The organism is Sphingobacterium pedocola (assembly GCF_015209965.1).
Lineage (GTDB): Bacteria > Bacteroidota > Bacteroidia > Sphingobacteriales > Sphingobacteriaceae > Sphingobacterium > Sphingobacterium pedocola.
Genome location: NZ_MU158690.1, coordinates 1,004,276 through 1,234,961, shown reverse-complemented (window position 1 = coordinate 1,234,961; position 230,686 = coordinate 1,004,276). Strand labels below are relative to the sequence as shown.

Sequence of the window (230,686 nt, the reverse complement as noted above, 5' to 3'; positions counted from 1 at the left end):
GATGGCACGCTGCCGAAGTAGGGGAGGGCAAATAGTGTCGCGAGATAATCGTTCAAAGACATCGCAATAGAATAAGAAAAAATCAGGAAGAAGTATAAGGCTAATATTGAGGATGAAATAGATAAGAGCTAGTGATATTTAGGTTTCATCTTGGTGTGCCTGATCCGTAAAACCCGCAAAACACCCTTTGCATACCGATATGAAACCCGATAATGATGCTTTTCAAATGCCCGGAATGTGCCATCGTTTTCAAGTTTTAATTTATCCGGGGCATAGGCATCTGGATATTCAGCAGCCTTTTCAACAGTATCGGTAATATCAGTTACGACTTTTAATGCGTTTTGAGGGGAATCCGCGCCGATGTGTTCAAACACCTGCTTTAAATGACTTTGCGCCATTTTCGTCCAGACAATGCGAGGAGTGCCTTTTACCACTCTTTAATGGCTGCTAGAAGCTGTTCATGCGTTATATATTCGCCTCGTTCAAATTCCGCCTCAGACTCCATTAACTCCGCGTTATACTGCTCAATATTTATAGATTGCTCTCCCTCTTTACGGCCTTTAATAAACGTTTTAAGCATCTGGACAACTGATTTCTTTTCAGCGTCGTTCAGCTGTGTAAAGTAATTGAGCATTTCACTTTCTATGATCCTCGCCATAACTTTTAATCTTAATATCAAATTTAAGAATTTCTGATGATAAATACAAAGATATAAGATCAAAGCAGCGATTCTTGTTGCTACTGTGGAATTCATCGAAGAAAATGGATTACCGGATTTCTTTCAAATCGTTAGCCTCTTTTTTTGACAAGAAACATCCCAAAACCCCGATCCACCTAGAGTTTGCTATTGAGGGAACTAAACCAACCGCCAGCTCTCCAGCAGACTGCGCTTGGGCCTCACTAAACAACACACATATGAAAAACAGGCAGCACTTCTTTAAAATGTCGTTTAAAAATTTGTTGTTTGCGGAGGATCTAAATAAACGGCTAAGTAAACACCTCGTATCCTCGGCATGACAAAGCTGGGTTTCCTTCTTTTTTGTCATCCCGACTTTGGAGGGATCTTTAAATTGATTGGGAGTTATGTTTGGCAACAGCGCATACCTCTCCCCTTTGCGTAATTTTCGCATTCTTTTAGTGGTTAGTGTAAAGGTTATAAAAGGCAGCTCGGCTCTGGCTCCTAACGCCTATCACCTAACTCCTAGAAGTTCCTCTACAGTTTAAAAAAATAGTTTGTAAAAAATCCGAATGCGGTTTTGGACGACATCATAAAAAGATCAATAGGGTTTATCTCTCGCATTACCGGATAGGCCAAATTGGCTTTTTCGCGCGCATTTTACTCCGGCGCGACAATGATGTTTTTGAATAATTGTTTTTTGTTGGTCATACGCTTCATTGTTTTTATATCAATAGAGCGAGAAGAGAAATTCATAAAACAGAAAAAAGTGTGGTTTATGAATACAATGATACCACTTAACCATTTTATAATGAATTGTTCACGATATGTAAAATACATATTTCATACACCCCAAAAAATTCGTTATATTTGTTTAAATCGAGAATGCACTTTATTATGGCACAGGAACAGAAAAAACATCTCGGACAAAATATACGCGACATGCGCATAATATATTTCAAGGAAGAGTTGATTAAAGAGCACGACGAGAAGCAAGAACTTAAGGATGAAATAGCAGCTTTAAAGACTGAGTTAGAAGCTTTAAAAGGTGGTTCTCCGCAAACGAAGGATAATATAAAAAACATCGGCAGAAAGGCCGAGTAAGGAAAGGAACTAATCATATGAAAACTGTAACATTAGATATTCTTAATGACGAGGCCATAAAGCTCTTAAAAAATCTGGAGGTATTGAAGCTTGTTCGTTTTCGCAAGGAAAGGGAAACTACAGATTCTTCCAAAGATCAGGTCTCATTATCGGATTTCTCTTTCTCCAAAAGTCGTAAGATATTAAAAGATTACAAAGGTTCTTTAAGTGATTCTACCGCTGATGATAGAAGAAGTGAAATATGAAAATTTTTCTGGACACCTGCGCGCTGTTTAAACTATATCATTACGAAGTCGATACCAATGAATTTGAGAAGATCTTCATAGAAAATACTATTTCGGGCGTCTTTCTTTCTGAATTAACGAAACTCGAATTCGCTTCTACGCTCTGGAGAAAAGTAAGGATGAAGGAAATTACCGAATTGCAAGCGGAACAAACCATATCTGTTTTAGATCGTGATTTAAAAAAATATAATATCGTACCTATCGACGCATCGATTATCGAAAATGCCGTCAAACTGGTCGCTCGATACGGTAAATCCGGCTTGCGTACTTTAGATAGCATACAGTTATCGACTGCCGTAAGCCTCAAAGATAAAGCAGGTCTTTTTGTTACCGCTGATAAGTTATTGCTATCTTTTTTCTCGAAAGAGAATTTGACAGTGACAATTTAAGGAACGTTAAAAAGGTAGAGGACGAAACAAAAAAGTAGACATGGAATCTAATGCAAGAAAATTGTACATTATTGAAGAAGTACTAAAGATAAATAGCGAATCGACATTGGCAGCGCTTGAGGACTTACTAAAAAAAGCCAGAGCTAAGGGCAACAAACAAGTGAAGACAAAATCAATCGCTCAGGAATTTTCTGGGATATGGAGTAAGGAAGAAGCCGACGAAATTGAAAGAGCCATAGAAGAAGCTTGTGAAACGATAAATCCCGATGACTGGAAATAACATCCTTTTGGACACGAATATAGTCATTGAACTATTTAAAGGGAATCCTACCATCATGACTAATCTGGGAAACAGACAGCAAGTCGACATTCCATACGTGGTGCTTGGAGAGCTATTGCTTGGTGCTTATCGCTCTTCGCATGTGGAGAAACATTTATCCCAAGTAAATGCTTTTTTGAAGAAATGCAATATTATAGGAGCCGATGCGGAAACAGCTAATGCATATGCAATTATCAAAACCGAACTACTCAAAAAGGGAAAACCCATTCCTGAAAATGACATTTGGATTGCTGCCATTGCAACGCAACACAGATTGACGTTAATAACTCGGGATGCTCATTTTAAAGAAGTAGTACCGCTTAGCACCGAAAAGTGGTAAGCAAAGCCAAAAAGCATTTATAGCGCCACACATCATAAAAAAGCGCAGCCTCATTTGTAGACAAAGTGCATCTGAAACTAAAAGAGTTTCTATCAGACAAGGAAAAAAAGCCACTGGCCACTGGTGAGCTTGTCATTGTCCGGAATTTAGAATCACAGTCCAATAAATTTAAAGGATTCGCAGACAATTGGCAAAATTATAATATTGCCGTTTTTTTGCCAAGTCCGCTTTAAACTATGACAAACTATTAAAACATAAAAGAGATATCCTTGCCATATAGATTCCCCGCTGATGCTCCTCATGCGGTTCTTGTACCGTACCCTATCTGCGTAGTATGCGTATTGTACGCTTGAAGTATTATTTTTATGTACTGGTGCTTTGACAATGTCAGCAATATTATACGATATTGACATAGTATAAGGTCATTTCACTCCCGAAATAAGGTTTTTTTGTACTATATTCATTTAATACTATATCAGTACTTAGCGTATACTTAGCACATACTTGGCGTATAGGGAGCACCTGCTCAGGACAAGAATGTACAACTTTGTTGCACGCTTCTGCGTTATGCCTTGCTTCTCCTTTAGTTCTGCATTTCCGGCTTCGCGCCCCGATCGTTCTCCGATCGTCATCGGAGAACGATGCCGGAATGAAACCGAAAGATCCAAGCATTTGGGAAAACAAAAAAAGGCCGACCTCCACAAAATCATCCATTGACATGGTCGGCGTGTAATATAGATCGGGTTTGGCCAACTCGGAGAAATCTGAGCGAACGGTCATCTGCAACGGTCGATCCAGTGTGCTAACTCGCAGAAGCTATGGGCTGTTTTGTGAATGGTAAAAAATAATTCGTAAATTTGTAGTATGACAACGTTAACGGTAAATATAGACAACGATAAAGATCTCCCTGTATTGAAGGAAATCCTGAACCGTTTTGGCTTGCGCTATAAGATAGACAAGCAGGCCGGATTGGACAAAGACGGTGAAAAGCTATATAAAAAACTGAAACAGTCCTTCGGCGAAATCAAGGAATGGGAAGCAGGAAACCTGAAATTGCAGAACGCCAAGGATGCTATTGCCGAAATTGAAGCGGAATTAGCCAATGACATTTGAGGTTGTTTTAACGTCGGGCTTCAAGAAAGACCTGAAACGGATTGCCAAAAAACACCGCCAAATCCTGAATGACATCAGGCAGCTAAGCGATGAATTGGCTGAAAAGCCAACGTTAGGAACTGATTTAGGCCAGAATGTTTACAAAATCCGGCTAGCTATTTCAGGTACCGCCAAAGGCAAATCAGGTGGTGCGCGTGTGATTACCTATATAAAAGTGGTCGGGCAAACAGTGATCTTATCCGAAATTTACTTAAAGAATGAATATGACACTGTCGATGTAGATGCCGTTATACAGCGGTTGATAGATGAAGGGGTTATTTAATGAAGTGGTGGATTTAGTCGCTCCTCCTTTGTCAATTTCGCGTAACGCGTCAACTGGAAAAACCGCTGGAATACATCCGAATTCAGTATCCGCGGCAGCGTCTTTAACCTAGACATATTCTTAAGCATAAAGAATACCTTGTCCAGATCGCTCTCCAGTTCGCCCTCGCCTTTTACAAAGTTAATCAGTTCCATGTAAATAAACCCCAATCCTTCGTAAAACTCTTGAGTTGAATTTGCATATTTGGCAATTTCAACGAAAGACTCTTGCTGGCCATATAAATCAAACGCATTCAGCAAAATATTTCCCCCGAGTCTCTATCGCACAGACAGATATCATGAAAATGGGCATTACTGCTGCTATCGGGCATATGGAATTAAGTAACAATAAATGAGGAAATAGAGACTGGTTAATTCCAGATTTCTACTTTCCGTCGCAGACTATAAAAACAGATCCTGGACAAGTTAAAGCATGAAATGCCAGAGGGTAAAATCCACCCTGTGGTTTGTGATGGATGAGAAGTTTTGTTATATGTTTTATATTTTTAGTATATTCGTGTAGTGATGTTGATTCATGGCTAGAGAACGAATTTCGATCAGATTAAACAAAAGCAAAGATTCGGGAATTGAAGCTTCGAGAAATGGTTCTTCTCAAACGAATGATAATGTAAAGAATATCGGCGGAAAGGCCGAATACGAAAATAAAGAAAGGAATTTGTTATGGAAGCGGTACTTCTTCACCCTAAAAATAAAGAACAATTGGCAGCCATTAAAGCTATAGCTAAAGCTTTGAAGATAGACTTTGAGACGAAATCAGATGACAGCCCTTATTCCCCAGACTTTGTAAAAAAAATACAACAAGGGGATGAGGATTTGAAACAAGGCAAAGGAATAACTGTTACTCTTGAAGAGCTGGATGGTTTATGGAAATAGTTTACTTACCACAAGCTGAAAACGACCTCACTCCCTTATTCTGTAAGCATTTTGGCGTACCTTTCAAGACCCATCCGCATTCTCTCATAAAACACTTTATCAGCTGTGATTAAAACCATAGGTTTCATTACATTCATCCAAAGAACACTATTGAGGTTATTTGCTGTAAAGTGAATTTGCTGGCTACTAATTCCGAACTCCCAAATATATAGGCTCAACTTACCTCCATACTCCTTAGTTCCTTTCTTGGCAGCTGTCTGGATGTCTTCGCTTAAGGCAGCAATTTGCTTGTTGAGAAGCTCAAACGTATTATTATCTTCAAACCTATTTTCCTTCTTCGTAGTAAATAACATTTCTATGAAATTATTTATTGCATCGCCAGCCCAGTATTCTACAGAATCAGACTGCAGGTATAATTGACCGATGGCTTGGATATCCTCCATTACATCTACCGTTTTGGCGTTTCGAACATAGGCTTCAAAAGTCTGTTCTTCGGCAGCACCGTACTTTTCCATATCATAAAAATACAGCCAGATCAAATCTTCATAATCCATCAGTATGGGCAAAGGGATATCGATATTGCTAAAAAGCATTACGGCGCCAGCCTGGTTGGAAAATCGCTCGAAAAGAACGCGTAACTTCTTACACATTTCACCGATATTACTAACGGATACTGCATTTACTTTATCGGACTCTGATGCCGTTACGTCAACAACATTCGTTGCGAAAATGTCATTTTCAGTTAAATTAAAGTGGTCTGCCAACCTTGGTAAATCGACGAAATGAAACTCTTCTTCACCCGCGATTATTTTGCTGGCCTGGTCTGATTTCCAACCGAAGATTAATTCCATCTCCTTCTTAACTTGTTCTTCGTTGCCGACTGTGGCAATAATATGTTCAAATAATTCTGCTTGTGATTTCATAATTTAAAGTCTTAAAAAATACAAATGGTTTTATTTTATGATATTGTTTATAAATGTAGAGCCAAATCTCGTTGATCTCCAAAGCATAGATGTTTACAGATACTAAAATAAGGATAAATATCGTAAATATGAAGCTTTATAGCAGCGTTGATCTAAAACCGCATTCTTGAAGGTTAACATGCATTGCATGTTTTCCGCTCTGACGAGCATTTATTCATAGGAGCTCAGTATATCGCAGTTGCTGCAAAACGTCGTCCATTTACAGCTTATACTTTGCGCCAAACAGGAGTAAAAAGTCGGCAATGTACATTGTGCCTTGAGCCAATGACATTTGAGGTTGTTTTAACGTCGGGCTTCAAGAAAGACCTGAAACGGATTGCCAAAAAACACCGCCAAATCCTAAATGACATCAGGCAGCTAAGCGATGAATTGGCTACCTTCCTTACAATCTATTCGCCATTCGCGTCTAAAATACGTCAAGCATTGAACATCCAACGCTATATAACAACTTTGATTCCTAAGGAAATATTCCGACCAGGAAGCGGCGCCAGATACTTTAAGAACGAATTCTGCGGACGGGCTTCCACATCAAGTAAGTTGTTTCCACGTGCATAACATTCGATGGTATATCCAACTATCTGCAACGGGTAGCTTATACAAGCAGCAAGTAAAGAGTAGGCCGGCATAGGTGGTTCGGGGTTGATGTTCTTTCCGAGAAAACGTTGTTCGAGATAACGATCAAATGAACAAAAAATCATAAAGCGATTTAGCAAAGCACCCGCCGAAAGACCATATCGACTGGTAGGCAAATTAGGCATATAGTCGCCTTCCGCCCACTGTCGCATACTATCGTCGGCCGTATTCCTGTTCTTAACCAAATCACAATAGGTAGATACTTCCCAGCTCCGGCCTTTCTTCCAGCTATGTTTGTATCCAAGCTGTGCTTCAATGCCGTTAATTTCGGTATCCGATGCTCTCCATTCTTTAACTAGAAAGCCCCCAGAGCGCGAGATACCTGTATGCGCTAGATACAAGTAATTCTCAAAAGTCGTCTGGTAATACGTCGCGTTAAAATGCAGTCCTTTATATTGCAAGCCACCGCCCAGTTCATATGAGCGTGCAATTTCTTTGGGTAACCGATCATCGCCATTTTCTTCAACTAAGATCGCAAAATGATTATTTCCGGCATACAGCTCGTTGACATCTGGCGCACGTTCTGCATGACTAACCGCCCCCTCCAGATACGCTATCTTCAATATGCTCCATCTCAGGTCGCCCGTAAAGTGATTTAAATGAAAATCTCTAGCAGAGAGTTTTCCGCCCGCCATTCCACGACTGGTTTTATACGTACCATCGCGCGTCGCCCGCCGTGCCACCCAGTCATGCCGATAGCCGAGATTGACCACGACAGGATTGAAGTCCAGTTTTTGCAGCGTGAAAGCGCCCACCTCATGGCTTTGGTTATTGGGAATATACCGTTGTACACCACCGCCATCTATTTTCAAGTGGGAAAAATCAAGACCGCTCATACCCTTCCAAAACTTCAAGACCTGCTGTTCCACTTCGGTACGGAACGTATGCCTGTTGGTATTGAATTTATTGACCCGATAGATGCCAACCAGCTCACGGTCATCGGCATACTGGAACATATAGTTTAACTTCACATTCGTGATCATCGACGACGTTGGTCGATAAGCCGATTCGAAAAGCAAACTATGTGACAGGGCTCTCGTATTAATCGGGGCATATTCAGGTGCCTGCGCTACGGGTTCATGTGTATGCTTTGGTATCGTCGCTAGGGCAAATCCGGGAATTCCATAATAACCTTCTGACGCCCGATAACCTAACCCGATCCGATAATTACGGCGAATATAGCTGCTTCCCACATTCACAGCCCGGCTTTCCGAATGGCTGTTGGGCATGATGCCTTTTTTTACCGGCGCATAATCGGAAATACCTTTTACAATGGTCGTCGAGAGCGGGGTGCTGGGATCTTGTCCAGCTACATACTGATCATTTACTGGGTTAGGTATCCGTACACCACCGATCACGGAGTGATCCTGAAAGGTGTAAAGATCTGCCTCCGAAAGATCCCAGCGGGGATCACTCATATAATCCAAAACGAACTGACTCAAATAGGGATATAAGCTTAGGTTACGTATTGTTTCTGAATCTACATGAACCTGGGCCATTGCCTGGGTAAGATGATCAATGGCTGGGTCGTAAGCAATCGGTGCTTTGGTATTGCCCGGTATACGCAGATCGTTGTTCTGCTGGTTCATTCCGCCGATATGCCACGCCCATCGCTCGCCCAAATTACCGTTCACATCTACCGCTTGTCTATTACCACTGTTTGTTCCGGCTTCTACGGTAGCCCTCCCATACCATGTATTTGGAAACATAAATTCCGGAATGGTATTATCGCGCATATTTACTGCTCCTCCAATAGCCTTACCCCCATATAATACACTAGCCCCTCCTTTATAGACATCTATGCCTAACAGGTTATCCATATCAACATTAATATTTACATTGGGTGTTATACCCGATAAATCATGAAAGGATAAGCTATTAGTTAAGACTTTGACACGGTTGCCACTTAGGCTTCGGATCATCGGCGTACCGGAGTTGGGACCGAAATAGGCGTTCTGTACTCCAGGAGTATAGCTAAGTGTTTCGCCCAATGTACGCGACTGCACCCGGTCTAAAGTTGCGCGGTCGATAGCGGTAACATTTCCCTTAGATGGTTTGTATCCGACAACAACCGCAGTGGGCAGTTTGATGCTATCCGTGACGGTCTTCTCCTGGGCTTCAGTCATATTGGAAATAGAGAAGAATGCCCCCAAGAGAAGCACGTTAAGTAAAAAGTCTTGTTGCATCGTGTTATTGACTTAAAATATATATCTGCTGTTAATTGCTGCAAAAATATAAAAACAAAACAATAATGCAACTATGTTGCTTTATTTAAAACATCTCATTACCTTCGCAAAAAAAACAACATATATGAAACTCAAACACTACAACAGAAAGATGTTTTTTATCGGCATCTCGACATTACTACTCATTACATCGTCGTGCAGCAAGGATGAACAAGCGCCTCCTGTGGAAAAGGCCCTGGAATTACCGACAGAAATTAGCCTTAGCTATGGCGAAGAGGAGACGCTTACCTTACCTTCTACCTTTACCGAGCAGGAAAATCTTTCCCTAAAGGTCGAATTTAGTAAAACGGAAAATATACAGATCAACGGGTCGAGTAGACTACATGATAAGTTGAACGGTGCCATCCGTATCGACAATCAAGAAGGGAAAGTATATATCAACAGCGCGCTTTTATACCCCAATGGATCCACATCTTCGACCAGTGGCGTTCGCATACCGGAAAACTATCAACTTACGGTTATCGCATCTGCTTCAAACGGTTCTACTGTAGGTGAGCAAACCGTATCGCTCAAAGTGAGCCCAGGTAAGGTGGGGATAAAAGGACTTGAACATACGGGAGAACTTCCCTATGCTTATGTACTGTATAGCGATAAAGGGGCAGACTTTGAATTGGAGGCTCCAGCGATAGCTACTGAAGGAACCACCTGGCATCTACCAAAGCAAGCCAGCGAAGAAGGAATAGTTCAACTGGAAGGCAACGAAATCCTATTCGCTAACACAGCCGGCGATCCCGCCCAAAAAGCTGAAATGGAGTATAATCTTTCACCTGCGCTACAGAAAGATGGTTTTACGGTTGCTTCTACCACATTTAGGGTCATATTTATTCCCCAGATCATTTTTTTTTACGGCATTTATTACCCCGAATATAACTTGACCATTCGCCATGATTTTCTTCATATTGGGCTGTCTAATGGTTATTTGTCTGCCGCACCAACTTTATATCCGGAGAAATATAAATCTACCTTTGCTATCATTTCGATTGAAAAAGACGGACAAACATTTGAAAATAAGGATGGTATCTTCGAAATAAATGTTAAAACTGGTAGCGTGAAAGTAAAAAAAGACGATTCGCTTCAAGCAGGCAGTTACAAAATAATGGTAAAAGCCATCACCACGACCGGCCTTACCTTTACAACCAACCTCACATTATCTATGTCAGCGGGTTAAGTTGAACAGGAAGCATGCTGTCGCGTACTTTTTTCTTTGCGAGGTTTTTTTGCTTTTATATTGGCTTATAAGGGTAGTGATCCAGTACAATTAATGGCTCCGCATTGGCATTGATGGTGCTGGGTCCGGAACCTACCCTAATATAATAACCCAAGTTTCAGGTTAATTTAAGATAAAAATAAGCATCAAAATCAAGAGCTTTGGTTTACCACAACTAAATGTACTGGCATAATGACACTTGATGCATCAAAATTGGCTAAATTATTAACACAAGCACCATTACACCTATTCTCACCGTTACCTTTCGTTTTATTTTCACTTTCATAAAAAAATATACCCACAAAGAACAAACAGCGCATAATTACACCGTAATTACTGACGGACAGATTACTCTAACTAAATAAACACACAAAAAAACAATAAAAAATATCAAATTCTTAAAAATAACTTACTAAAAAACACATAAACGAATAAAAAAAGCAAATACATAAAACAAAAACAGGATAAAGAACAAAAAATTTAAAAATAAAACCATTTAATCAATAAAAAACTCATAAAACACCAAAAATTAAGGGTAAAAAAAATAAATTTAACGAAAAACCACACGCAAGTAACAAAAAAGATGCAAATTCAATTCGGTAAAGTGTACAAAACACACTATCTTTGGTCAGGTTTATAATTGGTTAGTAAAGGTCTTCAGTCTCCCCGGCTGAAGGCCTTTCATTTTTCATCTAATAGAGCTTGTTTTAAAACATTATGATTTAGATTCCCCCTCGTTCGGAAGGATGAAAGGGCTCAGGCAGCGTAAGTGAAATCCACCGAAGTTATTGACCGTTCCGAACACCGTAAGCTGACTCGGCTTGTGAATGTAAAGCATTTTTACTAAGTTTAATGATGGAAACAAAATCACTCTATATTGCACGCCATGCAAAGGCGGAAGAGCATTCCTTGTCGAAAAGAGATTTTAACCGCGATCTAATCGGGAAAGGAAAAGAACGTGCCCGTAGCATCGCAACAGAATTAGCAGACTTTGTTACCCTCAACGAAAAAACATTAGTGATCTCATCTCCGGCGAACCGCGCCATCCAGACTGCTGAAATATTCAGCAATGTTTTAGGATATCCTGCGGAAAAAATTCAAAAAGAAATAAATATCTACGAAGCATATCACCTGGATATCCTTCAGGTGATTAATAAAATAACGGATTACTATAACTCCGTATTAATTTTTGGGCATAACCCCGGTCTGTCGGATCTTACAAACTATTTGTGCAATAGCGATATCGACCTCTTGACTGCCAATGTAGCTATTATAGAACTTGACAAGGATATTGATTTTGCATCTGCATCCGGAGGTACCGGTAACTTGAAAAATGTTTTAACTGGTAAATAGCAGCATCTTAGGGTAAACTATATCAACCAAACAGCGTTAATTATTTAGTAGTCCGTCGAATAATGTCCGAACGGACGAAGGAAAATTATACTTTTATGGCAAACAAACTACAGAACGAAACCTCTCCCTATCTTAAGCAACACGCGCACAATCCTGTAAATTGGATGCCATGGGGAGCGGAAGCATTGGCAAAGGCAAAAGAAGAAAACAAACTGATACTGGTAAGTATAGGCTACTCAGCTTGTCATTGGTGCCATGTGATGGAAAGAGAAAGCTTCGAGAATGAGGCGATCGCGGAAACGATGAATAAGTTTTTTGTGCCAATTAAAATTGATCGGGAGGAACGCCCGGATATCGACCAAATTTATATGATAGCCGTCCAATTAATGACGAATGCAGGAGGATGGCCCCTAAATTGTATTTGTCTTCCCGATGGTAGACCAATATATGGTGGCACCTATTTCAGACCGCAAGACTGGCAAAATGTACTGTTACAGATTGCACAAATGTGGGAAGAAACACCCGAAGTTGCGATCGACTATGCACAACGATTGACCGCTGGGATACATAAAGCCGAGCAGCTCCCCATTCTTCCTATTCCGGAACAATATTCCCTATTAGATATCAAATCCGTCGTGCTGCCCTGGAAGGAGCAGTTTGATTTCAAAGATGGTGGCTATCAACGGGCACCAAAATTCCCATTACCCAACAATTGGCTATTTCTCCTTCGTTACGCGGTACTCGCTGAAGATGAAGTCGTGCTGGAGCATGTTCATTTTACGTTGGAAAAAATCGCTAATGGCGGAATTTACGATCAAATCGGGGGCGGATTTGCGCGTTATTCTGTAGATGGACAATGGCATGTGCCTCATTTTGAAAAAATGCTATATGATAACGGACAGCTAATCAGCCTCTATAGCGAAGCGTATCAGCAAAAGCCAAACACCTTATATAAGCGCGTTGTAGAAGAAACGATTACCTGGGCCGAACGGGAAATGCTTGCAGCAAATGGCGGATTCTATAGTGCGCTGGACGCGGACAGCGAAGGCGTGGAAGGAAAATTCTACACCTTTGATTATTCTGAATTTGATATTCTAGGAGAGGATGCAGATCTTTTCCGCTCGTATTTTAATATCGTTAAAGACGGCAACTGGGTTGAAGAAAACACAAACATCCCCCTAGTAAATAGTACAGATCAAATTTTTATTACCGAAGCGGGATTTACGGCGGAAGAATGGAATAGCTATTTAAAAGAAATCAAAAATAAACTCCTATCCTACCGTGCAAAGCGTGTAAGACCGGGATTGGACGACAAACAGCTCACGACATGGAATGCGCTATTGCTAAAGGGTCTAGTCGATGCGTACCGTGTCTTTGATGAAGATCGGTACCTTAACCTTGCTTTAGGTATAGGTCACTTTATCGGCAACAATTGTATGGAGAACGATGCACTGCTTCATCAACCGGCTGATCACAATCGTAAAATAAACGGTTTTCTTGATGACTATGCTTTTACGATTGAAGGGTATATTTCACTGTACGAAGCCACATTTGATGAGTATTGGCTGCTTGAAGGTAAAGCACTCGCCGATCTCGCTATTTCCTTCTTTTACGAGAGGCAAGATAAGACATTCTACTATACGGGAGCAGATGCCGAACAACTTATCGCCCGCAAAAGCGAAATTATGGATAATGTAATTCCGGCCTCCACCTCTACTCTGGTACGCCAACTGTATAAATTGGGCCTGTTATTTGACGATGAAAATTACACCGCTATTGCGGATCAGGTATTTGCAAACGTCTTTCCACACATCAAAAGCTACGGATCGGCCTACTCCAATTGGGCAATCCAATTGTTGGAACATCATTTCGGAACCAATGAAATTGCACTGACCGGAGAGCCTGCACTGGCTTGGCGAAAAGAGATGGATAGCTACTACATTCCAAATAAAATAACATTAGGAGGAACAAAAAGCACACTTCCATTGTTAAAAAATAGACAAGGTGTGGAACCAAAAGCCTACCTTTGCCGGAATAAAACATGTAGTCTTCCTCAGTCGTCGATTACTCAGATTCTAGAATTAATAAATAATAACAGGGATAATAATCCCATAAATTAAGTCCAATGGCAGTAGAAAACAACAACGTAGTAACGTTGAATTACATTCTCCACACCGTAGAGGGAGGAGAAAAAACTTTTGTAGAGCAGACAACCACTGAAAACCCGTTAACATTTTTATATGGTGTAGGTATGATGTTACCTAAATTTGAAGAGAAAATAGCCGGATTAAATGAAGGGGATAAATCTTCATTCGAACTAGATGCAGTTGATGCATATGGTGAAAGAGATGACAAGGCGATCGCACAATTGCCTGCTGATATGTTTAATGAGACAGGCCTTCCTCCAGTAGGAGAAGTATTACCACTTCAAGATAATCAAGGAAATCAATTTCGCGCGGTAGTGGTTGAAGTAACTCCTGAAGCAGTTGTAGCTGACTTAAACCACCCTATGGCTGGTAAAAACTTGAATTTCGATATTGAGATTTTAGCGGTTCGTCCAGCTACCGAAGAAGAACTATCCCACGGCCATGCACATGGTGCTGATGGTCATGCAGATCACGAATAATTAAAAACAATAAAATCCGCTGATTAGCGGATTTTATTGTTTTATAGCTCTCAACATCTCTCTTTTACCCGGAGCGCCAGGTACCTTTTCAATTGAAAAACCTAAGGCTTTCATGCTCCGCTTCAAGTTCCCCGTAATGGCGTATGTTACAAATACACCGCCGGGTTTCAAGAAGCTGCACACATGAGCTAACGTCTCATCCGACCACATTTCAGGTTGATGTATGGCCGCAAAAGCATCGAAGTACATGACGTCAAATGTGCTTTTGTCCTCAAAATCCAACACATCTGTATGTGCAATACCTAAATCGATCTCGTTAGCTAACTTTACTGACCCTTTCACTGCACTTTCATAAGTGGAAACAAAATCATTCCACAAAGCTGCAGAAATATATTGGTCGTAATCGGTTTGTGATATGATTTCCAATGGCAACGGAAATGCTTCTATACCTCGGTAATTTAATTTCACGGCATTTTTTGCGCAATAATCTGCTGTAAGCAGAAAATTGAGCCCCGTCCCAAATCCGACTTCTAAAATGGATGCTTCTTTTTTATGTTCCTTTTCTAAAAAAAACTGTAGCCCAGATTTTAAAAAAACATGTATACTTTCCTGGTATGCCCCGTGTTTCGAATGATAATGTTCACCTATTTCAGCATGATACAGCGTTTTTGAACCATCTCCGGTTGTTACAAAATCCATAAAACAAAAATTTATTCTTCAAATCTAATACAAAAAAGGCTATTTTAGCGCTAGACATAATTCTGATGCAGGAAATACTCAAAAACTACAGTAATATTATCCAACTATTGGTCGGAATAATAGTCGGTAGTATTATCGGCCTACTGTTACCCAGCGTTGTTCCATTTATTAAGCCGCTAGGGGACATATTTTTAAACCTGCTTTTTGTAGCTGTTATTCCATTGCTATTTTTTGCCATTTCTTCTTCCGTTGCCAATATAGAAAGCAACAACAAGTTGGGCAGGATTTTAGGAACGATGTCTGCTGTGTTTGTGGCGACAATCGTTATTGCCGCTATTGCTACGATAATAGGTCTTTGGATCTTCCCGGTTACGGCCGCTAAAGATACTTCTGCCGCGATTGAAAGTTTGGCAACCAACGCAGACGATACCTGGGGTGATAAAATAGTGCGCTTTTTAACTGTTGGAGAATTCGCCAATCTACTGTCGCGCCAAAATATACTGGCTTTCGTAATATTTTCTTTTTTAGTCGGCACAGCTGCTCGGAAGACAGGCGAAGACGCCGCGCTGTTTGTGAAATTTCTGAATGCCGGGAATGAGGTAATGAAATCGCTCTTGACACTAATCATGAAATTTGGCCCTATCGGTCTGGGGGCATATTTTGCATATCAAGTACACACATTAGGTCCCGAATTATTCGGCTTCTACGCAAAACCATTGGCATTCTATTATATTTTTGGAATTGTATTTTTCTTTACATTCTATTCCATATACGCTTTTGTAGCACAGCAAAAGAACGGTGTTACCGGGTACTGGAAATATAACATCACGCCGTCTTTGACCGCATTGAGTACATGCAGCAGTCTAGCTACTCTCCCAGCAAATCTAGATGCAGCGAAAAAATTAGGTATACCCGCAGGCGTAGCGAATGTTGTTATCCCGTTGGGCAACACCCTCTATAAAAATGGATCTTCCATTTCCTCCATACTAAAAATCTATGTTGCTTTTTCTATACTGGAATGGAACTTCTTCGAACCAACCACCCTCATTACCGCCGTCGGTATAACTATTCTCGTGAGTATGGTAGCAGGAGGGATTCCAAACGGTGGATTTATCGGTGAAATGTTAATGATCTCTGTGTATGGCATCCCAAATGAAGCCATACCAGCCATTATGATTATTGGCGCCCTCGTAGATCCGCTCGCTACGGTCCTTAATGCTACAGGAGACACCGTTGCCGCAATGCTGGTCACCCGATTTTCAGGTGAACGGTTTGAAGAGGTTAAAGAGGAGTGATGCTCGGTGCTGCACCGCCATTGGCCAGTCCAAATCCGCTAAGGCCGGAGTTTTTGAGTTTGCCGAACACTTAACTTTCGTAACGAATGCACTATCCTAACATGAACGATAAATGTCGCCTTGGTGGGTCGACAATAGCAGGAGGAGGCACTAGCCACTGTGGCAAATGGATACAGCGACGAGTTTTGCCTACTTTTGCGGTCAAAAGTAGGAAGCCCTGCCACGGCAAGTAGCGAAGAGGAGGTGAAAGGGGAAATTTCAAATTGTATAAAAAATAGGTTCTTTAAACTTATTCAAATAAATCCCCCCTCAATTCAGGGATTTCGCTTTTAAAAACACATTCGTCACTGCGAGGAGGTACGACGAAGCAGTCTAAGGCCAATAATGAGATTGCTTCGTCGTCGTACCTCCTTCTCGCAATGACGAGAAACGGACAAAGAAGTTAAAAGCGAAATCCCTGCCCCCACAATTTCTTACTTTAAATAAACAATAAAAAGATTAATTTTGCAGTTATGATGATCGAAGTAATGAAATCGAAAATTCATCGCGCTCGTGTAACACAAGCCGAATTGAATTATGTGGGAAGTATCACTATTGATGAAGATTTGATGGATGCGGCAGATATTATTGCCAATGAGAAGGTACAGATCGTAAATAACAACAACGGAGCTCGATTAGAAACATATGTAATACCGGGCGAACGGGGTACAGGCACGATCTGTCTGAACGGAGCAGCGGCTCGATTGGTGCAAGTAGGAGACATTGTAATTATTATCTCCTATGCCACGATGGATCGCGAAGAAGCACGGAAACACAAACCCTCACTTGTATTTCCAGATGACCACAACAGGTTATTGAAATAATGATTAACTTTACCATCGAATAATACGAATTCGATTGCATTATCCGAATATGCTGAGCATACTATCCACATACCGCAGATTATTTGCATCCCTCCTAGCCGGGTGGATGTGTGTAATTGTAATCAGTGGTGTTGTGTTCATGCACAAAGAGATCACTTCCAGTGGCGAAATCGTAACACATATTCACCCCTACGATTTCACCGATAAGTCGCACAAAAAGCACCACAAATCGGATGGTGAAATTCAATACCTAAACATTGTTTTTCAAGGAAGTTTCCTTTCTTCAGATTTCGTCGTCTTTGAGCTTCCTTTTTTTCAAGAATTTAATTTCGAGAATTATTCATACTATTCCTATCGGGAATACACACCTATTTTTAACTCTTATTACCTAAGAGGCCCTCCCCAATATCACGTCTAACAATTTACGGAACGGAAAAAAGACCATCTGCTGTCTACGATATTGTCGCCATTGCAAGAAAGTACAACATCACCGTCATTGCGAGGCAGTACGACGTGGCAATCTTCTAGCATAGCAATACGCTTTAGAAAAGACTATCTACTACGTAAACTGTCACCGTCATTGCGAGGCGGCACGATGTGGCAATCTTCTAGCATAGCAGCAATATACTTTAGAAAAGACTAGCTGCTACGTAACCTGTCACCGTCATTGCGAGGAGACACGACGTGGCAATCTTCTAGCATAGCAATACGCTTTAGAAAAGACTATCTACTACGTAAATCGTCACCGTCATTGCGAGGAGGCACGACGTGGCAATCTACCAGCAGCTTTTCCATTCGTCCGTTACCACCACTAAGTATTTATTTTTTAACGTATTTCATCAAGAACACATTATATATTATATGTCTACAAACTATTATGGTCATTTCATGACCGTACTTATGCTATTTGCTTTATCAACTAGCTTTGCCCAACAGAAAATCGAAGGGACTATCCAAGACCCAAAAGGCAACCCTATTGAGCATGCCACTATCCTCATAGAAGGTACGTCTATCGCCGCTTCTTCCGATGAGCAGGGTAAATTTTCCCTAACCTCTACGCAAAATCCGGTTACTATTCTAGTGCGCACAATCGGTTATCTGCCCTATAAACAAAACATCAACGATTCCCAAAAAAGTTCACAACTCCGTATTATATTACAAAAAGACAATCGCAATCTAGATGAAGTAGTGGTATCTGGCACGCTGCGCGCGGTCTCCAAGTTAGAAAGCCCAATTCCGGTAGAGGTCTATTCTGCCAAATTTTTCAGAGCGAACCCCGCCCCGACAATTTTCGAATCTCTCCAGAATATAAATGGTGTGCGCCCGCAGATCAACTGCAGCGTATGTAATACCGGTGACATCCATATCAATGGTCTGGAAGGGCCATACACCATGGTACTGATTGACGGTATGCCGATTGTCTCCGGCCTTTCAACAGTATATGGATTGAACGGGATTCCGCAAGCCTTAATTGAACGTGTAGAAATAGTAAAAGGCCCAGCCTCTACATTATACGGGAGTGAAGCCGTAGGTGGTCTCATCAACATCATCACGAAAACGCCTGAAAACGCACCATTATTTAGCTTGGAAACATTCGGAACAACCTGGCAGGAATACAACTTAGATCTCGGAGGTAAATTCAAAGTGGGTTCCGCTCAGTCGTTGCTAGGCGTGAATTACTTTAACTATTCGAATCCGTTAGATAAAAACGGAGATAACTTTACAGACGTTACCTTGCAGGATCGGATTTCCATTTTTAATAAATGGAATTTCGCGCGCAAAGACAATAAAACATTCTCCCTGGCCGGCCGGTATATATACGAAGATCGATGGGGCGGAGAAATGAACTGGAACAAGCAATATCGTGGAGGCGATGAGGTTTATGGCGAAAGCATTTATACCAAACGCTGGGAAGTGATGGGCGTCTACGACTTACCTGGTAGCGAAGATTTCTCGCTATCTCTCAGCGCAAATGGGCACGATCAAAATAGTGTCTATGGCGACGTCCAATATACGGCAGACCAGAAAATTGTATTTGGTCAGTTAACTTGGCATAAACAACTTAAAAACCATGATCTATTGACCGGACTGGCCTATCGTTACACCTATTACGACGATAATACTCCCGCAACAACCGAAGTATCGCACACACATTTGCCGGGGCTGTTTGTCCAAGATGAAATTACCCTACATCCGCAACACAAGTTATTGCTTGGAGCACGTTACGATTATAACTCTATCCACGGGAGTATCTTATCTCCGCGTGTAAATTATAAATGGAACTCCAAAGACAAAACCCAGGTCCTGAGGATCGGTGCCGGAAACGGTTATCGTGTAGCCAATGTCTTTACGGAAGACCATGCCGCACTAACCGGTGCCCGCGATGTGGTTTTCGAAGGTGATCTCAAGCCCGAAACTTCCTGGAATACAAACGTCAACTACGTGAAGAAGTTCTACTCGGACAATGGTTCTGTATTTGGTATCGATGCCAGCGCATTTTACACCTACTTTAGCAATAAGATTATCCCCGACTATGATACCGATATCAATAAGATCATCTATTCCAATTTAGATGGACATGCCGTTTCAAAAGGTATTTCTGTCAATCTGGACTGGGCGCATTCGAGTGGTTTGAAAGCGATGATCGGTGGTACCGTAATGGATGTTTATAGTGAAGAAGAAGGCGAGCGGGAATGGCAGATGCTCACCGAAAAATATATGGGTACCTGGACCATTGGATATAACTGGAACCGTCTCGGATTAAGTTTTGACTATACTGGTAATGTTATAGGTCCTATGCGCTTACCTATTCTAGGTGCAGACGATCCCAGACCCGACGAATCGAAGGCATGGAGCATCCAGAATATACAAGTCACGAAACACTTCCAGAACGGGCTTGAAATTTTTGCCGGTGTCAAGAATTTACTGAACTGGACACCCACCAAAGGGATTCCATTTATTATCTCCCGTGCCCATGACCCATTTGAAAAAATTGATGATCCGAGTCTTCTACCGTTTGACCCCAGTTACGTTTACGGACCAAACCAAGGGATTCGTGGATTCTTGGGCGTTCGCTATAATTTACTAAGATAATATAGGTATCATGATAGCAGGATTAGGTAAAAATTATGCGGTATTGCTAGCTTTAATTGGTTTGTTTAGTTCCTTTTGCAAGGCGCAGATAAATCCAGTGGACATCGCTGAGGTGGATAGCCTGATGGCGCAACAAGCGAAGCCGATATTAATCCTGCTATCTACCGATTGGTGTCAATATTGCCAGATGCAGAAGAACCAAATACGAAAGAACAAGGATTTCGCTATAAGCGCAAACTCATTCTACTATGTAGCATTTGATGCGGAAAGTAGAGATAACGTTTTATTTCAAGGCAAGGACTATACGTTCAAGCCTACGGGCAAAAACACCGGCACAAACGAACTTGCTCGGGCATTAAACGGCCCCGGTACGCTCGCTTTTCCGACTTGGGTATTACTCGACAAGAACTATCAAACACTATTTCGCCACGGTGGTGTATTGAACCCCACCCAGTTAAAGGAACTACTGAACGCAATCGACGACATAAGTGTAATTGATTTACAAACGCCTTAACAAAAGAGGGTGTATAAAAACATCTAGCAAACGTAAAAACGCGTCATTATGAGGAGCGCTAGCGACGTGATAATCTGCGTTTTTGATTGATTAGCACATGTATGTCCATAGATTTTGCTTCGCGGTCACCATCGTCCCTCCGGTTCGAAATGACGGCAAACGGTACTTTTTAGACACCTTTTTTTACTTTTTATTTAGCTCTACTTTTTCCTAACTGCTGATATAGCTTTGAAGTTGGTCAATGGTCTGCTTTTGATCATCGATGATATGTTTCACAAGATCCCCGATAGAAATTATGCCAATAACAGTATCATTTTCCACCACGGGCAAATGCCTAAAATGCTTGTTGGTCATTAATTCCATGCAGCTCTCAATTTGTACTTCCGTTGTGATGGTCTGTGGATCATGTGTCATGACCAAATGGATAGGCGTATCTTTGGATGACTTGCCCTGCAAGATAATTTTTCGGGCGTAGTCGCGCTCGGTGAAGATACCAACTAACGCGTCATTTTCAACAATCAACAATGCACTGATGTTTTTTTCCATCATCATTTGCAAAGCATCCAAAACCAATGTATTTTGGCTTACAGCGTGAATAACAGACGATTTACCCTGGAGAATGTGTTTTACGGTTTTCATCTCAATTAGTTTTTAAGTTGTTGATGAGTCGGCACCAACAAATTGGTCATTATATAAAATAGTTCATTAAAGATAACTTTTATTAGTGGAATAAAAAATAAAACCTTTTTTCTTACTTTTGCTGTAGCATTAAGGAATGAGCCTGCGTTCTATCCTGTAGAAAAGACATTAAAATTTATGAAAACTCTATTTAAACCACTATTAGTATTGGCATTTGCAGCGGTTGCATTTAGCTCTTGTATGAAAGACAATAGCGCTGAAAATGAAGCGAACCAACGTCGACAAGAAGAAGCAATTGCGGCTTCATTAGCTGAGGATAAAATTAAAATTGAAAAATATCTATTGGACAATCCTTCGGAAGCACCAGAAGGCTGGCAAGAAGATGAAACGGAATATCCTTTGACTCTTATAGAAAAAAAACCTAAGAGAGGATTTTGGTTTGAAGTTTTGGAAGTCCCTACCGAAGAGGACGATGAGGCATATACCCATGAACTTTCTAGCTCTGGCGGCTTGGTGGCTCCAAAAGTAAAAGTGACTTATACAGCATCATTGTTGGATGGCACCGAGGTACAAGGAGAAACCAACGGTAGTTTCGACTTTGCTACTTTCACTTCGAATAGCAGTGTTTACAATAGTGTTTGGTTCGTTTCTTTTTTTCCGAAATCAATCAGGAAAGACGGCAGCGACATAAACATCGGCGGTTTAACTGCGAAGGGTTTGAAAAAAGGAAGCAAAATTCGTGTAGTCTCCCCTTCTTATTGGGCCTTTGGAGCAAATAAAGTAGGTGATATCCCAGCTAACTCACCATTAGTATATGAATTTGAAGTATTAACAATCGAATAAAACGACTTAAAATATATCGAAAGCGTCGACAGTATTGTTGGCGCTTTTTTATTTAGCTGCTATATAGTTTTGCCTCTCAGTTTAGATTCCTCCACACCACCAATGACAGTTTAGTAAACTATGTCGTCAACCCGACTGAAAGAACATATCTTTAGACCCTATTGTTGCATTAGTCCCACACACCCGCACTATTCTACCTGATGCCTGCTCCGCAGTCGACTCCATTTTGCTCCGCTCAGAGTCAAGTTCCCCTTTTTTGTCATTATCCTTACAATGTGTTTTGTGAATCTGATGTCTCGGGATGAGAGAATGACGAAAGAAAACTTTTATACATCCAATATGTAGCAAAATGATGAAACGGACGTTATCACTATATTTAACAAAATTACATAAATGAAAAACCTATTTAAATTACTATTTGCAGTTACAATTACGGCTGCAACTTTCGCATCCTGTGTAGACGATAAGGATATTTTTGATCCTGAAGCTCAGCTAGCATTAGAAAAGCCGATGATCGAGAGCTATGTAAAACAACATTATCCTAATGCCCAACAATACGAAAACAGCGGCTTATGGTATGAAATTATTGAGCCGGGAGAACCTGATAGTTACGATTATGATATCAAAGACACGCTGAATCAAAAATGGATTTTCGCGGAGGGGATTATAAACTACAAAGGTAAGTTAGTCGCAGACGGAACAGTATTCGATGAGACAAAAGATATAACAAAAGGAGATACGCTTCCTATATATATGAGTCTCAATACAGGAAACGCATCCGTTATTACGGCATGGATTTATGCCTTTTCTCCAAAGGATTTAACCGTAGATGACAAAGATCTTGATCTAGGAATCATCTTCACAAACGGCGCACAAAACGGTGCAAGGTTTAGGATTATCACACCTTCACAATATGCTTATGGGCGGAGTGTTCAAGGCAAGATACCAGCTAATTCACCGCTCGACTTTGAAGTAGAAGTGCTAAAGATGCGGGATTTCGATCCAAAAAGAAATAATTAACACCAAAAAAAGGGCCTCATGTATTCCAAGAGGCCTTTTATATTTCTAACTTTTTCTTCCCCTACCTACGTAACATCAGCGCTAACCTAAACCGGTTTAACCTTCGTCGTATTACTTTACGCCAACAACCAATTATCACTTCGACAAAGCCATTAAAATACAGTCACTTACGAAACACACCATTCGATCTACCAAATGGGTTTACGCCCTCACCTGTTGCATTTCAGCTTAAGACCATTGTCTTTTCCGTCAAATTAAACAAGCGAGACCTCCCCTATTTTAACCTTGAGTTATTTTATATTCACTTTAGCTCCTTACTTATTCATGCAGCAGTAGAAAAGAGAGCGCATACAACCTACTAAACGACAAATATGTCATCTCGTACAAATTAGGGCGCCAAACCATTTGTCAACAGATCCGGTTATATTTCTTTTAACACAATAATAATATCGTTAATTGAAAAACAAACCGCTTTTTAAGCAAACTACTTCTGTCATAAAGTCCCCGTAACTGTGCTTTTACTACCATTTATAGGTATAAATAAGAACTAATTTTTCTTTCAAAGCATGTTACGTAATACTATTCTGGCATCAATTCGGCTTTGGGTAAAAGCTATTTCTCTGCATCCCCTTCCAAACTAAACGTAATAGCCCACGATTCAAAAAATCGTGGGCTACACATCAAATAACTTTACCTGTTTATTATTTTATCACCGTCACCTCAATATCGTCCAAGAATATACGATTTTTATTAATCGGTGCACCACTTGCCTCACGTAAGTCGAAGTCTCCCCCTAAAAACCTAATTTGGGTCTCGCTAGTAGCTCCTGTGATGATGAATGAACGTTCTGTTCCGTCGGCGGCCCAGATCAATGTGCAAGTAGGATCTTCGTAATAATTTGGCCAGTTGTCGACACTAAACTCATTTACACTAATTGTTCCCGGTCCGATAACATTCACCTTTAGAGCGGTACCATCTTTTGTACCGCCAGCTGTCTGATAAGGAACAGCTTTAAATTTAACCAACAGATTCTTTGTTCCTTGTACCGCTGTTAGCTTAGGAGAAATTAAATCAGCACCATAATTCGTTTTTCCCAATTTCACAAATCCCTGGCGGGCATACACAGGCTTACTGTTGTCTGCAGACGGTGAGCTTACCCAGCCTTTTGCTTGTTCGCCCGCAGTCCAGCTACTGATTATTTTTTCTTCAGTTGTTGTGTAGAAAACAGCACTTCCATATCCCAACCAATTAAAATCTTCCGCAAAAACGACTTCCTCACTTAGATCAATACCTTCTTGATGGATTGGCAACGAATTAGGTTGTTGCACCTCATCGAGGAAGAACAATAAATGAGCGGTTCTTTCGACCCCCGTATTCTTATTAACCGATATCGTTACAGGCCCATCACCTGTACCTTCCATCGGCTCTATATTCAACCAATCCGCCTCTTCCTCAACGTCCAATTTCCATTTACCTGTAGCACGCAAAATATACTTGCCGGTATGACCCGCTTCTAATACCTCCAACCTATCCGAAATATCATCTATTTTTAGATAACGGTCTTCTTCCTGTCCACTGCCGGTAGCCGCGGCCTGTTCCACTTTAAATACGGCGTTTTGCAAACTTCCATCGACTGTAAAAAACAGCGTCATTGCACGTGCTTCTTCAGACGTATTTCTGTTTACCTTGACGGTGAATGTACCGTCTCCTTCACCTTCCAGTGGTTCAATATTTATCCATTTTTCCTTACGCAAAGGTTCAATTTTCCATTTTCCATTGGACTTGAAGGAGTAAGTTTCGGAAGAAGCTTCGGCGGAAGCTTCCATCTTGGAGGGACTATCTTTCAGTTCAAAATAACCGCCATCATCTTGATCTTTTTCACAGGAAGAAAAGAGCACGGCAACTGCCAAACAAAAGGCATAGATTGTTCTTGTTAGCATCTCCGATTTTTTATAGTTCATCACTTTCATGGATTCCATATTTTTTATTTCACTTGCATCTCCACGCGTTCTTTCATGATATTTGTAACACCGCCGATCGTATACTCGTATGACAACAGGAATACGTTGGTTCTTATCCCAAAGGCCTCTTCAACCTTAAAGACATTTGGATACGCGGGATCATTATTCAATTGAACGATCTGTAGATCTTTGTACGGTTTGATGGTTATATTATTAAACTCATCCATTTCCAGGATGAGGGAAGTTTTTGCGAGATCCACTTCTTTCGACACGTAGGTTTCATTTCCTGCGATCATCCGTACACTATTGCTAGTCAATGGAAAGAGTTGTTTGTTGGCCGCAGTCGCCAAACCGTTTGCTAATCCCACCATGGAGTACATGCTATTAGTCGCTTGTGAGGCGTACTGGTTCTCGATAAGCACTTGGTACAGCATCGTACTTTTTTTTGATTTAATCTCAACCCCTGAGATACCGGTAGCTTTTAATCCGATAAAATAGGCGGAGTCCGGTGATAAACCATCCGGACGCAACTTAATCATAGTACGTCCTGTAAGTTCACCTGCTTTAATCACAATCTTATCATCAAGAATTTCATACTTGCTCTCAGGCAATAATTTGGCATACAAATCTTCTGCGGCATCGTAAAGCGACCAGTTGTATTCCGCCAGTGGAGTAGCATCTTCTTCCAGACCGATAACGAGATCCTTTTCCGGTGCATGCGTACCTCCTGCGGAAGCAGCAATATACCCGATGACTTCTTCACCCGTCAGTTGAACGACTTCCTGAAAAGTATTGTGATAGTCGCTACTGATCAGAGCGACCTCATTTTTGTACATTTCTTTTTCAAACACCTCGTTGTCTTTGCAGGAAGCAAAGGCAGTCGTAAGTGCAAGTATTGCTATATAATTTCGTTTCATTTTTTCGCTTTTTTTATGGTTTTCTCCTAATTATAGCCCGGATTCTGATCAACAGAAGGCAATCTTCTCATCTCTGCACGAGGTATGGGCACCCAAATAAGCTTCTTGTCTACCTGTCTGGTTAGAAACGATGAAGTACCCGGACTAACACGTCTGTAAAAAGATTCCCGATCCGCTCCATCTGGATTCATACCCCGTATAGGTTCACGTTCGCTTTCTTCATAGATCCCCCAACGGCGAACATCGTAGAAACGTCTGTTTTCCCATAAAAACTCCACCATACGTTCTCGTTCGATCTGTTTTTGAACTTCAGCCGTATTGGAGAGCTGACTCGAAGATAGACCAGGTAATCCTGCGCGATAACGAACGGCATTAAAAGAAGTTTTAATCTCATCAACATCACGACTCAAGGTGTATGTTTGTCCCCCTAGCTCCACGCTATGGCTACCGGTCAGATTATTAAGCGCTTCCGCATAAGACAGCAAGATCTCAGCATACCGGATAATAGGATATGCCTTGGGCATATAACGGGCACCTGTACCATTAATGGCATCATATGGATGGTTCCATTTCTTGATCACATATCCCGTAAGCGGATAATTGGGAGAAGTCGCAGATACACCTCCGCGGCCGTCGGCGTCCTGATAAAAGTACTTAGCGGTGTGTGTATTGTTTGTCGTACTGGACAATGCTTGCCACACGGCACCATTGAATCCGATAGATGCATAAAAACGCATCTCCCGGTTATCGTACATTTTAAATATTCCGGAATTAAGTGGGTAACCAGAGAAAGACTTCGGTTGTGCCGTGAAGAGGTCGTCAAAGGTCCCTCCGGTAGGAAGATCGGCAACAGTTTCAAAATAGGTATTGCCACGGGCCTCTTCTTTGGTTCGGCCGTCATTCATCAGGTAGGCATCGACCACTTTCTGTGTAACACTAAATCGTCCCCAACCTCCAAGCGAAGGTGGCATTGACCCTTGATTAATAGTTGTGTTCATATAAACCGTATTTACCCCCCAGATATATTCCGGATTAATGGCTCCCACTGATTCGCCGGTAAAGACATCTGAGTAAGACTTAAATGCGTCAATACCAGAAGCTCCATCGGGATACGCGTTATAGAAATTGGGGTCGGAAGTAACTCCTGTGGGCAAGACAGCCGTCCTCTCGTCTGACGGCACAGTATAGAGCTTGTATACCCCGAGATCCATCACGCGCTTAGCAGCCGCAGCGGCTAGCGCCCAACGACTTTCATCATATTGTTGCGACACATAGTGCACACCGTCTGTAGAGCGGGTCCAGTTGCCATAATAGGAATTAGCTGCCGCTCCTCCGTTAAACAAAGGACTCGCATGTATTAACCGCAGCCGGGCGATCAAAGCCAGCGCAGCCCCCTTTGTCGGCCTACCAAAATTCAGAAGACCAACTTCCTGTGGAAGCAATACCGCTGCTTTTTCAAACTCCTCGCAGACGTAGGTCATTGCCTCATCATAAGTCGCCCGCGGACGGTCATAGTATTCAATTGTTTCATTGGTATTAATGACTTCATCACCCAGCAATATCGGTGGGCCGTAATCGATCAGCAGGTTGTAATAGGCATAAGCACGTATAAAACGGGTATATCCCTCTATTCTGTTGCGGTCCGAATAGGTCATGTCTCTTGGCACATCGATATTCTTCAGTATGTTATTACATTTACGGATGATTTTATAGTTCCTCCCCCATTGATTGAGGTTACCAGCGGGACCACCACCAGATCCATAAAAGTCGGGGGTAATATTCCCGGTTACAAAATCCATTCCGTAGTACACGTTGGAAGATCCCGCACCCGTAAGACCATTGATCCCCTCGTCCGTAGCCATCGGCCCCGGTGTGTAACCCTGCCGAATGGTGTTGGATTCGTCCGGGAACATCGCCGCGGCACCCCACATATAAGCTTCAATATAGCGCGTATTGGCATATGCCGAATCGATATTAAACTCATCATCGAAGTAATTATCGATATTAAGATAGTCCTTACAGGATGTCACCATGAACAACAACTGTACGACTAAAGTTATTCTGGTTATTCTTTTTATAATTATTGACGTTCTCATCTCGTTGATTGATATCTGTAGTACTAAAAATTGATATAAGCCTGTAGCGAATATGTCGTAGGGATCGGGTACTTACGTCCACCCCAAGCAGCTTGTTCGGGGTCATAGATTTTCACATTGTCCCATATATAGAGATTATTTCCCACGAACTGAAGGTCCATCGATGTCACACCTAACCTTTTCAGAAAATTCGGATTCACGTGATAACTCAGCGTAACTTCCTGCAACCGCAGGTAGCGTGCATCGTCCTGCCAAAAAGATGATAATTGACTGTTGTTACTATTGTTGCCGTATTGCAAACGCGGGAAGCGCGCATTGGGATTTTCAGCCAAAGAAAGGTCTATACCATGCTCCAGGGCATAATCCCGCGGAATCCAACGGTTTGCAGGATCATTGGCCAAAGTAAGCACATTACCAGAGGTACCCTGAAAAAATGGCATATAGCCCATACCCGTATTTTCGGTTACGCCTTTATATTTCATAGGTTGCCCTACATAGAAAAAGGAAGTTTTTCCAGTCCCTTTAAACAGCACACCCAGCGATAGGTTTTTATAGCGAAACTCTCCACCGAAGCCGTACATGGTCAACGGGTAGTTACTATGGGTCAAAGGTACTTGGTCCAGTGTATTGATAACGCCATCGCCGTTCACGTCCTTGTATTTGATATCTCCGGGCATAACACTACCAAAAGATTGCGTGGGGCTATACTTAATGTCATCTTCATCCTTAAACAGTCCTAAGGCCTGATAACCGCGGATGGAATTGTATGGAAATCCGTTAAACTCCAAGTAAGAATACTCCATGTAAGCTTGTTCCCAATTCTGTACGACATTTTTAGAATAGGTAAAATTACCACGCAAGGTCAAACTCATGTCTTGAGAGATTTGGGTACTATAGCTTATACTACCATCGGCTCCAGAACTTTGCATCCGCCCCACATTAGCATAAGGGTTGCTGATCACACCCACGTAATCTGGCACCTGTACCCGCTGCTGAAATATACCGTTACGCTGATCCTTAAAAAAGTCAACGACAAAATCGATCTTATTGTTAAAGAGCTTACCTTCTATCCCTAAATTGGACTTAATGGCCCTTTCCCAAGCGAGGTTGTCTGCTCCGATACGGGTTTCGCCGATGGTTTCGATACCGCCGACTCCCCAAACACTCCCGGAGCCCAAATCTGCCTTAGTCAGGTAGGGGAATCTAATATCATTTGTAATGCGGTCATTACCTACGGTACCGTAAGATGCCCTGATCTTGAAATAATTAAGCCAAGGAGCCCTTTCCTGCATAAATTCATATCCCGTCGGCACCCAACCTACCGCAATGGAAGGGAAGAAACCATATTGGCGACCAGGCTGAAAGTTTTCCGATCCGGTATAACCAAAATTGGCATCAATAAGGTATGTATCGCGATAACCATAAGTGAACCTGCTGGATACCCCTTGATAACGTACGGGAATAGCTGTCAAATTATTTGTCGCATCATCGGTATCCTTGGCATCACTGAGGTAATAGTAGACCAATGCGGATGTACGGTGGTCTTCCCCAAATTTCTGATCGTAGTTGAGCGTTGACTCGAAGTGGTACTTTCGGTACTGCCGCATCCTTTTACTATAAGAAGCTGAGGTCTCTTGTACCCTTTGCGCTGTAATAAGCGAACCGTCGTAATCCCTACCTGTAGCTTCATAGAGCGCAGGCTGTAGCCATCTACGTTCGAAGAAATTACTATGAATATCGTAAGCGCCCTGCGCACGAAATTTGAGTCCTTCCAAGAGACTTGACAAATCTTGATCTATAGCGAGTGTTGTTTTTCCTTTGTACCACTCCTCACTGGCTTTTCCCGTACGGTTGATCATGACGTAAGGTGATGATCGTTCCCCGCCCCCCACACCGGGCAACATTCCATTTGAATATTGCAAGGGAATAGACACGGGCGTAAGTGTCGACTGCGTTTTCCATATATAATCTGTATCGGCCACACCAGGCTGACGTAACTGAGATAAGAATCCATCCGCTCCTAGAAATACTTTCGTGCTTTTGGTTAGGTTGATATCCAGATTGACCCGGTAATTGTACGTATTGTAACCTACGTTGGAGCTGTATATGCTGTTTTTATCCACCTTGTACGCGGCAGTCTCACTATTACCACCCAAGCTCACGAAATAGCGGGCAATTTCAGATCCTCCACGACCAGAGGCATAATAGCTTTGACGCCAAAAGTTTTTGTTGAGAATCTCATCCTGCCAACTTACATCCGGGTACATATCCGGATCTAGACCATACTGAATGATACCCAACTCGGTCTCATTGAACAATGGTTCAATGCCCCTGATGATACTCGCTTCGTTGGCCAGTTGGGCATAATCATGAGCACGTAGGTACTCTGGTAGACGATTGAGACTAGACAAAGTCGAATTGACACGACCGGTAATCTGGATCCGATCTACCTGACCGCGTTTGGTCGTAACCAATACCACACCATTGGCGCCTCGTACCCCGTATACAGCGGTGGCCGAGGCATCCTTTAAGATCGAGAAGCTCTCGACATCTGCGGGATCTATGGTATTTAAATCACCTTCCAGACCGTCAATAAGGACAAGGGCACTGGCGTTGGCACCAAATGTACCTATACCGCGCACCCAAAAATCAGCGATATTTGCTCCCGGCTCCCCTGAGCTTTGCATGGAAATAATGCCGGCGGCCCGCCCTCCAAGAAGGTTGGCCATAGAAGGAGCAGGACTTTGGAGTTGCTTGACATCGACTGTCGTGATGGCGCCGACAGAACTTATTTTCCGTTGTGAAGCCCCCAGTCCGACCACGACGACCTCGTCGAGTTCCGAACTCTTATCCAAAAGCTTTATGATTAAGTCGGCGGTCGATTCGACCGCAACATGCTCTACAGATTCGTACCCTACATAGGTAAATACAAGCCTATCGCCATAAATGCTTTTAATACTAAATTTCCCGTTCTCGTCCGTAGAAGCTCCCGCTGCAGGCCGGTCTTTGATATAAATAGAAACCTGAGGAACCGGCTCGCCATTTTCGTTGACGATGGTACCGGCAATTATTAATTCCTCCGTTTGTTGTGCAAACGTGGCCGTGAGCCATAAGCATAGCGGCAGTATACACAAAATATGAATGATCTTCATGATATAAATAAGTAGGTTAATTATTCAATAACTAATTTGCGAATTCGTGCATTACTCCAGTCTGCTATGTAGATATCACCTTGATCGTTGACGGCAACTCCCCATGGCTGATTAAATAGGGATTCTACTGGTCCACCATCTTTATACCCTGCTTTCGTAGGTTGCCCTGCAACCGTAGAGACTACACCATCGGCTGATAACATGCGAATACAGTGATTGCCGTAATCCGCAATGAACATATTTCCGGCATTATCAAACTTAATATCTTTCGGAAGGTTGAATATAGCGTCCGCCACCGGACCGTCGCGAAATCCAGAACCTCCGGGAGCATTGATCCGCTTGAATCCGCCTGTACCATTGGGATCGCGAAGATCAAGCACCATGATTCCCTGCCTAAATTCGGTCGGGGTAGCATTGGAATGGAGCGTTATATATAGCTCCCAGGGTTTTGCCGGATTAATCGCCTGGCCGTATTGTGAACCGTAAGGCCCCTGATGTACAATGGTCGCTTGGTATGTATCCGGATTAATTTTGGCAACCTTCCCGTCACGGAAACGGGTATAGAGATGATTATCGTAGGGAGAAAATGTTACAAAGTTGGCATACCGATCCGCCTGAACAATCGTACCGTAATCCGCCGCGGAGAATTGAGCGTTGCGTTGACGGGGAACCCAGGCTTCTCTGGGGTCAAAAGAGAAAAACACCTCAGCTACGGACTCATGCGAAACGGTCATAATACCGGTAACACGATCTACTGTCACCCCGTTGGCATATGGATTTGGGGAGGACGCGACTGTGTACAGTGGAGTTACTAAATTTTCCTTTTCATTGATACGGGCTACACCATACGAACCTCCGTCACGCCAAGTCATGAAAAGGTTGCCCTGTGCATCCATATCCAAGTACTTGCCGTACACATGTGCCTGATCGAGTGTGCCAGCTACGAAATTTTTGTCCCCGGTGCCGGTGACGGTACTAACCTGTGCCTGGATATGATATATAAATTTATGATCGTAGACTACGGAGTCCTCACCGATTACCACGGAAATCTTTGGTTCATCACCGGGCAATCGCGGAATAATCGCATAAATCCGCTCTCCACTGGATGATACAATCGCTGCCCGCGCATTATTAAAATACACCTTAATTTTGCTCGGATCTGTTCCAAAATTTTCTCCGTTCAATAAAATTTTGTCTTTTGCTCCACCTTCATTGGGATAAAAAGCTGTCAGCACGACGGGCTTTGTTGGATCATATTCCTTTTTCAAATCTGACGCTTCATTCTTACACGAAGAAATTAGTAAAAACAGGAACAACGATAGGTACGAAAAAATTTGTTCTTTAGGTCGCATTTTTTATTAATTTATTTCACAATTATGTTTAACATGACGTCTACTCTGTTTCTCAACTTTGCCTATATACAACAATTGAAGATTGTCGTTTTTCGAGATCCAAATGGCATCCAAATCCTTCATTTTTTATTAGTTTCATGGCTCTTTAATTTCATTTTTCAAAGGTCAAGCTTTAATGTTAGATTATTTTAAATGCGAATTTTTACAACATCAAAATCAAAATCACAAAAAACTTAAAGAACTGACAAACAATACCTTAAACCTATTAATAAATCTTATTTTCTAAACTTTTAAGATCTATTTACAGGCATTTCCATGTGGTGTTTTCGGGAATTTAACATTGAATTTACGACCCCTTAACAGACTTCCGATTTTCACCTGTTAAGGTTATTTTTTTTCATCTTAAATTCACTTTTGACGGCTCAGATATGATGAAGTTTACCTGTCTTTTTATAGTAGAGATAAGGTCTATCTTCAGTGATTCATTTACTTTTCGGAATCAATAAATTTTATTTAGGAATTTTAAAGGAGGTTTATTTTATTCCGTTTGTCGCTCGCCGCGACGTGGCTAAATTCTATTTTTTTTGCCCTCATCGGCGGGCGGCTCTCCTTCTTTTGCTTGGTCAAAAGAAGCAAAAACCAAGACTTGGCCAATGTTACGCTAAAAGCTTTTGGATTTACTAAACAGCTCCGAGCCGTTGCACTTCGGGGATCTGTTCTTAACGCAAATCCAAAAGCTTTCTTAACGCTACATCGACCTAGGTCGTCCTTTTAAATTCTGCTGAAGTGTAAACTAATATTTAAGAATAAAGCACTATCCTTTCATCTTCGACAAATGTCGCCTTAGCCATTTGCCAATTGCAGAGGGAGGCACTACCCATTCTGGCAAATGGTACAGCGACGATTTTTTCCTTCTTTTTATAAAAAAAGAAGTCGCCCTCGCGCCGGCGAAAGAGGCGCATAAAAATTTGATTAAGAAAAACCTTCCTTTTTCATTAAGCCCGGTACTTTAGGTTACGGGAAACATTTTTTGAAAGCTGGAAAAAAAGGATCGTATGGTTAAAGGGTTAACACGACAACAACAGGTCTTCGCGATCAAGTACCTGAATGCGTCCTTCAAACTGATCTGGACAAATCGACTTGTTTTTAGTCTTGCTTCGGTACGTGTAAATCGTATTTATTGAGCATCGTAGAAACCTTGAAATCTTAGCACTGTCGGTTATGCCTAATCTAATAAGTGCGAAAATCCGAAGTTCAGTCGTTAATAATGATCCCTTCACGGCTGTTCTTTCCGATAAGGGTAAGAGATTATTAAACTCCATCACGAAATTTGGATACAATTTCAAAAAAGTCTCATCAAAATTCATCAGAAATGCTTTGTATTCACTTTCAATATATGCGGTAGAGTCTAATTCCATTTGAATTTTTTCAATGGTCCCCCTCTTCAATAATCTTTTCAAATTAACACGATAATCATTCAATTTTTCGATATAATCCGAGCACAAATCGATGAACTTACTCAAGTAAGTTTCTTTTAGCAAACTCATAGATATCAGCTCGCTATTCGAAAATGCCATCTGACTATTGGCGATCTGGAGCTCTGCATTAGAAAGGTGTAATTGGTTACTCAATGAGTTAAGCTCTTGATTCATCCGGGTCAAATCGTCGTTCACGGCAGCTAACTGATCTTTTGTCTTCCGTAATTTTCTATATTGCTTTACGACGAACAGCGATAATAAAATTGTAAAAGCCAACAGAAAGGCAATAACCGCAAATCCAGATGAGATTGCATTCCGCTGTTGCACAATTTTCGTATTATAGGCTTCGTATATTTTGGGAAGAATCTTTACAATCTGTTGGAACCACCTGAACGCCCCACTGTAGGTTGCATCTTGTAAAGATAGTTCGACAAATTGATAAGCGGTTTCAACATCACCTTCATCATATAAAAGTGCCGCTAGTTTCCACAAGGACACATATGCTTTTACTGCATATTTCATATCAGTGATGGCCGAAATAGCGAGAAATCGCTTTTCTTGCTCAAAATCTTTCTTCAAGTGGAACAAAGTGGACAGGTAAAAGGCGACGTGGGCCATTTCCCGATCTTCTATAGTCAGTCGAGTATAAGCGCCAGACAACACCCTTATCGCGTTGTCGTATTCTTTCTCCGCTTTAAGTTTGTTTGCAAGATGTATAGTGTGCCAAACGGATTGTTCAGGTGTGTAGCGCAACAGTGAGTCCAAACAAGCGTTTATTTCCCTTTTGTAAATCTTCTTCTCAGGCGCAATGATCGTGTATTCCGCCAACCCTTTGTACAGCTCCATTCGTACAACGAAATAGAGAACATTTATTTCATCAGGAAACCCATCCCTAACAATATTATCTAATAATTCCCTGCATTCGCGATACATCCCCGTATATGCATAAACCCGAGCGATAAAAAGCAATGATTCGGTCTTGTAAATAGGCTCTTTTTTTAGCGAAGTCTCCGAGAGCGCAAGCATCTGCTCGGCATACTTCAAAGCGCTATCAATCTGTAAGTCATAGTACATCTGAAAAAGAGACCTGCAAGCATCAAATTGAGTCATCGGATCTGCAGAAGGATCCAGTTGTTTTCGCATCTGATCGACCTGCGTCAATTTCTTTTCCAGATAGTAGTCACTCTTAGCGATCTCATTTTTGAGCAATGTGAATGATTCGCTATACGACATATCTGTTTGCGCTCTACCTGATAGGAGGCTGCACAAAAAGGCCAATATTATTGTAGACAAAGCGGTTTTCATATTTCTTTTTACCAAAAAAGCACTGCTCGGTTACTTCCGTTCTACTATGCGATAGATAACATTTCATGAATCATGTTGTCTATACTTCATAATTAGAGCTTACCATTTAATTCTACAAAGGACGACAATACAAATCAGGAGAATATAAACTTAAGATTACGGTTATGTTAACAATTACATCAGGAAACTATCGAAATTTACTTCCCCCTAAACTTAGATCCTTCCAGGATATCCTGAGCGTCTTCCTTTGCAAGCAATTGCTTCAGATCCAGCTCCGGGTTTCTTTCCATAAATTTTCGCACGATCATCCAGCCGATATATGAGCCAAGCTTAGGAGCCGATTCATTGTTCCCGCCGAGTTCACGGGTGAAGGGCGCCTCACTAAAATATTTTTGTATTCCCATGTAGTCGGTGCTGTACAAAAGATTTTCTTGAATAAACCAGGCCCACACGTCTTCTTGATAGCGCTCAATCCATGCCATTTGCTGCGCAGTGTAACCGATCTTGAGACTATCCGCTACATCTTCCAGAATGACATCCATCGCATACAGTACCTTACCGTTGTATATCATGTGCTGCAGCATATTGACATCGCCATTATGCTGAGGAAATAGTTCTTGTCGCAGCACGGTTTCTACTACACGAGGGGCGATATTTTCCGGTGTGAATCGTCGCGAGATATAACGGGGTATAGATTGGACAAGAGCAGGATAAAATTCCGAATCGGCTCCCAAAAACATATCTAATCCGATTCCAAGATAGTCTTCACCGGAAATGGTCTGAAACGAAAACCCACCGACGAAAGAAATAAAACGAGGGAGCACATATTCCGGATAGTAATAGGTGATATACTTGAACGCCTGCGTCAATTCCTTCTCCTGTCTTTCGAGATTAGGGAATGTCGTAGCAACTGCTTGTGAAAGGTCTATAAAATCTTTTTTTACCAACACCTTCTTCAAAATGGATGCCAGTTGCAAACTATCCTTTGGGTGTCCAACTTCGAGCATCTCCGTCATAAAATCGGTATAAAATATACCATACTGTTGCTGCCAATAATTATTTTTTTTCAGAATAGCTGAAGTGTCTAAAGCTGAAAATTCCTGATCAAAACGCGCTACTTTAATCTGAATATCTATATCAGAAACATCGGGCCTAGTTATTGTAGCTGTTTGATGACACGAACTCATACCGAGTATGAAAAAAAAGAAATAAATTTGTGCTATATTGAATTTCATCTATATGTTTCCGTTGTGCAAACAAACTTAGGTAACTTGACCTGTTGTTACAAGTACTAGTTTTCATTTGCATAACGACCGCTATCAAAACAGTTAGATGAAGTAAGACTTAGTATGTATATAAATAAACAATAGAATGAGACAACCCGCTGTAATTTTAATTGCTTCTCTCGCTTTTCTGGCGACAACTTTTGCTACACCGTCTGCAAAAGGTCAAGATTATTACCGAAATCGCTCGTCTAACGGCGATAAAAACATCCGCTTAGCACTTACGTTTAATCCCAATATCGGTTGGCTAAAATATGACAACGACTTTAAAGCAAACGCAAAACCAGGGTATTCTTACGGTCTTGTTGCTGATTTCGGATTTACTCGAAACTATTACTTCTCTACAGGGCTGCTCATCAATGCGATTAATAGTGACGTGGACGCACACAATGCCGTAGATGCGGACGACCCGCTTTTATACTATAGTCGAAACATTCACTTGAAATACGCTGAAGTACCATTGACTATAAAACTCAAAAGCGAAGAAAACCATCTGGGGCGCTTCTACGGTCAATTCGGTTTTACTGCTGGGGTTAAAGTATCCGGAAGAGAACAGTTACATAATCAAACGACAAAAACATCCATCGACGGTGATGATATTTTCCGTTTGGGATTGCAGATCGGCGGCGGTGCCGAGTGGAGATTATCCAATAGCCTAGCACTGCTGACAGGTATCGCTTATAATAATGGTTTTACAAGAGCTATCAATGACATAGGTAAGCCTAAAACCTCGTATGTATCCCTGAATGTCGGCTTATTTTTTTAACTTATTACACACATCTTTATGAAAATCGCTCTAGCACAATTAAATTATCATATCGGGAATTTTGAAAAAAACAACGAAAAAATAATCGATGCCCTACAGCAAGCAAAATCTAAAGGTGCCGGTTTAATCGTCTTTGCCGAATTGGCCATCGGCGGATATCCTGCCAAAGACCTTTTACAAAATGCCGCTTTTGTGGAAGAATGCAACCGTAGTATAAACCTCATTGCGGCACATTGTGAGGATATTGACTGTATAATCGGTGCACCGTTGAAAAACACGACCGGAGAAGGGAAAAACTTATTCAATGCCGCGGTTTATATCAGCAAGGGACAGGTCGTAAATTTTCATAAAAAATCTCTTTTACCAAATTACGATGTATTTGATGAATATCGTTATTTTCAACCCAACGACAACCTACGTTGTATTCAAATGGGCGATTTAAAAGTCGCATTAACTGTTTGCGAAGATCTGTGGGACGATGATGGAGATAACTCTTATGTAGGTGATTTGATGAGTGAACTTGCACAGGAGACGCCTGATTTAATTATCAATATTGCGGCCTCTCCTTTCTCCTACACCCATTTCAAAAACAGGATAAATGTATTGCAGCGTAATGTACTCAAAGCACATGCGCCGCTCGTCTACGTCAACCAGATCGGTGCGCACGCCGATATCATTTTTGATGGGCGTTCGGTTGCGCTGGATCAATACGGAGAGATCGTAACGGAATTGAAGAAATTTGAAGAAGACATTCAATATGTCGTGTTTGACAAGGGCAACCTGCAAGCCGTGGAAAAACACGAAGAAAAACCGGAAGCTACTGAAATCGCCCTAATCCACGATGCGCTTATACTTGGTTTGAAAGATTTCTTCTCAAAATCCGGTTTCCGGAAAGCGGTATTGGGTTTATCAGGCGGGATAGATTCGGCCATAGTAGCGGCATTAGCCGTCGAAGCATTGGGAGCCAAGAATGTATTAGCCGTACTCATGCCTTCCATCTACTCTTCCGACCATTCACTGAAAGATGCGCTTGATCTGGTACATAATACCGGATGCGAACATCTTATCTTACCCATAAAAGACATTGCATCGGCATTTGAAAACACCTTAAGCGATGCTTTTACCGGCTTACAGCCCAATATCACGGAAGAAAATATACAGGCACGTACACGTGGAACGCTACTGATGGCACTATCCAACAAATTCGGGCACATTCTACTAAATACCTCCAACAAGAGCGAATCTGCTGTTGGCTACGGCACCTTATATGGCGATATGGCCGGATCATTAGCTGTAATCGGAGACGTATATAAAACACAGATTTATGAACTCGCGGAATATATAAATCGTAATGACGAAATCATCCCTGTGAATACGATCGTAAAACCGCCTTCAGCAGAACTACGACCAGGGCAAAAAGATTCCGATTCTCTGCCTCCATATGAGCTATTGGATGCTGTCTTGTATCAACTGGTTGAATTGGAAAAATCCGGGGGTGAGGTCATTAAATTAGGATTTGAGGAATCTTTGGTTAAACGCATTGTCAGCATGTTAGGCAACGCCGAATTTAAACGATTTCAGTCGCCGCCGATACTCCGGGTAAGTCCCAAGGCTTTTGGTGTCGGAAGGTCAATGCCATTAGTTGCAAAATATCCATTTTAGCGTTAAACCTTTACAAAAAACGGTTGTCTAATTAAAAAGAAAGTATAAAGCGTTGCTTTGTCATGCCGAGGATACGAGGCATCTATCGCGATGATAAAACAAAGTGCTTAGATCCCTCCTGTTGTCGGGATGACGGGGTAAAAGAAAGCGTTGCTAGTTATTATTTATATATATCATATGAAAAAGTTATTATTTTTTGTTTCGTGTCTGGCGCTGATCGTCGTGAGTTCATGTTCTTCCCAGAAGTACCACACCACCCGCGTGCAAAATCTAGATTTTAGCCAATATAGAACGTACGGCTGGTTGCCTCCAGTGGACTCACTATCCAAAGACTATTTTAATAACGATATTGCGAAAAGTAATATTCTGACGACGGCAAATAAAGAATTAGAAGCTCGAGGATTAACCTATTCCAAAGAAAATCCGGATATATTATTTCGATATATTACCATTGTGAACAATAAAAGCAGACTGGTTTACGGAAATGCTTGGGGCGGTGGAGCATGGGGATGGGGCGGCCCATGGGGCTGGTACAGACCCTGGGGTTTCTATGGAGGCTGGGGAATGGGAATGGGTTACTCCTATCCTGTTGCCAAAGAAAAAGTACGCTACGCACATATCATATTGGAAGCCGTAGACCGTAAAAGCAATGGCGTGATCTGGCAAGCACGAGGTACTGGAGAGGTAGAAATCCCTGAAAAGGCGATTAATGATTTACCTAAAATCATATCGGGTATTATGAAAGAATATCCGTTACAACCTTCTAAAAAGTAATAAAAAAAACTCCGAAAATAAATCCGGAGTTTTTTTTATTATTTCTTGGCTTCGAGGCATCCCATGATAAAAGGTCCCGTTGCTTTCGAGTCATTTTCACGAACCCGTTCGTTCACGTAGTATTCATAGCTCCCATCCCGATAAGGATGCCCTCCTAATCCCGCGACAGCATTGCACTGAATCAACGTAAGATTATTACCATCCTTCCGGATCAGTTTCGTATTTATCCCTTCGAAGACGTTATTTACAACGCTTTCGTATTCCTTACCGATATAACCTTTATTGATTGCCTTGCTGTAGCCGTAGAGAAACATGCTATTCACAGAGGCTTCCTGATAATTTTTGGGCGCCCCTGCCTTATCCAGCACCTGCCACCAAAGACCGTCCTTATCTTGATATTTCGTTAAGCTTTTCGCTAAGCCTTGGATAACCTGTACTACGCTATCTCTTCTCGGGTAATCTTCGGGAATGTAATCCAACACATCGACCAACGCCATATACCACCAGCCAATACTTCGTCCCCAGAAATTAGGCGACTGTCCGGTTTTGGGATTTGCCCATTGTTGCTTCTTGCTTTCATCCCAGGCATGATAATACAAACCCGTAGCGGGATCGAACGTATGTTTAGCGGTGATTAAGACGTGATTAATCGCATCCTCATAGTATGTAGAATCTTTCGTGAACTGACCATATTGCGCCACAAATGGTGCCGCCATATACACCCCATCCAACCACACTTGATGCGGATAAATCAACTTGTGCCAATAAGCTCCTTCCAATGTACGTGGATGCCGCTTTAGTTGATCCATTAGACGCTCAATAGCTAATTTATATTTTTCCTTTCCGGTTTCCTTATACAAGGAAAACAAAATTTTTCCCGGATTAATATAGTCCACGTTATAGGTTTCCACTTTGTACAGGTGAATCTCTCCCCGCTCGTTAATAATCGTATCGGCCCACTCTTCTACGTAATCAACGTACTTCTGCTCTCCCGTCTGTTCCCAAACTTTTAGCATCGCCAAACAACCTAACCCTTGTGCATATCCAAAATAGAGTCTTTTGCCATGATCCAGTTGCCAAGCTTCTGGAAACCGATTCATTTCTGAATCTGCGAACTGGATGCCTATCGATTGAGCGGAGATCGCCCCAGACAGGAATAAACACCATAGTAAAAGTGCAAACAATTTCATTTTCATACTAATCATTTTTAAAAGGTAAAGCAGGGATTCCCCCTACATTATATAAGGTAGCTTTATTGTAATTCTTCCAGCTATATCTAAAATATTGAGGGCGGTCTACCGATTCCGAAGAGAGCTGAACAATGTTCATCCCCGTTACCTTCACTGTTGCGGTATAAAATATCCTATCGGCGCCGGCTACTTCAAAGCCAGAAATCCCCTCAGCCTGTTGCAGGCCCTGCGGATCATGCGCCTCAAAAGTAACCTGTATCTGCTTAGGCAACACCTCGTGGGATAGATACGTTGGCCCCATCCATACCGTTGATTCCCCATACAGATTGCCCAGGGCAATTTTAGCTAATCGCTCAGCCGGTATCCGTTTATTCCGCGGATGTATATCCGTCGAATCGCCTACATCCGTCGTGCTGGCCATCAACACCTGATCCAGCTTTTCGGCAACAAGATATTGCGCTTCACGAATTTCAGGCGTAGTACCCTTATAGGGTGCCAGTTGCACGAAGTAGAACGGAAGCGCATTATTTCTTCGGTGATCCCGCCAATTCCGTATCATATTTGCAAACATCTCCGCGTAGGCGTCCTGACGTTTCACGTTAGATTCGCCCTGATACCAGATTACGCCTTTAATCGCATATTGATTCAAGGGATGGATCATCGCATTCCATAGAACCGCAGACGATTTATTGTCTGTAGACCGTCCTACTTCACTTTGCTGAAATCCAGCATACAGCGGATTGCCTTTCATAATTTCTCCGGCTGTCCAGGCCTCAACCGGTGTACCTCCCCATGTAGATTGGATCAGGCCAACGGGAACTTGGAGATGCTGATGCAACTCTCGGCTAAAATAAAATCCGATAGCAGATTTATCCTGGATACTGTTTGCATTGCAGATAACCCACTCGCCTTCGCAATCCATTCTTGCTGTGTCCGAAATGGATTGTTTCACCCGAAAAAAACGGATGGATGGATAGTGAGCATCCCGTAATGCTTCGGCTTCATGCAACTCACCACTCCGCCAAGTAGCACCTTTTGACATCGGAAAATCCATATTGGATTGTCCGGATGCGAGCCAGACTTCGCCCAATAAGATATTGGATATAGAAATTTCCTCCGATGCATTGGATAACCGAAGCGTATGAGCTTCTCCGTCAGACTTCTCGGTATTTATGTAGCATTGCCATTTCCCTTCGGCATCCGCTACCGCCATAGCGGTTTCCTGATCCCAAGAAACCGCTATACGAATAGTATCGCCTACCCCACTCCATCCCCAAATAAGAACAGAAGTATCCTGCTGGAGTACCATGTTATTAGAAATAACAGCAGGTAACTTAATGGTTTGTGCGGTCCCGAGCGAAGCCGAACAAACCATTAACAGAAATAAACTAATATAACCCTTCAATGTATCTATCACGNASANTNGTACAAAGGATGTTGCTGCCCCCTTAAACCGGGGTTAGCATCGATGGTCTGCGTATTCAGCGGAAACAGTTCCACCTTATTTTTTTCTAATCCACGATAAATATTAGTTACCCAAACCTCTGTAGGCGTAAATGAATTTGCAAAGAATGCAGCGTTCCGACCATACATGTCCAATATGGTATAACCATCTCCTTCTAATGTAGCGCGCTCTTGCGTAGTAGGCGCAGAAACAAAACCCTGAAAAGGTATAGCTACAGTCGGATCGGCCAGTTTCGCTACAGCGTCCATTTGATAGGCACGGAACCGCGGTACATTAGCATATTTTCCCTCTTGCCGCGCCAATGCCAGGATATCGTTCTTAGTAGCTGTCAATTTTTCGAATAATATGCCCCAGCGGATAAGGTCGGTTCGTCTCCAACCTTCAAAAGCCAGTTCTAGTTTGCGTTCCTGAATAATCGCGTTTCTAAAGCCTTCGTAGTCCGAAGGCGTCTCACCGATCAAATCCGGATTATTATTAAAAGCACGCAACCGGACTTCTTCGTACCGTTCTTTAGCCAGCGCGGTGGGTCCATTATTCAATTCGTTTGCCGCTTCGGCATACATCAATAGAATATCTGAGTAACGCAGGTCGATCCAGTTGAAATTACGTTGGTGTTCTCTCGGCCCTAATTCTGCGCCCCAGTTCGCCCGATACTTCCCAATGGTGTGGTTGGCATAGGTATTCATTTGATATCCGTTTTCAGCTGTAATGGAATAATTGCTAATCGTGACATCGCGTCTCGTATCGCCATTGTCAAACTCGAAATACAATGTCGGAATTACCGCCATGGCTGGTTGTGATTTTTTGACCACAGAAAGGGTGTGCACAAAAATACCGTTGGTATAGCCATTGCGCAACTCATTACGATCTGGGCCTTCCTGTCCATACTCTAAAATACTTTCGTTATTATACCGCTTATTCGTCACGTCACGGAATACCGATTCGAAGGTTGGCGATAAACTGTGTCCGCCCTGCGTAATAACTTGTTCACAAGCATCGGCGGCAATCTGGTACAGCTCCTGCACGCGTACAGGATCCGAACGTGTACCTAATTTGACCGTTCCTGGTAAATAAGAATCTAAATCCCATCGTAAGGAATATCCCGCTGCGTAAAGAGCGACCCTTGCGAGTAATCCATAGGCGGCATTTTTGGAAATACGCTCCGATGATAATCCCGAAGCACTTTTCCATGGCAACAACTCAATTGCCTGTTGCAGATCCGAAATACAGCCGTCCAAAATGATATCTCTATTTACACGGGATGACGAAAAGCCTTCCGCGTCCACTACAGGAACCAAGGGATAAGGCACGTCACCAAAAAATCGCACTACATTCAACATATTTTTCGCACGTATGGCATATGCTTCTCCCAATAGCATATTAAGCTGCGATCGCTCTACGTCCGTAGCATCCATGGCGGTGATTCCTTTAATGAGTACATTTACCTGCTCAACGCCCGAATACATAGTAGTATATGTCGACGTTGGTGTAGTAGATGGATTGTAAACATAATTAGAAACCATGTTCTTTGAATTTGTCTCGCCCTCGGTAGAAAAGGCTTCGTCGGTGCCCATTCCAAATTGGTAGTACAACTCCTGATTGGAAGTACTCGTGTAAGCGCCTAACAGCGCCATTTCAACGCGACTTGGATTTTCAAAGATAGTTGAACTATCGAAATCACTCTGTGAAGGTAAATCTAGCCATTTTTGACAGGACGAACTGAGCAGTGTTGCACCTATTGTTATGATATATATTACTAATTTCTTTCTCATGATTCAATATTTAAAATGTCAAGTTCAAACCGGCAACAAAACTTTTTGCCCGTGGATATGCCGAATTATCGACACCTCTAGTCAGTATCGAACCAGTCGCTGAAACTTCCGGATCATAACCACTGAATTTCGTGAATGTATGTATATTATTAAGGGTAACAAAAACTCTCAGCCTATTTATAAAGGCACGTTGGGAGACTTTACCGGGTAGGGTATATCCCAAGGTAATATTGTTTATTCTTAAGAACGATGCGTCTTCCAAATAGTAATCTAGTGCGTCTGAAACAGCAATACTATTAGTGGAGTTTAAGCTCCAAACCTGATCTTTATCGTGCTGATTCGGATTTAGCTCAGCCAGTCTAGCCAAATTCATCGTCTCCGCACCCGTGGCAGGATCGATTAGTGTGAAACGATCTGCCATACGTCCTAAGGAATTCTGATTTGGAAGATATGGTCCCATGAAGCGTTGCGTATTCATATTAAACGCTTGGTTGCCATAACTAAAGTTCAAAAACACGCTCAAATCGAAATTCCCATAGATAAATTCATTGTTAAATCCACCGAAAAACTTTGGTTCGGGGTTCCCTATAATCGTTCGGTCATTGGTCGACCAAACCGGGTTACCATCAGAATCCATTTCGTCAGCAGTAGGAACATACTTTACATCTCCCGGTTTTACCGTGGCACGGTTCTTCCCTTTCAAAGCAGCCACACCGTCTTTTAAGGTATAGGAGCCGTCACCATTTTGTATAAAATCATCTGTTGTATACACACCATCATATTTATACCCGAAGAATTTTCCAACAGATTGATCGACATACGTACGAAATATTGCTCGCGAATCGACATCTCTTTGTAAATAGTCACTACCCGCACTTCCAGTGAGTGACTGTGTTAGAGAACGGTTAAAGGTCATATTCAAATTGGATCTCCATTGAAAATGATCATTTCGGATATTGGTTGTTCCTAAGGTCAATTCAACTCCTCTATTTCTAAGCACCGCAACGTTTTGATATTGAAACCGATATCCGGTAGAGGTAGGGATTTCAGCCTCTAAAAGAAGATTCGATGACCTGTTATTATAAAAATCCGCAGTAACATTGACCCGGTTATTGAAAAAGGAGATATCAGCTGCCACATTTGTAGTTTGTGTTTTCTCCCACATCAATAGCGGATTTCCCACGATGTCACCTGGTCTAAGACCTGTAGCCATCTCATTATTTATCGCCACTATCGTCGGTCCGTAGAGCGTTGCATAACGTACATTTCCAATTTTGTCATTCCCGGTCGTACCATATCCTACCCGGACCTTTAGCTGATCAAAAAAATCAACATTTTCCATAAACTGCTCGTTATGAATATTCCATGCTGCGGAGGCTGACGGAAAATTCCCCCACTGCCTACCTGGCATGAAAGTCGATACACCATCCCGACGTAAAGTACCGGTAAACAAATATCGGTTATCATAATTATAGATTGCCCTTGCGAATACAGATACAATTCCATAACGTCCTTCTTCCGTTTCTGCACGCTCCGTACGTCCGGCTAGCGATACGTCGTTCAAACCAAAATTATTGGAAGGAAACAGAAAATATTTGTGCTTAAGGGACATATTTTGCCGGTACATCACTTCGTGTCCAGCCAACAGGTTAAGGTTGTGTTTACCGAAATCTTTCAGCCAAGACACTGTGTTTGTCACCTGCCACTGGTATTTCTCTCCATTTTTGATATCGCCAAAAGGACCTAAATTTGCTCGCGCATCGGCAGTACGTCCGTCATCCCAAAAGGTATTACGGTCTTGCCACCACTGATAGCTCCCTGTACCACGCCAAGTGAAATCCTTGAAGAGCTTCGCTGTAAACCCGGCGTTGATATTGGCTACACGTTCGTAAGCATTCAGACTACGCGCATCGTTGGTAATAATCGGATTAAAAATATCGTATTGTGAATTCAACTGCTGTAGCTCCTCGCCTAAATCCTCATTAAGCAGCTGCTCATCCGTGAAACGCGTACCTCCCGTCACAGGTTGTAGAATCGCCATCTTGAGCATCCCTCCGAGCGAGCGGCCACCTTCAACATGCTGGCTCTGGAACATAGAATTGAAGTCTACGTTAAGCCCTGGAATGATCTCGTGATCTATCCTCGCTCGAACAGAATTACGGCTCATTCCAGACTTCGCAACGACACCATTCTGATGCGTATTATTGTAGGATAACATAAACTTCGTCTTCTCGTTACCGCCATTAATATTCACATTATGGACGTTTAACAAGGCTTGACCTCCAAACACAGCATCCTGCCAATCAACACCTTTCCTATTAGCGTAATCGCGTTGGATACGAGCATAAGCACCACTAGCAAAATCCGGTGCATCGACATCACCTCCAAAACCAGTAGCGAAATCAGGCTGTCTACCACCTAAAGTCTGCAATTCATATTGGTATTTTACATATTCTTCTACATTAAGCAAGTCCAGCTTTTTACTCAAGCCCTCAAAGCTATAATATGTGTTGTAGTCTACATTCGTACGACCAGCCTTTCCTGATTTTGTTGTGATGAGTACAACGCCATTGGAACCTCGAGAACCATAGATCGCAGTAGCAGATGCGTCTTTTAGAATCTCCATGCTCTCGATATCATTTACATCGATACGCGTTAATCCATCGTCCATAACAAATCCATCGACCACGTAAAGAGGTGTAGTCTCGCTGGTTAAGGAAGTACCACCACGTATATTCAGATTGATATCAGCTCCCGGCGCCCCACTTTGCGTGACAACGCTTACTCCTGCTACCCGGCCGGTTAATGCTTGAGCTGCAGAGGTAACCGGTAGATTGCGTATATCATCACCTTTGACAGATCCTACCGCGCCCGTGAGATCGCGCTTGCGAACTGTACCATACCCGATGACGACTAACTCGTCCATTACATTGATGCTGCCCGTTAACTGGATGTTAATTTTAGCTTGATTATTGACTGGAACCTGTTGCGGTTCGAAACCGAGATAGTTAAACGTTAATGTTGCTGTTCTTGGAACAGAAATTTTATACATACCCGCTGCATCGGTCTGTGCAGACGTGGTACTGTTGGAGACGGTGATGGTTACGCCGCTTAAAGGCGTATTGTTCTGATCGGTAACAATTCCTGTTACGTCAATATTCCCTTGTGCATTAGTAGTTAGAAAACTGAAGAACAGCAGACTCACTAAGATAATTCGTTTTGTAATTAGCATCGGCTTCTATATTGATATAAATAAATAGGTTTACTATATCCCCCCATTTTTGGGTGGAGAACAAAAATAATCCTATTCTTAGCTAATATGCATCCTGTGCCATCCTGAAATAGACCGGCATAAAACCGCAGCACTTAGCGCCGATTAATCTTAATACAATAAATAAAACAAAGCTTACTACCTATAGATGTGACATTTAAAAATTAGGGGATAAAAATCTTAAAATAGATTAAAATTCACCATTGTAACAAGAATGTTTTGTTACAATGGTGAATGTTTTCTTTATGAAGCAACGGTTAGTTCAGCGATTAAGATAAGTAATGAGAGCTCCCTAATCGACTGCCCTAACCTTGGTAAGGGGTTTCTTAGTTTGGATAATAGATAGGAAAAAAACCAAAGTAGTGATCTATATTGGAAGCTGTAGTAACCCCAACACCAAGGTGAAAATATTCAGGGTCGCCTTGGTTGAGAATTACACTACCCGATAACGGTGCTCCATCGTAGTCATCCCAAAAAGGAGTATGTGGTTGTTCCTCATATATAGAACCCTCACTATACCCAAAATATTGAAGGTATGTTATGGGATCCCCAGGCAGAGGAGTGAGCTGTATGTCATAATACAAAATGTTGTCACCATTGATTTGTTTTAGTTCATACGTAACTTTTAGTAGACCGTCTGTACTTTCGTAGATTAATTTCGTATCATCAGCATAGCTGACTCCTGGATGCGAGGCAAAATATGCCCAATCCATACTTTGTCCAAATGCGGTGGTACTGATCCATAAAAATAGGATACTAAACATAATTTTTCTCATACTTTTTTGTTTTAAGGTTTTATAATAATGAATAAATAATCAAGGGTACCTTGGAAATCTTGTCATCGTTTTATTAAACAAAAAGCTAATCCAACGGATAATTAATAAACCAATTGCTTTCGGTCATCAGATAATTACGGATTTCTTCTTCCCTACCACTGTACTTTTTGGATACGATATCTGCTACAATGGAATTATCCTGCCATCTCTTAGCAATCCGTACCATAGCAAAGAAAGGTTTTGCTTCACCCGAACTTTCCAACAATGTTTCTTCGACAATAAGCTTATCCAATGCCTTTTTGTAAGCAGTGGTATCCGCTGCCGTGCTGCCTTGTCCTGGTTTAGCTATCCCAGCTGGGTAGACCGCAGACATATTGACACGACGGCGTATTCCCCAGTTTCTTCTAAGTGGAGCAGTCTGTAAGGGATCTGCAAAGGGATCTCTCAGATTACCAGCATTCAAATCCTGATATGTACTAATGCCACTATTTAAGAGAGCTTCAGCTTCTGCGAATAAGCTTAAATGATTAAGCGCCTCTATCACAAAGAAATGTACATCTGCATCTCTGTAAATCGTGACATGGACATTATTCTTATAAATCTCCGAAGGAGTCTCCCTGTCTCTGGAATATTTTCGAACCACCCAATCCCCATTCTGCAAAAAATAGGTGAAATTTTCTCCTCTATACTGATCCCCCAAATTAAGTCCATCCGCACGTAACTGTCGGGCATACCTATCCATGGAGACCTGAGACGGTCTTAAATAATAAACCGAAGGTGGGATGTTCGAGAAATATTTAATCAATCTATTCGTTTGATTACGTTCGTAATCATAAGGAACAATGTTGATCAAGACCCGCGTTCTTGTTATCGGATCACGCGTAAATACCTGAATCCATTCTGCATTATAGTCGTCACTGCTTATCTTGTAACGTCCGCTCCCGTTATCATAAATAAAGTTCATCCCGTTTGCCACCACTTTATCATATTGTCCAGCCCACAATTGTAATTCGATCAACAGCGGCATCGGTGAAGGACAGATCATATTCCACACTAAATCCTGTTGGTTGGTTGGTATCCCCGGAAACAGAATATTAGCCCAATTCGTTTCGTACAAGCCATTCACACCGTCAACTCCTGATTCCATTAAGGATAGTAACCGGGGTATCAACTCGTCTAACGTGATCATAGGAATAGCACCTATGTCCTCAAGCGTCAGATTAGGATTGTCAAAATAAGCTGCTTTTCCATACAGCTTTCCAATGGTCAGATAGGTCCAAACCTTAAAACGAATGGCTCCCGAAATCAATGCCCTGTAATCCGATTCTTCGATTACCTTAGGATTTTCCTTGCGGTATTGAACCACCTTGTCAATATAGTTGTTGGCATTGACAATCAAATCGTAGTAAGGACTGGGATTCGCAAATTCGTTGCCTCTGCTTTCTTTAAAATTGTAGATATCCCATAGATCCTGAGGTGCATTTTGGGTAGGTTCTAAAAAATCCGACCGCAGGTCGCTCAGGAAAATAGTCTGATCGGCAATAGCCTGCATTTTGGAAGCAACACCGATATAGCCAGAATACAACTCATTCGCTTCACCCACATAATTCTCCTCCAATAGGATATCGTTGGTATCCACTTCGAAGAATTTTTTACAACTGGACAAACTACATATTCCTATTAATAAACCGTATACTATATATTTCTTTCTCATAAAACTACGTCCTATAACTTAATGTTCACACCGATTCTAAATGTTCTTGGCAAAGCGATCTTACCATAATCCAAGCCTGTATAGGCTACCTGATTGGCATATTCGGTCACCGGATCCAGCCCCAGGTAATTGGTCCATGTAAATAAATTCTCACCCGCTATATACCATTCTGAATTACGCAATGCTTTGATCCTACTTTTGGAGACACTATAAGAGAATATCAAATTTTCCAATCTCAAATAGGATGCATCTTCTATCCAGCGATCTGAAAATCTTGCATTTTCCATCGGATCACCGTACTGTACTCTCGGGATATCGGTCACTTGTCCATCAGCTTGCCACCTCCGTAAGGTTGCTTCCGATTGGTTAGCCCAACCATCTTGCGATTCCAAACTCTTACGGAGTCCGTTATACATGCGATTGCCCTGGCTGTAGCTCATAAACCCCTGAAGATTGAATTGTTTGTATCGCAAATTGATCGATCCTCCGCCAAACAATTTTGGCAAGCTGCTACCCAACAATTGTTTATCCTGCTTATCGATAACACCATCCTGATTGACATCATTAAACAGCGCATCTCCCGCCTCAAAAGGTTGGTTTCTGAAATCCGTCAGGTTATGCGCTTGTGCTTCTGCCTCACTCGAAATAACGCCTTTAAATTCATATCCGTAGAAAGAAAACGGAGATTGTCCGACCATATTAATACGTTGCACATCATCGGGCTGATCGATAATGAGGGAACGGTTTCCGACAAGCTGCTTAACCGTACTGTTGAGCGTGGAAATATTTCCGCCAATGGCTAAAGACCAAGTCCGATTATCCAATACAGAAAGGTTCAAATCTACTTCCAATCCATTATTATCGATCTGCCCACCATTGATGTAGACTCGATCGATGCCAGCGACAGGTGAGACTGGAAACATATTCAGCAGGTTTGATGATTTTGAATAATAATAACCGACATTTAGGTTGAGCCTTCTGTCAAAACCCGAAAAGATAAGGTTTGCCTGCATGTTTTGGTTATCCTCCCATTGAATTCCGGTATTTGGGATATTACCCACGACAATACCTGCCAACTGCCGATACAATTGACTGGAATAATAAGATTTGGAGAGCTTCGAGGAAAACCTGCTATTTCCTGTTTTGGCGTAGCCCAATTTCAGAATCAGGCTATTGATACCTTCGGCATCTTTAATCCCTCCATAATTATTTATCAGGAAAGATACATCCGCCGCAGGAAATAGGCCGAAGCGATTGGCCGTATTGCCCGACACGGAAGAACCGTCCACATTCAGGGAAGCATCAACCTTTACAAGGTTTCTAAAGTTGTAACTGGAAAATCCATAGAAACTTAACCAGTTCCATTTTTCGCTGTACCCCCAAAACATCCTTCCCGCGGCGTTCGTATAGTTTAATGTTCTGTAAAAATCTGAACTGGTATTCCGCCCCGAACCCGCATCATACTCCTGTGCGTTCATGATCGACTGAATACCGCCACCGATCTGCCAGACATCGCGTTCATATGCTTTGTCATATATTGCATTCATCCCTAGGAAAAGATTGGAGGTCTGTCCCTCTCCTGCCCTAGACGTATTGAGGGCGATTCCTTCTTCCAGGGGAGCCACTGTTCCGCTCGATAATCCCGGCACGAAAAGAGCTTGTCTGGTATAGTTAGAAAACAACCCCACTGTACCGGTAAACCTCAAGTTCGCCGAGGCCTTATAGATCAGGTTTGCATTGACAAATATATCGTATATATCCGAGTTCACATTTCCGTCGTTTAACAGCGCCACAGGGTTGGTGACCCCAAAGTACCCTATGGCATCATAGTCCGGCAACAGGTTGTTATCCGGATCTTTCTTATACGGGCTCAACACCGGTGCCCTGTACATGGCCGCCAACATAGGGTTAGTTTCTTTTGATATACCCTGCTCTTGTAACTTCGCAGTTGCATAGGTCAAGCCCATTGCAGCATTCAGATCAAACTTAGATCCCAAAGCAACTGTCGCATTCATACGGGTACTGTATCTCGTATTTTTGGTCTGATCCAGTGCCCCGTTTTGGTTCAATACTCCGAGCGAAAGATCATATTTTGCAACTGCGTCTCCTCCTTTTACACGCAGGTGGTTGTCAGTGACGAAGGCATTTCTATAAATGAGGTCCTGCCAATCCGTTGTATTATTATAGAGGTAATTGTAATAATAGTTTGGATCATCACGAAGAAAAGGAAAATTATTCAGGAGTTGTCCCATATCATCGTACTCCGTCATCCCTACGTTGCCCAAATAACTTTTGTAATCACTCACTCCCAATACCGGAATAGTCCTAAAATTATGTGCGACGCCATAACTTCCTTTAAACTCGATCACGGTCTGCAGATCCAATGAAGAAGAGGTTTCCAAGGACAACACGCCGTTGGAACCTAACGAACCGTATCGCGCTGCATCCGCACCTTTGAGCAAACGCACACTTTTTATATCATTGACATTGATCGCGTTTAATATTCCACGTGAATACGCACCTATTATCGGCGAATTGGTCGCATCCGGTATAAAAGGTATCCCGTCAATCACGATCAGAGGTGAGTTGTCTGCTTCAAAGGAACGTACACCTCTAAAATTAAAGGTTGCTCCTTCGGAAACCATTCCACTTTTATTCGTGATACGAAGGCCGGCCATCTCGCCGAGCAACACATTTTCAAGACCTACAGCTCCCGGCCGGTAGTCTGTATTCTGCAGATAAGCGCTATTTTTCTCTGAAAAGGCTCCATCTATGACATTGTCGTACTTGATCCGGCCTTCAGAAATCAAGGTCACTTCAAATTCAGTACGCCCCAAAACCTCAACAATAGCCTCGTAATATCCTGGGCTCCAGACCCTGATCGTGGAGGGAGTAGTTTCCAGATCCTCAAACCGAAAAGTTCCGTTTGCCTTGGTCTGTGTGTTGTGCGATGTATTGACTATACTAACTACCGCATTAGGAATAGGTGCTTTGTCATATGAGCTCAAAACCTTACCTGAAATAATAGTCTGTGCAAATATGGGCAGCGAACCCAATACTATTGTTGAAGTTAACATTAATCTATATAAGCCTCTAGCTCTATTTCTCATAAACTTACTTAAAAAGTTGGTTAATAATTATTTGCTGTTGGTACTAAGGTCCAGTGATAAGGTCGCAGACGTATAGGTGTTCCTAACTCATACTCCATCTTTATACGGAAAGAAGCCATTCCATCTCCTTCAACGTTCACAGTTCCAACTAATCCTCCCCAACCATTATGGTTGGACACACCAGGTGTCGTATTGGTATTTCTATCAAAATTCCAAGGATTAGACTGGGAGACATTCAGTCCGGATCGCACCAGCACATCATTAAAGTATATATTCATATACGGATGCCCAGATGATTCAAAACCCATATACAGATTGTATTCTCCTGGAGGAACCTCAACGATCTTATACCCAACTTCGCCTGCCTCATTACGATCCAGCATAATTGCTGTAAAATCTAAAGCTGTGCGCGTATCTCCTGCCGTACCGGTAATTTCAAGCATTCTGTAGGTAAAACCGGTGATCCCAAGATTTGGAAAATTAACAGTAGGCCCATTCCTAAGCACTATATTCGTTATATTAGTAGACGTAAAGAGATTAGGCCTTTCTGCTTCGGGAACATACTCGTAGTAATGAAACAGCTGCTTAATCATGGAGATATGGACATTATTCGGAATTTTCAACTTTGTAATATTATAGATTCGGCCATTACTCATTCGCATATAATCCGGATCAGCTATTTGTATATCCGGTTTCCACAATCTTCCATAGGCCGAGGTTAGATCTTCGTTTCCGTAATTATCCACTAGCGTATTATAAAATACGGCTTCCTTAATCCAGGTGTAAGCAATCTGAGAGTCTGCCTTTAAAAACTGCTTTCCAAATTGGTCATATAGTACGCCTAAATTTTCAAAACAATCCTCAATAACATCATTACTAGGTAAGAACATCGTAACACGTGTAAATTCCGACATAATATTAGCCCGCTGAAAAATAGGGTTTGAAATAACATATACAGAGTCATACAAGGTATTTCCTTGTCGATCTACACCGACCGGAATACTATTGATAGGATCAAAGATCGTGTCATTCATTGCCAAAATCGTATCCCTTATAATAGAATGACTATCTCCAAGGTCTTCCAAATAATCATAGATGCTCACGTCTGGCTTAAGCAATTGGTCAATTTCATGTACAACACCATTTTGGCATAATTGGTTCCCCTTGACAATAGTACCATCGCTCACGTGCACGTCATCCCCATCAATCTCAATAGTCAAGTACTTACCATTTAACGTCATCAACCTTAACCCCGTCTTAAGCTTGGTTTTATCAAACACCAAGTTATTGATATGGTACTTCAGAATATAATCTTCATCATAGCCTAAATTGGATAACTCGACCATCTTATCATTGGGCACAGCCCACACTGTTAATGTTTGATCCCGCTCCAACTCTTTGTCTAGACCATGCTCTACCAACTTGCTCACGAAAGTCGAATACTCTGGTTTAGACTTCAAGTAATCTAACAAATTCAAGGGCGAAACGACTTCGTTTCCCTCAGTCACATCATAATGGTCTGCCCACTTTTTTTGACATGCTGTCATCACCATACTAAACACAGTGACAACGATCAAAATAATATTTTTCATAACATTCAATTTAAATCTCACTAATCAATCGGATCAAACTGCAAATAATCCATCGTAATTAATTTGCCATCTAATGATAATACCCTAAATGTATGCGATGTTGTCTCTGGGAAATCAACCGTACCCAACACCTGTGTCCTCCTAGCCTCAGACGAGGTGTTGGAGATCACTAATCTTGGGTAAATCTCCTGATTATCCATAATAAACGAAACAATCCCGGTATTGGTCGCATTTCGCGGGCTTGGCCATACATAGGTAACCCGATACTTGCCTCGTACTATAGCCGGAGATTTCATCTCGATCCAACCGGACTCTCCCAACGTAGCCAACAAATAATCGTTATTTAATGTGGCCGGATACAACGGATCTGCTGGTCGTAGATTTCTATAAATCAATGCATCGGGCCTAGTTTCTGGAATGGTAGACCACTTTATGCTTGTCAATTCGCTTGCTGCAAATGTTTTATTGTACTGAGATCCCAAAGTAGGATTTCTATATTGTGTTACATTTGCTGCAATATCCGGATAATCTGTAAACTCCCAAATAACCTGCACACGCTCCGGCAAAAACAGCGGCATCCAATTGTCTACCTCATGTACGACTCCGTTTTTGGCGACAATATTAAATTCGACAAATTGGATATAACTTTGCATATCTGCTGTGGCATTAATGACCAACTCGGACGGGCCTTCTGACACTTTTATCAACTCATTGGTTGCCATCGTTTCAAAATTCGTCGTATACACGCCGTCTGGATAGGCTCCCAAATCTGCATAAGAGCGCTGTTGTGCCAATATATGATAGGCTACATATTTGTTCAAGTCATTTTCTGTATCCTTATAATCTGAACCACTCGGTACTTCCAGTTTTTGAACCAAATCCTCCAAACTGTGTATACCTTCTTTTGCGAAAGTACTGTTGGAAACCGCAAATGTGGTATATCTAAACCGTTGCTGTATAGGCTCCCCATTTTGATCCACAGCCTCGGTATATACTCGCTTCAGTATTTCATCCAGACCTGTCGCAACCACCGCTTCCCGAAAAATACTAAATTTAGGATCTTCCAACCGGTTGTAAATAGTTGCTGTCAAGGGCACCAGCACATCGTCAAGACCGTGTATAATGCCATTCGTCGCTTTAATATCGAAAGCATTGATACGGGATTCGCTGTTGAGGTACACCGCTTCCAATCCGAGCGCTCTAAATTCAATATACAGGTTATCATCTGTCGCATTCAAATCGTTGATCGCTCCGCTCTGGAATTGGCCCAAATCAATTTGAGCACCAGGTATCAAGTGATACTTGATCAGATAATTGGCGTCCTCCTTGGTCATCTGCGATACAGACGAAAGACCAAGCTTTTGCAAATAGCTTTCTACACCGGCATTTGTCGGCGCAAAAAAAGTATATGTACGGTCTAGGTTCAACGTGTTGTACAAATCTGCTTTTTCCAATATTTCCACCCACAGCGCATACTTGCCATCGGGATCACTTTTGAGCAATAAAGCTATTGGCTTTTCCTCATACGCCATATAAGTATTGTCTTCATAGGCGTCCTTGCAGGCGCTTGCCAAAAGCAGAATACCAAAAAAAATCATATACAGTGGCGACTTCTTCATTATTGTTGATTTTTCCATCTTGTTCACTTAGTTTAGAGGTGCATAATAGGGGTTCTGCTCCAGCAATCTGTTGAAACGTATCTCATCCTGATGAATCGGCAGATAATGGGCATCTTCGTTCATTAATATGGAGCGTACCACTGGGGCAGATCCCCCCGTCATCCCTTCCATAACTTCATCGATAAGGTAATCCTTATATGCATAATTATTACGTTTTGCAACACGCAAAAGGTCGTACCAGCGCTTACCTTCTCCCACAAACTCGCGCGCACGTTCGTCCATCAATAACGCTAACATCTCCAGCTCCGTGGAACCTGGTGTGATCGGTCTAGAGATCTGTGCCCGGGAACGGACAGCTGTAATCAATTCCAATGCGGCAGGATAGGAACTCTCCCCTTTCATAAGCAGTGCCTCCGCTTTCATCAGATAAATATCGGCTACACGATACAGTATAAAATTTTGATCGCTTTGAGGCCTCGGGATCGTTGTATTTCCCTCCGCACCAATATATTTCCAAAGCTTGAGGTCGGCTGCGTAGGTTGCACGTAGGCCACGGATATCTTCCGGATTTTCCTGGAAAAGGGCCAAGCCATAAGGAGAGATAATCCAATTGTAAGATGCACCGAAAATAGTTGTAAAATTATTGGTCTGCTGTTTTGCAAAGTCAAATTGGATTTCAAAAATACCCTCATTCGAATTACCCGGATTGAAGATTGTAAACCAATTGTTACGTGCATTTACCACGCCTTCAATTAGCCCGACACGTCCGGATTCGAGTACCGCATTACAGGAAAAAATCGCTTTATCATACTCTTCGGTCCACAGATAGACATCGGCCAATGTCGCATGAATTGCATTGGAGGTAGAGCGACCTTTGGTTTCCCATACGGTCGGCCATATATCTTTGCTGTTCTCCAATGCGGTCGTCAGATCAAGGACGATTTGATTATAGATGTCCTGCTGTGAAGATTTCCTCACTTCGTACCGCTGACTATCGTTCATATACGGTTCTAGGATCAGGGGAACTTCCCCAAAATTACGAACCAGATAGAAATAACTCAATCCCCTCAAGAAATAGGCCTCAGACAAAAACGAGTTCATTACGGCTGGGTTAAACGAGGGATCCCGCTCCACTACATCCGGCGCATAGCGTATCACCATATTGGCATAATTGATAATCTGGTAAAAATCTCCCCATTTGACCATTTCATTGGAAGGAAGTAGCCTTAAATTTTTGAAATCGTTCAAACCTACGGGTATGAAGCCACCGGTGGAAAGCATATTCCCTCTGGCCTCGCCCCAGGTTATCATGGGGTTGACCGATTTTTGTAAGGTGACATAGGCCGATCCAAGTACAGCTTCCACCTCTTCTTTCGTGTTCCAATATTTATCCGTTACCTGTTCATTCTCTGGCAAGAGATCCAGCCACTTGCTACATGAGCTACTCAACACGGCCAATAGGACTACTGTATATTTAATTATCTTCATAGCTTACAAATTAAAAATTAGCTAAAATACCAAATGCAAATCGTCTCGGTCTGGGTGTACTCGCTTTATCTTCACTGAGCATGTATATATTAGACGACAGGGAAACTTCTGGATCCTGACCGGAATAATTGGTCCAGGTAAATAAATCCTGTAGGGTACAAAAAACGTCAAAACGTGTAATATTAAACCGGTTGATAAACGGCTTCGGAAAGGAGTAGCGTAAAGACACTTGTTTCAACCTTACAAATGATGCATCCTCTACAAAGCGATCTGATCCCAAGGTATTGTACCCTTGATCATAAAGTGCACGAGGAATATCCGTCTGATCGCCTTCATGACGCCAACGACTAAGAACTGCGGTACTCTGATTAGAGGCACCTCGCATATTTTCTGCACTTATCCGTGTACCGTTGACAACCTTGTTACCAAATCGGCCGTGCAAGAATGTCGTCAGTGAGAATGCCTTGTAACGTATGTCGATACCTCCTCCAGTAGTGAATAAAGGCATCGCGTTCCCCAGATAAACAATATCGTACTGATTGATCACGCCATTACCATCCATATCCTGGTATTTGGCATCTCCGGCATAGACTTTACGGTTACCATTCTGCATATAAACGGCCTCCCCCATCAAGTCGTAAATGACATTATTGTTTAGATCACGCGCGAAAGTCTCCGTTTCGTTTTGATATACACCCAAATACCTATACCCGTAAAATGAACCTAACGGATTGCCCTCTATAACCTTGTGGGCGTAATTACCATTTCCGAAATTATAATTTTCAAATTGCATGTTGTCCGGCAATTCCAATACTTCATTCTGGTTTCTCGAGAAATTCAAGTTCGCACTTAAGGTAAAGTCTTTAGCACGAAATATATCTCCTCTGAGTATGATTTCCCAACCCTTGTTGACCATTTCTCCGGAATTATAAAACTTCATTTCGGTAAAACCAGTCGATGAAGGAAGTTTAATATCCTTATTCAGAAGATCCGTTGTCAGTCGGTTGTAGATTTCTCCCGTGAAGTGCAGACGATCTTTAAAAAAAGATAATTCTATACCGATATCGGTTTGGGTAATGGTCTCCCATTTCAAATTATCCAATTGTATTCTTGTCGGGCGGATGGCTGTCATATCCATATAACCCGGTGTGATGGGTTGAAAAACACCCATATAGGTATAGGCACCCGTGGGACCGTTTCCACTTTGCCCCCAACTGAATCGTAATTTGGCCAAATCAAGAAAATCAAACTGTTTCATAAACTCTTCATCCCCAAGCTGCCAAGCGACCCCGAATGCCGGGAACCCCTTCCAGCGGTGCTGCGCAGATATGGCCGAATTCGCTTCCCAACGATAGATCCCGTTAATAATATACTTGTTTTTATAGGCATAGTACAGACTCGAAATAGCCCCCATACTTCTGGTCATGGAATTACCCGATCCCATACTAATGACCGCCCCGCCGGCAGTCGGGTCACTTAAAGATGCAGACGCATTACCGGATGTCTCCGAAGCGTAACTAAAGCTTCGAGATTCATTGGTCTGGAATAATTGTGTTCCGACAATATTATGGTCTTCACCAAAATTCTTATTGTAAATAAATTTATTTTCCGTGTTAAGGTGTAGGGCATCGGACATCAGGTCCGATCCTCTGTTAAAGAAAGGGTCTGTCCAAATAACTCCGGTGACCGATTGTGGGAGGAACTTTCTGTTTTTGTTTGACCGGATGTCAAAACCAACCGTACCGGTATAGCTTAAAAACGGCAAAATATTATACTGTGCTCTAAAGATCGCCCGGGCTTGCTCGCCTGTAGTCTGATTAATCGACTCATTGACCATCGCGACAGGATTGTAAATAGACGACTTACTTTCACCTAAGAAAGATCCCTGAAAATTAATCCGAGGTGTAAAATATTGATCCGAATAGAAGCCGTACTCATCGATGACATATGGGCTCATATTAGGCATGCGATTCATTGCTATTCCTCTGGGACTAGCAACATCTTTCCCCGTCCAATTGCTATTTTGTATACTCCGTGAGTAGGACAAGTCAGAACTGATATTGAACTTATTGGAAAATCTATAATTCACGCTGACCAGTGAATTGTATCGATTGAGCTTGGTACCGATAGTTGTACCGACATCGTTAAGGTAACCCAGGGATACCCGATAGGTAGCCTTATCGCCTCCACCACTAATAGACAACGAATTATCTTCAAAGTGACCAACCTGGGTCACTAGATCCGTCCAATCTGTATTCTGGTTATACTCGTTGAAATAGTTCCAGTTGGGATCGTATTTAATTTCATTGGTATTGTACAACATGTTTAAATAAGCAGTCGACGCCTGATAGCCTAGGTCGTTGACGGTATTCCAGATCGCATCCTGTATCATGGACACATACTGCCCCCCATCCAACATCGGGATGGTCGCTGCTTCGCGCTTTACGTCAATCTTGGAGGAGAATGCGAATTGGGTTTTCCCTTTACGGCCTTTCTTGGTTGTAAACAACAGGACACCATTCGCTCCGCGAGAACCCCATACCGCTGTTGCGGCCGCATCTTTCAATACTTCTATGGACTCGATATCATTAGGCGATATATTGATCAAGGCTCCAAAGTCTTCATCATTGGCCGTCGAAAAGTTAAAATCATCGTTGATCGACGTTGGATAAGGGATGCCATCCACAACGATCAGCGGTTCGGAGTTTCCGTTGAGTGAAGATGTACCACGAATCCGAATCGAACTTCTCGCTCCGGGATCTGCACTGGAGATGATATCCACATTGGCCAAACGGCCCTGTAGTCCTGCTTCGATGGAAGCAAAAGGCATAGCTTCTAGTTCTTTCATATCGAACCGCTCTGTAGCCGATACTTGGTTTCTAAAACTAATGCCCATATCATTCTTTGCCCCACCTTCCCGAACGATGGTTACCTCCTCGATAGACTGATCATCAACGATCAATGTGATATTAATGGATCCTTGCCCGCTATAGGGAATACGAGTAGATTTAAATCCAATACAAGCTATCACAATTGTGAGCCCATCTCCAGCAGGAACTTCTATTTGATACTGCCCCAACGCATCCGTTGATGCACCCTTCAAGTTTCTATTTTCTTTGTTCTCTACAAAAATCGAGGCTCCTTGTAGAGGTGCATTTTTTTCTCCTCTAATAGTACCAATCAATACTTTTGAGCTTTGAGCAAAAGCTGAAAAAATGAAAGAGGAAAGAGCAACTAAAATTAAAATCTGTAGCCTCATTTATCTTATTTTTAATAGGTTAAAATATTGTTGGTTATCTTTTAAGCAGTCCTGAAATTCGATACACAGCACCATCACTAAACAACTGTGGCAGATTATCGGATATCCTGATTAAATTGCCATCCGTATCTCTAAGTTCCATGTGCGTATTATGGTCTATAAGTTCAATTTTCCGGAATAAATTATAGCCTATCGATTTGGATGTATTCCATATACCTTGCACATCAAAACCCGGGAAAGGGTAATCTCCTAAAGAGTTGTCCGGTACAGAAACAAAATACGATTTTAAGTATTCCGCTAACTCTACATTGTCCGACGGAATAGTACCAGAAACAATACCATCCAATACCGTTTGATTGTCCGGAGCAAATAGTATAAAACGATTGCCAAACAAAAAAGATAATGCTCTACCCGCCTCTAAAAAACCTGCCTTTGCCAACAGCTTGGAAAACTCGGAGTACTGATGCAACGGATTAGCTGCCGTTTCTGCTCCAACAATAGTACTCTTAATCGTACGGGAATCCGATTGTAGATTTATGTTAGGTTCGTAGACTATTCCATTAAACCAGTTGCCGGATATATTTGTTGTCGCGATATCAATATCGGACGTATTGTAAGTAGCAGAGGAATAAACCCTTCCATTATCTGTATATACATACGTAAACGGATTTCGCGTACGATACACCTTTTTCTCTGCCATAGAGTTGATTCGTCCATAGACTATATGATCCGACAGAAAAACCTCCTGCTGTCGGATAGAAAGTGGCACGAGTACCCCGTCATCATTTTGCACCATGACGCTTTCATCGCCAAAGACCAAGGGATTACCTTCTGACCAGAATAAATAGCTACTGCCCACAATCGTTTCCTTAAGTGTTTCGTCAGATGGAATAAACAAGGTAAATTCTATGTTTCTACTCGACAATGTCTGGGTCAAACCAGTGTTTGCCAGCATGTACATAAACATCCTGTATTTCGGATTACGAAATGCTGGTCCAGTGACACTGCTAAACAAGTCGGGTACCAGCACCTTATTAAGTCCGTAATATACGCCATTGGAGGCGATAGCCTTGTCCTGTACATCCGCCTGCGGATCAAATTCTATAGCGGTACCGTAGGATGTTTTAATATCTGGATTTTTCCCGATTTCGGAAGGAAACACCACACTTCCTTGATACACATGATTGTACATCAACATGGCAATGGGCAACATATCAACATCAAACAACGTGTTATAATGAGCGGCAAAATACGCATCGAAAAAGGTTTGTAACGCCGCATTATTCGGGGCAAAAACATTATACGCACGATAACTAAGCTGTCCTAAATTTGCATAATCAGGCAGTCCAGATTCGCCATTGTGCGACCATTGCGATGCAATAGGTGGCAATACATTGTGACTTATAAGGAACAGTGAATCACCTGCTGCGGCATAATTTAATGAAGTTTGTTCGTCGTATGTATACGTGCGAAATTTATCATATAACGCGACAAAATCACGGTAGTTTCCTTTGTCGGCTAGCTCGTCATATACCGTATTCAAAGGTTCTAAAACTTCGTCGACTAAATAAATGTACCCGTTATCTGCAGGAATTGCATATTCACTTACACCTGCATTGCTTACATTAAAGCCTGTCGCCCCTTTCCACGATCCGGCACCGTAAAAATACTCGTAGTTGCTTGCGGCATCGATCTTTTTTGTATCAAAGTGCTTTTGTGAAAATACCGGTAGAAATCTATCCTTATGAAAAATGGTTTTCACTTTTCCATCTGTCTTATCCAGCTCGGACGTAGTGGGATTACTACTTCTCGAGCGATGCTTGTAATAAAGTCCTGCATTAATATTGTCATAACCTTCAGCCCCACCAGGTTGATAATCAAAAAGCATATCTTTTCCATACGCGTAATATACGAGGTGATATCCAATGAGCCTCTTCAGTTCGTCTTTTGGCACCTGACCGATGTTGGAGATATTCTTGGACGAAAAATAAGCTTGGAAAGCTTGGTCATCTGGCGCAAATATGGTCGCTATGGTCTTCCCCTCTAAGACTTCTCTGAAACCAGCGCGTTCAACTCCGTCCAGAAAATATGTAAATTCTCCGCGTTCTTCCAATATTTGCCACGCGTTTCCTCTCAACCAATCGGGGCGCTCATAGTGCGAAGTCAGCTCCTGTTTGGCGCATGAAGTAAAGAGAAGCAGCAACACACTGATACCTATCAACAGTCTTTTCATGTGTAAAAATTTATCTTTAAATGGTTATAGGAAACATTCGAATTTACCCGCTAACTCGAGTTAAATCTATCTGCTCCTTTGATTAGTTTCTAATTATATTCTATATAGTATGGCAATCTTATCATAACATCCGGTTCATTTTATAATGGTATACAATTTTACAAATTGCAACCGGTTTCACCATCCTGCGGTATCCTGAAATAATAACTACCAGGCATAACGCAGTCCGATATCCAGTCCCTGTCTCCCTATACCCTGCACCCCTGCTGTAGTGGTCGTATAGCCAACATTTAACTGCAAAACATTTACCTTTGCAGAAACCCCAGCACTGAAGTTTTTCGAAGTATGATACATCAGGTACGCATTAAATAGGTTATTAAAACCCACTGCAGTTCCGAAGTCGAGAATATTTTCTTCAGTTAATAGCCTTCGATAAGCCACAACCGGCGCAACGACCACATCGTCAAACAACAAGTTGTACCTTACGCTACTGTACATGAAGGGCTCGGGATTCAATAAAAATTCGTGCTTTTCTTTCAATAAATTATTTGCAGCAAGATTCACAACAACGTTGTCGGACGTGTACGCCAACCCCAGGTTAAAATCCATGCGATTGGGATCATTATTGTAATACGCAATCGCTGGATCGTTTACATCACCGACTATTTTATCCGTATTAATCTGCTCGCGTAAAAATTTGATGCCCGTACCCAGACTCAAGAATTTCGAATCGCCATCTAGAGGAATATGAAAAGCATAGGAAGCATTAAACTCCGTTAGGTTAAATGCGCCTATTTGGTTGGTTTTGAATCCAGCGCCTACTCCATTACGGCCAAAACCGTACATGACATGCAAATAATTTTCTTTCATGTCGTCTCTGAGCTGACCAACCGGCATCCGTATAGCGGCATCTATTGCCTTTGTTCCGTTTACACCAATGCGAGCCGAATTAAATAAATAGTCATTCTGAAAGTAGCTTGATATGATTGGAGATTGTTGGGCGAAACTCTCTCCGAGCATCGACCCAACAAATAATAACATTAAAAAGCTATAATTAACGATTTTCATAATTTTTCTTTCCGTTTATAGGTTAATTCACTACACTAATACTACCTGTAAATACTTCTCCGTCTACCACCACTTTGTAATAATATACACCTGTGGCCAACCTGCTGGCAACGGATGCTCCATTCCAGTCATTCGCGTAGTTTCGCTTCGTAAATATGATATTTCCATTGGAGTCGAATACGCTGACTTCATTCTGCGTATACAGATCCAAATTCTTGATAACCCAGAAATCATTAATCCCATCATTATTCGGCGAAAGGAAGTTGCTGATTTCCAATTTTAGGTCATTATTCTGGCTAATGACATCCAATTCATACGATGCATCTACTGTGCATCCAAGCGATGAGGTTGCTTCCACCTTGTATTGTGCGTCTTGTTCGGCCTGTACAACTACATACGGCTGTTCCCCTATTAATTCATTGTTCTTATACCAGCGGTAAGCATATCCATTCGGCAAGCCCGGTGTTACCGACAACGTGACTTCCTTATTTTCTAACACGCGCTCGGACGGATTAGCTACGATCTGTATTTCCGGAATAGAATTAATATTTAATAGAACGCGTTTTGTAGAAGTACTGATTCCACCATTCGCTGTCCCACCCATATCATCTATTGTAATATCCAAAGGCACTAAACCCTGTACATCATCCACAAGTTGAAAACGTAGTACCACGTCGTTATTTTCCAGTGTGTCTATCCGCGGATATTTACGTTCCTTCGGATCCGCAGGAACGCTAAACAAGAAGTTCTGAAGTGTACTTACCGTTAGTTTTAGATTTGACTCTTGGCTTGTTTCCTTACCTGCACTAATATTAGTTATCGGTATCTGTAGCGCCTCACCCACATTACATACGTCGATGTTTTCTTGAATCTCAAAAGAAGGTGCTTCATTGACAAATATAACCTTAAGCGTAATCGGTGTCGGATCGCTCACAAATTCGCCGTTATTGACTAACACATCGAATGTAAAAGATGAGGTTAGCTCTGTATTAAAATCATTTACATCTGCTACGTAGACTTTACCCGTAACTGCGTCGATACGAACTGGTGCAATACCATTACCATTGGGATCATCAAAAATGTCCAGTCTCCAATTTTCCAATGCTGCACCTGTAAACACCCATCCTTCCAATTGACCAATTTCGGTATCTATCAATGCATCTTCCCGTACCTCGAAAGTCGCGGCGGTAATAATTGGCTTATCGCGGTTGTCCGGCATAGTTTGAAAAGTCCAGACATCTCCCGTCACCAACTCAGCATCCCGAACAGCATCCACACGCCAGTAATACGCTTTGTTATCACCTTGAAGCTCGCCGACATTAAATGTCCGTGAGGCGCTGTTTTCAGCAACAAGCTGCAACGCATCGGCCGATTCGCCGACATAAACATTATACTTGTCTTCCTCTCCTGCCCATTCAAGTGTTACATCGGCAAAGTCAACGCCCACGCTTTCGTGAAGCGGGAATACGGCCTGTGCTTTTAAAGTTGGTACATTCTCGTTATACAATTGTGCGATCTCTTGAGCCGATAAGGCGTAGTTATACATTTTAAACTCATCCAGATAGTCTCTGAACGATTTATTCTCGGCAGAATTACCAATGTCCAACGGTCTATTTGGATCACCAATTGCCTCTGTTTTAACATTTGAGGTCATCTTGGCAAGCATACCATCCACGTAAATGGCGGTGGTTTTCCCTTCAAAATCCCGGACGGCAACCACATGTTTCCAGTCGCCGGTAAAAACAGGGTAAGTTGCCTGATCGGCTGGTGTCAATGCTACATCCGTTTTAGTCACATTATCATCTATACTGAACACAATGTTACCATTCTGATTCAATTGCATACCGTACCAGTAACCCGGTCCGCTAAATGTACCCTTATGGAATACATATGCATTATTCACCGCATTGGCCGGAGTCGCTGCATATGTATTCGCATCTGCCTTGATCCAAAAGGAAACGGAAAAGGATTCTTCCGATAATACATTATGGTCTTGTGATGGCGCTTGAAAACGTTTCGCTGCAATGCGTTCTTTTGTCGCAAAGTTTGCTGCTCCGTCCAGTTTACCTTCATCCAGATGTGGATTATGATCGACTGGAAAGTCCATTACCGCTGCATCATTTCCGTACTTACTGTAGTCCTTTCCGAGATTATTTTCATCATCAAAACTATAGTACGCAATCAATTCTTTGCCTGATAGTTTGACCATGGTTTCGAATTCCCACACATCACCCGTCGCTACCTCGGTATCCCGGATAGCATCCACCCGCCAAAAGTACTTCGTCAAGCCAGTCAGCGACGCAACCACATACTTCTTGTCTGTAATACCTTCGCCTACTAACTCAAGGGACTCTGCTGATTTACCAACGTACACGTTATAGGCGTCCTCTTTACCTTCCCAGGACAATTCCAAATCCGTATGGGTTACTTCCTGGCTCTGATGTGCAGGAAGACCATTGGTCGCTTTTACTACTGGAACCTGTTCTGCAAAGATCCGGCTGATATCCTGAGGAGATAAGGCGTAATTATACATCTTGAACTCATCTAAGTGATCTCTGAACGATCTGTTTTCGGAAGAATTACCAATTTCGAGCGGTCTATTCGGATCACCGATCGGTCCTGTCGCGACGTTCGATGTCATCTTCCCTAATACGCCGTCAACATAGATGGCTGTCGTTTTACCTTCAAAATCACGGACGGCAACGACGTGCTTCCATTCTCCTGTAAATACGGGATGGGTCGCTTGATCTGCAACGGTTAACGCTACATCCGTTTTAGTAACATTATCATCGATACTGAAGACAATGTTACCATTTTGGTGCAACTGCATACCATACCAGAAGCCTGGACCACTAAAGGTACCTTTATGAAATATGTAAGCATTATTAACATTATTTGCAGGCGTGACGGCATAGGTATTCACATCTGCTTTCATCCAAAACGATACGGAGAACGATTCCTCAGATAACACATTATGATCTTGTGACGGTGCTTGAAAACGTTTCGTTGCGATACGTTCTGTGGTCGCAAAATTAGCGGCTCCCGAATTTTTACCTTCTTCGAGATACAGATTATGATCAACAGGGAAATCGAGCACTTCGGCATGATTTGCATACCGACTATAATCCTTTCCAATATTATTCTCCTCGTCGAAGCTATAATGTGCGATAAGTTTACGGGCAAAAGGTTCGTAAGTGATCTTATTTTCCGTCGTAAATTGCCATACGTCACCCTGAATAGATTCTCCACCTCGTACTGCATCGACACGCCAGAAATAGGTCGTCAAGCCTTCCAATTCATTCGCTGCAAAGGATTTCTCCGTTAAGCCTTCGGCCAATAAAGACATTTCTTCAAGAGATGTTCCCAGATAAACGTTGTATTTCTCTTCGTCTCCTTCCCATGTCATCACCATATCCGTATGGGCTATCTCTTCACTCTCATGTGCAGGAAAACCATTGCTCGTTTTTGATACGGGTACCTGTGTCGCATAAATATTTTCGATCTCTTCTGCATTCAATACGTAATTATATATTTTCACTTCGTCTAACAAATCCCGGTAAGATCTATTTTCCAACGAATTTCCCAAATGCAACGGTTGGTTTGGATCTCCTATTGCCAACGTTTTCACACCAGTGGTTGTAGTTGCCAAAACACCATTTATATATAAAGCTGTTGTTTTATTTCCATAGTCGCGTATCGCAACGACATGGTTCCATTCATTATTGAACAGGTTATTGTTTGCGATATTAGCAGAAGCATCTGTTTTGTTTACATCGTCATCAATGCTGAAAACCATATTCCCATTATGATTGAGTTGTATTCCAAACCACTTGCCCAATCCGCCATCATTTTTATTAAACGCACCTTTATGTAATAAATACGCGTTGTTTGCTGCCGGATTATATGTATTTGCTGGCCCTTTCATCCAAAGGGAAATTGAAAAAGATTCCTCCGATAAAACGATGTGATCTTGAGAAGATGCCCTTAGACGGTTATCTGCTGCCACACCATCCACAGAAAAATTAGCAGCTCCTCCTACCTTACCTTCTGCCAGATAAGGTACAGCGGTAAAACCAACCGGCAGGGCATGATTTGCGTATGTACTCAAATCCTTACCAATATTAGACACGTCATCAAAGCTATAATGTGCGATAAGTTCTCTCCCCTTATTACTTGCTATGAAAGACCAAACAGTACTTGATTCTACTAGCGCTCCATTCACTGACTCAACTTTCCAAAAATAAGTTGTTCCACCAGTGAGACCTTCAAAATTGTACGTCTTCACGGTTCCATCTACTTCCTCCACGACCTCCAATGTCTCGGCACTTGCTCCGAAATAAACTTTGTATTTGGTTGCATTTACACCACCTTCCCAAGAAACCGTTGCACGATCCATTCTTTCCGTTGTGGTTCCTACAGCAGGGCTAGGCGTATGTGGAGCCGTCAAACCTAATAAATTTGTATATTCTGACTCTATTTGCTCCTCGGTCAAGGCATAGTTGAACAGTTTAACTTCATCCATCTGCCCTCCATATGGCGCGCTATTTACTGAATTTTGTTTAAGAAATTCCAGTTCTCCAATATTCCCAATAATCAGATCCGATTCTTCGCCAATTCCGTATAATGCTTTGGTGATGCTTCCCTGTTTAACTTCGGCTGCGTTTTTGTAAAATTTTAACAATTTGTTCTCTACATCTCGAACGACGGTAACATAAACCCATTCGCCCGTAAAGAAGTCGGCACTGTTGGCATAGATTTCATCTTTCCCAAGCGCATCGTTATCAATCGCAAAACGGAACTGTGCATCTTTAATTTCTAAATTAAATCGATTACCGGTAGCACCCGTTTCCGCATTTTTACTAATCGACCCTTTACAAAACAAGTATGCACTCGCGCCAGCTTCTGGTCTGTCTTCAGCACCGCCCTTCATCCAAAAGCCCAACGTAAAGGACGAATTGCTCAAAAACAAGTGATCGGCATGTGGAATATTTGCGGCATAGGTAGATCTATCGGCATCCTTTAGATGGATAGCTCTTCCTGAAATACCCCCGTCAATACGCAAATTAGGTCCCTCTTCTATGTTATGCGACAAGACACCGTGATTGGCAAAGGTCGAATGGTCAATCAATGCTGTCGCATTTTCTCCTTCTGTCTCATCAAACTTCCAATAACCGACCAATTGCGGTTCAAAGACCTTTTCAGTAGTAAATGTCCAGGTCTCTCCGGTGGTCTTACCTTTATCGTTGATCGCATCCACCCGCCAAAAATAGGTCTTATCGTTTGTCAGGGTCGATAGTGTAAAACTAGGCTGCGTAACCTGTTCTGTAGAAACCTTCACTAAATTATCTGCTGTCTCTCCTAAAAAGACCTCATAAGACGTCGTATTTTCACTTCCAATCCATTTCAGCTCAAGAGTTGCGTCAGTCAACATAACAAATGAAGCGGCATGGGTAGGCTGTGGATTTTTGACGGCTTCGGGAGCGGTCGGAATTGCCGGCGTCCGATAGCTAAACTGGGTGTAAACAGATTCCTCTTCGCCAACGATAGACTTAAACCGATAATAATAAAGTATGTTGGGTAATAGCTCTTTATCGTCTACATACGTCACAATATTCGCTTCTAACGTAGCAAGGGGCAACCAATTTTCTTGATCGATTGACCGCTCAATAATCACCTTACTTTCTTGGGCATTTTCCCAGGTCAATGTTACTTTGCTGTATGCTGGTTCCACCTCGAAAGATTCACCTGCCGCAGCGACCTGACGTACCGGGCGAACAAAATTTTCAGTTGGTGTCTCCCCGGCAAGAAGATTAATATAAACTTCGATATTTAAATACCCTGTATGGGCCGGATCCGACGAAGGTTTCAATGCATCGCTGGCATCGTCTTTATCCAAACCTAAACGAACTTCCCACTCATCTGGTATTCCGTCACCATCCGTATCCACCGGCAAAGGTGCGCCATCAAAGGTACCTACTCCCCCATTTGCAAGTGGCAGGTCAGACTCCCTATACGCATAAAATCCCTGCGTACCTTTACTTTCTAGTTCCGTAACCAAAAAGCCGTCGACCTGATCCCTTTTGGGCAAAGTCGCCCCTACATTATCAATAATATACTGATAAGCATCCTGTGCACTTAAGGAAGGGTTAATTGTTGGATAAGTTGAATAGTCTGCCGCTGTTTTAAAGTTAACAGCTTCGATACCCGGATACCAGGTTGAATTTTGTTCAATTAGTTCTCCGTCGAGGCTACCATTTTGGTTATTGTCGTAGTAGTTGCCGGCCTGATAGAGATTAAAGTTTCCGTTCCCCCTTGAAAACGGGGTTGCTTTAGTTTTTGGCGTAGAAGGCCCTCCTACAAAATAATTATTTAAAATAATTACGTTCGACTCTCCCGCAGATTCACCGCCTAAGATATAGGCGTCAGCCGAAATGCTATGATCAGAATAGGTCGTGTTTGCATTTCCAAAATTATAGACCACATTATTGACAAACTCGTTGACACCCTTCACTTTGGGATTCCGAGTCTTATTGCTGTGATACAAGGATTTGAGTATAGAAATCTTTCCCCCAGTTTGGATCAGACCTCCAGCAGAATGATTGTGCCGATGTAGCCCTTGTCCAATGACACTATTTTGGATCGTAATATTATCCGGCTCAAGACCTTTATTATCCCAATTAATTGAGAAAACTTCATCCAGACCCCAGGTAAATGACATATGATCAAGCATAATGTTACTCCCATTGGAAATTCCAGAAGCATCTTCATTTTTTCCCGCTCCTTTATTAACACCGGCGCGAATCCTCAGGAAACGTGATATGGTATGAGAAGAACCCGAGAATGAAACACCCCGGCCGTACAATACTACACCATCTCCTGGCGCCGTATGCCCCGCGATTGTCGTATTCGCCGCAATAGCGATCCGATCTTTCAATTCAATAATTCCACTGACTTTGAAGATAACAAATCTTCCGGGCTGGCTCACTGCGTCGCGAAACGAGCCGGGTCCGCTATCATTCAAATTGGTTACAAAATACACACTAGGTGAGGCATGTCCCCTCGCTCCATGAGCAAATCGGCCGTATCCTTCTGCACCGGGAAAGGAAAGTACCTCCTGTGCGTTCGAAGCATAACTGAAGACAAAAAATAACAGGATGATGATCCCCCTAATTAGGTTTACTCTTTTCATTGGTTACTGATTATATACTGGTTATTATAAAAAAAAACGAAAGTCGCCCCCCATCTCTCTTATTGTTTCAAATATATTGGATGCAACCGATTACATTGTCCTGTACTGTCCTGAACGAAATTAAAAATTTTAAGCAAATCTTTTTAATCAGCTATAAATCAACTACTTTAAAAGAAAAAATAAATGAATTAGATCGCGAAAAAAAATTACCCGACTCTATGCAAACCCAAAAACAAGAGCGGGTAGGAACAAGAAAAGCCATTTAATTTTCATTAAATGGCCTTTCTCAAACATTTGGGTGTTAAATTACTGTTCTTTATTTCGCTAGTTCGTAAACCTCCGTTCCCGCCAGAAGAAAGCATCCCAAACCATAGTCTTCAAAATCTGGCACCTTATCCACTGTGACCGGCTGGCCATCTTTAGGTTCTTTACCCGTAGATTGCAGATATCCCAGGAAGCCGTTCGGTTGAAGCGACTCTTTGGTCAGTGCATTCCATCCCTTTGTAATAACAGGCAAATACATTTCTTTATCCAGTATACTATGATTGATTCCCCACGCCATGCCGTACACAAACAATGCAGTACCGGAAGCTTCTTTACCCCCGTAATTATTCGGATCATGTAGGCTAACGTTCCAGAATCCGTCTGTGCGTTGCAACGGTACCAATGCCTTGGCTAAACTTTTGAAATCTGCTAGGTATTCTTGGTAATGTGAATCTGTATCCGGTAATTCCTCCAATACCAAGGCTAACGCAGCAAGCACCCAACCGTTTCCTCTAGACCAATAACAATCTTCGCCATTCGGTTCCTTATATGGAGGGATGAAATCTTTGTCCCTCCACCACAACTGGTCTTCCGGATTGTATAATCCATGACCACCTTCTTTGTACTTGATGTGGTGATACATCTTATACATGTAGTCAAAGTACTTGGTGTCCTTCAGTGTCACACCTAGTTTAGCATAGATAGGCATAGCCATCTGGATCGCGTCAATCCAGGTCCAGTCGTTGTACCGGCCGCTATTGATCACCGAATCAATATTTTTTTTGATCGCATCAATGCGTTCAGGCTGTGGATCAATGCGGTAAAGATCGATGTAAGTCATTCCACAGTTTTGATTGTCGGCATGTCGCGTATACACTTCGCCACGTACAGGTTTCCAATCGTGCTTCTCTCCCCACTCTACTGCATAATCATAGTAATCTTTCTGTTGATCCAGCTTATACAGAGCCATTAAGCCTTCGTAGTATACCCCTCTCGTCCAGATATTTGCACGGCGTTCCTTATTCGTAACAATGGTCTTTCCTGGATCCGGCCATTTATTCATAAAATAATTATTGGCCTGACGTAGTCTTTTGATTACCTCATTTTTACTTAGATCCGTTTGCGCTTGAAGTCCCAATACAAAAAAAGTGCTCGCTAATAATACTATAATATTCTTCATCTTCATCGATTAAGGCATTTTTTTAAATCCTTCTTTCTTAATTTTCCAGCTTCCGTCTTTCGGGAATCCTGGGAAGTCACCCTCGGAAGCATCCCAGCCCTCAAGCATCATCGCTACTGCCGTCAGCACACCGCCGTTACCCGGCAAATAGATGCGGAGTCTATTATCCTGAAAATTATGACCGTTTTTGAGGTAGGTATTCGTTTGGATATCCATAAACAAAGCGTCCAGTGCTTTATTGGGTAAATCTAAACGAGCCGCATTCATGGCCGTCATCGGAAAATCCCATCCCCAGGTATGTCCCCATGTCCATTTCGCCCATACGGTATCCAATGTGTTTTTCATGATCTCCTTATCCAATTTCGGTGATTCCGGCACCATTCCCAAAGCTCCTAAAACAGCCGGATGATCGGTCATCCACTTCGGAAAGGTATACGAGTCTGTAGCTGATTCTGTTGCCAGGTACACATTTCCCTGAACAGGTAAAGGAGCTAGTTTATTAATCACCTCGTCCCACTTTTTATCCCGTGGCTCACCAAGCCGTTCTTTCCATTCCTGCGCAATCCGCAGCGCCCAGTCCCAATAAGCCACTTCATAGGTAGGGTTAAATGTTTCTACAGCACGGAATACTTCTTGCGCTGGGATCACGCCTTTACCTAAATTATAGCGATCTTTTTCTTTATCATAGTATGCGTAATCTGCCATGAATTCGGCAGATGCAAATACCAGGTCTTTATATTTCTCCAACACTTTTGGGTCCTGCTTATCACGATAAGCGAGTTCTGTCATGTAAATAATATGCGGTTGTTGCCAAATTAAAAATGCAGCCACGGAAGATGGACTCTCGTTACCGTCGTTATCCGACATTTTAATCCACCGGACGCCTTTATAGCCCTGACGTTCGGCAAGTGCTTTGGCTTTTTCATAGGTTCTGAAATAATATGTTAGGGTCTCCTCCATAATCTCAGGACGTCCCCACAAAGCAAAGTGTACACCATGCCACCAATGCATCTCCGTATGTGGCTTACCATACCAACTATTAAATGTTAATCCAGTTTCCTGCGGCGGATTGCTTCCTCCACATTGTACCTTGGTGAGGTATTGCGAAAGCACAATCCTTCTTTCCAGTTCGTTTGCTCTCGGGTCGGTACTACCTTCGAAATCTACTGCAGCACCACTTTTCCAAAAGTCAGCCCAGCCTTCGGTACTACTTTCCGCAGTCGAAGTGTACAGCGCCGCTGTCGATTTGATGCTATCTGTTGCCGAAAATCTAGCCGCAAGTTCAAATTCTTTTAATTTTTTTGCAGGCTCATATACAAAATAATGCGTACTGCCCTCTTTTACATTCCCCTCCGAGTAGTCCAAAAAGGTATAGTAACTAGCGCCCTTTAACTTATGATTTAATATAGATGCATCTGCTGAACTGGAGATCAATTTACTCTGGTGTTCCTGAGCATTCGCATAATTCGTTCCTTCATCCAAAAATTTTCCACTCGGATATGGGTATTGCACAAAAACTTTAATTCTATTCTGCCCAATCAAGTCCGAGCTCACTTTCACGGCGACTTTATCTTCCGATTGGTGCGCTGCTGTTGAAACCTTAACGACATCACCATCTACGGAAAATTCGCTTGAAATAATACCTGTCCATACATCCAGTGTCTGTTTGACATCTGTAAGATCTTCAATTTTCGCTTTTTGTCCATTTTTCAAATACAATTCCAAACCGACATTACCCAGTTGAAGGCGGTGGGGATTCACCCGGTAATATTCCGTTGCGTCCTTATTCCGTCCCGGCTCCTTGTGCTGGATGCTATATTTTGCATCCCGTCCTTCATTATTAAAATCGTACGATTTTAGTGTTTCTTCAAATTTATAGTCGCCCTCGTTGGGAAATGAACTCCATCCCCATTCGGATTGCGTACCTAGCGATACCCCATTTTTATACACTTCTGGGAAAGACTGCATCCCAGTAATATCAACGGTATAGGCAAAAACACCATTCCCCACCGTCAATGACGACAGCGTATCCATCTTGTCATTTACCACATTATGACGTTGAACGACAGCTTTTCTGTCTATCTTCCCCCCCTGTTGTCCTTCACAGGAGAAAAACACCAGTGCGCATAATCCAATGCTTAAAAGTTTGCTTTTTATAATCATCTATTTTATCTTTTTAACGTAATAAAGTTAACCCCATAATACCGACCACAACATCATTGGCTTCTGCGATCAATACAGCCGATTGCAATAACTTACCCGGCTGTAACGGGAAATCCAATAGTGTTGCGGCTCCACCATCTACCGCCCGATTCGTGTAGCCCTTAATTTCGCTATATTTGCCCAGGGTTCCTCCCCTATAAACCTCTCCTGTTTTGAGTTTAATACGATAGGGTATTTGATCATCGGGTATTTCAAAAGCAAAATTATCATCTAAAAAATCTTGCTCAATTGGCCACCAATTGGTTGGATTTTTCAACACGAAGGTATCCGCTGTACCGTCGGTATAATTCACCTGAATCTTCGCATTTGCAATCTGCGATTGCATCGGATTTGTAGAGCCAGCCATCAACAAATACATCTTATGCGCCTGTCCATGTAAAGGAATCTCTGCTTCCGTCGGATAATTATCCCATTGGCTACTAAACAACACATTTTTCTCACCGGTGATATTGAACGGAACATCCAGGAACGTAACGGTATTATTTTTTCTGCTAGCCATCAATCCTGAATCATCAATCGACGCCGTAGTCAAGGGATAACACCAGTTACCAATACCCTGCCAAGGTAACTGTAAGGTCGGAACATCCGGTCGAGGAGAAAGATATTTTTGTTCAAAAATATTCGTCACCCGATCATTATAATAGCGGCTCAAATCCTGTGCTTGATAGGATGCCGTATTCGCTATATCCCAGTTAACATAATCCGAAACAAGTTCCTTCCCTTCTACATACAGGAAAACCCGATTGGTACCTTTTGACAGCAGATTGTTGGGCAATTCAATTTTCTCCAACTGCCCAGCTCTCAATTTTAGCTCTTTTTCAAAAGACGCTAACTTGACCTTAACCACACGTTCAATACGTGATTTATTTTCGATATTAAGAAAATGTTGATGACCTTCCTGCGAAAAAGTAGGTGTCACTGGATCTGTCAATTCTATATTAATGCCTTCCCACCAGGAAAGATCATCCCGTTTAATCTGAATAAAAAAAGTGCCTTTATGCTTCTTTTCTACCAACATGAATGTTGCTCCGGTCCTTTCTTTTACAAGTTCCTGCGGATCATATACGTCTGTAATTGCTATATCAGACGGGAGTTCGATCACAAATGAATCGGTATAAGGATGAGCGACAGCATACGAAATTGGTGTGATCTTTTGCCCCTCCTGTTCTACCGTTATGGCAAAAGAAGAACCGGCTTCGGTTTCAAATTGAATGTAAGGAAAATTGATCGAAGACGGTTTTAGATTCCACGTCACCTCTTTTCCATTTACCTTCACCGATTTGATTTTCGAATAATTTATCGGAATCTCCAAACTTAACGACACCGCATCAGCCACTTTTGTATGTATGGAATAATGAATTGTTTTAGCGTTTCGTTTATAGCTATAGGTTAATTCCGGTAATTCAATTTCTGCAAAATCCCACTCGTCCGGAAAGCCTGGTTTTATGAATACCTTCTTATCCAGCAAATTCGGATGAATACCAAAAAGTCCTTCGACTAATGTACGCGACGCAACACCGATTGGGTCTGCGAAGTCTCGGTACAACTCACCTCTAAAGGCATCGTAATGCGATAATTGCTGAAAATTACCCGGACTGATTCCATGGTACATACTTTCAATAATATTGCTTTTCCAAAGGTGAAAGGCTTCATTAAATCTCCCCGACTGCCAATAAGCGAGGGAGGCCTGTAAGTTTTCGGCCAAGGCTACGTTATTCACCGACCAGGTATAGGGCTGCCAGGTGGTCGTTGCCAAGGTATATAGACCTTGGTGTTCTCCATTTTTAACCTGTACGGGTATCTTGGGCAAGTGATTCTCGATATACTGCACATTTTGGTAGTTTTCAAAATCATCCAAAATATACGCATCAGCAATATGATATATGGTCCACAGCCCTGGTTTATCGTGCACTATCTTATTACCTAATAAATCCTGATACTCTGCAAAATGACCATTTCCTTTCAACCACAACCGGGAACGTAATGCTTCCGCTATTTGTGCGGCTTCAGTTTCATACAATGCTGGATCTTCGCCTATTAACTTCGCCAATTTAGCGGCAGCTTTATTGGCGCGGTAATTATAGGCCGTTGTGTGCGTCACACCTCCTCCGGAATATTGTAAACCGTCACTCGCCCAAATCGCACAGTAAGCATCGTATAAACCATCTCTATCCACGTCAAAATTACGGCGCTCCCAAGCCAAATGACGCACAATCGTAGGCCACATTTTTTTCAAATAGACAAGGTCTCCCGTATAATTAAAATGAGAAAACAGTTGGTCGAAAAAAACCAAATTCATATCATAATGATGGGGTCTGGAATTGTCGTTCGGATTCCGTGAGATATACCCGCTCGAAAAAACGGAGGTTCCCATCTCTTCAATGTGGCGTGCCAAATGCAAAGCCGTATCTGCCACGACCTTACCCACCTCGGGTTCAATTACCTGCGAATTGGCGTAGCTCGAAAAGTGTTCTTTTGCACGATCATGCCAACCGAGCACATCTGCGGAATACGCCCCACGCCAGGCATTTAAACGCATGCGCCATGCAACAGCGCCATGCAAGAAGGTTGGGCTTTCCCAGATTCCATCCGCCGCGACCGCTAAGGTAGCACCAAAATTATTGATGTAGCGATCCGGTGTGTTTACTTTAATACGGCCGGCCAGTTGTTGTCTATCCGATTCAGCCTTAGTATATATTGTTGATAAATCGGCATCAAGAAGCCTTTTTCCGGCAAATGTTCCTCCTGCCACCTGTATGAAAATAGGCCTTTCGTCCAATGCATAATGAGCGGTAACAATGGGAGATTTCCCCGCCTTTGAAGTGGGTAGCTGCGACAAGTTTTCCAGTACCGTTGCATCCACAAGCGATAGCTTCTTCGACTTACCAAATGTGCCATGTAACATATTCCGCTCATCCTTTCTACCCGGATAGCTCAGTTGAAAGCTATTGTTACTAATCTTGAATTCATTTCGTTCACAGTATTCGGGCAAAAGGTAGAATCCCGATTCGGGATCTGCGCCGATGTCGCCGTTACGGCTAAAGCGCTTGCCACTTGCTCCGCCATATATCGCAAACAATTCCGATCCTTTACGGATATTTTTAGCATGGACCTTTACGATCATGCCCTCTTCATCTGCTTGTGCCAGGACCGTAATTTCGAGCACCCCATTTCCAAAGAGCTTATCCCGAATAGCATAAACCATGGATCCGGGTCTATATCTCGTCTCAATTTTATCGGCATGAATAAGTTTTTTATATTCATTATTGCTCTTTATTACGAATTGAAGATTCCCAGCCATTCCCGGCATATAAAGTGCAAACTCTGGAAGATCTCCTGCCTCGACGCGCGACGCCTTATTATTGCCATACAAGGCGCGGTTGAATCGGTACTTCCCTTCAACCAATAAAAAATCTCCTTTATCCTCGGTGTAATGTAGTGTACGTTCATTTTTCTGCCAATGCTTGGATTGCGCTTGGATTGGACAGTAAATAGAAACGAAAAGTACAGTAATAGCGACTATTTTTCTAAACATCATTTAATCAAAAGAGGTGTATTCTTTCCCGTTAATAGTAACTTTTTTTAACGTTACGTTTTCTATATAATCTACTTTATAGGCTTCTTTAACTCCGTCAATTACACAGTTAATCATGGTTACATTTTTTACGGGAGATTCCTTGTAGGCAGCTGACAATACACCATATTTACCGCCTTCTTTCACCGTCATATTTTCTACCCATATATTTCGAATTGTAGGGATATGGTTTCCAGGTTTTTCATAAAACATGTTGAACCGAACTGCAGCATCCTTATATTTTCCCACTTTGGTATTATAAAAGAACACATTTTCAGTGGTACCACCTCTACTTGAGCTCGTTTTGATACGCAAGGCACGGTCCAGGTTAGGGCTATCCATCGTGTTATTCAACGCATAAATATTTTTAGCACCACCAGCTATTTCGCTTCCAATTACCACACCGCCATGTCCATCTTTCATGATACAGTTTTCAATGATATGGTTTTCAGCAGGTCTCCCGATATTACGTCCATCTTCATCACGACCTGATTTGATGGCGATACAATCATCACCAGTATCAAAATAACAGTCTTTAATCCATACATTTTTACATGCTTCTGGATCACAGCCGTCGTTATTCGGGCCGTGTGTAATTACCTTTACACGCTCAATCAATACATTTTCACACAAAACAGGATTTAAGTTCCACATCGGTGCATTGATCAATTTTACGTCAGCAATATAGATATTTGAACATTTGTAAGGTTGGACAAAAGCTGGTCGTAGATAATGCCCATCGCCAAAAACACGTGTCTTAGGATCTACCTCATCGGCCATCATTTCATGCAAAGCTACACGCGCAGGCGTTTGCTTACCCTTGCTTTCGTCCCAATTGAACTTTTTAGCGCCACACCACCACCACCAATAATCCATATTTGCATTCCCATCTAATGTACCGTTACCGGTAACGGCGATATTTTCTTGTTCATAAGCATAGATAAAAGGAGAATAATTAATACACTCCATACCTTCCCAGCGTGTAAATACCATCGGATAATCCGTAGAATCCCTACTAAATAGCACTACGGTGCTATCGGCTAGATGCAAATTGACATTGCTTTTTAAGTGAATAGCACCGGTCAAAAATACGCCTTTTGGTACGACAACGCGACCGCCTCCTTCTTCATGGCATTTTGCGATAGCATCCGCTATGGCTTTGGTGTTTTTAGTTGTCCCATCTCCCACCGCGCCGAAGTCCGTAATAGCATAGTCTTTATTTCGAAATTTCGGCTTGACGATCTGCTTTTTTAAAGCCTTTACTTCTTTTAAGGGTTGCTTTACGGAAGTCCACACCGTCTCCTGAGCCATTGCCTCGGAGCCTACTATTAATAAAATAAGGAAATACAACAATTTTGTCATCATGGTTTGCATTTGTTTATGGTTTATTCTTGTTATTTGTTGTGATCTGTCGGGCAGTAACGACACGGAACTATTAAGCCGAATCTATTATCTCAAATACAAAAGTAGTCGCGGTGTCATATGCTCCTCCTTGCGTTCCGCCAAATATATATTTTGGTTTTTTATTATCCTTGTCAAATAAAATCATCGGTCTTTCTAACCGCCCAAAACGTTTTAAATGTTTAGGTGGCTCACTTTCCGTTACATAAGACTTTAAATCTAGGTAGGCAATCTGTGGCTCCGACCAAACTATGCCGTCGTCGGATGTTAAAATCAAGCCATATTCATGGTTGTAAAAACCCATGTCGCGTGCGATCAATTTATATGTATTGTTCTCTCTCCACACAAATGCGTCTTCCAGCTGCGCATTGTTCGGACGATTGGAAAAATCAATAACGGGCTTATCTGAAACTTTATGATATGGCCCCAGTGGATGATCTGCTTTCGCCAATCCATATTTTCGATTTCCTCGCACAGCTCCCGCCATATTACTGTATTCTGCAGTATTCCAGGATTTATAATACAGCCAATATTTACCATCTTCTCCTTTTATAAATGCGGGATTCGTTGTACAGTGATCGTCCCATTCGCCATCTTTACCGGGTAAAAGGCAAGGTTGGTCGTATCGTTTCCAGGGGCCATCGAGACTATCTGATGTAGCTATACCGATACGTTTTGTATTTGTTTTTCCATTTGAATTACCCATATAAAAAAGATAATATACGCCGTCCACCTCTTTGATCAACGGATTATGGCAGGTCGTGCTATCCCAGTATTCAGCCCTGGGCGCCAAAGCAACATCTTTGTGTTGAAAAGGCCCTTCCGGTGAATCCGCCACGGCATGACCTATTTCAGAACCTCTGATCCAGCCGCTCATTCCCTTCGTTTTCAACCATCGCGAATAAAAGAGATGGACTTTTCCGTCGGTACCCCAAATGGGTGATGAGCACCAGATATAATAGTCTTCGAGCGAAAAACTCCTACCCAAGGGTTTGAGCTTAAAATATGGTCGTGCGTTGACCGAAGTATCTGCAAAAAGATAATCAGGAATCAACACACTCGAAGTCGCCAAAACTAAAGATTGTATAAATCTTTTTCTGGAAACGAATTCCGGATTTGTGCTACTTTCAATCATGGTAAGTCAACGATTTTAACAAGATAACTTATAGGTTTAAACCACCAAGATATCAAAACCACTATACGTGCGTATCCTGCACCGTCCTGTAAAAAAATATATTTGGATTAACAAAATGTTGCAAATCGTACTAAAGTGCTATCCCTAATAGTTTTAGGCACCTATTTGACTTACACACAATGGAAAGTATAACTATAATATTACAAAGTGACAACTGTGTTTTACATCGATTACTTTTTATAAAATACAAGGTGTTGATTTGGATTTGTGATTTTGAGATGTAAAAAAGGAAGGTTTTATTTAGTCAGATTGTCGCTCGCTAATTCCACATTGTATTAGCAACAATTAATATCCGTATTTATCTTTTTGCCCTCATCGGCGGGCAGCCTAGTCCTTTTCCCTTGATGGAAAATGGACCAAAAGATCAAGACTGGGTCAATGTTACGCTAAAAGCTTTTGGATTTACTAAACAGCTCTGAGCCGTTGCACTTCGTAGATCTGTTCTTAACGCAAATCCAAAAGCTTTCTTAACGCTACACCGACCTAGGTCGTCCTTTTTACTCAGCCGAAGTATAGTCGTATACAACAAAAGCAGTGTCCTTACAAATTCGGAAAATGTCGCCTTAGCCATTTGCCAATTGCAGAGGGAGGCACTAGCCATTCTGGCAAATGGGTACAGCGACGATTTTTGCTTCTTTTTAGGAAAAAGAAGTCGCCCCTGCGCCGGCGATAGAGGCGCATAGAAAATTGACTAAGAAAAACCTTCGTTTATTATTACAACAACAAAAGTTTAAAAGAATTATTTTAAATTGAAGGCCTCAAATTAACATAAAAGGGAACTTCAACATGATGATTGGAATTATCTTTAATAATCTGTGCCGCGTATATCCCCATTAATTCGAAATCGGTTGAAATCGTAGTAATACCGTTTAGAATAAATTTCTTGAGCGGCGTTTCATTATAGGATATAATACCGATATCTGTTCCGATTTCTAAGCCTTTTGATATGACTTTATCAACGAGAATCACTAAATCGTCTTCCGCAAGATTAATATAGCACTCTCCTTTTTTTATATTTTCTTTGGATAGATTGCCTACTAAACTGTGGTCAAAAGCATATTGCTGACAAAACTTATAAAAACCTTTAATAATTGATTTTGGATAATCGCTGTTGTCTGGAAATACCAATTTCAACATACGGTATTTTGACAGCGGATCCAATGCTTTTTCCAGTGCCTGATAGATATCTTTCTCGTAGTTTTCATACACTGCAGGAAAGTCACCTTCCATTCCTTCCACCATTCGTCCCAATAACATAAGCTTTTCTGCCGGTATTAGGGCAAGTACATCCGGAGCCTGATCTCTACCTTCTTTAAAATGTGGAAATACCACATATCGGTCGTATTGCTTCGTCAGATTTAACAATAAGCTTCGTAAGTAGGATATATCGCTGTTGTAAACAAACATATCCAAGGAGGCGTCATCGCCTAACTCCTTTGCAAAAGCATCATAAACTATTTTTTTATGGGCACTAAGTTTATTTAAAAATAAAGCTATTTTTTGACGGCTTCTAATGTCTGCCTTTGCAATAAAGTAACCTTTCCCGGGAGTTGAAGCAATAATATCTTGGTTTTTCAGCAACTTATATCCCTTTTCTACCGTGTCGCGAGAAATATCCAAATGCATACTCAGCTCGTTAATCGAAGGCAACATATCCCCTACGCCAATGAGTTTATTTTTGATTGCATCAATTACGGCATCCGCTAATTGCAAGTATTTAGGAGTAGATGAAAAATCACTAATTTGAATATATTTTATCAAATCAACCGCACTCATAACAATGAATCTTTGTGTAAAACAGGAATAGGGATAAAGAAAAGGATTTTTAATGGAAACACAAAGATTAAATAACAATATATTTTAAGAAATGCAGCAGTATAAAAAGTATACTATCTCGTCATTTCGACGAGGAACGAGGAGAAATCCACAAATATGAATAAACAAAAACAACTGACTATCAGCACCTTGAATACATATTCCTAGATTTCTCCCTTTGGTCGAAATGACGTTTACACGCTTTATAAGACCTTTTTAGATGTCCTCTTTTCGTTGATTAATGATCCTGTATATAATTTCTTTTGGTATAAAGTTTTAATAACCCGGATTCTGATAGGCTTTTCTAGCCGCTTCATCCAACGGATTTCCGGCTTCATCTGTCAGCTGAATTAAGAAAGCGTTAGGCCATGGACGGAAAGTATGATATTTAGCCAATTGACCTTTTCCATTGCCATCCTGCCCCGTCCCATTAGCCGTATTGCTTGCGACAGGCCATAATCCTGAGCGGTCTGAAGCCATTTGATTATAATGCGCCGTACGCTCGTATAATATCCCTGCGTTATGCAGGTCTTCCCAAGCCAAACCTTCCGACAAAAACTCCCTCGCCTTTTCATTATAGATAAAATGAATAAACGCCTCTTCCTTTGATGTTATGCTTGGCATATAACCTTGACGATTGGCTTCTGCTGTACCCGGCGTGAAGTGGCTTTCGGTCACGGCAATCTTGGAAAATGTATTAGAAGCTGCTGTATAAGGCGCCACAAGCTCTTCAGGAGCAAGCTCTGCTGCTTGCGGCTCCCACCGCACCAAGACCTCTGGGCGGGTATCGCCTGCTTTAAACGCTGCTCTCCTGCGGATCACGTTGATATCTTCCACCGCTAAACCATACTGCGCTTTTCGACCATAAGCTTCAGCACGGATCAAGAAAGTTTCCGCCAAACGCATCAGGATAGCATCCCGTGTACCCGATTCACTGTTAAAATTAGCTTCATCTGCACTCCCACCACGCATCGGATCTACATGTTTACGCGAAGCGAGGTATGGTGCGGGTTGTCCAGTTGCCAAGCCTAGATTGGAACCGTCTATAAAAAGTCGGTAATAGTATCGGTCACTTACAGCAGAACGTACCCAACGGGCCATAAACTGGTAAGGTTGACTATGTACCATAGCCGAGTCTAAGGCGGTTTCCCTAGTATTTTCAAGGTAGATGATTGCACGCTGATTTTGCTTTATACGTTTCTCGGTCGCCGTTACAGTCGGTGCATCTGCTGGCTTATTCGCATTCCACCAGCTGGCTGCTGCTGCACCCCAAGTGTAAGAAGTACTCGTATTTTCCGGCATATTGGCTATGTATTCATGTTGGAAGGTTTTTGCATAACGCGAATCGTACATCCTGTCTGTGAAATTATCATAACCCCAATCGGTCGGCTTGAAGGTGCCAAAAGGGCGCCCATACATCATCGATCGCGTTACACCAGATTGATTCGTATAATTACCAGTATGGTAATTGACTGACCTGTTGTCGAATCGAGCGTGCAAGGTAAGGTTGACATCAAACTGTGCCGCCCACAAAATCTCATTCTCTGGATTCGCTTCCGCTATCGCAGGATCAAATAAACGCCAATAATCAACCGCAAGGCCACCTTCGCCGCCAGCCAAATTTATCACTTCAGAAGCCAATACAATTGTCGAGTCCAGATCCGTCGTCACGTTTCCTTTGTAAAGCATACGAAGATGCTCTTCCGCACTGTTCTGAAAATTCGCCCCCTGTGCACGATTTAGATAAACTTTAGCCAAGAAATGGCCAGCTGCCAATTTAGTTACACGGCCTTGATCGTTCTGCAGCACAGGCAAATGTTCGTATGCAAAACGCAAATCGGCAATGATATGCTCGTACACTTCCTCAATACCCGACTTCGGATAATAAAATACCCCATCGGTCTCGTATCTCGCCTGGCGCAATATAGGCACATCGCCCAGTTGATTAGAAATCAAATAGTACGCCCATGCCCTTAAGAACCGTACCTCTGCGCGACGCGTGTTCAAAAATAATTCATCTGTACCAAATCGTCCGGGAGCAAGTTCATCCATCGTCTCTAAGGCGATATGACAGTTGTTGATATGCGGGTAAGCACCCATCGGTGCATAGGTGGAATTTACCGCCCCTAAAAAATTAGCCATATTCCCTGCGATACGACTCAGATCATTTCCATACTCTCCAACATTTAGCTGCGCAACAGGAGCCGAAGCGGTTTGATAGGTATCTGTCTCGGTCTCTATCAATCTCGCTCCACTCCCGTCCCACTCGTGCTTATTCCGTGCGTACACATACAATCCATTTATAAGCGATTCTAAACCAACTTCATTCGTATAGAAGTCTTGCGTTAGATTGGCGACCTGCTCTTCATCCAAAAAGCCTTTACAGGAAAACAAGCCGGTCACTGTAAATAATATTAAGATATATTTTTTCATCACATTTCTTATTTGTACTGCCATTTAAAAATTTGCCCTTATACTGAATACATACGACTGCGGTAAAATCGTATTATTATTGTTCCCACCTAGCGGATTTCCATCTCCAGAAGATCGCTCCCAGTTCGTATCGTCATCGGGGTTGTATCCCATTTTGACCGCATCCTTTCCAAAGAGGAAGGGATTCATCACTTGCGCATTTAGCTGTATCCCTTTTACAAACTGCTTTTCTAGCAAAAGCTTAGGTAAGTCGTAGGTCAAGGATATATTTCGAACCGATACAAATGATCCGTTATGGTATTGCATGGCCGGTGTAATATTGTCTCGATTACCGATCAAATTAGCCCTTGGCCAAGTTCCATTCGGATTCTCAAACGACCATATATCGTTTTCAACCCGACCGTTTGGCCATATACCACCATACGAATTTGGATACCCGCCATAGAAAGTCTGTCCAAAACGTGCATATATAAACGTGCTAAAGGTAAAGTCTTTGTAGCGTAGCGTATTCGTTATACCTCCGGTCCATTTCGGACGAGTCGTACCACGTATCACCATATCATCAGCCGTTATTCTATAGTCGCCATTCTGATCAATGACCCGTATATCCCCGGGAGCGAAACGATGCCCATTCGTATTAAATTGGTTTATTTCGGCGATGTCTTCGGGCGTATTCTGCCAAATACCGGCATTGTCATAGTTAAAAAAGACTTGTGTAGGATGACCAATAAACCTGCGGTCCGCTAACATATCCTGCTTCCCATTCTGCAATTCGACAATTTCCTCGTGATTGGTATTCCAGTTGAAGGAAGTAGACCAAGAAAAATGTTCCTTTTGAATATTAACTGTATTCAATGTGATTTCCAATCCACGGTTCAACGTTTTCCCGATATTTTCAAGTTTATTTACATATCCCGATACTGGTGGCAACGATCTTTCCAGAAGTAAAGAAGAAGTATTTCCTTGATACATCTCAATGCTACCACCAATACGACTGCTCCACAGGTTAAAATCTAAACCGATATTGTATTGGGCAGTATTCTCCCACTCTAGTAAAGGATTACGAACGAGTTGCGGCAAATAACCTACTGCGGCGCCATCTCCAAAAGCATAGGGATTACGACTTAACGGACCGCTGGAGGTATACGGATTAACGCCAGCATTACCCGTCACACCATATCCAGCACGTAACTTCAACTCGTTTACAAAGGTAAGTGAAGACATAAAGTCTTCATCCATTATATTCCACGCCAATGCCATAGAAGGATAAAAATGCCATTTATGCCCAGGCGCCAAAACTGAAGCGCCGTCGTAACGACCGGTTGCCGTTATTAAATACTTCCCTTTGTAAGCATAGTTCACCCGACCCATCCAAGACATCAGAGTATTCTCCGAAAATCCGGTTCCGTAACCGTTGGGACGACCGTTTGTATTGGAAGCGAGGTCATACCAATAACTGATGTCATACACCGTTCCAATTACGTTGGTATTGATACTTTCGAGGCGTTCGCGCTGTGCAGATTGCAGCAAGGTAACTCCTAGGTGATGGTCTTCGCCGAAATTCTTATCGGCGAAAAGTAAATTTTCAGCCACCCAACCCAACCGCTGTTCGTTGTTGTACCCTGCAGTATTCGGACGATTATTAAGATGTGACGTAGCATTAGGTCCCGTCCACGCCCCGGCACGATAGTTACGGAACTGCGCGCCAAAATTCAGGCGGTATTTTAACCAGGGTAGAATTTGTACCTCTGTAAATAAGGTTGGTGATACGGCATATGTACGGCGCTCGTTTTTCACTTGGTCGATATCCATTACGGGGTTGAAAATCTGAAGATTTCCTCCCGGGTTTACAATCCAGTTCCCATTATCGTTCATCGGAGCAGAAAAAGGAAACTGTCCTAGCGCTCTTGACAAAATGTCTTTTGCGCCTGTATTCGATGTATTCGGCGCTAATATTCCATAATTCTGTATCGATGTAGACGCGAATATACTTGCTCCGAATGTCAACCAGTCGGTAGCTTTTACATCCCCATTCAATGTTAAATTTAAGCGTTCATAATCCTGATCTTTTAATACCCCTTGCTGATCAAAATAGTCTAAGGAAGCATAAATTCTAGACTTCTCATTACCGCTCGACACCGATATCTGATGATTCTGCGTCACCCCTGGACGTGTTACATCTCCAACCCAATCGTGAGTTGGAATATTTGCGGAGTTGTAAATAGGCACTTCAGCGGGCCATCCCATAGCCTGTTCCGCGGCGGTCGTAGAGCGCATTTTTACGACCTGACCAAAATCTTCCCATTCGTAGCCTTGCCATACCCTGTTTCGTGTAAAAATATCCTGTCCCAGCCCCATCCGACGCTCATCTTCAAATGGATCAGCATAACCACCGCGCACAGGTGTAAAAGCATCTGTGTATTGCGCTGTACTATACAAGTTACCGTTCATTAAACTTTCCCGCCAACGGTCAATATACTGACCTCCGTCCATCCAATCGGTCAAGGACTTATAACGGTCTATGTTAGCACTACCACGGTACGAGGCTGAAGTAAGGCCAGACTTTCCTTTTTTTGTTGTAATAAGAATAACCCCATTCGCACCGCGTGATCCGTAAATAGCTGTGGCAGATGCATCTTTAAGAACGTCCATCGACTCGATGTCGTTGGGACTGATATCCCCCAGTGCTCCCCCTACCAATGGAATACCGTCGACAACAATTAGGGGGCTGTTATTAGCCGTCAACGATCTATTCCCTCGAATGCGGATAGCTGGCGTTTCGCCTGGACGAATGTTACTGGATACGTTTACGCCAGCAGCTTTACCTTGCAAGGCTTCAGCCACATTTTGCACGGGCCTCTCGCGGAGTTCTTCTCCCGAAACCCGTGATATAGCACCGGTTACATCGCGCTTGCGTTGCGTTCCATATCCAACCACCACCACTTCTTCCAACTCCTCCTGCTCACTTTGCAATCGGATTTCCGTAATGTTGCCAGAGAGTGGTATTCGTCGCGTGGTATAACCAACCACGCTCACTTCTAATGTTTCCGTGTTCTTTCCTGAAATTTGAAAAGATCCGTCTGAACCCGAGGAGGCAGAGAGACCCGTTTCAATTACCTTCAAGGTAGCCCCGCTAATAGGTTCTTTCGTTGTTGCATCAACAATCTTACCTATCCTAAGATCCGATTGGGCATAAAGGTTTGTGCAAACAAATATCGAGTATAGCACAAATAAAATGGGAATGACCTTAGTTTTTGAAAAAAAATATTTATCCATATCAAAATTGTTAGAGGTTTATTTCTATAATGGGTGCAATGCAATTTAAAAACAGTTTCCCTGCTAACCATCATGGACTTACAGGCGCTGTCCTGCCCGTATACGCCATAAACCTAAAAAAAACAGGGAGCAGGATATTGGCATCCTGCTCCCTGTTGAGAAACAATAAAAAGTAATATGCAAGCTTACTATCTCAAGTGCTAATTTTGTAACACTAATAACTCAAAATACGAACCGGTCCAAACAACCCGCTATCCATCAATTCCCAGCTACTCGCATCAAAATCCTTGTAATTGATATTTACGAAGTTGATCTCGTGATAATTCCGCCATTTTACGCCATTTACGTCTAAGTCCCGAACTCGATTTGCCATTAAGTTAGCCACTTCGATACGAATGCTATTTTCGCCATCAACCACAACATCTTCTATATTGATCTCAAATGGATGCGACCATACAACGCCGACCTCCTTGCCATTCACTACAACCTTTGCACTTTCGGCGACCTTCCCCAATTCCAATAAATAAGATTTACCTGTCTCTTTATTCAATCTGAACGTCGTTTCGTAGACCGCAGTCCCCGAAAACCGGTTCGCCGCTTTGTCGTTCCAAGTCGTCCAGGAAGAAAGTTCGCTCAATGTTCTTGCTTTCGGCAATTCAGGGCCGCCTGCTATAAATGCGATCTTCCAAGGGGTAGAAATATTGACAACTTCTTTTACGTCGTCCTGATACGGATAGACTTTCTCTCCCTGCTTCTTGTCTGTAACGAGAATCACCCATGCGTAACCTGATTTAAGCTGCACCCGTATCGATTTGTTACGAACTGGTAAAGCGTAGTGTGCCCCAGTTTGCGGATCCAAGAGTATGTAATTTTTTCCCTCGGCATTCAATCGAACCTCTTGGTCTACCGTAGATTTTCCGTGATTTACGATGTAATAATAAGTATCCTCACCTGCTGTACGTCTACTAAATTTAAGTCCTGAACGTATAATCCGCTCGCCAAAAAGCTGTTCGGTTTCCAGTGCAGACTGTACATCTTGTGTTAGGTAAATCTTCCCCCTACCATATGCAGTATATTGATTCTTATCCTCGGCATTAAACTTTAGCGTTGCAATAAGGCTTTGCAACTTCATTTTTCGCGCCTTTATATCGGCGAAGCCATTTACTTCCTTCGGTAGGTCTTCAAAAATGATCGTAGCTCCCTCTTCTGCCAAGGATAATAATTTCTCAAAAGTCTTTTCAGAAAAATAAGTACAGCTTGGAATGTATATAACTTTGTACGGATTTGCGTGTTGAGCCGTCGATATACCATGCTCTTTTATTACCGACCGACCGATAATATCATCCGTTACAAAATCAAAACTATAGCCCATTTTTTGCAGGCGTACACTCTGCTTATAAAATTCGGTCGGATGCAACCAACTGTCTACATGGTGTACGCTTAACGTTTTATCAATCCCTTTTGGACTGTTCCAAATATCATATATCGGCCAATATACCAATATTTCATTATCAGCTTTGCTTGTCTGAAGTATCGACTGCACCCGGGTGATGTACTGATTCAAACCGATTAAATGCGGCCAAAAGGAATTATTTGTCGTAAAATTAACCGAAGCATAGAACAACCAACCCGGGTAAGGAACATCTTGCGGTGAATAGGTCGTTCCATGATAAAACACATGATTGACACCAGCCAGAAACAACTGTTCTACTTCAGGTTTGGCCTGAGACAACGAGGTTTTGAAATGCTCGGTGAGCCACGTAAATGTTTCCGAGGAAGTATATTTTTTCCCGCTGGTATTGGTAGCAGAAGTGGCGAACTTAGCCATCATCGGATCCGGATCTACATTCCGTACGTCTGCACTGTCTCTTCTCAGATTCGGGATATCGAAACTGCTCGAACCAAACGTTTCACACTCCGCAATGTCCGTACTTGCATACAAATCGATTAAATTACCCGGGGAACCATGAGCCTGGTTTTTTGAAATCGCCCCGTGCTTATTGGCAAATTGCGTAAAGGGAATCAAAAAGTTATTCTTAAGAATGGCACTTACCACTTCGCGGTAGTCCGATTTAACCCTTGCCTGTTTATCCAGATCATCACTCTTTCCAGCAAAATGAATTAAATGATGTTGCAATTTGTATCCTTTTATGTGTTCAAATTCCTGTAGAAATTCATCCGTCCAGTTCGCTCCATATACCTCGTAACTGTCGTTGAAGAAGGATCGTACGTTTAACTTTTTGTTCGAAAACGCATTGTTAAACCGCTCAAAGTATGATTGTACGGAGGATTTTCCTAAGTGATCCAAGGTAAATCCCTCTCCTCCCGGAGCCGCTCTTTTTACTTTTTGGCGTGTTCTTCCCGAGAACAAAGCAATAATGTTTACATCCTCCGGTGCTGTCCAAGATTGATCTCCCGATCGGATATAGGCATCCAAATTTATTTCCTCTCCGGATTGCTTATACGCCCGTAAAGCCTGTAAACTTGCGTACGTTTGTTTGGCATCGCTCACTTTCAATGGAAGACTGAGCTTTTCTCCCTTCTTTACTTGGATTTCATCCAAGAACAACCGTGTAGCAGCATCTCTTTCCTGGATATGAGGACCACCGAACGGCCAGCCCGTACCCAGGTTGATATCTACACCCATGCCCAGTTTGTTGGACGTGTTTGTCGTAAAGTCGAGCATCTCCATCCAAGTTGGGGAAAGATACTGTACATATCTTTTTTCGTAATTTTTTGCCCCGTAGATTGGCGTAATTTCTACACCTCCAAATCCTGCTTTCTCAAAGAGGTTCAATTCCCGATCGATATTAGGTTTATCTACAGCGGAGCCCAGCCACCACCAACGGGTCCAAGGTTTCATTTCCTTCGTCACGGTTGGCCACAAATCTTGCGCTAATGAGATCGAAATGGAACTCGTCAAAGACAACATTACTGCTGCAATTATCTTCTTCATATACTACTTAATCTAAATGAAATACTTTTGTTAAAGGTGTAGAAACCGGAGAAAAATCTTCATGGGTGTCCATGATATCTGCCATGTACTTCCACCATTTCTGAACCACTTCCTCTTTGCCCAAATCCTGTGAGGAGGAACCAGATTGCTTTTGCACGGCAAATAAGGTATCTGTTTCTTCATCAAGGAAAATAGTATAGTCACGCACGCCTGTTTCCTTGAGCAGCACAACCAGTTCAGCCCATATTTCGTTATGTCGTTTTATGTATTCGGCCTTCTGTCCTTTTTTAAGTTTCATTTTAAATGCAACTTTTTCCATAGCTATTTTTTGTTATGTATATCAATTTCTATAATACTCAATGTGCCTTTGGCATTCGTATCATCGCGTTGTACCCCGTCGTCCAATTTCTTTCCCCCAATCTCCTCGTGTTTATTTTCACTGGCAACATAAGAAGATTTTGCCAATTGAATTTTCACCCGCTGGCCCTTAGTTCGAGGAAAAGAGAGTGTACAATAACCTAATGTGGTCGGTGTATTCCCTTCATAGACCAATTTATCATCTACAAAAATTTGAAGCGGATACGAACGTGATCTAAAATTATTCAACTTGAGATCAATCTCATTGATATCCGATTTTTTATCCAGTGTATATTCTATCCACGCAGTGCTTAATTTACCGTCATTTACCCAATCCGATAATTCATTGCTATCGTACGAGTTTATCCCAGTCTCGGTGTTGGCACCAGCAGTTGATCGCTTAATCCGCAACGTTTCACGGGTCTGCACAACTGTAGATCCGGTTGGACCGGCACCCCTGCTTAGGTTTAATGGTAAATTCATACTTGATTCCTTCACAAAGTAGTCGTCCGTTGCTTTTACCGGAGAGACCTCAAATTGAACGGAATCGGCCTGTAACCCGTTGGACATCGCTTTTATCTTTACAGTACCTGTCTTTCCGTAACGGGTACGCAGGAGCACACGATTTATACCAGCTTCTACAGGCAGGGATTCGGAAAGAATGTAGTTGTTTGGTCCCTGAGCAATCCCTCCTTTCCATTCCATAGGTCCTTCAATTTGGAAATCGATCATATTCAAAGCTGTGGGAGAGCGGTTACCTTTATGGTCCACCACCTCTACATCGACCATAACCATATCGTTACCATCTGCATAGAGACCATTCTCGCCGTGTACATACTTCAATTTTACGCGATACGGAACATCAGCAGTCTGAATTACTTTCTCCGCTAATAAGGTTCCATCTTCGGCATACGATTTGGCTGAAAGTTCGCCTGTTTGAAATGCAATATCGGAAAAAGTAAACAAAAAATTATACGATCGCTCCCCAAAACCTTGGGATACACCATTTATAAAAAGCTCTACCTTTTCACCAGCGGCAATTACGAAAATATCTTTCTTTACTTCTGGCATATAGTTCCAATGCCCAACAATATGCAAACCGGTCGGATCGGTTTCTACCCAACCATTCCACATTACTTGATGCGCATAGAAAGCATCTTTGGGGATACGCATCGCATCTACTTCACCGCTACGGCGGTAGTTCTCTTTTCCACGATAGTGTGTATTCGAATCCGAAAAAATGATATTAACACCCCCTGAGCTCACTCGTTTTCCTGTCCCCGGGCGAACGGTCCAATACTCCCACCACCTTTTCACCGCTTCGACGGCATGGGAATCTTGGTTGCGGTTATAGTCGCTGGCATCATTGCCTTTGTACAATGGCCCCTCCCCGTCTTTATGATACGGATAGGTATATTCATCCCAATATTTACGCAACCCTTCATCCCGCATGTATTCGGTTGCGATCATGGGATGCCGATTGCTTTTATTGGTATACAACATCTCTCCGCCATATTCGGCGATCTTACTATCCAACATTTCGCGCGAACCTATTGCCCGGCCTCCATGCGGATCATATTGATCGCGTATCGCAATCATCTCTGCCATATGTGCTTCAGAAATGGATTCATTTCCACATTCATAAAAAAGCACACTTGGGCTGTTTCTATAATAAATAATAGCATCCCGCATCAATTCTGTGCGCTGCTCCCATCGTCTTCCATCGACATCTCTTTCTGCATCGCCGGCAGGTAACATCTGCATCAAACCTACCCGGTCGCATGATTCTACATCTTGCTTCCACGGCGTGACATGCATCCACCTGACTAGATTGGCATTACTTTCTACCATCAGTCGATTGCTATAATCGCTCAGCCAAGGCGCAACAGACAATCCAAGTGCCGGCCATTCGTTACTTGTACGCTGCGCATATCCTTTCATCATTAACACCTTATCATTGAGATACACCATCCCTTCTCTAAAGGCTGTTTTACGAAAACCTGTCTTCGTATCTACAGCATCTACCACACGCTCATCAACGACCACCTTGGACGTCACCGTATATAAGTACCCATACCCCCAGCTCCAGAAATTAACGTCCTTTATGGGCGCATTGGCTTTCAAAATATTCGTGCTCCCCGGCTGCAAGGTGTAACCTTTTGAAAACGTCTTAACAAGTTGCTGGTCGATATCACGAACCTCCACAACAAAATTAACCTGTTTGCTACTCTTTGTTTCATTTTTCACTTCCGATTCCACGAATAGATCGATCGACTTGTTGTCGATTTGCATATTTTTCGCGTATACGTATACCCCGGTTGTTTTCAGATTAGAATACAGGGGCAGCGTTTGATAAATCGGTGCTGTAAAATGGATCCAAACATTCTTCGGGATGCCACCATAATTGGCGTTAAAATTTTTATCGTTCCATTGATAGGTGCTATTGGTTGCCTTTTCACGGTACGACCAGCTGTTGTCGATACGGACTGCCAAGACATTTTCCTGATCGGATAACAGGGCGTCAGATAAATCCAATCCAAATCCCATTACCCCATTTTCATGTCGGCCGATGAATTTGCCATTCAAATAAAATTCACCGCCGTGCCGAATACCCTCAAACTCGAGAAAAACTTTGTCCGACACCACACCTTTGGGTACAGCAAAAGATTTTCTATACCACACAATATCCGTACTATGCTCATGAATAGGTTTCGCAAAAGCCTCCTCCGCATTCCAAGCATACGGCAGCGTTACCTCTTTCCATTCTCTCGTGTCAAAAGTGGGATTTTCTGCACCTACTGCATCTCCAATATGAAGTTTCCATCCTGCATTAAAACTAAACTTCGTGCGGTCGTTGCCGAATACAACGAGGCTACAAGTAAGTAGAAATAAAATTAAAAAGTTACGCATATCAATAGTTTATATTTAGCTGAATATCGACCTTATTCGTATAGGCAGTTTGCACGATAAGCTGATAGTTGGTTGCATCATAATACCAGCTGCCATCGGAAAGTCCATCTGCTGTAGCTACTTTAGGCAACGGCTTGCCATTCTCTGAAATGGCCTGAGGTTCCGTCATAACGGATCGTATCTTCGCGGTATACGTGCGCGGATATACAGAAAAACCACCTTGGCTTCGATCAATCCTTAACACCGTATTATTCCATTTAATCGTAGCAGTTGCAAATTCTCCATTTTTATACGCTACAGTTTCTCCATCATCATCGTACAAGACAAAGCTCGATTCCTTGTCGTTTTCGATCGGGAATAAATCCAGGGATATGTTGTCAATCTTTTTTTCATCGCTATAAGCCATTTTGGGCTGCATGGGTATAATGCCACCTGCTTTTACAAATAGTGGTATAGTTTCTAATGGCGATACGACATGGATGTAGCGCTTACCTTCGTATTTCTTGCCGGTCCAATAGTCAAACCAGATGCCTTCCGGCAGGTAAATGCTTCGTGTAATGGCGCCTTTCGTCGTCACCGGACATACCATTAAATAGTCGCCCAATAGATACTGATCTGTAATGGTATAGGTATTCATATCATCCTGATAGTCCAAAAGCAGTGCGCGCATCAATGGAATACCTTCTAGGTGATTTTGGTAAAGTGTAGTATACAAGTAGGGCATCAATTGATAACGAAGCTCATCGTAGAATTTGAAATTCGCCAACGCTTCTTCTCCGTAATTCCAAGGCTCTTTATAACCGGGGTGATCCATCCCAAATAGCATGGCAATGGGCGAAAACATACCGAATTGAACCCAACGCATATACAGTTCCGGATCCGCATTATGCTCAAATCCCCCCATACAATGTGTCCAGTTTCCTACTCCGGATAAACCAATATTTAAACCTGCTTTAATGACAGGTTCAAAATATTGCCATTCACTTGGCCAGTCACCAGCAAAAATAAAAGGATACTTTTGAATACCTGCATAACCTTCACGCGTATGGTTAAGCCCTCGTACACCATTAAATTTTTGAAAAGATTCATAAGCCGCCTTCGCGTAGACCAAAGGAAAAATATTATGCAATCTTTCCGCTTCCTTTCCGGTAGGCCCTACTTTATCGCTTTCATTTGCTAATGCCCCAAATGCACTTCCTTCGTCCGTCTTTAAGAATTTAGCGCCCAGACTTGCTGCCTTTTTAACGCCGTTCTCAAACCACCAATCCACAGCTTTCGGGTCGAAAAAGTTTACAAACTCGCCCGGACTTTCACCTTCCGGATAGGTATATCCCAGCTCTCGAGCCTGGTCTAGAAGATTCAGGCTTTTGGCGTTATCAAATCGGGGACGTAAGTGTACCCCGACCATTTTGTAGTCCATATCATAGATTCGGTCAAACATACCTTTGGGATCTTTGAACGTTTCTCTCCATTCGAAAGAGGTAGCTCCCTTTCCACCATTTTTACCAAACAGCCTCCAGGTCGAATCCAACCATAATATATCGGTTGGAATACCTTCAGCACGCAGCCGTCTCGCGAGCTCCACCACATATTCGTCGCTCGTTAATTCCTCATGCCCCCAAGTGCCACCGCTATAGGTGCCTACGTGCAAACCCAGTGCATATTTGGGAAGCAAAGGCGCCTTGCCTGTAATGTCGGTATATTGATTCAATAACGATTTAAACTGTGGTCCATAGATAAAGAAATAATCGATTTCGCCATCTACCGCTGCAAAAGAGTATTGATCGGCAGCGGAGCTCCCCATATCCCAGTGTGTTCTATAGGCCGTGTGAAAAAATATACCGTACCCTTTCGTACTCATGAAAAAAGGCACGGGAGAATAATTAGCCTGTAGCACATCATAGGCTCCAACAGCATGTGGCTTTCCTTTCCCCCTGCCCACGTCTAAGGTCAACGTCTTGCCGCGGCGATCTAAGAAATCCATGCGTTCTCCAAATCCAAAGAAATGCTCGTCGGCAGTCATTTTTTTCACGACCTTGACGGCTTCGGTTGATTTACCTGGCGCTATTTCGTCTTGGTTGATGATCTCTCCCGCGTTGTTCTTAAATACAGTTTTGAAATCGCTTTTATCTACTTCGACTGTTAAAAATACAGTTTTTAACACGAAGAACTGCGCATTTTCCTCTACCGTGAAATCGGTCTTAGCCTGCGTCTTCGGCGCAAGCATATAGTTCTCCAAATTAGAAAATTCTGAGTTCCAGGTATGCCGTATCCGCACTGTTGTAGGCGAATACACTTCCAATTGTGTCAGCGCATGTTCATTTTTAAAGTGGATAACATTTCCATCCACCTTAAAACCTGCTGTATATCTTCCTACCGTTTGTGCTGTAGACGATCCTATCGAAACGAAAACTAAAAACAGGCAAAATACACTTACTATTTTGTTCATATTACGATCTTTTTAACAATCCGTTTAGCCTTTTAAAACAGACTAGGCAGGCGTATTATCTTCTTCTAAATATCATCTTAGCACCGAATGTTGCATCAGCCCCTCATTCCCTCACATCTTATTAGACCCGTTCAACTTCACTGCGTTTCGTTCAGGGTGACGTTATCGTTGTGCCGTCATTCCGACTTCGGAGGGATCTAAACAACATATCTTTAGACCCGTTCGACTTCACTGTGTCTCGCTCAGGGTGACGTTATCGTTATCTCGTCATTCCGATTGAAGCGGAGCGGAACAGAGGGATCTAAAAACATACTTCCATACTGAATCGGTATACCAAACAAGTTCTTATTTTAACTTATACACTTCAGCTCCTGCTAATAGGAAACATCCCAATCCATAATCTTCAAAATCCGGTACGCTTGAAAAACTAACCGGCTGACTATCTTTAGGTTCTTTCCCTGTACCTTGAAGATAACCTAAGAATCCGCTAGGGTGTACCGCTTCTTTCACCATGGCATCCCAAGCTTTGTCGATCATCGGCCTATATGTTGTGGCATCTAAAATACCGTTGTTAATACCCCAGGCCATACCGTATACAAACAGTGCCGTACCAGAGGTTTCACGACCTCCAAAATTTGTCGGATCATGTAAGCTTACATCCCAAAAACCATCTTCACGTTGTACTGCTGCTAGTCCTTCGATTAACTCGATGTAATCTTGCAGGTATTCTGCCCGGTGTTTCTCATTCTCAGGAATCAACTCCAAGACACGCACCAGCGCTGCTACTACCCAACCGTTTCCTCTCGACCAATAGCAATCCTCTCCGTTTGGTTCCCGATATGGTGGCACGAAGTCTTTATCTCTCCACCATAATTTATCTTCCTTGTTGTACAATCCTCCGCCTTCTACATATTTCGAATGGTGGTACATTTTATACATGAAATCAAAGTACTTCTCATCCTTGTACATGACACCTAGCTTAGCAAAAATCGGCATCGCCATTTGTATCGCGTCGATCCATGTCCAATCGTCGTATTTGTTTGAAGCGATAATTCCATCGATACTCGCTTTGATATCCTTAATACGTTCAGGCTGCGGATCAATTTCATATAGGTCCAGATAGGTTTGCCCACAGGCATGATCATCGGCATTGCGTGTCTCTATACCATTCCGTAAGCCCCATTTGTGCTTATTCCCCCAATCCACAGCATAGTCATAATAGGCTTTGTTGGGATCGATCTGATAAAGAGCCATTAAACCTTCATAATACACCGCTCGGGTCCAAATGTTACTAGGCCTCCAACGCGTCGTGTAAATAGGCTTACCGGTATCCGGCCATTTGTTCATAAAATATTGATTTGTCAAACGCATCACCTGTAGGACTTCTTCATTATTCTTTTCCTTCACCACTTTTTTGGCAGAGGAGCAGTTTGTCAATACCAGACCCATTGTTGCCAGTATTCCTAAAAAGACAAAAAATCTAAGTTTCATATTATTGTTGTAAAAATTCATTGATATTCGGTTTCAGTTCATCCGGAGATGATTTCGTATAGGTATCAAAAGTTAGCTTTGAAGGTTGTGTGACAAGATCCTCGATTAATTTAAAATCAATCTCTTCTTTTGGTTCAAAGGAAGACGACGACATATAGTTCATCAGGCTATGGTACAATTGCCTACTTACCATTTTTTCAGTGTTATCAAATAAATCCGCAGAGCTCACCATAATCTTTCCTTTTCCCACTTTAGCTTCGAAAATTTGCGCTAACCTCCTGTTCATAAACCAGGTGTCAATTGGTTGCATCAATGGACGAAAGCTAGGAGGAAAGTCCTCGAGATGCATGACCTGTGCTTTATGCACCACTTCCCACCACTGAAGCGTACTGTAATTTTGTGTAGGAAAAGATGAAAAAGCCAGATGTGATTTATCCAAAATAAAGCCAAGGGTGTGTGGCGGCCGCATTTTAAACCAAGATGTATTCCAGAAAACAGGAAGGTAATGCTGAACGATTTCCGCCCCTTTTTTTATTTTACCCGAAAGATTCAAAAAGACCTTACCGCCGTTTTCCAGTACCGCTTTTACAGAATCGTTTATTTCATTCGCATAATACACTTCCTCCGATAGTTTTGGAAGTGATTTTGGATAAACATACAAATCCCAGTCATTGGAAATGTTTGTTCCCTCTAGTAAGAACTCAAGCTTCATCTCCTGAGCGTCTTTTAATCCATCCAGTACGACTTCTATGGTTCCTATCTCATTGTTGCTTCCTATCTGTATATCTTCCGCTCTCAGTATTCCGTGAGCATAGGGTTGACGGTCCTTGTTTAGCAACCTCCATTTAACCGCTACCGAAGACATGACTTCCTTGCCGTAATGGGCCATTTCGACATCTGCCCGCAGTGTTTCATCATTGGTAAACGTAAACTTCGGTGCACGAATGAGCAAAACCGTCGTATCACAAAAACGCTTAAATTCGGAAGCAGTGATATAACCCTTCTCTTCCCAAAAAGCATCCAATAACCCGACTAACGCCGTTCCTTGTCCGGAGTAATCGTTCAACGAGAGCAGCTGAAACCCGGAATATCCAGGTGTTTTTAAGGCACGCTCGATTTCAGACTTATACGCTAAGGCCTGCAATTTTCCGGAAGCGTATAAAAACGCTTTCCCTTGATCACCCATGTGGTGATCGTGCAAGTCTTCTTCAAAAAGTTCCATATTTTTGGCGCGGTAAGCACCTGTATACTTTTTAATTTCATCAAAATTAGGAAAGACACAGTACTGTCCCATTTCATGGGCGACGAAAGGCACATTAAATTGTGTTATTTTATCGCTAAAATCGGAGATGCTTTCCGGTTGTCTATTCCAATCCAGCCCTCTAGCTCCTGCTCGCACCATAAATTCGTTGTTGGGAATCACAGGCCAGCTTCCACCTACCGACGCGCCGGTGTACAATCTTCTCGGATCTTTCGCCTTCCAATAATCAACAAAAGCGGTTAGATAAGGCACCTGATTTCCGCGCGGTTCATTACCGTATGCCATCATACAGAAGGAGGCGTAGTTACCAAAATACTTTGCCATTCTATTCGTCTCGGCATAGATGTATTGGTCTATGGGTTCACCGTTACCCAGTGAGGAGCCATGATTCGCCCAACTCGGCCCCTCAGGTTGTAAATAAATTCCAATTTTATCGGCGGCCTGAAAAGCCGCTTCCGGAGGACACCAAGAGTGATAGCGCACGTGATTAAGGCCGTATTCCTTAATCTTCGCAAAGATACGGAGCCAAGATTCTTCGTCTGTGGGGGGGTATCCCGTAAGCGGAAAAACAGCGTTGTCACAGGTTCCACGTAAAAATGTTTTCCTTCCGTTGATGTAAAAATCCCTTCCTACGGCTTTAAACTCGCGCATGCCAAAGGTCACGGCACGTTCGTCCAGTAATTTATCATCTTCATAGAGCCGCAAAGTAACTTTATACAGATTGGGATCGAATTCATCCCATAGTAGCATATCCTTGCCCATATCCATCCTAAATGCAACGGTATCTGAAGCAGATGCGAAAGCCAGGGATTTCGAAACCAGGGCGACCCGGTGCTGCTGTTTACTATTGAAACTCTCTGCAGAATAACGTACCTCCAGTTGCCGCGCTTCAGGCACAGTTGTGTTAAGCCGTATCGTAGCCTGCCGACCAGATATATCCGGATATATCTGGATATCGTCGAAATGAATAGGCTGTAATTTTCGTATCCCAATTTTGCCAATGATACCGTTCCAATTACCCTGCGTATGATCCGTGAGACTATGAGAATCGGGACCAACATTGATTTCTTTAACACGATTGTCTACCCGGATAGAAATCGTATTATCTCCGGCGCGCAGATAAGGTGTGATAGCAAAATTGTGCGCAACGACCATACTGTTTTGCGATCCAACTTCCTTTCCATTAACCCATACAGTCGTTTCGGTATGTGGTTGTTCCAAATGGAGTATAAACTCGGCCCCAAGCGCAGATTTCGCTAATTGAAAATCATGTTGATACCAAGCTGGCCCCACGTAATGCTTTAACGGTGTTAACCAAAAAGGTATTTTGAGGTTTCCGGGTTGTCTGTATTTCGCTAATCTGGGATGAAAATAATAGGAACTATCGTATATACTACCTGTCCATGGTGTAGTGAGCGATATTTCATTACCTATATTTTGTTCGGTTAACGACCCTGGAAGTTCGACTTCCTGCAGGAGATTTTTGGCAAACCATTTTTCTTGAATTCCACGATCGGTACTATCCAACGCAAAACGCCACGTACCTTTTAAATCTAAAAAGAGATCTTGTCCAACACTCTGTTGACATAGCAGAAAACATAAACTAATGCATATAAAATAGGCTCTCACTCAGGTTTATTTTTATGTGTTACAATGCGATAATAACACTAATTCCGATGTTGGGCAACCTGCTGTGTCCTGCGAACGATCTACAAAGACACTCCATTGCCTAGCAAGCAACATTTGGGGCACATATTTACTGTATAAAGTTATTGTTACAATATTGTGAATTCGCTCTTTCGCAGATTTACACATTTGCAGATTCGCGTATTCGTGTATTCGTGTATTCTTACTAACTTTGGGCTCCTTAAACAAATTAAATGAGTACGATCAATAGCATAAAAGATTTCTCTGTAGCCGAACGTTTTCTACGCTACGTTCAAATAGATACACAGTCTGATGCGAGTTCCCCAACATTCCCTTCCACGGAAAAGCAAAAGAATTTAAGCAAATTACTGGTCCGGGAACTATTGGAAATGGGCGTTAAAGACGCTCATTTGGATGAATATGGTTATGTGTATGCTACCATTCCTTCCAATACCTTGAAAAATGTGCCCGTTATCTGCTTCTGTTCGCATGTAGATACCTCTCCTGACTCTTCCGGCGAGCATGTAAAACCTGTTGTACACCACAATTATCAAGGTCAAGACCTTATGCTTCCCGACGATAAGAGCATTGTAATCCGCTACGACGAACACCGGGATCTTGCCAATCAGATTGGAAATGATATTATTACCGCGAGTGGCACCACCTTGTTGGGGGCGGATGATAAAGCTGGTGTCGCCGAGATCATGGATGCTGCACGCCTACTCCTAAATCATCCCGAAATCAAACACGGCGATATCAAAATTCTTTTTACACCGGATGAGGAAATTGGCAAAGGCGTAGATTTTGTGAACATTGAAAAGCTAGGTGCGCAATTTGGGTATACCCTGGATGGTGAAAAGGCCGGAACGATAGAAGATGAAACCTTTTCGGCCGATGGCGTTAAAATTACCATTCATGGCGTATCCGTACATCCCGGGTTTGCGAAAGAAAAAATGCAGAGTGCCATTAAAATCGCGTCTAAGATTGTAGGCACGCTGCCCGATGATCGCCTTTCACCCGAAAGCACGTCCGGAAAAGAGGGCTTTGTACATCCCACTAATTTCAGTGGAACTGTGGAAAAGGCGACTATAGAATTTATTATTCGGGATCATATTACTGCCAATCTGGGCCGGTATGAAACCGAATTGGAAAACCATGTTAAAAACATATTAAGTAAATACCCTAGCTCCACCTACACATTCGAGGTGCAGGAACAGTACCGTAATATGAAAGAAATCTTGGATCAATATCCACAGATCATGGAAATTGGACTGGAGGCTATCGGACGGGCCGGTATGCACCCAGAGCGTAGAAGTATACGAGGAGGCACGGACGGGTCTCGGCTATCTTTTATGGGGCTTCCTTGCCCTAATGTATTTGCGGGCGGCCATGCGTTTCACGGCAAGCAAGAATGGGTAAGCCGTCAGGATATGGAAAAAGCCGTATTAACCATATTACACATTGCTTCCTTATGGGAAGAAAAAACAAATTAATAACATAGTATTCAACGACAAAAGACATGAGTTATAAAAACGAAGTATTAAAAGCGATCCATCTAAGAAGGTCTGTATTCCAAGTGAATTTCACGGATCAGGAAGTAAGCAAAGAAGATCTGGAAACGGTATTAGAAGCGGCAAATTCAGCTCCAACACACAAGCGTACCCAACCATGGCGGTTTGTGGTGTTTCGCAAAGACGGATTAAACCGTTTAGGTGCCGAACTAGGCCGTGTGTATAAGCATATCACGCCTGCTGAAAAATACGCAGAAGCTACTGAGATCAATATGGCAAAAAAAGCAACGCTTTCTAATGCTGCTATCGCTATCATCGTAAACTATACGGGCGAACTACCGGAATGGGAAGAATTGGCAGCGACGGCCTGTGCGGTTGAAAATATGTGGCTCGCCGCCCATTCCATCGGATTGGGTGGATACTGGGCCTCACCGGGTCTCATCAATCACATGGGCGAATTCTTACAATTGGAGCCGAATCAAAAGTGCATCGGACTCTTTTACTTAGGTCATCACCAGAGTGAAGAGCGGGAAGCTGTACGGAATCCTATCGCCGAGAAAGTTCGCTGGGAAGAGTAATAAAGATACTTTCTTCGTCATTGCGAACCGAAGGCACGAAGGTGTGGCGATCTTACAGCGTATTAATGTAAAGACTGAACCTGATCGGTTTTGATAAGGGGGTGAAGGATAAGAGGAAATAGCAAAGTCGTTGGCCTTACGGCTAACGACACTATTCAAATTTACCCTTCAGCGAATGTTCCTCGAACGAGCTTCCTGCACTCGTCAAAAATCGTTAACACCGTACTTCCTACCGCTATGCTTCATCCTAATCAATATAAGATAGACCTTCTGAGGATGTGGTTTACAACAGACTTATCCTCCTTATTGGATATTAGGATTACCAACTCGTAAAATGGAACGTCAATCGCATAATAGGTGTTATAAATATTCGATCTATATTGTATTTGCTTGCCAGAATCGGAATGATGTTATTCAAATCAGTCTGGTCGTTTTTATCTGTAATTTCCATGATTTATAGATTTTCGGGTTCATTTTTGTTCTTTTGTCTCTTTCTCAACGTCTGATATTGGTGGATAGTCTATCCCCTCTAGTTTTGTTCGACGCTGTATAAGATCTAACGATACCAGAGTCAAAACATCTAATATTTTAAGTAGGCGGTCTCGTGATTTAAAATTTTCATTATTGCAGTCGACACCTTTTCCTTCCAAGTAACTAATAATGCAAGCGTCTAACATGTGAATTTCTTTAAGTACATTAAAATTATAATACAATTTTGACAATGTCTTTCTTAGGTTGATTCTTTCCTTATAGCTTAAGCTTTTAGGATGCCAACTATTCATTTCCTCTTCCGGTATTGGGCTTTGTAAAAAGCTGAAACTATTAGGCTTAACCCAATTTTCTGGAAAATAATCCGTTTGCAATAATAACCAGCCAATTTGAATAAGGTCACGCAGTACATGACGAACTTCGTTTGCATTCTTAATTATATCCTTTTGTTCAGTGTTGTTTTTTTGATAAATCTCTTTGATAATTTCACGTAATTTCCCGTGTTTTATTTCAAAAAAACACGAGTTTAACATCTCAAATGGATTCGTATATTGATAACGACCTTGTTCAATCTGTAGATAGTATTCAATTAGATGCCTATTCGGAGGAGGATACGTATTATTAGCCCAATGATAGCTCAATATGCAAGCCTCATACAATGACAATACCTTTTCATAAGTCGTTAAGGGGGCACAATCTGCTCCATATTCAGGTAGGCTATCACCTTGTCTCACACACGATTTCCAATCATCAAGAAGATTAAGCCAAGAAGATATATCCATTTCAGAAAAAAAATTTTCAAAAGCCAATGTAAAGTTCCGTGATTCTTTCCGAGTAAGTTGTGTAATCCGCTCTTCAAAATGTGCTAAGTGATGATTTAGTTTCGGGTCATCCTTAGGTCGATATTTTTTTAATGAGCGATAGGGATTTCGATACCATTTAATATCAATCCTATCATTTCCAAATATCAAACGCTTTTTATGATGTAAAAAGTAATGGCTTCCTTTAACCATTAGTATAACTTTGTCCAAAGTTTTAGTTAGTCGTTGCTCGTCTCTTTCCCTACCGTCTATAAAAACACGTGATGTTATTAATACAAGAAGGTGCCAGAGTTCTTTCCTAAATGATTCGAAATTATCATGGCAAATCGCATCAGAAATCCCTCCTTTAAGCAAAAACCATCGGGTGTCATATTCGTCTTTCGGATTATTTATGTAGATATTTTTCATAAATCAAGAAGTGAATTCACAGTTAGCATTTTTAAGAAACGTACTATTAGGCGGGGGTAAAACTGAAAACTATCTTTTAGGTAAATCCGAATCTGCAAGAATTCCATAATTAAGTAAATAATTAAGCTTAGATTCAAAACAAGACTTTACCACAGTGATAAACTCTTCAACGATATCAAGTGTGTGATCATAAGTTCCGCAAATAGAACCAAGTTTGAATTCATTTTCCACAAGTACTTCAGAGAGTTGTTCAACATCATAAAGATCATAATCAAAAGAAAACAATTGGGGGAGATATTTCGCAGCTTTCTTTTTTAAATCTTGTAATTTCAACCCCACATGGAATGTATTATCAAACGGATAAATAATTGCATTATAAATCTGTTCAACCACCCTTACTAATATCCAATAGGATTGAAAATGGGCTCCTTTTCCAAGAAGTGATTTACTAAAATTAAATGCATTTATTGCATCCTCGTAGTTTTTGTTAAATATCTTAAGAACATTATCATAAGAATATTTCACTTGATCATATGCATATTGTTTCAGTCTATATGGACTATTGGAGTACACAAGAAACTCTTCTCGAAGACATAAAACATCTTCATTAGTCCAGTCGTTTGAATCTTCTTCATAATCTCTATTCGATTGGACAGTGATCATCACGTTTGCATGCTTAAATGATGACACTGAAGTAAAACCTTCTAGTGAACTAACATTTTCAATTCTCTCTTCCCGAAATACCAATTTTATCTCATGGCAAGATTTTAGTTCGTGTGCATCAATAGAAGGTAACGTATGGAAAAATAACCTCTCTGGTTCTGTTACCGCTACTAACATTTCTAAAAGAGGTTTAAGCTGTGAGTATTCCCTATCAATCTGCAGCAATCCTCCAACCTTACGCATGCAGTTTTCAAATTCACCGGAATGGTGTCCTGGATGGAGATAGATGTGATTTGTGGTGTTTTGATTTTCATTGTGGTGATTTGCGACGTTATTCACCGGATTCTCATGATACGAACCATTTACGTTACTGATAGTATGTCCCATATGCTCTTAATTTTGGTTTACACAAATGAACAAAGCGCAGCCCACGTACCGAACCAAAACAGCTTGTATAACACCAGTAGCCTTTGTATTGTACAACGCTATCCTTGTTTTGTACCATCTCAAGATATTTCGTATCTTGAACGCTGAATATTTGTTAACTTTGGACTTATGAGTACGACTAACACGACAAACCATATAGGCAGAAAAATTAGCCGAATCCGCGAACTGCGGGGCATGAAACAGGAAGCGTTAGCTATTGAATTGGGAGTAAGTCAACAGACGGTATCGAATATCGAGAAAAGTGCTGCTATTGAAGCAGATTTATTGGCGCAGGTAGCGGAAATCTTGGGTGTTACTCCGGAAGCTATTGAGAATTTTGATGAAGATAAAGTGCTAAATATTATTAACAACACTTTCACAAGTCATGATACATCGACGCTTAATGCCATAAATATACATCCAACCTTTAATCCTCTTGACAAGCTTATCGAAGCTTACGAAGAAAATAAAAAGCTTTACGAACGCCTTTTAGAAGCCGAAAAATCTAAGGTAGAGTACTTGGAGAGGTTGTTGAAGGATAGGTAGCTATACATGTCTAACAAGTACCTTCATATCACCTTTGGTTTCGCTAGAAATGCGACACTTGTCCAAAGCCTAATAATTGATACAGAGAAAGATGAGATACTCAACTTCACCGACCCACTTTCTCAGGGACCACTCTGTGATCTCGACCATGTGGATGCAATAGAAAATCGAAAACGTTGGTTGCAAAAGGTGTTTGGTTCAATACAATCGGAAGGGGATTCTAATTTTATCGATGACGATCTTAATGGTTTAAGGGAACTTATTGACAGATCCAATACATATGAAAAGATATACTTATGGCTGGGTGATGAAGCCAATGAAAAGATTACTATAGCGCGACTACTTTTCCATTTGCATGAAGCCTCTATTCCTATCTATAAGCTTAATTTTGATAAGATGGAATTTCGGAATGAGAAGGGTGTAAAATTGGATCTCACCTCCCTACAAGTAATGCATAAAGAGCATATTTCAGAAGCCTCCCAACACTTTGAGGAATTATCTGCAGATGACAAACAATCATTTGCGTCGATCTGGGATCAGCTTCGTACAGATCAATCAATGGTACATCTTTTTGACAGATCGGGGAATTATGTATCCGGTGATGAGACATTTTTCGACCAATACCTGTTAAATCACTGCAATGATGAACCTAAGAGTTCACCTTTAGTCGTTGCTTATGCGCTTTTTGAAATATGGAAAAAGTTTGGAGGCGGATGCGTGGGTGATAGTTTTTTGTTTTATCGATTAAATGAATTGGCAAATAGGGGCAAGATTAAAACTTCAAATCCTCACGAAAATGCTGAAAGAGCGAGAGTGGTGTTTGATGTTAGAAAAATATGTTGAAGCATAAGTGATCATGTTCATTTTATCATTTATTAATTAAAAACTATGAATAAAGTTTCCATTCGTTTTTTTGATGACCGTGAGGTACGTGCTATTGGGGACGATGAGCAAAGCAAATAGCGGTTTTCAGTATTGGACATTGGGGCGGTACTGACCGGTCAAGATGTCTATATCAAAACCCGCAACTATTGGAAATACGCCTTATTCTTTTGAATCCATTTCAATACGGATTTCACCTCGTGTTCCGTTCCATTTGACTTTATCCCGTACAAATTCGATAAGCACAGGTCCAATAGTAGCGGTCGACGTACCGGTGACGGTGATCGCCGCGGCCAAACCCTTTTCCACGTTAAACCGTACAATAACATCTTCTGTCGATAAAATATCCCGGACTTCAGAATTCAATTCTTCATTAAATTGCGGCCAGCCCATTTCCGGAACAGCATCATTATTAGCCAATGGACGTGAATCTACACGTAGCTGATGCTCCATTAAAATCACTTCTGTCTTTTTTTCCTGTTTAGAGGTGATAAAGTTAAAGAATATCAACGAACAGGCTACGACCAAAAGTACAGCAGCAGCCAATCCCACGGTTAGACGCTGCCAACCAAAGAAACGTCTATTTCTATCCTTTGCCTGTGTTTCTATCCGCCGGGCGAGGCGTTGTTGCAGGATGCTGAGTTGCTTTGCATCAACCCCTTGCTGCATCTTATATCCATCAATGGCATCCTGCAAAAAGGGATCCTGCAACGCTTCCCGCTCAATAGCATACATTTCTTCCTTACTCATGAGCCCCATGACGTAATTATGAATTCTTGATAGCTGATAATTATTTTCCATTACTTCTTCTTCTCCATACAGATTTTAAGGTTACGCTTGCCGTTCTGAATAAAGCTTTTCACTTTATTCAGATCAAACCCTGTTATATCCGCAATATCTTTATAGCATTTCTGTTCCAAATAAAACAAACGCACACACCGCTCTTGCTCCGCGTTTAGCGTCTGTAGACAGGTCTCTAACTTTGCAAAATCGCCCTCCGTCCAATCCTTTTCATCCGATTGGCTAAGCTGTTGTTCGCTCTCATACAGGTTATCTTCAATATCAACATTTGTTACCCTCTTTTCCTTTCGTAACTGCATCAGGCAGTAGTTCCGCGCATAGACGTAAAGCCAGCTCTTGAAATTTTCGACTTCATGGCTACGAAGCTTAACGATCAGCTCTTCAAAGATCTGCATTACCGCGTCCTGGCTGCGCTCCTCGTCCTGCAGGTATTTGTAACACGCGCCGTATAACAAGGACATATATGGCGCATACAATTTACCTAGGGTATCCAAATCACCTGTCTGTTTGTAATATGTAAGCAGTCCCCTTTCGTCCATGAATATTAAACTTCAATTATATGATGCCTCAAGGTACGAAATTCCATAAGAAAACTATAAAGAAATAACGACTTTGCGTCCAGTGGGATATGCTAAGTTTATGTGTAACTATCCAATCTCCCAAATTTGCAATCTCTTTGTGATATACAGCGGTATGCTTCATCATAGCCAATATGTAAAACAACTTGCAATCGTGTCAAATAAATTTCGTAAATTTGGTATGGTAGAACTAAATTTAAGGCAGGAGATGGACGCTAAATTATTAGATAAAAAGATAGAACTTATCCAATGGCTTTCCACGTTGGAAGATAGCTTAATCATTGAAAAATTGGTAACTTTCAGAAAAGAGGAAACTAAAGATTGGTGGGATAATGTATCTGACGAGGAGAAGGTATCTATCGCGCAGGGAATCGCTGACGCTGACAACAAAAAAATGAAACCGCATTCGGAGGCTAAGAAGCTTTATGAAAAATGGTTATAAGATTTATTGGACGGAGCCCTAAGAAAAGGAAATTGTAGTGTAAAGGATCACAAACTATATAAAAGGCAAGATAGCCATCCAAAAAAGGCGGCTATCTTATTTTACTTTGTGCAAGTATTGACTTATTTTTTTGAATCTTCAAGGGATACTTTTCTAAACTCTTTCAATAGTTTTTCCAAGGACAATGTTCCTTTGCGGGCTCTTGTTCCAGCTGCTTTGTTTCCTTTTTCTGCCTGTACATCGGCGTCGCTTTTGAATGCCTCAAATTCGGCACTGATCTTTTCGATTAATTCTTTCATTCTAATAAATTTTGTCTAAGTGATAATGTTATTATCTCCGCTCTCATTTAACCAAAACCGTACCAAACCTCCTATTTTTTGCAAACACATTGGAAGCTTGATAAATAGGAAGGTGATTCATGGATTGAAACTATTTAGGTAATTCGCCAAATTAATGAGCATTTTATCTTATTCCTCCGTTAAGCTGATTAACAGTTTATCCTCATCATCTTTCATCGTGCTGATATAACGTATCTTCCAACCTTGATATGGGAAGGGATACAGTCTTTATCAAAGGGCTCTAATTTTATAATTTTAGTTTGCTGTCCCCAAGCTACTCCTACCCAACAAAATTAAGTGTAATAGTAATAATCTTGTTTTCATAATTTGTATATTCTAATCACTAATAATTTCAACTTAATACTCTGTCATACAAATAATTGACAGCTCTCATTCCCACAACAAATAACCACAAATATCCTTTCCGAAAAAATACCCCAAATGGGGTATTTTTTCGTTTAAAAAAATTGCAAAACATTGTTCCTGTTCGTATCTTTAGTCACCATATGTTAACTAATAAAAAGGATAGGCGTAAGCTTGCCGCACGGATTAAATCGATTCGAGCAGATAAGAAGCGACTATTTCATAGCCGATTATGAAGGAACGACAGCATCTACTTTCAGGACTTTGGGAAAGCTATCCCGCACGCTTGGCAGACGAGCTTACCGTCCTCAATGCACATTCGGTCGGTAAGCACCTCGCCGAAATACTGGCTCTGGGTCCATTCTACTATTACACCATTCATATTTCTGATTACAGCTTAAATCATCCCGTCGATACGATTTTATCCATTCACGGTATTAAAGAATATCCGGCGACATTACAGCAGATCGTTGACCTCATTCATCCTGACGATATCGATTTTGTGATTGCTGCTGAACAAGCCACACTGGAAAAAATAAAAGAAATTGGGATTCAGCACCAATTAACCCTCAAAAAAAGTTACTGCTGTCGTATGCGTGTGGCCGACGGCTCATACCACCTCTTTCACCATCAGGCCGTACTCCTGGCAAAGGATGATGAAGGACATCTAATCACCGCACTCCATATCCATACCGATATGCAACATATCATACCTCTAAACAATAAAATCATATTGATCAACGGCATCGGTGAGCGCAATTACTATTGTCAGATAGACTTGTCTGACCGGCAAACTGACATCCTGCCACCTCGGCTTTCTAAGCGCGAGATGGAAGTACTCACACTCTTGGCACAGGGCCTATCCAGCCAGCAAATAGCAGAACAATTATTTATCTCTGTCCAGACCGTCCGTGTACACCGGAAGAATATTCTTAAAAAAACGCAAACAACAAACAGTACCAGCATGATAAAAAAATGTATTGAATTAAATCTATTATAGAAACTTTGGCGTGCGCCTACTGTAAAATACCACAAATGAGGTATTTTTTAGCTTGACAATAATCAATAAACTTGCATTACTTGTGTATGAGATCGGCAGCATAGAAAAAACACTAAAATCAAATTGAAAAATAGGATGGAAAGCGATAATCATGTGTTAGCTCCTGTTTGGGAAAAATATCCGGAGATCTTCTCACCAGAAAAAGCGCTTGTTGATGCAGATGATATTCTGCAGCTCATATCAGAAATATTCGTCGTCGGTAATTATTATTACTACCTGATCGACATTATGACAAAAGAACTAAGCCATCATCTTCCCAATATCTGTGATATACACGGGTTCGACGCTATCCCTATCCACTTACAGCAAATCATCGATTTGATTCATCCTGAAGACATCCAGTTTGTATTACGCGCTGAAGAGCTCTGTTATGGAAAAATCGTTCAAATAGGCGCAAAACACGTTAAATCACTCAAATCGGGATACTGTTTTCGGATGAGAATGGCAGACGGTTCCTATCATCTTTTCCATCACCAGGCTGTTTCTCTCGTTGTCGATAAGCAGAACCGTATCGCAAAAAGCCTAAATATCCACACAGATATACAGCACCTAACACAGCAGAACAACTATATCGCCACAATAATAGGAATCAACGGCCGAACGGACTTCCATCAGATCGATCTTTCGACAAGGCCGGCAAAACACGGACAAAAATCACCTTTAACAAAGCGTGAACTCGAGATTCTTCCGCTGATAGCCAAGGGACTATCGAGTACAGCGATTGCGCAGCGACTCGGGATATCCGTACAGACGGTCCGGGTACATCGGAAGAATATCCTTAAAAAAACGGAAACAACAACTAGTGGCAGCATGATAAAAAAATGCATCGAAGAGGGGTTGCTTTAAGCAGGGCTATCGTAGCTTAACTCCAAAGAACTTCATCCAGCAAGTATTGTAGCCGCATTTAACATTGCATAACTGTACGGTGGCAGAAATCATCAATCTGCCACGCTACAGCTCCTTTACAAATGCCTGTATTGCTTCCATAGGATCATCTGTTTTCATAAAATTCTCGCCGATCAAAAAGGCTTGATAACCAACTTGTTTTAATTCGCGAATAGTGACTGGATCAGAGATACCACTTTCGGACACCTTAATAAAACGATCTGGAATCTTGTTTACCAGATCATAGGAATGATCTAGCGACACGGAAAAGTCCTTTAGATTTCTATTATTGACACCGATAGCATCTATCGTATCAAAAATACTGCGGTTCAATTCCTCCTCGTTATGCACTTCTAATAGCACATTCAAACCCAATGATTTAGCATAAGATGAAAAATCACGGATCTCCTCTGATGTAAGACAAGCGGCTATCAAAAGAATAATATCTGCACCATAGGCTTTCGCTTCCGCAATCTGATACGTATCGATCACAAATTCTTTTCGCAGCAGCGGAATAGTCAATACCTCACGGGCAGACGTCAGATCCGCCAAGCTGCCCTGAAAAAAATCGGGATCCGTTAATACCGAAACAGCAGACGCTCCCGCATCCTGATACCCCTTCACAACTTCCTGAACGGAGGACACGGCATTGATGACACCTTTGGAAGGAGAAGCACGCTTGTATTCTGCTATGATGCCGGTCCTATCCGCATGCAATACCGATTCATTAAGCGCGTAACAGGTTCTATCATACAGCGGATATTTTTCTAATTCCGCCAACGAAATTTCTGCCTTTGCCGCAGCGACTTCTATCTTTTTTTTAGCTACAATTTTATCTAAAATAGTCATTTCTTAATTGATTATCAGAAGGGAGCATTCGTAAGATTGCTTCGTCACTACGTTTCTCGCAATGACGCACGTCAAGAATACTTTTAAATGCCTCCTCCTAAAGTATAAATAAATTTAGAGCTTCCAAGAAGCTACTTCAACCAGTTTGCAATTAACAATTTACCGTTATCTGTCAGGATCGATTCGGGATGGAATTGCATCCCCTTGACATCGTACTCCGTGTGCGATAGTGCCATGATAATACCGTTGGAATCCAAAGCTGTAATTTTAAGTGAAGGAGGCAAACCCTCCTTTTCGACAGCCCAAGAGTGGTAACGGCCAATCTTTGAGTCCCGGGGAAAATCTTGAAATAATTTTTCGCTATCATCCGTTACAATAATATCAGTAGCTACTCCGTGCAACGGTTTTGGCATATTAAAAAGTGTACCTCCAAATACCTCGGCAATAGCTTGCTGACCGAGACAGATTCCTAGAATGCTTTTCGTAGACGAATACGTCCGGATAACATCTAACAGTAGCCCCGCTTCTTCCGGAAGTCCGGGTCCGGGCGATAGTAAAATCTTGTCGTACGCATCCACATCGTTCAACTCGAATTTGTCATTTCTCACAACGTCGTAGTCCTGGTCCAATTCCTGTAAGAGATGAACTAAATTATAGGTAAAGGAGTCATAGTTATCTATAACTAATATTTTATTGCTCATGTATTTTTATTTGTATAGTAATGAAACCTTTTACAACGTCTCAGCTATTTTTAACGCACTGCGCAAAGCGGCAATTTTATGATTTACTTCTTGCAATTCCTTTTCGGGATCCGAATCCAATACGATGCCTGCTCCAGCTTGATAGTGTAACACGTTATGCTTACTCAGAAAAGATCGGATCATAATCGCGTGATTGAAGTCTCCATTGAAGCCCATATAACCTAGCGCACCGGAATAAAAAGAACGTTGTTGGCCTTCGTATCGATCTATTAAGGTAAGGGCCATATGTTTAGGGGCTCCAGACAATGTACCGGCCGGATAGGTATCTCCTACCACATCAAAGGGATTAGCTGTTTCATGGAGTTTTCCCGAAACTTTGGAAACCAAATGGATAATATGCGAATAATATTGTGCTTCTTTATACGACTTGACCTGTACATTGGTACAATGGCGGCTTAGATCGTTACGTGCTAAATCTACCAACATCACGTGCTCAGCAGATTCTTTCGGATCATTTTTCAGTTCCTCGGCTATCTTTTCATCTTGCTCCATGTCACCGGTCCGCTTAAAAGTACCGGCAATAGGATAGATCGTCGCTTCTGACTTTTTGATGGTAAGCTGCGCTTCTGGAGATGAACCAAATAATTTGAAGTCACCATAATCAAAATAGAATAGATAAGGAGAAGGGTTTACCGATCGCAGGGCGCGGTATACATTAAATTCGTCTCCATGAAACGGCGTACTAAATCCTCTAGAAGGCACTATTTGAAACACATCCCCACGTTGGATATGTTCTTTCATCTTCAGCACCAGATTTTTGAAATCTCCGTCCGACATATTAGAAGATTCTTCGCCTTTTATTTTAAAAGAATATTCTGGAAAGTTTTTATTCTGTATCAGGTATTCCATGCGCTCAAGATCTGACGCTTCATTTTCCAATAGGTGTTCGAAGATATACAGCTGATTCCGAAAGTGATCGATGGCAATCACGTATTTGTATACGTGGTATTGAAGATACGGGATATCCCGTCTTTCATCCACGGGTGTTGTTAGTTTGATATCTTCAAAATGTTCTATAGCATCGAACGTAAAATAGCCAAACAAGCCATTCGATATCACGTTAACATCCGCTAAACGATTCGATTCAAAAGATTTTCTAAAGTCAGAAACCTCGTTGCGGAGTACAATTGTGGAAGCATCCTTTTTGATTTTCTCGCTATTTGGGTAAGTGATTTCTAACGTTTCCTTTTCGAGTTTAATACCCGCAATGGGTTGACAACAGATATAACTGATGTTATTATCTCTACTATGGTATTCCGAACTTTCCAACAAAAGACTATTTGGAAAAGAATCTCTCAAACGCAAATAAATGCTAACAGGTGTAGTGGTATCTGCTAGTATCTTTCTATAATTCGTTTTAAATATATAAGACATACTTCTAATAATTACTCAATAATACAAAACCTTTCAGAAAAAAAGCCCGACAAATTTTGTCGGGCTTAGTTTTCAAATGGTTTTGGTTGATTATGAAACTCTTTATCTATATACCAAAAGATTGCTCCCGACGCGATTTGCTTCAGGCCACCACCATAATTGATATGTATTTGTCATTGTCATTGCAGTGCAAATTTAAAATAATTTTTAAATAAACAAACAGAAATTATAAAATAATCAAAAAAGTCTCCAGTTCCTTAGTCATTTGATAAAAACAATCGCTTTAACACATTTCAGCCCATTACTTTCCGTAACATTCTTTGATATGTTCGATCTCTACATAGTAGCTTACTTTATCATATTCGAGACGAGTAACTTGCATATAAACGGTAAGTTATCTAAGTTTGCATTATGTCTATAAAAATTGGCGAAAATATTGATTTAGGTGAGTTTCCGCTCTTACTAGCTCCCATGGAGGACGTGAGTGATCCGCCATTTCGTTACGTATGCAAACAAAATGGCGTAGATATGATGTATACCGAGTTTATTTCTTCGGAGGGTTTAATTCGGGACGCTGCTAAATCACGTCAAAAGCTCGATATTTTTGAATACGAACGTCCTATTGGCATTCAGATTTTTGGATCAGACATTGAGCATATGCGTCAATCTGCCGAGATATGTTCGCAAGCGAATCCAGATTTAATCGATATCAATTATGGCTGCCCGGTAAAGAATGTAGCTTGCCGCGGAGCTGGAGCTAGTCTATTACAAGACATTGATAAGATGGTCGCCATGACGAAAGCTGTAGTGGAGGCAACTAATCTTCCCGTAACGGTGAAGACACGCCTCGGATGGGATGATAGCACCAAAAATGTGTATGAAGTAGCTGAACGCTTACAGGATATCGGTATTAAAGCGCTTTCGATTCACGGCCGTACACGTGCCCAAATGTACAAAGGACAAGCCGACTGGTCTATGATCCGAGACGTAAAACGTAATCCCCGTATTCATATTCCTATTTTTGGAAATGGCGATATCGATTCTGTGGAAAAAGCAGCAGTCTGGCGTCAGGAATACGAAGTGGACGGTATTATGATAGGCCGTGCTTCAATAGGATATCCCTGGATTTTTAGAGAGGTAAAGCACTTTTTTAATACAGGAGAAAGATTAGAAGGGCCTACAATTGCAGAGCGTGTGGAAGTATGCCGTACACATCTGACGAAATCTATCGAATGGAAAGGGGATAAGGTTGGAATTTTTGAAATGCGTAGACATTACGCCAATTATTTTAAGGGTATTCCGAATTTTAAAGAATATCGTATGCAGTTGGTTACACTGCAAACGCATGCCGAAATCCAAGAAGTATTATCGGAGATACAGGACAGTTTCGCAGAGGAATTTGTTTAAAACGAAATCGCCAAATTGCGTTTGCGGAATAAGCACCTTGATGTGTTTGTAAACTATTTCTCACAGTTTTCCTCCTTCACATAAGAAAGCAGTACGTTTTTCCCTATGACAAAAGAAGAAAACTGTTCGAAAGATCCTATTTTGTTGCTATTTATTCAATTGTAAATGCTACTTCAACAGGAGTTAACCAAGTAGAATTAAAACGCAAAGATACTTTTTCCCCGGTATTGCCGCGGACTTGTACGTAGTTGATGATCTTACCTTGAAAGACCCGTTGACGATTATCGGTATAATCGGTCATATCCGAATTATTACCGGCTTCCATACCCAATAAACGCGCGGCCCCAGAGATTTGGCAGACGACTTCATCATCCGACAACGAGACGGGTACGCCGGCCTCGTCCACCACCTGTAGCTCGATCTGTACGACATCACCAGTTTTTACTGCAGTTTTTATCGGATTGATTAATTGCAGCGCATGTGGCCGGTTGCTGGATTGGATGCTATAACGGAAAATCTCGTTGTTTTGGTCGTTCAATCCAATTACTTCCAACTTTCCAGCCTCATAAGGGATATCCCAATATATAATTCCTTCCTTTTCATTGTATGCTTTCACTTCTCCAACGATTTTTCCATTCAATTCCAATCGAGCGTGAGCCGCATTAGTATAACAAACCACCCGAATTTCCTGTCCAGCTTGATAGTTCCAAATTGGCCAGGCATCCATGGAGGGAGCTTGATCCTTTTTCTGTCCTTGATCGGCTTCCAATACCGACCAGACATCTGTAGCGGCACCGCCTCCCTGCAAAGGGTATGTCCCTAGATATGCCATGGGCTCCTCAGACCATAGTGCTTGACGAAAATATCCCCTCGGCTTAATGAAGCCTGCAAAATCCAAAAGTCCGGAGTAAAATCCTCTTGATGGCCATCTCCCAGACTCGCCCAGGTAATCTATTCCAGTCCACAAAAATTGTCCGAAGATATGCTCGTTGTCTTTTACAGCCTTCCATGCACCAAGATCATGTCTATTTTCACTGCCAAAAATAACACGTTCGGGATAGCGCTGATGGTCGCTCCCATAGCGGCTTTCCGTGTAGTTATAACCTGCAATATCCAAAGCCTCGGGATATGCCGTCTCATTTGACATAGCAACTCCAGCCAATCCGGCTGTCACCGGCCTACTCGTGTCATATTTTTTGACGACAGCGACAAGGCGCTTCGCGATATCCCCTAATCGCATGGCATCAGGGGCATCTTTTTTATATCCACCAAAAATAGGCTGCGTAAAGCCTCCTTCTTTACTACCCGCCAACACCGGATGCGAATACGGATCATTCGGATAATCGACCTCATTACCAATGCTCCATGCAAATATTGAAATATGGTTGCGGTCTCTTTTCACCATATCTGCCAGATCACGCTCTCCCCATTCTTCAAAAAAATCATATGTACCTTGGAACCCCGGGGTTCCTTGATTCCATCCCTGTAGCCATTTACGCTTCGGAAATTCCCATTCGTCAAAAGCTTCATTCATGACCAGCAGGCCTAACTCATCACACAATTCGTACAAACTGCTTGCTTGCGGATTATGACTTGTGCGAATGGCGTTCACACCCAATGATTTTAACGTCAATAAACGGCGTTTCCAAACCTCCGGATATACTTCCGCTCCTAGAACGCCAGCATCATGATGCAAACAGACACCCTTGACCTTCATCCACTCTCCATTCAACGCGAACCCCTTATTCGCATCAAAGGTATAGGTTCTAAAACCAGTTTTCACCACAGAGGCATCGATTCGTTTTCCGTCTTGTAGCACGGTCGTTTTTAGGGTATACAGTTGTGGATTTTCCAAACTCCATAGCTGCGGATTTTTAACATCAAAAGACAATTTCACCTCCTGCTTTTGTCCTGCAGGAATAATTGATTTCGTCGTCTTTTTAGCAACTATCTTTCCGTGAGGATCAATAAGTTCATGCGCTATCGACACATTGGCCGAAGCTACATTTTCATTGTTTAAATCAACCTGGATATTTAATTTTGATTTATTCCCATCAAGAGATGGGTAGACATAGACGCCCCACTGATCGATATGAACGGGATTGGCGGTTACCATCCAGACATCGCGGTATATACCTGACCCCGTATACCACCGAGAATCAGCATCTTGGCTGTGATCGACACGTACGGCGATCACATTCTCGCCACCGAATTTGATATAGGGGGTCGCATCGTACATGAAGGAGATGTATCCATTTGGACGCTTTCCTAAAGATTGTCCGTTAACAAATACCTCGCTCCTATTGTATACGCCTTCGAAGTATAAGTAAATTTTCTCTCCCCTTTTATCAGCGGATACGTTTAATTGCTTACGATACCAACCGATGCCTCCGGGCAGGTAGCCCGTCGCACTTGCCAACGAAGGGCTTAACGTCTGTTTTACCGTCCAGTCGTGTGGAAGGGTCACTTTTCTCCATCCACGTAAATCCAGATCAGTTTTTGCGCCATCTTGGATATCACCTAATCGGAAAACCCAATCACTGCTTATTTTTTCGGCATCTCCAAAACCAGGTTGCGCAATTACCGCCATAGGTATGGCGAGCATCACAAAAAGCACATAGCGTTTTATTAATTTCATTTTTTTGTTCATTATAGATTCTTATCTTCGGTTAGGCTTTATTCATAAACCCTAAAATTAAAACTTTCCCATCGAATTAGCATATACAAACCCGTCTATTATAGTCCACATACTCATCAATAAGCACAGAATTGATGCATACGACGGTTACATGGGCCTGATCACAAATGAGAATGAATAGTCTTGGTAAGGAAGCAGGTAATCTTTTAGTGGCCAAGCTCCCCAACTGTTCACCCCACCAACGCCCATCTGTTTGAGATCGATATTCAACTGCGTCTGCTCTCTCCGTACCAAGTCAGCGGCATGTCTTTGTGCACGTTTTGCACCATCGTCGAGATCGCTATCAAAATAATGCAGTGCGCTCATGCTCAGCAGCGTATCCGCTATAACCAGTAAACCTTTACCCTTTTTATTCATCAATTTCCACCAACGAACATCCGTCTTATTGCCCGTTTCGTTGGGCATGACATACGGAAAATATTGATCGTCTACAGTCTGCTGATAAAGACCAATGTGTGAACTGAAATTTCTATCGCTGTAGTTTTCATGGGGCCCTCTACCGTAATATTCCACCTGTTCGAAACCCGCAGGTAGAATCAACTGCATACCAAACCGGGGAAGAGCTTCGACTTTTTGTCCGGCATCGGCTTTCAATGTTTGCGTAGTGCTAATTTCACCCTGGCTATTGATGACATATTTCATCTCCAACTTTGCAAACACCTGTGGAAGTTCGTAAGATGCTGTAACATAAGCGAGGTTGTTTATCACTTCATACCGCATATCTTTTAATGTTGTTTGATTCGTCACTTCTTTCCATGCTTTTAATTTATCAGGTGTATTGGCCCCGAAATCATTGTCGTTAGGCGCTCGCCAAAAATTAGCTTTGAAGGCGTAATTTTCGTCGGCAAAAGCCGTCCCCTTGTAGATATACTTCGTTAACCAGCCCGTCTGTTTGTCAAACACCATTTCAAGGTCTTTACTTCGAACAACTATACCCACATCATCTTGAAAAGTTGATATTGCTACTTGCCGATCTAACCTCGTGGCTGGCTTATAGCTGCCTCCTAAGGATAATTGCTCCGTCGCCACAATGTGTCCGGCTGCAAGCAACGGCTCCGCATCTTTCAGCTTGTAGGTTAGGTTCAAAAACAGTTCGCCATCGTTGACAGCATTGTATTTCAACGGAATGTGTACTGTTTGCTGTGGAGAAACCGGAATATGATCCATAATACCATTTTGCACTTTCTTGCCGTTTGAAATAATCTCCCATTCCATTCTGACATTGGAGAGATCGGTAAAAAATTTTTCGTTGTATATGGCCAGCGTATCTTTTCCTATTAAAGTAGTATGCACATCTTGGTAGACTTTCTTCATCTCCCAGGCATGAGGGTAAGGTGTACGGTTGGCATAAAAAATTCCTTTCGAGGCATAGTTCCACCCCGTTATCGCTTCTTTTGGTTCATAGTCTCCACCGTAGGTATACACGGTATCACCCTTTTCATTTATTTTGATAAAGCATTGATCTACAAAATCCCAAATATAACCGCCTTGAAAAATACCTTTATTTTCACGGATGATATCCCAATAATCTTTGAAGCTCCCTAACGAATTGCCCATTGCATGTGCATATTCGCATTGTATAAATGGTTTCTCGGGCTTGGGGTTACGTTTTGCGTAATTTTTCATTGCGTCCGGACTAGCATACATCGGCACGTTCAAATCTGTATTCCAGTCAAAACGCAGTTCTCCGTAATTGTTAACGGCCCGCTCGTATTGCACAGGTCGTGTTGTATCTCGCTCCTTCATCTTCACATAGCTTCTATAGAAATTGTAACCATTACCCGCCTCATTACCCATACTCCAAATGACTACACTCGCATGATTTTTGTCGCGTTCAATCATACGCATCACGCGGGAAATGTGTGCCTCCTCCCATGTCGGACGATTGGCCATGGTATACGACAAATCGTAGCCCATACCGTGCGATTCGATATTTGCTTCGTCGATAACATAAAGACCATATTCATCACATAATTCCAACCAATACTCGGAATTAGGATAGTGACTGGTGCGAACCGAGTTGATGTTAAATTGTTTCATTAACTGCACATCCTTCAACATAGCTTCTTTAGAAATGACGTGCCCCGTCAACGGATCGGTCTCGTGTCTATTGACTCCTTTAATTAATATCGGTTGGCCATTGACCAAAAACTGTCCCGCTTTGATTTCAATTTTTCGAAACCCAATCCGTTGGGGTATAATCTCCAGGGTTTCACCTTTGGCATTCTTCAATGTGGTGATGACTTCATATAAATTCGGTGTCTCGGCCGACCATAGTGCTGGATTTTCAACTTGCATCACCGATTCCAATGTTTGAAGGCCTGCGAAGGCAATCATATCTCTCTGTATAGTGGTATTGCCGCACTTCAGCTCAATTTCGGCAGTTAGCTTTTCTATAGACGGTTTGTTCAAGCTCACCTTCGTACGTAATGATCCTTTCGAAAGTGTATTATCCAGTAGGGGTACAACATCTACATCATAGATATACGTTGGCTGTCGTGCGATCAGATAGCAATCCCGCGTGATTCCGCTAAGCCGCCACATATCCTGATCTTCTAAATAGTTAGCGACTCCCCAACGCATTATCTTTAGTACAATCAGGTTTTTTCCTTTGGTTAAATAAGATGTGATATCAAACTCCGAAGGTAATTTACTGTCTTCCCCATAGCCTACATATTTTCCATTGACCCACACAGAAAGATTTGATTTGGCTGCACCGATATGGAGCAAGATATTTTTCCCATCCCATTCATTCCCAATGTTCACCTCTCTTCTATAAACTGCGGTCGGATTAAAATCCATAGGGATGACTGGCGGAGTGGCACGACCACCTTCCAGCAGATACCTAAACTCAAAACCCGAAGTCGTGTACATCCGAAATCCATATCCATTCATTTCCCAATTTCCGGGAACCTGAAATGTAGGCCATTGACTATCATCATAATCGGTAGCTTCAAAATTGACAGGTAAATCTGCAGGAGCTTCTACCCATTTGAATTTCCATAATCCATTTAGACTTTGATAATTGGATGACTTGGTCCAATCGCCCTGTTCAGCTTCTTCTTCGTCGGCATAAACGATGTAGTCGCTCCGCATCGGAAGTCTATTCTGTTCAACAATGGTCTCGTCGAGCCAGGGAATTCCTTTACGGTCGTCGTCGGCTTTGACTATATTTTCTATACGCCCGTCATTGGACAATGTTATGCTGGACTGTGCAACCGCAGCTTGAATACCTAAGCCGAATAACAGTAAGGAAAAGGTACTTTTATGGAGAAACTTCATTATAATCTGATTTAATTGAACACACTCAAATCCCATTGTTCGTTCCAGTGAAGACTTAACCTAGCTCCATCGAAGGCAACCGGAAGCCACAGATATCGGCTATCAATTAAATTTCGTGGCTTCCACCGATCGGCCATAAAAATAAAAGCGTCTTTCTTACCTTGTACGGGGAATATATGGGTTCCCTGTCCGCGAAACGTTAGATGCGCATCCTGCCCCACGCAAGGGTTAGGTAAGACCGTCCAGCCTCCCAATATATGATCGGCAGTCAACAGACGCGCGGCATTGGGATCCCATCCTGTACAGCCAGAGGTAATCATATAATATTTACCATCCTTTTTTAAAAGCGCAGGAGCTTCATTATGACCGCCTGGCGCTATACGGATATATCTACCGGTATAACCTAAGTAATCAGCGGTTAATTCAGCGATATGTAGCGTGAGGTTTTCTTCTGAAGAATAGACATGGTAAGCCGTGTTGTCGTCATCGACAAATAGGGTCATATCGCGTGACATCTGACCATTCGCGAGATCCCTTCGCACGAATAGACCTTCTTCAACAGCGTTCCGCCATTTCGGAGTCCACCAGGTAGGGTGATCGCTTGGATTGACACTCGATTCTCGTTGTTCTTTGCTCATATTCATGGGCCATACGCCAGCATTGACTCGGGACGATTTTAAAAACTTAAAATCCCCGGTTGGTGAATCAGACACGGCAATACCAACTTGCGCAGCAGCATAACCTTGACCCTTCAGCTCTAAATGGAAAAACATAACAAATTTCTTGGTCTTTTCGTTGAAGATTACTTTAGGACGTTCGATTATACATCCCCACTGGATCGGGCTATCCAAGTCGGACGCCGGTGAGAGCGCTAACCCTTGGTGCTCCCAGTTGTAAAGGTCTTTGGATGCATACACGTTAACCCCTTGGGACTCGCGCCCGCCTCTCTTCTCGCCATACCAATAATAGATTCCGTCGTGATATAACACCCCACCACCGTGTGCATTGATATGCTCGCCATTCTGATCAAGCCAGCGATCACCCGGTGTAAACTGGGAAGCCTCCTCCTGTAAAGAAGAGTCTTTTTGGTATACACGTACATAATCGATTTCGTATTTTGCAGGCAGCAGGCTTTCGTCGATTTTACCGCCGTTGATGCCTCCCAGTGCAAAATTCAGCAATATATAATGCGGTTGCCGGAAAGGATTAAAGCCGCTTCCATCTTTGTTAACCAATCGTTCGACGGCTACGCGATTCAACAACAGGTCATCTACGTACAACGAAATTTCATTTTCATCCCAGTCCATCCGCCAAACGTGAAACTGTGCTGCCCAAGCTTTTCCGCCAAGCTCTTTGACAGACTTCGTTGTACTATGCCATTCGGCGTTCCATTGTTTGGCTGTACCTGTGGCGATATTTGCCAGTATGTTGCCCTTGTAATACTCCATGATATCTATTTCACCATTGGAAGGCCATTCTTTATCGACACCTAATGTCCAAAATGCCGGCCATAAACCAGAACCAATGGGAATGCGCGCCCGCATCTCAAAGCGGCCATATTTCCAGCTGTGCTTGCTTTGGGTATTTATCGATGAGGACGTATATTGGATACTTGGACGTGACGCTGCCCAATGAGTACTTTCTTTCTCAAAAGCAGGGTTGGGCTTTGCTTCTTTACGGGCTTCGATAACCAATAAACCATCCTTGCAATAGGCATTTTCCCGTTGATACCATTGGTCTTCATTGTTGCGTTTAAAACCCTCTTCAAAGGACCAGTTTCGGGGATCTACTTTTCCCTCGTTATTGAATTCGTCTGACCATACGAGTTTGTATGTTTCGATATCATGTTGTGCATTCGCGTGCTGAACGAGAAGTAAGAAGAAAAAAATCAAAAGTCGATTCATAAAAAATTTGTTCATGCGTTTATCAAAAAGGAACCACACCGGATCCGATCACAAAAATATTTGCACGACGGATTCAAAAAGAGGGGTAAATTCGTCTAAAAGGTCGGAGATATTGAGAATGAGCAGGAAGAACTGTCACTTGTTCATTACAATATAGCTTTCCTTTGTTTACTTATCGAACAAAAATCTTGACTCTTCGCCACTTCTCTTGGAATGGTACATTATTTACAGAACCATTTACTTTCATCACATCTTCATCGATAAACGTGTACGAAACTTTCGAGGATACTCCACGCAGATTTTGATTGGTCGAAAATTCAATATCCTCACTATAGATTATGTCAGAGAGTATTTTAAACGTACCTTCTTGCGTAAAGAATGTACCCGTTGCTCCACTCACGAGAAAGCGATAACTATTGTCAGGACCGAATAACTTCAGCTGTCCTGGCAGGGCAGGCACCTCCTTTCCATTATTCTCTATAGCAATAAGTTCCCATACACCAAAAAAGCGATTTTTGATCTTCTTTTTTGAAACATCAAGACCGGCTGCGATACATAATAGGGTAAAAACAAAAATCAACGGCACAAAAAAGATCTTAATTCTATTAGAAGCATTCATTTTTTTAAATTTTAGTAAACACAATAAGCCCCCCTATATCCGCACGAGAGCAGCATTAACGAGATTAAGGTAAATAAGGACCACTGTGCGAAGTCATCCCGTCCTTCCTCATGGCTTCAATAATCAAACAGTTATAAACATAATCCCAGCTTGAAGTAACCTCATTATTCTGATTCAGACCATACGGCCACCAGTGCTGACTATCACCACTTAAAGTTGCATTTTGATCTTTGGTAATCAGTTTTAATATAGCATTTGCATGTTGCAATTGATATTTGCCACCCACCATGGCAATACTTGTCCACCAGTTTGTAGTCCCTGTACCAAAAGTATGATTCATTTCGTGCAGCATCGTGCGTAGATTTTGATAACCCACACCGGTACCAAAGCGCATCCAGCCTTCATTATTGGCATCGGCAGTGGGAGTACCCGTTGCATAATTTACCCAGACATGCTTGGTTGCTGATGTATAATTATTAGCATACCACACAGCACTGTCAATCGCGATCTGTAAACGTGCATAAACAGCCAGTTCTTCAGGTGTAGGATTTGCTGATTTATTGAATGTATAGGTTACATTTCCTTTCCCTATTGTTCTAAAAGAAATATTCCTTCCATAGCTAACTCCCTTCTCATTAATAGCATAAGCTTTCAAGTTGTAACTCGTGCGCTGGGTGAGACCTGAAATATTACATCTAAATTTCCCTTCCCCTTTGGTACTATGCACAAGCTTATTATCTGCTATAGTCGGGTTCTCAGAAACAGACCAGCATAGTCCACGTTCACTAATCTGACCGCCACCATTATTTACAATCTCCGCATCATAAGATGCTAATGTCGAGCCAATGATAAATATAGGTTCATCTGCAAAAGTTACAGTTTGTATGGCTGCTGTCGTAAATATAATTTCCTCACTATAACCAATACCTCCTGAATTTTCAGCCCAAGCTCTAACGTAATATACAGTATTGTGCGTGAGTCCTGTTAATTGAACTGAAAATTCACCCGCACCATTGACTGCACCTGCTTCTAAACTATTTTGGTCGATCGTTGGGTTGGGTGAAATAGACCACACTACTCCCCTATTAGTCACCAAAGCTCCGCCTTTATTTGTTACTTGCGCTTTTACTTGTGCAGATATTGTTGTAATATTTTCCAAAGTGGGTTTGGATACCGAAGCTAAAGTCACAGCACCAGGTGGAAGAACTTCTTTTCTATCATCTATTTCAGCATCAGACTTCCCACAAGTAACATGCAGAGAGGATACTACTAATAATATATATATATACTTGCTTAAAACTTTCATTAAATATTTGCTTAATTCAATTGAATGACAAAGAATCTTACTCATGTAAGTTCATTATTAGGCGATAACAGCGGATTATTACAGGACAAACTGACAGTTAACTATACTGGAAGTATAAAACTGGAGACGTAACACCTAAATACAATAGATACTACATCCCTAGTTTTAAAACTTCACCAATATATCTAACTAAATCATCGCGCCAAAAACTTTAATTTTACGCTATTTGCTTTCCAAAACTGCCCCGTGCTAGATGACCCAATCAAAGTGCCCAGAAAACCAAAAGATAACCTAGTTTCCGAAGCGAGGGTAAAAGGAATTGTTAGTACTCCTTTTTTTCCACCAAAATTGACATACCCAATAGCATCTTGAGCCAGCTGCTCAATATTCGGCAGCTCTTCACCCCCAGCTACTACAATATAAAAGGAGCCGCCTCCAGCGTCCTGAATATCAACTTCGTACTCATAACTACCAGCCGGTAGAGTTGCAGACTGATAAATTTTTCCATTTGTAAATGAAGTAAGGTTACCTGTTGTCCATCCAGCCTCCATCGTCATCCTTCTATTCTGGTTTAAGTCGACCCCTCCATAGTATACACCATTACTTAAAAAGTTTTTTACTGCAGTATTTGTAATCCAATCAGCAGGAATACCCCATCTTCCACTAAAACTAGAGGTCGCAAAGGGTGCAGAAGTGTTCTTCAGGTATAAACTCGTAACATACCTTGTGAACTGCGTAGTTGCAAAATTGGTGTAAAACGTATCAATAGACAATGTATCTGGTAGAAACAATGTTCGATATCGCACAGCACTACCTATTTGATAATCCTCTGGCAACATACTTGAAGTGGTATCTATAGGAACAATAACCGCTTTTTCTTGACCACCGGTATTCTGATAGAACACCTGGGTAGCAAACACGCCACTCGTCAAATCCATACCTCCCCAATCTATCCAGCCTTCATCGGTCTCGGAAATGTACGAATTGGCGATAGGTCTATTAATTAATCCCGAGATATATCTACTTCCATACGAAGTTCCTGTTTTGAATACCGGTAAAGATGGATTACCAGCGGCATCAAATGTAATAAACTCAAAGTTGTGCACGCCCTCTTTAATAGGGATCGGCAACTTTAGGGTATCGATATTCGCAGTCCGAACTACTGGAATCTCAATAGAATCTCCTCTATTATCCCAATATACTTTTAATTTAACCACTTTTGGATCAGCCAAAAATAAACCACGAACATACACACGTTCCTTTCCCGAAAACACTACTACGGAATCTATTTTTCCTGTATAGGTAATTTCTCCTCCCTCTAAATACTTCAAAAAGTCATTACTTTTAGTACAAGAAGCTAGATATAAAGATATTACCACAAGCAAGTTAAGCCTTGATAATCTGTTGTTCAAAAATCTTTTCATTTTAAAATACTTTTTTTTAGTGAAACAAACTAACGTGGGTCACCATATACCTGTAACTCGGCTATCGACATAAATGTAGAGCCTTGCCAGTTTCTGTTCGATCGGATACGGATATAGCGCATTTTTGGTGCCGCCACATCCAAATCATAACTCAAACCACTGTATGCCATTTGATAATCTTCATCAGACTGTTGTCCCGTCGGCAGACCGGAAGGTTTAAGACTTTCGAATGTCCCCAGTTTTACCCAGTTATTCCAGCTGCCATCTGTTGGAGGACTTGTAGAGCCCCATATTTCAAAATTGCGAAGATTACCTCCAAAATAATACATACGACCGCTGTTTGTATATTCTGGATAATCCCAGATCACAATACGGCTCAACTTTGCCAATTGTCCGACATCAAATGTGACCCATTGGGGTGTCGTTGTACCTGGCTTGGTCAATGAAATATTCGGCCAGTTGAAATTATCGCCATCCCACATTTTGTTTAAACCCGTCGACGTATATTCCTGTAGCGCATCTCCAGGTAGAACCAAAGCGTTATAACGGGATTTTGGTAATGCGGTCTCATACAGAGGGGTCAACCGGGTGATCAAAGTGTCCGTAAAATTCATGTATTTATCTCTTACTGTAACAGCAAACGACTGAGGAACAGTATCCAACCCTCGGATAGTACGACTAAATTGTTTGGCAGAGGTATAGATGTTATCCACGGAAGGTACCCATTCACCCAGCGAGTCGGTCATTACCATAATAGTTACATTCTTTTGAAACTCATTCGCTCCCGATACACGAATACCACCGAATGCGGCAATAGTTTCCAAACTTCTATACACTTCCCATATAGGGTTTTCAAGCGGATTTACTGTAACTGCTGTCGGTTCAGAAGCCACTTCGCTACGATTCACAGCAAATAATTCAATCGAATAAGGGATTTCATCTGCAAAACCTTCAACCGTGAGTGAATTATTATAGTATGACGATTTTACCTCCATTTTACGTCCAGATGATAAGGTATAAACAGCCTTAATGTAAAGCAAGTCTTGATCGCTAGGCAATCGGTACTCAATCTTAGCAGCACCTGGCAAATTAGTAACCTTCACATCGGTAATAACACCCGGTGGCGTCATATTTCGCTCGTAAACTTGCTTTATTTCCGCTTCGCAACTACCTAAAACTAGAACAGAAATAAAGAGAAAAATATTATATACAGTTCTCATAGTATTCATTTTTTTATGATTTAAACAATTAGTTCTACCAACCCACATTTTGAACCAAATTTGGATTGACTAACAACGTACGCTCTGATAATGGCCAAAAGTAGTCCCTTGGAGCAATAAATGTCTGCGGGAAGAGCGTCCTTAAGCGATAATAGTCGCTAGTCCGTTCTTGACTCACACTCCATCCGGTAATATTTTGATTCAGGCTGTTAACTGCTGTCTTCCAACGCCGTAAATCCCAAAAACGCTTTCCTTCAAACGCTAACTCAATTGTACGCTCCTGACGGATAATATCCCGCAAACCTTCCTTAGTTGTTGGCTTCGCTGGATTGGAAGAATAATTAGCCCAAGATTCCACCACCCCACCAAGACCGGCTCTTTCACGAACTAAATCCAAATATTTATATACATTAGCAGAAGGTCCATTTGCTTCATTTTCCGCTTCCGCGTACGCCAGATACATATCACTCACCCGTATATCTGGCCAGGGATAACTTTGATAGCTGATTCCGCTGGTCGTAAACGACTGCTCCCAGTTTACTAATTTTCGTACAAAATAGCCGGTTTCGTTGATCCATCCGTGGTTGTTAGCTCCGGCTCGTTGATTGAGTTTTGCCTCTACTACATAAGTGTCTTCATCCGTAAAACTCTTCGTATCAAACTTAAACCATACGCTGCCATCGAAAGCCAAACTCGCATAAAACCTTGGTTCACGATCAAAATTCAACCGTGCTGTTTGATAACCTTCTTTGATGTAAAAACGTTCGTTATTTGTTGCGGTCCTTACTGTGTATCTGTTGGTAAAATCCAACGTCTTATCCTCACTGATAGGCACCCCATGACTTGAATAAAACATCTCCGCGATTTTAATAGGGACACTAAGGTGTTGACGGGCCGTACCGACAACTGCCTCGGGAGTTAACAAAGGCATGGCATCCCGTTGAATGTTCCAAGCCTGACTATTGGAGTTGGCCCAAATATGCTCATCTTGCCAACGTTTGTTAAAGCCATTACCGATACTCAATACCGTAACAGTAGAGTCAGAAAGCTTGAATTGTCCAAATTGTGCTTTGTTGAATTTCGTCAATATAAATCCAGCCGATTCTGCTGATTCTATCGCAGCAGCGGCCGCATCGGCGGCACGCTGCCACTTAGCTTGGTCTTCCGTAGGGCTAAATAACGACTCTCCCTTTACGTTCTTAAACGTTGAAAAATCCGAATTCCCGTTAAACAGTGGACTTGCGGCCGTCAGCAGTATATTAGCTTTAACTGCCAAGATAATAGGTTTAGTAATACGTCCTAATTGTAAAGCTCTATCTTGAATTACTAAAGGAACTGACGTAGCTACCGCTTCGTCCAACAACTGCACAAGATAGTCAACAACCTCATCTACTGGACGTTGCTCGACACGCACTTGTTCAGCTGTAGCATCTAATGGCAAATTATCCCTTATAATAGGTATAGGACCATACGCCCGCATTAATAAAAAATGGTAATACGCCTTCAGAAACTTAACCTCGCCGAGCCATCTCGATCGTTCATCCGCATTCAAATCTGGCACTTTACTTAGATCGGAAACATTTTCAATAAAAATATTGCAATCACGAATAGCCCTAAAATAACTTAATGGTTCGTCACTGATTTTGGTTCTATCATTTGCCCCATCCCAATTATTGACCAGCACATTGTTTATACTTTGAGCCCCCCTTGCAATGTGCCAATTGCTTCCCAATATTTCGCGTTGTGCCACAGGCAACCAGACCTCATCCCCAGCTAAAAAACCGGTATTCAGTAAAGGATTTGCATTCTTTGGCAGATATGAATAGCACGTAAAGAGGTACTTCTCAGCTTCATTACGTAAAGAAAACGCGTTCTCTATTGTCGCGACATTATCCGGCACCACATCAATAAACTTTTGACAACCACCCAACAGTACGACTATACTGATCATTGGAAGACAAGATTTTACTAACCCTTTTAAATATGTATTTGACTTATTTTTCATTTTTCAGAAGATTAGAATGTAAACTTAATACCCAAATTATAAACTGCTTGTACGGGATACCCGATTCCATTTCTTCCCATCTCGACATCCCACAATTTAAATTTACTGAAAGCGAATAGGTTCATCCCATTGACATACACCCGTAGATTTCTTGCACCTATTCTTTCCATTACATTTCTGCTGAATGTATACCCCAGTTCCACATTCTTCAGGCGCAAGAAAGTTCCATCACGCATCCACCAAGAAGAGACCTGATTATTGTTATTAACAACCCCTTCACTTAAACGAGCCAAAATGCATATAGATCCCGATTATCTTCGCTCCAATAACTATCCGCAATAGCCTGCAACAAGCCATTTTGATTCCCTCCATTTAGGTAAAATGGTGAAATATTCTCCGCGTTGATAAAGAATGAAGACCTTGCAGAGCCTTGAAAGAAAACAGAGAAATCAAACGATTTGTACCCTACGGATCCACCAAATCCATAAATAAGTTCTGGATTCTCTGGATAACCTAAGGCAACCTTATCCAAATCAGATATAATACCATCTCCGTTAAGGTCTCTATATTTGATATCTCCACCAAGATAATCAACACCAGGCGTTCCAAACTGGACTGGTGAATTCATAACTTCTTGATCATCTACAAACAATCGTTCGGCAATATATCCGAACCATTGTCCCGCAGGGTGACCAGCGGTGTAACGCGATGCCTCTTTATATGCTGGCTCGTCAGCAATCAAAATCTTGCTTTGTGCGAAAGTTAATGTGCTTCTCCAATTGACCCACCAGTCTGTGCTTAACGTTTTATTATAGTTCATCATTAGATCCAGACCACGACTCTCTAATTTATTGGTATTTGCCACAATGTCGGCCAGTAATCCCATCGTTGATGGGATGAAGGTACGCCCTGTCAAAATATTTGAACGTGTTTGCTTATAGACATCAACATTTACATCCAATCCATTGAGCAGACTCAGGTCTAAACCTAAATTCATTTGTTCCGAACGTTCCCAAGTAATCGCAGAATTGGCGTAACGGCCTATGGATATACCTGGTCTTGAATATGTCCCCAATTCACCGAATGAAGCTCCTCGGTCAATATTATTCATATTCACCTCAGACATGTAGTAAAAACGTTGATCCGCGCGGCCAATCTGATCATTTCCAGAGAAACCGTATGTGGCGCGAAGTTTTAAGTTCGTCACAGTAGAGCTCAAAGGTTCAAAATAATCCTCATTAGAAATATTGTAGGACAAGCCAAATGAAGGGAAGAAGCCCATCCGACTATCCTGAGCAAATCGCTCAGAACCGTTGTAACCAAAATTAAACTCCGCGATATAGCGATCATCAAAACCATAGGTCATACGACCTGACAAACCAATGTTGCGAGCGGGCAACGACATCTGTAAAGAGCCCGCATTACCATTTAATTGATTTTGGATCAGACCGATCAAGGTACCTCCTACTGCGTGTTTACCAAATCGTCGATTATAGTTTGCAATTGCATGGGCATAGAACATAGATGACACTCGTTTTTCAGATTCATTATAATCTAAATATTCGGTACCTACCTGACCTATTGATCCCAGACTACCATCATTAAGTACGCGGATATTAATTCCGCCCTCTGGATTAACGTTTGCCCCGTAGTAAAACGGATTGTATCGTCTGCTGATCTCAAAAAATGCATACCGCCTCACATAGGCCATACCTGTCAAATTCAATCCTGGCAATATTGCGCCTAGATCTTGTCTAATCTCAATCTGCGGCATCACAGTCGAAGTATTATACTCCTGATACCCCCTTACCATTTCGGCGTAAGGGTTTACAAATAATCCACCATTTCTATTCAAAGCATTACCAAAAAGTGGATGGTTCATATATGGCATATAAGATGACGGATATGCGGCAGGAAACATAACTGGGTTAGACCAAACGGCTCTATTGAAAGTCGCCTGTCCACCATTCACCCAATTTCCATTATTCTCGCGATAACCAATAGGCCCGGTATAATCATCAAATTGCGCATACACACGAATAATACCTACCGTAGATGGTGTGAAATTAATATCGACATTGGAGCGCACTGAATAATTTTTTAACTTGATATTATTGTTAAAGTTATTGATGCCATCCATTTTGATCAAACCATTATCGACATTGTATGTACCTGCCAAATAATACCTGGCTCTAGCACCGCCACCTGCAACACTTAGATTATAGCGCTGGTTCAACGTATAATCTTTAATTAATTGATCAATCCAATTATTGTTAGGATATAATAATGGATCTCTCCCTGCTTTGGTATTGTCAATTTTATTCTGCCAATAAGGAAGGCCCTGTCCGCTACTTGCATCGACAGGTCTTGTCAAGTAGGCTTCATTAGCCATTTCCATATAGGTAATATTATCAGTAAAAGCAAAATTCCTTGCATTGGTCGATAATGTATTTTCCACACGGAAATCAAAATTCGTTTTGCCTTCCTTACCTAATTTGGTCGTAATCAAAACGACACCATTTGCACCTCTGGCACCATACATAGCAGCTGCATTTGCATCACGAAGTACAGAAAACGAAGCTATATCATCTGGTTGTAAACGAGCCATATCCGTCGATGTAGATTCAACGTTATCAATCAAAATTAACGGATCTTGCTTTCCCGTACCGAAAGAGCCCAGGCCTCTAATAAAGAAATTAGCGTTATCTGCACCAGGTTCTCCGCTACGCTGAAAAGCAATCATACCTGCAACTCGACCCGCCATCATATTTGTTAAATTACCCGTTGGCCCCTTTAACTCTTTCGGATCAACAGTCGTAATTGATCCGACGACTGTCGATCTCTTTTCTCTCTGTCCAAAACCCGTTACTACAGTTTCTTCGATTTCGATTTCGCTATTCTGCTTGAGAGTGACAACGACTGAGTATATACCTGCTGAGTTCGGTTTATAATCAGCTACTCGCAATTCTGTTTCCTCATACTCCATGTGCCGAAGGACTAAAGTAGAAGTCGGATCCACTTCAAATGAGAAATCCCCATTCTCATTTGTAATACCTAGCACACGCCCCGTCTTAAGTGAAACGGTCACACCACTGACTGGCCCGTCTGTTCCATTTACCTTTCCTCCAAAGCGAACCAAGTCATTTTGAGCGAAAGCCTGTATAAACATGAGCATGACTAATGCCGATGTCAACAATACTTTAACTAAGCATGCTTTTCCTTGTTTTAATTTTTCTTTCATACTAGATTTAATAATTATTAGATACTCGTTTTTTCATAATTCTCTCAATTTCATTATTTTTTAAATTGATTTTGGTGATCTTTTGTTTAAATATATCATAGGCTATTTATTAGTTTGCTTTATTTATTCATCACCTCGATTCTCAATGAAGGCATTACATCATAGACTCCTAAAAAATGTTACCTGCTTGCATTTCAGCAAATTGAAGCGCATTTGCATACTCATTAGCGCCCCCTCCATCCGCATGTTGATATTCAAATTTCAACGAGGCATCAAAATAACCTACGCGCTCCAACGCTTCAAACTTGAAAATTCCCCCCTCTTCTTCGGCCTGTGGCACCTTTCCATCAGGGTATACTTCATCTGGGCTTTTACTTTTGCCACAGGCGTATATCAAAACACCTAGCATGAATATGATAAATTTGTTCATAAAATCCATTATTGGTTTAATATCAAAAAAGCACTTCCCTTGCGCGGAGTCAATGCCTTAATAAGGTTTATTTCTAAATTCCTGTTATTCCATAATCATAAGTCATCATTCCATATTTATCTTTTAAACAGCTCAACTTTTCTGTGGTTAGTATTTATTATTTCGAAGCTGTTTCGATTTATAAATTGTTTAACTGTCTAATCGACATTACAATTATAGCGACTTAAAGAAGTGAAATAGAGGGGGCAATTCATTAAAAATAGGGGTAAAATTCATCCAATTTCAGCTAAAAACCTGCTTAAACACGATTTAACCGAATATTGTAAAATTTAACTCAAATATCTCCGCGCGAAACATTAATTAAAAATGTCAACTCGACATTTGTATACTCGAAGCGAGAAACATATCTTTATGGTAAGATTCAATTACTAAAGCCGTCCTCAATTATGAAATGTATTAAACTGCTTTTTTTCGTCTATGGTGTACTCGTTTCCTCAACCTTGTTTTCACAGACAAATATAGGATACCTCGGCATAGAGCATGGCCTTTCCAATAATTACGTAACCAAAATTTATCAGGATAAATATGGCCTTATGTGGTTTGGAACCTATGGTGGTCTTAATAGATACGATGGCTATACCTTTAAAGTGTATAAAAACCAACCGCATAAACAAGAATCTTTACCCGACAACCGCATCACCGATATTATCGAAAATAAGGAAGGAACCATCTGGGTAGCAACGAAAGTGGGGGCAGCGCTTTTGGAAAAAGATGGCCTAAACTTCAAAAGACTCCAATTAAAAAAAGAAAACGGCAAGCTAACGCACATCGATTTTGCAATCAATCAATTTGCACGCTACAGCGACAAAATGCTCTTCGCAGCGAGTGAACGTGCGGGACTTCTTAAATTAAATGTGTCTAAAGAAAACGACAGTCCTCTATCTTATACCATACCGGCACTTATAGAAGGGAATAACTCATTTTCGTATAATGTGAGTGCGCTCGCAGTGCATAACGATACGCTGTGGTTAATCATTCAGCATGTCGGTATATGTTTTTATGACAACGCTAAAGGGGTTGTCCGTGTGAAAAAAGCAGGTAACATTACAGCGTCTTCCATGGCTGTTTCTGATGATGGTGATATCTGGTTTGCTAACAATCAAGGCGTAACTCGTTTTAACACGAGGACAAACAACTTTACGTATTACACGGAAAACAACGGATTGTCGAGTAATCGGGTAGTAAACCTCTATTTGGGTAAAGATCAGAAAATATGGGCTTGTACAGATGGTGCTGGTATTACGCGGATCGATCACCACACAGGCAAAATGGATTATATAGCTAGCCGAAAGGGCCAGGATATGCTAACGAGTGATGCCGTCTTCGCAGTTTACGAAGACCATCAATCGAGAAAATGGATCGGCACATTACGTGGAGGTATAAACATTCTTGATCCCAACAAAGGGAAGTTTCAACTTGTAAGAAGCGATATACAAACAAAAAAAATAAATCCCAATGATTTTATCCTGTCCTTTGCTGAAGGACGAGATCGAGATGTATGGATAGGAACGGATGGCGCCGGCTTAATGAAATGGGATAGACGCAAAAACAAGCTGGTATCGACGACGCTAAACGATGGATTCGTTACCGGAATTGTACTAGATAAGAATGACGACATTTGGTTAAGCACGTATGGCGACGGCATCATTAAATTGAACGAAAAGACCGGAAAAACCATTCGGTACAATTGTTTCTATCCCAATAGCACCCATCTTAACCACGCGGTATGGCGACTTTATAAGGATAGCCGCGACAGAATATGGGCCTCTACACTTAATGGAGGATCGGTTTTAACCTTAGATCGTAAAAAAGATCAGTTCGTTCCCTTAGACGTACCTATATACGATGCAATTAGCATCTACGAAGAAGACGAATATACATTTTGGTTTGGAAGTTGGGCAGACCTGACACGACTCGACCTATTAACGATGCGCACCAGCACGGTTTCGATTGGAAGTCCGATACGATTTATACACAAAGGGAAAGGTAATATCTTATGGATCGGAACGGAAGGGGGAGGTCTTTTGAAATTCGATAAAGCGTCAAAAAAATACACGCGGTTCACAGATTCCGATGGGTTGGCAAGCAATACCCTACTCAATCTATTGGAAGACGAACTGGGGAATTTTTGGATATCTACTTATAATGGCATATCTAAATTTGATCCACTTCAAGAAAGTTTCCAAAACTTTTATGAATCAGATGGATTGCAAAGCAATCAGTTTAGCTATAATGCAGCGCTTAAATTAAAAAACGGCGAGATGATATTTGGAGGCATCAGAGGATTTAATATTTTCCAACCTGCACAAATTAAGCTCAATATTCAACCGCCACGAATAGCTATTACTAACTTATTGATTAATAACAATTCATTCCACCTTTTTGATGAAGAAAAAAAGACCGATCTATCGGCTCTCCAACATTTAACCATCCCTTATAATGAGGCCGTTCTCTCTGTCGGTTTTGCGGCTTTAGAGTATTCCTTTCCCGACAAAATAAAGTATGCTTATTTTTTAGAAGGCTGGGACAAAGACTGGAGTTATGTGGATAAACAGCGCAATGCATACTACTCTCACCTCAAAGAAGGCAGGTATACACTTCGCATAAAATCAACAGACGCTAGTGGGATCTGGAACGACGAGGAGCGTACCATCAAAATTGAAGTGCTACCTCCGTGGTGGCGTAGCTGGTGGTCGTATACGTTATATGCCCTGTCGGCAATTTTCGCCCTATATATATACATAATCTACGTAAAGCGCCAAACGAAACTTAAATACAAAGTCAGGTTAGCCAATTTGGAAATGGAAAAAGAAAGAGAGCTTAATGAAAAAAAACTCTCCTTTTTTACGCACATCGCACATGAATTCCGAACACCACTTACGTTAATCGTAAATCCGATAAAAGAAATTCTATACAACGGAACAGATGCACATGCCGACACAAAGGAACTGACAAATATCTACAACAACTCCAGAAGACTACTCAGTCTAGTGGATAAGCTGCTGCTTTTTCGAAAGGCCGAAAGCGATTTTGACAGCTTACGACTGGTTAAAATAGATCTTGTTAGCCTATGCCATGAAGTGTTCCTATGTTTTAAACAGCACGCGGCTTCGAGACAAATAGACTATCAGTTTCTATGTGATTTTGAGCATGGTGAAATTTTGGGAGACAGGGATAAACTAGAAATCTGTCTATTCAACCTGATCAACAATGCCATTAAATTTACACCAAGTGGAGGGAAAGTCACGATGTCAATAAAACAAACTGACGACAAAATGACCATTCAAATCATCGATACGGGTTGTGGTATACCTAATACGGTGGGAGATAACATCTTCAAACTTTTTCATCGAGATTATGCGAGTAACAGCGTAGGTAAGGAAGGATTCGGTATCGGGCTGTTCTTAGTTAAAAAATTCGCCGAGACCCATAAAGGGTCGATCTCCTACAGCAGTGGAGAAGACACAGGAACCTGCTTCACACTTATGCTTTTAAAAGGTGAAGTACACTTTGCAGGTAACCTTATTTTTGAGGACGTTGCTGAACATTCCGTATTTCTAGACGAATTGATGAGCGAAGTGCAACAGGATCACCTAGACGAGAAACAGGCAAATATAGAACAGATAGCGGAAGCAAAAAAAGAACTCGATGACCTCGCTGAAATTGTTACTGATAAACCTATTATGCTCGTCGTAGACGACAATCACGACATACGGAAATATATAAAGAAGACATTCGAGAAAGAATTCGACATTCATGAAGCCGTCAGTGGAGAAACGGCATTGACCTGTTTAAGCAAAATCGAACCGCATATTATTATCAGTGATGTGGTCATGGGCGCACTATCCGGGGTCGATCTTTGCGCTACCATAAAAAACGATCCTTCACTGAGCCATATTCCCGTTATCTTACTTACGGCAAGCTCATCGCCTGAAATCAAACTCAAAGGGCTGGAAGGCGGTGCTGACGATTACATTACCAAACCTTTTGATAAAGATATATTGGTCGCTCGGGTAACAAACCTCATCAAAAGCCGAAACACATTACAAACCTATTTTTACAATGAGATAACGTTGCAGGGAAATACCCATAAAGTATCCGATGAATACAAGGAATTTCTTCAGCGTGCTATACTAATTGTAGAGAGCCATCTAGACAATCCGAATTTTACGGTTAAGATGTTGGCCGACCAAATCGGAATGAGCCACTCGAACTTGTATAAACGCATTAAATCTATTTCCGACAAATCTGCAAATGAGTTTATCCGATACATACGTCTGCGAAAAGTTGCGCAATTGCTCATAAATACGGACCACAACATCAATGAAGCTGCCTTTGCCGCCGGATTCAGCGATATCAAATACTTCCGCCAGCAATTTCAAAAACTTTTCGGTCTAAAACCGTCAGAATACAAACGTAAATATGGAACCTTACGAAACAAACACAAATTAAATATGAAATAAAACGGCACATAAAACAAGCATAATTCTCTCTAATTTCCGAGAGACTTTAACACACGCCGAATAAAAACTTTTTCTTGCCAAACGATAAATAATATATAACCCATCAACATAGCATTTCCACTCCAAAAGCTCCGCTCCAAAAACAGATAATTTACCGCGACCGCAGCGGTACCTATAAACATATACATGCCCATTTTCTTAAGATCGTAGGGTATGGCATAGTTTCTTTGCCCCCAAATATAAGATAAGCTTACCATTACCGAATACGCAATTGATGTGACCAATATAGCGCCTACATAACTAAAATGAGGAATAAGAATATAGCACAATACACTTGTAATGACAGCGCCTACCCCTGAAATATATAACCCATATCTGGTTTGATCGGACAGCTTATACCACACCGAGAGATTCATGTAAATGCCCAACAATACATAATTGAACAAAATCACCGGGATAAAGTTAAGTCCTGACCAATATTTGGCAGACTGTTCAGCATCCCCCCCCTCGATGAAATATTTTAGCCATTCGATATTCATCGAAAGACCTACCATGACCAACATCATGGCCACCACAAAATACTCCATAATCAGTGCATAGACCTTTTTAGCGTTTTCATTTTTTGCAAATGAAAAAAAGAAGGGTTCCGCTCCAAGACGAAAGGCCTGAACAAATATGCTAAGAAAGACGGCTATCTTTGCTATAGCTCCATAAATTCCCAAATCACTCTCTCCATGTTCTCCGGGTATTAAATGGGGGAGTAATATTTTATCAAGATTCTCATTTACAATATAAGACACATTGGCCACGAAGATCGGAAAGCTATAGGAGAGCATAGAGCGCAGTAATTGCCTTTCTAACACAAAAGAGAAGCCTTTGATTTGTGGTAACAATAGGATAAGTGTAATAACACTAGCCACTAGGTTGGACACAAAAACATAACCGACCCAGCCTTCCTTAAACCAAGAAAAATGATTTTGAAATTCGGGATATCGGGATAGTAGCCACGGGACACCGGCGAGAAAAAACACATTAAGCCCCATAAACACGAGTATGTTGATCAACTTGAGCAACCCATATCGTATAGGTCTGTTCTGCGCCCGCAATTTAGCAAAGGGCACTACTGCCAATGCGTCTGCTGCTAACGTAAATCCCATGCAATATATATAGCTTCTATAGTCCGATACCTGCTGTAACCCATTTTTAGCAAACCATATTGAAATTGGTTGCAAAAAAGTAAGCAGGGAAAACACGAAAACAATAGTGGTCAATATGGCAACAATAAAAGTGGTATTAAACACTTTAGGTCGTTCAGTCTCCTCAACCTTATTTAGGTACCTAAAATAGGTCGTCTCCATCCCAAAAGCTAAAAAAGTATTGATGAAAGCCGCCCACGCATACATATTTGTAAATATGCCATAGACAGCGGTATCAAATTTCTTAATAAATAAGGGGGTTTGGATAAAGTTCAGTAATCGCGCTACTATAGTCGACAGACCATAGATAAAGGTATCACTCAGAAAACGCTTTACTACTGACACAGAAAGATTATTTATTTTTTTTTCAGCACCTCAAAATTGGTAAAACCTTTGAGAGCAGACTCCTCGTAAACCACGTGTTCCACTTCTGCTCGATCCGGTCCTTCGTTGCAAAAATCGACCAAGGATTCCAGTCCGAAGTCATCACCCTCGGCTTCTATGTATAACTTCCCGTCGGGTTGATTTAAGACAAATCCTTTTACACCCAATTGGTCGGCAACCGCTTTTGTAGTAGCTCTAAAGTATACACCTTGTACCTTGCCCGTAACCATGATATTCCAATGCTTCATTGCAACAAAAGTACTCAAACTTATCGTTAGAAAAAAAACTCATATCTCAATAACCAATTTATTCGGATGAACGTTATGATTTACACAATACGCTCGACCTGTACATTTTTTGTAAGCCGAAGTTGCTGCATATTTTTTAATAAGACCAGCCCGGGTGCTTTTCCGACTTCTATGGATCCCAACTGAGCGTCTAAACCAAGTGCTTTGGCACCGTTAAGCGTCGCCCAACGTATACTTTTATTAAAATCAATATCTGGGTAATGCGTATGTATCGTTTTAAGTTCCTCCAGAATATCCAATGTGTCGTTCGATGCTAAGGAGTCCGTACCGATAGTTATATCACGGTTATCTTGCTCAAGAACCGGAAGTTTTGGCAGCGTATTCTCTATATATAAATTAGCTTTTGGACAAAGACACAATACCACTTTTTTATTCATCCGATTAATAAAATCAATGTCCTTTAAAGAAGTAAACGTATTGTGAACTAATATAATCCTGTTATTTACGGGTAGATACGGAAGATACGATTGAAGTGAATTCCTCGCCTGTGCCTTGAATCCCGACATGTCAATCCCTTGCTTAGCGTAAAACGTCAAGAAATCTCCTGTGTTATACCGAAACAATTTATTTTCTTCATCACTTTCCTGATTATGGATACTAATAATGTTACCTTCCGAAATGGCCTTCTTAAAAGCTTTAAACATCATCTTCGTACACGAATAAGGAGCATGAGGAGTTATAGATGAATGATCTGGATCAAAATGGAATTCGATATCCCGCGCATGATCTATTTTATCCTGTAATTCTGCATTATTCACACCGATAATTTCCACAAAAGTGTGATAAATAATCTTACTTTTTTCTTTTATAGGAGCAGAAATTGCGGAATTAACGTGATCCCCCACCGCCTGAATACCATTCTTGAACATCATTTCATCCGCTTTTTTCATGGCTGACAAAATGTCTTTTTCGGTATAATTCCGATTGCTCATCACGTCAGAGAGAAAAGTTGGGAGACCAGTATGCTGTGGAATCTTTCCAAGCAAATGCGACAATTCCACATGGCAATGTGTATTTACAAATCCCGGGATCAGAACACCAGCTAACCGCTTAACTGTAACTCCATCGGGAATAGAATGACTATCATACACTCCCTCAATAACGCCCTCTTCATTGACAGCGACCACACCTTGTTTTATAGGGGTAGAACTCACTGTCATTACAATATCAGCTGAATAATATTTAACCATTTATTTTACTTAATAGTCGTTGTGATGTATTTAATAAACTCTTTCTATACAATGGAATAAAAAGGGTAATTGAATTTTATAGTAAACTTACAAAAATGATTCCAAAATAAAATTAATAGATTAAATTTTATTTTAGGAATAAAAAGCAATACCTTTGCAGCATCGATTAGGGGTGCCTTGTTCAATGAACATGAAGTAAGGCTGAGATTATACCCGGTCTCCTTTAAATGAGACGTACCTGATCTGGATAATGCCAGCGTAGGGAAGGGCGGTTAAATGAAAGCTATTGTGACCCCTTGCAATAGTATGTTTAACTCAAAAATTTTAATTTTATTATGTTTAAGCAACTTATTGTCACTTTGACATTATGTCTTGTGGTATTGATAGGCTTTTCGCAAGACCGATTAGTTATCAAAGTCGTTGATGAAAATCAAAGGCCATTGCCTGGATCTACCGTATCGTTAGACCAAATTAACTCCGTCACAAATGAGACGGGAGTCGCCGAATTCCAGTCACCGGCACAAAAGAATTACACGTTAAAAGTAACCCATATCGGTTATACAACAGTGACACGGGTTATTCGTCCGGATACTGCTTTACAGATCACTATTCAGCTTAAAATAGCCAGCATTCAAACCGGAGAGATCTTTGTTTACGGCACGCGTGCCAAAGAGAATTCTGCGACAACTTACACAAATATCAGCAAAGAAGAGCTCCACAGAAAGAATCTCGGACAAGATATCCCCTATTTATTAGACCAGACTCCGGGTGTAGTCATCGGATCGGATGCAGGAGCGGGCATTGGCTATACAAAAATGACCGTACGCGGCTCCGATAACGAGCGGATTAACGTTACCTTAAATGGGATTCCACTAAATGATGCGGAAAGTATGGGGTCGTTTTTTGTCAATTTACCCGATTTTGCATCCAGCACACAAAGTATTCAAGTACAACGTGGCATTGGCACATCAACAAATGGTGCCGGTGCTTTTGGGGCTTCATTAAATATACAGACTGATATCTTGGAATCGGAACCCTATGCCGAACTCAACAATTCCTTTGGCTCGTATAATTCATGGAAAAACACATTAAAAGTAGGATCGGGATTATTAAACAACAAATATGCCTTTAATGCCAGACTGTCACGAATTGCATCTGATGGCTATATTGAACGGGCTTCCTCAGACCTAAAGTCCTTTTACGTAGACGGTGGGCTTTACACCGATAAACATATTTTAAAAGCAACTGTATTCTCTGGAAAAGAAAAGACCTACCAAGCGTGGTATGGTACTCCTGAACCGTTGATAAAAGGAGATAGAGCTTTATTAGGCGATTATGCTGGAGCGATGGAAATATACGGCGGGCCAGAGCTGGACCGCTTGCTAAACGCAGACAGAAAATATAACTATTACACGTACGATAACCAGACGGACAATTATACGCAAACACATGCGCATTTACATTATACCAATATCATAAATGATAAGTTAAGCTTGAATTCTGCCTTACACTATACGAGAGGTGCAGGGTATTACGAAGAATATAGGACGGAGGATGAACTCGCGCATTACAATATCGCTCCCGTCGCGATAGGGTCGGAAACTATCGAACAAAGCGATCTCATCCGTAGAAGATGGCTCGACAATCACTTTTATGGATTGACCTATGGACTGAATTACAACCCTTCTAACAACCTGAAATTTACAGTTGGAGGGGCTTACAACCAATATCGTGGGGATCATTATGGTGAAGTGATCTGGGCAAGGTACGCATCAAATAGCGAAATTAATGACAAATACTATTTTAATGATGCACAAAAAAATGATTTCAATATCTATGCAAAGACAGATTACAGCGTTGGGAACTGGCTTATAAACCTGGATATACAATACCGTAATCTCTACTATCGCATTGAAGGAGACGACGACAAGATTAAGGATCTGGATTTTGAAGATAAGTTGAACTTTGTTAACCCGAAAATTGGCTTCACCTATTTTGTGAATCCACAATCGAATTTTTATGCTTCTTATGCCTACGCCAGTAAGGAGCCGGTACGAAAAGATTATGTCGAAAATCCATTAAACGAGTTTCCAAAACCCGAAAAAATGCAAGATATAGAAGCAGGATACCGATTTAAAAATGAAAGCTTCAATATTGGTGCTAATGTCTATGGCATGTTTTATAAAGACCAGCTTATTAATACAGGAGCGCTGAACGATGTCGGCAGTACGATTAGGCAAAATGTAGACGACAGCTACCGCATTGGTATTGAATTTGACGGCGCTTGGACAATTAGTCCTCAGTTTGTATGGAAAGCAACGGCTGCCTTGAGTGATAATAAGATCAAAAACTTTGTGGAGTACAATTCGGTATATGATGATGATTGGAATTTGGTAGAGCTAAAACCGATCACCTACGACAAAACGAATATTAGTATGTCGCCTTCAACGGTATTAAGCAATGATTTGACGTACAGCCCCATTAAGCCGTTGTCCTTTAGTTTTATCAGTAAATACGTTTCCAGAATGTATCTTGACAACACTTCTGCAGAGGAGCGGAGCATTGACCCTTCTTTTGTAAACAACGTAAGAGCAGTGTACAGCTTTTCAACATGGGGAATAGAACGCATTGATTTAAATTTAAGTGTAAATAATATATTCAATAGCAGATATCAAACAAATGGATATACCTGGGGATCGATGGATACAGCAGGTAATCGATACCATTACAATTTCTACTATCCACAGGCAGAAACGAACTTTATGCTGGGATTAAATATCAGATTTTAGGAATTAGGTGTTAGATTTTTTTAGAAGCGAATCTGCAAATCTGCGGATTCGCTTTTTACTTTATCTGTGATTTACTTTCACAGTGCCGTCCCCTCGCGTTCTTAGATATCTCCTCGTTCCTCATCGATATGACGTCAAAAGACAGGATATCGCTGACTTAACGGCACTGGTCTTCCGAGAGGCAAACAAGCTGGATTTTTCACTTTTGATTTTTCCCTTTTTACTTGTTACTTTTACCCCATGCGTGCAGTTATTCAAAGAGTTACTAGGGCCTCTTGTACGGTTGATCAAACCGTTACGGGCAAGATTGAACAGGGACTATTGGTTCTATTGGGTATAGAAGAAGATGATACCGCTGAAGATATCAGGTGGTTAAGTCAGAAATTGGTTAATTTACGTATCTTCTCTGATGAGAATGGATTAATGAACAAATCCGTACAAGACGCGAAAGGCAACATCTTATTAATCTCACAATTCACATTGTTTGCACAAACAAAAAAAGGGAACAGACCATCATTTATCCGTGCAGCGAAGCCTGAAAACGCAAAACCACTATACACAGATATGGCACAATATTTAAGCACCTTATTAGGAAAAGAAGTACAACTCGGAATATTTGGTGGCGACATGAAGATCGACTTACTTAACGATGGCCCCGTTACGATCATCATGAACACAAAGGATAAAGAGAACCATTAAAACAAAGATGAAGGAACAAGGTTCTTTGTTCCCCAATCTAATCTCAATACTAGAAAAATGACAATAAAAGAAGCACAGGAAGTTATCGATAAATGGATTACCTCTACAGGCGTTCGCTACTTTAACGAGCTGACGAATACGGCGATGTTGATGGAAGAGGTAGGCGAAGTCGCACGCATTATGGCAAGACAATATGGCGAACAGTCCTTTAAAAAATCCGATAAAGAGGTTAATCTCGGGGATGAAATGGCAGACGTTTTGTTTGTGTTAATCTGTCTTGCAAATCAAACAGGAATAGACCTGACAGATGCTTTAGAAAAAAATCTGCAGAAAAAGTCTATTCGCGATGCAGACAGGCATAAAAACAATGAGAAACTAAAATAAATTACTCTATTTCAATCTCTGCAAACAAAGGAAGATGATCTGAAGCATGTTTTTCGCTTACCACCTCGTATTTAATCCATTTAAATTTGCTGTGTTTTCCGACCAATATGTAGTCGATTTCATTCTTCGGATTAACATTTGGCGAGGTAGGTTCATTTGTATTGGTGTTACGAACAAAGTGTGTTTGCAATAACTGCATAGGTGTTTGATCTGGTCTTGCATTCATATCCCCTACCAAAATAAGAGGCCTTGTATACCGAACCCCAAGTTCGTTGATGTATTTCACTTGCGCTATCCTATTTTCTTCTTTCAGGTCTAGATGTGTGTTGGCAAAAGAAACGACCTTTCCATCGGGAAGCTCAACATCGACAATGGCTAAGGAACGATTCTCGCTTTTTACCGGCATCGGTAAATCATATCTGCGTTGGCTAATGATACGGTGTTTTGTCAATATCAAGGTTCCATATTCACCATTTTCTAAATCTATCCCCTTGGAAAAGTAATAGTTAGATTTTGTCATCTCAGCCAATTTCCCAGCTTGATCGACCATTTCCGACCGCGACAGGTTAACATCTACTTCCTGAATTCCAACGAGATCAGCATCTGCATCGTTAATTACCTTAGCTATCGCGCTCAAATCTATCTTCCCGGGTTTACCTGGCGGATTTCCATGGTGTATATTATACGTAAGAACTTTTAATGACTGTGCAAATGATGAGAGACATAAACTTAGAAATACAATTAAAAATAGCAAACGCATAAAGTGAAAAAATTAGTTATTGATGAGCAACTTTTAAAGATAAATACAACTTTCTAATATTTCTACTATAAAATAAAACTAAATTTCTCTAAGTTTAAAACGTGGTTACCCGCACATGCTTATATGCACACAAATAGAACATTACAGTTATGAAAAATTTTTGGTATATCCTTTTTATTGCCTTTTTAAGTACCAGTTGTGTAACCCAACAAAGCAGCACGTCAGAAAGCGCTGAATATAAGAACGGTGCTGTCGTGACGGCACATCCCTTGGCATCGCAAGTCGGTGTTGATATCTTGAAAAAAGGGGGAAATGCGATTGATGCAGCGATTGCCGTAAAATTTGCTTTGGCAGTAGTGTATCCTAACGCAGGAAACCTTGGTGGTGGCGGATTTTTAGTATATCGCGACAAGGAAGGCGGATTAGCCTCTCTGGATTTCCGGGAAAAGGCTCCGGCGAAAGCTTCGCGTGATATGTACCTCGACGAGAACATGAATCCTATTACCTCTTTGAGCCTTGATGGCCACCTTGCAGCTGGAGTCCCCGGAGCCGTCGCCGGCATGGACGAAGCCCATAAAAAATATGGAACGCTCCCTTGGAAAGATCTTGTGCGCCCCGCTATCGACCTCGCCAAAGAAGGATTTCGTATCACAGCCAGACAAGCACACGAGTTCAATACCCATAAGAAAAGGTTTATGCAATTCAATCCAAATGGAGCTGCTATTGTTAAAGAAAGCAATTGGCAAGAACGAGATCTATTTGTGCAACTTGAACTTGCTAAAACACTTGAAAGAATTGCTGAACGAGGACGCGATGGATTTTATAAGGGTGAAACGGCAAACTTGATCGTTGCGGAGATGCAACGTGGAAACGGAATCATTTCACATCAGGATCTGGAGAATTACAAAGCCTTATGGCGCGAACCAATTGTAGGCTATTATAAAAACAATAAAATAATATCCATGCCTCCACCCTCCAGCGGCGGCATAGCTTTGATGGCCTTACTACAATCAGTTGAAAAATATCCTTTATCCAAATGGGGTTTTCAATCAGATAGCGCTGTACGTGTGCTAGTAGAAGCCGAAAGACGCATCTATGCTGACAGGGCAACCCACCTCGGCGACCCCGATTTCTATAATGTTCCAATTGAATATCTTATCGACAAGGACCGCAATCAAAAGCGGATGTCGGACGTCAACTTACACAAAGCGACTCCGAGCAACACCATAAAAGCTTCAAAATTCCCGGGCTATGAATCGGAAGAAACCACCCATTACAGCATAGTAGACAAAGAGGGTAATGCAGTTTCACTTACCACAACAATCAATGGTTCGTACGGTTCAGCTGTATTTGTAGATGGTGCTGGTTTTTTGCTTAACAATGAGATGGATGACTTTTCTGTTAAGCCCGGAGTGCCAAATATGTATGGCTTATTGGGCGGGAAAGCGAACTCCATAGAACCCGGAAAACGCATGTTGAGCGCAATGTCTCCCACCATCGTAGAACGTGATGGAGAATTGCTCATGGTTGTAGGAACACCGGGAGGATCAACGATTATCACATCCGTATTTCAGACTATTTTAAATGTCTTAGAATTCGGAATGACTGCCCAGGAGTCGGTAAGTGCCTCCCGATTTCACCATCAATGGATGCCGGATCATATTGACGTAGAAGAAAGTGCTATTTCGAGCGAAGTACGTAAAAGTCTGGAAAAAGACGGCTATAACATCAACAAGCGAGGCCCTATCGGACGAGTGGAAAATATTATAAAGCTGCCAAATGGCAAACTTCAAGTAGGCGCAGATCACCGAGGAGACGATACCGCGGTGGGCTATTGATTTTCCAATAGTACATAGAGACTGGAGTCTCTATGTACTATTCACCTAAAAAACTATCATCTATTTTTTTCGTTGTCTTAGCACCCAACGTTTTCAGGTTTTCTACCTTCCGGATTACGTTACCTGAACCCGAGGAGAGCTTCTTCATGGCATCAGCATGCTTTTCAGTGGCCTTGTGTAAATACGCTTCAAGCTGCTGCATATCGGTCAGGAAACCTACAAACTTGTCGTACAAGGCACCTGCTTCGCGCGCAATCTCCAGCACGTTCCGGGTCTGTCTTTCTTGCTTCCACATACTTGCAATTGTACGAAGGGTCGCCAATAAGGTAGAAGGACTAACAATTACCACCCTCCTATCCCAAGCGTCAGAAAATAATTCAGGCTTACTCGTTACCGCCGTACTCAGTGCCGATTCGATCGGCATAAAAAGCAACACAAAATCCGGCGAATGAATTCCGTAAATCTCCTGATAATTCTTTACAGAAAGATCCTTAACATGATTTTCAATCGAATAAATATGCTGTTTCAAATAATGCAACTTCTCCTCATCGGTTTCTGCATTTACCCATCGTTCGTAAGCAATTAAAGAAATTTTAGCATCCACTACCAAATGCTTGCTATCTGGTAGATCGATAATAGCGTCGGGTTGCAGCCTTCTCCCCTGTTCATCGGCAAAAGAAGCCTGCAATCTATATTCCTGATCTTTCGTTAATCCGGATCTTTCGAGTACACGTTCTAAAATAACCTCGCCCCAATTCCCTTGCTTTTTATTGTCACCACGTAAGGCTCTTGTTAAATTGTTAGCCTCATTTTTTATCTCATTGCTCTGTAGCATTAATTGTTCCACCACACCTTTCAAAACATTTCGTTCTGCAGCCTCGTGATTATATGTTTTCTCTACCCGCTCCTCAAAGCTTTTAATCTTTTCCTTTAATGGATCCAACAACAACGCTAAGTGACGCTGGTTGACTTCTGTAAACTTCAAGGTTTTTTCCTCTAAAATTTTATTGGCTAGGACTTGAAATTCCACATTAAATTGTTGTTTAATGGTCGTTATTTCTTCCTTTTGCTCCTGAAACTTCTCTTGTTGCGCTTGCAAGTAAGCGTTAGTACCTTCTAGTGTGCGCTCCAACGCCTGTCGTTCTTGCCGCTCTTTCTCCAATGCCTGTAGCCTCGCTACATTTTCTCGAGAAAGCAATTCTTCCCTTTCTTGTATTTTGGCCAATACAATTTCAACGGCCTGCTTCTCTTCAGTTAATGTTACGTATCTTTCCCGTGAAACATGCTTTCCGCTTCGCCAAAGTAGATAAGCGCAAATAGTTCCCAATGCGAGTATGATCGTAAAATATAAAATATCCATAGTTACGTCGAAGTTACTGTAACTTTTGGTGTGTTCTCCACCACAAATCAGGCATCTCCCCTGACACTGCAATCTGATAATCCTCATACCGGCACGGAACGAGGTAAAAACGTTCGTTCACCGATTTCGACCCAAAATAGGGTACCTGCATCCACCACCGATCCGACTTTTTGCTTTTTACAAAAACCAACTCATGCTCCTCGTTTTCCAATGTCGTACGGTAAATAATGTAGGCCGATTTTGGAATCAATGGTGCATCATTCTTTCTATTGTAATAACCGTCTATAAAGCACCAGATCATCTGAGACACCAACATAGCCGTTTGCTCCATTGGGTCAAAAGTTGGATTGAATTCATAGAAACCAACCGAACTGCATTTATCCGACATACCGGCATATCTGGCTAGCTGACATGCTTCATCACCAAATAATCCATTTGGCCCTGCATTTGCATTTCCAGGTGCTTCTGAAGCACGAATGGCACCAATATCAAAACTCACCAAATCGGCTGCGCGAATGATAGGCTCAGCTTGATCCAATTTACCGGAGATCATACCGACACGTTGCGCATTAAAATACAACTTATCATACATATTAATCGACTCCTTACTGACTAGATACGTTTGATAGGCTACATTGTTCAGATTGAATAAATAATCCGGTTGATGTAGAATAATATGGTTTAAATACGTCTGCGAATTTAATGGCGTCCGTTCTGCGTGCTCCTGATCCAAATCAAATTTAGCATCAACCACAGCAACCTCAACACGCTGTTCCAGCTCTTCGTACCCCCTGTATTGTGCATAAGTCAGATCCTGCCCTCCTCCAATAATTATTGGTAAAATATCCAATTTTATCAACTCTTCAACGACTACCTTTAAAGCAGCATACGTATCATTAATGGTCGATCCTGCTTTGATGTTCCCGAGATCAGCAATCTTCACGTCGTAATCACCTTGATACAGGCTATAAAGATGCTTGCGAACTGCATTTGGAGCTTTGGCTGTTCCTTTGTTACCAATAGCAGATCGATCTTCTTCTACCCCTAAAATAGCCAATTGCGGACGCTCCTCCCTGGATTCGAGATTAGGAAAAGAAGATTCATATTTCTGAATAGTGTTCCCAAATTGCGAGTTATAGTACTCCTTATCAGATAAAAAATCGGAAAGGGAAATAGGGGAAAAGAAATCTGCTAATGATATCATGTTAATACGATTTTGTTCAGCCCGACTGAACTTTTATAAGTAAGTATTTCGCAAATATGCATTTATTACCTTACTTTTGAAAAGAATAAGTTTTCAACATTAAGTTAGCAAGTGATATTAGTAACTGGGGGTACGGGTTTTTTAGGATCTACATTAATTAAGCAATTAATTAATGAGGGAAGAGCTATCATAGCAATAAAAAGAGCGAATTCAATCATTCCGGAAGATTTTCGAGCTTCTTCATTAATACAATGGATTGACGCAGATTTGACCGATTATTTTGCGTTAGAAGATATATTCACGGATATTAAACAGGTATATCATTGTGCCGCAAAGATTTCATATCAGAAAAACGACGCGGCAGAAATGCTCCATGCTAATATTGAAGGTACGCGCCACATCGTTAATCTATGTATAAAACATAATACTCGCCTCATCCATGTAAGTTCGATCGCAGCATTAGGAACTAATAAAACAGGTCTACCCGTAAATGAAACTGATAAGTGGGAAAGGGATCCGCATATTTCGAATTACGCCATCTCCAAATATGAGAGCGAATTGGAAGTATGGAGGGGCATTACCGAAGGGCTGGACGCCATAATCGTTAACCCATCTGTAATAATGGGAATAGGATCAGGAAAAGTTAGTTCCAATATCATCTTCAACTTAGTCAACAACGGGATCAAAATTTACCCCCCTGGTTCAGTAGGTATAGTAGATGTACAAGACGTGGCTAACATCATGATACAATTGATGAATACGCCCCAAATCACAGGTGAACGATTTATCTTAAATAGTGAGAATATTTCAAATCGCCATCTTTTACAACGTATAGCGAAGCTATTGGGAAAGAAAGAACCTTCAATTGAAGCTAAACCTTTCATGCTCGACATCGCATGGCGGGTCGCAAAATTAATCGCTATCGTAAAAAATACCAGGCCCGCATTGACACAGGAATCTACTCGCGCATCAGCGGCAAAACTGGCGTACTCAAATGAAAAAATAAGGAATTCTATTGGTTATACATTTAAACCGTTAGATCAAACTCTTCAGGAAATCACTGAAACATACTATAAAACAACCTAAGCAATCGTGAATCTTGCACAAGCTAGTGATCGAATCTTCGTGTCCTGCTTTACACGGTAAGATTAAAAATAATTATATTAATGAAAAACTACTACATTATAGATTTTGACAGTACTTTTACGCAGGTAGAAGCATTGGACGAATTAGCACGCATTTCCCTTGACGGTCATCCCGACCAAGAGAAAATATATAATGAGATTGAACGTTACACCAATTTGGCAATGGAAGGCAAGATTTCATTCCGTGAAAGTCTTGCAGGCCGTGTCTCGCTTTTGCAAGCAAATAGAACACATTTGAATAAACTCATTATTCACCTAAAGAAACGCGTTTCTAAATCATTTGATAGAAACCGTGAATTTTTCAAACAAAATGCGGATACGGCGTGGATTGTCTCAGGAGGATTTAAGGAGTTTATTACGCCTGTAGTTTCTCCATACGGTATAAAAAAAGAAAACATCTACGCCAATACATTCAAGTTTGACGAGGAGGGTAATATCATTGGTTATGATGAAACCAACCCTTTATCCGATGAAGGTGGAAAGGTTAAGCTACTGAAAGAATTAAAAATTGAAGGCACCATATATGGTATTGGAGATGGATACTCTGATTTTCAACTCAAAGAATCAGGTTTAATAGAGAAATTCTTCGCCTATACGGAAAACATCTCTCGTCAAAGTGTGACCGACAAAGCAGATCATGTCACACCAAGCTTCGATGAGTTCTTGTACGTTAATGATCTACCCAGGGCTATATCCTATCCCAAAAACAGGATTTTATGCCTTATCGTGGGTCAAGTTCCTGAAATATCTTCCCATATTCTAAAACGTGATGGCCTATCCATTCGCGTTAAGGATACGTTAGAAGAGAAATATGTTAAAGATGTCGGATTACTCCTATTAGGTCCCGACGTGGTGATCTCAGATGACCAACTATCTCGAGCGGATAAGCTGAAAACCATTGGTTTTTTAGGGGATATTAAAGGTCATGTCGACAAAAATATCTGTAATGAAAAAGGTATAGTAGTTTTTGACGATAAAAAGAATAAAATTCGAAATGCAGAATACATCCCTAGACGTATGGCAGAATTTATTAACAATGGCGATACAGATCAAAGCCGTAATTTCCCAAACCTAATCTTACCCAAGAAAATTAAAGGTCATCGGTTGTTACATATCCACAAAAACGTGCCCGGTATCATGGCTCAGCTAAACAACATATACGCAGAAAATAACATCAATATCATCTCACAATTTCTGATGACACGTGGTGATATTGGTTATGCTGTTACAGACATCGAAGCAGACTACGATAAAGGTTTATTGAAACAGCTAAAGCAAATTGATCAAACTATAAAATTCCGAATTTTATATAAATAAGGGTAGAAAACGAAGGTTTATTTTAAGCATCTTTCTTTTGTCGCTTGACAGTGGCAGATTTTTCATGTTTCTTTGTCCTCACCGCCGGACTGGCTCTTTCTTTTTTTAATAAAAGAAACAAAAAATCGTCGCTGTGACCATTCGCCACGATAGATAGTGCCTCCTCCTACAATTGGCAAATGGACAAGGCGACATTTGTCGCGATTGTACAGATAGTGCGTTATTATTAAATGTCTCTTATTACTTCAGCAGAATTAAAAAAGCGGCCTTAGCGCATTTGGACGAGTAGGCCGCGGATGATGTGTTGCAGAAAGGTTCATATTTGTGCTGTCCAAGCAGATCTCAGCCTTTGCCTGCGGGCAGAGCGCCGGAGGCCTAAGAGCTGTGCGCTGCATCATCGTGTCGCCGAAACGACAAATACGGTATCAGCCTTGATTTTTGTTAAACTTTTTACCAAGAAAAAGTTTAGGCCATGTCGCGGCCCAAGCGACGAATTGTCTAAAATAAACCTTCATTTAAAACCGACATTTGGCGGTTCTTAATTACAACGTGAACTTAGTGATAACAATGTCATCGTTAAAAACGATAGGTTTTATCCGGAGTTACACAGTATTTCAACGGAAAATCCCATTCTTCAGTATCTACAATTTGCTCCACCAAATCAAAATAACTTAATCCAATAGATCGGACATCATCTCTACAGTTCACTAAAAAACGATCATAAAATCCTTTTCCATACCCGATCCGGTTTCCCTTTTTATCCGCCAGCAATAAGGGAACCAACACACTATCTATCAATTTCTCACGAATAATCTCCCCTCCTACCGGTTCAAAAATACCCCATTGATTTTGCGCAATACAGGTATCTTGATCCCAAAGATAATTAATCATTGATCCATCTAATAGATCAGTTTTAGACAACACCAGTTTTATATCGGGATAATGATTCTGGATCCACTTAATAAACCGTGAAGTATCTGGCTCATTGTATTTAGGCAATGATATAAAGACATGTAAATAATTACATCCGCTCCAATCTAATCTGATAAGTTGATGGAAAAGTTTGCTATCTAGCTGTTCACGATGTCCTTCGTCTAATGAAAGTCGTTTTTCCCTATACACTTTACGAAGTTCTCTTTTTGTCATCATAACATCTCGGACTAAAAAACTTTCACAAAAAACGGCCTTGAAGCTGAGCGCTATCAAGACCGAATAATCAACCTAAACCTAAATTCTTATTATTTTACGCGTTCGATGTAATCACCGGTACGGGTATCTACCTTTACTTTATCTCCTTGATTAATGAAAAGAGGAACTTTAATCTCTACACCTGTTTCCACAGTGGCATTTTTTAATGCATTTGTAGACGTGTCTCCTTTCACGGCAGGCTCCGTATATGTAATTTCTAATTCAACATTTGAGGGAGCTTGCGCCATGATGGGCTCATCACTTTCAAAAGCCACGATCACATTCATACCTTCTTTCAAGAATCGTGCCGAATTTCCGAAGAGTGCTTTGGGCACATTAAATTGTTCATATGTAGCATTGTCCATGATAACAAAGAAATCAGCGTCATCATACAAATACTGATAGTCATTAGTCTCCACACGGGCAATTTCCACTTCCTCGTCTGTTCGGAAACGATATTCTACTAATTTCCCTGTTTTTATATTACGCATTCTCGCTTGATAAAAAGCACGTAAGTTGCCCGGAGTACGGTGTATAAACTCCTCAACAGATACTAATTCGCCATTAAAACGAAGAATATTTCCTGATTTAACGTCTGAAGCTTTTGCCATTTTAAATTTAGTTTTTCGTATTAATGGACAAACTTAGGCAAAATTGCTTTTTTTCACAAGTAATCGCGATCATTAATTACTTATAATCGACAACCGAAATAAAATCATCACAAAAATGATATTCTTTTGTTTGGTTGGATCCGACAATAAGTAATCGCTCAGAAGAAATCGTCTTTTCAAGAAGTTCGATACACCAGTTTTCACCCTGTACGTCCATATTGCTCATCGGCTCATCCAGCAATACGATATCAGAGTCTGAACAACAAGCTAATGCCAATTTGACGCGTTGTTTCATTCCCGAAGAAAAATGTTTGATTTCTTTATGAACAGCTTTTTCCATCATTAAAAGAGAAATGATAGACTCTTTATCAAAGTTCTTATAGTAAGATTTAAATTTAAAATGGAAATCAAGCAACTCATTTAGCGTAAACTCTTCTATTAATTCAACGTAAGGAGCGGCAATCGTAAGATGAGCATATATATTTTCCACATCAATTTCTTGTCCATCTTTCTCAAAAACAATTCTACCTCCACTAGGTGTAAGATTGCCCGAGAGGACTTTGATAAGGGTAGATTTTCCAGCACCATTAGGTCCTAGAATAGCGTATTTTTTTGAGGAAGAGAAGGTATAATCAATATGTCTAAAGATCCATTCTTGGTTATACCTTCTGCCAATATCAAGTAAAGTTATATTCAATAATCACTAAATTAAATTAAACACCTGTTTTACCTTGGTTGAACCCTTTTACCACTCCGCGGTTAGAGTTACGTACAAAGGTTAGAATTTCATCGCGTATTTCTGTAGCCTTAAATTCAGCCTCCACCAAATCTAGTGCTTTAGAAAGATTTCTATTCTGAACGAAGAGTACGCGATAAATATTTTGTATTTCGGTAATCTGCTCCGGGGTATAACCTCTTCGGCGCAATCCCACGGAATTGATTCCTGCATATGCAATAGGTTCCCGTGCTGCTTTAATATAGGGGGGCACATCTTTACGAACCAATGTACCACCGGTTACAAAGGCGTGAGAACCGATTTTACAAAATTGATGCACGGCAACCAATCCGGCCAAAACGACGTAATCGCCTACCGTGATATGCCCTGCTAGGGTACTCGAATTGGAGAAAATACAATTATCACCAATGATACAATCATGTGCAATATGGCTATATGCCTGAATCAAGCAATTTTTTCCGATAACTGTTTTGTAGCGATCCTTAGTACCCCTATTGATGGTAACACACTCACGAATAGTCGTATTATCGCCTATCTCAGCAGTCGTGACCTCTCCTTCAAACTTCAGATCCTGAGGTTCGCCAGAAATTACAGCACCGGGGAAAACTTTACAGTTTTTCCCTATTCGCGCTCCATCCATAATCGTCACGTTGGAACCTATCCAGGTTCCTTCGCCGATCACTACATCCTTATGAATCGTGCTGAACGGCTCAATGACTACGTTTGCAGCAATTTTAGCATCCGGATGTATATATGACAACGGTTGTATCATTATTTTAATTTATTTAACTTTAACTATTTGAGCCATCAATTCGGCCTCACTTACTATTTTATCTCCGACCATCCCTACACCTTTCATGCGCGCGATGCCCCTTCGAATAGGTTCTAGAAGCTCACAACTAAAAATAATGGTGTCCCCGGGGTGAACCTGATTCTTAAAACGTGCATTTTCAATTTTCAAGAATAAAGTCAACCAATTTTCTGGATCTGGAACGGTATTAAGCACCAATATCCCTCCGGTCTGCGCCATGGCCTCGATTTGAAGTACACCGGGAAAAACTGGAGCCCCAGGGAAATGTCCCATAAACAAATCTTCGTTCATCGTTACATTCTTTAAGCCCACCACATGTGTTTCAGATAATTCCAAAATTTTATCCACCATCAAAAAGGGTTGACGATGAGGCAAAATGTTCATGATCTGAACCGTGTCGTATACCGGCACAACATTGGGATCGTAAGCTTTTGCATTCTTACGGCCCTTATCCTTTTTTATTTGAGTTTTAATACGTTTTGCAAAAGCCACGTTAGCAGCATGTCCTGGTCTCGCCGCCATAATATGACCTTTCAAAGGACGTCCCACTAAAGCCAAATCGCCTATCATATCGAGTAGCTTATGTCTTGCAGGTTCGTTTTGATATCGCAATTGTATATTATCCAAGATACCCTCATCCGCTACAGTTACTTCTTTATTGAAAAGGGATTTCAGCTTTGATAATTCTTCATCACTTACCTCCTTGTCTACTATAACGATAGCATTAGACAAATCGCCACCTTTAATCAAATTTTTATTCACTAAGGCTTCCAATTCATGTAAGAAACAAAACGTACGAGAAGAAGAAATCTCTTTAGTAAACTCGTTAATCGTACTTACAGATGCATGTTGACTTCCCAATACAGATGAATTAAAGTCAATCATACAGGTAAGGCGATAACCATCCAAAGGCATCGCTACAATCTCCACTTTTCGATCCGGTTCACCATAGTGAATATTTTCTTTTATTTCGTAAAAATCACGGTCAGCATCTTGATCGACGAAACCTGTCTCGTTTATTCTTTGAACGAAAATTGCGGAACTTCCGTCTAATATGGGCACTTCGGGACCATCAATATCGATCAGAATATTGTCTAATTGAAGGCCGATCAATGCCGCCATTAGATGTTCAATAGTACTTACAGAAGCTCCATTCTGTGAAATAGTCGTTCCGCGAGAAGTATCTGAAACATTATCGGCATCGACAGTAACGACAGGTTGACCTTCTAAATCTATTCTTCTGAATTTAAACCAATGATTTTCAGAAGCAGGCATCAACGTCATCGTCACATATTTCCCCGTGTGTAGACCGACACCTGATATCGTAATATTAGATTTAATCGTTCGTTGCTTCACGTTCATATCCATCATTTTTATTGCAATATTTGGTTTTATTTATTTTTTAATTGTTTTTCAAGTTCTGCTATACGTTTTTCTAATTCAGGTAATTTTGAGTACAATACTTGCGAGCGCAACTGACTTGAATAAGGTGTGGAAGGTGATCCACCCCATTTTTTATTAGCATCTTTAATGCTTTTATTAATCCCTGACTGCGCTTGCACCTGAGAACCATTCGCAATCGTGATGTGTCCCACTACGCCCACTTGGCCTCCTAATACGACATACTCGCCCACCTTCGTACTTCCTGAAATGCCAGTTTGAGCAGCAACTACCGTATTTTTACCGATCTCCACATTGTGTGCAATTTGGATTAAATTATCCAATTTGGCACCTTCATGGATCACAGTCGATCCCAATGTAGCCCTGTCTATTACGGTATTTGCCCCTACTTCCACATTATCTTCGATTATTACATTTCCTATTTGGGGAATTTTATCATATGTTCCATCTTCTTTCGGTGCAAATCCAAAACCATCACTACCGATAACAGTTCCCGAATGGATTATCACATTTTTTCCAATGATACAATCATAATATACTGTTACGCCTGGAAATAATGTTGTATTATCGCCTATTGTCACATTTTCACCAATATAAACCCGCGGGTATATTTTGACATTTTTACCGATCTTAACTTGCTTATCGATGTAAGAAAATCCACCAATATATCCACCTTCACCGATAACGGCAGTATCATGCACAAAAATGCTTTCATCCCGTCCGCTACGTTCCAATCGCAAACTATTATAAAGCTTAAGCACCTCCGTAAAGGCAGTATAAGAATTCTTTACACGAATCAATGTCGTCTTGACAGGTTTGTAAAGCATCAAGCTATCATTCACAATTACAATGCTTGCGTCTGTATCGTAAATGTAGTGCTCGTACTTAGGATTCGACAGAAACGATAGACTACCGTGAGCCCCCTCTTCAATCTTCGATAATTGAGAGACAACTTCATCTGGATTTCCTTCTACCTTCCCTTCTAAAAATGTGGCAATCTGTTGTGCTGTAATTTGCATCTAATTACAAATGTATCTTTTTCTTAATTAACTTTAACTTTTTTATTTTCAATATCATACTGACCTGACAATGAAATTTCTTTCGGGTATGATATGGCATATTTTACGACCCGCTTCGAAAGTGCTTCCAAATTAGACAAGTCGGAGGCCTCCGCAATATCCTTAAGCTCCCCTTTATTATTTGCGATCTTAATGGGGCTGCTCCCCGCACTATAAGCGCTATTTTGAACGACTTGATGGTAAAAGAAATAATCAATTTCATTGTCCTTCAAGTCAAAATAGCTTTTCACCCGTTCCTTGATTTCATTCAATTCGATATCGGTGAAATCTGTATTACGCATTTCGGTACGGAAAAGATCACGTTTCATTAATTTGCTGCATAAGGTGCGAAGAATAAAATCATCGTGATCACACCAGGTTTTTAAAGCGGACATAATATCCGTATCATCCAGTTTTGTAAACCAAGCTAAATGGATGGGGTCTTCTTCAAAATTATCCGCTGTTATCTTATTTCCCAAAAAGTGGCTCAAAGCCGGTGTCGCAAAGAGCTCTTCTCCCGCATTGCTTAATTCTTTTGCCCGAGCTAGCGCTTTGATAAGCATCTGTTCAGCTGCAATCACAGTCTTGTGCAAATATACTTGCCAATACATCAATCTACGAGCGATAAGGAATTTTTCTACGGAATAAATCCCCTTTACCTCCACCACCAATTCGTCATCTTTTACAGTCAACATTTTTATAATACGATCAAAAGAAATTACGCCTTCAGACACGCCTGTAAAAAAACTATCTCTATTAAGATAATCCATCCGATCAATGTCTAGCTGACCAGATACCAATTGATGTAAAAACTTTCGGTGATACTGATTATTAAAAATCGTAATCGCTAGATCCAACCTGCCATCAAACTGTATGTTTAATTTATCCATCAATAAAGCAGAAATAACCTCATGCGAAACACCTTCAATAATAGTATGTTCTAGCGAATGTGAAAAAGGTCCGTGCCCAATATCATGCAACAGAATAGCAATTAAAACCGCATCTTCTTCTTGCTCCGTAATCCGTACCTCTTTACTTCTTAATGTATCTATAGCCAACTGCATTAGATGCATGGCACCGATAACATGTTGAAATCGCGTATGCAATGCGCCAGGGTATACCAAGTGCGTCATACTCACTTGTTTTATATACCTTAGACGCTGTAAAAAAGGATGTTGTATAAGATCAAAAATAAAACCGGACGGGATTGATACAAAGCCGTAAACAGGGTCATTAATTATTTTTTTCTTATTCAAAAAGTATAAATTTTAATAAATCTTATCTAGATTTAGACTTGCTTACTAAAACACAGTATACAAGTAATCTAAGGTAGGGCAAAGATACACAGAATGTAGTTAATTAATGTTAAAAATAACTCTTAAGGCACCTATTATGGGTATGTTAGCGTCACTACGAAGATTTTCAAGACTTTTCATTTTTTATTTTTACAAACTTCTTACTTTCTACACATACAATTAGAACGAAAAAGACTTCAATGATGGCAAAAACACATATACTTTGGGCGGATGACGAAATAGAGTTCTTAAGACCCCATATTCTTTTACTAGAAGAAAGGGGTTATAAAGTAAAAACCGTAAATAATGGCAATGATGCAGTTGAAAACTTCAAAAATGAACCCTTTGACCTTGTATTTCTAGACGAAAACATGCCCGGTCTTACCGGTCTAGAAACGTTAAGTATCTTAAAGAGTATCAATCCTTCTATTCCCACCGTTTTAGTGACCAAAAATGAGGAAGAGCACCTTATGGAGGATGCTATCGGCGCCAAGATAGACGATTACTTGATAAAGCCTGTCAACCCTAAACAGATATTATTGACCATTAAAAAATTCACTGAAAATAAAAGACTAGTCAGCGAAAAAACGTCTATGGCGTACCAACAAGAATTTCGCAATTTGGGCATGATCATGAACAATGATTTGAATTATACCGAATGGGTAGACGCATATAAGAAATTGATCTATTGGGAATTGTCTTTGGAGAAACTGGAGGACGAGAGTATGCATGAAATTCTCACCATGCAAAAATCGGATGCCAACACGCTCTTTTCTAAGTATATCGAGCGGAATTATACAGCCTGGCTTAGAAATCCAGATGACGCGCCGATCCTATCCCATCAGTTATTTAAAAAGAAGGTATTTCCTTCCCTTCAAGAAGATAAGCCTACTTTCTTTTTCCTGATAGACAATTTGCGCTACGATCAATGGAAAATAATCAATGATGTGATCACCGACTATTTTCGACTGGAGGAAGAAACCAGTTATTACAGCATCTTACCCACGGCAACACAGTATGCGCGAAATGCCATATTCAGCGGACTAACACCGCTGGAAATGGAAAAAAGGTTTCCAGACCTGTGGCAAAACGATGAAGATGAAGGTGGCAAAAACTTATATGAAGACAAATTTCTCGCAGACCAGATAAAGAGATTATACAGACGAGATATCAAACACAGTTACACGAAAGTGTTAACATTGGATCAGGGCAAAGATGTTTTTGATAACATCAACAACCTCATGCAAAATGACCTGAATGTACTGGTATATAACTTTGTCGATATGCTCTCGCATGCCCGCACGGATGTCGCGATGATTAGAGAATTGGCAAACGACGAAGCAGCATACCGATCCTTAACCCTTTCTTGGTTCGAACATGCGCCATTATTAGATGTATTGAAATGGCTTGCGCAACGTGAAGTTCGCGTCATCATAACGACCGATCACGGCACAATCCGGGTTAAAAAACCGAGCAAAATAATCGGCGATCGCAACACAAATACAAACTTGAGGTACAAACAAGGCAAAAACCTCAACTATGTGGGAAAAGATGTCTTTATGATCAAGAATCCGCATGAAGTGCAGCTCCCAAAGCTACACATGAGCTCCACCTTTGTCTTTGCAAAAGACGATTATTATTTTGTTTACCCCAATAACTACAATCAGTTCGTCAACTATTACAACGGAACATTTCAACATGGTGGGATATCTTTGGAAGAAATGATCATTCCATATGCTACATATACTACAAAATAGATAATTTTGTAGTATGATCGTACCTCTACATTCCATCTCCGAATTGAGCGTAGCAGCTCAACACGTCATTTCCACATTTGCAGATGAACGGATCTTTCTTTTTTATGGTCAGATGGGTGCCGGAAAAACAACTTTTATTAATGAGCTCTGTCTTGTTCTCGGCGTACACGACCACACTTCAAGCCCAACTTTTTCCATCGTCAATGAATACTATTCGGACAATGGCCCACTTTACCATTTTGATTTCTACCGGCTAAAAAATGAATCAGAGGCATTCGACCTAGGATATGAAGAGTATTTCTATTCTGGGAATTACTGTTTTGTAGAATGGTCTGAAAAAATCCCTAACTTATTGCCTGAATCATACGTGACAATAGAAATAAAAGTATCTGAAAACCAGAACCGTACATTATATATCGAAAAAAAATAATTTTTATTGCATCCCAATGCAACCTTTTTTCTTCCATTTGCGTCTTCCTCATAAATAACTTAAAAATTGGAAAATATTGATCTAAATAAAGTCTGGGAGGATTGTAAAGTGCAAAATCGAAGAGCACAATCTCAACTTTATCACTATTTTTCAAAAAAAATGCATCCGGTGTGCCTACGATACGCACATACGACGTTGGAAGCAGACGATATCATGCAAAATGGTTTTGTAAAGGTATTTACCAAGCATCATCTTTTTGAGGGAAATGGGTCTTTAGAAGGATGGATCAAAAGAATAATGATTAATACCGCCATTGAGACGCATCGCAAAAACAAATTAAACTACGCAGAGGCTTTGAATGAAGATCAACATATTAAACTAGTTAGTCAACTAGGGGCAGATCAAACCTCTTACAAAGACTTACTTGCTGTTATCCAGATGCTTCCCCTGGGGTATAAAACGATCTTCAGTCTGTACGCAATCGAAGGCTATACGCATAAAGAAATAGCTGACTTATTGGAAATCAGCGAGGGTAATTCAAAATCTCAACTCTCCAGAGCACGACAATGGCTGCAGCAAAAATTAGTGAAATTAGAACTGAGATAACATGGAAGAAAAAGATATAGACAAATTGTTTAGAGATGCTTTCGAACACGCAGAATCTCATCCGCCTTCCGACATGTGGAAAAGAATCGAAGCGGAATTGGATAAAAAAGATAATGTTGTTTTTTTATCAAAAAAGAACAGATTCCGCTTTTTAAAGTATACTGCAGCAGCTGTTTTTTTAATCGCTTTGGGTATTACAGGATATTTAAATCAAGAGAAGGAAAGCGTGAAGTTAACAGACAATTCCAGTCCAAAACGAATAGAAAAAACGAACAATGCTTCAAGACCTGAAACGATCGAAAACGAGGAGGAAACACAGATAACGCAGACAAATGTACTGGAAGAGCAAGATATAAAACCATTAAAAAAAGCATTTGCTCAGAAGATTCCAAAGAAAAAATCCGTGCCAGTTAGACAGCTCGACGTACAAAATGCAGGAGCAGCAGAGATCCATAAAGATTTATATACTCGTGAAGAGGCAGAAGAAAAATCTTTTCAAATCGCGACACACGAAGTCGAGATCCCGAACAAGGATATTTCCAGTCAAATACCCGTTCGACAAGTAACGGAAGTGGAGCAGCTAAAACCGTTGATCGAGCCAGAAGAAGAAGTGGAAAACATGTATGCCGCTCAACCTACCGAAGGCAATAATATGATAGTGATCAATATATTAAATACCATCTCCGAAAAGATAGAAATAAGTACAAAAAAAGACGTCAGATTCCGTTCCGACGATGAAGGTTCCATTCGGATAGATTTTATAAACTCATTAGTGAAAAACCGTATTAAAAAAAGAAAATAACATGATACAATCGATTATTAAATTTGGAATTCTTTCTGCGCTCTTGCTTTTACACATAACATTGCATGCGCAAGAAACAGATAGCATCTACCCGGTAGATACCACTGAACATAAAACAAAGTTAAACATCAATCTTGGAGTGGACGATAAGGACAAAAAAGAGGCTATAGAATATCCACGATTCTTTGGTGGGATAACATTTACGAGAATCGATTGGGGTTTTTCAAGAATAATGGATGATGGCAAGTTCACGCTCTCGCACGACAACCAGTTCTTAAGCTACAAAAAAGCTTCCAACTTCGGGTTTGATATATTACAGGTCGGATTGCGATTTAACGACAATTTCAAAACTTACCTTTCGGGTGGTTTTGAATGGAATTATTTCAGATTAGAGAAGAACATTCTATTAACAGAAAACAGTTCGAATTTATCTTACCAAGTGATAGATGAAAACGACGTTAAATACAAAAAAAATGTGCTGACCTCTACGTATCTACGCCTTCCGTTGGCTTTCGAATGGCGCAGTAATAAATTCCATAACGGTGAACGTGTAAAAGTAGCTTTTGGAGCAATGACTGGTATTTTACTGAAAGGTACCCAGCGATTAAAAAGCGACGCGAATGGGAAACAAAAATTCAAAGACAACTACAATTTAAGCAGTTTTCAATATGGCCCCTTTGTAAGGATTGGATACGACGATTTCGGCTTATTTGCTAAATATTATGTAAATGATTTATTTGAAAATAGCCCTGCACAAGAAGGTCTAAACAATTTTACATTCGGTTTTACCTTAGGATTTTAAAGAAATACCCGATTTCATCGATAAATAAATTCTAAAATTTATCTAACTTTTAACGTAATTTTATGCCGAACAAAAAGTTCGGCATTTTATTTTTATGAACAACAACTCCACTTCCTGCAAATACATCCCTACAGATATTCAAAAAGAAGGTTTATCCCTCATTCATGGAGAAAACATTTCTTGCATTTTTGAAGGTAAGGAGGAGGTGATCGCTGTAAACCATGTTGATTTTTCCATTGAAGAGAACAAAATTACAGCCATTATCGGGGAGTCTGGATCTGGTAAGAGCACCCTATTGAAATTGATCTACGGTCTTCTGGAACCTAACACCGGAGAGCTACGATACAGGGGTTGGCTTGTACCGACACGTAAAGACAAATTAATCCCGGGGCACGATGCCATGAAGTTGGTTTCACAGGGATTTGACGACCTTAATTTATACGCAAAAGTATGGGATAATATCGCCTCCCAGCTTTCCAATACGGATTTAGAAAATAAAAAAAATAAAACCCAAGCGATCCTAGAAAAACTTAAAATCGACCACTTGGCACAACACCGTGTTGCAGATCTAAGCGGTGGTGAAAAACAACGTGTCGCAATTTCCAGAGCACTTATTAATGAACCAGAAGTTCTCTTAATGGATGAGCCTTTTAACCAAGTAGACGCCGCTTTTCGTGATTCACTTCAGCAGGACATCCGCCACATTGTAGAAGAAACAGGGTTAACGGTAGTGTTAGTATCTCACGATCCTGCAGAGGTATTGGGAATGGCTGATGCACTAATCGTTATGCGTAACGGAAAAATAGTTGACCAAGGTGTTCCCAAAGATTTATATTATTCTCCTAATGATCCCTATACAGCCCTTTTATTAGCAAAAAGCAATATTTTAACACCATCCCAATCTCCTATATTTGGCCTGAATACTTCTACGAAAGTAGCTGTCCATCAGGAATGGATAGATGTTACAGCAGACCAATCCGGCGAATTCTGGATAAAAGAGATAAGATTCCGCGGATTTTATAGCGAATACCTCGTTGGAAATGATAGCTTATCAATCAGAGCCATAGTCAAACAATCCACTCCGCTAGCGAAAAATACCAAGGTAAATATGACTTTTAGTAACTACATTACTTTTTAAGCTCATCGTCAATTCGTCTTATTAGCTTGTCAAACTCCTTGGATTCGTAACCAATAGATTGATAAATTACTTCACCTTCCCTATTCAGCAACACATTCCTTGGAATGGTATTTTCGGCAAATAAACGAAAGATGGCCCTTTCCATATCCGGAAAAACAGGAAATGTATAATTGTTGGCAGCCATGAAGGGATCCAATTTATCCCAACCCTCTTCCCTCGCTAATACCAGGACATGAAAATCACCAGTTGATTTCCACCTCTCCCAAATTTCTGCTTGCAGGCGTGGCAACTCAGCACGGCAAGGAGGGCACCACGTGGCAAAGAAATTAATCAACACGACTTTCCCCTTCAACGCTTCAGCGTTTGTCTTAGTGCCATCCTTTTGCACCACTTCAAAAGGAGGAACCGTTTCATTAAGGCCAATTTTCCACTCCTGTGCATTCGAATCTACCGTCAAACACAAGCAAATAAACAGGTATACTACTAATTTTTTCATTTAGCCCGTTAAAATTTCAAATCGTTCAACCATACTATCATATCATCAAACCACGAACGCGCGTCCGTTTTATTTACCAGGCCAAAACCGTGCCCTCCGGTATCATATACAAACAGTTTACACGCTACGCCATTTTTTTGAAGCGAATTTCGATACCGCTCTGCATTTTCAATAGGCACAACCTTATCATCGACGGCATGCATTAAGTAAGCAGGTGGTGTATTCTTTGTTACATTAAGCTCGTTGGAAAAACGATCTACATCGGATTGCAAGAAATCAGGACCGATTAAATTTTTCTTTGAACCTTTATGTGTAATATCGTCGTTCATGGATATAACCGGGTACAATAACACCGAAAAATCGGGTCTTAAGGTAACCGAAGATCGTCCCTTATCCAAATAATCCGTATCAAAATGGGTTGATAATGTCGACGCAAGATGTCCGCCAGCCGAAAACCCTAAAACGCCCACTTTTCCTTGTTCGATACCAAGCGATATACTATAGCTACGAATATAAGAAAGTGCCTGTTGCGCATCTTGAATAGCTCCAGTTCGCTTATCCAACATCTGATCCGCCTTTGGTAATCTATAACGTAAAACAAAGGCAGGAAAACCTTGATCCGCAAGGGCTTTCGCAACATCATGCCCTTCATGTTTGATCGCGACGTGCGAATAACCACCACCGGGAATAATCAAAAAAGTAATCTTATGCTTGATTTCCGTTGGCTTATAAAAATACAATTCAGGTAGATTGTCACCCAAATCAACCTTTTCCTTAGCATTCGGAAGACCATCTGTATATAATTCGAGCTTTTCTTGCCCTACAGCATAAGCAGTAAATATCATCATTAAAGCTAAAAATAAAATAGTATTTTTCATCAGAATAGTATGTTTTTTAAGGTTATGGGCTTATATCTAAACACCAAGGTTATTGATTTGCAACGATCATTAAATCCAAATTTTTAAAGGGCAAATTAAATTTATCGGCCATATCCTTATTCGTTAAACTACCTTGATAAAGATATACCGCATTGCGCACGCCGTGATGCGACCAGATCAGATTGCTCACCCCTCCACATTCGGCGATTTGTAACAAGATCGGTGTAAAAATATTCGTTAACGCATAGGTAGCAGTACGTGCTACTCTCGATGCGATATTAGGGACGCAATAATGGATGACATCGTACTTTCTGAATATAGGATGATCGTGGGTGGTGATTTCCGAGGTTTCGAAACAGCCCCCTTGATCGATACTAACGTCAATCAACACTGAGTTTGGTTTCATCTTCGAAACCGTATCTTCGGAAATTATGCAAGGAGAGCGCCCATTTTTCGCGCGAAGTGCACCAATCACCACGTCGCTAGCAACGACGGCCTTGTTCAAAATGATAGGTTGCATCACGGATGTAAAAACCCGAGATCCCACATTATTTTGTAATCTCCTCAACCGATAAACGGAGCTATCAAAGACTTTTACCTGCGCTCCCAATGCAATCGCAGTGCGGGCTGCAAACTCTCCAACAGTCCCTGCGCCAATAATGACCATTTCCGTAGGAGGCACACCAGTCACTCCACCCAACATCAAACCTTTACCACCAAATACATTTGAAAGGTATTCGGCAGCGATTAAAGTTGACGTAGCACCGACAATTTCACTCATCGCCCGCACTACTGTAAGGTGTCCTCCTTCGTCCTGAAGATATTCGTACGACAAAGCTGTTACCTGCTTCTTCATCAAAGCATTTAGCACCTGCTGTTGTAACAAAGAAGGCTGTTGGCTAGAAAACAAGATTTGCTTATTTTTCATCATAGCCACCTCTTCTAACGTAGGGCTTGCTATCTTAATAATAATATCCGCTTTAAAGACAGACTCCCTATCGGATACAATTTGGGCACCTTGCTCACTATAGTGATGATCGAAGAAATTGGAAGCTTCTCCTGCTTTCGATTCTAAAATCACTTCATGCCCATTTTCTATTAAAAGGGCAACGGATAACGGCGTCAACGCAACTCGCTTCTCTTGGAAAACGATTTCCTTAGGGATACCAATTACTAAACTATTTTTTTTATTCCCAATAGGTGAAAATGCTTCTTGGGTTTGCGAAAAAGCTTGTTCGGCTATCTTTGATAGATTACTCATTACTTTACGTGATAATTATTAAACTTACATACTTTGCTCGACCTCTCTTTGCCATTGAAAAACTCCTTATAAAGGGGAAATATATAAAACAATTAGCATTAAAAAATGACTAATTTAATTTATCTTGCATATAAGTTAGAACAAACTGCATTTTGTCTTACTTTTGTAATTTATCTACTTAATCATAAAATGAGATTATTAAAGCTAATCAATCATATTAAAATTGTTCCAAGGTGGATTATATTTTTATTAGATTTAATGGTTGCAGCTATTGCATTTACAGTAGCGTACACCTTGTTTAATAATTTTAATTTTTCCAACCTATCTGCGAGCGTCTTTGCATCCCAGTTTTTATATGGCATGCTTATCACAGGAATTTCATTTTGGGTATTCCGATTACATGCAGGAATTATCAGGTATACGAGTGCCGTAGATTCAATCCGTATTCTGTCCACCATCCTCTTTACGGTTATTATTCTATTCACACTAAAGCTCATCGCCTTAGCTTTGCACCTGCCTAATATTCTAGATTCAAAATTAATAATTATTTATGCTTTATTTCTATTTGCTGCATTAATTACTTATAGGACCTCTATAAAAATTTTCTTTCAATACACAAAAACATCTAGAAGAGTAAAGAGAAATGTATTGGTTTTTGGTGCGGGCGATCTAGGAATAGCTGTTAAAAGAACCTTTGATCATGATCTTTCTACCAATAAAATAATTGTTGGGTACCTGGACGACAATACCTCAAAAATAGGCAAATCTATCGACGGTGTAAAAATTTATGGCACCAATGATCTCTCTAAACTACTCAAAAAACTGGCCGTCGACGAATTAATTTTTGCCACACACGCGGTTAGTCCGGAAAAAAAATCAGAGATCATAGATGTGTGTCTAGAAAATGATGTGCACGTATTAACCCTCCCCCCGATCAAGAATATCATGAACGGGGACTTAACACCCAACCAAATTAAGAAAGTAAAGATCGAAGATCTACTTGAGCGATCAACCATCAAAATAGACAATGACTCTATTCTGGAGAAGATCAAGGGGAAAAGGGTCTTAGTAACAGGCGCTGCAGGTTCGATTGGAAGTGAGATTGCAAAACAATTGGGTAAATACGAACCCCAATTAATTATATTATGTGATCAGGCCGAATCGCCGTTACATAATCTACAATTGGATTTGCAGGAAAACTTTAAGAATCAGGTCTATCATTCCTTCATCGCCGATGTAAAAAATCTAGATCGAATGCGTGTGCTTTTCGAAACGTTCAAGCCACAATATGTCTATCATGCCGCTGCTTATAAGCATGTTCCCATGATGGAAAACCATCCCATAGAAGGGGTACGAACGAATGTGATAGGCACTTACAACTTGGCAAATCTATCGGTTGAATTTGATGTCCAAAAATTTGTATTTGTTTCAACAGATAAGGCCGTTAACCCAACGAATATTATGGGAGCCACAAAAAGAATTGCCGAAATTTATGTGCAGTCCCTGAACAATACCTTATCGAAAAACGGAAAAGATAGCACGAAGTTTATTACGACGCGTTTTGGAAATGTATTAGGCTCAAACGGTTCGGTAATACCTCGTTTTAGGGAGCAAATTGAAAAGGGTGGTCCATTAACCGTTACACATCCCGAAATAACCCGCTATTTTATGACCATACCCGAAGCGTGTCAGTTGGTAATTGAGGCGGGTAGTATGGGAAACGGAGGAGAAATCTTTGTTTTTGATATGGGAAAATCTGTCAAGATCGTGGATCTAGCGGTAAAAATGATAAAACTGTCAGGCTATATTCCCTATCAGGATATCGACATAAAATTCACGGGACTACGTCCTGGCGAGAAATTATATGAAGAATTATTGAATGATCTTGAGAATACGCTCCCTACCCACCACCAAAAAATAATGATTGCCAAAGTCAGAGAAAACAACTTTGAAGCGATCAACCAACAGCTTTCTATTTTATTTGAGGTCATCAAAACGCAAAACAACCTGAATATTGTGCGCCAAATGAAAGCGATAGTCCCAGAATTTAAAAGCCAGAACTCAATTTACGAACAATTAGATCAAGAACAGGTCATCCAATAAGTAAAAATCATATTATTAGCAATTTATGCAAATTACCCTTGTAAGTATTTGAGAAAAGTGTAATTTTGCGTTCCGTATTTTATTTAAATAAAACTAATGTCAACGAACAACAATACAACAGAGAAAAACGGTTCATTTTTTCAGGATAACCAAAAAAGCATCGCCTTCATCATTGGAGGTATATTAGTACTTATATTATTATATATTGGTTACCAAAAATTGTATTTGGCTCCAAGAGCTGAAACTGCTGCAGACGCAATGTATAAAGCAGAAGAATATGCTTTAATCGATTCTTTACAGAAAAAAGCTATTGACGGCGACGGTTCGTTTTTGGGTTTCAAAGAAATTGCGGACGAATATTCAAACACAAAATCTGCAAACATCGCCAACGCATACCTAGGGGGATTATATTTACGTCAAGGAAACTTTCAAGAAGCCATCAAATATCTTCAAAAATATTCTGATACGGGAAGTGAGATCTTAGATCCATTAGTTACAGGTATGGTCGGTGATGCATATTCAGAAAGTCACGATTACAAGAAAGCGGCTGACCTGTACAAAAAAGCTGCTAGCAAGGCTTCTAATTCTTACACAACACCACTGTTTTTGAAAAAACTAGGGTTAGTGCAAGAGCAATTAAACGAATACAAAAGTGCCGAAGAATCGTATACACGTATTCGCAACGATTTTCCCGAAAGTCAGGAAGCGGCAACGATTGACGCTGTGATAGCTCGCGTTCAGGCCAAACAATAATTTAAGAAACGTATTACAAATCAAGGCTGCTTTACGATAGGCAGCCTTTTTAATTAGCATAAATATGGCAAGTGGATTAAAAAACTTATCTGATTTCTCGCATATTGAAGTAAAAAGTGCTACGGGATTGAACTTCGGAATCGTTGTTGCGCAGTGGAATGCAGCAATTACCGGCGCATTACTGAACGGCGCAATAGATGGCTTAGTCAAACATGGTGCTTCCGAAGATTACATTACAGTAGTGGAGGTTCCGGGCAGCTACGAGCTAATCACCGGAGCAGATATTATTTTACGTGACAATAAATTCGACGCTGTTATCTGCTTAGGTTGTGTTATCCAGGGCGAAACAAGGCATTTCGACTTTATTTGTGATGCTGTAGCGAATGGAATCAGTAATGTTAGCATTAAATACAATAAACCTGTTATATTTGGCGTATTAACTACAGATAGTCAACAGCAAGCTATTGATCGTGCAGGTGGTATACATGGTAATAAAGGTGAAGAAGCCGCTATTACCGCTATCCAGATGGCACATATTCATAAGGCTTTCTAATTGGTATCATTTTTGAACTTTTTTAGATATGAAGTACTTGTCACTCATTTTATTAGGATTACTTATCGTCGGCACAACGATATTATCTTCATGCGGCTCACACGCCACTTGTGCGGCGTATAATACGTATCCAAAAAAGAAATCAAGGACACGATAATAAAGTCACATCGTAGGTCACAAATCCTTGATGGAAAATATATTCCAGAATATGAATTACCTTAAAATCATGTCGGTATTGTTCGTCTTATTTACGGAACAAGCTACGCACTTAATCGCCCAAGAAAACATCGGTCTATCGTCGGTATGGGAAGGTATAGGAGGTAAATCAAAATGGGAATCCACAAGATTTATTCTTTTCACTTCTCAAGGCAATGAGATCACAAAGCACTTATCGGCAGAAAGAACATTTTTGATCGACAAATCTAACGGCCGCTGCAGATTTGAAGGTAAAACCATATCTAATTATAATATAGTTTTACTGTTCAATTATAAAAGCAAACAACTGGATAAGCTGTATCTAAATGGAGTAGAGACCAAAGATTCTAAAACGCTTACATCATCTCATTTACAGGAAATAATTGGGCAATTTTTCGAAGATGCGAAATTATTATTTTTACCGTCATCTTTTGATCAGGCTAGTACAACGGCCGGTGCTCCTGCCCAAAAGATAATAAATGCGGAGAAAATCACCATATTCCCAATTTCAAGTGCGCAGCTGTTTGACGGATCCACGTATAGCGGAAAAATAACATTAAATATCACCGGCCAGATCATTCAGTCGGAGACCAACCAAAACACGTATATCATTAGTGGATATAAGGATGTGGGCGGAGGACTAAATCTTCCCACCGTTTTTAAAAATGCCATTTCGCCTTCAAAAGATTGCACATTCAGTACAGTTGCTGCATTTACAGACATGGAAGAGGGCAAATTCACCACGTTATAATTACAACAACCATGAATTGGATTACACTTTCCACAGCAGATCAATTGGATGCAATCTATACCAGCAATGAAATTGTGGTATTATTTAAGCACAGTACCCGATGTCCGGTGAGTAGTATGGCAAAAAGAAGCTTAGAATTTGACAAGGAATTAATCCCAGAGGGAGCAAAATTTTATTATTTGGATTTGATTGCTAATCGTTCTCTATCCAATAAAATTGCAGAATTATGGGACGTACGGCACGAATCTCCTCAAATATTGATTGTAAAAGGCGAAATATGCCTGTACAACGCTTCTCATCAAGACATCGAAATGCGTGAATTGATTAATTTTTTATAAAAACTTAAATTAATTTTTGAATACTATTTTTTAAACTCTATATTTGCACACCGAAACAATAATGGCCCGTTCGTCTAGGGGTTAGGACGTTAGATTTTCATTCTAGAAACAGGGGTTCGATTCCCCTACGGGCTACAGAAAGGCTCTAAAGAGGCATATTCCAGATTCAATTCGGGTATGCCTTTTTCTTTTTTCCTATAACCTGCTTTAAATAAGCAATATAGGATAATATCAGATTTATCCTTGGGGCTCGACATTTATCCATTTTAGGTATACACTTTCCACATAAAGGTCATTATAAAATTTCATGCATATATGATCAGGTAACTATTTTCAAAAAAAACATTTTCTTAAACGTGTAAACCTTTCTGTGCCTTAAGCGTTCATTTCATGACTGTTACAATGTTGCGCAATTCATCCTGTTCGTTGCTGTTCGCTCTGCGCACCTCCGCCTTGATAATTACGATCATTCTTAGTGCCTTTGGTAAACCTGTAACGCAAGGACAAGTTGACGAATCTGGTATCACGCACGGTAGAAAACGTTGCATAAGCACCTCCTAGATAGCCAATATCCCCGGCATTTATATCACTGTGCAGGAGGTCAGTTATGGCCAAGTTGAAGGAGCAGATGCTGTTCATTTTAAAATTTATGGCAGTATTTGCTCTAATCCGCTCCTTCATGGTAAATTGAGCGAACTTCTGGCTCCCCTGATACTCTCCATCCACCTGAAAACTCCATCTTTCGGAAAGTTTATAAGTGATCGTTGGTCGGACAAGGCGATACGTTCCCCTTGTGTCCATATTCTGTCCAAAGATCTCACTTTTGGTATTTATTGAATGGATGGCAGCATGGCAATTCAGGGTCAGTCCCTTTAGCGGAACGTAGGAGAGGTTGAGCGTGGCGCTCATTGTCGTCGATAAGCCCAGATTGTCCTGCTGACTGTAATATACTCCGTCCTGGATCCTTATGGTCTCGCTCATCAGATCGCTTACCTTTCCATAGGCCAAAGTAAGATCCAGCAACGGCTGGAAATTGTATGCCAGCTCTGCCTGCTGTATGTATGAGGGCTTGAGATAAGGGGTTCCTATATAGTAAGTGTACTTGTCGAATGGTGTTACAAAAGGGTTCAGCCAGGCATAATGGGGCCGATCGACTCGTCTTCCGTAATTCATGCTTACAGCGTGTTTACTTTCACCGGATGGTCTGTACTGCAGATAAAGGGTCGGAAAAAAATCCATGTTCCGTCTGTTGAAAGAAGAATCGGGTTGAGATCCATTTCCCAATTGGTGTCCCCCGGAAATCGTTCCTTCAAAACGGAGCCCTGCCTGGTAGTTCCAGTTGCCATACTTTCCGTCCATGTTCACATAGGCTGCATGAATCGATTCCCGAAACCGGAAATGGTTCGTCTTTTCAAGGTCGACGATCAACTTTTCCTCAAGTATCCTATAGAAGTCCGCATCGTTATCGGTCATGGTCCTACTGCTCTTGAGACCCGTGGATACCCTCAGAGCGTTTCCAACGGGATGGATAAGATCAGCCTTCACGGAATAGATACGGATATCATTCGGTACCTTGCCGAATTGTGACTCTAGAGCTATGGGTTCGCCACTCGATAGATAGGTGGTATTATCGAAATACTGTTCATTGTTTCCGTTGTAGACAAGGTAATCGAGGTCTACGGTAAGCTTCTGCTCGGAACCAGGCTTTTTATAGCGGTAATTGAAGTTTGTACCCAAGTTCGAAAAAGTGCGATCTTCCCTATTGTTTGCCTGCAGGATAGAATCCAGGATTTCAGACGATGTCATAAACCAGCTCTCGACATAAGATTCAAGTACTATGGGGGATGATTGTAGGCTCAGGTTGATGCCAAAGGTGTTGCTTTCGTCCAAAAAATAGTCAGTCCCAAGCCTTCCTCCGATCGATATCCCTTTTCTCCTTATCCAGGTATTTTGGGAAAATATCGGTGACATTACTACCTGTCCATCACCGAATTCCCTGAGGATATCAAGATCTGTATAAGTATTTGTCGTTGAAAGAGAGGAGCTTGCTGCCATAGCCCATTTTTCTCTATTTATGGCTATATCGGCGCTGTTGATCGTCCGTCCATATCTGCCCTGCTGATAGGCTAGGCTCGCACCTCCGTGTACTCCCCTGGAACGATAACGTTTTGTATGGAGCACGATGATGCCTCCGTTTCCTGCAGCGTCATAATTTGATGGCGGGTTGGTCATCAGTTCGATCCGGTCAATTTGTGCTAGGGGGATGCTGCGGAGATATCCCTTTAGCTCCTCCCCTGTCAGGTAGGCTGGTCGATCGTCAACATATACCGATACCCCTGCCTTTCCCGAAAGACGGATGTTACCGCTCCGGTCGAGCTGTACTCCTGGAGACTTTTCGAGTGCTTCAAATGCGGTTCCACCGATACCAGTAAGCATAACATCTGGGGTGATTACTGTTCTGTCGGAACGTTTCTCGATATAGGGACGTTCTGCGGTCACGGAAACCTCCTCTAAATTGCTCGATTTCGGAACCATTAGTACATCCAGTTCGACAGTTGAGTTGGCTCCTATCCCAATTGAGTCTTTGGACCAGGTTTCAAAACCGATCAGGGACACCCGAACCCGATAGAACCGATCAATGGCCAGGTCCTTAAATATAAACAGTCCAGAAGAATCTGAACTGACCGATCCGACGTGGCTCTTATCATCCTGCCAGTGTATATTTATAGTAGCCGCTTGCAGTGGTTTGCCCTGAATATCAGTTACCCTACCACAGACCTGCTGTCCTAGACCCATTACGCACCGGAGGAACAGTAAAAAAAATAATGTATATGCTCTTTTCACGAAATATTGATTTGTTAACATCAATCCGAAAGGTACGAAGATTGTCAAGTTTGTTGACAGGGTGTCCGACGAACGTCAGTTATTACCGATAAATCCATCCTCGGAACAATGAATGATCCAATGGGTCGATCTCTTTTTCACCGATCAGCCTGGAGGGAAGTCCCATTGTGAGCGCTGGAGTTACGACAATGCTAATTTTTTTTTAGATCACCGATTAAATTCCAGCTTAAAACAATTATCACACTGCGCATCGATCTGTGGCTCAAAGTCTAAGATCAGTTCTTTAACAAACACATCCTCGCTGTTCCACCTCCTTAGTTTAAGGGACTCCTCGCCGTACCGTGCGCTCATTTTATAACGTCCGATCGGGACATCCAAAACCTGGATTCCGTCGTTAGCATATCGTATTAACGTCTGTCCCGGGGAACCATCGATGAGATTACCCTCAGGGATGAGCGTGAACTGTATATCTTCTGTGTCCAGATAGACTCCCGGAAAGTGATCGACCGTTATTGTCCCGCCATAATGCCCAGTTAAAGGCTGAGCCTTCTGCCCGGTAAGCTTCCATGTGAAATTACGGATAGCACCCTCTGAACCGAACCCTGTTGGATCATCCGGATGGAGGTAGCATTGATAGGTCTTTCCATTGAAAGGTATTCGATGGATTGCAAAAGCATACCAAGCCCCGGTTTTTGGCAGAGCCAAACTGTAGGTTCCGTTGGAACCGGTTTTAGTGGATATGTTGCTGTTAAAGAATATGCTGTTGTCCACGACTATCTGCACCTGTTGAATCGGTATTCCTGACTGATCCTTGACGGTTCCGCTTACTTTTCCGATGTCTTCTGGAGTTGTGTCCTTTTTGCTGCACCCCAGTGCCAAAGCCCAAAATAAAAGATAAAAAATTCTCATGGTAGCAAAAATAAGGTTACTGATAACTGCTTTTTAGGGTAGTATTTCCCAAAGACGCATCTCAGTACTATTACCTACCGGTCAGACAGCAGGAAAAGGATCGGCTTCAGGAGGTACGTAATTTGCAGGTTGGGTAGTAGTACGTATTTCAAGGACATCGAATCGGGATACCTTTGCCAAGCCCAATACGGTACTCTGTAAATGGCAACGGGAAATTGTAAATGATAAATAATTTTATATATGAATACTTTAAAAACAATAGGGGCGGTAGCCATCATACTGCTGATGGGCAGTAACGGTTCTTTTGCACAGTCTTTCAAGCACGGGGACAAATTTTTAAATGCCGGTATCGGGATTGGTGGCGGTCTGGGCATTCCTTTTGGGGTAAGTTATGAACAGGCTCTTTCTGACCGTATCAGCGTGGGCGGGTATCTTGCCTACTCCAGAAAAAAAGAACGTTGGAATGAATACGGTGAATGGAAATATAGCTATATCCTGGCAGCGGCAAGGGGATCCTACCACCTCAAGGTAAATTCAGATAGGTTAGATCCGTATGGAGGCGCCATGCTCGGTTATAACGTGGCGTCCGTTAAGTGGTCAGGGGAAGGATCTGAACCTGTTTCGGCATCAGCAGGGGGATTGATGTGGGGTTTACATATCGGAACCAGATACTGGGCTTCAGAAAAGGTGGGCGCATTTGCAGAGATCGGTTATGGCGCCACGGTATTGAATGTGGGCGTTGCCTTTAGGCTCTAAATATTCTGGTCGGGAACAAGACTTTTTAAAGGCGGTAGATCTGAACAAAATATTGAACTTATGAATTCAAAAACATTTGACACGGGACTAACACAACTGCACTACAAACGAAAGAGATAATTTGAAACGACAAAAGCCGAGAGAAAGCCCGAACCGCTAACAGCGTATATAACTTATGCCGGGGAAGTGATAAATTCAAGATTTGTGCTTTTAAGTAAGCTTGTTTCAAGCCGACAGGAAAGAGCTTCAAAGCCGCCATAAGTCATGAGAATCGCAGGATAGAGTTTATCAAGAGATGATATGTTACAGAAGACGATAGTTATTTTTTCAGCGATCATACTGATCGGATGTGGCAGAAAGGAACCTGTACCACAACACGAAGAAGGGTTAAAGGTCGATGTGTTAGGGTTTGCTAGTACTAGAACAACCTCTAACGGTATCCCTACCATTTGGACGGCAGACGGCGCGAGCAATACTACTTTTATCCCCCTGAACCACGATAAAATCGCGCTAAGCGGTGCCCATGAACTCCAGACGGGCGGTGGCCGCAATTTGGTCTATTTTGGTACGGAACTCATAGCGGGAACGGCCCGGATCGTTCTGTTTACCTATGAGGGGAAAAAAGTGCTCTCCGAGGAGGTGGGCCTTACGCTCATGACGGACCGGCAGGAACACCTCTATGCCCATCATACGGATGGTCAGGGGAACCTGTATCTTCACTCCATCTGCCAGACAACGGGATATCGAAGCATCAGTTACGTATATAAGATTGATAATCTGTTGGGTATTGAAAAACTGGATATGCCCGTGGACACCCCTTTTGCACTCTTTAGCACTACCAATGGCCTGATAATGGTAAAGGCTACCTATTTGCCCGGTGCCATAGAAGTGAGTCTTGGTCACCAGTTTCGGGGGATCGAGAAGATAAGGGTCGATCTGACCGAATATTCCGAACAGTATATACATTCGGCATATCGCAACCACATGAGCAGGTTAGTGTTGGTAGTCAGTGCGATTTGGAAGGAAGATAAAAAGCCAGCGTATTTGCTGGTCAGCATTGATCTCGAGACCAGGAAAGTGATTCGACATGCGCTGATGCTTCCCAAAGAAAACTATCAGTTCGGAAGGGGCATAATGGAAGGCAATGTGCTTTTCGTTCCTGGCTGGGAGAGAAGCACTAACCGTACCTTTTATCTCCGGATCGATACACAGACTGATCTGACCGAGCTGTCGGTGACCAGAACAGAACTTGAGACCGACCCGCTGTTGCGCATCACTCAGGCCCTGTTCCTGCAACGACTGAATGGAGATATTTATGTCGGCGGGGTACAGTTCGGGAGAGGCTGCTATTGGAAGGATCGCAAGTTGATAAGGCTAGAAAGCGAACCCAGTGTCATCCGATCCTATCCGATACAGTTCCTCGCTCATTGAAACTAATACTAAAATATATTATGGAAGAAAAGAATATCGAAATCGTAAAGGAACTCTATAGATCCTTTAAAGAGGGGAATGGCCACAATATTGCCCAACTGCTGTCCCACGGTGTACGCTGGAACCAGATGGTTGGTTTTCCGGGGGGAGGCAGATATGTAGGAATCACTGATGTATTCCAGTGTGTTTTCGCGGGACTGCATTCCCAATGGGTCGATTGGCAGTCCGACACCGTCGCCTTTGTCGCTTGCGACAATACGGTTTTTGTAAAAGGTTACTATTCAGGGACCCATAAGATTTCCCAAAAGACATTCAAAGTACCATTCATGGGTGAATATAAAATAGAAGGAGGAATGATAACCGAATTCAACCAGTTTACCGACACCTACCTTATCGTACAGGCTACCGTCGAGAACTAAGGTAGATAGAGGCAAATATATGCTATCGCCAATATAGGAGTAAATTGGAGGAGTGAAGTAAGCTAACGAACTTAGATGAGGCCACGCATCATGGCTTCTTTTACCAAACCAGCTGGATTCTTGATATTCAGTTTCTGGTTGAGGCTGTGCCGGTGCGATTCCACTGTGCGCACACTAAGAAACAATTTATCTGCGATTTCCTGATTGGAGTATTCGTTAGCAATCAATGACAACACTTCATTTTCCCGCTTGGTCAACTTCACCTCGACAGAGGTACGCCTGCCCAAAATGGTTTGCTGTAGAATAGCTTGTTCGACTTGGCGGTCTAAGAACTGGTTACCTTTATACACCGCGTTGATGGCATTGAGTAAATTTTGCTTATCGGTTCCTTTTAGCAAATATCCCTTCGCCCCATTGCGTATCATCTTTTTTACGTACACCATCTCATCGTGATTAGTGAGCGCTACTATTGGCAGTCCTGGATACTTTTTCAAGATTGCGGTACACAATTCAATACCATTACTATCTGGTAGTTCGATATCCAATATCAAAACATCCGGCAGTTCGATTTCCAGTGCCACTGCCAACTGTTCGCCATTATTGGCTGTGAACAGTATTTGGTAGTCCGATATGCCGCTTAACATATGCGTCAAACCGTTAATAATGAGTGAATGGTCGTCTACAATTCCAATCGTAATCATGCTAGTATTTTTCTAAGTTTTTGCAAATAAAAAGAAAACACAAATATATGTTGTCCGTATCATTACGTAAATCGCGTTATCCGAAAAAGTGCGCAAAGCGGTCAGTGTCGAGCTGTTGTTTTATGCGTGTAGTGTCAATCTCAATATAAATGGATGTCCCTTCTTCTGGAGTAGAATGGATTTCATGGTCAGCCCTCAGCAGCAACATCCGTGAAGATAGGTTTTGTAAGCCTATACCGGTTTTTTTCAATTGCTGGAGGTCAAATCCCTTTCCATTATCTTCGATGGTGATGGATAGGTTGGTTCCGTTCCCCACTAGCTGGACAATACATTCGGTGGCGTCTGCGTGATTTATGGTATTCGTCACCGCTTCCTGAATCACCCGATATAGCATAAGTTCTGATTTTTTTTCCAGTTCCGGTAATTCACCCAACACATAGCATTCCAGTAGTAGTCCCGGGCAATTTACGCGTCGGCAAAACTCTTGGACCGCCTGGGAGAAGCCATCATTAAGTACGGTCTCCGGAGCGAGGTTATGTGAGATGTTTCGGATTTCCTGGACAGCGGTTTCAATCAGTTCGCCGATCAGTGTATCGAGGACTGCGCGGTTGCCGTCGGCGGCGTGTATATGCAGTTTAGCTGCCGACAGAATACTTGCCACCCCGTCATGTAATTCCCGTGCGGTACGCGCCCGTTCGTTTTCTTCACCTTTTAGCTGAGCCTCAAGTAAACGGTTTGCCTGTTCGGACGCAGCTGTTTTTCGTTTCTGCTGACTGATCATTCGGCCGGATACTAGGAGGATGGCCAAGGTGATAACCAAAGCCGTAGCAATTATAATCCACTTGGTCATCCGCTCCAGTTTGCTACGCTGTTCACTTATTTTCAGATCACGTTCTGCCAATGCCTTTTCTTTTTCAGAAGTCTGGTATTTCACCTCAAGTTCTTGTATGGTGCTGTGGGCTTCCTGATTGCGTAGCGAGTCATTGATTTGCTCATACTCTTTCCGTAATCGCAGAGCCTCTTTGTAAAACCCCATTCGTTCCTTAATCTCCGCCCCCGAAAGGTATAGCTCGATGAGCTGCGGTTTGGCGAGTTCATTTTCGGCCAAACGAAAGGCTCGTTGATAATACTTATTTGCAGCGTCGTAGTCCCCTTGATCTTTATACGTTGAGGAAAAACCCATCATGACGTAGACTTCATTGCCAGGTGGGACCCGTTGGAGGAGTCGCTCCGCCTTTTTGAAAGTTTTCTGGGCAAGGTTAAACCGCCGTTGCATGCGGTATATGTCTCCAAGATTGTTGTAAGCTTTCAATTCCATTTGAACATCGTTCTGCGATTGGCTGAAGGCCAGTAACTGTAATCCATGCTGCTCTGCTTCATCCAATCGCTTTGCCATAGCTTCAGCCACGACCACGTTGACCAAGCTTCTGCCCATGGCAAGGGTATCCTTTAGTGTTTCTGCAACTTCATAAGCTTTCAGGGCATACTGTCGTCCCTTTTCGATATCTTTCATATCGAGTAATAAAGAGCTCAGGTTATTGTAGTACTTCCGACGATCCGAAAGGTCCTGTTGTGTCGGACGAACTGTTTGCGACGAGATGTCAAGCGCTTTCATCAGGGCTTCCGCAGCTCGTTGCAATTTCCCTTGTGCTTGGTACTGCAATGACAAATTGTTATGGGCATATCCCATGCGTCGCCGGTCGCCCAACCGGGTACTGACCTCCAGTTGCACACGCGCCATGGCGACGGCTTCCTCAAAACGAACCTGATCATATAGGAATACACAATAATGTCCCGCATACATAAGCATTCCCCGATCGAAATTCAACCGATCGGCTAATTCCCCAGCTCGTTTGAAGTTGTATTCAGCGGCGTCCACGAATCCTTGGCGGTGTTTTTCTCGCGCGGTATCGATAAGCCGATAAACATCTGTGGTATCACGTTGGAGAGCTTGACCGGTAAAATATGTAAGCAACAATAACGCAAACCCGAGGAAGCGAAGTGGTTTTATGGTCATTCTTCGTGTCTATGGTATTATACATAAATATACACATAAAGACGAAAAGAACAATTGAAATGTTACACGCATTAATTTTTTTCCTTAACTTTCAGTGTGGTGCGTACTGTGTGGATGCCCTTCGCTGATGAATGCCGACTGATAAATATAATTTGTGTTGACGATACCGATTCCAGATGCGCATGTACCGGCCGGCTACCATCATATTTTTCCATCACTAGGGTCCGCGTGCTTGGATCATAAGACCACGTCCCCGTCTCTTCCTGCCGTTCTTCATCAATGTCACAACTTTTCGATCCCCGGTCAGTCACGATAGTGCCATCCTCAAGGTACCTGTCGGCGTCGTCGCCTTCGCAGTCCGGCACCAATGCGCGGAGATCCGAGTCGGGCTTTCCATCCGTGTCCAGATCTAAAGCCGGTTCGATAGTTGCAGAAGAGACCGCCCAGTAGTGGTTTCCGAACGGAGAATTAGGGATTTCCCTGATTGGGCTTTTATGCCAAACTGCCGCAATAACCAGATTACTGCCCAGCGCGGCGAATACAAGGTATAGTGTAGATTTCTTCATGTCATTGATACATTTAAATTTTCAGCGTAAAGGTAGGTAGTGGAGGTGTGATGGCTTCCGGGTTGACTACGGAAGAGATGAATACCGTAGTACTACTTAGAATAGTCGAATACCCAAAGCGATTTACGTAGTACTACGTAAAAATGTTTCCCCGCAATAATTCGATGAATTTGGGCAGACTGTTCGGCTACTTTTGTATTATGCCTATAATCACGTAGAGATAGGCCGAAAAACTTAAAAAAATCCAATGAATACCATTTTAATTGCTGACAGTGAATCGGCACACCGCCAACAGATCAGGCGGCATATTGATAGCCATTCTGGATTTCGCGTGATTGGCGAATGTGGAAGCTGCCGTGAGACTGTCCAATATGTCAACGCGCTGGAACCCGACGTACTTTTTCTGGATGTCCAATTGGCGGGCAGTCGCACATTTGAGCTTTTCCAACAGGCCGATCATCTACCAAAGGTTATTTATACCGCTCAGAACGAATCGTATGCCTTGCAAGCATTTAATCACCATGCGCTAGATTACCTGTTAAAACCCTTTGCGGCGGAAAGGCTCGATGCCGCTCTGCAAAAAGTGGTTGACCGAACTGTCACCCCGCCATTCCACGGGACGCATCTTTTCGTGGAAGATGGTGAACGGATGCGACGTATCGCACTGCACAATATTCGATACCTGAAAGCTGCGGGTGACTATACAGTGGTTTACTCAGACAGGGGTGAGTTTGTAAGTTCATCCGGTATCGGATCTATAGAACGAAAACTCGATCCATCCCGGTTTATGCGTGTGCATCGATCGTTTATCGTCAATCTGGAGCACATCGATGCCTGTCACCGGGATATCGGCAGGCTTTTCCTTATTATGGAAAATGGACAGGAAATCCGGGTAGGAAAACATTATCTGCATCAGATCAAATCTTTAATTCTGTAGCTATTGGATATTTCTATATGAACGGCGCGCGTTTGTGTTGGTGGTTCGTGAAGTACTATTATACGCGTCAGTTTCGTTTCATTTTGAAATGAAACTCCACGGTTGTCGGCTCCGGAACCTCGCAGTTTTGTACATTAGCGGGAAAGATTTGGCCCGAAAACGAACCCTCCACGTATTTACCGACAGTGGTTAGCGTTGCCGTTCCATTATAGATATAACCGTTTTCACAGGTGCGATAAAAATTATTGAAAAAGCGTCTGTCTTCACCGATACTTTCTACAAAGTACAGCGTGGCCTCCCCTCCGTCAGTGCCACCAGGGTAGGTGCCGGGGCCGGTACCAAAGCACTGTAGGGTCAGGCTTATTGAAGACTCATCTCCACCTAACCGTATGTATGCATTACCATTGACAAGTTTAGCATCGTTTCCAGTTTGGGATAGATCCTGCTCTACCCCATTCAGTATGAGCTGAACGAAATTTTCGGGTACGAGCCGGATGGTAGTCAATAAAATAAACTTCCCGAACTTACGCCGACCGCCGGGAGCGCTACGGTCGCTGATATAACCGTTCTTGCTTTCCACTTCGACCTGTATTTCTACATCCGTAGCGCTCTCGATGGTTGTCGGGGCTGTGTAAACCGCGTCACCGAGCACCAGCTTCGTGTTGATTTTCGGCGATAGTGATCCAGGACCGGAGATAATCTTCCACCCGCTCACTGTCAAATCCTTAGACAAGCCGATATCGTCCATTGCCGCTAACGGAACACTATCGATGTGGTTTGCCGGCATGAGTTCGCCAAGTATCTGCTCCAGCAACTTCAGGTTGACCGTTTCACCCGCACCTACTGATTCTTTATCTTTCCGTAGCGACAAGAGGTCAAACCACACCCAATCGCTGAAATGTGTCGTTTCAACCGTTAGCAGTCGTTGAGGAGCATCCAGTTCCGTAGAGCTACCACACCATACCCCGTCGCTCCGCTGGAAAGCCACCATGCGTGTTCCAGAATTGCCCTCCGCGTCGAGATCATACAAAAACGAGATTTCAACGGGTTTCTTAAAGTACTTATCCTCCGGGGTCAAGCGGAATGCTGGGCTGGCGGATGTCTCGTCGAATGTATTGCTAATGGGTTGGATGCCGAACGTCGTAAGTTCGTCCACGGCGCCGGGCGGGATCTCCAGTCGTACCATATCCGTGTACAAAAGGACGCCACCATTGGGTCCGATCTCTACCGAAACGGCATCGCCAATAGGCTTTCCTTTGGGTTTAACTACCGGCTCGCCGAAAACGGGGTGAGGTTCTTCAGGTGGTTGCGCGTCCTTATTGCAGGAGACCGCCAGCAAGAGTGGCAACATGAATGCAAATCGATATACCGTTAACTTAATGGAACTCATAGGCTTTTTTATGCAAGTATCGGCGATTACCAATAATTACTTTCGTCTATTTCGACAAACCGCCGATAGCGGCGATAAAATACTGGAAACAGACGATAAGAGGAATCTCAATTTTCATCGAAGCTATGGCCTGTTCATGCCGATAATGTGCCGTTTATCGAAACGAAAGGCGCTACCCCGTTCGATCTGCTAATTTTGAAACATCAATTTCAATATTATATGAAACATATATCGATAAGGGGCTTAATGTTCATGATATCTTTTGCAGCATTTTTCGGTACTGAGCCGCTGGCTGCGCAGTCCATTCTCAGGAAGATCAAGGGGCGCGTAGAGCAGACCGCTACCCAGAAAGTACTGAATGAAACCGACAAGGCCGTCTCCAAAAGCATCGACAAAGCTATCGAATCCGCGACAGCGGAAGGGAATGCTTCGCCAGCTAAAGGCGAGTCGTCGACAGATCAACAACATACCACATCGGGAAATGACATCAACGGACATCAAAAAACATCCATCGAGGCGTTCAGCAAGTATGATTTTATTCCTGGCGACTCGGTATTGTATGTCAACGATTTTTCCGGTGAAGCCATCGGTGAGCTGCCTACCGGATGGAATAGCAATGGTAGCTCGGTAATCGTTAGCCTAGGAGATGTCCCGGGCCAATGGTTGCGCATGGCGCAGCGCACGGTCGTTCTAACGGATAATGAAAAGTCATTTGGACCTGATTTCACCGTCGAGTTCGATATGGTGGTACAAATTGATTTCAAAGGCTGGCTTCCGCCGTCGTTTCAATTTGGTCTGTTGGCATCTGGTACTGAATCCACAACCTCCAACAAGTTGTTGTCCGACCCCAAAGGCGAGAAATCATTTTATGTAGCCGTTTCTCCACTTACGGATGCCGGAAACCTCGCGCTTGAGAGCTACGAAAAGTATTCCCGTTACTTCAACAGTCCGCCCACTAAGAATAAATTGGTGCGCCAATGGTACGGGCGTGTATCACACGTCGCCATACAAGGGCAAAAAGAACGGTTGCGCATCTGGGTGGATGGCGAGAAATTATACGATGTACCGAAAGGCAGCCCCAAAGCGGGCGTATTTAACCAACTGTTTTTCGGGTTGGATAGCAGCCCTTACACAGATGAACAGATTGGCGTATATTTCAGCAACATAAAGATCGCCAAGGGACTGCCCGACACCCGGCATAAGTTGGTGGAAGAAGGCAAGTTCAGCACGACAGGTATTTTGTTTGATACGGGATCGGCGACGATCAAACCAGAATCCGCCGGTGTACTGAAAGCCATTGCCGCGGTACTGGCGCAGCATCCGGATATCCGTGTCCGTATTGTCGGTCATACCGATGCCGTAGGTAACGATAACGTCAACATCGACCTCAGCGGACGCAGAGCAGTGGCGGTGAGCGAGGCGCTGCAAGCCGAATACCAGATTGATGGCGGCCGGCTGGAGACCGATGGAAAGGGCGAGACAGATCCGGTAGCCGACAACCAAACAGCGATGGGCAGGACGCAAAACAGACGGGTAGAATTTATCAAAATACAATAGCAATTCAACAATGAAAAAATGGATATTTTATACAGTAGCCCTTTGGCTCACCGTCGGTTGCAGTAAGGGGGAAGGGCCGGCAGTACCCGATCCGCTGGAAGAAGGAAACGATTGGGATATTGTTATCCCATCCTCGAAAAATAACCCGGGTATTGGGAATACCGACGGCATCCCGGGGGGCGTGCCGTGGCAACTGCCCGAAGGGATAGAAGTGGTGGCGAGACCAAACAAGCCATTCGACCCGGATCTTGGATTGCTTTATGGCAGCATGAATACGTTTTATGCCGATGTGAATTTTGTCAACAATTTGAATGTGAGCGTTACTGTTGAAGTGCCTGGTGGCTTGATTTGCCTGTTTAAGCACGAAGGGCGCACGCAGAACGGCATCCTGACGTCAACGGTACGCGTTCAGGTGCCGCCCTCGTATGTAGAGGTCGGTACGCCCGCAGACACGACTACGGTGTACATCGGCTTGGGCTGTCTCAATGCTTCCATGGCGTTTCCTTGGGAGGAAAACCAGCAGTGGGACACACAGGACTATCCCATCGGCAAAGACATGTATGTACCCAGTGTAGTTACCGATGACCCGAACATCCGCAAGCTATTGGAGCTGCTGAAAGACTACCCGGGCCTACGACTTACGCAACATTACAATCCCTGGGATGTATTTGAGCCCGATTATGAGATGCCGGATTGGCAGGTGATTTATGACATGATACAACATGCCCTGTGGGAAATCACCGATGGACCTGGGTTGACACGGAAGGAGTATCGGGAATTGGTGAAGGCTTTACAACAATATGGTACGGATTAATTATTTACTACTCATCGGGTACTGTTTAGTTGCTACACCACTCGTTGCACAATTGCGCGTGGCGACCTATCGGTATGCGGAGAACAGTCGCGTGGACAACATCCGTCCGATCGCTGATTTATTGGCGGCAGCGACCGGACAGGTAGCAACAGTTGTAAGCTATCCCTCTGTCGGTGAACTTGTGGACGCTATCCAACAAGGCAATGTCGATGTGGCTTTCATCAACACATTCGGATATTTATTGTTAGCAGCAGATTCACTGGCACAGCCAAGCATGGTTCCACTAGTCGTGTGGCAGACTTTGGATGATGCCACCGATGACAACTATCGATGCATATTCATCGCACCTGAAGGAGGGGTTGTTACGAATTCGAATGACGTGGCTCTCAATACTGCTGAACGCTCGCTACTTTTGGTCAGCGAAGGGTCGACATCTGGCAACCTTGTACCACGGATCGCATTATCAGCACTCGGCATTACGCATCCTGAACAGCAATTTAAGTCAATCGCATACGCTGGAACTCATCAGCAAACAGCTAAAAAAATAGCGCTCGGCGAAGCTGATTTAGGTGCTATTGGCAGTATCGCTTACGAAGATTTTATTCGCGACAGCACCAATCGACCAATTAGATTAGTCTGGAGGTCACCTAAAATTCCGTTAGGTCCGGTGTTGGTGAGCAACAGGCTTCCCGATGTGGAACGAGAGCAAATTGCGAACGTACTTATTCGATTGCACAGCAATCATCCCGAAGCCTTCAAAATCGCTAAAAATGGGTGGTCAGAAGCCCAGCATGCGGAAAGTTATAGGCGTGTGAAAAGTGATTATCTTTATCGGTTGATTCAGCAGTTCGGCGATGCCACTGAACTCAATCGTATCGTTAGGGCATTTTTGAATAAGAACTAATATAATTCCTAAAAAAATGACAAGAACCTATCCTCTAGCCAAGCGTTTCAGATATGTTATACAAAACGGGACTTTGGTTTCGAATACAAATTATCAAGATCAGCTAATAGACATGCCTTTAGAATTACATAGTATATGGCATATATCGATAAAATCCACTATCGTTATGAGAGATGCTTTTAGTGTAATTAATATCAAAAAAACACAATGCCATTTTATTGTATACCCAAACTATTCGTTATCTTCGAGCATTTTGAAAAAAGAACAAAATGGATTTCGCAAGTGAACTTTACCACAGGATGGAAGACCTCAACGTATGGGAAAAGACTATCGTTGTGGAAAGGAATGGGTATCTCACTGAATACGATTCGGTGGAAAGAAGCCTGTACTACGTCGTATCGGGTAGCTTGAAGGTCTGTATGCAGGATGCCGGCGAAGAGCATATTGTTAGATTTGGATATACTGGTGATTTTATTACCGCATTGGATAGTTTTATCAGTGGGAGACCGTCCGCTTTTTTTATACAAGCAATCAAAAAGACCGAAGTGAAGTTGATTTCCAGGTCCGCTTGCCTATCGTTCATTATGCGAGACCCTACGAACAGACAATTGTGGCAGGATATCCTCGAACAGCTTGTGCTCCAACAATTGGAACGCGAAAAGGATTTGCTCACCAGTTCGCCGAAGGATCGTTACCAACGGATATTGCAGCGAAGTCCGGAACTGTTTCATCGGATTCCACATAAACACATTGCCTCGTACTTGAAAATGGCACCTGAGACATTGTCTCGCCTGAAAAAATCTTGACTTCAATCAATCATTATATGCAGAGAATACCTGAGCTTTGTCAAAAACAAAACAGACATGCTATACGTTGACAAACTATTGACAGAATTAACATACCTTACACAGCAGCATATCCAGGAGATACAATCATTCAAACAGTTGCCGCAAGATGTGCTAAACCGTAAGCCGGATGCTGGTGGTTGGAATATATTGGAATGTGTGGAACACTTGAACCGGTACGGAGATTTTTACATCCCAGAAATTGAGTTTCGGCTCCATAATGCAAATAGTCGACCTTCGGCTGTTTTCAAACCAGGTGTTTTAGGTAATTATTTTGCAAAAAGCATGCTACCTAAAGAACGTCTCAACAAAATGAAGACTTTTAAATCGATGGATCCGGCAGAGACCTCATTAGATTCCTCAGTATTGGATAAATTTATACACCAGCAAGAACAGTTACTCCAACTTTTGGAAACCTCCAGAAAAGTCGACCTAACCCAGGTCAAGACTTCGATCTCTATCTCGAAGTGGATAAAATTGCGCTTAGGTGACACACTTAGGGTGGTGATCTACCACAATCGGAGGCACATCGTACAAGCGCTAAAGATGGTCCCTTCCGATGCTTCTTGTACAAAAGGCTTGTTTACGTTCCGTAAGACGGACTATTGTTCTTAAAGGGGTTCAAGACTTATTTCATTTAAATATCGAATACACTTTGGGTATGGGCTATTTGAAAGTAGATTTATAAAAGGACCTTTTGTTTTGGATCCGTCATCCTGCGGCGCAGGTCATGCAAACCGGCACTGATCTTTCCACCAGGGACCTGACCGAACCGACTTGCGCATCCGGGAATGTGTATGCCACCTCGCTGTCTGATCATTTATAGTAAGATATTTGTGGGTAAACTATTTAGCCTTGGAGCAGCTGGGCAAGATTTTGAAAGCCTGCTTCTGGTAGCGAAGCAGGCGGATTGATTGAAAATATTGTATTCGGGTTATTCGAAAAGATTCTTAGCATTTAAAATGGCTCCTTGTGCTGTTACTGCAGATATTGGTAGTCTGTTGCCCCCCTTCGGTCTCCGCTATAACGTATTAATTCATGGCATTTGTGAATTAATTCACCTACTGTATGCAGTAATTCATTACGCTTGTGCATTTGTTCGCCGTATCTGCATCGCTTTATGGTCTATCTTGCCTGCATGAAACGTACCCGATATATCTTGCTCCTTTGCAGCCGGGTTTTCCAGAAGCGTGTTCCGCCATTTAGTGATCATGCATCCGAGGAATTCGACTTGCGTGTACCGCCTCTCCGTCCGACCCGACCGATCAGGAGTAGTTAAAATTCCGCTTACACAAAAAAACGATTGCCAGATTTTAACTACCACCAGCGTGTCTTTCATCTCTACCTTTGATTTATCAAATACAATAAAAGGCAAATCTGCGGATAACAAATTTGCGCATAAACAACAAAGCATATGAGAACACAAAAATACATAATACAAACAATCACCATAGGTTTACTACTACTATGGACACCGGAATCCATCGATAAGTTAATTAATTTTCACTCGTTTAAATATGTCATACTTCATCAGCCGTTAAGTTACACCATGGCCTGGGCAGCGATCTGGTACCACGATGATATCCATACCCGCCACAGATGATGTCCACGTTATCCATATTGCAAGAAGCCGTCGACCAACATGTGTCGGTCGAAGCAACGCATCTGTCCGTAGCAGCAGAATCGGTAGACACGCTGTGCAACCAGGTGCTTTCGGACATGTCGGCCGTTTACAGGCAATGTGCCAGTTTAGACATGGCTGCGCAGGATGCCAACCAATGCTATGTTTTTTTAACCCGGATCATCGATAAGCTATGGGGCAAACCCCATCTGCTGCAGGTATCTGGTGCCCTGCACGATCTATTGTGCAAGTTCGAACACCGCTATGGCCACTATATCAAATCCTGCAGCACGCTGCCTCTTTATCAACAGCAGGTCCTCCACGATGAAGTCGCCAGGCGGCTACCGGATCTTATCGATAAGCTACATAAAAAGTCCATACCTCATATTTATCTCGATGAACTAGATTACGCGATGAAAAGCCTCTTCCACCCTGGTAAAATACCGGAACTGCATTATAGCCACCGTACGTACTTACCCAGGTTCCTCGGTGCACTGGAAGCTATGGCCGATGACGAGCGATCCAAACCCTGGACCGATCGCTTTATAACGCTCCTGGTCAATCTAAATTTTAATTATATGGGCTTCTACAATCGTTGGGAAAGTAAGCAGAACGAACAATTCGACGCTGCCAATCTGCAGGGTACGGTACACGAGGGCCTAATCCGCCTAGAGTCGGAGCTAAAGCAGTACGGTAACGCGAACCAGCTGGCCTACCATCTTGACCACAAGCCACTGCTGGAACACATGTGGGATTATCTACAGATGCAAAAAAAGCGGGTAAAGCATGCAGACGGAAATGAAATGCAGCGTCTCTATCCGTTTATTCCCTTACGGCTAAACGGACATCAGTCTAAGCTATTTTTCCATGCGTTTTGTGCCGCAGACCTCTTTCCAATAACGAGAAAAGAAGATTCCGCGAAAGCTGTAGCTACAAATATACGTACCGAGAGCGGTACTGCGCTTACATTTCAAAGCCTGAACAGGTACGACCGGGATAAGTTGGCTCCACACGCCCCTTTTGTAATTCGAAAACTAAAGGAAATGACCCTATTTCTGGAAGACGATTTTAAGTAGCTCTTTCCATAAAATTCCAAATTATTTTAAAAAAGTAGGGGACTCCCCCTAGCTCCCCCCCTTTTCAGGGTAAAAATCTTCTCCAAAAACTAGGCATACGCTATCAAAAACAAAGAAAACGACGCGCATTCTGCTACCTTCAAAAATAGCCAAAATCTCCCCCCTCGGCACAGTACCCCCCGCTCATTGCTCAGAAACGAAATCGGAACCCAAAATTCTGTCCCCCTATCTGCTTTCCCTTTTGCTATACTTTTGAAATGTAAGCGAACGAGATAGGTAGTACACGCGCTTAAATAGGCGGTCGCAGAGCAGAATTTCAATCTGCGGCTCCCTATTCGTATACGATAAGTAAAAACTTAAAAATGGAATAATGAAGACACGGAGAAACATATTAACAATAGCCCAGTATAGCTTTATCCTTCTTTGGGGTTATGCAGCAACCATTAAGCTATGGAATTGGGATCAGAGCCAACGTGAAATGCAACTGCAACCCTTTCCGGGCTGGATGGCGGATATCCTCTTTGCGCTGATCCCACTTTTGGAACTAGGAATTGTCTACCTATTGATTAACCGCAAGACGGTAAAGCGCGGTATACAGCTGTCTGTACTGCTGCTCAGCACATTTACGCTCTACCTTGCCCTAGCTGTCGGCAGCGCTTTTGGCAAGATCCCCTGTGCCTGCGGCGGAATCCTGCGTAATATGGGACATTTGGAACACATAGCATTCAACCTGCTCTTTATAGCAGTCGGAACAGTAACATTGGCATTGGCCCAAAGCAGCAGGCTGCGCGATGACGTCTCACGCAGAACCCGCAGAAAGGAGGATGACGCCTTAATCTGACAGCGCTAGTGAGCAGGGACTAGGCTTTACCTGCATCGACGGATTCTCCCTCTGGCATAAGCCTTCGGAATGCCATGGAGCAGGTCGTGTGATGGACCTGATGAAATCAGAACACGCTAATCTTTTTAAATTTTTATATTATGGTAAAAACATTTAAAAACTTCGACAAGGGCGCCTTAGTTGCGTTGGCAGTTGCCGGATTCTTTGCGATCTCTTGGACCAATGCAGCGTATAAATTGGGCCCGCAATGGTATCAAGTGACTGAGTCTGGAACCGATCCCGATCCGGAAAAGAACCAGCATATTGTTGGTCTTTACCCAGGAGGAACGCCAACAAATCCATGTGACGAGACATCGGGCGAAATCTGTGCTATTCAGCTCGATTTCAATCCCGAAGAGACGGATATGCCCTCAACTGTATCTGAAGCAAAAAACCTTGCAGAAGTTACAGTAGGATCGAGCCGCTTTTCGCAAGAAAACTAGTCATTAAAGTTAATTTTTAAACAGGGCCAATACAGTTAGGTCTGTCTGCTAGGACAGACCTAATTATTTATTGTTCGTTCTGTGGCAGTCTACCCAATTCTATTTCACTCTGGGGCAACGGCCAAACCCATCGAGTACTCGTCGGCGTCAATTCATACCGCTTTCCATTAACAATACGAAAATAAATACCGGATTGCCCCGGATCGGCAGCAAACCGTCTCATATCGTACCATCGCAGGCCGCGCATAAAAAGTTGTTTCCGCCTCTCTAAAAGAACCCTATCAATAAGATCTTTCTGCTGAGCTATCTGTAAAGGTTCAAATGAATCATTGTGCCTTTTTATCAATAATTTATTTAACCACACAGAAGCCTCCATTAGATTATTCATACGGGCTCTTGATTCGGCGGCGATTAGATAAAGTTCGTCGACTGCTATACCTACGAAATATCCAGATGGTCCACTATAAGATCCTTTAAACGAAACACGATTATCAGCGTGATTTGTAAAATACAGCTTAGCTCGTAAATCTGTTGCCTCGTAGGAATCCAAGATATGCCTAACAACATTAAGCCTTGCTGAATTTATGATTGTGACGTTAGCTCTCTGAAAGAAAATAACTTCCGGATTATCTTCACCGTAATTTTCTGGAAAAGTGAAAGTAGCCGTTTCATCCAACGAGTTATAGTCAAGTAATTCATCATAAATTTTTAAACTTTCCTCTGCATAGTGAACCGTTCGTTCATAATCTCCTATTTGCAAATACACGCGTGCTAATAAAGCATATACCGTGTTTTTCCCGGGTCTAAATTTATGTGCGGACCTTTCCGGCAATAAATCGGCTGACTGTTTCAAGTCAGCAAGTAATTGGTCATACAACTCCTTCACAGTCCCCCTTCCCGTCCGCACTTGGATATCATAATCCAAGCGCAAGGGAATACCCATATCCCTATTTGCACTATTGGGATCATACTTCCTGCAGAATATCTCAGCTAGCTGAAAGAAGGCAAGTGATCTATAAAAAAGCGCTGTTCCCTTAACCGCATTCCACTCAGCTTGATCGGATGGCTTCGGCGATATCTTCTCGACATCCAATGCAAGGTTTGCATGGAGAATCTGTTGATACCCCCAATTCCAATCATTGCTCTCTCCACCTTCAAATATATCTCCTGCCGACCATATGTAAGCGTTTTTCTGATAAACTTGGCTTAATGCATTGTATCGTACATCCGAAATAGTATACTCATCCGATCCAATCAATGCTAATTCTAATGCATTGACCTGATTGAATACGTCATAATTGTCCAATATCGCTTGATAATCACTAATCAAAACAGGAACCGTCTGGTTTGACACCCTTTTGATGTCCAAAAAATCCTTACCGCATCCAGCGAATACGCATGCGGCAATACAATATATAAGTAATTTCGTTTTCATTTCTGATCTTATTAAATTAGAATCCAATTTGAACACCGATCGCCACTTGTAAAGGTGGCACATACTCAGCATCCACATAGTCCGGATCAATTCCATGTCGATTTGCCTTCCAGAGAATACCTATATTCCTTGCATACCCAAACAACCTTAAATTCTTAAATCCAGTATTTTTTATTGAAGATCCGGAAAATATGTAGGACACGTTAAGGTCCTGTAACCGAATGAAATCACCTCGGGTGATCAATATTTTGGAGAATGAATATGATTGAGCCCGATAAGAATCGTATGTATCCAATCGAGCTGGTACATTCGTGAAATTTTCGTCTCCCGGCATCAACCACCTGTCCAAATAGTCTAGATGATAGTTCTGATGAGCATCTGTTATTGATGAAGGGTCTATTGATTTTCGCCGGAATACAAAATTAGACTTAAATGTCAGCAAAGCGGAAATAGAGATGCCTTTCCATGAGAATTCATTTCTTAGAGAACCATACAAGGGCGGTACCGTTACGCCGGCTCTGATCAAACTTTCGACGTTGAACGACGTATAATAAGTCCGGTAATCTTCTGATGCCACTCCATCTATCAGAACATGAAGATTCCCCGTTGACGGGTCAAGTCCAGTCCACGGCATAGCGTACATAATATCACGCGAAACTCCCCGATGTGGTGGGGCCGGGTTTTGCGCATAATACCCTATCGATAAAACATCTTGGGTCGCATAATCCTTGACTTCATTACTTACATAATTGATCAATACCGTACTATTCCATGTAAATATTCCAGAAAGATTTCGACTGTTCAGCTGTACATCCAATCCTTTTGTTTTTAGGTCTGCATAATTTACCAGATTAGAGTTAACCGCGACCCCGCCCGTAAAAATCCCAGTGCTAGGTGGCAGTAAATCTTGACCGATCAGGTCATGGGCATTTTTAACATAATAATCTACACTTCCGGACAATCTATTGTTCCTACTTCTAAAGTCCATCCCTAGGTTGGCCGTATTTATGAGCTCCCATCTCAGTGAAGGATTACCAACAGAAGTAAGCGTGCTATACGGAAGCTGCGAAATCCAATGCTTGCCCCAGTGATAAATCGTAGGATAAGCACTTACGGTCTTATTTACATTTCCAGCGCTACCATAGGTACCCCGAAAACGTAAATAGTCGATAACTTCTGTTCTGAACCAGTCTTCTTTTGATATCTCCCAGCTCCCCCCCACAGACCACAAGGGCGTCCCTTTCTGATTTGTTTTAACGCCGAATAGATTGGACCCATCCCATCGCAAGGATCCCGAGAGAATATACTTTTCTCTATATGTATGACTTACATTGGCAAAATAGGACAGGTAACGATCGATAAACCGCAGATTGGAATTCGAAGGCGCATTTATGCGGGAGCGCGACGTGGGGCGGACGGTGTAGTTCTCCGTGTAATTAAAATTTGTAACACCCGTCATCAATTCAGGATCGTAGTTGTACAACGTGCTGCCGGGCATACTGCGTTCTGCAAATTCACGTACCTCCGTCCCTGCCAGTGCATAAATCTGATGATCTAACCCAAAGTTTTGCTCATAGTTGAGCTGTGCACGACCTGAATGACTACGCGATGCTGACGGACCCGCTTGCTGAAAGATTCCCCCATATGGAATAATCCTTGAACCATCCGGTTGCGTAAAGCGGTTTACCATATTACGGACGTAGTAGCTATCCTTATCATACGCCGTCGTACTGCCGCTGTTACCTTTGATATACTGGTAGGTCGCATTAAGGTTAAAGTGATCCAAAAAATTATATCGAACACCTACATTTGCGCGGAGTTCCTCCGCATTACTTTGTCTGTCAATTAGATCCCGCTCTGCAAGCGGCCTGTACTGCCAGTCCAGTAGACCCTGTGCTTCTGCCTCATCTACATAAGTCTGCCGGTAGTCCTTTATGATCGACCGTGGATCACCACCGTCGTCCGTCAGTCGTGTATAAGGCGAGAGTCCAACATGCGTTGCATGCCCTTTTAGATCATTCAGACCGATGCCGTTGTTGACCGCTTTCTGCTGGCTGTACCACAGTGCGGTGCTAAATTCTAAATCTTTAGCCGGCTTAAATGTATTCTGGATATTCAGGTTGATCCGTTCATTATGGTTACCGATCACATCTGCGCGGTTCCGATCGTATCCTCCTGAGACGAAGTAGGTGAAACGTTCTCCACCGCCCCTTGCATTCAGCGCATACTGCTGGTAAACAGAAGGCTGATAAAGGTGGGTCATGGCTTCCTTACGTACCTCGGTCGTTTTCATAACTGCCTCCTGCCGGGCAAAATCCTCTTGGCTAAGGGTTCCATTTTCCAGCGCGATAAGCATTTCGACGTATTCTGGAAATGGCACCTGCTGCACATTTGACAGGTAATATCCCCCATGCTCATATTTTTCCTTTTCGATCTGCATCACTACGTCTGAAGGCAATCTATTGCGGTTGTACATCAGATCAGGCTTCTGTCCGATTGTTACATTGCTATTCAGCGACAATTGCCCCTTTTGATTATAGCGTCCCTGTTTTGTCGTAATGACGATGACACCATTGCCCGCTCTTGCTCCCCATATGCTCGCCGCCGCTGCGTCTTTCAATATGGTTATGTTTTCGATATCGTTGGGATTGATGCTGCTGATATCGCCTTCATACGGGAAATTGTCCACGACGATCAGGGGTGATGCATCGGACTGTATGGTTGCCAGTCCACGTACACGGATATCCGACGCTCCGGTACCTCCGGCATTGACAAACTGTACTCCCGATGCGACGCCTTCCAGACGTTGCAGGATGTTACCGCCGACGGACCGGTTAAGCAGCCCGTTGTCGACCTGCGTGAAGGATCCGGTTGCCCGTTCGCGGGGAATACTATAGAAACCGGTATTTATTGCGACCTCTTCTATTGCATTGGTTTCTTTTTCTAAATAAACTGAGATATCACGCATGACGCTACCGACAGATATTTTTTTAGGTTGGTATCCGATGTAGCGTACCAGCAATGTATCGGGAGCCATAGCCACGACGAAGCTGAATTGCCCTTCCCTATCGGTCATCGTTGACCTACCGCTGCCCAGCAGTTGCACGGTAGCTTCATGCAGGGGCTCCTGGCTTTCCGAGGAATATACCGTACCCCTTAATTGTGCATTAGCTTGTGTACTTAGCAGTATATAGATGAAGACTGCGACTAATATGTTATTTGCTCTGCTCATCACCGGCTCCTCCCGTATAGCGTCTGTCAAAATAGGTCAAAAAATCATTCATTATAATGCCCAGCGGTATCCTTCGCAGCGCCTTCCCAATAACTTCCGGCGTGACATCCTTATGGTGCGGAATAGCCAGTAGACGTCCGTCGTGGATCCACACCTGGCCGAAGCTTTTATAGGAATAGAATAGCCGGTTGATTATCGTATCCGCAGTGTTACCTACTGCTATGGGCAATGTCCAGCCCTTTTCCTTGGCAAAGGGGCCTATCCGTTGGTTATCTCCGTAAAGATGGACCGGTAATACCACTACTTCCTGACGATATCTTTCCTGGAGCTGGTGCCATTTATCTACTGACGCGATACATGGCACACATGCCGTATTCAAGAAATCCAGTACAAGCAGCTTGTCTCTATAGTCGGAAAGCTTGATTTTGGCAAGACCTTGTGGATGATTTATAACTTGGAGTTCCTGTTCCCAAAAGGCTTCAGGCAGACTATCGCCAATGACGATACCGCCCTCGGGAATTCGGATATCATTCAGCCCCTCCACAGCCTGCTCTCCAGCAGACTGCGCCTGGGCATCACTAAACACTATGAAACAAAAAATCGTCAATAAGATATACCTGCCGGGTAATACCGGTCTATGCCTTTGATTTGCAGGCGAGAATATTTCATGTTGTATTTGGGCAACCTCTAAAAGGGTTGGGATATGGGCAAACAAGCGCCTTATGTAGCTGTATATTAGCTTCATTTATATGTAGATTTACAATATTCATAATTTTGTTATTTGAAAAAATCTATCTATGTGCGGGCGCCACGCAGTGAGATAGTGAATAGCCATAAAATGGCTATTACCCTATCAAACCGGAGATTTAATGAGGTTTTTGTAAAGTTGTTTTTTCATAACTCACTCTTTTTATTCTATTTAAAGAGCGAGAGGTCCAAAAAAATAAGCGACATGGGCCTCTGCTCGTCTCCTCCCCAGGCAAGTTCGGAAAAACGAGTGAGCACACCATGCCGCTTATCATGTAAATTTATAATAAAATTAATACATGCACGACATGGGGCTTCACCCGATCCAGTTGGCTTCCTTTTTTGCCTGGGGAGGACCAACTGTATCTTTATAAAGCCGTAAAATGGCTAATATATTATTCACCAATTAGTTTCAAACTAATTATTGAACACGTTATAATCATTTACTTATACAAGTATATAAAAACATTTTATCAATCGACAAATAAAATAAACTTTTTGACAAATTATATGGTTCGATAGGTTGTAATTATACATACTATCAACTACCATATTTGTTCTATGAAAGAAAAGATAGGGCAAATAATCAAACAGGTCGCTACCTCCAAGGGGTTAAGCCAAAAGCAATTTGGTGATAAAATCAATAGAACTAAGCAAGCTGTAGCCAACATATATAAAAGGTCTACAATAGATATTGAATTACTAAAAGTAATTAGCGAACAATTAGACCATGACTTTCTCGATTATTATTATGAAGATGAGCCGTTTAAAACTTTCCGTGATTTAAAAGTAAAAGAATGGGAGGAAAAGATTAATACTCTAGTGGGTGAATTGAATTCAAAAGATAAGTTGATAGAAAAAAATGACGAGATACTTTTGTTGCAACGGAAATATATTGCTCAATTAGAAGAAAAGCTTACTCAGCAAAAGTAATATATACTAAAAAAGTCGAACAGGTTGTTCGACTTTTTTAGTTTTATTTTTCAATCTACCAAAATTTCTAAATCTTCTTTTTGGCCAAATCTGTACGAATTTTCTTGACCAAGCTCACAGAAACTACAGCTAATGACGCGATCTTAGCATCATCAAAGTCCGTTTGCTTCATAAGGTTCACAACAAACTCATGGCTTTTTTGCTCAGCACCATGCTGCCTTTCCTGTTTTTTTACAATTTCTATAACACCCATATTGATTGTACCTCCTGACAATTGTATTACATGTTCATCAAATATACGATTTATTTCTAGATCATTAATGTACAAAAAGTTTTTTAGAAAAACAAGAAAACTAATAATGCGATCATGGTCGTATTCGTGTTTCAGCAATGCCTTAGCAATTGTAAGACGGTCCTCGCCCAGCTCATTATCGGCGATCTTGCCTTCTAGCAAAGCTTTTTGGCAAGCCAATACGATCAATGCAAAAGCATTGTCCATTGCCAATAACTCGGTCTCGCTGTGACCGAATATGTGATAGGCTCGATATTGGAAGTGTATCTGTGTATCAATTACTCGGTGATGGTACTCGGATGGGCAAGGTTGAGTCTTGTCTCCCGTGAACACGGCAATTGTTTCCACTGGCCCCTCATTGCGATCGAGCAACCGATAATGGTACTGAAACATCCTAAATGCGAAATCTTCCTGCCGACCTCCCTCAATCTCGGTATGCACTAATATGCGTTTTTCAGTACCATCTTTTAGAAACACCTTGGCCAACAGGTCGGCAACCCGTTTGCCTTTCTTGCGCTCCCTGTCGGGTACGATTGCCAAAAGCTCCTTGTCCATAAACTCAATCTTTCTGGAAAGGTCGAATATAACGTCGGCATCCTGATAAAGAAACCTCAGAAAATCAGGGAAATTCTCCTCGAATGCTCCTTTGAGGAGTTCATCATTCTGTTTAGGCGGTTTGCGAGATAGTTGACTCATAATTACCTTTTTGGTTACCAAAACAAATATAGTGAAATAGACTCGAAACTAAAAATATTAGCTTTTTTTTAAAAAGCTGATTAAAAATGTAGTAAAGCGAACTTGATTATACTTCTACGACAAAGACGAACCCATCTAGTGTGAGCATCTCGCTCGTGTCTAACCCCAAGAATCCCGAGGAATAAACTTAAGGTAAATCTATTCTTGTAAATTATCCATTTTGAATGGTTTGTGCTTTCTTTATTAATTGGTGTTAAATTAGTACTATATCTCTTTAACTTGAGTTCATTGCAATCACTTGCACACAGTAGGAAGTTGTCTGCGCTACAAAGAAACTTGCTTCCGTTGCTGGGGAGACTTACTGTACTCTCCAGCGTATTGTCTGTAGTACTGAGCCGTTTGCTTCGGCGTCCCATCGCTGTGTTTGCGATGCAGGGGAGACTTCCTCCGCACTCCATCGTATTGCCTGCAGTGCTGGTTCGTTTGCTTCGATATTCCATCGCTTCGCCTGTGCTGTCAGGGAGACTTCCTCCGCACTCCATCGTATTGCCTGCAGTGCTAGTTCGTTTGCTTCGATATTCTATCGCTTCGCCTGTGCTGTCAGGGAGACTTCCTCCACACTCCATCGTACTTCCTGCTTGCTCCAAGCGTTTGCTTCGACATTCCATCGTCTTGCCTGTGCTGTTGGGGAGACTTCCTGAGCACTCCAGCGTATTGTCTGCGATGCTAATGCGTTTGCTTCGACGCCCCATCGCTTCGTTTACGCTGCCAGAGAGAATTCCGGCTTTCTCCATCATACTGTCTGCGGTGCTGATGCGTTTGTCTTCCGTGCGCAATTGATCGTCTCCTGAGCCGATTTTTCGTTTGTTGTACTTATCGAGACACTTTTCCCGGCCTTATTTAAAGGTATCTCACCTTGTAATGGACTGTCTTTTTTCTTTGAGAACAGGACATACCTCTCCCTGTTGCGTAATTTTCGCATTCTTTTAATGGTTAGTGTAAAGGTTATAAAGGGCAGCGAAGGTAAAAATAGAAGATGGAACTTACTGTGATATGAAGTGGGATAGATTTGGATACTTTCGCGATATTGTATTGGCAGAAGATATCGACAGGATAGTGAAGTTCCCAAATGGAAAAAAAAATCAAGTTCGAACTTTCTTTACTGAACCATAGTAGGGAGACGATCCAGACCAGTCCTATTACAATCATCTATAAGGAGAAGTTTCCGGAGAAATAACCCATCCCCTCAAGCAGCACAAGTTAACACCGGATACCCGCCTCTTCATAATAATCAAGACAGGTAATCTCAAAGAGGTAGCGAGCTTTTACTTAGTGGAATATTCTCCGAATACAGATCTATTTTGTAGATAACATGATCGGATCGAAAAATAAGGTGATCATTTCCATGACGGTTTCAGGCTCTCCGGATGCGCCTGTATTAAGGTGTATACAGCGGATGGTTCCCATTTTTTGATAAAACCGTTCTATATTGGAATATCGTCTACTCTTATCACTTTGCGTCTTTTATTTTTCACCACCATATATATTATCGAGCATATCATAAAGTCGCGGATGATCTTCTTTTAATAACCGTGGCTTCTTAAAAAAATACTCTGATACAACCGCCAAAAATTCAGCTTCGTTGGTTGCGGCATAATCACGAATATCAGATCGTCCTTCTCGAATTTGTTTGATGGTCTTTTCCATTTCCTTAAACCATGGATCAATTAGATCTTTAGGAATAAGATATTCAGGTATACCATCTATTAAACCGTCTGCTTTATCAATTAAATGCACAAATTCATGAATACCTGTATTGCCGCTTGGGTATTTCTGAAATCCCGCACGCAGCGCATTTAAAGATAAAATCATTTTATGATTTAGTGCACCTGTACCCACCATTCCGCCAATGTTTCTATGTTCATCGTTTACGTCATAGTCTTCTGTAAAGGCATCAGGATAAACTAAAACTTCGTCCAGATTTTCGTAAGCCCACTTCTCGAAATGAAAAAGTGGGATCGTACCGCTAGCAGCAACCAGTACGCGATCAGCATCGGTAATTACAGCTCCTTTTTCGGGAGATATTTTTGTTGTGTCCAAAAAATAAATCACACGAACAAGAAAGGTAGACTTTTCCTCCGGCGACAAGTGCTTATAAAACTGTACTTTTTCCGCTAACACCTGGTCAATATATGCTCGAGACAATTTCGTATCGATACGTTTGCTATTCCCTACATGTCCTATGACATAATAAATAAGAAAAAGAGCGAGAACAGCGAGAATAGTTACGATAAAATATGGGTTATAGTTCATTATTCTTACGACAATATTTTTATATATTAGTAATATACAAAAAAAGATAGAATGAAAAAATACCACTATTCGGATGGAACCAATTCTTACGGTCCTTATACACTGGAAGAATTGTCTTTGAAAAACATAGGTCCAGACACTTTAATCTGGACAGAGGAACTTATAACCTGGAAAAAAGCCCAAGAGATACCCGAATTAGGAAGTATTCTAAAAAGCGCCACTTCATTTCCTCCTACTATCCCGCAACCTGAAAACATTCATTCGGAGACATCTCATCCTCCTTTTTCTTCATCATCAACACCCAATTATCAGCGGCCTCCGAAGACCTATCTAATTGAAACAATTTTAACGACGATATTCTGCTGCTGGCCCTTGGGAATTCCCGCTATTATTTACGCGTCGCGTGTAGAGAAAAAATTCTATGCCGGTGATATTCTCGGTGCCGAAACAGACTCTGCCAATGCAAAAAAATGGATGTTGATTAATATAGGGGCATGTATCTTGATTTGGATAGCTTATTTCGGCATATTTGGATTAGCGATATTTGCAGGGTTATCCGATGGTTTCTAAAAGATTATACTTTTTTGTATTGGTCTTTTTAGGCTTATTTGGATTACTTTTGCTCTATAAATACGTTAATCCCGTTGAGCATGTGCTATTTCCCAAATGTCCTGTTAAGCACATGACGGGGTTGGACTGCCCCGGATGTGGGGGCCAGCGTGCGCTCCATCACCTCCTAAATGGAGAATTTAAACAGGCTTTTGCACAAAATCAACTATTGTTTTTTCTAACACCTTACATCGCTGTAGGTTTTTACTTGCAGATGGTGCCCAAACCCACACTAAATGAACTCAAATTACGTAAATTTCTATACGGCCACCGTGCCATACGGATTTTATTGACGTTAATAATCGCCTTTACAATTATCAGAAATTTATTATAAAAAAAAATCCCCTTTCGAATAACGGAAAGGGGATTTATATATATGACTTGGAGTGTATTCTACTACATCATTCCGCCCATGCCACCACCCATTGGAGGAGCACCGGCACCTGGATTTTCATCTGGTTCGTCTGCTAACACACATTCTGTGGTCAATAACATAGAAGCCACTGAAGCAGCATTTTCTAGCGCAACACGTGAGACCTTTGTAGGATCGATAACACCTGCACCAATCAAATTTTCAAATACATCAGTGCGTGCATTATATCCGTAATCACCGGTTCCTTCTTTTACTTTTTGAACGATAACAGCACCTTCAATACCTGCATTGAAACAAATCTGACGTAAAGGCTCCTCGATGGCACGTCTGATAATATCTATACCGATATTCTCATCCTCATTAGCGCCCTTAAGATCCTTCAATGAATCAGTGGCACGGATAAAGGCTACACCTCCACCGGCTACGATACCCTCTTCAACTGCAGCACGAGTAGCATGTAAAGCATCATCAACACGATCTTTCTTTTCTTTCATTTCTACTTCTGTGGTAGCACCAACATACAACACAGCTACACCACCTGAAAGTTTGGCTAAACGCTCTTGCAGTTTTTCACGATCGTAATCAGAAGTAGTGGTATCAATCTGTGTGCGGATTTGAGCAACACGTGCTTTGATATCGTCTGCATTACCAGAGCCGTTAATAACCGTAGTATTGTCTTTATCAATAACAACTTTCTCAGCTTGACCTAAGTATTCTAGTTCTGCATTTTCCAGTTTATATCCTCTTTCTTCAGAAATAACAGTACCTCCAGTAAGGATAGCAATATCTTCTAACATCGCTTTACGACGATCTCCGAAACCAGGTGCTTTAACAGCGGCTACTTTCAGCGACCCACGTATTTTATTAACAACTAATGTAGCCAAAGCCTCTCCGTCTAAATCTTCAGCGATGATCAATAATGGCTTACCTGTTTGAACTTGTTTTTCCAAGATAGGCAACAACTCTTTCATGTTGCTGATTTTCTTGTCATAGATTAAAATGTAAGGATTTTCTAGTTCCGCTTCCATTTTGTCTGAGTTGGTAACGAAATAAGGCGATAAATAACCACGGTCAAATTGCATACCTTCCACCGTTTTTACTTCCGTTTCAGTACCTTTTGCTTCTTCTACCGTAATCACGCCGTCGTTACCCACTTTTTGCATGGCTTCTGCAATTAATGTTCCGATCACATCGTCGTTGTTTGCAGAAATAGAAGCTACTTGTTTGATTTTGTTATTGTCTTGACCTACTACTTGAGATTGAGCTTTCAAGTTAGCCACTACTGCTGCTACTGCTTTGTCAATCCCGCGTTTTAAGTCCATTGGATTAGCACCCGCTGCTACAGACTTAATACCTGGAGCAACGATAGCTTGTGCCAGTACGGTAGCGGTCGTCGTACCATCACCCGCCTGATCAGCAGTTTTTGATGCGACTTCTTTCACCATTTGTGCCCCCATGTTCTCGATAGCATCTTTCAATTCGATTTCCTTCGCAACGGTAACACCATCCTTAGTAATCGACGGAGAACCAAATTTCTTCTCGATAATTACGTTACGACCTTTTGGGCCTAATGTCACTTTTACTGCATTTGCCAACGTATCAACACCTTTTTTAAGGGATTCACGCGCTTCTACATTATATTTTACTTGTTTTGCCATTTTCTTTAGTATTGAGTATTAAGATGTGAGTACCAAAAACTTTTTATCTTTTTTTGCTTTTAATTTGTTATTAACCACTTATCAACATCAAGATATCAGTATGAAACTTGATCATCGTTAGTGTTTACTACTTACCTATAATACCGCGTAAATATCAGATTCACGCATAATTAAATATTCCTTTCCTTCGTAAGTGATTTCTGTACCAGCATATTTACCGTATAACACTTTGTCACCTACATTAACCGTAAGAGGTTCTTCGGGTTTACCAGAACCTATTGCCACGACAATACCTTGAGATGGTTTTTCTTTCGCTGTGTCAGGAATGTATAGTCCTGATGCTGTTTTTTCTTCTGCAGGAGCAGCTTCAACTACTACTCTGTCTCCGATAGGTTTAATACTTAATGCCATAATTATATTTTATTATTATTTTTACTTGATTGTACTTTTAGACATCACCAATTATGCCAACTCAATGAAAAAGCTACTTTGTTGACAATTTTTCACAAAGTCTGAAATTTTATGACAGCAATGCACGTAATCAATGTGTCATCCTGACAGAAATACTGGAATAATAAAGATTGTGAAGGCCCTTGATAGCCCTTGTATACAGACACGTTCACAAAAAAAGCCTCGCAAGCTATATTGCGAGGCTTTCTAAATACTTTTTTTAGTTAGTTTGCTGAATCTGGAGTCGCTGCAGGAGTCGTGCCTGTAGCAGGCGCCGTGTTATTTAAATTCAATGAAGGACTGCTTTGTACTGGAGCCTCAATCTGATCACTCAAACCACCTTTACTTGCACCTGTTGAAGGACCAACAATATTAATTGCTAAACAAAAAACCATTAAAGCAATAACTAAAGTCCAAGTTCCTTTCTCTAGAAAATCCCCTGTCCGTTGTACACCCATCAAATTAGATCCTCCCGAAAATCCTGATGATAAACCTCCTCCTTTTGGATTCTGTATTAACACAAAAAATGTTAATAAAATACTTACTAAAACAATCAGGATAATGAATAAAGTCGTCATTTTCTTATTTCTATTAATTATATATTCTTTTCTAGTTCTTTAATTCGGCTCGCAAAGTACGATTTTTTTTCTGGATATTTCAAAATTAATTTCCTGAATACTTCAATCGCTTTTAAGTATAAGTTTTGATCTGCATAAATATTCGCCAGCGTCTCTGTAACCAGCGTATAGTTGTCTTCAGCACTCTGTCTGGCTTTGTTCTCCGTATTCAATTGCTCGGGAGACGGCGGATGTATAATCGGATCCTCTCGAATAAATTTCTCAATTACTTTGTCTATTTCTTTTGGAGCGGGGTTATACGGAACCGTCTTCATTTTTGTTGCCTCACTAAGCTTGACTTCGGGATCCTGTAAATGAAATATATTCTCTTTGATCTGCTGGTCTAATATGGCTTCTTCAATTTTTTGAGGATTAAATGGCTTTTTATAGGGTTCCTGAAATACCGGACTTACGAAGGGTTGGTAAGTCTCCGCGTACTCCAATCTAGTTTTGTGCAACCACCACCTAAAACTATATGGCATCAGCTCATCATTATATAAACTGATATTTTCTTCTTCTTTAGCCGCACCATCCGGTTCTACAACCAAACCCTGTTCTACTTCGCTTTTGCTTTCGAATACAAAAAAGTCAGCCGAAGAAGCACCTCCTTGGATAAGTTTGTTTAATACGCGATCATCTGCGACCTCTTTTTCATTTTCCTTATCTTCGACTAATTCTGGAGGATCCTCTTGCACTTCCTCGCTATCCGTGTCTTGCGTTTCTTCAACGTCAATAAACGGAATATACTCCTCTTCAGTCTCTATTAGCAAGTCCTCTTCTTGATACATAGGGCGATTCACAAAGTCCCATAACCAATTTACATTAGGCGCAAATAAAACTGCTTTATGCTGAACCTCGAAAGAATCCGACAACAAATGTTTCCTTTTCGCTAATGCAAAACGAAGAGGTTGCGAATATGGATATTTAGCAATTAGTTCCTCCAAGATTGACTCTTCGACCTGTATTGGATCTTTGAGTGCCCGGACGTAAAGCGGATGATATACTGTATTAAGATTTTCCATGTATAAAATATCTTTCTACCAATTAGCAAATGCTCTATTGTAGATATCCTCCGTCAACATTTTAATGATATCTTCATTTAATGCCGCCTCCTGCGGAGTAACATCTGCTCCAGAAAACTCTTTAAATTGCGTAAAAGATTCCTCGAAGTCACTCTCGCCAGTTGCGTCAAGCTTATTTGTGTATTTTACTTTTACCGTAATAGATAGACGGTTTAAAGCAGCCCTGTCCAATCCGCCTGCTTCTACTGCAGCCGGCGTAATGGTGTAATTTGTAATGAAACCCTCAAAAATCGCATCTCCATCGTCATTTACCTGACTTAAAGAAGATTGCGTACGTATACGTTCTTTCAAACCTTCTGTGAAATTTTGACCCAATGTTGCATACACCATCGGTGCTATATTTTCAAAATACAATACCGTATAGGTCTTCATTCCCTGAGGGATTGAACCTCCGGTAAAACCATATTTGACCCCACACCCTTGTATACAAAAAATAAGCAACGCGGCAAACAAATGTTGAAATACAACCCTAATAGTAGCTTTTGACATACAACTAAATTACTATTCTAAATTTAAATCTTTAATCTTTCTATATAATGTTCTTTCCGAAATCCCGAGTTCCTGCGCCGCAGATTTCCGCTTGCCTTTATGTTTCTTCAATGCTTTCCTGATCAAATCCGACTCTTTATCGACCAACGAAAGGGATTCTTCTACTTCTTCTGCATCTTGTGTATCTATCGCCATGTAAGAGTTATTCGCATTCGCAGGGTTATGAATGGTGAGCTGAGATGGGTGCTTGTTTTCCTCCTTATATAATTTTGATGTATTAGTAGGCACAACTTCCTGATAGAGCTGATTGATATATGGTGAATTTTGATCAAAATTAGTCGAACTGCCGTCATTTTGGAGCAATTCTACTACTAGTTTTTTTAAATCTACCATGTCTTTTTTCATATCAAACAAGACTTTGTACAACAGATCCCGTTCCGAAAAATCCTCTTTATTTTGTCCCTTCACAAACATAGGAAGATTTGTAGTACTTGATTCGGCAGGTAAATAATTCCGCAGGATTGCTGCATTCACGATGCGCTCTTTTTCTAAAACGGCGATCTGCTCTGCAATATTCTTCAGTTGTCGTACATTACCCGGCCAGCTATAATTTGACAGTAGCTCTTGTGCATCGGGCGTCAGTTGTACTCCTGGCGTTCGGTATTTATCAGAAAAATCTACCACAAATTTACGGAACAGCAAAAAGATATCCTCTTTGCGTTCGCGCAAGGATGGCGTCCGCAAAGGCACCGTATTTAGACGGTAATATAGGTCCTCTCGAAACTTTCCTTTCTTCACCGCCTCAAAAACATCCACATTTGTTGCAGCTACCACCCGAACATTTGTTTTTTGAACCTTTGAAGATCCGACACGGATATATTCTCCGGATTCCAAAACACGCAACAAGCGGGCTTGTGTATTCATGGGGAGTTCGCCTACTTCGTCCAAGAAAATAGTCCCTCCATCAACCACCTCGAAATAGCCTTTGCGTGCTTCGTGTGCTCCTGTAAACGACCCCTTTTCGTGACCGAATAATTCTGAATCAATCGTTCCTTCCGGAATAGCTCCACAATTGACCGCGATAAACGGCCCATGTTTACGTGCGCTCAACTGGTGAATAATATGCGAAAACACTTCTTTACCAGAACCGCTTTCTCCCTGTATTAAAACAGATATATCTGTCGGCGCAACCTGTTTTGCAACATCTATAGCCCTATTAAGCAGAGGGGAATTCCCTATGATACCAAATCTATTTTTTAAATCTTGATTGTCCACAGTCTTCTCCTTAAAGATTAGTTAATCTACAATTTTTCCAATTAAAGTAGCAGAAGTACAGCTTTCACCTAACACATGCACGTAGTCGCCCACTTGGTATCTTTCGTCAACAGGGAATACAACCATCGTATTTTGGTCATTACGACCACAGTAATCTTGATCCGAGCGCTTCGAGAAACCTTCGATCAACACTTTATGTACCTTGCCTACAAAATGTTGTAATCTAAACAGGCTGTGTTCACGCTGTAAATTTACTACTTCTGTCAGTCGGCGTTTTTTTACCTCTTCCGGAATATCATCTTCATAACGCTTCGCGGCTAATGTACCCGGGCGTTCCGAGTAAGCAAACATATAAGCGAAATCATACTTCACATACTCCATCATTGATAAAGTTTCCTGATGCTCCTCTTCCGTTTCCGTACAGAATCCAGTGATCACATCTGTAGAAATTCCACACGTTGGAATAATACGACGAATTGCATCGACCCGTTCTTTATACCATTCCCGATCGTAGGTCCGGTTCATTAATTCCAGCACACGGGAATTCCCTGATTGCACCGGAAGATGAATGTAGTTACAAATATTTTCGTATTGTCCCATAGTATACAATACTTCGTCCGTGATGTCTTTGGGGTGAGAAGTTGAAAAACGTACACGCAAATCAGGACTCACCTCAGCTACTAAAGCTAGTAATTGTGCAAAATTAACTGTAGGTAGCGGCTCTTCCCCTTCCGGAACCTCTGGAGTATATTTATAAGAATCAACGTTTTGCCCCAACAAAGTTACTTCTTTGTAACCTGCATTATAGAGTTCGCGAGCTTCACGTACGATAGACTGTGTATCGCGGCTTCTTTCACGGCCTCGTGTAAATGGAACCACACAAAAAGAGCACATGTTATCACATCCTCTCATGATAGATATGAAGGCTGAAATACCGTTGGTATTAAGACGAACAGGGTTTATATCTGCATAAGTCTCTTCACGGGATAACAATACATTTACTGCTTTACTTCCGTCGTCTACTTTTTCGATTAGATTGGGTAAATCCCTGTAAGCATCAGGGCCTACCACAACATCAACCAACTTTTCCTCTTCTAAGAATTTTGATTTCAGTCGCTCTGCCATACACCCCAACACGCCAACAATCATCCCCGGATTCTTAGCTTTTGCAGATTCAAATTCCTTTAGACGCTTACGCACACGCTGTTCAGCATTCTCACGTATAGAACATGTATTAATGAAAACAACATCTGCTTCTTTATAATCCTTTGTAGTTTCGAATCCCTTATCCAACAAAATGGACGCAACAATCTCACTATCAGAAAAATTCATCTGACATCCATAACTCTCTATATACAACTTCCTCCCGTTAGAAACCCCTACGGTAGATGGCAATGCTAAGGCTTCACCTTGACGACCCTCATCGTGCGTTTTTGTACTGTGTATTAAATCTAACATATTTCAATTCAAAGTTCACAAAGTTAACAAATTAAAATTAGATATAATGACACTTTGTCAGCGTAATGTATCATTAAAATACGGATTTTTATCCTCTTCGAAGGGGTTCTCTTTCCTAATAAGAGCGCTTTAAAAGAAGGATTAATTTAAACAGTTTGTCGCTCGGGGCCGCGACATGGCCTAAACTTTTTTCATCTATTGCTTGTTTTTAAAGGTATTCAAGAGACCTCTTCGAGGGTTTTCTTGGATAAAAAGTTTAACAAAAATCAAGGCTGTATCGTATTTGTGGTTTCGGCGGCGCGATGATGTACAGCGCAGCTCTTAGGCCTCCAACGCGCTGGCCTAAAGCGAAAGCTGAGATCTGCTTGGTTAAGTGCTAGCTGTACGCTTATGCAACACACCATCTACTGCCTGCACGTCCAAATCCGCTCAGGCCGTTTTTTTAATTCAGCCGAAATATAAAGCAATATTTATAATAAACGCACTATCCGTACAAATTCGAAAAATATCGCCTTAGCCATTTGCCGATAGTAAGAGGATGCACTTACCGCTGTGGCAAATGGATACAGCGATGAGTTTTGCCTACTTTTGCGGTCAAAAGTAGGATGCCCCTCGCCGGCATAGAGGCGAAAAGAAATTTGTTTAAATTAATCCTTCCTTTAAAATCAACCAACTACGATAATACAAAAAGGTGTTGCCTTATGAGCAACACCTTTTTTTTGTATTTAGTGAGCAGATCCGTTTACTGACCAGCTTCTACTTTAGCTTCTTTCACCATTTGATCACCTGCTACAATAACGATTTCTACGCGACGATTTTCAGCACGACCTGCATCCGTATCATTAGAAGAAATAGGCTCAGAATAATTTTTACCTTGTGTTTTAACACGCGCACCAGTTAAACCCTGTGATACTGCATATGATTTTACTGCAGCCGCACGTGCTTCTGAGACTTTCTGATTAGCGGATAGAGAACCTACGTTGTCTGTGTGTCCAATAACTAAGATTTCAGTGCCTGGCTCTTTATTCAACGTGGCCACTAAATTAGCAATATTGGATCTAGCCGCGGTTTTCAAATTCGAACTGTTAAAGTCAAACAATATACCTTCATCAAATTTCACAATAATACCTTCATCTGCTTTGATTACTTCAGCACCTGCTACCGTATTTTCGATTTCTTTTGCTTGCTTATCCATTTTCCGACCGATCAATGTTCCTGCCGCGCCCCCTATCACCGCACCGGCAATAGCACCTATCGCTGTATTACCAGCTTTGCCTCCGATTAATGCACCCACCGCGCCCCCGGCAGTTGTACCAATTACAGCGCCTTTTGTTGTACTACTTGTATTCTGAATGGTTGAACAGCTTCCCAATAACATTGCTGATGTAGCCACAGAAAGACCATATACAGCTAATTTTTTATTCATTTTCATAATCAATAATTATTTTAAATTTATTACTTTAAATAGTAAACAAAGCAAATGCCAAAAGTATAGCACATTTACACAATCCGCATTAAAACACTAAAAAAACACTTTTTTCTAAAAGTGTATCTATCAGGAATGCTCTTTTATTTTCACGGCTGTTGGATTGATGTTCAATCGTGTTTTATTTTGATTGAGGAGGAATGTCCAATTTAGGTAGTTTTTGAGAAGCAGGCCTCCCTTGCTCATTCCAGGACTTTAATGAACGATTTACATAATCTAGAAGATCATATTGCCCCCAGTTTTGCGCCATGGAAAGTGAAGGCCTATAAAGATCCATAAAATTTTGAAGATCATCACCACTCAGCCCCGTAATTTCAGCTATTTTAGCTTTACTGAAAATTCGGTCCACTTGTAGTTCATCCACCTCACGGTCCATAAATTTCCCGAATCGTTTCATGTTCTTGGCCTCACGCCCAAACAGATTATACAACGCCGTAGCCGGGCTACCTACATACGTTCCAACGCTGTTTTTGCCCCCATTATATATCCCTTTCTTTTCATAATCGCGTAATATATCGCTCATTTCCTGCTCGCGCGACCGGCGACTTACGACTACTGTCTCCAGGTGAATGCCAGACTGCATTTCTAACAATAGATCTTCCATCGTGTAGATGACCGTTTTAATCGATCCGAAGCCCGTTTTAGTAAGCGATAGGCTGTCCCCGACAGATGCTTCTATATAAAATACGCCGTAACTACTTGTTATAGCACGTTTTTTAGTCCGTAAATTAACTACATTGACATCTGCTATTCGGCTCCCATTGCCTTTATCCAACACCAATCCGGAAAGCGATGGCATTTCTGTTTCCTGAGCACGCACCTCTATCAATGCTATTAATAGCACAAAAAGACAATACACCGCTTTTACATTTCGTTTTAACATCCGGGGCTAAAGTAAAGAAATAGTTAGACTATAAAATGTTAAAAAGTTTTAAACTATTCATTATTTTTATTTGTAGGGATAAAAAACAAAATTTGCTCCTTCTGGAACGACCACAAACAAGCACATAAAATTTTCAGCCTTTTTAAAATGCTTTTCGAAATAGGCTCGTTTCTCTTCTTTTATGATCCCCCTCTCTACAAATTCCTCAACCGAACTCACATTCACAGACCAATTTGTCTCCAAATCAGATCTATCGAGCAACAATTCTCCTATACTTACTTCATGCTGATGGGCTATAAATATAGGATACAAGGTGTAGCCCTCAAGAATCATTTCCGCAGAAATTTCCTTTATCGACTCACTATAAAAATCCAAATCGACTTTTAAGCTTTGCAACGGACTACTTTTAGCAGAGGAATGACCATCCTCGCTAGACGGTTGATTATTAAGAAGATCTTCTAAGTTCATATTACCTTTGTTAGCTTTTATCTTTGTTCCTTAATTTTCAATAGCACTACATTTTCTACATGCTGTGTGTGCGGAAACATATCGACTGGTTTGATACGTGTTACATCATATTTCTCCGTCAGCAACTGTAAATCCCGAGCTTGTGTCGCAGCATTACAACTCACGTAGACTATTTTTTCTGCTTCCATTTCCAGAATCCGTTGTACGACATCTGCATGCATACCTGCGCGGGGCGGATCAGTAATCACTACGTCGGGTTTACCATGTAAGGCAATAAAATCAGCAGTAAGCACATCTTTCATGTCTCCAGCATAAAATTTTGTATTTCCTATTCCATTGATTTCTGAATTGAGCTTAGCATCTTCAATCGCAGAGGGCACATATTCCACCCCTACGACCTCCTTAACCGTTCGGGCGACAAAATTTGCAATCGTACCAGCCCCTGTATATAGATCGTACACTAATTCGTGACCTTTCAGATCCGCAAACTCACGTGTGATTTTATACAATTCATATGCTTGATGCGAATTTGTTTGATAGAATGACTTAGCACCCACTTTGAATTTCAAGCCCTCCATTTCCTCGTAGATAAAATCACGTCCTTTATAAACCTCAATATTCTGATCAAAGATCGTATCGTTGCGCTTTTGGTTAATAATATATAACAGGGATGTGATATCTGGAAACTGGTTATATATAAATGACATCAATTGCTCCACCTGCCCTTCTTCCGGATAAGCAAAAACAACAATAACCATCACCTCACCGGTCGAAGATGTACGAATAATAAGATTACGTAACGCTCCCTCGTGTGTTCGTAGATCGTAAAAAGTAATCCCTTTTGTTATTGCAAAATCGCGGATTGAATTACGCAAATCATTAGAAGGATCCTGCTGCAAAAAGCAGTGGTTAATATCCAAGATTTTATCAAATCGACCTGGAACGTGGAAACCTAGCGCATCCATATTATCCGGAGCCACCTGCTCATCTAAAGACGTAAGCCATCTTTTATTAGAAAACGTGAACTCTAGTTTATTTCTGTAGTACGCAGTTTGTTGTGACGGAAGGATATTTTCCATGGAAGAGGTATCAACCTTTCCGATACGCGAAAGCGCATTATCTACGGACTGTTGCTTGAATTGAAGTTGTGCATCGTAGGTCATATGCTGCCACTTACAACCACCACATACGCCAAAATGCGGACAAAATGGGTCTACACGATGTTCAGACTTTTGGATAATATTAACTACCTTACCTTCTGCAAAGTTTTTTTTCTTCCGTTGTAATTCAATATCTACTACATCACCAGGTACTCCTTTTTCAATAAAAAGCACGAGATCATCCTGTTTAGCGACGCCTTTTCCCTCTTCTGCGATATCAATAATAGTAATGTTATTTAGGATTTTTTTCTCCTGTGGTATTCTTCTTCCCATGATTTGGCAAAAATACGCTTTTTTCGCGTACCTGCGTATTCGCTTATTTGCAAATCTGCATATTCGCCTAAAGCAATGTCGCTTCCACCAAGTAGGGTAAAATTTCTTTTTGGAAAGAAATGAAATTTTTCTTTACATCTGCATCGGTTACTGCAGTAAATGCGAATGAAAAAACAATATTTTTACTCGTTTTTATCAGAAAGGTAAGTTTATCTTCAGAAATAGTAGAACCTATGGTTTCATTTTGGATAAAAGAACTCAGCAATAAAAATTCCAAATCATCCGAAAGCGTTTTTAAATATTCCTGCGCATTTGCAGATTCCCGGATAAATTCCCAGCCCACAAATTCATTGCAGACTGTATAAGTAACCCGGCTTACCCTAAGAATCGTATTCGCCAAAAAAGTGGGTAAATCCCTTTCACGCACCCCTTTATTTAAAATATCCTGTACATTTTCTTGAATATACTCCATCAATACCGCGTGAAGAATCAATTCCTTGGAGGCAAAATGTTTATAGAATGTAGCTTTAGAAATGCAAGATTGTTTAGCTAATTCATTGACACTGGTTTTGTTATAACCATATTTACGAAAAAGCTCACGGGCGGCTTTCTTAATAGCTACGGTTATTTTATCTTGTTCCATGTATTAATTATTTCCTACGGTATATGAATTCCCAAACGAACTTACATAGTAAGGCTTAAGAGGGCATTCTGCAACATCGATGGGAGAACCGTCTTTCAGAAACCACTTTGCTCCACTCACTGGATCTTCTGCGTAAAACGCATTGGTAATAACCACCTGATTCCGTTGTTCTGGATTTACCGGGCTACACCTGTCATACGCAACGAATTTATAGGCCCCGGCTGCGTTAGAAATATTGTGCACGATCAGACCGCTTACCCCGCCAGAAATATAATCACTCCCATTCGGACGAAAGGCTTCAGCGGCGGTCGCTTGAGAAAATGTCTGGTGGAAGGTAACATTAGGAATCACATTACATCCCCCTTTATCACAAGCAACAGCAAGTAAAGCGAATAGCAAGAAGAGCATATAGTTCCTAGCGATCCACATTATATTATTTCAGTTTCAAATTGAGATAAGAAACGAACATCATTTTCGGAGAACAGACGTAAATCTTTAATTTCGTATTTCAAGTTTGTAATGCGCTCAATACCCATTCCAAATGCAAAACCTGAATACTTTTTACTATCTATTCCACAATTCTCCAACACATTCGGATCGACCATACCACATCCCAAAATTTCTACCCAGCCGGATCCCTTACATAACTGACATCCTTGTCCCTTACAAATCGTACAAGAAATATCCATCTCTGCCGACGGTTCGGTGAACGGAAAATAGGAAGGACGGAAACGAACCTTTGTCCCCTCTCCATACAATTCCTGTACGAAGTGAAATAACGTTTGCTTTAGATCTGCAAAAGAAACGTTTTCATCAACATACAATCCTTCCACTTGATGAAAGAAACAATGCGCACGTGCAGATATAGCCTCATTACGGTATACCCTTCCTGGCATAATCGCACGAAAAGGGGGGGTGCCAGCTTCCATAAGCCGTACCTGTACAGACGATGTATGCGTACGAAGTGCGATATCGTTGCCATCTTGCTTTTTGATGAAGAATGTATCTTGCATATCCCTAGCCGGGTGCTCTGGCGGAAAGTTTAACGCAGAGAAATTGTGCCAGTCGTCTTCGATTTCAGGCCCCTCTGCAACAACAAATCCTAATTTTTTAAAGATCTCCACAATCTCTTTGCGAACCAAAGAAAGCGGATGCCGTGATCCCAATTGAAATCCCTCGCCTGGTAACGTTAAATCTCCTTCATCACGCTTTATAGCCATGATATTGGACTTACCAAACAGCTCTTGACCTTCTTGATATTTATTTTCCGCTAATTGTTTAAATTCATTCAACACCTTACCTAAAACGCGTTTCTCTTCAGAAGAAACGGTTTTAAATTCTTCGAATAATCCCTTTACAACACCCTTAGAAACTAAAAATTTTAACCTATAATTTTCTACATCTGCAGTGGATGATAGCGTAATCTGCTCAATCTCTTCGGTATACTGCTTTATTCTATCTTGCAACATGACGTCAAAGATACAGCAAAATATTAAAATTCTATGTCAGGATATGCTAATTATATAGATTAAAACGGCAAGCCATCCTCCTCATCGTCGTTCTCTTTAAAATCAACGGACTGTTCTTGTTGGTTTGTCGTATTTGAATTGATACTATTATTGGTTTGATTCCCCGCCGGATTTTCGAAATCGGTTCGTCGGCCTAAAATATTGAAACTTTCTGCTACAATCTCCGTTGTATACCGTCGAATTCCTTCTTTGTCTTCATAAGAGCGCGTACGCAGTTTGCCTTCAATATATACAAGCCTCCCCTTGTTCAGATACTTAGCGGCGACATCTGCGAGTCCGCGCCACATGACAATATTATGCCATTCGGTTTGTTCAACTTTTTTTCCGTCTTTATTAAATGTTTCGGAGGTGGCTAAGGGAAAACTCGCTACACTGACATTTCCATCTAAGTAACGCAACTCAGGATCTTTACCCAAGTGTCCCACTAAAATAACTTTGTTTACGCTTGACATAATATAATTTAGGGTTTATTTAGCTAATATACTTATTTAAAAAAGAAAAAATAAGCTTATGTTTGGCTAATTTATCTAAATTTTCTGACAAAAAATAATTCCATTCTTCTTTTTTTCCTTTTACCTCAGGTAAGTTTTCTAACCGATAAAACCGAGCATAAATATTTTGATGGCTCAAAATATGTTTTACCTGCCCATTTATGGGCAACAGATCTGCTCCTTCGAAATGCGTGATAAAGTCTTCAAGCTGCATCAACTCCACAAGATCCACGTCCACGTCAGTTTCTATCAAAGGCAATTCGAATAAATTAGACCACACATCTCCTTCTCCTCGTTTAGACATCAATAAAGACTCGCCCTTTTCGTGAACAAAATAATGAAAAAACCTGCTCTTGCTTGCTTTCCCTTTAGTTTTAATCGGCAATTCAGAAACTCTATTTTCCTTATATGCTACACACTCCAATCTAAAAACACAGGTTTCGCATAAAGGTAGCTTTGGTTTACAATGTGTTGCTCCAAAGTCCATGATGGCATGATTATACAGTCCGGGATTTTTATGCGATATTAATTCCTGCGCCAGGCTCTTAAATATTTTCTTGCCTTCTCCTGAATTTATCGGAATATCAATACCAAAATAACGTGCCAACACACGAAAAACATTTCCATCCAACACAGCCTGTTTTTCGTTAACAGAAAAGGAGGAAATTGCAGCAGCAGTATAATCTCCTACTCCCGGAAGTCGAATAACATCGGCGTACTGCGTCGGAAAGTCCCCGTGAAATTCAGCGACAACGCGTTTTGCTGCCCTGTGCATGTTACGTGCCCGTGAATAATAACCTAAGCCTTGCCAAAGTCGCAGAATATCTCCTTCTTCAGCATCCGCAAACCTTTGAACATTTGGATATTTTGTTACAAAAGAATCAAAATACGGCAACCCCTGTTCAACACGTGTTTGCTGAAGAATAATTTCGGACAGCCAAATGACGTAGGGATCATTTGTATTGCGCCATGGTAGTTTACGCCCGTTTTTTGTGTACCAAGAGATTAATTTTTCCGAAAAAGACATACTGCAAATGTGCACATTTTTAACAAATTTTAACGAGAAAATCCGGTCATTGCCTCCCAATAGATTAAGCATAACTCACCTATTTCATTAAATTTGCGACACACCGTGAAAAAATTAATAATCAAGTATGTTAAAAAATAAATCTTCTGTACACATTATCAGTACAGATGGCACATCAGACAAAAATCTGATGGTACCGACAGTTCTTCTTAAACACTGGAAAAAGATTTTTATATCTACTCTATCATTTATCTTTATTTTGTGCGGCAGTATTGTCTATTTTGCCACGAGTAAAAAAGAACAAGATGTTACTAACAAATACGAGGCCACGCTGGATCAAGTGAGAGCGATGAATCGGCAGTTGAGTTCAGATCAGAATGAAAGCGCGCGGGATATTTATCATGTAAAACAATCATTCAATAAAATAGACAGCACGTTAGAACGCATTAATGCAAAAATGAAAAAGAGAGGTTTAAAAACCATCGCCTTACAAAATGCCGGAGGGCCGGTGGAGCTAGATGAGGAAAACATTGAGCTGTTAAGCGAATTTTATGCAGATGCTTTAAAAGAATTAGACCGTAAGCTAACCGGTATTCCAATTGGAGTACCCCATCCCGGAAAAATCACCTCAAGATTTGGCTATCGTCGTAACCCGTTTACAAATAGGGGCAGAGAGATGCACTCTGGGATTGATCTAAAAGGGAGAACGGGTGACCCCGTAAAGGTGACCGCCAGAGGAAAAGTCATTTTTGCAGGATATGAAGGTGCATACGGGAACGTCGTAAAAGTAGACCATCCTAATGGCTTTCAGACCCGCTATGCACACCTTTCAAAAACGAAAGTGAGAAAAGGCCAAAATATTGAAGTCGGTGCAGTTATCGGTTTATTAGGCAATACGGGAAGAAGCACCGGATCACACCTCCATTACGAAATTTTGCAAAACAACAAGAAGCTTAATCCGGAAAAATACTTTAATTTCTAACTTAAACTCCATACCAAATACGGTAAGTGCGTCTACAGCAATTTATCTAAGTTTGTGTCCATGCAACAGTCCTTTACGATCCATACTTTACACAGGGGTAAATTTATGTCAACCTTTTTGCTCCTACTCTTTTTAGCAGGCGGCTTAAGTGCACTCATTCCGTTTCAGGAAGTTGTCAAGATTATCATTGTTCTGTTTACGATTCCTGCCATACTATTTGCAGGCGTAAAAGTAAGTCAGAACCCATCGATATGGCAACTTACGGAAGAAAGCATAACGATTACTTTTCCTCATAAAGAGATTTCTTACCCGCTTACCGAAATAAACTATATTCAAAGCCTTACCCGTTCGGGTGGAGCGTTATATGTTATTCATTTCCACAAGAAATCACCTGCCCGATATTGGCGAAACAAACTTTTTCAAAACGAAGACGACAACGAATCGCTCCACCAAGCACTTAGCAGCGCTAAGGTCGAATATTATAAGTTTTAAGTTACAATTGACCCAACTCACATCAATTTTTGTAAGTTTGACCTGTGAAACCGAGAGGTATATAATATTTCCCCCCAGAGAAAATCATTATTTACACGGCGTTCTCATCCGTAATTTTTAAAAAGACAAATAGATGAAATTAAATTATATCCTATTTTTAGCTGTCGTGGTATCTTGTTGTAATCCCCTATTTGGGCAACGTAAAGGATACTGGCAACAAGGCGTAGATTATAACATGTCTATTGATGTACATGAAAAAACGTATCAGTATGATGGGCAGATGACATTAAAATACACCAATAATTCTGGACAGCCACTATCAAAAGTATATTTTCACCTCTATTTCAATGCATTTCAGCCCGGTAGCATGATGGACCATAGACTCACCTCCATATCCGATCCAGATCCGCGGATGACTACAAACCTAGGCACAAAAGAAAAACCCATTTATCGAAGCCGCATTGCACCGCTTACTCCAAAGCAAATTGGCTATCAAAAAATAAAGTCACTTACATTTAACGGAGTTAATACAACCTATAAAGTCGACGGTACACTCTTAGAAGTAACCCTCCCCTCACCTATTGTAGACGGCACTACCGCCACATTTCAAATAGAATGGAATGCACAGGTACCCGAACAGATTAGACGGGGTGGTCGAAACTCGAAAGAAGGAGTTGCTTTGTCAATGGCACAATGGTATCCGAAAATGGCTCATTTTGACGAGTTCGGATGGCATTTGGATGAGTATGTTGCACGAGAATTTATCGCTCCCTTTGGAAATTTCGACGTAAAAATCAACATTCACAAGGACTATATCATCGGTGCATCCGGCGTACTACAAAATCCAAATAACGTAAAAGGCTACGGACAGAATCCCTCAATCAAAGCCGTAAATAACAAAGTAGAATGGCATTATAAAGCTGAAAACATTCACGATTTTGCCTGGGCGGCAGACCCAAAATTTGTAGTCGACTCGGCCAAAAGCAATGGTGGAGTAAATGTGTATACCGTATATTTACCGAAAGATAAGCTTTCGACTGAAAATTGGAAACAAGCACTCGGATTAGCTACCGAGTTTTTCGACTTCTGTTCCGATAAATTTGGAGCCTATCCGTGGCCAAGTTACACCATTATACAGGGAGGCGACGGTGGTATGGAATACGGTACCGCCACCTTGATAACCGGAGGAAGAAATATAAAAAGTCTAGTAGGTGTAATCTTCCATGAAGCCGCTCATTCCTGGTATCAGCACCTTTTTGGTATCAACGAAACGGTAGATGAATGGTTTGACGAAGGATTTACAAGCTATGTAGAAGAACTCGCCTTTCAGCAGCTTTTCGAAAAAAAAGGTGCTGTAGACAGCAACCCGGTCATCGCAGCGTATCGTGCCTATTATAAGTTGGCTCTTTCGGGCAAAGAAGAGCCTATGAGTCTTCTTGCAGACTATTACAACTCCAACTATGCCTATAGTAACGAAGCGTACAACAAAGGCGCAGTCCTTGCTCAACAACTCGGATACATCATCGGACAGGAAAACTTGAATAAGACATTTTTGACATTTTACGACCATTGGAAATTTAAGCATCCTACACCAAATGATTTCAAACGTATAGCAGAAGAAGTATCCGGCATTAATCTCAAATGGTATTTTAATCTATTTATCAATACCACCCGTAAAATTGACTACGCCATTGCTGAAGTGACGCCCAATAGCATTGTGCTTAAAAACAAATCCGATTTTGCAATGCCGCTAGACGTATTGGTCGAATATGAAGACGGTTCCAATGAATTATTTTACATTCCGCTTCGAGAAATGCGTGGAGAGAAACCAGCAGAAAACATTGACATCTATAAAGGTATAACCCGTACAATACTAGAAGACTGGTTTTGGACCAATCCAGATTATGTCATTACAACGGGTAAACCTGCCAAAAAGGTCTGGATTGATCCATCCCAACGATTGGCAGATATAGAATCATCAGACAACAGCTTCGTACGTTAATCTCTATACTCGATCTAAGGGTCCTTGTGAATTTCAAAGCTCCTAGGTTTTTCAGGCATCTTGGGACAGTGCTACAATAAACTGGCTCATAACCTATTATCCGGCCGATGAATAACGTTACGTAGAAACTGATGTTGTTGGATTGAATTGGCATTTTGCTTAACGTCAATCTATATTATTAATTTTGTATCTTACTCTGCTAATACGATATAGATGCAACTATGAGTACCCCTCTTCACAACCGGCGGGATTTTCTAAAAACTTTAACAGGGCTGTCTATTGCATTGACTGCTCCGACTCCCTCTTATGGTGAAGAGGGAGATACCGCATCTTTTATGAGTAAACTGCTGCCCGCCCCCAAACATGCCGGATTTGCCATGGACGACTATTGGATTTGGGATCCTTCGGTTATAAAAGATCCGGATGGGCGATATCATATGTTTGCATCCCGATGGAGCAAAAAGTATGGTTTTGGTAACTGGGTAACAAATTCGGAGGTGGTACGTGCAGTATCCGAAACGCCTATGGGACCTTATACCTTCGTAGAGGTTGTTCTTCCCGCCCGCGGAAAACAGTATTTTGACGGCTGTACTACTCATAACCCTCGCATTGTTAAATCGGGCGAATACTACGTTTTATATTATTTTGGGAATACGTATGCTGATTCATCTCCCTCTTTTGAAGAAGATGTTTGGGCGACGGGATTAGCAAAGGAAGCATGGATGCATAAACGTATCGGTATGGCGTATTCCAAATCACTGAACGGCCCTTGGATTCGTTCGAATCAGCCGGTTATTAATCCGCGTATAGGCCAATGGGATTCGTCGATAACGTCCAATCCTTCTCCAGTAGTACTTCCCACTGGCCAGGTGTATTTGATTTACAAATCATCCCCCGTCAATTATGACCCACCTTTACTATTAGGTGCTGCTATGGCCGACTCCTTTCATGGTCCTTTCCATCGCTTGTCTGATAAACCCATCTTCTCCTTTCATAGTTCAGAAAAAGCAGACAATGACGTGGAGGATCCATTCGTCTGGTGGACGGGAGTTCGCTTCGAACTCATTATGAAGGATCGCTTCGGACATATATGTGGTGAAGAAGGAGGTGGAATACACGCTTTTTCGGCAGATGGCATACAATGGGTGCTATCGGAACCCGTGAAAGCCTATTCCCGGTTGATAAAGTGGGATGATGGTACGGAAACAGTACAAGCTAACTTCGAACGACCCTTTCTTCTTTTTGAAAATGGTAAGCCGACTCATCTATTTGCCGCGACAGGAAGCGGAAAAGGCAGTTACCAGTTTGATCGCACCTGGAACATGGTGATTCCGTTGAAATCGAATGGATAAGACCTTTTAAGACAGCCTCTTTTATAATCTATTATCCAACCAATGGATAATATTCCGTAAAAACTGTACATGCTGCGCTGCATCGGGATGATTCATTCCCCTCTTTTCACTTTTTATACTTTGCAGCAGGGCTGTAAACGGCGCGCCGTCGGCGAAAACGCATACCCGTCCTTTCCCACACTGCAAAATCGCTCCATTCGCTATATGCCGACCCGAAATAAACGGAATATTATTCCGCAAAGGATGATCCATCTGCCCTACTTGAGTAGGCAGAAAGATATCGTACTCCCCCCCTAATAATGAAAACACTTCCGCTTCTACTGGCGCGATAAATCCAATGCTTCCCCAACAGCGGATGCTATCTATACGCTTGTCGGCAACGTCGGTAACAACTGAGGCCAATAAATTACCCCTACTTCTGGAAAAAATCTCTACTCCGTTGTCTTTTCTTTGGGTAAATCCGTTAATTACGTTAAAGCCAAATCGTGCTGCTAAAGAGCTAACCGCTCCGGCAGCGGGCATATGATCTGTAATTAAGAAGAGGCTGCCCCCCTCATCATAAACCCAAGTATAAAGGAGGTCGATTTCTTCCTGTGAATAAACGGGTGGATTAGGAAGGTCCCAGTTTTCTAAATGACTCAAAGCGCTGACCGTTACAAATATGGAAGCCTTCTGCAAGACTTCCTTATTCAATTTCTGATTCAGTTCTTTGACCCTGTACCCATCGGCAGATAATATGTCAGCGAAAGCCTTGTACTGTCCTGTTATTGAAAAAGGATTATTATGGTAGGTATCATAATAAACAAGGGGGCCTTCTTTATCAGGATATACTGGATCAGTCAATCTTACTATGAAGTTGGGATCAGATACCGTTTGGCAAAGCGACAAAACGGGCAAAAAGAGATACACTGTAATAGCGACTAGATAACATTTTAAATACTGTTTCATAATATGTTTAGTTTATTTTCTCCCAAATATCATTCTCAAAACAGTGCATCCGGATCCCTCCTTTAGCCAAGATTTCGAAAGATACCGGCATTATCAATTCTTCATTGATATATTCGGAATCGGTGATGCTTTCCAACATAATCTCTTTACTGTTCCATTCTTGATGCAGCACAAGCATACCTTGCTTTTCTGCGATATGAATCCACATGTTCGTATCTTTAGAAAGACGATACCTACCTTGATATTTCTGGAGCACTTTCTTAGAAGGCTCCTGTCTTTTCTCCGGATCATAAGTAACCTTATTGAGTATCACCCGGTCGAGGATTTTAACTTGCGCCGGAACAGTCGTTAGGTCAAAAACAAGCTTATATCCCTCATCAACGGACTGAAAACTGGCCTCTCCTGTTGATTGCAGTACATAAACTCGTCCATCCCATAGTTGTCGGGCTTCTAATTTCCCATTATTCAAAACGAACTGTATATAAGCCACGCGATTGGGAAAACGATAAAAACCTTCAAACTTCTGAAGTCCGTTTTCTTGTTGCCACCCCAATTCTGTACTATCTGATGGGCATTCAAATATCAAAGAAGCCCTTGCCGTTCGTACGCCAGCATTCACATACATTTTACTCATACCTGCTACAAAGAGCAGACTGAAAGCTAATACCGTTTTTTTTGTCATAATAATTTGTTTTTTAATGGTGACAAAGCAATCATGATTATCTTATTATTTTACTATTCTGAAAATCATGATGGTTTTGTCACAATAATTTGTTTTTTCATGGCGACAAAGCGATCATAAGCATACCTAATATTACACTCAGGATAGTCTCATCAAATAATAAGGACAATTATACGCCGGATAGATGTACAAACGGTTCGGCTGGATAAAGCTGAAATAAATAACTAGGCTTTTGATCTAGCTTCCTCTATGTATTGCTTTGGGGTGAGCCCTACAGATTTTTTAAACGTAGTATAAAAAGTAGTCTTCGAATTAAAACCTGCACGGATACTAATCTCCTGTATATCGTAATTGGAATGAACCGACTCTTTGAGCAGACTCTTGGCCTCTTCGATTCGATATTCATTAATAAACTGATAAAAATTTTTCCCGAGTCCGGCATTCAACACATAAGACAATTCATGAATCGATAATCCAATTGTCTGCGCCAGGGAAGGCAGATTGACCTGCGGATCCAGATATGTATGTTCGTGCTGTATCAGCAAAAGCAATCTTTCCGTGAACAATACCAGTTGTTCAGCGGTCAGTCGTTCCTTATCTCTTGTCGTGTGCACCTTTATCGCATTTCTTAATTCTTGAACATTTTTATCTTTAACAGGATAAATTGCCTGTTGGGACAAGGCATGAAAGGCAAAATATATAATCAGCACCAGATATAACGGAGCAGTCAGATAGGGAGAAAAGGAAAAATGCTGTGCTAAAAATTTAAGTGTACCCATGCCGGCCATTATTAAAAGAAGCTTGGTGATCCACCTTAAATCCACCGCATCCTTCTGTGAAGAAAACCCCTTCACGGTTTTTGCATGCCGAATCAATAAACGAAGACTCGAAATTCCGTACCCCAACAGTTGCATATAAAAAAAGTATCGGATAATCCAAACAAATAGTGGAGGAAATGTAAGGTGCTGAAATAACAATACGACCAGGAAAGCAGTCGGAATATAGTGGACTAAATCATATAACGTATTATAACTTGGCTTGATATACCGTCGAACGGCTAGGAAAAAGCTAGGAAATATGGCCCAACGGCCGATCTCGAGCCAGGGTATTAGATCGATATGTAACCCGGAAGTTGCTCTATGTTCTATCGCTAGCTGCAAAAATACCTGACTAACGAGTAAAGCGGATATCCCAAGCATCACATTTGCCGCTCGGTTCACCTTCGTAAAATTTAGCATCAAAAGCACAGAAAGCAAAAAAGAGCTTCCGCAGGATAGAATATGAAGCAAGAAAGGATATGACATAGCTTTTATTTTTCCAACAGTTCATCAATACACGACAACATGAAAAATATTCCGATATCGTGGATTAGCAATAAAATTACATAAATACGATCGGAACCACTACTGCTGTATACATCGGAACTTCAATCAGGGATAGACATTGGCGAATTTATTCCCATTTCGCACCGCTTTGCGGAACTGCAGAAGGTTTAAGCGTACCTTGTGCAACTGCTCTTTCGGGTAAGAGTACACCGTCCCTAATACCTCCTCTCTTACGAAACTTCTTGGCAATATATTTGTTGAAAAATTCTTCCATCTTTTAGCAGTTAAAATAAATGGTAATCACAAGCAGACTGGTCGTACGAATTTAACAATTAATGCCTTATAAACAAACGAAGTGAGTTTTAAATAAAAAAATCAGAAATCTTTCTACGAAAAGAAAACAAAATCTTGTAACTTTAGTTAGTTCACTGTAACAAATAGTTATTTCGCCTATCCTTCCGAAATTCTGGCCGATAAGGTTTGCTAGTAGATCCAATAAATCAGTCCCAAAGCAATTCGAAGTCCGCTCAAGTCCGTTAAAGTCCGCTTAAGTCCGTTCAAGTTCGTATATACATCGTATTAGCTTCGAGATAAGTAGGATACAACTTCGGGACAGCTTCGGCTATACCTTGACAATCATTCGATCAAGCCTTGGGGTTCTATCCCATATCCTTCGTACTTGAATTGAAGAATAGCCAAAGGGCAGCCGACGGACAGCCGAAGAAAAGGCGAAGCTGGCACGAAGAAGGTCAGAAAAAGGTTCGAATTTTAGCTTACCTTTACGGCTATGATCTATTTCCATATTCCATTTTGTAAACAGGCCTGTCACTACTGCGACTTTCACTTCAGCACTTCCCTAAAGTATAGAGCAGACGTCTTAAAAGCTATGCAAAAAGAACTGGAAATACGCGCCTCCTATCTCGAAGATAAGGAACTACACTCCATCTACTTTGGTGGCGGTACTCCCTCGGTATTGGAAGCGGATGAGATCAGCCAACTGATCGATCAAGTAGGACTTTATTTCGAAATTGCCTCCGATGCGGAAATTACCCTGGAGGCAAACCCAGATGATCTAGATAAGACTAAGGTTCGCGCATTGCGTAATACACCCATCAATAGATTTAGCATCGGTATTCAATCCTTTTACGAAGAAGATCTAAAATGGATGAACCGCGCCCATAACGCTGCGGAAGCCGCTTCATCCATCATGCGTGTACAGGATGCTGGCTTTGAAAATATCACCTGCGATCTGATTTATGGCTATCCGTTACTCACCGATGAGAAATGGGCATCCAACATGCAAAGATTGATCGATTTTGACATTCCACATATTTCTTCCTACGCGATGACCGTTGAAAGCCGTACGGCTTTAGATTACTTTATCAAACAAGGAAAAACGGCCTCTCTAAATGAAGCGCAAAGTGCAGAACAGATGCTAATGTTGATTGATACCCTGATCGCTAATGGTTTTGAGCACTACGAAATCTCTAATTTTGCAAAACCGGGTAAATACGCCCAACACAACACCAATTATTGGAGAGGCAAACATTATTTGGGCATTGGCCCGTCCGCTCACTCCTTTAATGGTACTTCACGTGCCTGGAATGTCGCTAATAATGCGAAATACATTGCAGGCGTTGCGGAGGGTCCGTTGCATATCGAGACAGAACAATTGTCGTTAGAAGATCGTGTCAACGAATACATTATGACGTCCCTTCGCACCATGTGGGGCATTGATCTAAATAAGGTAAAAAACGAATTTGGCATCGACGCCAGAAACTATCTTGAAAAAGAAGTAAGGCAATTTGTTGAAAAAAAGGAAGTTGAGTTAGCGGATCATGTCATACGGCTTACTTCAACCGGGAAGTTAGTTGCCGATCATATTGCTTCGACATTGTTTCTTGTGGATGAAACCCATCTATAATTTAGTAGGGGCAGGTCGAGAGACCCGCCCTTATCTTTACTTACCTATCTTTGCATCATACAACTTTTGGTGTATGTTTTTTAGATCCGACTCCGAAATTTTGATTACCTTACGGTCATACGTCATCAACCCGTTCGTTTCTACTTCTACATCCGTTGTTTGCGTATAAACACCGGCGGAAAGTCCTAGTGGGATAAGCTTAGCTAAATTAGCAACGACCTCTTCGTATCTTTTTTTCAGTTCTTCTTTGCTTTTAAAAGACTGGTATCCCCAGTTATCTTTTTGTTGCCAAGTGTGCCCATCGACGGGGAGGCCCAATCCACCAAATTCACCTAATGTCAATATATAATCTTTACCAAAGATCTGTGGATCAGGCATCGCCGCATCTGGATAATTGTGGATATCGAGCATATGGCCGGTGTAAGCAAAATTACCACCACTTGCGCTATTCACAATACGGGA

The 230,686-nt window shown here is 41.6% G+C and carries 183 protein-coding genes and 1 tRNA gene (1 of these 184 only partly in view); 71 read left to right on the top strand and 113 right to left on the bottom strand.

The window, feature by feature from the left end:
• Positions 1-128 precede the first annotated feature (128 nt).
• The 3 genes from C4F40_RS15125 to C4F40_RS15115 form a co-directional block, all read right to left on the bottom strand.
• Positions 129-434, bottom strand: coding sequence for a type II toxin-antitoxin system RelE/ParE family toxin (locus tag C4F40_RS15125; protein WP_196940214.1), 306 nt, complete (start codon positions 432-434; stop codon positions 129-131).
• Positions 428-658, bottom strand: coding sequence for a hypothetical protein (locus C4F40_RS15120; protein ID WP_196940213.1), 231 nt, complete (start codon positions 656-658; stop codon positions 428-430). The genes C4F40_RS15125 and C4F40_RS15120 overlap by 7 nt, the downstream gene beginning before the upstream one ends.
• Before the next feature lie 109 nt (positions 659-767).
• Entirely contained in the window at positions 768-1,130 is a 363-nt protein-coding gene (locus tag C4F40_RS15115) for a hypothetical protein (RefSeq protein WP_196940212.1), read from the bottom strand.
• Between the two features lie 488 nt (positions 1,131-1,618).
• Here C4F40_RS15115 and C4F40_RS15110 point away from each other — a divergent pair, with 488 nt between their 5' ends.
• The 5 genes from C4F40_RS15110 to C4F40_RS15090 are packed head-to-tail and all read left to right on the top strand — an operon-like array spanning position 1,619 to position 3,112.
• Positions 1,619-1,780, top strand: coding sequence for a hypothetical protein (locus C4F40_RS15110; RefSeq protein WP_196940211.1), 162 nt, complete (start codon positions 1,619-1,621; stop codon positions 1,778-1,780).
• Positions 1,781-1,797: 17 nt separating this feature from the next.
• A complete protein-coding gene (locus C4F40_RS15105; RefSeq protein WP_196940210.1) occupies positions 1,798-2,025 on the top strand; it encodes a hypothetical protein in 228 nt (75 codons plus the stop codon).
• A complete protein-coding gene (locus C4F40_RS15100; RefSeq protein WP_196940209.1) occupies positions 2,022-2,453 on the top strand; it encodes a type II toxin-antitoxin system VapC family toxin in 432 nt (143 codons plus the stop codon). Before C4F40_RS15105 ends, C4F40_RS15100 begins: the two co-directional genes overlap by 4 nt.
• 40 nt (positions 2,454-2,493) lie before the next feature.
• On the top strand, positions 2,494-2,733 hold the full coding sequence (locus tag C4F40_RS15095) for a hypothetical protein (protein ID WP_196940208.1): 240 nt from the start codon (positions 2,494-2,496) through the stop codon (positions 2,731-2,733).
• Between the two features lie 7 nt (positions 2,734-2,740).
• Positions 2,741-3,112 carry a type II toxin-antitoxin system VapC family toxin gene (locus tag C4F40_RS15090; RefSeq protein ID WP_231390082.1) on the top strand — a complete coding sequence of 124 codons (372 nt, stop codon included), beginning with the start codon at positions 2,741-2,743 and terminating at the stop codon, positions 3,110-3,112.
• 396 nt (positions 3,113-3,508) lie between these two features.
• On the opposite strand, the gene C4F40_RS15085 is transcribed toward C4F40_RS15090, so the two are convergent.
• On the bottom strand, positions 3,509-3,892 hold the full coding sequence (locus C4F40_RS15085; protein WP_196940206.1) for a hypothetical protein: 384 nt from the start codon (positions 3,890-3,892) through the stop codon (positions 3,509-3,511).
• An 84-nt stretch (positions 3,893-3,976) separates the two neighbouring features.
• Between C4F40_RS15085 and C4F40_RS15080 the strand changes: the two genes are divergently transcribed.
• Both C4F40_RS15080 and C4F40_RS15075 read left to right on the top strand, forming a co-directional pair.
• Complete coding sequence (locus tag C4F40_RS15080; RefSeq protein ID WP_196940205.1) at positions 3,977-4,225, top strand: hypothetical protein; 249 nt, start codon at positions 3,977-3,979, stop codon at positions 4,223-4,225.
• On the top strand, positions 4,215-4,547 hold the full coding sequence (locus C4F40_RS15075; RefSeq protein WP_196940204.1) for a type II toxin-antitoxin system RelE/ParE family toxin: 333 nt from the start codon (positions 4,215-4,217) through the stop codon (positions 4,545-4,547). Before C4F40_RS15080 ends, C4F40_RS15075 begins: the two co-directional genes overlap by 11 nt.
• Here the strand turns inward: C4F40_RS15075 and C4F40_RS15070 are convergent.
• Positions 4,544-4,846: a PD-(D/E)XK nuclease family transposase gene (locus tag C4F40_RS15070; protein ID WP_196940203.1), complete on the bottom strand. Its 303-nt coding sequence runs from the start codon at positions 4,844-4,846 to the stop codon at positions 4,544-4,546. The two genes, C4F40_RS15075 and C4F40_RS15070, sit on opposite strands and share 4 nt — an antisense overlap.
• A 420-nt stretch (positions 4,847-5,266) precedes the next feature.
• Here C4F40_RS15070 and C4F40_RS15065 point away from each other — a divergent pair, with 420 nt between their 5' ends.
• Positions 5,267-5,479 carry a DUF2683 family protein gene (locus C4F40_RS15065; RefSeq protein ID WP_196940202.1) on the top strand — a complete coding sequence of 71 codons (213 nt, stop codon included), beginning with the start codon at positions 5,267-5,269 and terminating at the stop codon, positions 5,477-5,479.
• A 35-nt stretch (positions 5,480-5,514) separates the two neighbouring features.
• Here the strand turns inward: C4F40_RS15065 and C4F40_RS15060 are convergent, their stop codons facing one another.
• Entirely contained in the window at positions 5,515-6,402 is an 888-nt protein-coding gene (locus C4F40_RS15060; RefSeq protein WP_196940201.1) for a hypothetical protein, read from the bottom strand.
• 497 nt (positions 6,403-6,899) lie between these two features.
• Positions 6,900-9,281 carry a TonB-dependent receptor gene (locus C4F40_RS15055; protein ID WP_196940200.1) on the bottom strand — a complete coding sequence of 794 codons (2,382 nt, stop codon included), beginning with the start codon at positions 9,279-9,281 and terminating at the stop codon, positions 6,900-6,902.
• Between the two features lie 124 nt (positions 9,282-9,405).
• On the opposite strand from C4F40_RS15055, the gene C4F40_RS15050 reads away from it, so the two are divergent.
• The 4 genes from C4F40_RS15050 to C4F40_RS15035 all read left to right on the top strand — a co-directional run bounded on the left by C4F40_RS15050 (position 9,406) and on the right by C4F40_RS15035 (position 14,527).
• Positions 9,406-10,509: a hypothetical protein gene (locus tag C4F40_RS15050; protein ID WP_196940199.1), complete on the top strand. Its 1,104-nt coding sequence runs from the start codon at positions 9,406-9,408 to the stop codon at positions 10,507-10,509.
• Positions 10,510-11,400: 891 nt separating this feature from the next.
• Positions 11,401-11,901 carry a SixA phosphatase family protein gene (locus tag C4F40_RS15045; protein ID WP_231390081.1) on the top strand — a complete coding sequence of 167 codons (501 nt, stop codon included), beginning with the start codon at positions 11,401-11,403 and terminating at the stop codon, positions 11,899-11,901.
• Between the two features lie 95 nt (positions 11,902-11,996).
• A complete protein-coding gene (locus tag C4F40_RS15040) occupies positions 11,997-14,021 on the top strand; it encodes a thioredoxin domain-containing protein (protein WP_196940198.1) in 2,025 nt (674 codons plus the stop codon).
• Between the two features lie 5 nt (positions 14,022-14,026).
• On the top strand, positions 14,027-14,527 hold the full coding sequence (locus C4F40_RS15035) for an FKBP-type peptidyl-prolyl cis-trans isomerase (protein WP_196940197.1): 501 nt from the start codon (positions 14,027-14,029) through the stop codon (positions 14,525-14,527).
• Positions 14,528-14,560: 33 nt separating this feature from the next.
• On the opposite strand, the gene mnmD is transcribed toward C4F40_RS15035, so the two are convergent.
• Positions 14,561-15,226, bottom strand: a complete 666-nt coding sequence (gene mnmD, locus C4F40_RS15030; protein WP_196940196.1) for a tRNA (5-methylaminomethyl-2-thiouridine)(34)-methyltransferase MnmC2 — start codon at positions 15,224-15,226, stop codon at positions 14,561-14,563.
• A 65-nt stretch (positions 15,227-15,291) separates the two neighbouring features.
• Between mnmD and C4F40_RS15025 the strand changes: the two genes are divergently transcribed.
• The 5 genes from C4F40_RS15025 to C4F40_RS15005 all read left to right on the top strand — a co-directional run bounded on the left by C4F40_RS15025 (position 15,292) and on the right by C4F40_RS15005 (position 20,991).
• Positions 15,292-16,521 carry a dicarboxylate/amino acid:cation symporter gene (locus C4F40_RS15025; protein WP_196940195.1) on the top strand — a complete coding sequence of 410 codons (1,230 nt, stop codon included), beginning with the start codon at positions 15,292-15,294 and terminating at the stop codon, positions 16,519-16,521.
• Between the two features lie 512 nt (positions 16,522-17,033).
• Positions 17,034-17,384: an aspartate 1-decarboxylase gene (panD, locus tag C4F40_RS15020; RefSeq protein WP_136900808.1), complete on the top strand. Its 351-nt coding sequence runs from the start codon at positions 17,034-17,036 to the stop codon at positions 17,382-17,384.
• 49 nt (positions 17,385-17,433) lie between these two features.
• A complete protein-coding gene (locus tag C4F40_RS21615) occupies positions 17,434-17,802 on the top strand; it encodes a hypothetical protein (protein WP_231390080.1) in 369 nt (122 codons plus the stop codon).
• Between the two features lie 443 nt (positions 17,803-18,245).
• Positions 18,246-20,477: a TonB-dependent receptor gene (locus C4F40_RS15010; protein WP_267134662.1), complete on the top strand. Its 2,232-nt coding sequence runs from the start codon at positions 18,246-18,248 to the stop codon at positions 20,475-20,477.
• 10 nt (positions 20,478-20,487) lie between these two features.
• A complete protein-coding gene (locus C4F40_RS15005; RefSeq protein WP_196940194.1) occupies positions 20,488-20,991 on the top strand; it encodes a thioredoxin family protein in 504 nt (167 codons plus the stop codon).
• A 210-nt stretch (positions 20,992-21,201) separates the two neighbouring features.
• Here C4F40_RS15005 and C4F40_RS15000 read toward each other — a convergent pair whose 3' ends face one another.
• Positions 21,202-21,630: a CBS domain-containing protein gene (locus tag C4F40_RS15000; protein ID WP_196940193.1), complete on the bottom strand. Its 429-nt coding sequence runs from the start codon at positions 21,628-21,630 to the stop codon at positions 21,202-21,204.
• A gap of 177 nt (positions 21,631-21,807) precedes the next feature.
• On the opposite strand from C4F40_RS15000, the gene C4F40_RS14995 reads away from it, so the two are divergent.
• Both C4F40_RS14995 and C4F40_RS14990 read left to right on the top strand, forming a co-directional pair.
• Positions 21,808-22,473: an FKBP-type peptidyl-prolyl cis-trans isomerase gene (locus C4F40_RS14995; protein WP_196940192.1), complete on the top strand. Its 666-nt coding sequence runs from the start codon at positions 21,808-21,810 to the stop codon at positions 22,471-22,473.
• 393 nt (positions 22,474-22,866) lie between these two features.
• Positions 22,867-23,493, top strand: a complete 627-nt coding sequence (locus tag C4F40_RS14990; protein WP_196940191.1) for an FKBP-type peptidyl-prolyl cis-trans isomerase — start codon at positions 22,867-22,869, stop codon at positions 23,491-23,493.
• A 701-nt stretch (positions 23,494-24,194) separates the two neighbouring features.
• On the opposite strand, the gene C4F40_RS14985 is transcribed toward C4F40_RS14990, so the two are convergent.
• The 7 genes from C4F40_RS14985 to gldB all read right to left on the bottom strand — a co-directional run bounded on the left by C4F40_RS14985 (position 24,195) and on the right by gldB (position 36,989).
• The gene (locus C4F40_RS14985; protein WP_231390079.1) at positions 24,195-25,433 is read right to left on the bottom strand and encodes a BACON domain-containing protein; all 1,239 of its coding nucleotides are present in this window, start codon (positions 25,431-25,433) and stop codon (positions 24,195-24,197) included.
• Positions 25,434-25,477: 44 nt separating this feature from the next.
• Positions 25,478-26,371, bottom strand: a complete 894-nt coding sequence (locus C4F40_RS14980) for a BT_3044 domain-containing protein (protein ID WP_196940189.1) — start codon at positions 26,369-26,371, stop codon at positions 25,478-25,480.
• A 26-nt stretch (positions 26,372-26,397) separates the two neighbouring features.
• A complete protein-coding gene (locus C4F40_RS14975; RefSeq protein ID WP_196940188.1) occupies positions 26,398-28,467 on the bottom strand; it encodes a RagB/SusD family nutrient uptake outer membrane protein in 2,070 nt (689 codons plus the stop codon).
• Between the two features lie 23 nt (positions 28,468-28,490).
• Positions 28,491-31,619: a SusC/RagA family TonB-linked outer membrane protein gene (locus C4F40_RS14970; protein ID WP_196940187.1), complete on the bottom strand. Its 3,129-nt coding sequence runs from the start codon at positions 31,617-31,619 to the stop codon at positions 28,491-28,493.
• Between the two features lie 20 nt (positions 31,620-31,639).
• Positions 31,640-32,971: an IPT/TIG domain-containing protein gene (locus C4F40_RS14965; protein WP_196940186.1), complete on the bottom strand. Its 1,332-nt coding sequence runs from the start codon at positions 32,969-32,971 to the stop codon at positions 31,640-31,642.
• A gap of 1,067 nt (positions 32,972-34,038) precedes the next feature.
• A complete protein-coding gene (locus C4F40_RS14960; RefSeq protein ID WP_196940185.1) occupies positions 34,039-35,754 on the bottom strand; it encodes a DUF6377 domain-containing protein in 1,716 nt (571 codons plus the stop codon).
• A gap of 197 nt (positions 35,755-35,951) precedes the next feature.
• Positions 35,952-36,989, bottom strand: a complete 1,038-nt coding sequence (gene gldB / locus C4F40_RS14955) for a gliding motility lipoprotein GldB (protein ID WP_196940184.1) — start codon at positions 36,987-36,989, stop codon at positions 35,952-35,954.
• A 136-nt stretch (positions 36,990-37,125) separates the two neighbouring features.
• On the opposite strand from gldB, the gene C4F40_RS14950 reads away from it, so the two are divergent.
• From C4F40_RS14950 to C4F40_RS14940, 3 genes are all read left to right on the top strand, one after another.
• Positions 37,126-37,803, top strand: a complete 678-nt coding sequence (locus C4F40_RS14950) for a porin family protein (protein WP_196940183.1) — start codon at positions 37,126-37,128, stop codon at positions 37,801-37,803.
• Between the two features lie 18 nt (positions 37,804-37,821).
• Entirely contained in the window at positions 37,822-39,465 is a 1,644-nt protein-coding gene (locus C4F40_RS14945) for an NAD+ synthase (RefSeq protein WP_196940182.1), read from the top strand.
• A 177-nt stretch (positions 39,466-39,642) separates the two neighbouring features.
• Positions 39,643-40,239, top strand: a complete 597-nt coding sequence (locus C4F40_RS14940) for a DUF4136 domain-containing protein (RefSeq protein ID WP_196940181.1) — start codon at positions 39,643-39,645, stop codon at positions 40,237-40,239.
• A gap of 38 nt (positions 40,240-40,277) precedes the next feature.
• Here C4F40_RS14940 and C4F40_RS14935 read toward each other — a convergent pair whose 3' ends face one another.
• The 14 genes from C4F40_RS14935 to C4F40_RS14870 all read right to left on the bottom strand — a co-directional run bounded on the left by C4F40_RS14935 (position 40,278) and on the right by C4F40_RS14870 (position 71,985).
• Complete coding sequence (locus C4F40_RS14935) at positions 40,278-41,435, bottom strand: glycoside hydrolase family 88/105 protein (protein WP_196940180.1); 1,158 nt, start codon at positions 41,433-41,435, stop codon at positions 40,278-40,280.
• A 1-nt stretch (position 41,436) separates the two neighbouring features.
• Positions 41,437-42,738, bottom strand: coding sequence for a sialate O-acetylesterase (locus tag C4F40_RS14930; RefSeq protein WP_196940179.1), 1,302 nt, complete (start codon positions 42,736-42,738; stop codon positions 41,437-41,439).
• A 104-nt stretch (positions 42,739-42,842) separates the two neighbouring features.
• Positions 42,843-44,666, bottom strand: coding sequence for a RagB/SusD family nutrient uptake outer membrane protein (locus tag C4F40_RS14925; RefSeq protein WP_196940178.1), 1,824 nt, complete (start codon positions 44,664-44,666; stop codon positions 42,843-42,845).
• Positions 44,667-44,676: 10 nt separating this feature from the next.
• Complete coding sequence (locus tag C4F40_RS14920; protein WP_196940177.1) at positions 44,677-47,898, bottom strand: SusC/RagA family TonB-linked outer membrane protein; 3,222 nt, start codon at positions 47,896-47,898, stop codon at positions 44,677-44,679.
• 365 nt (positions 47,899-48,263) lie between these two features.
• Complete coding sequence (locus C4F40_RS14915; protein ID WP_196940176.1) at positions 48,264-48,713, bottom strand: hypothetical protein; 450 nt, start codon at positions 48,711-48,713, stop codon at positions 48,264-48,266.
• Between the two features lie 85 nt (positions 48,714-48,798).
• The gene (locus C4F40_RS14910) at positions 48,799-50,427 is read right to left on the bottom strand and encodes a RagB/SusD family nutrient uptake outer membrane protein (RefSeq protein WP_196940175.1); all 1,629 of its coding nucleotides are present in this window, start codon (positions 50,425-50,427) and stop codon (positions 48,799-48,801) included.
• 11 nt (positions 50,428-50,438) lie between these two features.
• On the bottom strand, positions 50,439-53,537 hold the full coding sequence (locus C4F40_RS14905; protein ID WP_196940174.1) for a SusC/RagA family TonB-linked outer membrane protein: 3,099 nt from the start codon (positions 53,535-53,537) through the stop codon (positions 50,439-50,441).
• A 20-nt stretch (positions 53,538-53,557) separates the two neighbouring features.
• Complete coding sequence (locus C4F40_RS14900; protein WP_196940173.1) at positions 53,558-55,129, bottom strand: fasciclin domain-containing protein; 1,572 nt, start codon at positions 55,127-55,129, stop codon at positions 53,558-53,560.
• Positions 55,130-55,149: 20 nt separating this feature from the next.
• Entirely contained in the window at positions 55,150-56,766 is a 1,617-nt protein-coding gene (locus C4F40_RS14895; RefSeq protein ID WP_196940172.1) for a fasciclin domain-containing protein, read from the bottom strand.
• A 9-nt stretch (positions 56,767-56,775) separates the two neighbouring features.
• Complete coding sequence (locus tag C4F40_RS14890; protein WP_196940171.1) at positions 56,776-58,236, bottom strand: RagB/SusD family nutrient uptake outer membrane protein; 1,461 nt, start codon at positions 58,234-58,236, stop codon at positions 56,776-56,778.
• Positions 58,237-58,246: 10 nt separating this feature from the next.
• Complete coding sequence (locus tag C4F40_RS14885; protein ID WP_196940170.1) at positions 58,247-61,495, bottom strand: SusC/RagA family TonB-linked outer membrane protein; 3,249 nt, start codon at positions 61,493-61,495, stop codon at positions 58,247-58,249.
• 34 nt (positions 61,496-61,529) lie between these two features.
• Positions 61,530-63,728, bottom strand: coding sequence for a fasciclin domain-containing protein (locus C4F40_RS14880; protein WP_196940169.1), 2,199 nt, complete (start codon positions 63,726-63,728; stop codon positions 61,530-61,532).
• A gap of 207 nt (positions 63,729-63,935) precedes the next feature.
• A complete protein-coding gene (locus tag C4F40_RS14875; protein WP_196940168.1) occupies positions 63,936-64,796 on the bottom strand; it encodes a PorP/SprF family type IX secretion system membrane protein in 861 nt (286 codons plus the stop codon).
• 22 nt (positions 64,797-64,818) lie between these two features.
• The gene (locus C4F40_RS14870) at positions 64,819-71,985 is read right to left on the bottom strand and encodes a LamG-like jellyroll fold domain-containing protein (RefSeq protein WP_196940167.1); all 7,167 of its coding nucleotides are present in this window, start codon (positions 71,983-71,985) and stop codon (positions 64,819-64,821) included.
• A gap of 80 nt (positions 71,986-72,065) precedes the next feature.
• On the opposite strand from C4F40_RS14870, the gene C4F40_RS14865 reads away from it, so the two are divergent.
• Positions 72,066-72,251, top strand: coding sequence for a hypothetical protein (locus tag C4F40_RS14865; protein WP_196940166.1), 186 nt, complete (start codon positions 72,066-72,068; stop codon positions 72,249-72,251).
• Between the two features lie 50 nt (positions 72,252-72,301).
• Here C4F40_RS14865 and C4F40_RS14860 read toward each other — a convergent pair whose 3' ends face one another.
• From C4F40_RS14860 to C4F40_RS14795, 14 genes are all read right to left on the bottom strand, one after another.
• On the bottom strand, positions 72,302-73,429 hold the full coding sequence (locus tag C4F40_RS14860) for a glycoside hydrolase family 88/105 protein (RefSeq protein WP_231390078.1): 1,128 nt from the start codon (positions 73,427-73,429) through the stop codon (positions 72,302-72,304).
• Between the two features lie 9 nt (positions 73,430-73,438).
• Positions 73,439-75,592 carry a hypothetical protein gene (locus C4F40_RS14855; protein ID WP_231390077.1) on the bottom strand — a complete coding sequence of 718 codons (2,154 nt, stop codon included), beginning with the start codon at positions 75,590-75,592 and terminating at the stop codon, positions 73,439-73,441.
• 13 nt (positions 75,593-75,605) lie between these two features.
• Positions 75,606-79,190, bottom strand: coding sequence for a DUF4450 domain-containing protein (locus C4F40_RS14850; RefSeq protein ID WP_196940164.1), 3,585 nt, complete (start codon positions 79,188-79,190; stop codon positions 75,606-75,608).
• Positions 79,191-80,591, bottom strand: coding sequence for a glycoside hydrolase family 28 protein (locus tag C4F40_RS14845; RefSeq protein WP_231390076.1), 1,401 nt, complete (start codon positions 80,589-80,591; stop codon positions 79,191-79,193).
• Between the two features lie 70 nt (positions 80,592-80,661).
• The gene (locus C4F40_RS14840; RefSeq protein WP_196940162.1) at positions 80,662-81,762 is read right to left on the bottom strand and encodes a glycoside hydrolase family protein; all 1,101 of its coding nucleotides are present in this window, start codon (positions 81,760-81,762) and stop codon (positions 80,662-80,664) included.
• A gap of 804 nt (positions 81,763-82,566) precedes the next feature.
• Positions 82,567-83,598: a GntR family transcriptional regulator gene (locus C4F40_RS14835; protein WP_196940161.1), complete on the bottom strand. Its 1,032-nt coding sequence runs from the start codon at positions 83,596-83,598 to the stop codon at positions 82,567-82,569.
• 315 nt (positions 83,599-83,913) lie between these two features.
• Complete coding sequence (locus C4F40_RS14830; RefSeq protein ID WP_196940160.1) at positions 83,914-86,070, bottom strand: RagB/SusD family nutrient uptake outer membrane protein; 2,157 nt, start codon at positions 86,068-86,070, stop codon at positions 83,914-83,916.
• Positions 86,071-86,094: 24 nt separating this feature from the next.
• The gene (locus tag C4F40_RS14825; RefSeq protein WP_196940159.1) at positions 86,095-89,346 is read right to left on the bottom strand and encodes a SusC/RagA family TonB-linked outer membrane protein; all 3,252 of its coding nucleotides are present in this window, start codon (positions 89,344-89,346) and stop codon (positions 86,095-86,097) included.
• A gap of 214 nt (positions 89,347-89,560) precedes the next feature.
• Positions 89,561-92,302 (bottom strand): glycosyl hydrolase, encoded by a 2,742-nt coding sequence (locus C4F40_RS14820; protein ID WP_196940158.1) that lies wholly within the window; start codon positions 92,300-92,302, stop codon positions 89,561-89,563.
• A 7-nt stretch (positions 92,303-92,309) separates the two neighbouring features.
• Entirely contained in the window at positions 92,310-92,621 is a 312-nt protein-coding gene (gene rhaM / locus C4F40_RS14815) for an L-rhamnose mutarotase (protein WP_196940157.1), read from the bottom strand.
• 2 nt (positions 92,622-92,623) lie between these two features.
• Complete coding sequence (locus C4F40_RS14810) at positions 92,624-95,569, bottom strand: sugar-binding domain-containing protein (RefSeq protein ID WP_196940156.1); 2,946 nt, start codon at positions 95,567-95,569, stop codon at positions 92,624-92,626.
• Between the two features lies 1 nt (position 95,570).
• Positions 95,571-98,018, bottom strand: a complete 2,448-nt coding sequence (locus C4F40_RS14805; protein ID WP_196940155.1) for a glycoside hydrolase family 31 protein — start codon at positions 98,016-98,018, stop codon at positions 95,571-95,573.
• A 345-nt stretch (positions 98,019-98,363) separates the two neighbouring features.
• On the bottom strand, positions 98,364-99,509 hold the full coding sequence (locus C4F40_RS14800; protein WP_196940154.1) for a glycoside hydrolase family 88/105 protein: 1,146 nt from the start codon (positions 99,507-99,509) through the stop codon (positions 98,364-98,366).
• 1 nt (position 99,510) lies between these two features.
• Positions 99,511-102,399, bottom strand: coding sequence for an exo-beta-1,4-galactosidase (locus C4F40_RS14795; protein ID WP_196940153.1), 2,889 nt, complete (start codon positions 102,397-102,399; stop codon positions 99,511-99,513).
• 251 nt (positions 102,400-102,650) lie between these two features.
• Between C4F40_RS14795 and pepT the strand changes: the two genes are divergently transcribed.
• Both pepT and C4F40_RS14785 read left to right on the top strand, forming a co-directional pair.
• Positions 102,651-103,910 (top strand): peptidase T, encoded by a 1,260-nt coding sequence (pepT, locus tag C4F40_RS14790; protein ID WP_196940152.1) that lies wholly within the window; start codon positions 102,651-102,653, stop codon positions 103,908-103,910.
• Positions 103,911-103,936: 26 nt separating this feature from the next.
• Positions 103,937-104,506, top strand: coding sequence for a nitroreductase family protein (locus C4F40_RS14785; RefSeq protein ID WP_196940151.1), 570 nt, complete (start codon positions 103,937-103,939; stop codon positions 104,504-104,506).
• A 470-nt stretch (positions 104,507-104,976) separates the two neighbouring features.
• On the opposite strand, the gene C4F40_RS14780 is transcribed toward C4F40_RS14785, so the two are convergent.
• Together C4F40_RS14780 and C4F40_RS14775 are read right to left on the bottom strand one after the other, a co-directional pair.
• Positions 104,977-106,224, bottom strand: coding sequence for a hypothetical protein (locus tag C4F40_RS14780; protein ID WP_196940150.1), 1,248 nt, complete (start codon positions 106,222-106,224; stop codon positions 104,977-104,979).
• Between the two features lie 69 nt (positions 106,225-106,293).
• Entirely contained in the window at positions 106,294-107,274 is a 981-nt protein-coding gene (locus C4F40_RS14775; RefSeq protein ID WP_196940149.1) for a hypothetical protein, read from the bottom strand.
• A gap of 168 nt (positions 107,275-107,442) precedes the next feature.
• Here C4F40_RS14775 and C4F40_RS14770 point away from each other — a divergent pair, with 168 nt between their 5' ends.
• Together C4F40_RS14770 and C4F40_RS14765 are read left to right on the top strand one after the other, a co-directional pair.
• Positions 107,443-107,859 carry a helix-turn-helix transcriptional regulator gene (locus tag C4F40_RS14770; protein ID WP_196940148.1) on the top strand — a complete coding sequence of 139 codons (417 nt, stop codon included), beginning with the start codon at positions 107,443-107,445 and terminating at the stop codon, positions 107,857-107,859.
• Positions 107,860-107,865: 6 nt separating this feature from the next.
• On the top strand, positions 107,866-108,702 hold the full coding sequence (locus C4F40_RS14765; RefSeq protein ID WP_196940147.1) for a DUF1835 domain-containing protein: 837 nt from the start codon (positions 107,866-107,868) through the stop codon (positions 108,700-108,702).
• A 201-nt stretch (positions 108,703-108,903) separates the two neighbouring features.
• On the opposite strand, the gene C4F40_RS14760 is transcribed toward C4F40_RS14765, so the two are convergent.
• Positions 108,904-109,542, bottom strand: a complete 639-nt coding sequence (locus tag C4F40_RS14760) for a hypothetical protein (protein WP_196940146.1) — start codon at positions 109,540-109,542, stop codon at positions 108,904-108,906.
• Positions 109,542-110,081 (bottom strand): RNA polymerase sigma factor, encoded by a 540-nt coding sequence (locus tag C4F40_RS14755; protein WP_196940145.1) that lies wholly within the window; start codon positions 110,079-110,081, stop codon positions 109,542-109,544. The genes C4F40_RS14760 and C4F40_RS14755 overlap by 1 nt, the downstream gene beginning before the upstream one ends.
• 193 nt (positions 110,082-110,274) lie before the next feature.
• On the opposite strand from C4F40_RS14755, the gene C4F40_RS14750 reads away from it, so the two are divergent.
• Positions 110,275-110,562 (top strand): hypothetical protein, encoded by a 288-nt coding sequence (locus C4F40_RS14750; RefSeq protein ID WP_196940144.1) that lies wholly within the window; start codon positions 110,275-110,277, stop codon positions 110,560-110,562.
• A 122-nt stretch (positions 110,563-110,684) separates the two neighbouring features.
• Here C4F40_RS14750 and C4F40_RS14745 read toward each other — a convergent pair whose 3' ends face one another.
• Positions 110,685-110,861, bottom strand: coding sequence for a histone H1 (locus C4F40_RS14745; protein WP_196940143.1), 177 nt, complete (start codon positions 110,859-110,861; stop codon positions 110,685-110,687).
• A 634-nt stretch (positions 110,862-111,495) separates the two neighbouring features.
• Here C4F40_RS14745 and C4F40_RS14740 point away from each other — a divergent pair.
• A complete protein-coding gene (locus tag C4F40_RS14740) occupies positions 111,496-112,263 on the top strand; it encodes a LuxR C-terminal-related transcriptional regulator (RefSeq protein ID WP_196940142.1) in 768 nt (255 codons plus the stop codon).
• Positions 112,264-112,398: 135 nt separating this feature from the next.
• Positions 112,399-113,169 (top strand): LuxR C-terminal-related transcriptional regulator, encoded by a 771-nt coding sequence (locus C4F40_RS14735; protein ID WP_196940141.1) that lies wholly within the window; start codon positions 112,399-112,401, stop codon positions 113,167-113,169.
• 105 nt (positions 113,170-113,274) lie between these two features.
• Here C4F40_RS14735 and trpC read toward each other — a convergent pair whose 3' ends face one another.
• The 3 genes from trpC to C4F40_RS14720 all read right to left on the bottom strand — a co-directional run bounded on the left by trpC (position 113,275) and on the right by C4F40_RS14720 (position 116,192).
• Positions 113,275-114,057, bottom strand: a complete 783-nt coding sequence (trpC, locus tag C4F40_RS14730) for an indole-3-glycerol phosphate synthase TrpC (RefSeq protein WP_196940140.1) — start codon at positions 114,055-114,057, stop codon at positions 113,275-113,277.
• Between the two features lie 131 nt (positions 114,058-114,188).
• Positions 114,189-114,758 carry an anthranilate synthase component II gene (locus C4F40_RS14725; protein WP_196940139.1) on the bottom strand — a complete coding sequence of 190 codons (570 nt, stop codon included), beginning with the start codon at positions 114,756-114,758 and terminating at the stop codon, positions 114,189-114,191.
• 30 nt (positions 114,759-114,788) lie between these two features.
• Positions 114,789-116,192, bottom strand: coding sequence for an anthranilate synthase component I family protein (locus C4F40_RS14720; protein ID WP_196940138.1), 1,404 nt, complete (start codon positions 116,190-116,192; stop codon positions 114,789-114,791).
• A 411-nt stretch (positions 116,193-116,603) separates the two neighbouring features.
• Here C4F40_RS14720 and dusB point away from each other — a divergent pair, with 411 nt between their 5' ends.
• A complete protein-coding gene (gene dusB / locus C4F40_RS14715) occupies positions 116,604-117,599 on the top strand; it encodes a tRNA dihydrouridine synthase DusB (protein ID WP_196940137.1) in 996 nt (331 codons plus the stop codon).
• A gap of 151 nt (positions 117,600-117,750) precedes the next feature.
• Here the strand turns inward: dusB and C4F40_RS14710 are convergent, their stop codons facing one another.
• From C4F40_RS14710 to C4F40_RS14660, 11 genes are all read right to left on the bottom strand, one after another.
• Positions 117,751-120,237 carry a sugar-binding domain-containing protein gene (locus C4F40_RS14710; RefSeq protein WP_196940136.1) on the bottom strand — a complete coding sequence of 829 codons (2,487 nt, stop codon included), beginning with the start codon at positions 120,235-120,237 and terminating at the stop codon, positions 117,751-117,753.
• 147 nt (positions 120,238-120,384) lie between these two features.
• Positions 120,385-123,579, bottom strand: coding sequence for a glycoside hydrolase family 2 TIM barrel-domain containing protein (locus C4F40_RS14705; RefSeq protein ID WP_196940135.1), 3,195 nt, complete (start codon positions 123,577-123,579; stop codon positions 120,385-120,387).
• Positions 123,580-123,590: 11 nt separating this feature from the next.
• Positions 123,591-125,498: a family 43 glycosylhydrolase gene (locus C4F40_RS14700; RefSeq protein WP_196940134.1), complete on the bottom strand. Its 1,908-nt coding sequence runs from the start codon at positions 125,496-125,498 to the stop codon at positions 123,591-123,593.
• Between the two features lie 157 nt (positions 125,499-125,655).
• Positions 125,656-126,102 (bottom strand): DUF4488 domain-containing protein, encoded by a 447-nt coding sequence (locus C4F40_RS14695; protein WP_196940133.1) that lies wholly within the window; start codon positions 126,100-126,102, stop codon positions 125,656-125,658.
• Positions 126,103-126,166: 64 nt separating this feature from the next.
• Positions 126,167-127,408, bottom strand: coding sequence for a fibronectin type III domain-containing protein (locus tag C4F40_RS14690; protein ID WP_196940132.1), 1,242 nt, complete (start codon positions 127,406-127,408; stop codon positions 126,167-126,169).
• 194 nt (positions 127,409-127,602) lie between these two features.
• On the bottom strand, positions 127,603-128,832 hold the full coding sequence (locus C4F40_RS14685) for a DUF4998 domain-containing protein (protein WP_262894824.1): 1,230 nt from the start codon (positions 128,830-128,832) through the stop codon (positions 127,603-127,605).
• A gap of 29 nt (positions 128,833-128,861) precedes the next feature.
• Positions 128,862-130,052, bottom strand: coding sequence for a DUF5000 domain-containing lipoprotein (locus tag C4F40_RS14680; RefSeq protein WP_196940130.1), 1,191 nt, complete (start codon positions 130,050-130,052; stop codon positions 128,862-128,864).
• Positions 130,053-130,086: 34 nt separating this feature from the next.
• A complete protein-coding gene (locus C4F40_RS14675) occupies positions 130,087-132,057 on the bottom strand; it encodes a RagB/SusD family nutrient uptake outer membrane protein (protein ID WP_196940129.1) in 1,971 nt (656 codons plus the stop codon).
• An 11-nt stretch (positions 132,058-132,068) separates the two neighbouring features.
• Entirely contained in the window at positions 132,069-132,350 is a 282-nt protein-coding gene (locus C4F40_RS14670; RefSeq protein WP_196940128.1) for a hypothetical protein, read from the bottom strand.
• Positions 132,338-135,298 carry a SusC/RagA family TonB-linked outer membrane protein gene (locus C4F40_RS14665; protein WP_196940127.1) on the bottom strand — a complete coding sequence of 987 codons (2,961 nt, stop codon included), beginning with the start codon at positions 135,296-135,298 and terminating at the stop codon, positions 132,338-132,340. The genes C4F40_RS14670 and C4F40_RS14665 overlap by 13 nt, the downstream gene beginning before the upstream one ends.
• A gap of 169 nt (positions 135,299-135,467) precedes the next feature.
• Positions 135,468-135,728: a hypothetical protein gene (locus C4F40_RS14660; protein WP_196940126.1), complete on the bottom strand. Its 261-nt coding sequence runs from the start codon at positions 135,726-135,728 to the stop codon at positions 135,468-135,470.
• A 446-nt stretch (positions 135,729-136,174) separates the two neighbouring features.
• Between C4F40_RS14660 and C4F40_RS14655 the strand changes: the two genes are divergently transcribed.
• Positions 136,175-140,251 (top strand): two-component regulator propeller domain-containing protein, encoded by a 4,077-nt coding sequence (locus tag C4F40_RS14655; protein WP_196940125.1) that lies wholly within the window; start codon positions 136,175-136,177, stop codon positions 140,249-140,251.
• Between the two features lie 29 nt (positions 140,252-140,280).
• Here C4F40_RS14655 and C4F40_RS14650 read toward each other — a convergent pair whose 3' ends face one another.
• From C4F40_RS14650 to C4F40_RS14640, 3 genes are all read right to left on the bottom strand, one after another.
• A complete protein-coding gene (locus C4F40_RS14650; protein WP_196940124.1) occupies positions 140,281-141,792 on the bottom strand; it encodes a lipopolysaccharide biosynthesis protein in 1,512 nt (503 codons plus the stop codon).
• Between the two features lie 11 nt (positions 141,793-141,803).
• Positions 141,804-142,079, bottom strand: a complete 276-nt coding sequence (locus tag C4F40_RS14645) for an acylphosphatase (protein ID WP_196940123.1) — start codon at positions 142,077-142,079, stop codon at positions 141,804-141,806.
• A gap of 80 nt (positions 142,080-142,159) precedes the next feature.
• Positions 142,160-143,329 carry an amidohydrolase family protein gene (locus tag C4F40_RS14640; protein WP_196940122.1) on the bottom strand — a complete coding sequence of 390 codons (1,170 nt, stop codon included), beginning with the start codon at positions 143,327-143,329 and terminating at the stop codon, positions 142,160-142,162.
• A 335-nt stretch (positions 143,330-143,664) separates the two neighbouring features.
• On the opposite strand from C4F40_RS14640, the gene C4F40_RS14635 reads away from it, so the two are divergent.
• The 3 genes from C4F40_RS14635 (at position 143,665) to C4F40_RS14625 (ending at position 147,201) form a co-directional block, all read left to right on the top strand.
• Positions 143,665-146,118, top strand: a complete 2,454-nt coding sequence (locus C4F40_RS14635) for a TonB-dependent receptor (RefSeq protein WP_196940121.1) — start codon at positions 143,665-143,667, stop codon at positions 146,116-146,118.
• Between the two features lie 240 nt (positions 146,119-146,358).
• The gene (gene dtd, locus C4F40_RS14630; protein WP_196940120.1) at positions 146,359-146,817 is read left to right on the top strand and encodes a D-aminoacyl-tRNA deacylase; all 459 of its coding nucleotides are present in this window, start codon (positions 146,359-146,361) and stop codon (positions 146,815-146,817) included.
• Between the two features lie 57 nt (positions 146,818-146,874).
• The gene (locus tag C4F40_RS14625; RefSeq protein ID WP_196940119.1) at positions 146,875-147,201 is read left to right on the top strand and encodes a nucleotide pyrophosphohydrolase; all 327 of its coding nucleotides are present in this window, start codon (positions 146,875-146,877) and stop codon (positions 147,199-147,201) included.
• Between the two features lies 1 nt (position 147,202).
• On the opposite strand, the gene C4F40_RS14620 is transcribed toward C4F40_RS14625, so the two are convergent.
• Positions 147,203-147,961: an endonuclease/exonuclease/phosphatase family protein gene (locus C4F40_RS14620; RefSeq protein WP_196940118.1), complete on the bottom strand. Its 759-nt coding sequence runs from the start codon at positions 147,959-147,961 to the stop codon at positions 147,203-147,205.
• 149 nt (positions 147,962-148,110) lie between these two features.
• On the opposite strand from C4F40_RS14620, the gene ggt reads away from it, so the two are divergent.
• Positions 148,111-149,799: a gamma-glutamyltransferase gene (gene ggt / locus C4F40_RS14615; protein WP_196940117.1), complete on the top strand. Its 1,689-nt coding sequence runs from the start codon at positions 148,111-148,113 to the stop codon at positions 149,797-149,799.
• Between the two features lie 37 nt (positions 149,800-149,836).
• On the opposite strand, the gene rmuC is transcribed toward ggt, so the two are convergent.
• A complete protein-coding gene (gene rmuC / locus C4F40_RS14610; protein ID WP_196940116.1) occupies positions 149,837-151,159 on the bottom strand; it encodes a DNA recombination protein RmuC in 1,323 nt (440 codons plus the stop codon).
• Positions 151,160-151,172: 13 nt separating this feature from the next.
• On the bottom strand, positions 151,173-152,360 hold the full coding sequence (locus tag C4F40_RS14605) for a formimidoylglutamase (protein WP_196940428.1): 1,188 nt from the start codon (positions 152,358-152,360) through the stop codon (positions 151,173-151,175).
• Positions 152,361-152,474: 114 nt separating this feature from the next.
• Between C4F40_RS14605 and C4F40_RS14600 the strand changes: the two genes are divergently transcribed.
• Positions 152,475-153,449 (top strand): NAD-dependent epimerase/dehydratase family protein, encoded by a 975-nt coding sequence (locus C4F40_RS14600; RefSeq protein ID WP_196940115.1) that lies wholly within the window; start codon positions 152,475-152,477, stop codon positions 153,447-153,449.
• 80 nt (positions 153,450-153,529) lie between these two features.
• Positions 153,530-154,825: an HAD-IB family phosphatase gene (locus C4F40_RS14595; RefSeq protein ID WP_196940114.1), complete on the top strand. Its 1,296-nt coding sequence runs from the start codon at positions 153,530-153,532 to the stop codon at positions 154,823-154,825.
• A gap of 576 nt (positions 154,826-155,401) precedes the next feature.
• Here C4F40_RS14595 and C4F40_RS14590 read toward each other — a convergent pair.
• From C4F40_RS14590 to C4F40_RS14560, 7 genes are all read right to left on the bottom strand, one after another.
• The gene (locus C4F40_RS14590; RefSeq protein WP_196940113.1) at positions 155,402-155,974 is read right to left on the bottom strand and encodes a 5-formyltetrahydrofolate cyclo-ligase; all 573 of its coding nucleotides are present in this window, start codon (positions 155,972-155,974) and stop codon (positions 155,402-155,404) included.
• Between the two features lie 89 nt (positions 155,975-156,063).
• Complete coding sequence (gene efp / locus C4F40_RS14585) at positions 156,064-156,624, bottom strand: elongation factor P (protein WP_196940112.1); 561 nt, start codon at positions 156,622-156,624, stop codon at positions 156,064-156,066.
• Positions 156,625-156,700: 76 nt separating this feature from the next.
• Positions 156,701-157,321, bottom strand: coding sequence for an ABC transporter ATP-binding protein (locus C4F40_RS14580; RefSeq protein WP_196940111.1), 621 nt, complete (start codon positions 157,319-157,321; stop codon positions 156,701-156,703).
• 16 nt (positions 157,322-157,337) lie between these two features.
• Positions 157,338-158,132, bottom strand: a complete 795-nt coding sequence (gene lpxA / locus C4F40_RS14575) for an acyl-ACP--UDP-N-acetylglucosamine O-acyltransferase (protein ID WP_196940110.1) — start codon at positions 158,130-158,132, stop codon at positions 157,338-157,340.
• Between the two features lie 9 nt (positions 158,133-158,141).
• A complete protein-coding gene (locus tag C4F40_RS14570) occupies positions 158,142-159,533 on the bottom strand; it encodes a bifunctional UDP-3-O-[3-hydroxymyristoyl] N-acetylglucosamine deacetylase/3-hydroxyacyl-ACP dehydratase (protein ID WP_196940109.1) in 1,392 nt (463 codons plus the stop codon).
• 29 nt (positions 159,534-159,562) lie between these two features.
• A complete protein-coding gene (gene lpxD / locus C4F40_RS14565; RefSeq protein WP_196940108.1) occupies positions 159,563-160,591 on the bottom strand; it encodes a UDP-3-O-(3-hydroxymyristoyl)glucosamine N-acyltransferase in 1,029 nt (342 codons plus the stop codon).
• Positions 160,592-160,614: 23 nt separating this feature from the next.
• Positions 160,615-161,886 carry an HD domain-containing protein gene (locus tag C4F40_RS14560; RefSeq protein WP_196940107.1) on the bottom strand — a complete coding sequence of 424 codons (1,272 nt, stop codon included), beginning with the start codon at positions 161,884-161,886 and terminating at the stop codon, positions 160,615-160,617.
• 242 nt (positions 161,887-162,128) lie between these two features.
• Here C4F40_RS14560 and porX point away from each other — a divergent pair, with 242 nt between their 5' ends.
• The 6 genes from porX (at position 162,129) to C4F40_RS14530 (ending at position 167,460) form a co-directional block, all read left to right on the top strand.
• Entirely contained in the window at positions 162,129-163,682 is a 1,554-nt protein-coding gene (porX, locus tag C4F40_RS14555; protein WP_196940427.1) for a T9SS response regulator signal transducer PorX, read from the top strand.
• Between the two features lie 13 nt (positions 163,683-163,695).
• Complete coding sequence (gene tsaE, locus C4F40_RS14550) at positions 163,696-164,112, top strand: tRNA (adenosine(37)-N6)-threonylcarbamoyltransferase complex ATPase subunit type 1 TsaE (protein ID WP_196940106.1); 417 nt, start codon at positions 163,696-163,698, stop codon at positions 164,110-164,112.
• A gap of 66 nt (positions 164,113-164,178) precedes the next feature.
• Positions 164,179-164,718: an RNA polymerase sigma factor gene (locus C4F40_RS14545; protein ID WP_196940105.1), complete on the top strand. Its 540-nt coding sequence runs from the start codon at positions 164,179-164,181 to the stop codon at positions 164,716-164,718.
• 1 nt (position 164,719) lies between these two features.
• The gene (locus C4F40_RS14540) at positions 164,720-165,520 is read left to right on the top strand and encodes a hypothetical protein (protein WP_196940104.1); all 801 of its coding nucleotides are present in this window, start codon (positions 164,720-164,722) and stop codon (positions 165,518-165,520) included.
• Between the two features lies 1 nt (position 165,521).
• Positions 165,522-166,322 (top strand): outer membrane beta-barrel protein, encoded by an 801-nt coding sequence (locus C4F40_RS14535; protein ID WP_231390075.1) that lies wholly within the window; start codon positions 165,522-165,524, stop codon positions 166,320-166,322.
• Between the two features lie 94 nt (positions 166,323-166,416).
• Positions 166,417-167,460, top strand: coding sequence for an ABC transporter ATP-binding protein (locus C4F40_RS14530; RefSeq protein WP_196940103.1), 1,044 nt, complete (start codon positions 166,417-166,419; stop codon positions 167,458-167,460).
• Here the strand turns inward: C4F40_RS14530 and C4F40_RS14525 are convergent.
• Genes C4F40_RS14525 through C4F40_RS14515 form a run of 3 tightly spaced genes read right to left on the bottom strand, consistent with a single transcriptional unit; the run spans position 167,450 to position 170,095 of the window.
• Entirely contained in the window at positions 167,450-167,956 is a 507-nt protein-coding gene (locus tag C4F40_RS14525; RefSeq protein ID WP_196940102.1) for a TlpA family protein disulfide reductase, read from the bottom strand. The genes C4F40_RS14530 and C4F40_RS14525 overlap by 11 nt on opposite strands.
• Before the next feature lie 8 nt (positions 167,957-167,964).
• On the bottom strand, positions 167,965-168,834 hold the full coding sequence (locus C4F40_RS14520; protein WP_196940101.1) for an alpha/beta hydrolase: 870 nt from the start codon (positions 168,832-168,834) through the stop codon (positions 167,965-167,967).
• Positions 168,835-168,883: 49 nt separating this feature from the next.
• Positions 168,884-170,095 (bottom strand): alanine dehydrogenase, encoded by a 1,212-nt coding sequence (locus C4F40_RS14515; RefSeq protein ID WP_196940100.1) that lies wholly within the window; start codon positions 170,093-170,095, stop codon positions 168,884-168,886.
• A 189-nt stretch (positions 170,096-170,284) separates the two neighbouring features.
• On the opposite strand from C4F40_RS14515, the gene C4F40_RS14510 reads away from it, so the two are divergent.
• From C4F40_RS14510 to C4F40_RS14485, 6 genes are all read left to right on the top strand, one after another.
• Complete coding sequence (locus C4F40_RS14510) at positions 170,285-172,198, top strand: polysaccharide biosynthesis protein (protein WP_196940099.1); 1,914 nt, start codon at positions 170,285-170,287, stop codon at positions 172,196-172,198.
• Positions 172,199-172,294: 96 nt separating this feature from the next.
• Positions 172,295-172,951: a tetratricopeptide repeat protein gene (locus tag C4F40_RS14505; RefSeq protein WP_196940098.1), complete on the top strand. Its 657-nt coding sequence runs from the start codon at positions 172,295-172,297 to the stop codon at positions 172,949-172,951.
• Between the two features lie 64 nt (positions 172,952-173,015).
• Complete coding sequence (ribH, locus tag C4F40_RS14500; RefSeq protein WP_196940097.1) at positions 173,016-173,504, top strand: 6,7-dimethyl-8-ribityllumazine synthase; 489 nt, start codon at positions 173,016-173,018, stop codon at positions 173,502-173,504.
• 187 nt (positions 173,505-173,691) lie between these two features.
• A complete protein-coding gene (locus C4F40_RS14495) occupies positions 173,692-174,450 on the top strand; it encodes a hypothetical protein (protein ID WP_196940096.1) in 759 nt (252 codons plus the stop codon).
• 11 nt (positions 174,451-174,461) lie between these two features.
• The gene (gene ytxJ, locus C4F40_RS14490; RefSeq protein WP_196940095.1) at positions 174,462-174,788 is read left to right on the top strand and encodes a bacillithiol system redox-active protein YtxJ; all 327 of its coding nucleotides are present in this window, start codon (positions 174,462-174,464) and stop codon (positions 174,786-174,788) included.
• Between the two features lie 63 nt (positions 174,789-174,851).
• A tRNA-Glu gene (locus C4F40_RS14485) sits at positions 174,852-174,923 on the top strand.
• A gap of 279 nt (positions 174,924-175,202) precedes the next feature.
• On the opposite strand, the gene C4F40_RS14480 is transcribed toward C4F40_RS14485, so the two are convergent.
• Together C4F40_RS14480 and C4F40_RS14475 are read right to left on the bottom strand one after the other, a co-directional pair.
• A complete protein-coding gene (locus C4F40_RS14480; protein WP_196940094.1) occupies positions 175,203-177,632 on the bottom strand; it encodes a TonB-dependent receptor in 2,430 nt (809 codons plus the stop codon).
• Positions 177,633-177,839: 207 nt separating this feature from the next.
• A complete protein-coding gene (locus C4F40_RS14475; RefSeq protein ID WP_196940093.1) occupies positions 177,840-178,541 on the bottom strand; it encodes a carboxypeptidase-like regulatory domain-containing protein in 702 nt (233 codons plus the stop codon).
• Positions 178,542-178,781: 240 nt separating this feature from the next.
• Between C4F40_RS14475 and C4F40_RS14470 the strand changes: the two genes are divergently transcribed.
• The 3 genes from C4F40_RS14470 to C4F40_RS14460 all read left to right on the top strand — a co-directional run bounded on the left by C4F40_RS14470 (position 178,782) and on the right by C4F40_RS14460 (position 181,147).
• Positions 178,782-179,297: a hypothetical protein gene (locus C4F40_RS14470; RefSeq protein WP_196940092.1), complete on the top strand. Its 516-nt coding sequence runs from the start codon at positions 178,782-178,784 to the stop codon at positions 179,295-179,297.
• 300 nt (positions 179,298-179,597) lie between these two features.
• Entirely contained in the window at positions 179,598-180,728 is a 1,131-nt protein-coding gene (locus C4F40_RS14465; RefSeq protein ID WP_196940091.1) for a hypothetical protein, read from the top strand.
• A 20-nt stretch (positions 180,729-180,748) separates the two neighbouring features.
• Entirely contained in the window at positions 180,749-181,147 is a 399-nt protein-coding gene (locus C4F40_RS14460; RefSeq protein WP_196940090.1) for a nuclear transport factor 2 family protein, read from the top strand.
• A 71-nt stretch (positions 181,148-181,218) separates the two neighbouring features.
• Here C4F40_RS14460 and C4F40_RS14455 read toward each other — a convergent pair whose 3' ends face one another.
• The 3 genes from C4F40_RS14455 to C4F40_RS14445 all read right to left on the bottom strand — a co-directional run bounded on the left by C4F40_RS14455 (position 181,219) and on the right by C4F40_RS14445 (position 184,431).
• Complete coding sequence (locus C4F40_RS14455) at positions 181,219-181,848, bottom strand: response regulator (RefSeq protein ID WP_196940089.1); 630 nt, start codon at positions 181,846-181,848, stop codon at positions 181,219-181,221.
• Between the two features lie 76 nt (positions 181,849-181,924).
• Entirely contained in the window at positions 181,925-183,865 is a 1,941-nt protein-coding gene (locus C4F40_RS14450; RefSeq protein WP_196940088.1) for a tetratricopeptide repeat-containing sensor histidine kinase, read from the bottom strand.
• A 71-nt stretch (positions 183,866-183,936) separates the two neighbouring features.
• The gene (locus tag C4F40_RS14445; protein ID WP_196940087.1) at positions 183,937-184,431 is read right to left on the bottom strand and encodes a hypothetical protein; all 495 of its coding nucleotides are present in this window, start codon (positions 184,429-184,431) and stop codon (positions 183,937-183,939) included.
• Positions 184,432-184,678: 247 nt separating this feature from the next.
• Between C4F40_RS14445 and C4F40_RS14440 the strand changes: the two genes are divergently transcribed.
• The gene (locus C4F40_RS14440; protein WP_196940086.1) at positions 184,679-185,368 is read left to right on the top strand and encodes a LytR/AlgR family response regulator transcription factor; all 690 of its coding nucleotides are present in this window, start codon (positions 184,679-184,681) and stop codon (positions 185,366-185,368) included.
• 67 nt (positions 185,369-185,435) lie between these two features.
• Here the strand turns inward: C4F40_RS14440 and C4F40_RS14435 are convergent, their stop codons facing one another.
• Positions 185,436-186,758, bottom strand: coding sequence for a hypothetical protein (locus C4F40_RS14435; RefSeq protein ID WP_196940085.1), 1,323 nt, complete (start codon positions 186,756-186,758; stop codon positions 185,436-185,438).
• A 219-nt stretch (positions 186,759-186,977) separates the two neighbouring features.
• Between C4F40_RS14435 and C4F40_RS14430 the strand changes: the two genes are divergently transcribed.
• The 5 genes from C4F40_RS14430 to C4F40_RS14410 all read left to right on the top strand — a co-directional run bounded on the left by C4F40_RS14430 (position 186,978) and on the right by C4F40_RS14410 (position 191,493).
• Entirely contained in the window at positions 186,978-188,315 is a 1,338-nt protein-coding gene (locus C4F40_RS14430) for an OmpA family protein (RefSeq protein WP_196940084.1), read from the top strand.
• Between the two features lie 214 nt (positions 188,316-188,529).
• On the top strand, positions 188,530-189,129 hold the full coding sequence (locus C4F40_RS14425) for a hypothetical protein (protein ID WP_196940083.1): 600 nt from the start codon (positions 188,530-188,532) through the stop codon (positions 189,127-189,129).
• The gene (locus C4F40_RS14420; protein WP_196940082.1) at positions 189,116-190,033 is read left to right on the top strand and encodes a phosphate/phosphite/phosphonate ABC transporter substrate-binding protein; all 918 of its coding nucleotides are present in this window, start codon (positions 189,116-189,118) and stop codon (positions 190,031-190,033) included. The genes C4F40_RS14425 and C4F40_RS14420 overlap by 14 nt, the downstream gene beginning before the upstream one ends.
• 269 nt (positions 190,034-190,302) lie before the next feature.
• Positions 190,303-190,839, top strand: coding sequence for a Crp/Fnr family transcriptional regulator (locus tag C4F40_RS14415; RefSeq protein WP_231390074.1), 537 nt, complete (start codon positions 190,303-190,305; stop codon positions 190,837-190,839).
• A gap of 57 nt (positions 190,840-190,896) precedes the next feature.
• Complete coding sequence (locus C4F40_RS14410) at positions 190,897-191,493, top strand: DinB family protein (protein ID WP_196940081.1); 597 nt, start codon at positions 190,897-190,899, stop codon at positions 191,491-191,493.
• Between the two features lie 466 nt (positions 191,494-191,959).
• Here the strand turns inward: C4F40_RS14410 and C4F40_RS14405 are convergent, their stop codons facing one another.
• The gene (locus tag C4F40_RS14405; protein ID WP_196940080.1) at positions 191,960-192,217 is read right to left on the bottom strand and encodes a hypothetical protein; all 258 of its coding nucleotides are present in this window, start codon (positions 192,215-192,217) and stop codon (positions 191,960-191,962) included.
• Positions 192,218-192,292: 75 nt separating this feature from the next.
• On the opposite strand from C4F40_RS14405, the gene C4F40_RS14400 reads away from it, so the two are divergent.
• From C4F40_RS14400 to C4F40_RS14385, 4 genes are all read left to right on the top strand, one after another.
• Positions 192,293-192,481, top strand: a complete 189-nt coding sequence (locus tag C4F40_RS14400; protein WP_196940079.1) for a hypothetical protein — start codon at positions 192,293-192,295, stop codon at positions 192,479-192,481.
• Positions 192,478-193,575, top strand: coding sequence for a hypothetical protein (locus tag C4F40_RS14395; RefSeq protein WP_196940078.1), 1,098 nt, complete (start codon positions 192,478-192,480; stop codon positions 193,573-193,575). Before C4F40_RS14400 ends, C4F40_RS14395 begins: the two co-directional genes overlap by 4 nt.
• A gap of 370 nt (positions 193,576-193,945) precedes the next feature.
• Positions 193,946-194,416 carry a MauE/DoxX family redox-associated membrane protein gene (locus C4F40_RS14390; protein ID WP_196940077.1) on the top strand — a complete coding sequence of 157 codons (471 nt, stop codon included), beginning with the start codon at positions 193,946-193,948 and terminating at the stop codon, positions 194,414-194,416.
• A gap of 140 nt (positions 194,417-194,556) precedes the next feature.
• Entirely contained in the window at positions 194,557-194,898 is a 342-nt protein-coding gene (locus tag C4F40_RS14385; protein ID WP_196940076.1) for a hypothetical protein, read from the top strand.
• Positions 194,899-194,965: 67 nt separating this feature from the next.
• Here C4F40_RS14385 and C4F40_RS14380 read toward each other — a convergent pair whose 3' ends face one another.
• Genes C4F40_RS14380 through C4F40_RS14370 form a run of 3 tightly spaced genes read right to left on the bottom strand, consistent with a single transcriptional unit; the run spans position 194,966 to position 200,310 of the window.
• Positions 194,966-196,333: a RagB/SusD family nutrient uptake outer membrane protein gene (locus C4F40_RS14380; protein ID WP_196940075.1), complete on the bottom strand. Its 1,368-nt coding sequence runs from the start codon at positions 196,331-196,333 to the stop codon at positions 194,966-194,968.
• 16 nt (positions 196,334-196,349) lie between these two features.
• The gene (locus C4F40_RS14375) at positions 196,350-199,565 is read right to left on the bottom strand and encodes a SusC/RagA family TonB-linked outer membrane protein (protein ID WP_196940074.1); all 3,216 of its coding nucleotides are present in this window, start codon (positions 199,563-199,565) and stop codon (positions 196,350-196,352) included.
• A complete protein-coding gene (locus C4F40_RS14370) occupies positions 199,549-200,310 on the bottom strand; it encodes a TlpA family protein disulfide reductase (protein WP_196940073.1) in 762 nt (253 codons plus the stop codon). The genes C4F40_RS14375 and C4F40_RS14370 overlap by 17 nt, the downstream gene beginning before the upstream one ends.
• A gap of 563 nt (positions 200,311-200,873) precedes the next feature.
• Between C4F40_RS14370 and C4F40_RS14365 the strand changes: the two genes are divergently transcribed.
• Positions 200,874-201,245: a helix-turn-helix domain-containing protein gene (locus tag C4F40_RS14365; protein ID WP_196940072.1), complete on the top strand. Its 372-nt coding sequence runs from the start codon at positions 200,874-200,876 to the stop codon at positions 201,243-201,245.
• Between the two features lie 67 nt (positions 201,246-201,312).
• Here the strand turns inward: C4F40_RS14365 and C4F40_RS14360 are convergent, their stop codons facing one another.
• From C4F40_RS14360 to C4F40_RS14350, 3 genes are all read right to left on the bottom strand, one after another.
• A complete protein-coding gene (locus C4F40_RS14360) occupies positions 201,313-202,233 on the bottom strand; it encodes an RpnC/YadD family protein (protein WP_196940071.1) in 921 nt (306 codons plus the stop codon).
• Between the two features lie 80 nt (positions 202,234-202,313).
• The gene (locus C4F40_RS14355) at positions 202,314-203,030 is read right to left on the bottom strand and encodes a hypothetical protein (protein WP_196940070.1); all 717 of its coding nucleotides are present in this window, start codon (positions 203,028-203,030) and stop codon (positions 202,314-202,316) included.
• 727 nt (positions 203,031-203,757) lie between these two features.
• Positions 203,758-204,546, bottom strand: coding sequence for a M90 family metallopeptidase (locus C4F40_RS14350; RefSeq protein WP_196940069.1), 789 nt, complete (start codon positions 204,544-204,546; stop codon positions 203,758-203,760).
• A gap of 51 nt (positions 204,547-204,597) precedes the next feature.
• Between C4F40_RS14350 and C4F40_RS14345 the strand changes: the two genes are divergently transcribed.
• Both C4F40_RS14345 and C4F40_RS21800 read left to right on the top strand, forming a co-directional pair.
• A complete protein-coding gene (locus C4F40_RS14345; protein WP_196940068.1) occupies positions 204,598-205,116 on the top strand; it encodes a CD225/dispanin family protein in 519 nt (172 codons plus the stop codon).
• The gene (locus C4F40_RS21800) at positions 205,106-205,489 is read left to right on the top strand and encodes a DUF2752 domain-containing protein (RefSeq protein WP_196940067.1); all 384 of its coding nucleotides are present in this window, start codon (positions 205,106-205,108) and stop codon (positions 205,487-205,489) included. The genes C4F40_RS14345 and C4F40_RS21800 overlap by 11 nt, the downstream gene beginning before the upstream one ends.
• A 62-nt stretch (positions 205,490-205,551) precedes the next feature.
• Here C4F40_RS21800 and groL read toward each other — a convergent pair whose 3' ends face one another.
• The 16 genes from groL to mutY all read right to left on the bottom strand — a co-directional run bounded on the left by groL (position 205,552) and on the right by mutY (position 220,589).
• On the bottom strand, positions 205,552-207,186 hold the full coding sequence (groL, locus tag C4F40_RS14335; RefSeq protein ID WP_196940066.1) for a chaperonin GroEL: 1,635 nt from the start codon (positions 207,184-207,186) through the stop codon (positions 205,552-205,554).
• 135 nt (positions 207,187-207,321) lie between these two features.
• Complete coding sequence (locus C4F40_RS14330) at positions 207,322-207,597, bottom strand: co-chaperone GroES (protein ID WP_196940065.1); 276 nt, start codon at positions 207,595-207,597, stop codon at positions 207,322-207,324.
• A 263-nt stretch (positions 207,598-207,860) separates the two neighbouring features.
• A complete protein-coding gene (gene secG / locus C4F40_RS14325; RefSeq protein ID WP_196940064.1) occupies positions 207,861-208,214 on the bottom strand; it encodes a preprotein translocase subunit SecG in 354 nt (117 codons plus the stop codon).
• A 17-nt stretch (positions 208,215-208,231) separates the two neighbouring features.
• Positions 208,232-209,275, bottom strand: coding sequence for a hypothetical protein (locus C4F40_RS14320; protein WP_196940063.1), 1,044 nt, complete (start codon positions 209,273-209,275; stop codon positions 208,232-208,234).
• Between the two features lie 15 nt (positions 209,276-209,290).
• Complete coding sequence (locus C4F40_RS14315) at positions 209,291-209,824, bottom strand: LptE family protein (RefSeq protein ID WP_196940062.1); 534 nt, start codon at positions 209,822-209,824, stop codon at positions 209,291-209,293.
• Positions 209,825-209,836: 12 nt separating this feature from the next.
• Positions 209,837-211,099, bottom strand: coding sequence for a sigma-54 interaction domain-containing protein (locus C4F40_RS14310; protein ID WP_196940061.1), 1,263 nt, complete (start codon positions 211,097-211,099; stop codon positions 209,837-209,839).
• 21 nt (positions 211,100-211,120) lie between these two features.
• Entirely contained in the window at positions 211,121-212,557 is a 1,437-nt protein-coding gene (miaB, locus tag C4F40_RS14305; protein ID WP_196940060.1) for a tRNA (N6-isopentenyl adenosine(37)-C2)-methylthiotransferase MiaB, read from the bottom strand.
• Positions 212,558-213,299: 742 nt separating this feature from the next.
• The gene (locus tag C4F40_RS14300; RefSeq protein WP_313785596.1) at positions 213,300-213,989 is read right to left on the bottom strand and encodes a YiaD family glycine zipper/OmpA-like lipoprotein; all 690 of its coding nucleotides are present in this window, start codon (positions 213,987-213,989) and stop codon (positions 213,300-213,302) included.
• A 175-nt stretch (positions 213,990-214,164) separates the two neighbouring features.
• Positions 214,165-214,926 carry a hypothetical protein gene (locus tag C4F40_RS14295; protein ID WP_196940058.1) on the bottom strand — a complete coding sequence of 254 codons (762 nt, stop codon included), beginning with the start codon at positions 214,924-214,926 and terminating at the stop codon, positions 214,165-214,167.
• A gap of 66 nt (positions 214,927-214,992) precedes the next feature.
• Positions 214,993-215,394: a hypothetical protein gene (locus C4F40_RS14290; RefSeq protein WP_196940057.1), complete on the bottom strand. Its 402-nt coding sequence runs from the start codon at positions 215,392-215,394 to the stop codon at positions 214,993-214,995.
• A 17-nt stretch (positions 215,395-215,411) separates the two neighbouring features.
• The gene (gene rlmD, locus C4F40_RS14285; RefSeq protein ID WP_196940056.1) at positions 215,412-216,827 is read right to left on the bottom strand and encodes a 23S rRNA (uracil(1939)-C(5))-methyltransferase RlmD; all 1,416 of its coding nucleotides are present in this window, start codon (positions 216,825-216,827) and stop codon (positions 215,412-215,414) included.
• A gap of 67 nt (positions 216,828-216,894) precedes the next feature.
• On the bottom strand, positions 216,895-217,470 hold the full coding sequence (locus C4F40_RS14280; protein WP_196940055.1) for a TetR/AcrR family transcriptional regulator: 576 nt from the start codon (positions 217,468-217,470) through the stop codon (positions 216,895-216,897).
• 3 nt (positions 217,471-217,473) lie between these two features.
• Entirely contained in the window at positions 217,474-217,899 is a 426-nt protein-coding gene (locus C4F40_RS14275; protein ID WP_196940054.1) for a hypothetical protein, read from the bottom strand.
• A complete protein-coding gene (gene pheS, locus C4F40_RS14270; protein WP_196940053.1) occupies positions 217,899-218,939 on the bottom strand; it encodes a phenylalanine--tRNA ligase subunit alpha in 1,041 nt (346 codons plus the stop codon). Before pheS ends, C4F40_RS14275 begins: the two co-directional genes overlap by 1 nt.
• Positions 218,940-218,998: 59 nt before the next feature.
• On the bottom strand, positions 218,999-219,451 hold the full coding sequence (locus C4F40_RS14265; RefSeq protein ID WP_196940052.1) for a single-stranded DNA-binding protein: 453 nt from the start codon (positions 219,449-219,451) through the stop codon (positions 218,999-219,001).
• A gap of 19 nt (positions 219,452-219,470) precedes the next feature.
• A complete protein-coding gene (mutY, locus tag C4F40_RS14260; protein WP_313785592.1) occupies positions 219,471-220,589 on the bottom strand; it encodes an A/G-specific adenine glycosylase in 1,119 nt (372 codons plus the stop codon).
• A 55-nt stretch (positions 220,590-220,644) separates the two neighbouring features.
• Between mutY and C4F40_RS14255 the strand changes: the two genes are divergently transcribed.
• From C4F40_RS14255 to C4F40_RS14240, 4 genes are all read left to right on the top strand, one after another.
• Complete coding sequence (locus tag C4F40_RS14255) at positions 220,645-221,499, top strand: M23 family metallopeptidase (protein WP_196940051.1); 855 nt, start codon at positions 220,645-220,647, stop codon at positions 221,497-221,499.
• 105 nt (positions 221,500-221,604) lie between these two features.
• Entirely contained in the window at positions 221,605-221,991 is a 387-nt protein-coding gene (locus tag C4F40_RS14250) for a hypothetical protein (protein WP_196940050.1), read from the top strand.
• A gap of 133 nt (positions 221,992-222,124) precedes the next feature.
• On the top strand, positions 222,125-223,993 hold the full coding sequence (locus tag C4F40_RS14245; protein WP_196940049.1) for a M1 family metallopeptidase: 1,869 nt from the start codon (positions 222,125-222,127) through the stop codon (positions 223,991-223,993).
• Between the two features lie 221 nt (positions 223,994-224,214).
• Complete coding sequence (locus C4F40_RS14240) at positions 224,215-225,345, top strand: glycoside hydrolase family protein (RefSeq protein ID WP_196940048.1); 1,131 nt, start codon at positions 224,215-224,217, stop codon at positions 225,343-225,345.
• A gap of 21 nt (positions 225,346-225,366) precedes the next feature.
• Here C4F40_RS14240 and C4F40_RS14235 read toward each other — a convergent pair whose 3' ends face one another.
• The 4 genes from C4F40_RS14235 to C4F40_RS14220 all read right to left on the bottom strand — a co-directional run bounded on the left by C4F40_RS14235 (position 225,367) and on the right by C4F40_RS14220 (position 228,574).
• Positions 225,367-226,293 carry a hypothetical protein gene (locus tag C4F40_RS14235; RefSeq protein ID WP_196940047.1) on the bottom strand — a complete coding sequence of 309 codons (927 nt, stop codon included), beginning with the start codon at positions 226,291-226,293 and terminating at the stop codon, positions 225,367-225,369.
• A gap of 7 nt (positions 226,294-226,300) precedes the next feature.
• Positions 226,301-226,975, bottom strand: coding sequence for a hypothetical protein (locus C4F40_RS14230; RefSeq protein WP_196940046.1), 675 nt, complete (start codon positions 226,973-226,975; stop codon positions 226,301-226,303).
• A gap of 224 nt (positions 226,976-227,199) precedes the next feature.
• Positions 227,200-228,279, bottom strand: coding sequence for a helix-turn-helix domain-containing protein (locus C4F40_RS14225; RefSeq protein WP_196940045.1), 1,080 nt, complete (start codon positions 228,277-228,279; stop codon positions 227,200-227,202).
• Positions 228,280-228,427: 148 nt separating this feature from the next.
• Complete coding sequence (locus C4F40_RS14220; protein ID WP_196940044.1) at positions 228,428-228,574, bottom strand: hypothetical protein; 147 nt, start codon at positions 228,572-228,574, stop codon at positions 228,428-228,430.
• Positions 228,575-229,087: 513 nt separating this feature from the next.
• On the opposite strand from C4F40_RS14220, the gene hemW reads away from it, so the two are divergent.
• Positions 229,088-230,224, top strand: coding sequence for a radical SAM family heme chaperone HemW (gene hemW / locus C4F40_RS14215; protein ID WP_196940043.1), 1,137 nt, complete (start codon positions 229,088-229,090; stop codon positions 230,222-230,224).
• A gap of 36 nt (positions 230,225-230,260) precedes the next feature.
• Here the strand turns inward: hemW and C4F40_RS14210 are convergent, their stop codons facing one another.
• On the bottom strand, positions 230,261-230,686 hold the 3' portion of the coding sequence (locus C4F40_RS14210; RefSeq protein WP_231390073.1) for a glycoside hydrolase family 2 protein. 1,425 nt of this gene lie beyond the right edge of the window; only the last 426 of its 1,851 coding nucleotides appear in the window; its start codon lies beyond the right edge, outside the window — the gene reads right to left on this strand; the stop codon is at positions 230,261-230,263.

Coding starts and splice junctions, on each gene's coding strand:
- C4F40_RS15120 (WP_196940213.1), bottom strand. CDS start 658: ATGGCGAGGATCATAGAAAGTGAAATGCTCAATTACTTTACACAGCTG.
- C4F40_RS15115 (WP_196940212.1), bottom strand. CDS start 1,130: ATGCGAAAATTACGCAAAGGGGAGAGGTATGCGCTGTTGCCAAACATA.
- C4F40_RS15110 (WP_196940211.1), top strand. CDS start 1,619: ATGCGCATAATATATTTCAAGGAAGAGTTGATTAAAGAGCACGACGAG.
- C4F40_RS15105 (WP_196940210.1), top strand. CDS start 1,798: ATGAAAACTGTAACATTAGATATTCTTAATGACGAGGCCATAAAGCTC.
- C4F40_RS15100 (WP_196940209.1), top strand. CDS start 2,022: ATGAAAATTTTTCTGGACACCTGCGCGCTGTTTAAACTATATCATTAC.
- C4F40_RS15095 (WP_196940208.1), top strand. CDS start 2,494: ATGGAATCTAATGCAAGAAAATTGTACATTATTGAAGAAGTACTAAAG.
- C4F40_RS15085 (WP_196940206.1), bottom strand. CDS start 3,892: ATGACCGTTCGCTCAGATTTCTCCGAGTTGGCCAAACCCGATCTATAT.
- C4F40_RS15080 (WP_196940205.1), top strand. CDS start 3,977: ATGACAACGTTAACGGTAAATATAGACAACGATAAAGATCTCCCTGTA.
- C4F40_RS15075 (WP_196940204.1), top strand. CDS start 4,215: ATGACATTTGAGGTTGTTTTAACGTCGGGCTTCAAGAAAGACCTGAAA.
- C4F40_RS15065 (WP_196940202.1), top strand. CDS start 5,267: ATGGAAGCGGTACTTCTTCACCCTAAAAATAAAGAACAATTGGCAGCC.
- C4F40_RS15060 (WP_196940201.1), bottom strand. CDS start 6,402: ATGAAATCACAAGCAGAATTATTTGAACATATTATTGCCACAGTCGGC.
- C4F40_RS15055 (WP_196940200.1), bottom strand. CDS start 9,281: ATGCAACAAGACTTTTTACTTAACGTGCTTCTCTTGGGGGCATTCTTC.
- C4F40_RS15050 (WP_196940199.1), top strand. CDS start 9,406: ATGAAACTCAAACACTACAACAGAAAGATGTTTTTTATCGGCATCTCG.
- C4F40_RS15045 (WP_231390081.1), top strand. CDS start 11,401: ATGATGGAAACAAAATCACTCTATATTGCACGCCATGCAAAGGCGGAA.
- C4F40_RS15040 (WP_196940198.1), top strand. CDS start 11,997: ATGGCAAACAAACTACAGAACGAAACCTCTCCCTATCTTAAGCAACAC.
- C4F40_RS15035 (WP_196940197.1), top strand. CDS start 14,027: ATGGCAGTAGAAAACAACAACGTAGTAACGTTGAATTACATTCTCCAC.
- mnmD (WP_196940196.1), bottom strand. CDS start 15,226: ATGGATTTTGTAACAACCGGAGATGGTTCAAAAACGCTGTATCATGCT.
- C4F40_RS15025 (WP_196940195.1), top strand. CDS start 15,292: ATGCAGGAAATACTCAAAAACTACAGTAATATTATCCAACTATTGGTC.
- panD (WP_136900808.1), top strand. CDS start 17,034: ATGATGATCGAAGTAATGAAATCGAAAATTCATCGCGCTCGTGTAACA.
- C4F40_RS21615 (WP_231390080.1), top strand. CDS start 17,434: ATGCTGAGCATACTATCCACATACCGCAGATTATTTGCATCCCTCCTA.
- C4F40_RS15010 (WP_267134662.1), top strand. CDS start 18,246: ATGTCTACAAACTATTATGGTCATTTCATGACCGTACTTATGCTATTT.
- C4F40_RS15005 (WP_196940194.1), top strand. CDS start 20,488: ATGATAGCAGGATTAGGTAAAAATTATGCGGTATTGCTAGCTTTAATT.
- C4F40_RS15000 (WP_196940193.1), bottom strand. CDS start 21,630: ATGAAAACCGTAAAACACATTCTCCAGGGTAAATCGTCTGTTATTCAC.
- C4F40_RS14995 (WP_196940192.1), top strand. CDS start 21,808: ATGAAAACTCTATTTAAACCACTATTAGTATTGGCATTTGCAGCGGTT.
- C4F40_RS14990 (WP_196940191.1), top strand. CDS start 22,867: ATGAAAAACCTATTTAAATTACTATTTGCAGTTACAATTACGGCTGCA.
- C4F40_RS14985 (WP_231390079.1), bottom strand. CDS start 25,433: ATGCTAACAAGAACAATCTATGCCTTTTGTTTGGCAGTTGCCGTGCTC.
- C4F40_RS14980 (WP_196940189.1), bottom strand. CDS start 26,371: ATGAAACGAAATTATATAGCAATACTTGCACTTACGACTGCCTTTGCT.
- C4F40_RS14975 (WP_196940188.1), bottom strand. CDS start 28,467: ATGAGAACGTCAATAATTATAAAAAGAATAACCAGAATAACTTTAGTC.
- C4F40_RS14970 (WP_196940187.1), bottom strand. CDS start 31,619: ATGAAGATCATTCATATTTTGTGTATACTGCCGCTATGCTTATGGCTC.
- C4F40_RS14965 (WP_196940186.1), bottom strand. CDS start 32,971: ATGCGACCTAAAGAACAAATTTTTTCGTACCTATCGTTGTTCCTGTTT.
- C4F40_RS14960 (WP_196940185.1), bottom strand. CDS start 35,754: ATGAAAACCGCTTTGTCTACAATAATATTGGCCTTTTTGTGCAGCCTC.
- gldB (WP_196940184.1), bottom strand. CDS start 36,989: ATGAAATTCAATATAGCACAAATTTATTTCTTTTTTTTCATACTCGGT.
- C4F40_RS14950 (WP_196940183.1), top strand. CDS start 37,126: ATGAGACAACCCGCTGTAATTTTAATTGCTTCTCTCGCTTTTCTGGCG.
- C4F40_RS14945 (WP_196940182.1), top strand. CDS start 37,822: ATGAAAATCGCTCTAGCACAATTAAATTATCATATCGGGAATTTTGAA.
- C4F40_RS14940 (WP_196940181.1), top strand. CDS start 39,643: ATGAAAAAGTTATTATTTTTTGTTTCGTGTCTGGCGCTGATCGTCGTG.
- C4F40_RS14935 (WP_196940180.1), bottom strand. CDS start 41,435: ATGAAAATGAAATTGTTTGCACTTTTACTATGGTGTTTATTCCTGTCT.
- C4F40_RS14930 (WP_196940179.1), bottom strand. CDS start 42,738: ATGGTACTCCAGCAGGATACTTCTGTTCTTATTTGGGGATGGAGTGGG.
- C4F40_RS14920 (WP_196940177.1), bottom strand. CDS start 47,898: ATGCTAATTACAAAACGAATTATCTTAGTGAGTCTGCTGTTCTTCAGT.
- C4F40_RS14915 (WP_196940176.1), bottom strand. CDS start 48,713: ATGAGAAAAATTATGTTTAGTATCCTATTTTTATGGATCAGTACCACC.
- C4F40_RS14910 (WP_196940175.1), bottom strand. CDS start 50,427: ATGAGAAAGAAATATATAGTATACGGTTTATTAATAGGAATATGTAGT.
- C4F40_RS14905 (WP_196940174.1), bottom strand. CDS start 53,537: ATGAGAAATAGAGCTAGAGGCTTATATAGATTAATGTTAACTTCAACA.
- C4F40_RS14900 (WP_196940173.1), bottom strand. CDS start 55,129: ATGAAAAATATTATTTTGATCGTTGTCACTGTGTTTAGTATGGTGATG.
- C4F40_RS14895 (WP_196940172.1), bottom strand. CDS start 56,766: ATGGAAAAATCAACAATAATGAAGAAGTCGCCACTGTATATGATTTTT.
- C4F40_RS14890 (WP_196940171.1), bottom strand. CDS start 58,236: ATGAAGATAATTAAATATACAGTAGTCCTATTGGCCGTGTTGAGTAGC.
- C4F40_RS14885 (WP_196940170.1), bottom strand. CDS start 61,495: ATGAGGCTACAGATTTTAATTTTAGTTGCTCTTTCCTCTTTCATTTTT.
- C4F40_RS14880 (WP_196940169.1), bottom strand. CDS start 63,728: ATGAAAAGACTGTTGATAGGTATCAGTGTGTTGCTGCTTCTCTTTACT.
- C4F40_RS14875 (WP_196940168.1), bottom strand. CDS start 64,796: ATGAAAATCGTTAATTATAGCTTTTTAATGTTATTATTTGTTGGGTCG.
- C4F40_RS14870 (WP_196940167.1), bottom strand. CDS start 71,985: ATGAAAAGAGTAAACCTAATTAGGGGGATCATCATCCTGTTATTTTTT.
- C4F40_RS14865 (WP_196940166.1), top strand. CDS start 72,066: ATGCAACCGATTACATTGTCCTGTACTGTCCTGAACGAAATTAAAAAT.
- C4F40_RS14860 (WP_231390078.1), bottom strand. CDS start 73,429: ATGAAGAATATTATAGTATTATTAGCGAGCACTTTTTTTGTATTGGGA.
- C4F40_RS14855 (WP_231390077.1), bottom strand. CDS start 75,592: ATGATTATAAAAAGCAAACTTTTAAGCATTGGATTATGCGCACTGGTG.
- C4F40_RS14850 (WP_196940164.1), bottom strand. CDS start 79,190: ATGATGTTTAGAAAAATAGTCGCTATTACTGTACTTTTCGTTTCTATT.
- C4F40_RS14845 (WP_231390076.1), bottom strand. CDS start 80,591: ATGATGACAAAATTGTTGTATTTCCTTATTTTATTAATAGTAGGCTCC.
- C4F40_RS14840 (WP_196940162.1), bottom strand. CDS start 81,762: ATGATTGAAAGTAGCACAAATCCGGAATTCGTTTCCAGAAAAAGATTT.
- C4F40_RS14835 (WP_196940161.1), bottom strand. CDS start 83,598: ATGAGTGCGGTTGATTTGATAAAATATATTCAAATTAGTGATTTTTCA.
- C4F40_RS14830 (WP_196940160.1), bottom strand. CDS start 86,070: ATGAAAAAATATATCTTAATATTATTTACAGTGACCGGCTTGTTTTCC.
- C4F40_RS14825 (WP_196940159.1), bottom strand. CDS start 89,346: ATGGATAAATATTTTTTTTCAAAAACTAAGGTCATTCCCATTTTATTT.
- C4F40_RS14820 (WP_196940158.1), bottom strand. CDS start 92,302: ATGAAGAAGATAATTGCAGCAGTAATGTTGTCTTTGACGAGTTCCATT.
- rhaM (WP_196940157.1), bottom strand. CDS start 92,621: ATGGAAAAAGTTGCATTTAAAATGAAACTTAAAAAAGGACAGAAGGCC.
- C4F40_RS14810 (WP_196940156.1), bottom strand. CDS start 95,569: ATGCGTAACTTTTTAATTTTATTTCTACTTACTTGTAGCCTCGTTGTA.
- C4F40_RS14805 (WP_196940155.1), bottom strand. CDS start 98,018: ATGAACAAAATAGTAAGTGTATTTTGCCTGTTTTTAGTTTTCGTTTCG.
- C4F40_RS14800 (WP_196940154.1), bottom strand. CDS start 99,509: ATGAAACTTAGATTTTTTGTCTTTTTAGGAATACTGGCAACAATGGGT.
- pepT (WP_196940152.1), top strand. CDS start 102,651: ATGAGTACGATCAATAGCATAAAAGATTTCTCTGTAGCCGAACGTTTT.
- C4F40_RS14785 (WP_196940151.1), top strand. CDS start 103,937: ATGAGTTATAAAAACGAAGTATTAAAAGCGATCCATCTAAGAAGGTCT.
- C4F40_RS14780 (WP_196940150.1), bottom strand. CDS start 106,224: ATGAAAAATATCTACATAAATAATCCGAAAGACGAATATGACACCCGA.
- C4F40_RS14775 (WP_196940149.1), bottom strand. CDS start 107,274: ATGGGACATACTATCAGTAACGTAAATGGTTCGTATCATGAGAATCCG.
- C4F40_RS14770 (WP_196940148.1), top strand. CDS start 107,443: ATGAGTACGACTAACACGACAAACCATATAGGCAGAAAAATTAGCCGA.
- C4F40_RS14765 (WP_196940147.1), top strand. CDS start 107,866: ATGTCTAACAAGTACCTTCATATCACCTTTGGTTTCGCTAGAAATGCG.
- C4F40_RS14760 (WP_196940146.1), bottom strand. CDS start 109,542: ATGGAAAATAATTATCAGCTATCAAGAATTCATAATTACGTCATGGGG.
- C4F40_RS14755 (WP_196940145.1), bottom strand. CDS start 110,081: ATGGACGAAAGGGGACTGCTTACATATTACAAACAGACAGGTGATTTG.
- C4F40_RS14745 (WP_196940143.1), bottom strand. CDS start 110,861: ATGAAAGAATTAATCGAAAAGATCAGTGCCGAATTTGAGGCATTCAAA.
- C4F40_RS14740 (WP_196940142.1), top strand. CDS start 111,496: ATGAAGGAACGACAGCATCTACTTTCAGGACTTTGGGAAAGCTATCCC.
- C4F40_RS14735 (WP_196940141.1), top strand. CDS start 112,399: ATGGAAAGCGATAATCATGTGTTAGCTCCTGTTTGGGAAAAATATCCG.
- trpC (WP_196940140.1), bottom strand. CDS start 114,057: ATGACTATTTTAGATAAAATTGTAGCTAAAAAAAAGATAGAAGTCGCT.
- C4F40_RS14725 (WP_196940139.1), bottom strand. CDS start 114,758: ATGAGCAATAAAATATTAGTTATAGATAACTATGACTCCTTTACCTAT.
- C4F40_RS14720 (WP_196940138.1), bottom strand. CDS start 116,192: ATGTCTTATATATTTAAAACGAATTATAGAAAGATACTAGCAGATACC.
- dusB (WP_196940137.1), top strand. CDS start 116,604: ATGTCTATAAAAATTGGCGAAAATATTGATTTAGGTGAGTTTCCGCTC.
- C4F40_RS14710 (WP_196940136.1), bottom strand. CDS start 120,237: ATGAAATTAATAAAACGCTATGTGCTTTTTGTGATGCTCGCCATACCT.
- C4F40_RS14705 (WP_196940135.1), bottom strand. CDS start 123,579: ATGAAGTTTCTCCATAAAAGTACCTTTTCCTTACTGTTATTCGGCTTA.
- C4F40_RS14700 (WP_196940134.1), bottom strand. CDS start 125,498: ATGAACAAATTTTTTATGAATCGACTTTTGATTTTTTTCTTCTTACTT.
- C4F40_RS14695 (WP_196940133.1), bottom strand. CDS start 126,102: ATGAATGCTTCTAATAGAATTAAGATCTTTTTTGTGCCGTTGATTTTT.
- C4F40_RS14690 (WP_196940132.1), bottom strand. CDS start 127,408: ATGAAAGTTTTAAGCAAGTATATATATATATTATTAGTAGTATCCTCT.
- C4F40_RS14685 (WP_262894824.1), bottom strand. CDS start 128,832: ATGAAAAGATTTTTGAACAACAGATTATCAAGGCTTAACTTGCTTGTG.
- C4F40_RS14680 (WP_196940130.1), bottom strand. CDS start 130,052: ATGAGAACTGTATATAATATTTTTCTCTTTATTTCTGTTCTAGTTTTA.
- C4F40_RS14675 (WP_196940129.1), bottom strand. CDS start 132,057: ATGAAAAATAAGTCAAATACATATTTAAAAGGGTTAGTAAAATCTTGT.
- C4F40_RS14665 (WP_196940127.1), bottom strand. CDS start 135,298: ATGAAAGAAAAATTAAAACAAGGAAAAGCATGCTTAGTTAAAGTATTG.
- C4F40_RS14660 (WP_196940126.1), bottom strand. CDS start 135,728: ATGAACAAATTTATCATATTCATGCTAGGTGTTTTGATATACGCCTGT.
- C4F40_RS14655 (WP_196940125.1), top strand. CDS start 136,175: ATGAAATGTATTAAACTGCTTTTTTTCGTCTATGGTGTACTCGTTTCC.
- C4F40_RS14645 (WP_196940123.1), bottom strand. CDS start 142,079: ATGAAGCATTGGAATATCATGGTTACGGGCAAGGTACAAGGTGTATAC.
- C4F40_RS14640 (WP_196940122.1), bottom strand. CDS start 143,329: ATGGTTAAATATTATTCAGCTGATATTGTAATGACAGTGAGTTCTACC.
- C4F40_RS14635 (WP_196940121.1), top strand. CDS start 143,665: ATGTTTAAGCAACTTATTGTCACTTTGACATTATGTCTTGTGGTATTG.
- dtd (WP_196940120.1), top strand. CDS start 146,359: ATGCGTGCAGTTATTCAAAGAGTTACTAGGGCCTCTTGTACGGTTGAT.
- C4F40_RS14625 (WP_196940119.1), top strand. CDS start 146,875: ATGACAATAAAAGAAGCACAGGAAGTTATCGATAAATGGATTACCTCT.
- C4F40_RS14620 (WP_196940118.1), bottom strand. CDS start 147,961: ATGCGTTTGCTATTTTTAATTGTATTTCTAAGTTTATGTCTCTCATCA.
- ggt (WP_196940117.1), top strand. CDS start 148,111: ATGAAAAATTTTTGGTATATCCTTTTTATTGCCTTTTTAAGTACCAGT.
- rmuC (WP_196940116.1), bottom strand. CDS start 151,159: ATGGATATTTTATATTTTACGATCATACTCGCATTGGGAACTATTTGC.
- C4F40_RS14595 (WP_196940114.1), top strand. CDS start 153,530: ATGAAAAACTACTACATTATAGATTTTGACAGTACTTTTACGCAGGTA.
- C4F40_RS14590 (WP_196940113.1), bottom strand. CDS start 155,974: ATGATGACAAAAAGAGAACTTCGTAAAGTGTATAGGGAAAAACGACTT.
- efp (WP_196940112.1), bottom strand. CDS start 156,624: ATGGCAAAAGCTTCAGACGTTAAATCAGGAAATATTCTTCGTTTTAAT.
- lpxA (WP_196940110.1), bottom strand. CDS start 158,132: ATGATACAACCGTTGTCATATATACATCCGGATGCTAAAATTGCTGCA.
- C4F40_RS14570 (WP_196940109.1), bottom strand. CDS start 159,533: ATGAACGTGAAGCAACGAACGATTAAATCTAATATTACGATATCAGGT.
- lpxD (WP_196940108.1), bottom strand. CDS start 160,591: ATGCAAATTACAGCACAACAGATTGCCACATTTTTAGAAGGGAAGGTA.
- porX (WP_196940427.1), top strand. CDS start 162,129: ATGGCAAAAACACATATACTTTGGGCGGATGACGAAATAGAGTTCTTA.
- tsaE (WP_196940106.1), top strand. CDS start 163,696: ATGATCGTACCTCTACATTCCATCTCCGAATTGAGCGTAGCAGCTCAA.
- C4F40_RS14540 (WP_196940104.1), top strand. CDS start 164,720: ATGGAAGAAAAAGATATAGACAAATTGTTTAGAGATGCTTTCGAACAC.
- C4F40_RS14535 (WP_231390075.1), top strand. CDS start 165,522: ATGATACAATCGATTATTAAATTTGGAATTCTTTCTGCGCTCTTGCTT.
- C4F40_RS14530 (WP_196940103.1), top strand. CDS start 166,417: ATGAACAACAACTCCACTTCCTGCAAATACATCCCTACAGATATTCAA.
- C4F40_RS14525 (WP_196940102.1), bottom strand. CDS start 167,956: ATGAAAAAATTAGTAGTATACCTGTTTATTTGCTTGTGTTTGACGGTA.
- C4F40_RS14520 (WP_196940101.1), bottom strand. CDS start 168,834: ATGAAAAATACTATTTTATTTTTAGCTTTAATGATGATATTTACTGCT.
- C4F40_RS14515 (WP_196940100.1), bottom strand. CDS start 170,095: ATGAGTAATCTATCAAAGATAGCCGAACAAGCTTTTTCGCAAACCCAA.
- C4F40_RS14510 (WP_196940099.1), top strand. CDS start 170,285: ATGAGATTATTAAAGCTAATCAATCATATTAAAATTGTTCCAAGGTGG.
- C4F40_RS14505 (WP_196940098.1), top strand. CDS start 172,295: ATGTCAACGAACAACAATACAACAGAGAAAAACGGTTCATTTTTTCAG.
- ribH (WP_196940097.1), top strand. CDS start 173,016: ATGGCAAGTGGATTAAAAAACTTATCTGATTTCTCGCATATTGAAGTA.
- C4F40_RS14495 (WP_196940096.1), top strand. CDS start 173,692: ATGGAAAATATATTCCAGAATATGAATTACCTTAAAATCATGTCGGTA.
- ytxJ (WP_196940095.1), top strand. CDS start 174,462: ATGAATTGGATTACACTTTCCACAGCAGATCAATTGGATGCAATCTAT.
- C4F40_RS14475 (WP_196940093.1), bottom strand. CDS start 178,541: ATGAGAATTTTTTATCTTTTATTTTGGGCTTTGGCACTGGGGTGCAGC.
- C4F40_RS14470 (WP_196940092.1), top strand. CDS start 178,782: ATGAATACTTTAAAAACAATAGGGGCGGTAGCCATCATACTGCTGATG.
- C4F40_RS14465 (WP_196940091.1), top strand. CDS start 179,598: ATGTTACAGAAGACGATAGTTATTTTTTCAGCGATCATACTGATCGGA.
- C4F40_RS14460 (WP_196940090.1), top strand. CDS start 180,749: ATGGAAGAAAAGAATATCGAAATCGTAAAGGAACTCTATAGATCCTTT.
- C4F40_RS14455 (WP_196940089.1), bottom strand. CDS start 181,848: ATGATTACGATTGGAATTGTAGACGACCATTCACTCATTATTAACGGT.
- C4F40_RS14450 (WP_196940088.1), bottom strand. CDS start 183,865: ATGACCATAAAACCACTTCGCTTCCTCGGGTTTGCGTTATTGTTGCTT.
- C4F40_RS14445 (WP_196940087.1), bottom strand. CDS start 184,431: ATGAAGAAATCTACACTATACCTTGTATTCGCCGCGCTGGGCAGTAAT.
- C4F40_RS14440 (WP_196940086.1), top strand. CDS start 184,679: ATGAATACCATTTTAATTGCTGACAGTGAATCGGCACACCGCCAACAG.
- C4F40_RS14435 (WP_196940085.1), bottom strand. CDS start 186,758: ATGAGTTCCATTAAGTTAACGGTATATCGATTTGCATTCATGTTGCCA.
- C4F40_RS14430 (WP_196940084.1), top strand. CDS start 186,978: ATGAAACATATATCGATAAGGGGCTTAATGTTCATGATATCTTTTGCA.
- C4F40_RS14420 (WP_196940082.1), top strand. CDS start 189,116: ATGGTACGGATTAATTATTTACTACTCATCGGGTACTGTTTAGTTGCT.
- C4F40_RS14415 (WP_231390074.1), top strand. CDS start 190,303: ATGGATTTCGCAAGTGAACTTTACCACAGGATGGAAGACCTCAACGTA.
- C4F40_RS14410 (WP_196940081.1), top strand. CDS start 190,897: ATGCTATACGTTGACAAACTATTGACAGAATTAACATACCTTACACAG.
- C4F40_RS14405 (WP_196940080.1), bottom strand. CDS start 192,217: ATGAAAGACACGCTGGTGGTAGTTAAAATCTGGCAATCGTTTTTTTGT.
- C4F40_RS14400 (WP_196940079.1), top strand. CDS start 192,293: ATGAGAACACAAAAATACATAATACAAACAATCACCATAGGTTTACTA.
- C4F40_RS14395 (WP_196940078.1), top strand. CDS start 192,478: ATGATGTCCACGTTATCCATATTGCAAGAAGCCGTCGACCAACATGTG.
- C4F40_RS14390 (WP_196940077.1), top strand. CDS start 193,946: ATGAAGACACGGAGAAACATATTAACAATAGCCCAGTATAGCTTTATC.
- C4F40_RS14385 (WP_196940076.1), top strand. CDS start 194,557: ATGGTAAAAACATTTAAAAACTTCGACAAGGGCGCCTTAGTTGCGTTG.
- C4F40_RS14380 (WP_196940075.1), bottom strand. CDS start 196,333: ATGAAAACGAAATTACTTATATATTGTATTGCCGCATGCGTATTCGCT.
- C4F40_RS14375 (WP_196940074.1), bottom strand. CDS start 199,565: ATGAGCAGAGCAAATAACATATTAGTCGCAGTCTTCATCTATATACTG.
- C4F40_RS14370 (WP_196940073.1), bottom strand. CDS start 200,310: ATGAAGCTAATATACAGCTACATAAGGCGCTTGTTTGCCCATATCCCA.
- C4F40_RS14365 (WP_196940072.1), top strand. CDS start 200,874: ATGAAAGAAAAGATAGGGCAAATAATCAAACAGGTCGCTACCTCCAAG.
- C4F40_RS14360 (WP_196940071.1), bottom strand. CDS start 202,233: ATGAGTCAACTATCTCGCAAACCGCCTAAACAGAATGATGAACTCCTC.
- C4F40_RS14355 (WP_196940070.1), bottom strand. CDS start 203,030: ATGATGGAGAAAGCCGGAATTCTCTCTGGCAGCGTAAACGAAGCGATG.
- C4F40_RS14350 (WP_196940069.1), bottom strand. CDS start 204,546: ATGAACTATAACCCATATTTTATCGTAACTATTCTCGCTGTTCTCGCT.
- C4F40_RS14345 (WP_196940068.1), top strand. CDS start 204,598: ATGAAAAAATACCACTATTCGGATGGAACCAATTCTTACGGTCCTTAT.
- C4F40_RS21800 (WP_196940067.1), top strand. CDS start 205,106: ATGGTTTCTAAAAGATTATACTTTTTTGTATTGGTCTTTTTAGGCTTA.
- groL (WP_196940066.1), bottom strand. CDS start 207,186: ATGGCAAAACAAGTAAAATATAATGTAGAAGCGCGTGAATCCCTTAAA.
- C4F40_RS14330 (WP_196940065.1), bottom strand. CDS start 207,597: ATGGCATTAAGTATTAAACCTATCGGAGACAGAGTAGTAGTTGAAGCT.
- secG (WP_196940064.1), bottom strand. CDS start 208,214: ATGACGACTTTATTCATTATCCTGATTGTTTTAGTAAGTATTTTATTA.
- C4F40_RS14320 (WP_196940063.1), bottom strand. CDS start 209,275: ATGGAAAATCTTAATACAGTATATCATCCGCTTTACGTCCGGGCACTC.
- C4F40_RS14315 (WP_196940062.1), bottom strand. CDS start 209,824: ATGTCAAAAGCTACTATTAGGGTTGTATTTCAACATTTGTTTGCCGCG.
- miaB (WP_196940060.1), bottom strand. CDS start 212,557: ATGTTAGATTTAATACACAGTACAAAAACGCACGATGAGGGTCGTCAA.
- C4F40_RS14300 (WP_313785596.1), bottom strand. CDS start 213,989: ATGAAAATGAATAAAAAATTAGCTGTATATGGTCTTTCTGTGGCTACA.
- C4F40_RS14295 (WP_196940058.1), bottom strand. CDS start 214,926: ATGTTAAAACGAAATGTAAAAGCGGTGTATTGTCTTTTTGTGCTATTA.
- C4F40_RS14290 (WP_196940057.1), bottom strand. CDS start 215,394: ATGAACTTAGAAGATCTTCTTAATAATCAACCGTCTAGCGAGGATGGT.
- rlmD (WP_196940056.1), bottom strand. CDS start 216,827: ATGGGAAGAAGAATACCACAGGAGAAAAAAATCCTAAATAACATTACT.
- C4F40_RS14280 (WP_196940055.1), bottom strand. CDS start 217,470: ATGGAACAAGATAAAATAACCGTAGCTATTAAGAAAGCCGCCCGTGAG.
- C4F40_RS14275 (WP_196940054.1), bottom strand. CDS start 217,899: ATGTGGATCGCTAGGAACTATATGCTCTTCTTGCTATTCGCTTTACTT.
- pheS (WP_196940053.1), bottom strand. CDS start 218,939: ATGTTGCAAGATAGAATAAAGCAGTATACCGAAGAGATTGAGCAGATT.
- C4F40_RS14265 (WP_196940052.1), bottom strand. CDS start 219,451: ATGTCAAGCGTAAACAAAGTTATTTTAGTGGGACACTTGGGTAAAGAT.
- mutY (WP_313785592.1), bottom strand. CDS start 220,589: ATGCTTAATCTATTGGGAGGCAATGACCGGATTTTCTCGTTAAAATTT.
- C4F40_RS14255 (WP_196940051.1), top strand. CDS start 220,645: ATGTTAAAAAATAAATCTTCTGTACACATTATCAGTACAGATGGCACA.
- C4F40_RS14250 (WP_196940050.1), top strand. CDS start 221,605: ATGTCAACCTTTTTGCTCCTACTCTTTTTAGCAGGCGGCTTAAGTGCA.
- C4F40_RS14245 (WP_196940049.1), top strand. CDS start 222,125: ATGAAATTAAATTATATCCTATTTTTAGCTGTCGTGGTATCTTGTTGT.
- C4F40_RS14240 (WP_196940048.1), top strand. CDS start 224,215: ATGAGTACCCCTCTTCACAACCGGCGGGATTTTCTAAAAACTTTAACA.
- C4F40_RS14235 (WP_196940047.1), bottom strand. CDS start 226,293: ATGAAACAGTATTTAAAATGTTATCTAGTCGCTATTACAGTGTATCTC.
- C4F40_RS14230 (WP_196940046.1), bottom strand. CDS start 226,975: ATGACAAAAAAAACGGTATTAGCTTTCAGTCTGCTCTTTGTAGCAGGT.
- C4F40_RS14225 (WP_196940045.1), bottom strand. CDS start 228,279: ATGTCATATCCTTTCTTGCTTCATATTCTATCCTGCGGAAGCTCTTTT.
- C4F40_RS14220 (WP_196940044.1), bottom strand. CDS start 228,574: ATGGAAGAATTTTTCAACAAATATATTGCCAAGAAGTTTCGTAAGAGA.
- hemW (WP_196940043.1), top strand. CDS start 229,088: ATGATCTATTTCCATATTCCATTTTGTAAACAGGCCTGTCACTACTGC.